Here is a 225,526-nt window from a genome sequence, read left to right on the forward strand (position 1 = left end):
GAGACCAGCTCGCTCACGCGCAGCCCGCTCGCATACATCAGCTCGAGCATCGCGCGGTCGCGCAGGCCCAGCGGCGTCTCGACGTCGGGCGCGCCGAGCAGGTCGTCGACCTGCTTCTCCGACAGCAGCTTGATCGCGCGCGGCATCTGGCGCGCGGGCATCAGCCGCAGGCTCGGGTCGGCCACGATGCGGCGCTCGCGCAGCGCCCAGCGGTAGTAGCGCTTGAACACCGTGAGCCGCCGGTTGGCCGAGGTGGCCTTGCCCTTGGCCGACAGCCGCACGCCCATGTAGGCCTGCAGGTCGGCCTCCTGCGCGGCGCCGAGCTTCATGCCGCCGCGCTGCTGGTCGAGCCAGTGCGCGAACAGCGCGAGGTCGCGCCGGTAGGCGGCGAGCGTGTTCTTCGACAGGCCGTCCTCGAGCCAGAGGGCGTCGATGAACTCGTCGATGTCGGGGGTGGGTGCGGCGGCGGCCTCGGTCATGGGTGGGCAAGATAGCAAAAAAAAGGGCCGCTCCCCGCGACGGGGGACGGCCCTTCTTCCGGCTGGCGCGAAATCAGTCGAGCTTGAGCTTCTGCTTGGCCACCACGTCCTTGTAGACCTCGTACTCGGCCTTGATCTGGGCCGAGAACTGCTCGGGCGTGTTGGCCACGATCAGCGAGCCGGTGTCCTCGATGCGCTTCTTCACGGCCGGGTCTTCCACCGCCTTCTTCACGCCGGCGCTGATCTTGTCGACCACTTCCTTCGGCAGGCCCTTCGGGCCGAGGATGCCGTAGTAGGCCATGCGGTTCACCGGCTCGAGGCCGACTTCCTTGAAGGTCGGCACGTTCGGCAGCGCGGCCAGGCGCTGCGGCGCCGACACCACGATCGGAACCAGGCGGCCGCTCTGGATGAAGGGCATGGCCGAGGGGATGTTGTCGAACATGATCGGCACCTGGCCGGCCACCACGTCGTTGAGCGCCGGGCCCGCGCCGCGGTACGGGATGTGCGTGACGAAGGTGTTGGTGAGGCTCTTGTAGAGCTCCATCAGCAGGTGGCCGATGCCGCCCGTGCCCGACGAGGCGTACGAGTACTTGCCGGGGTTCTTCTTGAGCTCGGCCACGAACTCGGCGTAGTTCTTCGCCGGGAAGCTCGGGTTGACCGCGATGATGTTCGGCGTGGCCGCGATGTTGATGATCGGCGTGAAGTCGTTGATCGGGTCGTACGGCGTCTTCGGGTTGATGGCCGGGTTGGCGGCCGTGCTCGACACCGTGGCCACGCCGAGCTTGTAGCCGTCGGGCGCCGAGCGCGCCGTCTCGGCCGCGCCCACGATGCCGCCGCCGCCGGCGCGGTTGATCACCACCACCGGCTGGCCCAGCACCTTGCCCAGCGGATCGGCCACCACGCGCGCCACGATGTCCGTCGTGCCGCCCGGGGCGAAGGGAACGCTCAGTTCGACCGGCTTGTTGGGATAGCCCTGGGCGAAGGCCGGGCCCGCGACCGCGACCAGCGCGGCGGCACCGACGAAGGCACTCCATTGGCGACGTTGCATCGATTACTCCTTGAACGATGGGGACGAAATTGCGAAAGCAGCGATGCTAGCGGCTCGCCGCCTCGGCCCGAGCCCTGGAATACCCATGGTTTGGGCGGTTTATGCTCGGCGCGGTGAACTACGCGCAGCTGCTTTTCCCCGACTTCTCCCTGATCGCCATCGGCTGGCTCCTGTGCCGCTACACCGCGCTGGACCGCAAGGTCTGGGACCAGGTCGAGAGCCTCGTCTACTACTTTCTTTTTCCCACGCTGCTGTTCCATTCGATCGTGCGAAGCCCGCTCGATTTTGGTGCGACCTCGAGCCTGCTGATGGCGGGCGTGGGCGTGAGCCTGTGCGGCGTGGCGCTGGCCTATGCCCTGCCCTGGGTGCCGGGCCTCGGCTCGCACCTCGACCGGCGCGATCACGCGGCGAGCGTGCAGGTCGCGTTCCGCTTCAACTCCTTCATCTGCCTCGCGATGGCCGAGCGGCTCGCGGGGCCCGAAGGCCTGCTGCTGATCGCGGTGCTGATCGGGGTGTGCGTGCCGATGATGAACATCGCGGCGGTGTGGCCGATGACGCGGCATGCGCAGACCGGATTCGCGCGGCAGCTGGTGCGCAATCCGCTGATCGTGGCGACGGTGGCGGGGTTGCTGGCGAACGTGCTGGGGTTCACGGTGCCTGGCTGGCTCACGCCGACCTTGTCTCGCATCGGGGCGGCTTCGTTGGCGCTGGGGCTGCTGGCTGCGGGGGCGGGGATGCAGTTCGCTACGTTGGGGCGGGGGAAGGTGCTGGCGGCTTCGGTGCTTTCCATTCGGCACTTCATCTTGCCGCTGGTGGCCTGGGGGCTGGCTCGGTGGTTGCGACTGGATGCGGCGCAGGCTTCGGTGTTGATGGCTTTTTCCGCGGTTCCTACGGCTTCGAGTGCGTATGTGCTGGCGCAGAGGATGGGGTACAACGGGGCGTTTGTGGCGGGGTTGGTGACTATGTCTACGGTGTTGGGGGTGGTTAGTTTGCCGTTTGCCTTGGCTCTGCCTCGTTGATGCTTTGTTGATGCCTTGTCGGTTGACGGTCGGGTGTTTGTTTTGGTTAGGCCGTAGGCCGGGTCTCGCCCCGGCGGGCGACTTACTTTTCTTGTCTCGCTGTATGGACCGGGCACATGGTGGACAGGTGTGCGAGGACATGGTGGACACCATCGGGCATATCGCCCGATCGGAAGACGACCATGCCCTGGAGCACCCGAGACACCATGAGCCTGAGAGAAGAGTTCGTTGCCCTGGCACGCCAGGAAGGCGCCAACCGGCGTGAGCTGTGCCGGCGTTTCGGCATCAGCCCACAGACCGGCTACAAATGGCTCGCACGCAGCGCTACGCTGGGTGCCGCCGGCCTGGGCGATGCCAGTCGCCGCCCGCACCACAGCCCCGGCGAGACCTCGCCCGAACTTCAACAATCCATCGTCTCGCTGCGCCAGCAGCACCCTGCCTGGGGCGCACGCAAGCTCGCACGGCGCCTGAGCGACCTCGGACAGGGTTGCCTGGCTCCGAGCACCGTCAACTCCATCCTCAAGCGCCACGGCCTCATCAGCGCCCAGGCCAGCAGTGCGGCCACCGCCTGGCAGCGCTTCGAGCACGAGGCGCCCAACAGCCTCTGGCAGATCGACTTCAAGGGCTACGTGTCCACCGCAGCGGGGCCCTGCCATCCGCTGACGCTGCTGGACGACCACTCTCGCTACAACCTGGCCCTGCGCGCCTGTGCCCGCCAGCAAACGGCCAGCGTGAAGGAGCAGTTGCAGGACGTCTTCTCCCGCTACGGTCTGCCGGTGCGCATCAATGCGGACAACGGCGCGCCCTGGGGCAGTCCGCGCGAGCCGGGCCAGCTCAGCGAACTCGCGCTGTGGCTCATCCGCCTGGGCGTGCGGGTGAGCTTCAGCAGCCCCTATCACCCGCAGACCAACGGCAAGGACGAGCGCTTCCATCGCAGCCTGAAGGCGGAGTTGCTGGCCGGGCGCAGCTTCCAGGATCTGGCGCAGGCACAGCAGCAGTTCGATCGCTGGAGGCGTATCTACAACCATGAGCGCCCGCACCAGGCGCTGGGCATGAACACCCCGGCGAGCCGGTATCGCGCCAGCGAGAGGGCCTATTCGAGGACGCTGCCACCGCTCGAGTACGGCCCGAACGACACGGTGGTGAAGGTCGGCTGGCTGGGGGAGGTGCGCTTCAAGAGCAAGCGCTTCAAGGTGTCCGCAGCACTTAAGGACCACGAGATCGCGCTGCGCGCGCAGCCCGGGCGAGAGGGCTGCTACGACGTCTACTTCGTGCACCACAAGCTGCGCGAGATCGACCTGCGCGAGGCCTGAGCCACCATGCAGAATGTGTCCACCATGTCCTCGCACATGTGTCACCCATGTCTCCGGTCCATACATCTCGCCAAGAAAAGTAAGCAAAAGAAGGCGACCCCGCTGTCTGTGTCCCTCCGCTTCGCTGCGGGCAACCTGCGGTGCTCGGAGAAAGCGGGGGTCCGCAGAACTCGCTGCACTTCGTTCCGCTCAGACAGCTGCGGCCCTGATCCCGCTTTCTCCTGCGCTCCTCGGCACAGCCAGAGGGGACTAGGGTCAACGCGCCATGGCGCGTCCTTGTGTGGGATGTGCGGGCGCGTGGCCCTTGGGTCTTCTTCCATCTGGGCCGAGCGAAGCGAAGGCCTGTTGGGTATCCGCGGCCGAGCGCAGCGACGGCCCGAGTCACTCCCCTCTGGCTGCGCCGAGGAGCGCAGCGTTTCGCGGATCAGGGCTCGCAGCTGTTTGAGCGAAGCGAGTTCTGCGAGACCCCGCGAAACGCGAGCACCGCAGGTTGCCCGCAGCTTCGCTGCGGGTCGCAGACAGCGGGGTCGCCTTTTCTTTGGTTACTTTCTTTTGGCGAGACAAAAGAAAGTGACTCGCCCGCCGGGGCGAAATCCCGGCCGACAGCCTCAGCAAAAGCAACAAGCTAGGAAGAAGCCCCCAAAGCCCACTCCACATGCTCCCGAACCAAGGCACTGGAACCATCCTTGCGAGAAACCAGAGCATCACGAGCCCCCTCTTCACCAGCCCGCATCGCATTCCCCAGCGCAACAGCAATGTTCCGCAACCACCGCTCATGCCCAATCCGCCGAATAGGACTCCCCTCCGTCCTCCGCAAGAACTCCTCCTCGGTCCAGGCAAACAACTCGGCCAAGGTACGCCCCGTCAACCCGTCCCTCGCATCGAAGTCCACCAACGAACTCTTCTTCGCGAACTTGTTCCACGGACAGATCAGCTGGCAATCGTCGCAGCCATAGATCCGGTTCCCCATCAGCGTCCGCAGCTCCACCGGAATCGCCCCCCCATGCTCGATCGTGAGGTACGAGATGCACCGCCGCGCATCGAGCCGCCGCGGCGCCACGATCGCCCGCGTCGGGCACACGTCGATGCAGGCGCTGCAGCTGCCGCAGTGCGAGCTCACCGGCTCGCTCTCGGGCAGCACCATGTCGACGTAGATCTCGCCGAGGAAGAACATCGAGCCCGCGTCGCGATCGAGCACCAGCGTGTGCTTGCCGCGCCAGCCCTGCCCGCTGCGCGAGGCCAACTCGGCCTCGAGCACCGGCGCCGAATCGGTGAAGGCCCGATGCCCGAAGGGCCCGACCTCCTGCGCAATGCGCTCGGCCAGCTTCGCGAGCCGGTTGCGCAACACCTTGTGATAGTCGCGACCGCGCGCATACACCGAGACGATCGCCTCGCCGGGCCGGCGCAAGCGGTCGAACTCGACCGCCTGCCAGTCGGCCGGCGTGTCGCGCGGCAGGTAGTCCATGCGCGCGGTGATCACGCTCACCGTGCCGGGCACCAGCTCGGCGGGCCGCGCGCGGCGCGTGCCGTGCGCGGCCATGTAATCCATCTCGCCATGGAACCCATGGGCCAGCCATTGCATCAGACCGTCCTCGGCGCTCGACAGATCGACGCCCGCGATTCCGATTTGGGAGAATCCGAGTTCCCGGGCCAAGGCCTGAATACGCACAACGAGTGGATGGCTGCTGACGATCACTTGCCGATTGTAGAAATGCGCTGGCGCGACGAGGCCGACACCGAGGCCTTCGCCCGTTCGCTCGCGGCCTCCCCCGCCCTGCGCGATGCCTTCGTCGAACTGCACGGCGACCTCGGGGCCGGCAAGACCACCTTCGTGCGGCACCTGCTGCGCGCGCTCGGCATCACGGGGCGCATCAAGAGCCCGACCTATGCGGTGGTCGAGCCGCACGAGGCACCCGACGGGCTCGCGATCTTCCACTTCGACTTCTACCGTTTCAGCGATCCGCGCGAATGGGAGGACGCGGGCTTCCGCGACATCTTCGCGGGCCCGGGCCTCAAGCTGGCGGAATGGCCCGAAAACGCGGCGGGGCGCACTCCAATTGCGGACCTAGCTATTAAAATCGAAGCAATGACCGACGACACACGCAGCGTGACACTCCTGGCGAACACACCTCGCGGCGGCGACCTGCTGTCCCACGCCGCCGCATGAAGGCGGGCGGCCTCAAGCGGCGCGTGCTCCTGCAGGGCGGCAGCCTCGCGCTGGTGCTCGGCGTCCATCAGATCGCGCGCGGCGCCAGCATCCTCGCGGTGCGCGTCTGGCCCGCGGCCGACTACACGCGCGTGACCATCGAGTCCGACGTGCGCCTGCATTCGCAGCAGCTGGTGGTCGGCAACCCGCCGCGGCTCGCGGTCGACATCGAGGGCATCGACCTCAGCAGCGAATTGCGCGAGCTGGTCGGCAAGATCAAGCCCGGCGACCCCTACATCAACGGCCTGCGCGTGGGACAGAACGCACCGAAGGTGGTGCGCATCGTGTTCGACCTCAAGCAGACCGTGGCGCCGCAGGTGTTCTCGCTCGCGCCCATCGCCGCCTACAAGCACCGGCTGGTGCTCGACCTCTATCCCGAGAAGGCCATCGACCCGATGGAGGCGCTGATCACCGAGCGCCTGCGCGACGCCCCGCGCACCAGCGGCGGCAACGACACCTCGGTGGCCAGCGCGCCCGCGGTGCCGCCGCCCGCGACGCCGCCCTCGGGCCTGGCACCCGACGGCGGACCGCCGATCCTGGTGCGGCCCTCGCCCAACGTGCCGGCGCCGCGCCCCGTGCCCACGCCCGTCGCGCCGCCCGCGCGCCCGCCCGCGGTGGCGACCGCGCCGGCACCCGATCCGCTGGGCGAGCTGATGGCGCAGCAGTCGATGCGGCCCGGCCCCGCGACGCCGCCGCCGGTCGTCGCCGAGAGCCGCCCGCTGCCGATGCCGCCGAGCCCGCCCGCGGCCGCGCCCCGGCCGGTGGCTCCGCCGCCGCCGGTGGCGGTCGCGCGCGGCGGCGCCACCGCCAATCGCACCGACCGCATCATCATCGTCGCGCTCGACCCGGGCCACGGCGGCGAGGACCCCGGCGCCATCGGCCCGGCCGGCACGCGCGAAAAGGACATCGTGCTGCAGGTCGCGTTCCGCCTGCGCGACCGCATCAACGCCAGCAGCATCAACGGCAACCCGATGCGCGCCTTCCTCACGCGCGATGCCGACTTCTTCGTGCCGCTGGGCGTGCGCGTGCAGAAGGCGCGGCGCGTGCAGGCCGACCTGTTCGTGAGCATCCATGCCGACGCCTTCACCACACCGGCCGCGCGCGGCGCCAGCGTGTTCGCGCTGAGCCAGAGCGGCGCCTCGAGCAGCGCCGCGCGCTGGCTCGCCAACAAGGAGAACGACGCCGACAAGGTCGGCGGCGTGAACGTCGGCAACCACGAGGCGCAGGTGCAGCGCGCGCTGCTCGACATGAGCACCACCGCGCAGATCAACGACAGCCTCAAGCTCGGCGGCGCGATGCTCGGCGAGATCAAGGGCATCGGCGCGCGGCTGCACAAGGGCCAGGTCGAGCAGGCCGGCTTCGCGGTGCTGAAGGCGCCCGACATCCCGAGCGTGCTGGTCGAGACCGCCTTCATCAGCAATCCCGAGGAAGAAGCCAACCTGCGCCGCGTGCAGTACCAGGAAGACCTGGCCGACGCGCTGATGCGCGGCATCCAGCGCTATTTCGCGCAGAACCCGCCGCTGGCGCGCAGCCGGCAGCTCTGAGCGGTCCGCGAACCCTGTTTTCAGAGGGCGGCGTGGGCAGCGCCGACCCCGCGCGGGCTCCCCTTCCCACGCTGCGGCCCGGCGCCCCGCACAGGCAGGCGCGGCCGGCTCCTACACGGCGTGGAACACCGTTTTGCAGAAGATCACTCCATCGATTTTTTAAACAGAAAGGTGGACATCATGAAAGCACGCATCTGGATTGCCGCTGCGGCGGCCACCTCCGTGATGGCGCTCGCAGGCTGCGCGTCGGGCCCGAACCAGAACCTGGGCACGGGCGTGGGCGCGGTCGGCGGCGCGCTGGTCGGCAATGCGATCGGCGGCAACACCGCCAGCACCGTGGGTGGTGCCGCCATCGGCGGCATCATCGGCAACCAGGTCGGCCGCAATGCCGACGAACGCAACTACTACAACCAGCAGCGCTACCCGCAGGGCAACTACTACCCGCGCAACGGCCCGAACTACTGACCGTCCGGGTGCCTGGCACCCATGCCGCACCAACGAAAAGAGCGCCCCGCGGGGCGCTCTTTTTTCGTGGGCGGGCGGCCTCAGGCGCCCTGCTGCGCGCGCGCCTTCTCGGCCCGCGAGGCACGCCAGGCGCCGAAGATCGCGAGCAGGCCCGGCACGAAGATCAGCGCCCAGATGATCTTGTCGAGGTGTTCGCGCACCAGCGGCAGGTTGCCGAAGAAATAGCCCGCGGTCGCGATGCCCAGCACCCACAACAGCGCGCCGCCGACGTTGAACATGCTGAACTTGGCGCGGTTCATCTCGGCCACGCCGGCCACGAAGGGCGCGAAGGTGCGGATGAAGGGCATGAAGCGCGCCAGCACGATGGTGATGCCGCCGTAGCGCTCGTAGAAGGCATGCGCCTGGTCGAAGGCCTTGCGGTTGAAGAAGCGCGAACTCTCCCACTGGAACACCTTGGGCCCGAAGTAGCGGCCGATGCTGTAGTTGCACTGGTCGCCGAGGATGGCGGCGATCACCAGCAGGGTGCAGGCGATCGGAAAGCTCATCAGCCCTACGCCGCACAGCGCGCCCACGATGAACAGCAGCGAATCGCCGGGCAGGAAGGGCATCACCACCACCCCCGTCTCGACGAACACGATCAGGAACAGGAGCGCGTAGACCCAGGGGCCGTAGGCGATGACGAAGGCCTCGAGGTGCTTGTCGACATGCAGGATGAAGTCGACGAGAAAGCTGATGATTTCCATGGGGGCGGATTATCCTTGCAGCGTCCGCCCCCCGACCGAAGACCCCATGCTGCAACTGCGCCTCGCCGAACCCGCCGACTGGCCCGCGATCTGGTCGGTGCTCGAGCCCACCTTCCGCCGCGGCGACACCTACACCTTCGCGACCGACATTCCCGAGGACGAGGCGCGCTCGCTGTGGCTGAACCCGCGCCTGGCCACCTACGTGGCCTGCGATGCGCAGGGCGCGGTGCTCGGCACTTACGTGCTCAAGGCCAACCAGCCGGGCCAGGGCGCGCACGTGGCCAACTGCGGCTACGTGGTGTCCGACGCGGCGCGCGGCCTGGGCGTCGCCTCGGCGATGTGCGAGCACTCGCAGCGCGAGGCCGTCGCGCGCGGCTTCCTCGCGATGCAGTTCAACTTCGTGGTCTCGGCCAACGCGCCCGCGGTCCATCTCTGGCAGAAGCTGGGCTTCGCCATCGTCGGAACGCTGCCCGGTGCCTTCCGGCATCCGCGGCAGGGCCTCGTCGACGCCTTCGTCATGTACAAGCAGTTGCAGCCGGCCTGAGCCTTCGGGCCCGGGCGCGCGCCATGCAGCGTCACTCACCCACCCCACCTTGGAGACACCGATGACAGGTCAATACATCCAGCTCGCCGCCAAAGACGGCAGCGGCAGCTTCCGCGGCTACCTCGCCGTGCCGGCCTCGGGCCACGGGCCCGGCCTGGTGATCGCGCAGGAGATCTTCGGCGTGAACAAGACCATGCGCGACGTGGCCGACTACTACGCCGAGGAGGGCTACGTGGCGCTGGTGCCCGACCTGTTCTGGCGCCAGCAGCCCGACGTGGAACTGGGCTACAGCGAGGCCGACTGGCAGCAGGCCTTCGAGTTCTACGGCGGCTTCGACGAGGCCAAGGGCATGGAGGACATCCAGGCCGCGCTCGACGTGCTGCGCGACCGGCCCGAGGTGGTCGAGCGCCAGGCCGGCGTGCTGGGCTTCTGCCTCGGCGGCAAGCTGGCCTACCTCGCGGCCTGCCGCACCGATGCCGACGTGTCGGTGGGCTACTACGGCGTGGGCATCGACGCGGCGCTCGAGGAAGCCAGGAACATCCGCAAGCCACTGCTGCTCCATGTGGCCGAGCTCGACAAGTTCTGCCCGCCCGAGGCGCGCGAGCGCATCGTGCAGGCGCTCAAGGGCCATCCGAAGGTGGCGCTGCACGTCTATCCGGGCGTCGACCACGCCTTCGCGCGCGCGGGCGGCGACCACTTCCACAAGCCCTCGGCGCTGATGGCGCACGAGCGCAGCATCGCCGCACTCAAGGCCGCGATCGGTCCGCACTACGACCTCTCGGCGCTGTGGGACAAGCACTGCGAGTACGAGTTCGGCACGCGCAACGTCGACGACACCATGTCGACCATGGTGGCCGAGCCCTACGTCAACCACATCCCGACCATGACCGGCGGCGTGGGCTACAGGGACCTGCATGCCTTCTACACGAACCACTTCGTCAACAGCAATCCGCCCGACACCGCGCTGACCTCGATTTCGCGCACGGTCGGCGCGACGCAGGTGGTCGACGAGTTGCTGTTCACCTTCACCCACACCACCGAGATCCCGTGGATGCTGCCGGGCGTGGCGCCCACGGGCCGGCGCGTGGAGGTGCCGCTGCTCGCGGTCATCAAGTTCCGCGGCGACAAGCTCTACCACGAGCACATCTACTGGGACCAGGCCAGCGTGCTGGTGCAGGTGGGCCTGCTCGACCCGAAGCTGCTGCCGGTGGCCGGCATCGAGACGGCGCGCAAGCTGCTCGACGAGACGCTGCCCTCGAACACGCTGATGCCCTGAACATGCGCGCCGCATGAAGAAGATCGACCCGCGGCTGCTGCAGGCCTTCGTGGCCGTCGCGCGCGAGGGATCGGTGTCCAAAGGCGCGCAGCGCCTCTTCCTCACGCAGCCGGCTGTCAGCCTGCAGCTCAAGGAGCTGGGCGCGCTGGTCGAGCTCGAGCTGTTCCAGCGCACGCCCACCGGCCTGCTGCTGACGCGCGACGGCGCGGCGCTGCTCAACCACGCGGAACACGCGCTCGAAGGCCTCAACGATTTCGCGATCGCCGCCGAGCGCATGAAGGGCGGCGTGCGCGGCGCGCTGCGCATCGGTACCATCCTCGACCCCGAGTTCACGCGCCTGAGCGGCCTGCTCAAGGAGCTGGTGACGCTGGCGCCCGAGCTCGAGACCGAGCTGCACCACGGCACCAGCGGCGAGGTGCTCGCGAAGCTGCTGAACAAGGAGGTCGACGTCGGCTTCTACCTCGGCGATCCCGAAGCGAGCGACCTGCCGCAGGCCAGCTCGGCCTCGCGCCGCAGCGAGGGCAAGGCCTTCCATTCGACGGTGCTCACGCGCTTCAGCTACCAGGTGATCGGCCCGCCGGGCTGGGGGCCGCAGGTGATGGGCCGCGACTGGCCCGACCTGAGCTGCCTGCCCTGGGTGCTGGCGCCGGCGACCTCCTCGCATTCGCGGCTGCTGGCGCCGATGCTGCAGGCGCGCGGGCTGGTGCTGAAGAAGGCGGCGCAGGCCGACCAGGAGTCGTCGATGCTCGCGCTGGTGCGCGCGGGCGTGGGCATCTCGCTGGCGCGCGACGCGGTGGCGCTGCGCGCCAGCCAGCGCGACGGGCTGGTGATCGCCGACCAGGTCGGCATCGAGAGCGACCTGCGCTTCGTCTGCCTCGCGGGCGCGCTGCGGCGCCCCGAGGTCGACTGCGCGATGCAGGCGCTCGCGCGCGCCTGGCGGCTGTCGCTCTGAGCCGGCCTCAGGCGCGCGGCAGCGCCGAGCCTTCGAGCGCCGTGCCGGGCCGCGAGGCCTCGCGCGGCACGGCGATCACCGTGCGCCAGCCCCTGGGCATCAGCGCCAGCATCAGGGCCGCGAGCAGCGCCGCGCCGCCCAGCGTGTAGAGGCCCGCGGCCGAACCGCCATGGTTCTGCTCGACATAGGTGCGCAGGTTCGGCGCCACGAAGCCGCCGAGATTGCCGATGGAATTCACCAGCGCGATGCCGGTGGCGATGCCCAGGCCCGAGAGGCGCTCCGACAGGAAGGCATAGAAGATCGGCGTGCCCGACAGGTAGGTCGAAGCGCCGATCGACAAGGCCGCGATCGCGAAGATCGGCGAACCGTGTGCCGACAGGCACACGCACACGCCGAACACCGTGTAGAGCGAGGCCACCGTGAGGCGCCGCCGCTCGTGGTGCCGGTCCGACCAGCGCGTGACGAAGTAGACGACGAACAGCGCCAGCAGCCACGGGATGCTGGTGACGAAGCCCACCATCAGCCCGATCTTCTGGCCGAGGATCTGCGACACCTGGCTCGGCAGGTAGAAGATCAGGCCGTAGGCCGCGATCTGCACGATGAAGAAGTTCAGCGCGAAGAACATCACCTTCGGGTTGCGCAGGGTCTGCATCACGGTGTGCGGGCTGCCGGCCGCCTTCTGCGCCGCCTCCTGGTCGAGCACGGCCTGCAGCGCGTCCTGCTCCGCGCTCGCGAGCCACCTGGCGGCATGCGGCCGGTCGACGATCACGAAGAAGGCCGCGATGCCGACCACCACCGCCATCGCGCCCTCGATCAGGAACATCCACTCCCAGCCCTTGAGCCCGCCGATGCCGTGCATCTCGAGCAGCGCGCCCGAGACCGGCCCGCCGATCACCAGCGCCCCCGCGAAGCCGAACAGCAGGATGCCGTTGGCCTGCGCCCGCACCCTGGCCGGGAACCAGTAGGTCAGCGTGAGCAGCACGCCCGGGTAGAAGCCGGCCTCGGCGATGCCGAGCAGGAAGCGCAGCAGGTAGAACGAGGTCTCGGTGGTCGCGAACATCATGGCCGAGGCCACCAGGCCCCAGCTCACCATGATCCGGCTGAGCCAGATGCGCGGACCGATGCGCGTCATGATCACGTTGCTCGGCACCTCGAAGAGGGCGTAGCTCACGAAGAAGATGCCGGCGCCGAGCGCGAAGGCGCCGTCGCTGAGGCCGGTGTCGATCTGCAGCGCGTGCTTCGCGAAGCCGACGTTGACGCGGTCGAGGATCGACATGATGTACATGAGGATCAGCATCGGCAGCAGGCGCCAGCGCGCCTTGTGGACGGCCGCGCCGACCAGGGGGCTGTAGGGATTCATCGTCGTCTCCTTGGTTCTTCTGATGAGGCTTGTTCGGGCTAGTGGTTGCGGCGCGGAATCCCCGCGGTCTGCGCCACGCGCTGGTACTTGACGGCCGGCTTGAGCACCATGCCCTCGGACAGCGTGTCGACCATCGCGCGCTGGATCTCCTGCCACGGCGTGTGGCTCGCGGGGATCGGATAGCCGCCCGCGGCCTCGAGCTGGCGCGCGCGGGAGCGCAGTTCTTCTTCGTCCACCAGCATGTCGACGCGGCGCGCCTTCAGGTCCACGCGCACGCGGTCGCCGGTGCGCAGCAGCGCCAGGCCCGCGCCCGCCGCCGCCTCGGGCGAGGCATTGAGGATCGAGGGCGAGCCCGAGGTGCCCGACTGCCGGCCGTCGCCGATGCAGGGCAGCGCCGAGACGCCGCTCTTGAGCAGATGCGCGGGCGCGCGCATGTTCACCACCTCCGACGAGCCCGGATGCCCGATCGGCCCCACGCCGCGCATGAACAGGATGCAGGAGGCGTCGATGTCCAGCGCCGGGTCCTCGATGCGGCGCTCGTAGTCCTCGGGGCCGTCGAACACGATGGCGCGGCCGACGAAGGCATCGGGGTCGCCGGGCGCGCTCAGGTAGCGTGCCCTGAACTCGTCCGAGATCACGCTGGTCTTCATGATCGCGCTGTCGAAGAGATTGCCCGACATCACGAGGAAGCCGGCGTTCTGTCGCAGCGGTGCCTCGAAGGGGCGGATCACGTCGGCGTCCTTCACCGGCGCCTGCGCGCAGTTCTGCGCCAGGGTGCGGCCCGTGACCGTGAGCGCGCCCTCGCGGATCAGGCCGTGGCGATGGAGCTCGGCCACCACGGCCGGCACGCCGCCGGCGCGGTAGAACTCCTCGCCCAGGTACTTGCCGGCCGGCTGCATGTCGAGCAGCAGCGGCACCTCGAGCCCCACGCTCTCCCAGTCCTGGATGGCCAGGTCCACGCCCGCGTGCTTGGCGATCGCGATCAGGTGGATCGGCGCATTGGTCGAGCCGCCGATCGCCGAGTTGACGACGATCGCGTTCTCGAAGGCCGCGCGCGTGAGGATGTCCGAGGGCTTGAGGTCCTCGCGCACCATCTGCACGATGCGCCGCCCGGTCTCGTAGGCCATCTGCCCGCGCTCGCGGTACGGCGCCGGAATGGCGGCGCAGCCCGGCAGGCTCATGCCCAGCGCCTCGGCCAGCGCGTTCATGGTCGAGGCCGTGCCCATCACGTTGCAGTGGCCGATCGAGGACACGGTGGAGCCGACCAGGTCGATGTAGCCCGGGAAATCGATGCTGCCCTTGGCGAACAGCTCGCGCGCCTTGAACAGCGTGGTGCCGGTGCCGGTGCGCTGCCCGTCGTGCCAGCCGTTGAGCATCGGCCCGCCCGACAGCACGATGGCCGGGATGTTCGCGGTGGCCGCGGCCATCAGCGCGGCCGGGGTGGTCTTGTCGCAGCCGGTGGTGAGCACCACGCCGTCGATCGGGTAGCCGGTCAGCGTCTCGACCAGGCCCAGGTAGGCCAGGTTGCGGTCGAGCGCGGCCGTGGGCCGGCGGCCGTTCTCCTGGATCGGGTGCATCGGGAATTCCATCGCGATGCCGCCCATCTCGCGGATGCCGTCGCGCACCCGCTGCGCGAGCTCGCGGTGGTGCCGGTTGCACGGCGTCAGGTCGGAGCCGCTCTGCGCGATCGCGATGATGGGGCGGCCGGACTGCAGCTCCTCGCGCGTCAGGCCGTAGTTGAGGTACCAGGCCACGTGGAGGACCGAGAGTTCGCTGTGCTCGGGGTTGTCGAACCAGGCGGCGGAACGGAGGGGGCGGGTGGTCATTGGGGGTCTTTCTCGAAGGGCGTTCTCGTGGAGCGGCCGCAGCTTAGGGAGAGCGCCGCGCGAGCGCCAATGAGATCGGTTGCGAGGCCGTATAAGCGCTGCAAATACAGCCGATGCCCCGCCCGGGAGGCCGGTCCGGGCCAGCTTCTAGAATGGTTCGGTGAGCGCCCTTCCCACCTCCTCCCTCCCCCCCGCCGAACGCCGCCCGATCCGCGAACTCCCCGACGAGCTGATCAGCCAGATCGCCGCGGGCGAGGTGGTCGAGCGCCCGGCCTCGGTGGTGCGCGAGCTGCTCGACAACGCGCTCGACGCGGGCGCGACGCAGGTCACGGTGCGACTGGCGGCCGGCGGCGTGCGGCTGATCTCGATCGAGGACGACGGCCTGGGCATCCCGCGCGAGGAGCTCGTGGTGGCGCTGCGGCGCCATGCCACCAGCAAGATCGCGAGCCTCAACGACCTCGAGACGGTCGGCACCATGGGCTTTCGCGGCGAGGCGCTGGCCGCCATCAACGCGATCGCCGAGCTGAGCCTGCAGTCGCGCGCGGTGGGTGCCGACGGCGCCTGGTCGCTCGACGGCCGCACGGGCGAACTGCGCCCGGTGGCGCGTTCGCGCGGCACCACGGTCGAGGTGCGCGAGCTGTTCTTCGCGACCCCGGCGCGGCGCAAGTTCCTCAAGACCGATGCCACCGAGCTCGCCCACTGCATCGAGGCGGTGCGCCGCCATGCGCTGGCGCGGCCCGACGTGGGCTTCTCGGTCTGGCACGACGGCAAGCTGGTCGAGCAATGGCGCGCCAGCGAGCAGCGCGAGCAACGCCTGGGCGATGCGCTCAGCGAGGATTTCGTGGCGCAGAGCGTCGTCGTCGAGCATGTGGGCGGACCGGTGCGCGTGGTCGGCCGCGCCGGCATCCCCGATGCGGCGCGCTCGCGCGCCGACCACCAGTTCTTCTACGTCAACGGCCGTTTCGTGCGCGACAAGGTGCTGTCGCACGCGGTGCGCAGCGCCTACGAGGACGTGCTGCACGGCCAGCGCCAGCCGGTCTACGTGCTCTACCTCGAGATCGACCCCGCGCGCGTCGACGTGAACGTGCACCCGACCAAGATCGAGGTGCGCTTCCGCGACGGCCGCGAGGTGCACCAGGCGGTGCGCCACGCGGTCGAGAACGCGCTGGCCGCGCCGCGCGCCGGCGACGCCACGCAGGCGGCCCAGGCGCAGCAGCCCTTCTTCAAGCCGGTGTCGCCGGTCACGACCGGCTCGTGGTCGCAACCGGCCATCAACTTCAGGGCCGCCGAACGCGGCGCCGGCGATTTCGAGGCCATGTGGCCGCGGCGCGCCAGCGAGACCCTGCTGGCGCCCGAGTCGGCCTCGGCCCACTGGCCCGTGCTGTCCGATTCCGGCGTCGGCGCGGCGCCCGCCGCCGCCTTCGGTACCCAGGCCCCGGCCGCGCCCTTCCAGGCCCCCGCGGGCCTGGCGGCCGAGCCCCAGTCGCTGGCCCACAACGACGAGGCCTGGCCGCTGGGCCGCGCGCTGGCGCAGTTGCAGGGCATCTACATCCTGGCCGAGAACAGCCAGGGCCTGATCGTGGTCGACATGCACGCGGCCCACGAGCGCATCGTCTACGAGCGCCTGAAGACCCAGCTCGACGGCGCCGCCATCTCGAGCCAGCCGTTGCTGATCCCAGCCACCTTCGCCGCCACGCCGCAGGAAGTGGCCACGGCCGAGGCCTGCACCGCCGTGCTCGCCACCCTGGGCCTGGAGATCACGCCCTTCTCGCCGCGCACCCTGGCGGTGCGCGCGGTGCCCGGCACGCTGGCCGACGGCGACCCGGTCGAGCTGGCGCGCAGCGTGCTGGCCGAGCTGTCGCAGCACGATGCGAGCACCGTGGTGCAGCGGGCCCAGAACGAATTGCTGTCGACCATGGCCTGCCACGGCGCGGTGCGCGCCAACCGCAAGCTCACGCTCGACGAAATGAACGCCTTGTTACGCCAGATGGAGGCGACCGAGCGTTCGGACCAGTGCAACCACGGCCGCCCGACCTGGCGCCAGCTCTCGATCCGCGAGCTCGACGCCCTGTTCATGCGCGGGCGCTGAGCCGAATCCGCGCGAAAAGCCGTCCCAAAAGCCGCCAACTGGCGGCTTTTTGAGGGTTTTTCCGGGTTTGGGGCCGTCATCCGCATGGCGGGCACGCACGTTGCATGGTGAGTTCGCCAAAGACGCCACAAGGCGCTGGTCAGGGAGGTGTCGAAACGCACGTCGGCGTGTTTCGGCAGCAGGCAGATGAACTTTTTCGCCGGCATCGCTGTCCCTCACTCCCATGATGAAACGCTGGACCCTCCTCGCGTCAGTCCTTTCGCTTTGCGCCATTCTTGCCGCCGGCTGCTCGACCTTCGACGAGCAGCAGCGCGAATGGATCTTCCAGCCCAGCGACCGCAGCTGGGGCAACACCGCCACCATGGCCCAGGGCATGCAGGACGTGTGGATCGACTTCCAGTCCTCCATCACGGGCGAGCCCGCGCGCCTGCACGGCCTGTGGCTCGGCGGCGAGCCCGAGACCACCGAGACCCCGGTGCTGCTGTACCTGCACGGCGCGCGCTACAACGTGGCGGGCTCGGCCCCGCGCATCCAGCGCATGCACGAACTCGGTTTCTCGGTGCTGGCCATCGACTACCGCGGCTTCGGCAAGAGCTCCAAGGGCCTGCCCTCGGAGGAATCGGCGCGCGAGGATGCCCGCGCCGCCTGGACCTGGCTGGCCGCGCGCCATCCGCGCCAGCACCGCTACATCTTCGGCCACTCGCTGGGCGGCGCCATCGGCATCGACCTGGCCGCGCGCGTGAACGACGAGAGCGGCACCATCGTCGAGAGCACCTTCACCTCGATCGCCGACGTGGTCGGCAGCTTCAAGTGGGGCTGGCTGCCCTTCCGTCCCTTCATCACCCAGCGCTTCGAGGCGATCGACAAGGTCAAGGACATCGGCGCGCCGCTGCTGGTGGTGCACGGCACCGCCGACAGCCTGATCAACCCGACGCTGGGCCGCAAGCTCTACGACGCGGCCACCGTGCCCAAGCTGTTCGTGCTGGTGGAAGGCGGCTCGCACCACAACACCAACTCGGTCGGCGAGGCCCAGTACCGCGCGGCGCTCACGCAGCTGTTCCGCATGAAGCCCGACAACATGGTGGCACGCAACCAGCCCAAGCTGTCGCCGCCCTCGCCGGCGCTGCCGCCCGCGGTGTCGCCGCAGGACGTGCGCGGCCAGGCGCGCGAGAACAGCGCGCCCGCCGCGATCTAGGACCTCAGGCCAGCTCGAACGGCAGCCGCCGCAGCGGCTTGCCCGTCAACTGCGCCACGGCATTGGCGAACGCGGGCGCCAGCGGCGGCAGGCCCGGCTCCCCCATCCCCTTGGGCGCATCGGCGCTCGGCACGATGTGGATGTCGAACTCCGGCACCTGCGTGATGCGCGCCACCGTGAAGTCGCCGAAGTTGCCCTGCTGCACCACGCCGTCCTTCAAGGTGATCGCGCTGCCCGGCAGGCAGGTCGACAGCCCCATCACCGCCGCGCCCTGCACCTGTGCTTCCACGCTGCGCGGATTGACGGCCAGGTTGCAGTGCACGCCGCTGGTCACGCGGTGCAGCACCGGCTGGCCGTCCTTGACCGAGGCTTCCACCACGTAGGCCACCACCGATTCGAAGGACTCGTGCACCGCCACGCCCCAGGCACGGCCGTCCGCGAGCTTCTTCTTGCCGTAGCCGCTCTTGTCGACGGCCAGCTGCAGCGCGGCGCGATGGCGCGGATGCTTGTCGCCGAACAGCTGCATGCGATAGGCCACCGGGTCCTGCTTGGTGCTGCGCGCGATCTCGTCGATCAGCGTCTCCATCACGAAGGCGGTGTGGGTCGAACCCACGCTGCGCCACCACAGCACCGGCACGTTGAGCTGCGGATGGTGCACCGTCAGGCGCATCGGCAGCGGATAGGGATCGCGCATGCCCTCGACCGCCGTGGCGTCGATGCCGTCCTTCACCATGGCGCCCGCGAACACCGTGCCCGCGGTGATGGACTGGCCCACGATGACATGGTCCCAGGCCAGGATGCGACCGCGCTCGTCGAAGCCGATGCGCGCGCGATGCAGGTGCATCGGCCGGTAGTAGCCGCCCTTGATGTCGTCCTCGCGGCTCCACAGCAGCCGCACCGGCACGTCGAGGCCGGCGGCGCGCGTGGCCTTGGCGATCTCGCAGGCCTCGACCACGAAGTCGCTGGTGCTCACGAAGCGGCGGCCGAAGCCGCCGCCCGCCATCTGCACGTTGACCTTCACCTGCGCGGGCTCGAGCTTCAGCGCGCGCGCCGCGGCGATGCCGTCGAGGTCGGCGGACTGGGTACCGACCCACAGCTCGGCGCGTCCGTCCGACAGCTTCACGGTGCAGTTCAGCGGCTCCATCGGCGCGTGCGCCAGGTAGGGAAACACGAACTCGGCCTCGAGCTTGCGCGGCGCGCTGGCCAGCGGCGCCATGTCGGCGTCGAACTTGCGGTTGCCGGGACGGCCGGCCAGTTCGCGGTACTGGGCCAGCTGCTTGTCGGAATCGACCTTCTCGACGGCGGCCGTGTCCCACTGCAGCTTGAGCGCGTCGCGGCCCAGCTTGGCGGGCCAGTAGCCGTCGGCCACCACGGCCACGCCCTCGGCGCCGCGGTCCAGCGGAATGCGCACGACGGCCTTCACGCCCTTGACGGCACGCGCGGCGCTGTCGTCCACCGACGCCAGGCGGGCGCCGAACACCGGCGGATGGGCCACCACCGCCGTGAGCTGGCCCGGGTGCTTGACGTCGATGCCGAAGTCCTGCCGGCCGCTGCTCTTGGCGGCCGCGTCGAGGCGCTGGGTCGGGCGGCCGATGATGCGGAAGTCCTTCGGATCCTTGAGCACCACCTTCTCGGGCACCGGCAGCGCCATCGCCGCCTCGGCCAGCTCGCCGTAGCTCGCCTTGCGCCCGCCCGGGCCGAGCACCGTGCCGGCCTGCGTGCGCAAGGTGGAGGCATCGACCTTCCAGCGCGCCGCCGCGGCCGACAGCAGCATGGCGCGGGCGCGGGCGCCGAGCTCGCGGTACTGCACGAAGCTGTTCTTGATGGTGTTCGAGCCGCCGGTCAGGTGCATGCCGAAGAAGGGGTCGGCATAGGCGGCGTCGTTGGTGCCGCTGCGGCTGCGCACCAGGGCCCAGTCGGCGTCGAGCTCCTCGGCCAGGATCATCGGCAGGCCGGTCTGCACGCCCTGGCCGAACTCGAGCCGGTTGATGGTCACCATGACCTCGCCGTTGGGCGCGATCTGCACGAAGGCCAGCGGCTGTTGCGTCGGCTTGAGGCCGCCGGCCGCCGGGGCCGCGCCGCCGGCCTGCGCCAGGGCCAGGTGCGGGAAGGTGCCGAGCGCGAAACCGCTCGCGCCGACGATCTTGAGGAAGCTGCGCCGCGGCAGCGCGGCGGGCTCGTCGGCCGCGGGGCGGGCCATCAGGCGTTGCAGCGAACGCGGCAGGTCGTGGTAGTCGATGTGGGGCAGCATGGCTTTTCCTTCAGGCGAGGTTGCGGGCTGCATCGGCCACGGCCGCGCGGATGCGCGCATAGGTGCCGCATCGACAGATGTTGCCGGCCATGGCCGAGTCGATCTCGTCGGCGCTGGGCTGCTTGCCCGCGGGCAGCGACTGCAGGAAGGCGGTCGCGCTCATGATCTGGCCGCTCTGGCAGTAGCCGCACTGCGCGACGTCGTGCCGCACCCAGGCGGCGTGCACGGCCGCGCCGACGCGGTCGCTGCCGTCGGTCATGCGTTCGATGGTGGTGATCTTCTTGCCCTCGGCGGCGGCGATCGGCGTGATGCACGAGCGGATCGCCTGGCCGTCGAGGTGCACGGTGCAGGCGCCGCACAGCGCGGCGCCGCAGCCGAACTTGGTGCCGGTCATGCCCAGCGTGTCGCGCAGGGCCCAGAGGATGGGCGTGCCGAGGTCGGCATCGACCGTGTGGTCACGGCCATTGACGTGGAGCGCTGTCATTGCTTCTTTCTCCGTGGGGGGTGGATGGAATTCACTTGGCGCCGTCGAGCAGCCATTGCGCGAGCGCCTGCAGGTCGGCGTCGGGCACCTGGGCCTGCGGCGGCATCGGCATCGGGCCCCATTTGCCCGAGCTGCCGGCCTTGATGCTGGCGGCGAGCTGCGCGGCCGTGCCCTTGCCGTCGCCGTACTTCGCGCCGATGTCCTTCCAGGACGGGCCCACCACCTTGGTGGCGGGCTGGTGGCAGGCGACGCAGGCGTACTTCTGGGCCAGCGCGAGGCTGGCGTCGGCCTGGCGCGGCCACAGGGTGCCCGCGCCGAGGCCCAGGGCCAGCGCGAGCGAGGCGGTGACGGAAGCGATCTTTTCTGTGTTCATCGTGGAAATCGTGGGGAAGGAGAGTTGCCTGATTCGACGGCGAGTGTGGGGCGTAGCCCGGCCGCGCGTTTGCCTGATTCGCTCGCGTTCTTGCCTGAAACACCGAGACTGCGGCGGAAATGCGCGCCGCGCGAACGCCCCGGGCTAGACTTTTCGCGACCTGTACTTCGAAAGGATCCAGATGGACCTCGCCGAGCCCGCGCGGCTGGATTCCCCGGCCGTGCTCGACGACCTGCAGCGCGCCGTCGCGCGCACCGCGCAGGCCGACGGCGACTACCTCACGGCCATTCCCGCGCTCTCGCTGCACCGCCGCAGCGCGATGACCGCGCCGCTGCACTGCCTCTACGGTTTCGGCCTCGGCATCACGGTCAGCGGGCAGAAACGCGTGGCGCTCGGCGACGAGGTGTTCGACTATGCCGCGGGCCAGTCGCTGCTGACCACGGCCGACCTGCCCGTGGTCTCGCACATCACCCGCGCCAGCGCGGCGCAGCCCTTCGTCGGCCTGGCGTTGCAGCTCGATCCGCGCGCGATCGTGCAACTGGCCGCCGAGATGGCGCTGCCCCCGCCGCCCCGGGACGGTAACCAGCGCGCCATGTCGCTCGGCGACCTCGACCCCACGCTGCTCGGCGCCGTGACGCGGCTGGTCGACCTGCTCGCCGAGCCGCGGCTGATCCCGCAGCTCGCGCCGCTGCTGCAGCGCGAGATCATGGTGCGGCTGCTCGCGGGCCGCCACGGCCCGCAGCTGCAGCGCCTGGTGGCGATCGGCTCGCCGAGCCAGCAGGTGGCGCAGAGCATGGCCTGGCTCAAGCTCAACTTCACGCGCAACGTGCTGGCCGACGAACTGGCGGCCTCCGCGAACATGAGCCCCTCGACCTTCCGCCAGCATTTCCGCGCCGTGGCGGGCATGAGCCCGATGCAGTACCTCAAGCAGCTGCGGCTGCAGGAAGCGCGGCAGTTGATGCTGAACCAGGGCATCGACGCCGGCACCGCGGGCGTGCGCGTGGGCTACGAGAGCGCCTCGCAGTTCAGCCGCGAGTACGCACGGCTGTTCGGGGCGCCGCCGCTGCGCGACATACGGCGCATGCGCGAGACGAGTTGAGATAGACACAACAGCCGGACGCAGAGGACGCGAAGGTCTCGCGAAGAGCGCGAAAGAGAAAATCAAGAAAATCTCCTTGCATTCCTTTTGCGTCCTTTGCGAGACCTTCGCGTCCTCTGCGTCCGGAAGTCCGTTCCCGTCTTCGTCCCCTCCATTTGCTACGCTCGACCCCTTCATGGGTCCCTATTCCTCTCCCCCCGATCCCCCGCGCTTCATCGCGCTCGCCGGCCCCACCGCCTCTGGCAAGACCGCCGTCGCTTTAGCACTCGCACGCGAGCATCCGGTGGAGATCGTCAGCGTCGATTCGGCGCTGGTCTACCGCGGCATGGACATCGGCACCGCCAAGCCCAGCGCCGACGAGCTGCGCGCGGTGCCGCACCACCTGATCGACATCCTCGATGCGCGCGAGAGCTACAGCGCCGCGGCCTTCGTGGCCGATGCGGCGCGGCTGATCGACGAGATCCGCGCGCGCGGCGCGATGCCGCTGCTGGTGGGTGGCACGATGCTGTATTTCAAGGCGCTGTTCGACGGCATCGACGCGATGCCCGCGGCCGATGCCGCGGTGCGCGCGCGCATCGATGCCGAGGCCGCCGAACTCGGCTGGCCCGCGATGCATGCGCGGCTCGCGCAGGTCGATCCGGTCACGGCCGCGCGGCTCGCGCCGCAGGACAGCCAGCGCATCCAGCGCGCGCTCGAGGTGTACGAGAGCAGCGGCCAGCCGCTGTCGCACTTCCATGGCAGCGACAGCAAGTCCACGCGCGGCGTCGAGGGCGGCCGGCTGTTCTCGCTCGAGCCCGCCGACCGCGCCTGGCTGCATGCGCGCATCGCGCAGCGCTTCGACGCCATGCTGGCCGCGGGCTTCCTCGACGAGGTGCGTGCGCTGCGCGCGCGCGGCGACCTCTCGCCCGAGCTGCCCTCGATGCGCTGCGTCGGTTACCGGCAGGCCTGGGAGACCCTCGACGCCGCCGACCCGCCCGATGCCGCCGCCCTGCAGGACCTGCGCGACCGCGGCATCGCCGCCACGCGCCAGCTCGCCAAGCGCCAGGTCACCTGGCTGCGCGGCATGCCCCACCGCACCGTGATCGCCTGCGACACGCCCGACGCGCTGCCGTCGGCGGTGCGCCTCATCGCGCCCACGCTCCTCCCATGACCCTGCGCATCTCCGACCTGGGCAAGCACTACGGCCAGGCGCCGGTGTTCGAACACGTCAGCCTCGCGATCGAGCCCGGCGAGTTCGTCGCCATCGTCGGCGAATCGGGCGTCGGCAAGTCCACGCTGCTCAACTGCATGGCCGGCCTCGACCGCTGGGACACCGGCAGCGTGGTGCACGACGGCACCGACATCGGCGCGCTCGACGCCGAGGCCTGCGCGCTCTGGCGCCGGCGCCACGTGGGCTTCGTGTTCCAGGCCTTCCACGTACTGCCGCACCTCGACGTGGCGCAGAACGTCGCGCTGCCGCTGATGCTGCTCGGCGAGCGCCGCGACGAGGCGCGCATCGCGCGCATGCTCGAGGCCGTGGGCCTGCCGGGCATGGGCGCGCGGCTGCCGCAGACGCTCTCGGGCGGCCAGCTGCAGCGCGTGGCGATCGCGCGCGCGCTGGTGCACCGGCCCGCGCTGCTGCTGGCCGACGAACCCACGGGCAACCTCGATCCCTCGACCGCCGCCAAGGTCATGGACCTGCTGATCGCGCAGACGCGCGAGCATGGCGCCTCGCTGGTGCTGGTCACGCATTCGGAGAGCGCGGCCGCGCGCGCCGACCGGCTGCTGCACCTCACGGCCGCGGGCATCCGCGTCGGCTGAACGGTGCGCGCGCCCTGGCCGCTGGCCGCGATCGCGGCGATCTACGTCGCCACCGAGCTGTGGCAGGTGGCCATGCGGCCCAGTTCGATGATCGGCATCCGGCTGGCCGTCTATGCGCTGGTGTTCCTGGCCGCGCTGCACGGCAGCCGCGCGGCGGCCTGGCTCTGGGGCGCGATCAGCGCGGTCGCGGCCGTCGCCAGCGCCTTCGCGCTCTGGACCTTGATTTCCACGCGCAACGCCAACGGCGTGGGCCCGGCGACGATCGCCTTCATCGGCTTCCAGGCCGTCTTCTACGCGGTGGGCACGGCCTACATCTTCGGCAGCCGCTCGCTGCGCGCGTTCCAGCGGGCACGCGGCGCGCTGCGCGGCAAAGGGCCCGCCGCCCCGTCGCAATCGCCCTACGACGGCGCGCGCATCGCGCTCGGCAGCGATGCGCTGATGCTGGTGCGCCAGGGCAACGTGCAGACCCGTGTCGAGCTCGCGGCCATCGATGCGATCGCGGTGCGCTCGCAGACCATGGCCGAGGGCCTGCCGCGCGTGTGGATCGAGCCCTGCGCGCAGCGCGACGGCACGCAGCCGCTGATGGCGGTCACCACGCTGGCCGGCGGCTTCGCGCGCTTCGAGGCCTGGCTGTTCGAACTACCGGGCTTCGATGCGCCGGCCTACCGGCAGTTGCTCGAATGCGGCGAGAACGCGCGCCGCGTCGTCTGGCAACGACCCTAGGCGGTGCCGCCGAGCAGCGCCGCGTAGCGCCCCAGGTCCACGTTGCCGCCGCTGATCAGCACGCCCACGCGCTGGCCGGCGATCAGCGGACCCGCCGCGCAGGCGGCCGCGAACGCGAGGCAGCCCGTGGGCTCGACCACCATCTTCATGCGCTCGGCGAAGAAGCGCATCGCCTCCACGAGCTGCGCATCGCTGACCGTGAAGATGTCGTCGACGTCGCGCCGGATGATGCCGAAGGTGTACTCGCCCAGGTGCTGGGTCTGCGCGCCGTCGGCGATGGTCTTGGGCGTGTCGATGTGCACGATGCGACCCGCGCGGAACGACTGCTGGCCGTCGTTGCCGGCCTCGGGCTCGACGCCGTAGACCTTGCAGCCGGGCGCCAGCGCGCGCGCCGACAGCGCCGAGCCCGACAGCAGCCCGCCGCCGCCGAGGCAGACGAACAGGTGGTCGAGCGGGCCGGTCTCCTCGATCAGTTCCTTCACGGCCGTGCCCTGGCCGCTGAGCACGTCGGGATGGTCGTAGGGCGGGATCAGCGTCATGCCGCGCTCGGTGGCGAGCCGGCGCGTCAGCGCCTCGCGGTCCTCGGTGAAGCGGTCGTACTGCACCACCTCGGCGCCATAGCCGCGCGTGGCCGCGAGCTTGGCGGCCGGCGCGTCCTTGGGCATCACGATCACCGCGGGCATCGACAACAGGCGCGCGGCGAGCGCGATCGCCTGCGCATGGTTGCCCGACGAGAAGGCGATCACGCCGCCCTTGCGCTGCTCGGCGTCGAACTTCGACAAGGCATTGAAGGCACCACGGAACTTGAACGCGCCCATGCGCTGGAAGTTCTCGCACTTGAAGAAGAACCGGGCGCCCCAGCGCGCATCGGCGGTGCTGGATCGCAGCACCGGCGTGCGGTGGGCATGGCCTTCGAGCCGCGCGGCCGCGGCGGTGACGTCGTCGTAGGTGGGGAGTTGCATGGGCCTAGTGTCGCGCAGTTGAAAGCGCGCGGGCAAGGCGGCGGACGCGAGGAGCCCCCCAAAAAAAGAAGCCCGCAGTCTTCGCGACCGCGGGCCCTTCATCCATCGCGTGGGTGCCGGCTCAGGCCTCGGGCGCCACCTGCTGCTGCGGCGCAACCGCGTCGGCCTGGCCGGTTTCTTCCTTCTGGTGCCGCGCCGCGATGAACAGGTACATCGCCGGCACCACGAACAGCGTGAACAGCGTGCCGATCGACAGCCCGCTGAAGATCACGATGCCCATCGCCTTGCGACCCGCCGCGCCGGCGCCCGAGGCGATCACCAGCGGGAGCACGCCGAACACCATGGCGGCCGTCGTCATCAGGATCGGGCGCAGCCGCGTGCCCGAGGCCTCGACGATGGCGTCGAGCTTGCTTAGGCCCTGCTTCTGCAGCCGGTTCGCCACCTCGACGATCAGGATGCCGTGCTTGCTGATGAGGCCCATCAGCGTCACCAGCCCGACCTGCGTGTAGATGTTCATCGAGGCGAAGCCCCAGAAGATGAAGATCATGGCGCCGAACAGGGCCAGCGGCACCGACACCAGGATCACGATCGGGTCGCGGAAGCTCTCGAACTGCGCCGCCAGCGCCAGGAACACGATGATCAGCGCGAACAGGAAGGTGATGGCGAAGTTGCCCGACTCCTGCACGAACTGGCGCGACTGGCCCGCGTAGTCGACCGTGTAGCCGCTGGGCGCGAGCTGCTGCACCACGCCGCGCAGGTACTCGAGCGTCTCGCCCTGCGTGCCGCTGGGCACGCCCTGGATCGTCACCGAGTTGAGCTGCTGGAAGTGGTTCACCGTCTCGGGCTGCACGCTGTACTTCAGGCTCGCGACCGTGCTGGCCGGCACCACGCCGTTGGGCGTCTTGATGTAGAAGTTCAGCACGTCCGAGGGGTTGAGCCGGTCCACCTGCTGCACCTGCGGGATCACCTTGTAGGAGCGGCCCGAAATCGAGAAGTAGTTGACGTAGCCGCCACCGAGCGCCGCGCCCAGCGCGTTGCCCACGTCCTGCTGCGTGATGCCGAGCGAGGCGATCTTGTCGCGGTCGACCACCACGGTGGCCTGCGGCAGGTCGATCTTGAGGTCGGCGTCGATGTAGTAGAACTTTCCGTCCGCGCGCGCCTTGTCCATGATCTGCTGCGCGAGCGTATTGAGGTTCTCGAACGGCTCGGTGGTCTTGATCACGAACTGCACCGGCAGCCCCGAGGCGCCCGGCAGCGCCGGGAACTGGAAGGCCACCACCTTGGCGCCCGCGATGCCGTTCCAGCGTTGCTGCAGGTCGGCCTGGATGTCGTGCGCGCTGCGCGTGCGCTGGTCCCAGGGCTTGAGCAGCACGCCGGCGATGCCGGCATTGGTGCTCGGCACGCCGGTCAGCTGGAACAGCTGCGCGTACTCGGGCGTGTCGTGCGCGACCTTGAAGATCTGGTCGGCATAGGTCTGCATCTGCGTGATGGTGGCCGTGGGCGCGCCCACCACCTGCGACAGCACGATGCCCTGGTCCTCCTCGGGTGCCAGCTCGGACTTCGACATCTTGAACATCACGAACAGGAGGCCGATGAGGATCACCCCCATCACGATCATCACCGGCCAGGTGCGCAGCACGCCACGCAGGATCAGCGCGTAGCGGTGGTGCACGCGCTCGAAGACGTGCTCGATCTTGGTCGCGAACTTGCCGCTGTCCTGCTCGGGCTTGAAGATGCGCGAGCACATCATCGGCGACAGCGTGAGCGCGACCACGCCCGACACCACCACGGCGCCCGCGAGCGTGAACGCGAACTCGGTGAACAGCGAGCCGGTCAGCCCGCCCTGGAAGCCGATGGGCACGTACACCGCCACCAGCACCACGGTCATCGCGAGAATGGGCCCGCCGAGCTCGCGCGCTGCGAGCAGCGCCGCCTGCATCGGCGACTTGCCCTCGCGCATGTGCCGGTCGACGTTCTCCACCACGATGATGGCGTCGTCCACCACCAGCCCGATCGCCAGCACCAGGGCCAGCAAGGTGAGCAGGTTGATCGAGTAGCCCAGCGCCAGCATCACGAAGAAGGTGCCGATCAGCGACAGCGGCATCGCGATCACCGGCACCAGCACCGCGCGCAGGCTGCCCAGGAAGAGATAGATCACCACCGTCACGATCAGCAGCGCCTCGACCAGCGTCTTGATCACCTCGCTGATCGAGGTGTTGATGAAGTCGGTCGAGTCGTAGACGATCTTGCCGGTCAGCCCGCTGGGCAGCTGGGCCTGCAGCTCGGGGAAAGTGGTGCGCACCTGCTTGGCCACGTCGAGGATGTTGGCCTCGGGCGCGACCTTGATGCCGATGAACACCGAGCGCACGCCGTTGAAGGCGACGTTGAAGTCGTAGTTCTCGGAGCCCAGCGTCACGTTGGCCACGTCCTGCAGCCGCACGATGGCGCCGTTGCTGCTCTTGATGGACAGCTGCTTGAACTCGTCCACGCTGTGCAGCGAGGTGCCCGCGGTGAGCGGCACGCTCACCATCTGGCCCTTGCTCTGGCCGACGGCGGCGAGGTAGTTGTTGGCGGCCAGCGCCGCGCTCACGTCGGTCGCCGTCACGCCGTAGGCGGCCATCTTCTGCGCATCGAGCCAGGCCCGCAGCGCGAAGGTGCGCGCACCGAGGATTTCGGCGGTCTGCACGCCCGGAATGGCATTGAGCTTGGGCTGCACCACGCGCACCAGGAAGTCGGTGACGTTGTTGTTGGGCAGCGTGTCGCTGTAGAAGCCGATGTACATGGCATCGGTGGTCTGGCCGGTGGCCACTGTCAGCACCGGCTGCTGCGCCTGCGGCGGCAGCTGGTTGCGCACCGAGTTGACCTGGGTGTTGATCTCGGTCAGCGCGCGGTTCGAGTCGTAGTTCAGCCGCAGGGTGGCGGTGATGGTCGACACGCCCAGGCTGCTCGAGGACGACAGGTAGTCGATGCCCTGGGCCTGCGACACGGCGGCCTCGAGCGGCTGCGTGATGAAGCCCGCGACCGTGGCGGCGTCGGCACCGTAGTAGGCGGTGCTGATGGTGACCACGCCGTTCTCGGTCTTCGGGTACTGGTTGACCGGCACGCCGGCCAGCGCGCGCAGCCCGAGCACCACGATCAGCAGGCTCACCACCATCGCCAGCACGGGCCGGCGGATGAAGATGTCGGTGAAGTTCATGCGGACGGCCTCACTTTTCCTGCGGCGTCGGGTTCGGGCTGTTGGCCGGCTGGACGCTGTTGTCGACCTTCACCGGCGTGCCGTTCTTCAGCTTGTTCTGCCCGCTGCTCACCACCACCTGGCCGGCCTCCAGGCCCTTGACGATGGCGATCTGGTCGCCGCGCGTCGGGCCCGTCTCGACGAAGACCTGCTGCGCGACCAGCTGGTCGCCGCTCGGCGCGTTGGCATTGGCCGCCGGCGCAGCCGGCGCGGCGCCCGATGCGCCGGCCGCGGGCGCGGTCGCGGCCTTGAAGGCATCGGCCGTCTTCACCACGAACACGGTCGAGCCGTAGGGGTTGTAGGTGACGGCGGTGGACGGCAGCGTGAGCTGTTCGCGCGCGCCGCCGATGTCGATCTTCACGGTCGCGAACATGCCCGGCAGCAGTTGCTGCTTCGGGTTCGAGACGGTGGCCTGCACCTGCACGTTGCGCGTGGCGGCGTCCACCTTGGGGCTGATCGCATTGATCTTTCCGCTGAAGGCCTGGCCGGCGAAGGCATCGACCGCGAGGTTCACCGCCTGGCCGACCGCGAGCCCCGCGAGCTGCTGCTGCGGCAGCGTGAAGTCGACATAGATCGGGTCCAGCGTCTGCAAGGTGACCAGCTTGTCGCCCGCGTTCACGTACTGGCCCGGATTCAGCGCGCTGATGCCCAGGCGGCCCGCGAACGGCGCGCGGATCGACTTCTTCGCCACCAGCGCGGCCTGCTGCTCGACCTGCGCGCGCTTGGCCTTGAGGTCGTTGGTGTCGGCATCGATCTGCGCCTGGCTCACGGCCTGCACCGCGAGCTGCGCCTGGTCGCGCTTGAGCACGGTGGCGGCCTGCGCGGCGGCGGCCTCGGCCGCGTGCAGCTGGGCGATGTCGGAGTCGGCGTTGAGCTCGACCAGCAGCGCGCCGGCCTTCACGTCCTGCCCGGACTTGAAATGCACCTGGCGCACCAGCCCGGCCACCTCGGTGCCGAGGTCGGCGCCGCGCACCGGGTTCAGCGTGCCGACCGCGGAGAACTGGGACTGCCACTGCAGCTTCTGCACCTCGACCGTCGACACGGTCTGCGGGCCCGGCTTGGGCACGGCGGCAATCAATGCGCGGATCTGCAGGAACTTGCCGAGCGCCAGCGCGGCAACGACCAGCAGCACGCAGCCGATCATGATGATCATTCTCCGGGTCATGGGTAGGCTTCTCTTCGAGTTATGGATGAAGGGATGGGGTGCCGCGGCATGAGGTTTTCATGCCGCGGCGGGATTCAGTTCCGCGCCGGGGCGGATGCGGTGTCGGCGGCCGGGGCGATGGTCGCGTCGGCGAGTTCGCCGCGGTTCCACCAGCCGCCGCCCAGCGCCTGGAACAGCGCGGCGGTGTCGGCATGGCGCGCGGCCTGGGCCTGCACCAGCGCGGTGTGCGTCTGCAGCCAGGCCTGCTGCGCGGTCAGCAGTTGCACGTAGCTGACGGCACCGGCGCGGAACTGCGCGGTCGCCAGGTCGAGCGACTGCCTGGCGAGCGACTCGGCCGTGGCCTGGGTCTGCAGCGCCGTGGCATCGAGCTCGAGCGCGCGCAGCGCATCGGCCACGTTCTGGAAGGCACCGAGCACGGTGTCGCGGTATTGCGCCGCGGCCGCGTCGTAGGCCGCGACCGCCGCGCGCTTCTGCGCGCGCAGCGTGCCGCCATCGAAGATCGGCTGCGCGAGCGCAGCGCCCACGCTCCAGAAATCGGTGGCCGAGCGGAACAGGTCGCGCGAGCGCGTGGCGCTGCTGCCGTAGCTGCCGGTGAGGTTGAACTTCGGATAGAGGTTGGCCGTGGCCACGCCGATCTGGGCGCTGGCCGCGTGCAGCCGGGCCTCGCTGGCGCGCACGTCGGGCCGCTGGCGCGCGAGCTCGGAGGGCAGCGACAGTGGCAGCTCGGCCGGCAGGTTCAGGCTCGCGAGATCGAACTCGGGCAGCCCGGCCTCGCTCGGCAGCCGGCCCGCGTAGACCGCGAGCTGATGGCGCGTCTGCGCGAGCGACTTCTCGATCGCCGGGATCGTGGCCAGCGTCTGCGCGACCTGGGTGCGCTGCTGCAGCACGGTCGACTTCGGGATGGCGCCGGTGTCGAACTGCTTTTCGATCACGTCGAGCTGCTGCTGCTGCGCCTGCAGCACCTCGCGCGTGGCCTGCAGCTGCGCGCGCAGCGCGGCCTCGCGGATCGCCGTGGTCACGAGGTTGCCGGTCAGGGTCAGGTAGACCGCCTCGACCTGGTAGCCCTGCGCCTCGAGCGTGGCCTGCGCGCCCTCGAGCGCGCGGCGGTTGCCGCCGAAGACGTCGAGCGCATAGCTGACGTTGACCTGGGCGTTGTAGAGCGTGAGCAGCTGGCCGCCGGGCACCTGCGTCGTGACCTGCGAGGCGCGCTCGCGCGTGCCGCCCAGCGAGCCGTTGACCTGGGGCCACAGCAGGCTGCCCGACTGGGCCTCGTAGTTGGCCTGGGCCTGGCGCAAGGTGGCCTGGGCCGAGGCCAGCGTGGGGCTCTGCGCGAGCGCGTCGCGGATCAGGCGGTCGAGCGGCTCGGAACGGAACACGGCCCACCACTGCGCGGGAATGTCCCGGCCCGGCAGCAGTTGCTGCGACTGGCCGCCCGGAACCGGCGCCTGCGCGGTGCGCCCGGGCATCGGCGAGGCCGTGTAGTCGGCGCCCTGCGCGGCGGCCGGCAGGCCCGGGGTCTTGAAGTCGGGGCCGAGCGTGCAGGCGCTCAGCAGCAGGGCCGCTCCCAGGACGGCACCCTGGCGGGGCCAGGCTGCGCGACTGCGCGCGGGGCCGGCCGGCGAGGCGTGGCGGGGGTCCTGCGTTGCTTTGTTGTCTTGGTTTTGCATTGGGCGAGGGTTGTACACCCGGAAGGTCGCGAAAAGCTGACCTGAAAAGAAAGAAAGAAAGAAAGGAAAGACCCGTCGAAATCGGGCTGGATTGTGTGGCCGGGCGTTACGCGAGCATTGCGGGTGCTACCGGCCACGCCGGTGAAAACCCTAGCTGCGCAGCCGTGCCGGATTCCGTACTCTGTATACAGAGTTCAGAAACGGAGTCACCCATGCCCGCCCAGCTCGTCAGCATCGAGGTCGCGCCCGACCTCGTCGACCAGGTGTACCGCGCCCTGCTCGGCGCGATCAGCAGCGGCGAACTCGCGCCCGGCGAGCGGCTCACGCAGGAGGACATCGCGCAGCGGCTCGCGGTGTCGCGCCAGCCGGTGCTGCAGGCGCTGCGGCTGCTCAAGAAGGACGGCTTCGTGCACGACGCGCCGGGCCGCGGCGTGCTGGTGGCGCCGCTCGATCCCGACTGGATGCGCAAGGTCTACCAGGTGCGCGGCGCGCTCGACGTGCTGGCCGCGCGGCTCGCGGCGGCCGAGCGCTTTCGCATCGACCCCAAGCTGATGGAGCGCGGGCGCCGCGCTGCGGGCGGGCGCGACGTCGAGGCCATGATCGATGCCGACATGGCCTTCCACCAGGCCATCTACGCGGCCTCGGGCAATCCGCTGATCGCGCAGAGCGCCGACCAGCACTGGCGCCACCTGCGCCGCGCGATGGGCGCGGTGCTGCAGGCCGAGCCGCAGCGCGAGTCGCTGTGGGACGAACACGAGGCCATCGCGGCCGCCATCGCCGCGGGCGATGCCGGCGAGGCCGCGCGCCTGAGCGAGGAGCACGTGGCGCAGGCCAGCGAGGCGCTGGGCCGGCGCCTGGCCGAGCAGCTCGCGCGCGCATCCACCCCCTCTTCCCCGATCCCTTCCCACCCACGCACGATCCAAGGAGACACCGCATGAAGCTGACCCCCGAGCAACGCGCGCAGTTCGAGCGCGACGGCTACCTGTTCTTTCCCGGCCATTTCTCCCCCGAGGAGACCCGCGTGCTGACCGACGCGGTGCCCGAGCTCTACGGCCGCCGCGAGGCCTTCAACGTGCGCGAGAAGGGCTCGGACGCGGTGCGCACGAACTTCGCGGCCCACCTCTACAGCGAGCCCTTCGCGAAGCTCGCGCGCCATCCGCGCATGGTGGGCCCGGTGCGCGACCTCTTCGAGGAGGAGGTCTACATGCACCAGTTCAAGATCAACGGCAAGATGGCCTTCGAGGGCGACGTCTGGCAATGGCACCAGGACTACGGCACCTGGCTCAACGACGACCTGATGCCGACCGAGCGCGCGATGAACGTCGCGATCTTTCTCGACGACGTGAACGAGCACAACGGCCCGCTGATGTTCATCCCGGGCAGCCACCGCAAGGGCGTGGTCGACGCGAAGCACGACCTCACGACCACCAGCTACCCGCTGTGGACGGTCGACAACGCGCTGATCCGCCAGCTGGTGGATCGCGCCGGCGGCAAGGACGGCGGCATCGTCTCGCCCAAGGGCCCGGCCGGCTCGATGATCCTGTTCCACAGCTGCCTGGTGCATGCCTCGGGCAGCAACCTGTCGCCGTTCAACCGCGTGGCGGTCTACCTGAGCCTGTGCGCGGTCAGCAACCACATCCGCCGCCACAAGCGTCCCGAGTACATCGCGCACCGCGACTTCGCGCCGATAGCGATGCTGCCCGACGACTGCCTGCTTAAGCCCTACCCGGTCGACCTGCCGTGGAAGAACGGCCTGCCCGAGAGCGCGCTGCGCACCTCGACCGAGACGCTCGAGGCCGTCGCCTGACCCCGCCCAGAAGAACCACCGAGACAAGACCCCTTCCATGAGCCTCCACCAGAAACTCCAGCAGCGCGCCGCCGAAGGCCGCCCGATCCGCATCGGCCTGATCGGCGCCGGCAAGTTCGGTTCCATGTACCTCGCGCAGATCCCGCGCACGCCGGGCGTGCAGCTGGTCGCGATCGCCGACCTCTCGCCCGCGGTCGCGCGCGTCAACCTCGAGCGCGTGGGCTGGGAGGCCGCGCGCGCCAACGCAACGTCGGTGCAGGAAGCGCTGAAGTCCGGCGCCACCTGGATCACCGAGGACTGGCAGGCCGTGACGCGCGAGCCTTCGATCGACATCGTGGTCGAGTGCACCGGCAACCCCGTGGCCGCGGTCGACCACTGCCTCGACGCCTTCGCGCACGGCAAGCACGTGGTCAACGTGACGGTCGAGGCCGATGCCTTCTGCGGCCCGCTGCTGGCGCGCCGCGCGCAGCAGGCCGGCGTGGTCTATTCGCTGGCCTTCGGCGACCAGCCCGCGCTGATCTGCGACCTGGTGGACTGGGCCCGCACCTGCGGCTTCCCGGTGGTGGCGGCCGGGCGCGGCCACAAGTGGCTGCCGCACTTCAGCGAATCCACGCCCGAGACCGTCTGGGGCAACTACGGCCTCACGCCCGAGCAGGCGCGGCGCGGCGGGCTCAACCCGAAGATGTTCAACAGCTTCCTCGACGGCTCCAAGCCCTCGATCGAAAGCTCGGCCGTGGCCAATGCCACCGGGCTGGGCGTGCCCTCCGACGGCCTGCTCTATCCGCCGGCCAGCGTGGAGGACATCCCGTTCGTGACCCGCCCGCGCGACGAAGGCGGCGTGCTCGAGCGCAAGGGCATGGTCGAGGTGGTCTCCTCGCTCGAGGCCGACGGCCGCAGGATCCCCTACGACATCCGCATGGGCGTGTGGGTCACGGTCGAGGCCGAGACCGACTACATCAAGAACTGCTTCGAGGAATACAACGCCCACACCGACCCGAGCGGGCGCTACTTCACGCTCTACAAGCGCTGGCACCTGATCGGGCTCGAGGTCGGCCTGTCGGTCGCGAGCGTGGCGCTGCGCGGCGAACCCACGGGCGTGGCCACCTGCTGGAACGCCGACGTGGTCGCCACCGCCAAGCGCGACCTCGCGCCCGGCGAGCTGCTCGACGGCGAAGGCGGCTACACGGTCTGGGGCAAGCTGCTGCCGGCCGAGCGCTCGCTGCGCATCGGCGGCCTGCCGCTGGGGCTGGCGCACGGCATCAAGCTGGTGCGCCCGGTACGCAAGGGCCAGAGCCTGACCTGGGCCGACGTGGCGATGGACACCGGCACCCACGCCTTCAAGCTGCGCAGCGAACTCGAGGCGATGTTCGCGCCGAAGGAACAGGCCCGGGCGGCCTGAACCCGACCCACATCACGACGGCGCGGCTCAGCCCGCGTCCGCCACCGGCAGGTAGACCTCGTGCCACAGCACGACCTTGCCGAGCGCATCGAAGCGCAGCAGCAGCATCGCGTCGAAGTGGTCGACCGCGCCCGCGGTCCGCTCGACGCGCGCGCGCATCGCGAGCACCACCGACTCCTCGTCCGCCACCGCGTGGCTCACGCGGTAGTCGATGCGCGCGATCGTGGCGCGAAAGCCGTTCAGGAACGCCAGGTAGTTGTCGTGGTCGGCGTCGTGGCGGCGGCCGTTGGCCTCGACCACGAAGCGTGGCGCGAAGCGTTCGGCGATCAGCGCCTGCGTGAGCGCGGTGTCGGCGCGCAGGTTCTTCCGGTTCCAGTCCAGCAGTTCGTGCGCCCGGCGCAGGTTGTCGTCGCGTGTCATCGGCATCGGTCGATTCTGCCTCGGGCGACCGGCCCGGCCGGCCAGCGCCATGCTGAAGGTCGGGGCGACCGCCATTGCGCTGCCGGCCGCGTCGTAAAAGAATATGCAACTCGCTGTCGAAATGCCGGTCAGCCAGCCGTCATTGGTGTGAGCGATCTTGCTCGATCCGCTTTTCACGACGGAGTTGCACCATGCAGTACATGCTTTTGTTCTATCAGACGCCTGCCGAATTCGAGCAGCGCGACGATGCGTCCGCCCAGGCCCGGCGCGCGAGCTGGGTGGCCTATGCCGACGCGGTGCGCCAGTCGGGCCTCGCGCTCGGCGGCCACGGCCTGATGCCGCCGATGACCGGCACCACCCTGCGCATCCGCGGCGACAGGCGCCAGGTGCAGGACGGCCCCTTCGCCGACACCAAGGAGCAGCTCGGCGGCTACTTCGTGATCGACGTGCCCGACCTCGACGCCGCGCTCGAATGGGCCGCGCGCGCGCCCTGCGCCGCTACCGGCGGCGTGGAAGTCCGTCCGGCCTTCACCGCCAGCGCCCAGGGCGGTTGAAGCCGCCGGGGCACGCGCCATGAACGACACGGCCGCCCGCGAGGCTGCCGAGCGAGCGGCCCGCCAGTCCTATGGCCGGCTGCTCGCGATCCTCTCGGCACGCACGCACGACATCGCCGGCTCCGAGGACGCGCTGGCCAATGCCTTCGCGCGCGCGCTCGAGCGCTGGCCCGCCGATGGCGTGCCCGAGCGTCCCGACGCCTGGCTGCTGAGCGTCGCGCGCAACCGCCGGCTCGACGCCTGGCGCCACACCCGCGTGCAGGACGACGCCACCCAGACCCTGCTGCTGCTGGCCGGCGAGATGGACACCGCCGAGGCCGAGGGCCATGCCGTGCCCGACGACCGGCTGCGCCTGTTCTTCGTCTGCGCCCATCCGGCCATCGACGCCGCCGCGCGCACGCCGTTGATGCTGCAGACCGTGCTGGGCCTCGATGCCGCGCGCATGGCCGGCGCCTTCCTCACCTCGCCCGCCACCTTGAGCCAGCGGCTGGTGCGCGCCAAGACACGCATCCGCAACGCGCGCATCCCCTTCGAGTACCCGCAGGCTCGCGAGCTGCCGCAGCGGCTGCAGGACGTGCTCGACGGCATCTATGCCGCCTACGGCACCGGCTGGGACGACGTCGACGGCGCCGATGCGCGGCCCGACGGCCTCACCACCGAGGCCATCGACCTCGGCCGCATCCTCTGCGCGCTGATGCCCGAGGAGCCCGAGCCGCTGGGCCTGCTCGCGCTGATGCTGTTCTGCGAGAGCCGCGCCGAGGCGCGCCGCAGCGACAGCGGGGCCTACGTGCCGCTCGACCAGCAGGATCCGGCGCGCTGGAATCCCGACCTGCTCGCCGAGGCCGAGGCCTGCCTGCGCCGCGCCTCGGCCATGCAGCGCCTGGGCGCCTACCAGCTCGAGGCCGCGATCCAGTCGGCGCACTGCGAGCGCCGCGTCGGCGCTCCGGTGCCGCCCGAGGCGCTGGTGTCGCTCTACGAAGGCCTGCTGGCGCTGCGGCCCAGCATCGGCGCGCAGGTGAGCCTGGCCTGCGCACTCGCCAACGCGCGCGGACCCGACGCCGGCCTGCGCACGCTCGATGCGATCCCGCCCGACGAGGTCGCGAACTACCAGCCCTTCTGGGCCGCGCGCGCGCACCTGCTGGCGGCCGGCGGCGCGCGCGCCGCGGCGCGCCAGGCCTACGAGCGCGCGATCGGCCTCGCGAGCAGCGCGGCGGTGCGCACCTACCTCGGCGCGATGATGCTGCGCCTGTGAGGTGCGGCGCGCTCAGCCCGCGTCGGGCCGGGCATTGAAGGTGCGCGGGAACAGCGCCGCCCGCGAACGGTCGCGCAGCCGGTAGCGCATCGCCGGGCGCCCCGCCCCGCCCGCGAGCATGCCGGCCTCCTCCATGAAGCCGCCGTCGAGCATGCGCTTGCGGAACGCGCTCTTGTCGACCGGGCGCCCGAGCACGACCTCATAGGTGTGCTGCAGCGCCGGCAGCGTGAACGGCTCCTCGAGCAGGAAGGCCGGCAGCGAGGTGTATTCGACCTTGCTGCGCAGCCGCGCCACCGCCGCCGCGAGCAGCTCGCCATGGTCGAAGGCCAGCCGCTTGCGCAGCGCCGCCTCGACCTCGAACCACGCCACCTCGGCCGCGTTGGCGCCGCCGCGCAGCTGCATCGCCTGCGCCGGGATCAGTGCATAGAAGCAATGCGTGGCCGACCAGCCGCGCGGATCGCGCTTCGCCCCGCCCCAGCTGCCGAGCTGCTCGAGGTAGGGCGTGACCACGCCGGTCTTCTCGCGCAGCTTGCGCAGCGCGCAGTCCAGCAGCGTCGCGTCCTCGTCGACGTTCACGAAGCCGCCCGGCAGCGCCCAGCGTCCCGGATGGGGCTCGGCGCTGTCGACGGGGCGACGCACCAGCAGCACCTGCAGCGCGTCGTCGAGCACGGTGAACATCGCCACGTCGACGGTGACGAGGGGGCGGGGAAAGTCGAGCGAGGATGGGGAAGAAGAGGGCTTGCTCACGCGGGCTTGACGTTCGGATGATTAGTTGTACTATACAACCCTCAATTTGTTGTACTGAACAACTAATTAACCGAGCACTGGCCAACCTCTGCCGACGAGGCGGGAAACGGCAGTCCCCGGAGATGAGAACGGGATGAAGAAGATGACCGACACCACCCTCCACCGCACCGCCCTGATCGAGCGCATCGCCCAGGGCTTCGAGCCCCGCTACCTGCTGTTCTGGGGCCACCAGCCCGAGAAGGACGGCAGCGCCGGCAAGGGCTGCTTCAGCCAATGGTTCGAGGCGCCGTTCGAGATCGAGGGCGTGCGATACGCCACGGCCGAGCACTTCATGATGGCCGGCAAGGCGCGGCTTTTCGGCGACACCGAGGTCCTGGGCCAGGTGCTCGCCGCGCGCACGCCGGCCGAGGCCAAGAAGCTGGGCCGCGCGGTGCGCGGCTTCGACGACGCGACATGGACGAACGCGGCCTTCGACCTGGTCGTGCAGGGCAACCTCGCGAAGTTCTCGCAGCATGCGGCGATGGGCGAGTTCCTGTTGCGCACCGGCGAGCAGGTGCTGGTGGAAGCCAGCCCCTACGACGCGATCTGGGGCATCGGCATGGCCGCGAGCCATGCCGACGCACGCGAGCCGGCGCGCTGGCGCGGCCAGAACCTGCTGGGCTTCGCGTTGATGGCCGTGCGCGACCGGCTGCGGGCGGGTTGAAATCATGACGACCTCGACGGAAGACCGCTTCCGCGGCGCCCTGCTCGGCCTGGCCTGCGGCGACGCCGTCGGCACGCGCGTGGAATTCAGCCCGCGCGGCAGCTTCGTGCCCGTCACCGGCATGCAGGGCGGCGGGCCCTTCGGCCTCGCGCCCGGCGAATGGACCGACGACACCTCGATGGCGCTGTGCCTCGCGGCCAGCCTGGTCCATTGCCGCGGCTTCGATGCCGTCGACCAGATGAACCGCTACTGCAACTGGCGCAGCGTGGGCTACATGAGCAGCAACGGGCGCTGCTTCGACATCGGCATCACGGTGTCGAACGCGCTGTCGCGCTACCTCGCGAGCGGCGATCCCTTCGCGGGCGATCCCGATCCGCGCACCGCCGGCAACGGCGCGCTGATGCGGCTCGCGCCGGTCGCGATGTTCGGCGTGGCCGATGCGCCCGCGCTGCTGCGGCTTGCCGCCGACAGCACGCGCACCACGCACGGCGCGGCCGAAGCCATCGCCTGCTCGCGCCTGTTCGCGCTGCAGCTGCAGGCCGCGCTGCGCGGCGAGAACAAGGCGTCGATCCTCGCGCCGCGCGACATCGGCGAAGCACCGAGCCCCGGCGTGGCCGCGCTCGCGGCCGGCCGCTGGCGCGACAAGCCGCGCGATGCGATCAAGGGCTCGGGCTATTGCGTGGAATCGCTCGAGGCGGCGCTGTGGTGCTTCGCGCAGGCCGACTCCTTCGAGGAAGCGATCCTCGCGGCCGCCAACCTCGGCGACGACGCCGACACCACGGCCGCGATCTGCGGCCAGCTCGCGGGCGCGTTTCATGGCGTGGCGGGCATTCCGGCGCCATGGCTGGCCACGCTCGCGATGCGCGACGAGATCGACGCGATGGCGCGCGCGCTGTTCGCGCTCGCCCACCCGGCCTGATCCCTTCGCTATTGCGCGTACGACAGCGGCAGCGCGGTCGTGAACTTGATCTCCTCCATCGCGAAGCTGGAACTGACGTCGAACAGCTCGGTGTCGGCGATCAGCCGCTTGTAGACCTTGTCGTAGGCCGCGATGTCGGGCACCACCACGCGCAGCAGGTAGTCGATCTCGCCGCTCATGCGATAGAACTCGACGATCTCGGGGATCACGTCGACCACGGCCTTGAAGCGATCGAACCAGGCCTGCGTGTGGGTGCTGGTGCGCACGGCGACGAACACCGTCACGCCCACGTTGACCTTCCGCGGATCGACCAGCATCACGTTGCGCGTGATCACGCCGGCTTCCTTGAGCCGCTGGATGCGGCGCCAGCACGGCGTCTGCGACAGGCCGACCTCGCTCGCCAGCTCGGCGATCTGGCGCCCGGCGTCGAGCTGCAGCAGCTCGAGAATCTTCCTGTCTATGGCGTCCAGTTTTATCTTTGCCATGAAAAATAGAATCCGATTCTCAAAACTCAGGGAAATCGAGTCTACAACGCAAGCCTTTTCCTGTCGCGGCTTCGCAGAATCGAGGCATGGACATCTACCTCGACGCCAACGCCACCACCCCCGTTCTGCCCCAGGCCCGCGAGGCCGCGCTGGCCGCCATGGCCGGCGATTTCGGCAATCCCAGCAGCATCCACAACACCGGCCTCAAGGCCCGGGCGCTGATGGACGCGGTGCGCGAGCGCGCCCGCCGCGCGATCGGCGCGCCCACGGGGCGGCTGCTGTTCCTCAGCGGCGCGACCGAGGGCATCCAGACCGCCGTGCTGTCGGCTCTGAACGCGCTGCGCGCGCGGCGCCAGGCCGGCGAGAGCGTGCCCGAGCTGCTGCTCTACGGCGCGACCGAGCACAAGGCCGTGCCCGAGGCGCTGCGCCACTGGAACGCGCTGCTGGGCCTCGACCTCGAGGTGCTGGCGATTCCCGTGGGCCGCAACGGCCGCCACGACCTCGACTGGCTGCGCGCGCACGCGCCGCGCGCCGGCATGGTCTGCACCATGGCCGCCAACAACGAGACCGGCGTGGTCAGCGACCTCGACGGCATCGCGGCCGCGCTGGTCTGCAGCCCGGCGCTGTGGATGGTCGACAGCGTGCAGGCGCTCGGCAAGCTGCCGCTGCGCCTGGGCGAGCGACCGATCGACTACGCGCCCTTCTCGGGCCACAAGCTCTATGCGCCCAAGGGCATCGGCCTGCTCTACGTGCGCGAGGGCGCGCCCTTCACGCCGCTGATGGCCGGCGGCGGCCAGGAGGATTCGCTGCGCTCGGGCACCGAGAACATGTCGGGCATCGCCGCGCTCGGCGCGGTGCTGGGCGCGCTGGAGGAAGGCTTCACCTTCCGCCGCGCCGACGCGCTCGCGGCCTGTCGCGACCGCCTGGCCGCCGCGCTGGCCGAGGCCTTCCCGGGCCTGGTCTTCAATGCGCCGAGCGCGCTGTGCCTGCCGACCACGCTGAACTTCTCGGTGCCGGGCCTGAGCTCCAAGCTGCTGCTGGACCTGTTCGACGCGGCCGACATGCGCGTGAGCGGCGGCTCGGCCTGCGGTGCCTCGAAGGCCCGGCCCAGCTACGTGCTCGAGGCGATGGGTCTGCCCGCCTGGCAGACCGCGTCGGCGGTGCGGCTGTCCTTCGGTCCTGCCAGCGACGATGCCTTCATCGACGAGGCCTGCGCGCGCATCCGCGCCTGCGGCGAGTCGCTGCGCCAGAGCTGCCTGGGCCCGGTGCCGCAGAACCAGGCGCAGCCACCCGAGCGCCTGACCCGCTTCGTGGTGGACGGCGCCTGCTGCTACCTGCTGGCCGATGACCAGAGCCGGCGCTGCGTGGTCATCGATCCGCTGCCCGAACTGAACGCGCAGCTGACCCAGTGGCTGGGCTGCCACGGCTACACGCTGGCGGCCGTGCTCGACACCCACAGCCATGGCGACCATGCCTCCTCGGGGCCCGAACTGCGTGCCGCCGTGCCGGCGCGTCAGCTGGAGGCGGGCGCGGTGGATGCGCTCGGCTGGCCCGAAGGCGCGACGCAGATCGCGCTCGGCGCGCTGCGCCTCACGCGGCTGGCCGTGCCGGGCCACACCGCCGACTCCACCGTCTACCTGCTGCGCGACGCCAAGGGGCTGCGCCTGGCCTTCGTCGGCGACACCGTGATGCCCGGCGCGCTGGGCCGCAGCGATTTCGCGCAGAGCCGGCCGCTGGCCTTCGGCCCGTCCCTGCTGAAGCTGCAGCGCGCCCTCAAGCCCGACACGCTGCTGCTGCCGGGCCACGACTACGACGACCGCTTCGCGAGCACGCTGGTCACCGAGCGCATGGCCCAGCCGCTGCTCGACGACGTGCTCGAGGGCCACCTCGACGCGCAGGGCTTCGCGAGCGCGAAGGCGGCCCTCGAGCGCGACCTCGGGCTCACCGAGTACCGGACCATGGCCTGCGGCGCGCGGGTCGACCGCTGCGCCGGCGGCGGCACGCCCGAGCTGTCGCCCGAGGCCTCGGCCGCGCTGCTGCGCAAGCATCCGGGCCTGCTGCTGGTCGACGTGCGCGAGCCCTACGAGCAGCGGCTCGGCCAGCCCGGCGTGCTCGATGCCGCGCGGCGCCAGGCCGTGCCGCTCTCGCGGCTGCTCAACGCCCTGCCCGACTGGCTGGCGCTGCCGGGCGAAACGCCGATCCTGTTCTTCTGCCGCAGCGGCAACCGCAGCGCGCAGGCGGCGCGCGCGCTGCGCCGCCTCGGCCATGCGCAGGCCTGGAGCCTCGCGGGCGGTCTCGCGCTGTGGCCGCGCCATGCCGCGGACGAAGTGCGCACCCTGCACGATGCAGTGCATTGATGCGCGCGCGGTCGGGGAACCTTCGCCGCTTGCCCGAACCGCATTCACGCTCACAACGATGTCAGGGACCGTCTCGATGAACCTCCGCCGCCGCCTTCTGCTCGCCACCTGCACCTGGGGAGCCACCGCCACCATGGTCCATGCCCAGGCCCGGCGCGACGATGTCGCGGGCCGCTTCAAGAAGCTCGAGGGCTTCCGGTTCGACCAACTGCCGCTGCAGGACGCGATCACGCTGGTCCACGGCAACGGCAAGCGCCGCATCGCGGTGTTCTCCGATCCGCGCTGCGGCCACTGCCAGCGCGTCGACAAGGACCTGAAGGCGATCGGCAACGTCACCGTCCATGTCTTCCTCTACCCGGTGCTCGGCGAGGAATCGGTGGCCAAGGCACGCAACATCCTCTGCAGCGCCCGGCCTGCCCGCAACTGGGAGCAATGGATCGAGAAGGGCATCGACCCCGGCGCGCCCGCGGGCCGCTGCGATGCCTCGCCGCTGCAGCGCAACGCGGCGCTCGGCAGGCGCTACGACGTGAGCGGCACGCCCACGCTGATCTTCGGCGACGGCACGCGCGTGCCGGGCGCGATACGCGCGGCGTGGATCGAGCAGTTGCTCGACGCCGCCGAGCGCCCTTAGTCCACCAGCGCGGCTTCGCGCACGCGCCGCCCGGCGACCTGCGCGCCGCCCTGCGACAGCGTCACGCCCACCACCTGCCCGCCCTCGCGCTGGAACACGATCTGCGCGCCGATCTCGCCCACCGTGAAGCGGTCGGTGCCGATCGGCTTGAGCGGGTTGTAGCCACGGCCGCTCTCGCGCACCAGCAGGCGGCCGCCGCGTACCGTGAAGTCCAGCGACTTGGAGGGGGTGACGCGGTACTCGCCGCGGTACTCGGCCAGCTTGTCGGCATCGACCGGCACCTCGACCGTGGGCGCCGGATAGCGGCTCTTGCCGATCGCCAGCATCACGCGCTGCAGCGGCGCGCGCGTGTTGCTGCTCAGGAGGATCATGGCCTCGCCGGTGTCGGGCGCGAGCATCCACAGGGTGCGGTAGCCCTCGGTGACGCCCGCGTGGTAGTAGGTGCGGCGAGCGCCCTCGGTGCCGCGCACCATCACCGCATAGGCGATCTCGGCGCCCTCGTAGCTGGCGAGCGGCGTGAGCAGGCGCACGGCGGCCGGTCCGAACGGGCCGCTGGCGCCGGCAAGGATGGCGCGGCTGAAGACCATCATGTCGGCCGCGGTCGAACGCAGCGCCGCGATCGGCGCATAGGCCTTCATGTCGAGCAGCGACTGGCGCCGGTCGCCCGCGAAGGCCGGCGCCATGCGCGAGGCCTTGTCGCCGAGCAGGATCACGGTGTCGTTCATGCCCAGCGGCTCGGTGATGCGCGCGCGCACCAGTTCGCTCCAGGTCGTGTGGTAGCGGTCGGCCACCAGCAGGCCGACCAGCGCCATGCCGTAGTTGCTGTACGCGCCCGCGCAGGGCGGCGCGGTGCCCAGCAGCCTGATGCGCGGCAGCGCGTCGTAGAGCTCCTGGCGTTCGAAGGCGCGCATCTGCGAGGCCAGCGCCGGGCCGCCGGTCACGCCGTCGGCCATCACCGGCATGCAGCCAGTGTGGGTCACCAGCTGACGCAGCGTGACCGAGGCCACCGCCGGCGACAGCGGCGCCTTGATCTTGCCGGCCATCAGCTGGCCGAGGTTGTCGTCGAGCTTCATGTCACCGCGCTCCACCGCCTGCGCGAGCAGCAGGCCGGTGAAGACCTTGGTGACCGAGCCGATCTCGAACATCGGCTGCTCGGCGCTCTCGGCCGAGAGCGCGCGCGGCGCGGGCGGCTCGGGGTTGTAGGCCGCGCCGTAGCTGGCCTTGCCGCCGCGCAGCAGTCCCACCACCACGGTGCCGCGCTCGCTGCCGAGCGCGGTGCGCGCGATCAGGGCCGGATCGCTCGCGAGCGAGAGCGCCGCGCCGGGCGGCGACTGCGCGACGGCCGGGGCGACCAGCACCATCGACAACACGGACAGCAGCGCCAGGCGCCGCAGCGAGGCAGGGGCGCCGCAGCGCGGACCGCGGGAGAAAAGCCGCATCGTCGATTCCTCGGTCAGGGACACAGGCCCGGATGGTGCCACGCCACGAAGGCCTTGCCCCGCCCCGCCACAATCGCCCCATGCGTGCATTGCTCACCACCTTCTCCTGGCAGGAACTGCGCCACCACCCCTGGCGCAACGCGGCGGCGGTGCTGGCCGTGATGCTGGGCGTGGCACTCGCGTTCTCGGTGCAGCTCATCAACGCCTCGGCGCTCGACGAGTTCTCGAGCGCGGTGCGCTCGGTCAACGGCCAGCCCGACCTCGAGCTGCGCGCGCCGCAGGGCGGCTTCGACGAGGCGGTGTTCGAGACGCTGGCACGCCAGCCGCAGGTGACGCTCGCGAGTCCGGTGCTCGAGTTCCAGGCGCTCGCGCTGGTCGCTCCGGCGCCCGGAGGCGAAGAGCGTCAGGTGCCGCTGCGCGCGATCGGCGTCGACGCGCTCGCACTGCCCGCGATCGCGCCCGCGCTGATGCCGCAGCCCGATGCGAATGCCGAACGCTTCGCGCTGTTCGCGCCCGACCTGGTGTTCCTCAACGCCGCCGCGCGCAGTGCGCTCGGCCTGCCCGCGCAGGCGCCGGCCGGCGCCGAGGAGAGCGTGCGGCTGCGCAGCGGCGCTGACTGGCAGCGGCTGCGCGTGGCCGGCCACGTGGCGGCCGGCGGCGGCGCGATCGCGGTGATGGACATCGCCACCGCGCAGGAACGCTTCGGCCGGCTTGGCCAGCTCAGCCGCATCGACCTGCGGCTGGCCGCGGGCACCGACCGCGCGGCCTTCATCGCGGCGCTGCAGGCCACGCCCGGCTGGCTCGCCGGCCTGCAGTTCGCCGAGCCCGGCGATTCGGCCGAGCGCGTGAGCAACCTCTCGCGCGCCTACCGCGTCAACCTCACGGTGCTGGCGCTGGTGGCGCTGTTCACCGGGGCCTTCCTGGTGTTCTCGGTGCTCGCGCTCAGCGTCGCCAAGCGCGCGCAGCAGTTCGCGCTGCTCGGCGTGCTGGGCCTCACGCCGCGCCAGCGGCTGCGACTGGTGCTGGCCGAATCGCTGGTGCTCGGGCTGATCGGCAGCGCGGCCGGGCTCGCGCTCGGCACCGCGCTGGCCGATGTCGCGCTGCGCGTGCTCGGCGGCGACCTCGGCGGCGGCTACTTCGAGGGCGTGGCGCCCACGCTGCACTGGAGCGGCGGCGCGGCCCTGCTCTATGGCGCGCTCGGCGTGGCGGCCGCGCTGGTGGGCGGCTGGTGGCCCGCGCGCGCGGCGCAGGCGCTGCCCGAGGCGCAGACGCTCAAGGGCCTGGGCGCGCCGCCCGCGCAGGGCCGCAGCCACTGGCTGGCGCTGGGCCTGATCGCGCTGGGCGCGGCGCTCGCCAACCTGCCCGCGATCCGCGGCGTGCCGGTGGCGGCCTACCTGTCGGTGGCCTGCCTGCTGGTCGGCGGCATCACCGCGCTGCCGTGGCTGATCGCGCTGCTCTACGACCGCATCGCGCCGCTGCTGTCGCGCCGCGTGCTGCCGATGCTGGCGATCGAGCGCGCGCGCCGCATGCGCGGCACCGCGGCGGTGGCGGTCAGCGGCGTGGTCGCGAGCCTCAGTCTCGCGGTCGCGCTCACGGTGATGGTCGCGAGCTTCCGCGACTCGGTCACGCAATGGCTCGACATCGTGCTGCCGGCCGACCTCTACGTGCGCGCCACCTCGAGCGGGCGCGGCGGCAACAGCGGCGCCGAGAGCAGCACCGACACCGCGACCTTCGCGCCCGAGCTCGTGCAGGCGCTGTCGCGGCTGCCCGGCGTGGAGCGCAGCGGCACGCTGCGCACGCGCTCGCTGCAGCTCGATACGGCGCAGCCCGCGGTGACCCTGATCTCGCGCCACCTCGAAGGCGGCGTGGCGCAGGCGCTGCCGCTGGTGGGTCGCGCATTGCCGGTGCCCGAGGGGCAGATCGGCATCTACGTGAGCGAGCCGATGGTCGACCTCTACGGCGCCAGGCCCGGCAGCGGCTTCGCGCCGCTGTCGAACGCGCTGGCGCCCGCAGCGGGTGGCGCGCCGGCCACCTTCTTCGTGGCCGGCGTGTGGCGCGACTATGCGCGGCAGTTCGGCGCCATCGCGATCGAGGCACGCGACTTCGAGCGCCTGACCGGCGATCGCGATGTCAGCGACATCGCGCTGTGGCTCGCGCCCGGCGCCACGGAAGGCGCGGTGCAGGAAGCGGTGCGCGCACTGGCGGCGCAACGCGCGGGCTCGGACGTGGAGATCGCATCCGTGGGCCAGATCCGCGCGGTCTCGCTGCGCATCTTCGACCGCAGCTTCGCCGTCACCTACTGGCTGCAGGCGGTGGCGATCGCGATCGGCCTGTTCGGCATCGCCGCGAGCTTCAGCGCGCAGGTACTCGCGCGGCGCAAGGAATTCGGCCTGCTCGCGCACCTGGGCTTCACGCGCGCGCAGGTGCTCGCGGTGGTGGCCGGCGAAGGCGCCGCCTGGACCGCCATCGGCGCGGTGGCCGGACTGGGCCTGGGCCTCGCGGTGTCGGTGGTGCTGGTGAAGGTGGTCAATCCGCAGAGCTTCCACTGGACCATGGACCTGCTGCTGCCCTGGGGCCGGCTGCTCGCGCTGTGCGCGGCCGTGGTGGCCGCGGGCACCGTCACCGCGTGGATGGCGGGGCGGGCCGCGGCCGGCAAGGATGCGGTGCTGGCGGTGAAGGAAGACTGGTAGGCGCCGCTTCGCGCGGGCAAAAAAAAGCAGGCACGCGACCTGCGGATGTCCGCGGTCTCGTGCCTGCCGGCGCTTTGTCTGCGCGCCTTTTCCCCCTGCTCCCTTTTCTTTTTCGGCTGAAGACGACCGGCTCGCGCCGGCCATCGTTCATGCCGCTCAGTTGCAGTACTGGGCGTTCGCGTCGGTGTTGACTTCCGGCGGCTTGGCCGCGAGGAACTTCTGCACCGGCACGACCGTGGCGTTGCAGTTGTCGTCGGTGCGCAGGTCGAAGACGTGCCAGTAGCGCGTCGAGTCCGCCACCTCGCCCGCCGGCGGCGAGAAGACCGACTGGGCGCCGCGGTTGCTCAGTTCCACGCGCGCGGGCGACCCGGTCTGGCCCGGGTTGTAGGTGCCGGAGTAGTTGTAGACGAAGAAGCGGTAGGTGCGATTGCGCGCGAGCTTCGCGAAAGTCGTGTACTCGGGACCGAAGCTGTCCACGTCGTCCACGTCGAGGCCGATGAACGGCGCGGCCGCGAGCGAGCCCTTGTTGGCGTAGTAGACCTCTTCACCGACATTCGCGCCCATCGTGTGGGAATCGAGGTCGAAGGGCCGTTCACCCCAGGTCAGCTTGATCGACATGGCCGAGGCCGTCAGCGTGAGGCAGCCATCGATCGTGATGTCCTGCTCGCCCAGCGTCGCATTCGCCGCATTGGAGAGTTCGGCGTTCTTGCTCGCCACCACGAAGGCCTCGCTGCTGCGCTTGGCCGGCACCGAGAACTCGCCATTGGCATTGGTGACGGCAGAACCGACGCCGCTGTACGACTTGCCTTCCGACAACACGACCGCACCCGCGACGCGCTCGCCGGCCGCGTTCTGCACGCAGCCGTTGACGCGCACCGTGTTGTAGACCTGATCGGCGTTCCAGGTCGTGAAGTGCGTGACCGTGCCTTCGTAGTACTGGTTGGGCGCGGTGCCCTGCAGGCTCGCACTGCCCTCTTCCACCCACAGGCCCGTGCTCGTGTTGTAGAAGAACAGCGGCACCGTCGGCGGCAGCGCGGCGCTGCGCGACGAAGGCGCGATGCGCACGGTGGCGCTCACGCCCTGCGCGAGTTGCAGCGGTGCGCCGTCCGCGTCGACGAAGCTGGCGTCGAGCGCGCCGAAGCTCTCCATCGCCGCCGGTTCGCCGCTGGTGGCGGCGAGGTAGTTGCCGGGCATCAGGTTGACGTTGGTCGCGGGCGCGATCGGCGTGAGGCGGCCGGTGGCCTGGCCAGTGGGCGCGCTGCCATCGGCGCGGCGCAACGCGTTGGCGGGCAAGCGCACCATCGCGGTCGAGCCCGGCACCGCGATGTCGCGCGCAAGAGCCGGATTGAAGGTGTCGCTGAAGGCCACCGGCAGCATCGGGATGTTGATGACGGTGCTGGCCTCGGCGGCCGCGAGCGCGGCGGTGGCACGGCTCTGCGGTGCGAAGCCGCTCTTCTCGTAGCTCAGCAGCACCGAGTTGCCGTTGGTGATGCCTTCGAGCGCGTAGGAACCGTCGTCGCCGGTCATGGCGCTGATGCCATCGGCCGTGACCTTGACCTGCGCGATGCCGGCGCCGTCGAGAGCGTTGGTCACGCGGCCCGTGACCTTTGCGTCCTTGCGCACGGGAGTGCCGGGACCGCCCGGGTCACCCGGATCACCGGGATCGCCGCCGTTCTGACCGGGCGGCAGGAACGCGAAGCCGGAGCTTCCGCTGCCGCCGCCGCACGCGGCAACGGCCAACGCGACCGCCACGGCGGCCACTGCAATCTTGAATTTCATGGGTGTTCTCCCCCTCTGTAGCAACTGATCGATGAGTGCGGCTGCAATGCAGCAGCGTCGGATTCCGATGCGCGCCATGCCATGCGATGCATCGAAGGGGACCGAGCGTATGCATCGCGAGTCGCGGCAAACAGTGCCAAAAGTCACGCACATGCAACGGCCGCCGCATGCGATGGGAGAAGTGAATACGGAAGACCTCTCGGGGGTATTTGCATCGCCGCGATCGGCCGATGCAACCCGATTGCGCTAAGCGTTCCAGTCGATCAGACCGGTACCGCTCCAGTGACCGAACGAGGTGAGGTCGAGCTTGGGCCGCGCGATGCGACGCCAGGTCGCGACCATGTTCATCACGCGGATGTCGTCGAACACGACCAGCGCATGCGCGGGCAGGTTCAGCGTCGCGAGGTTATCGAGCATCCGCGCCTCGGTGTGGCCGTCCTTGGGTCCGTCGACGAAGACCAGGTCGGCCGCCTCGAACAGCGCGCGATGCGCCTCGACGCCACCGGACGCGGAGATGTCGTGCAGCACCTGGCGCACGCGGCCCTGCTCGAAGTCGGCGGGCGCGAGCCAGGTCTGCTCGAAGCCGTGCCAGGGATGCAGGTCGAAGGTGGTCACGCTGCCGCCCGCGGGCAATTCCTGCGCGAGCGCGAGCGTGCCCATGCCGGTGAAGGTGCCGATCTCGACCACGCGCATCGGCTTCAGCGTGCGCACCAGCGCGGCGAGCAGCCGGTAGTGCTCGCCGGGCCAGGTGTCGAACCAGTGCGGTTCGGCCGAGGGACGGCCCTCGTAGACGGTCAGCGCGATCTCGCGCGCGGCCGAGGCGGCCCGCAGCGCGATGTCGAGCAGGCGAGCGCTGGGCCGCGCGGGCTCGTCGTCGAGGCTCGCGATGACCGAGACCTCCTTGTGGCGCGCCGGTACCTCGGCGAGTCGGCGCTGGAGTTCGTCGAAGGTCATGGTGCGGGCCCGATGCAAAAAGCGCAGTCTAGGCGCCGCCATGCAGCTTCACGGCGCGGGCGTGAGACGAATCCGCTCCACCGTTTCCTTTTCCACGGCCGCGCGGCTGTAGACCAGCGGCACGTACTTGCCTTCGAGCCACAGTGGCGCGAGGTCGCGGTAGTTGGGACTGTCGGGATTGCCCGACTGGCCCGGCGTGTTGATGACGCGCGAGGCATCCCAGTTGCCCACGTCGAGCACCATGCGGAAGGACGCACCCGAGGTCAGCCGATAGTCGCTCGCGCGATAGCTCGCGGCCATCGGCGTGAAGGACGAGCCCGACATCGGCCAGTCGCCCACGTCGAGCTTCCTGCGCGTGGCCGCATCGACGATGCCGCCGAGCGGATGGCGGAACTCGGCGCGGTGCAAGGCGCCCCACTTCCAGGCCGCGGGGTCGGGGCCGAGCTTGTTGCTCAGTTCCTGCATGGCGGGCGCGATGGTCTGCACCAGGATCGCATCGCGCTGCGCGTTGCTGACCCAGCCGAACGGGTTCTCGAGCAGCAGGATCATGCGCGTGTTGTCGCCCGGCAGCGCGTACTGCACGGCCGACTCGCCCGCGCCGGCCTTGAGCACGGCCTGGCGCAGCGGCTTGCTGCTCCAGACCTCGTAGAGCGCGGCGGCCGCGCTGTCGCGGTCCATGGTGCCGTCCCAGCCCTGCAGCAGCGCGAGGCCGGCCGCGGTCTGCGCATCGCTGCTGCCCAGGCCCGCGAGCAGCTTGAGCAGGCGCTGCGCCGGCGTGGCGACGATGTCGTTCTGCATGCGTTGCGAATCCTCGAGCGTGAAGCGCTGGCCCGCGGCCACCTTGTCCGCGAACAGCGCCTTCAGGCGCCGCGCGCGCGCCGCGTCGCTCCATTCGTAGCCGATGCCCTTCTTCGCGGCCGGGTGCTCGCTCGGGATGTTGTTCTCGTTCGCGGTCACCACATAGCCGCGCGCGGGATTGAACTCGGAGGGCAGCTCGTCGCCATTGCGGAAGCCCGACCACTCGTAGCGGCCGTCGCCCGGCACCGGCATCAGGCCGTCCCAGTTCGGGCGGATCGGCGTGAGCCCGCCGGGGATCCAGCCGATGTTGCCGTCGCGGTCGGCATAGACCTGGTTCTCGCCGGGCGCGCCCCAGCGGTTCATGGCGGCGCGGAACTGGTCCCAGTTCTGCGCGCGCATGTAGTCCATCGAGCCGAAGTACGGCGCCATGCCCGGCTCGAGCCAGGCGGCACGCAGCGCATAGGCGCGGCGCTTGCCGGGCTCGGACAGCAGCACCGGCCCATGGCGCGTGAAGGTGTTGACCAGCTCGCGCGGCGCGCGTTCGCCCTTCACCACGATGCGCTCGGTCACGCGCACCATCGGCTCCCAGCGGCCCTGGTAGCGGTACTCGTTGGGGTTGCGCGGATTGAGCTGGTAGACGTAGAGGTCCTCCTGGTCCATGTAGAAACGCGTGAGGCCGAAGGCGATGGTGCCGTTGTGGCCGATCGACAGGCCCGGCAGGAAGGGCTCGCCGGCGCCGATCGCATCCATGCCGGGCGCGCTCAGGTGTGCCATGTAGCGCAGGCTCGGCGCGCCGTGCGCGCGATGCGGATCGTTCGCGAGGATCGGCCGGCCCGTGGCGCTGAGCCTGGGCGCGATCACCCAGTTGTTGCTGCCGTAGGCGGCCGTGGGGTCACCCTGCTCGGCCCGTGCCTCGTCGCCTGCCTGCGACACCGCGAAGCTGCCGGGGCCCGCGCCCTGCTGCGGCAGCGGCGTGTTGGCCTTGGTGAACTGCGGTGCCTCGGTGGCGCGCAGATAGGCCGCGCGCAGCTCGGCGGCGGGCACGGTGCAGGGATCGAGCCCGGGCGGCACGCGCGGATTGACGGGCGGGTCGAGCTCGCGCCGCAGCCAGTCGGCCTTGATGCCGGGGCCGCCCGCGCAGTAGGCACGCGCGCGTTCGATCTCGGAGGTGAGGTTGAGCGTGAGGCCATGGTGGCGGATGCGCACCACGTCCTCCGACGACCAGGTCGCGGGCTGGTAACCGAGCAGCTTGAACTCCGGCGGCAACAGGTCGGGTTGCGCGCGCACCTGCGCCACGTAGGCGTTGACGCCGGCCGTGAAGGCCTCGGCCACGCGCTTGGCGTCGGAACCGTAGGCCAGCCACTCGCGGTACATGTCGCCGCGGTAGAGCACGGCGCGCGCGGCGCGGTCGCTCTCGACCCAGGCGGGACCGAAGTCCTTGGCCATCTCGCCGAGGCCACGCTTGCGCCACAGGTCCATCTGCCAGAGCCGGTCGCGCGCCGCGATGAAGCCCTGCGCGACGAAGGCGTCGTAGAGCGTGCCCGCGTAGAGGTGCGGCACGCCCCAGCGGTCGACGAGCACCTCGGCCGGCTTCTCGAGGCCCGGCACGGCAAACGACGAAGGCGCGCGTGGCGGTGTATTCGTCGACGGTGGCGCTTCGGCAGGCGGTCCCGAGGCGCAGCCCGCGAGCGCGAGCAGCACGGCCAGCGGCACGAGCCGCAGGGCGAGGGAACCGGAACGGGGGGATGCGATGCGCCGCGCGACAGGGCGCGGGCGGGGCGTGCGCTTCATGGATCTCGTCTCCTTCTTTTTATGGGCCGGCCCACGGTAATCGCTTTCGCCCGCGCGCGGGTTACAACGCGTGACGAGGGCGCTTGTAGACTCGTGCGGCCATGCCACCCGCCCTCCTGTCGCGCCGCGACCTCCTGCTCGCGGCGCTCGCTGCCTCTTCAGGCCTCGCGCCCGCCTGGGCCCTGCCGCCGCGCATGCTGCAGTTCCCGCGCGACTTCGGCAGCCATCCCGAGCAGCGCACCGAGTGGTGGTACATCACGGGCCATGCGCAGGCCGAGGGCGGCCGCGACTTCGGCTTCCAGGTCACCTTCTTCCGCTCGCGCGTCGACGCGACGCAGGGCATGCGCTCGAAGTTCGCGGCGCAGCAGCTGGTGTTCGCGCACGCGGCCGTGACCGACCTCGAGGGCCGCGCGCTGCGGCACGACCAGCGCATCGCGCGCGCGGGCCTGGGCGGAGCCTCGGCCAGCGAAACCGACACCGCGCTGCGTTTGCGCGACTGGTCGCTGCTGCGCGGCGCGGACGGCTACACGGCGCGCATTCCCGCCAGCGGCTTCACGCTCGAGCTGCGCTTCGCGCCCACCCAGCCGGTGCTGCTGCAGGGCCGCGCGGGCCTCTCGCGCAAGGGGCCCGACGAGGCCCAGGCCAGCTACTACTACAGCGAGCCGCAGCTCGCGGCACAGGGCCGCATCGTGCTCGACGGCCAGCCCTTCGCGGTGCGCGGCAAGGCCTGGCTCGACCACGAATGGAGCGAGGCGCTGCTGCACCCCGAGGCCGTGGGCTGGGACTGGATCGGCATGAACCTCGGCGACGGCGGCGCGCTCACGGCCTTCCACCTGCGCCGCGCCGACGGCAGCGCGCTGTGGTCAGGCGGTTCGTTTCGCGCGGGCGACGGCACGCTGCGCGTGTTCGGCCCCGACGAGGTGCGCTTCGAGGCCGGCCACTCCTGGAACAGCCCGCGCACGCGGGCGCGCTACCCCGTGCAGTGGCGCGTGCGCACGCCCGCGGGCGAGTTCGAGGTGCGCGCGCTGCTCGACGACCAGGAGCTCGACAGCCGCGGCTCCACCGGCGGCGTGTACTGGGAAGGCCTGAGCGACCTGCTCGACGGCCAGGGCCGGCGCGTGGGGCGCGGCTACCTGGAGATGACGGGGTACGTGGCGCCGCTGAAGCTCTAGGCGAGCGCCCGACCCCGCGCCTTCATCGGGCCTTGCGCCGATCGATGAAAGCGATGATCTCGCCCATGATCCCCTTGCGGAAGGCGAGCACGCAGATCACGAAGATCAGGCCCGTGACCATGGTCACCGACTCGCCCAGCGTGTTGAACCAGTCGATGGTGGTGATGCGCGCGAGCAGGTTGCCCAGTTCGCCGATCTTGTTCTCGAGCACCACCACCACGGCCGAGCCCACCAGCGGGCCCGACAAGGTGCCCAGCCCGCCCACCAGCGTCATCAGGATCACCTGGCCCGACGCGGTCCAGTGCACGTCCGACAGGGTCGCGAAGCCCAGCACCAGCGTCTTGAGCGAACCCGCCAGGCCCGACAGCGCCGCCGAGATCACGAAGGCCAGCAGCTTGAACCGCGCCACGTCGTAGCCCAGCGACAGCGCGCGCGGCTCGTTCTCCTTGATGCCCTTGAGCACCTGCCCGAACGGCGAGTGAATGGTGCGCACGATCAGCAGGAAGGCGGCCGCCACGATCGCCAGCGCGACGTAGTACATCGTGAGGTCGTTGCTCAGGTCGATGAGGCCGAACAGCTTGCCGCGCGGCACGCCCTGCAGCCCGTCCTCGCCGCCGGTGAACCTGGCCTGCAGCGCGACGAAGAACATCATCTGCGCCAGCGCCAGGGTGATCATCGCGAAGTAGATGCCCTGGCGGCGGATGGCCAGCACGCCGAACAGCCAGCCTAGCAGCGCGCCCACCAGCGTGCCCGCGATCAGGCCCAGCTCGGGCGTGAGGCCCCAGACCTTGATCGCATGGCCGGCCACGTAGGCCGAGCCGCCGAGGAAGGCCGCATGGCCGAAGGACAGCAGCCCGGTGAAGCCCAGCAGCAGATTGAAGGCCGAGGCGAACAGCGCGAAGCACAGCAGCTTCATCACGAACACCGGATAGGCGCCGAAGAACGGCGCCAGCACCAGCGCGACGAGCAGCAGGCCGTAGACGGCGGTGGAGATCTTTTTCATGTTCATGCGCCCGCTCTCACTTCTCTTTGCCGAACAGGCCGGCAGGACGCACCAGCAGCACGATGACCATGATCACGAACACGACGGTGGACGAGGCCTCGGGATAGAAGACCTTGGTGAAGCCCTCGATCACGCCCAGCCCCAGCCCGGTGAGGATGGCGCCCATGATCGAGCCCATGCCGCCGATCACGACGACGGCGAACACCACGATGATCAGGTTCTGTCCCATCAGCGGCGAGACCTGGATCACCGGCGCGGCCAGCACGCCCGCGAAGGCGGCGAGGCCGGCGCCGAAGGCATAGGTCAGCGTGATCATCAGCGGCACGTTGACGCCGAAGGCCTCCACGAGCCGCGGGTTCTCGGTGCCCGCGCGCAGGTAGGCGCCGATGCGGGTCTTCTCGATCACGAACCAGGTGGCGATGCACACGACCAGCGAGGCCACGACCACCCAGGCGCGGTAGTTGGGCAGCACCATGAAGCCCAGGTCGGTGGCGCTCGACAGCGCCTCGGGCGCGTCGTAGGCCAGGCCCGAGACGCCGTAGATGGAGCGGAACACGCCCTCGATGAGCAGCGTGAGGCCCAGGGTGAGCAGCAGGCCGTAGAGGTGGTCGAGCTTGTAGATCCAGCGCAGCAGCAGCCGCTCGATCACCACCCCGAACAGGCCGATGACGATGGGCGCGGCGATCAGCATCACCCAATAGTTGATGCCGAAATATTCCATCGCCATCCAGGTGAGCACCGCGCCGAGCATGAACAGCGCGCCGTGCGCGAAGTTGATGACGTTGAGCAGGCCGAAGATGACGGCCAGCCCGAGGCTCAGGATGGCATAGAAGGAGCCGTTGACCAGCCCCAGGAGGAGCTGGCTCAACAGGGCGGGAAGGGAAATGGTCATAGGGGATTCAGCAAGCGCGGGCCCAGACGGGCCCGCGGGGGTCGATCACTTCCAGAGCGCGCACTTGCTCTCGGCCTTCGTGGTGAAGACCTGGTCGCCCGGCAGCTTGGCCACGACCTTGTAGTAGTCCCAGGGCTGGCGCGACTCGGACGGCGCCTTGACCTGCATCAGGTACATGTCGTGCACGAAGCGGCCGTCGGCGCGCACCGTGCCCTTGGCGTAGAAGTCGTCGATGGGCATCTTCTTGATCTGCTCCATCACCTTGTCGGCATCGGTGGTCTTGGCCGCCTGCACCGCCTTCAGGTAGGTCATGGTGGCCGAATAGTCGGCCGCCTGGATGTCGGTGGGCATGCGCTTGGTCTTGTCGAAGAACTTGCGGCCGAAGGCGCGCGTGCGTTCGTCGAGGTTCCAGTCCCAGCTGGTGGTGAGCAGCAGGCCTTCGGTGTTCTTCAGGCCCAGGCTGTGGATGTCGGTGATGAACACCAGCAGGCCGGCCATCTTCATCGACTTGGTGATGCCGAATTCGCGGGCCGCCTTGATCGCGTTGATGGTGTCGCCGCCCGCGTTGGCCAGGCCCAGGATCTGCGCCTTCGAGTTCTGCGCCTGCAGCAGGAAGGACGAGAAGTCGGAGGCGTTGAGCGGATGCTTGACGCTGCCCACCACGGTGCCGCCCTTCTCCTTCACCACCTTCGCGGTGTCGGCCTCGAGCGCGGCGCCGAAGGCGTAGTCGGCGGTCAGGAAGAACCAGTTCTTGCCGCCGTTCTCCACCACGGCACCGCCCGTGCCCTTGGCGAGCGCGACGGTGTCGTAGGCGTAGTGCACGGTGTAGGGGCTGCACTGCTCGTTGGTGAGCGCCGAGGTGCCGGCGCCGTTGACCACGAACACGCGCTTCTTCTCCTGCGCCACCTTGGCCATCGCGAGACCCGTGCCCGAGTTGGTGCCGCCGAACAGCATGGTCAGGCCCTGCGTGTCGATCCACTCGCGCGCCTTCGAGGCCGCGATGTCGGCCTTGTTCTGGTGGTCGGCGGTCAGCAGCTCGATCGGCAGGCCGTTGACCTTGCCGCCGAAGTCGTCGATGGCCATCTGGATCGCCACCGCGCCATTCTTGCCCTCCACGTCGGCGTAGAGACTGGACATGTCGGTGACGAAACCGATCTTGACCTTGTCCTGCGCCTGGGCGGCGCCCGCCGCCACGAAGGCGGTGGCGAGCAGACAGGCGGAAGCGATGGCGCTGCGTTTCATGGGAGTGATCCTCGTGGTGGTCTCGTGTTCTTCGGCGGGGCGGTCTCAGGCGCTCTTCACTTCCAGAGCGCGCACTTGGTTTCGGCCTTGGTCGTGAAGACCTGATCGCCCGGCAGCGTCTTGAGCACCTTCAGGTAGTCCCAGGGCTTCTTCGACTCGGACGGCGACTTCGCCTCCACCAGGTACATGTCGTGGATGAAGCTGCCGTCGGCGCGGATCTGGCCCTTGCCGTAGAAGTCGTCGATCTTCATGCTCTTGAGCTGCGCCATCACCTTGTCGGAGTCGGTGGTCTTGGCGGCGGCCACGGCCTTCAGGTAGGTCATCGTGGCCGAGTAGTCGGCGGCCTGCACGTCGGTCGGCATGCGCTTGGTCTTCTCGAAGAAGCGGTTGGCGAACTTGCGCGTGTCGTCGTTCAGGTCCCAGTACCAGCTCGTGGTGTGCAGCAGGCCTTCGGTGTTCTTCAGGCCCAGGCTGTGGATGTCGCTGAGGAACACCAGCAGGCCGGCGGTCTTCATCGTCTTGTTGATGCCGAATTCCTTCGCGGCCTTGATCGAGTTGATCGTGTCGCCGCCGGCATTGGCCAGGCCCAGGATCTGCGCCTTGGAGTTCTGCGCCTGCAGCAGGAAGGACGAGAAGTCCGAAGCGTTGAGCGGATGGCGCACCGAGCCCACCACCGAGCCGCCCTTCTCCTTCACCACCTTGGTGGTGTCGGCTTCGAGCGCGTGGCCGAAGGCGTAGTCGGCGGTCAGGAAGAACCAGCTCTTGCCGCCGCGATCGACCACCGCCGCGCCCGTGCCCTTGGCCAGCGCGACCGTGTCGTAGGCGTAGTGGATGGTGTAGGGGCTGCACTGCTCGTTGGTCAGCACCGAGCTGCCCGCGCCGTTGTTGAAGTACACGCGCTTCTTCTCCTCGGCCACCTTGGCCGTGGCCAGCGCCACGCCCGAGTTGGTGCCGCCGAAGACCATGGTCACGCCGGCGGTGTCGATCCATTCGCGCGCCTTCGAGGCGGCGATGTCGGCCTTGTTCTGGTGGTCCGCGGTCAAGAGCTCGATGGGCTGGCCCAGCACCTTGCCGCCGAAGTCGTCGATGGCCATCTGGATGGCGGTGGCGCCACCCTTGCCTTCGAGGTCCGCGTACAGGCTCGACAGGTCGGTGACGAAGCCGATCTTGACCTTTTCCTGGGCCTGCGCGCCGGTGGCTGCGAGGGCGAGGACGGCGATGGCACCTGCGATGAGGCCGAGTTTCTTTTGCATGCGAAGTCTCCTGAAAGAATCTTTGTGAGATGAGGACGGGAACGTCGGGGTCTTGTGGACGGGAGGGGAAAGGGGTTCAGACGCCGAGCAGCTCGTTGAGCACGGGCATCTTGGCTTCCAGATCCGCGGCGCCGAACTTCTCGACGATGCGGCCATGCTCCATCACATAGAAGCGATCGGCCAGCGGCGCCGCGAAGCGGAAGTTCTGCTCCACCATCACGATGGTGTAGCCCTTGGAACGCAGGGTCGTGATCATTCGCGCCAGCGCCTGCACGATCACCGGCGCCAGGCCTTCGGAGATCTCGTCGAGCAACAGCAGCTTCGCGCCCGTGCGCAGGATGCGCGCCACCGCCAGCATCTGCTGCTCCCCGCCTGACAGCCGCGTGCCCTGGCTGTGGCGACGCTCCGCCAGGTTCGGGAACATCGCGTAGATCTCGTCGACCGACATGCCCTGCCCCGCGCCCTTGAGCTCCGGTGGCAGCATCAGGTTCTCCTCGCACGACAGGCTCGCGAAGATGCCGCGCTCCTCGGGGCAATAGCCGATGCCCAGGTGCGCGATGCGGTGCGTGGGCATCGCGATCGTCTCCCGGCCATTGACCTCGATGCTGCCCTTGCGTGCGCCCGTCAGGCCCATGATCGCGCGCAGCGTGGTCGTGCGGCCCGCGCCATTGCGGCCCAGCAAGGTGACGACCTCGCCAGGCTGCACGACCATGTCGACGCCATGCAGCACATGCGATTCGCCGTACCAGGCCTGCAGGCCCTTGATCTCGAGTGCGGCGGTCATCAGTGGGCTCCCTGCAGTTGGCCGTCGGTGGTGCCCATGTAGGCCTCCATGACCTGCGGATTCTTCGAGACCTCCGCGTAGGGGCCTTCGGCCAGCACGGCACCACGCTGCAGCACGGTGATGGTGTCGGCGATGGTCGAGACCACGCTCATGTTGTGCTCCACCATCAGGATGGTGCGTCCGGCCGACACGCGCTTGATCAGCTCGGCCACGCGGTGCACGTCCTCATGGCCCATGCCCTGCGTGGGTTCGTCCAGCAGCATGAGCTCGGGCTCCATCGCGAGCGTGGTCGCGATCTCGAGCGCGCGCTTGCGGCCATAGGGCAGGTTCACGGTCTGCTCTTCGGCGAGTTCTTCGAGGCCCACCTCGGCGAGCAGCTCGCGCGCCCTGGCGTTGAGCGGCTCGAGCGACTTCTCGCTCTTCCAGAAGTGATACGAGGTGCCCAGGCGGCGCTGCAGCCCCAGGCGCACGTTCTCCAGCAGCGTGAGGTGCGGGAACACGGCCGAGATCTGGAACGAGCGGATGATGCCGCGCCGCGCGATCTGCGCGGGGCGCTCGCCCGTGATGTCCTGGCCGTTGAAGAGAATCGTGCCGCTGGTGGGTTCGAGGAACTTCGTGAGCAGGTTGAAGCAGGTCGTCTTGCCCGCGCCGTTGGGTCCGATCAGCGCGTGAATCGAGCCGCGCACCACCGACAGGTCGACCTTGCTGACCGCGGTGAAACCCTTGAATTCCTTGGTGAGCTGGCGTGTTTCGAGAATGACGTCGCTCATCTCGCGAAGCCGCCCGGGTAGTGACCGAAAAAGTCTGTCATGCGTTTGTTCTCACAGCGCCACCATCGAGCGCGGACCGATTGTTGGGGGGCGCCTCTCGCTTGCATACTGGGGCAAATGCCTATGCTGCAGTGCAACCTTCTCGAACGGTGAGACCGCCGCGGCACGCATGCGATTCGCACACTGTCGTCGCGACGACAAAGCATGCGAACCGCCACGGCCTGGGCTCGTGCGATGGCCGCGTTTTCACGCGCACTTCCGCGCTACATCGCATCGGCATCGCGCACGGTCCATCGGCGGCAGCCGGGTGGCTTCGGACCGCGCGCCGTCCCCGCGAAATCCGCACAAGTCTTGTGCGGCCACGCCACTACAACGGCACACCGATGCTTCGTACGCTTCGGTCTTCCTCCGTCATCCAGAGAAGACCATGCAGCATCCCAGCATCCGCACGCTCACCGGCGCGCAGCCGACCACCCGCCTCGATCCCGCCACCACGGCGCTGATCGCGATCGATTTCCAGAACGAGTACTTCGATGGGCGCATGCCGATCCCCGATGGCTTGCCCGCGCTGCGCCAGGCGCGGCGGCTGATCGAGGCGGCGGACCGGCACGCGATGCCGGTGTTCCATGTGCAGCACCTCGCGCCCGCGGACAGCCCGATCTTCGCGCAGCACAGCGCGGCCTTCGAGATTCATCCCGAGTTGCATCCCGGCACGCGGCACACGGTGCTCACGAAGGCGACGCCGAGCGCCTTCGCGGGCACGCCGCTCGACGCCGAGCTGCAGGCGCGCGGCATCCGCACCCTGATCCTCACCGGCCTCATGACCCACATGTGCGTGTCGGCCACCGCCTTCGATGCCGCGCCGCGCGGCTACCAGAACCTGATCGCGGGCGATGCCTGCGCGACGCGCGACCTCGACCTGGAGCACGGCGGCGTGCTCGGCCATCGCGAACTGCATCGCGCGGCGCTGCGTGGCGTGTCGGACGTGGTGGCCGAGGTGCGCTCGACCGACGAACTGCTGGCGCTGCTCGATCAGCCGGCCCCGTAACGCGCTGCCGCGAAATCGACGAAGGCGCGCACCTTGGGCGACAGGTGCCGGTTCTGCGGATAGAGCGCGTAGAGGTTCAACGCCGGCTGGCCGAAGTCCGGCAGCACGCGCACCAGTTCGCCGCGCGCGAGGTGGTCGCGCAGGAGAAAGGCCGGCGAGAGCGCGAGCCCGGTGCCGGCCAGCGCGGCCGTGCGCAGCACGATGCCGCTGTTGGCCTGCAGCCGGCCGCCGACCTCGACCGTGTGCACGCCGCCGTCGCGCGCGGTGAAGCTCGGCTGCCCTGCCTTGCCCGCGAGCGAATAGTTGAGGCACTCGTGCGCCGCGAGGTCCGCGGGCACGACCGGCGTGCCGCGCCGCCGCAGGTAATCGGGCGAGGCCACCCACCACTCCTCGAAGCTCGCGAGGCGCTTGACGACCAGCGTCGAGTCCGACAGCGCATAGGCCAGCCGCAGGCCCACGTCGAAGCCCTCCTCGATCAGGTCGACGAAGCGGTCGTTGCACACCAGGTCGACCTTGAGCTGCGGATGCGCTTCGAGAAAAGCCGGCAGCCATTGCGCGAGCGCCTCGAGCCCGAAGGACATCGGCGCGTTGATGCGCAGCAGGCCCGTGGGCTCGACCTGGTGCCGCGCGACGGCCAGCGCCGCGGCCTCGAGCTGGTCGAGGATCTGGCGGCTGTGCTGGTAGTAGGTCTGGCCGGCCTCGGTGAGCGCGAAGCGTCGCGTGGTGCGGTTGAGCAATTGCACGCCGAGCGCGGCCTCGAGCTGCTTGACCTGGCGCGAGACGACGGTGTGCGAGACATCCATGGCCTCGGCCGCGGCCGTGAAGCCGCCGGCCTCGACCACCGCGCGAAATGCCTTCAAGGCGGCGAACTGATCCATGCGCGCGACTGTATGCGAACGAAAACCCCCGGGCTTCTTGCGAAACCCGGGGGTCGATGGGAGATGCGGCAAGTGCGGACTCAGTGCGCGCCGGCCGCCGCGTCGCTGCCCGCGCCGCCCGACTGCGGCCGCGCGAACCACACCAGCGGAATCAGCAGCAGGAACAGCACCGCCGATGCATAGAAGATGTCGTTCGAGGCCAGCATGAAGGACTGCTGGTCGACCAGGCGGTTGATCTGGCCCATCACCTGCTCGGTGCTGAAGCCGTTGCTCGCGAGGCCCGACATCGCGCTGGTGGCCGCTGCATTGCCCTGGTTGATCGACTCCGCGAGCTGCGCATGGTGCAGCGTCGCGCGGTTCTCCCACAGCGTGGTGGCGATCGAGGTGCCCATGGCGCCGGCCGTGATGCGCAGGAAGTTCGACAGGCCCGAGGCGGCCGGGATGCGGTCGGGCGAGAGGCCCGAGAGCGTGACCGTCACCAGCGGGATGAAGAAGAACGCCATCGCGATGCCCTGGATGAAGGTCGGGATCATGATGGTCCCGAAGTCGGCCTGGGTGTTGAAGTTCGACCGCATCCACAGCACCAGCGCGAACACCAGGAACGAGAAGGTGGCGTAGCGGCGCGGGTCGACCTTGGCGATGGTCAGGCCCACCACCGGCGACAGGAAGATCGCCAGCAGCCCCACCGGCGCCATCACCATGCCGGCCTGGGTCGCGGTGTAGCCCATCCACTGCTGCAGCCACAGCGGCAGCAGCACCACGTTGCCGAAGAACAGGCCGTAGGCCACCGCGGTGGCGACCGCGCCCGACCAGAAGTTGCGGCGCTTGAACAGCGACAGGTCGACCACCGGGTGCTTGTCGGTCAGCTCCCAGATCAGGAAGAAGGCGAAGCCGACCACGGCCACCACCGCGAGGGTGACGATCTGCGCCGAGTGGAACCAGTCGAGCTCCTTGCCCTTGTCGAGCATGAGCTGCAGCGCGCCGACCCAGATCACCAGCAGCGCGAGGCCGATGGCGTCGATCGGCACCTTGCGCGTGATGCTCTCGCGCTTGCGGTACAGCACCCAGGTGATGGCCGCGGCGACGATGCCCACCGGGATGTTGATGTAGAAGATCCAGGGCCAGGAGATGTTATCGGTGATCCAGCCGCCGAGCAGCGGCCCCATCACCGGCGCGACCAGCGTGGTCATCGACCACATGGCCATCGCGAGGCCGGCCTTGGCGCGCGGATAGCTCGACAGCAGCAGCGTCTGCGACAGCGGGATCATGGGACCGGCGACGAAGCCCTGCAGCGCGCGGAAGGCGATCAGGGTCGTCATGTTCGGCGCCAGCCCGCACAGCAGCGAGCTGACCATGAACAGGATCACGCTCGCCATGAACAGGCGGACCTGGCCGAAGCGCTGCGTCATGAAGCCGGTGAGCGGCACCGCGATGGCGTTGGCCACCGCGAAGCTGGTGATGACCCAGGTGCCCTGCGTGGTGCTCACGCCGAGGTCGCCCGAGATCGCCGGCAGCGACACGTTCGCGATCGACGAGTCGAGCACGTTCATGAAGGTGGCGGCCGAAAGCGCAATCGTCCCCCACACGCGGGCGGAGCCCTCGAGCGGAGGCGGCGGTACGTAGGCTGGAGCGGCGGCGGTGGCCATGGTTTCAGCGCGACGTGTGGAGGGAGAGCGGTCGCAACGGCAATGCCGTGGCGATCAACCCCGTTGGCCCTGCGCGGGGATCTGCGCGGCCGAGGCCGGCGACATCGCGGGCGCGGCGGGACTCGCCGGCACCGAGGGCACGTGCACCGCCTTCGCGGCCGGGCTGTTGCCGAGGTTGGCGGCCACGATGCGGTCGACCTCGGCATCGGCGCCGCGGTCGAGCTGGCTGTAGACCTGCGTCTGCGTGAGCGCGGTGGCGCGCGGCGCATCGGCGAGCATCTTGCCGCCCTTCTGCGTGATGTCGACCTCGACGTCCATCGACAGGCCGATGCGCAGCGGGTTGGTCTTGAGCTGCTCGGCGTCCAGCGCGATGCGCACCGGCACGCGTTGCACCACCTTGATCCAGTTGCCGGTGGCGTTCTGCGCGGGCAGCAGCGCGAAGGCGCTGCCGGTGCCCACGCCGAGGCCGGCGACCTTGCCCGTGTACTCGACCTTCTTGCCGTAGACGTCGGCGGTGAGCTTCACCGGCTGGTCGATGCGGATGTTGCGCAGCTGCACTTCCTTGAAGTTGGCGTCGACCCACAGCTGGTTGAGCGGCACGATCGACATCATCGGCGTGCCGGCCGCGACGCGCTGGCCGAGCTGCACGGTGCGCTTGGCGACGTAGCCGTCGACCGGCGCGGGCATGGCGACGCGCTGCGTGGCCAGGTAGGCCTCGCGCACCTTGGCGGCGGCGGCCAGCACGCTCGGGTGCTCGGCCACGCTGGTGCCTTCGGTCAGCGACTGGTTGCTGGCGAGCTGCTCGCGCGCGGCGATCACGCCGGCCTGCGCCGCGGCCAGCGCGCTCTTCGCGTTGGCGAGCGTGGTCTCGGCATGGTTGAGTTCTTCCTTCGACACCGCGCCGTTGCCCGACAGCGCGCGGCGGCGCTGCAGGTCGTCCTGGGCCTTGGCGATGTCGCTCTGGGCCTTGACGATGTCGCTCTGGCGCAGCGTGACCTGCGCGGCCAGCGAGCCGTTGTTGGCGTACAGCGTGCGGGTCTGGCGCACGGTCTGCGCGAGCGCGGCCTCGGCCTGCTCGAGCGCGACCTTGGCATCGGCCGGGTCGAGCTGCACCAGCGGCTGGCCGGCCTTCACGTAGTCGGTGTCGTCGGCGTTGATCGCCATCACGGTGCCGCCGATCTGCGGCGTGATCTGGATCACGTTGCCCTGCACGTAGGCGTTGTCGGTGTCCTCGTAGTGGCTGGCCACCAGCCATTCGTAGAGGCCCCAGCCGCCGCCGACCACGACCACCGCGACGGTGAGCGCGGTGAGGGCGCGGCGGCGCTTGCCGTTGCCTGCTTCGGGGACCGCGGCGGAGGAAGGAGCAGCGGTGGTCTGTGTGTTGTTGTCGCTCATGATGGTCTTTCCGGATTCGAAAGAGAGATTCAGTGGGTCGCGGCCGACGGGGTCGCGGATGCCGTGGTGGTGGCGCCGGAGGCGGCGCTCGCGGTGTTCGACGGGGGCTGCCAGCCGCCGCCGAGCGCACGCGCCAGCGCGACCTGGGTGTCGAGCGCGCGCGCGGCGAGGTCGACGGCGAGCCGGCGCTGGGCCAGCACCGAGGTCTCGGCGGTCAGCACGTTGAGATAGTTGCCGAGGCCCGCGCGGTAGCGCTGCACGGCGATGTCGTAGGCGCCTTCGGCGGCCGTCTGCGCGGCGCGCTGCTCGGCCTGCTGGCGCGCGATCGACTGGATGCTGGTGACCTGGTCGGCGGCGTCGCGCACGGCGTCGATCACGGTGGCGTTGTAGCTCTCGACCGCGGCATCGAGGTCGGCCGACTTGCCGCGCAGGTTGGCACGCAGCTGGCCGCCCTCGAAGATCGGCAGGTGGATCGCCGGGCCCACGCCCCACTGCTCGCTGCCCGACTTCAGGAGCTTGCCTAGCCCCAAGCTCTGGAAGCCGACGAAGGCCGTGAGGTTGACGTTGGGATAGAACAGGGTCTTGGCATTGGCCACGTCGCTGGTGGCGGCCTCGACGCGCCAGCGCGCGGCCGCGATGTCGGCGCGGCGGCCCAGCAGGTCGGCCGGGATGTTCGGCTGCAGCACGATCGGCTTGACGCCCGCGATCAGCGGCGGCTTGAGGGCGTCGCTCGCGCCGGGCTGGCCCACGAGCGCGTCGAGCGCGTGCTTGGCGATCGCGATCTGCTCGTCGAGCGCCTCGATCTGCTGACGCGCCTCGGGCAGGCCGCCTTCGCTCTGGCGCAGTTCGAGCCGGGTGTCGAGGCCGGCCGAGACGCGGTCGCGCACCAGCTTCAGGGTTTCGTCGCGCTGTGCCAGCGTGCGCTGCGCCACCGCGAGCTGGTCATTGAGGCGCGCCCACTGGAAGTAGCTGCGCGCCACGTTGCTCGCGAGCAGCACGCGGGCCGCGTCGGCATCGGCGGCGGCGGCATTGGCGGCGCCGATCGCGGCATCGAGCGCGGTGCGGTTCTTGCCGAAGAAGTCGAGCTCCCAGCTCGCGCCGAGCTGCAGCAGGCCGACGTTCTGGATCGAGCCACCCAGCGGTTCGGGATAGATGTAGTTGGTGTTGAACTTCTGGCGCGTGCCATTGAAGTCGAGCCCGACCTTGGGCTTGAGCGCCGCGCCCGCGACGTCGGCATTGGCCTGCGCGCGCGCGAGGCGGGCCTGCGCGACCTGCAGGTTGGGGTTGCCGGCCACCGCCTGGTCGACCAGGCCGTTGAGCTGCGCATCGCCGAAGGCCAGCCACCATTGGCTGTCGAGGGCGGGAGCGGCGGCCTTGTCGGCCGAGGCGATACCGAGCGAGCCGGCATCGCGCAGCTTGGCATGGCCGCCGATGCCGGCCATGTCGGCGCAGCCGGCGAGCGCGACCACCAGCAGCGCGGCGACCATGACGGGAGTGCGGCGCAGGGCGCGCGCGGCGAATGAATCAGTCATTTTTTCCTCCACGGGCCGCGAGGGCCTGTGCGTTGTCGAGGATGCGGCGCAAGTAGGACTTGAGCTGCCCCCATTCATCGGCGGTGAAGTCCGCCAGCAATTCGTTCTGCACGCGGCTCAGGACGTGGGGCACTTCCTTGGCGGCCGCGCGGCCTTCGTCGGTGAGCTCGATGTTGACCACGCGCCGGTCCTCGAGCGAACGCACGCGCCGGCACAGGCCCTTGGCCTCGAGCCGGTCGAGCAGCCGCGTCATGGCGCCGGTGTCGAGTTCGCAGGCGCGCGCCAGTTCGGCCACCGTGGTGGCCGCGCCGATGTGCAGCTTGTAGAGCGGCACCCACTGCGGATAGGTCGGACTGCCGGGCTCGCACATGCGGGTTTCCACCGACTGCGCCACCGTGGTGACGATCCGGCGCATCAGGTAGCCGATGCTTTCCTCGGTCGAATACGACTCCGCCCGGTAGAAATCGGGCGCACGGCGCACCTCGTCCGGCGAAACCGGAGCGTCATCGGGAGCAGTGGCATCGTTCATGGCTCGAATATTAGCTGCCATGGCAATTATTGTCAAGGCGACCTTTGTGAAGGCAAAGGTTCTCTCGCGACTCGCTAGAATCGCGGCCCATGGCTTCCTCCCCCTCGCCGGCCTCCACGGCCAAGGGCTCGCCCCGATCGCTGTCGGGACTGGGCCCTTTTCTTCATCCCTACCGTGTGCAGATCACCCTGGCGGCCGTGTTCCTGGTCATGGCGGCGGTCACGACGCTGGTGTTCCCGATCGCCCTGCGCAGCCTGATCGACGGCGGCCTGGTCAACCCCGACAAGGGCGCGCAGACGATGGCGCTGCGCGAGCATTTCGGCGCCCTGTTCGCGGTCGCGGTCGCGCTCGGGCTGTTCTCGGCGGCCCGCTTCTACACGGTGAGCTGGCTCGGCGAGCGCGTCACGGCCGACCTGCGCAACGCGGTCTACAGCCGGGTGCTGCGCCAGAGCCCGGTGTTCTTCGAGACCACCCAGACCGGCGAGGTGCTGTCGCGCCTGACGGCCGACACGACGCTGGTGCAGACGGTGGTCGGCTCCTCGCTGAGCATGGGCCTGCGCAACGCGGTGATGGGCGTGGGCGCGCTCGCGATGCTGGTCTGGACCAATCCCTACGTGATGGTGCAGGTGCTCGGCCTGCTGGTGGTGGTGGTGCTGCCGAGCATGTGGTTCGGCCGCCGCGTGCGCCGGCTGTCGCGCGCCAGCCAGGACCGCGTGGCCGACTCGAGCGCGATCGCGGCCGAGGTGCTGAACGCGATCCCCGTGGTGCAGAGCTACACCGCCGAGGACCGCGAGGCCGGCCGCTTCGAAGGTTCGACCGAGAACGCCTTCCGCACCGCCGTGCGCCGCACCAAGGCGCGCTCGGTGCTGGTCGCCTTCATCATCATCGCGACCTCGGCGGCGCTGCTGTGGGGCCTGTACCAGGGCACGCAGGCGGTGCTGCGCGGCGACATCACGGCCGGCCACCTGGGCCAGACCGTGGTCTACGTGGCGATCCTCGCGAGCGCCACCGCGGTGCTCGGCGAGGTCTACGGCGACCTGCTGCGCGCCGCCGGCGCCACCGAGCGGTTGATGGAGCTGCTGCACGCGCCTGCGGCCATCGTCTCGCCGACCGCGCCGGTGCGCTCGCCCGTGCCCGCCGCGGGCAGCGCGATCGTGTTCGACCGGATCAGCTTCCACTACCCCTCGCGGCCCGGGACGCCGGCGCTGCGCGACTTCTCGCTGGCCGTGACGCCGGGCGAGACGGTGGCGCTGGTCGGCTCGAGCGGCGCCGGCAAGAGCACGGTGTTCCAGCTGCTGCTGCGCTACTACGACCCGCAGTCGGGCCAGCTGCTGCTCGACGACGCGCCGCTGTCCTCGCTGGCGCTGCACGACCTGCGCACGCGCATCGGCCTGGTGCCGCAAGATGCCGTGATCTTCTCGGCCAGCGCGCTCGAGAACATCCGCTACGGCCGGCCCGAGGCCAGCGTCGAGGAGGTGCATGCCGCCGCGCGCGCCGCCTTCGCGCACGACTTCCTGCAGGCCCTGCCGCAGGGCTACGACACCTTCCTCGGCGAACGCGGCGTGCGGCTGTCGGGCGGCCAGCGCCAGCGCATCGCGATCGCGCGCGCCATGCTCAAGAATCCCCCGCTGCTGCTGCTCGACGAGGCCACGAGCGCGCTCGACGCCGAAAGCGAACGCATGGTGCAGGCTGCGCTCGAGTCGGCGATGGAAGGCCGCACGACGCTGGTGATCGCGCACCGGCTGGCCACCGTGCAGAAGGCCGACCGCATCGTGGTGCTCGACCATGGCGGCATCGTCGAACAGGGCACGCATGCGGCGCTGGTGGCGCAGGGCGGGGTCTATGCGCGGCTGGCGGCGCTGCAGTTCACGAGCTGATAACGCCCCAAGGTCCCGGAAAGCAAAAAGGAGAGCCGGGGCTCTCCTTTTTTATTGCAGGGTTTCCTTGAGCCCCGCCGGGATCGGCAGCGGCATCACCGCGATCCCCTCGTCGAGCAGCGCCTCGGTCTGCTCGGGCGTCGCCTGGCCGCGGATGCCGCGCTCCTTGGTCTCGCCATAGTGCATCTTGCGGGCCTCGTCGGCGAAGCGGTCGCCGACGTCCTCGGTCTTGGCCAGCACCTCGCGCACGGCACGCATCCAGCGCGCCTCGGGCGACATCTCGGCCGGCAGGTTCGCGGAGGCCGGTGCGGGAGCGCCGGCGTTCGAACGCTCGGACTCGGGCGCCTTCGCGTTGCCCAGGTTCAGGCGCGGCGCGCTCAGCAGCTTGACGATCGCGGTGTCGGCGCAGACCGGGCACTCGACCAGTCCGCGCGCGAGCTGGCTCTCGAAGTCCTCATTGGACCCGAACCAGCCTTCGAAGCCGTGGCCGTGCGCGCATTGGAGATCGAGGACCTTCATGCGCGCGATTATCCCCGGGCCGAGTCGCCCTGCCAGTCGAGAGCCCATGCACCCGAACCCGTGTTCTGCAGCCACAGCGCGCAGGCCAGGGTCTTGGCGTCGGTGACCGAGCCGTCGCGGCACCAGCCCAGCAGTTCGTCGGGCGTGGCGGTGAACACGTCGAGGAACTCGCCGTGGTCGAGCTGCCGCTCGCCGAGCGAGAGTCCGCGCGCGAAGTAGATGTGGATGATTTCGGTCGAATAGCCCACGGCCAGGTGCATCGCGCCGGCACGCGCCCATTCGCGCGCGCGGTAGCCGGTTTCCTCGAGCAGTTCGCGCTGGCCGCAGACCAGCGGATCCTCGCCCGCGTCGAGCTTGCCCGCGGGGAACTCGATCATCACCTGGCCCACCGGGTAGCGGAACTGGCGCTCGAGCACCACGCGGCCATCGTCGAGCAGCGGAATCACCACCACGGCCCCCGGATGCACGACGTATTCGCGCGTGGCGCTGTGGCCATCGGGCAGCTTCACGGTGTCGCGACGGACTTCGAGGAAGTTGCCCTTGGCGAGCGATTCGCGCGAGGTGAGCTCTTCGCGCAGGTGCGCGTCCGCGGGGGTGCTGGTGGTCATGGTGCGCTCCGTGATCGTGTGGATGGCGGCCTCAGTGCCGGTGCTTCATCAGGTAGCGCCACGTGAAGCCCGGGAAGGCCAGCACGATAAACAGCGCGCCGGTCACCGCATAGAACTCCCAGCCCTGCGCGGCGATCTGCCCTGCCCTGCGCTCGAACAGCAGGCCGATGCCGCCGGCGATGAAATACAGCACCACCAGCTCGCCGAAGCGCACGGCGAGCGTCTTGCGCGCGCCAATCGCCACGGCGCCGAAGAGCCGCTCGTTGAGGAACGGCAGGTTGGCCGCCAGCAGGGCCAGCAGCAACACCACCCAGACCGAAGCCGTCTGCGACACCTTGTGCGGGCCCTGGCGCGCGGCGCGTCAGTTCGCCAGCGTGGCGACGATGGCCTTGGCGCACAACGTCATCAGGCCGCCCGGCACGATGCCGAGGATCAGGATCAGCGCGCCGTTGATCGTCAGCACGGTGCGCACGTCGCGCGGCGCCGACACGGTGCTGGCCGTGACCGGTGCGTCGAAGTACATGACCTTGACCACGCGCAGGTAGTAGAAGGCGCCGACCAGCGACATCAGCACCGCGAACACGGCGAGGCCGATGTAGAGGGCCTGGCCCGAGGCGATCAGCGCCTGCAGCACCGCCAGCTTGGCGTAGAAGCCGACCAGCGGCGGGATGCCCGCGAGCGAGAACATGGTGATCGCCATCACGCCGGCATACAGCGGGCTGCGCTGGTTGAGGCCGGCCAGATCGGTGATCTCCTCGCTCTCGAAGCCTTCGCGCGCCAGCAGCAGGATGGTGCCGAAGCTCGCCAGCGTCGTCAGCACGTAGGTCACGATGTAGAACATCGAGGCGCTGTAGGCGAACTGGGCGTTGTAGGTATTGCCGTTGACCACGCCGGCCACCAGGCCGAGCAGCACGAAGCCCATCTGCGAGATGGTCGAGTAGGCCAGCATGCGCTTGAGGTTGGTCTGCGCAATGGCGGCCAGGTTGCCGACCACCAGCGAGGCGATGGCCAGCACCGCGAGCATCTGCTGCCAGTCGATCGCCAGCGGCAGCAGGCCTTCGACCAGCAGGCGGATGATGATCGCGAAGGCCGCGAGTTCGGGCGCGGCGCCGATCATCAGCGTGATCGCCGTGGGCGCGCCCTGGTAGACGTCGGGCACCCACATGTGGAACGGGGCGGCACCGACCTTGAACGCCAGGCCGGCCACGATGAACACGAGGCCGAACACCAGCACCTGGTGGTTGACCTTGCCGCTCGCGATGGCCTTGAACACCTCGTTCACGTCGAGCGAACCGGTGGCGCCGTACATCATCGACAGGCCGTAGAGCAGGAAGCCGCTGGCCATGGCGCCGAGCACGAAGTACTTCATGGCGGCTTCGCTGGCGACCGCGTTGTCGCGGCGCAGCGCCACCAGCGCGTAGCTCGAGAGCGTCAGCAGTTCGAGGCCGAGGTAGATCAGCAGGAAGTTGCTGCCCGAGATCATCACGAACATGCCCAGCAGCGCGAACATGCCCAGCGTGAACATCTCGCCGCCGCGCAGCATGTCGCGGTCGGCCGCGTAGGGACGGCCGTAGACCAGCGTGACCATCAGCGCCAGCGAGGCGAAGCACTTGAGCCAGTTGCCCATCGGGTCGCTCACGACCATGTTGCCGAAGCCGTAGATGGCCTTGCCTTCGCTCGCGGCCATGCCGGTCATCGCGGCCACCACGGCCAGCGTGATCAGGGTCAGGACGTAGGTGCGGGTGCGGCGCGCGCTGGTGTCCGACAGGTCGACCAGCGCGATGATGCAGGCCATGACCAGCAACACGATTTCAGGGTAGATCGTGACCCAGCTGAGTTTGTCAATCATCTCGTTCTCTTCTTCAGCCAGCCATCAGGAGGGGATCTTCGACACCGCGACATGACGCAGCAGCTGGGTCACGGAGGCGTCCATCACGTCGGTGAAGGGCTTGGGGAACAGGCCCATCCACAGCACCGCGATCGCCAGCAGCGCCAGCATCAGGAATTCGCGCGCATTGATGTCGCTGAGTTCCTTCACGTGGTCGTTGCCGACCGGGCCGAGGTAGACGCGCTTGTACATCCACAGGGTGTAGGCGGCGCCGAAGATCAGCGCGGTGGCCGAAGCCAGGCCGATCCAGAAGTTGGCCTTGACCGCGCCCAGGATCACCATCCACTCGCCGACGAAACCGGCGGTGCCCGGCAGGCCGCAGTTGGCCATCGCGAACAGCAGCATGAAGGCGGCGAACTTGGGCATGGTGTTGACCACGCCGCCGTAGTCCGCGATCTGGCGCGAATGCACGCGGTCGTAGAGCACGCCGATGCCGAGGAACATCGCGCCCGACACGAAGCCGTGGGCGATCATCTGCACGATGCCGCCGGCCACGCCGAGTTCGTTGAAGATGAAGAAGCCGAGCGTCACGAAGCCCATGTGGGCGACCGACGAATAGGCCACGAGCTTCTTCATGTCCTGCTGCACCATCGCGACCAGGCCGACGTAGATCACGGCGATCAGCGACAGCGCGATCATGAGCCAGGCCCATTCGTGCGCGGCATCGGGCGCGATCGGCATCGAGAAGCGCAGGAAGCCGTAGGCACCGAGCTTCAGCATGATCGCGGCCAGCACGGCGGAGCCGCCGGTCGGGGCCTCGACGTGCACGTCGGGCAGCCAGGTGTGGACCGGCCACATCGGCACCTTGACCGCGAAGGCCGCGAAGAAGGCGAAGAACAGCAGCGTCTGGGCATGGCCGCTCAGCGGCAGCTTGTGCCAGGCGAGGATGTCGAAGCTGCCGCCCGAGGTGTTGTACAGGTAGATCAGCGCCACCAGCATCAAGAGCGAGCCGAGCAGCGTGTAGAGGAAGAACTTGAAGGCCGCGTAGATCTTGTTCGGACCGCCCCAGATGCCGATGATCAGGTACATCGGGATCAGCGTGGCTTCGAAGAAGACGTAGAACAGCAGGCCATCGATGGCCGAGAACACGCCGATCATCAGGCCCGACAGGATCAGGAACGCGCCCATGTACTGGTTCACGCGCTCGGTGATCACTTCCCAGGCCGAGATCACCACGATGATGGTGATGAAGGCGGTCAGCAGCACGAACCACACCGACAGGCCGTCGACGCCCAGGTTGTAGTTGATGTTGAAGCGCTCGATCCAGGGCGCCTTCTCCACGAACTGCATCGCGGCGGTGCCGTTCTGGAAACGCGTGATCAGCGGCAGCGTGACCAGGAAGCTCACGATCGACCCGACGAGCGCCACCCAGCGCACGCCCTTGGCGTGCTCGTCGCGACCGAACGCCAGCAGCACGGCACCGAATGCGATCGGCACCCAGATGGCAAGGCTCAACAAACCCATTTTTCTTTTACTCCAGCGCTTTGCGGCTTAGCGTTTGAACCAGACGAAGTACGTCATCAGGACGAAGATCCCGAGCAGCATCGCGAAGGCGTAGTGGTAGATGTAGCCCGACTGCAGCCAGCGGACCACGCCCGAGATGCGGCCGACCAGCTTCCAGGAGCCATTGACGACCGCGCCATCGATCAGTGCCTGATCGCCGCCCTTCCACAGGCCCATGCCAAGGGCGCGGGCACCGCGCGCGATGATGTTCTCGTTGATCCAGTCGAGGTAGTACTTGTTCTCGAGCAGGCGGTACACGGGGCCGAAGGCGCGCTTGATGGCGGCCGGCAGCGCCGGGTTGATCATGTACATGTAGTAGGACAGCGCCACGCCCGCGAGCGCGAGCCAGAACGGCATGGTCTGCAGGCCGTGGATGGCCATCGCGCCGGCACCGTGGAAGGCCTCCTCGAGCTCCTTCATGGCGTGGTGCTTCGTCGCGTCGACGAAGATCGCGTCCTTGAAGAACTCGCCGTAGAGCATCGGGTGGATCGTCAGGAAGCCGATGACCACCGAGGGGATCGCGAGCAGCACCAGCGGCAGCCACACCACCCAGGGCGACTCGTGCGGCTTGTGGTCGTCGTGACCGTGGCCATGGCCGTGGTCGTCGTGCGCGTGATGGTCGTCGTGGTGCGCATCGGGGTTCTGGTCGTAGCGTTCCTTGCCGTGGAAGACCAGGAAGTACATGCGGAACGAATAGAAGGCCGTGACGAACACGCCGATCAGCACCGCGTAGTAGGCGAAGTTCGCGCCCCACAGGTGGCTTTCCTTCACCGCCTCGATGATGCTGTCCTTCGAGTAGAAGCCCGAGAACAGCGGCGTGCCGATCAGCGCCAGCGAGCCCAGCAGCGAGGTGATCCAGGTGATCGGCATGTACTTGCGCACGCCGCCCATCCAGCGGATGTCCTGGTTGTGGTGCATGCCGATGATGACCGAGCCCGCGCCGAGGAACAGCAGCGCCTTGAAGAAGGCGTGGGTCATCAGGTGGAACACCGCGACCGAATAGGCCGAGGCACCGAGCGCCACCGTCATGTAGCCCAGCTGCGACAGCGTGGAGTACGCCACCACGCGCTTGATGTCGTTCTGGATGATGCCGAGGAAGCCCATGAACAGCGCGGTGATGGCACCGATCACGAGGATGAAGCTCAGGGCCGTGTCGCTCAGCTCGAACAGCGGCGACATGCGCGCCACCATGAAGATGCCGGCCGTCACCATGGTCGCCGCGTGGATCAGCGCCGAGATCGGGGTCGGGCCTTCCATCGAGTCGGGCAGCCACACGTGCAGCGGGAACTGCGCGCTCTTGCCCATCGCGCCGATGAACAGGCAGATGCAGATCACGGTGATCAGCATCCAGTCGGTGCCCGGGAAGGTGATGCCGCCGAGCGTGCCGGCCTTGGCGAAGGCTTCGGTGTAGTTGAGCGTGCCCGCGTAGGCCGCGATCAGGCCGATGCCGAGGATGAAGCCGAAGTCGCCCACGCGGTTGACCAGGAAGGCCTTCATGTTCGCGAAGATCGCGGTCGGCTTGTTGAACCAGAAGCCGATCAGCAGGTACGACACCAGGCCCACCGCTTCCCAGCCGAAGAACAGCTGCAGCATGTTGTTGCTCATCACGAGCATCAGCATGGAGAAGGTGAAGAGCGAGATGTACGCGAAGAAGCGGTTGTAGCCCTCGTCTTCTTCCATGTAGCCGATGGTGTAGATGTGGACCATCAGCGACACGAAGGTCACGACGCACATCATCATCGCGGTGAGGCCGTCGACCATGAAGCCGACTTCCATCTTGAGGCCGCCGACGACCATCCACTCGTAGAGGGTCTGGTTGAAGCGGGCGCCGTCGACGATGACCGACTTGAGCGTCAGCGCCGAGATGACGAAGGCGACGAACACGCCGAGTATGGTCAGCGAGTGCGTGATCTTGCGGCCGATGTGGTTGCCGCCGAACTTGGTGCCGAAGATGCCGGCCAGGGCCGCCCCGACCAGGGGGGCCATGGGAACGGCCAGCAGCGTGGATGCGGAAAGGGTTGCGCTCATTCTGGTGTCAGCCTTGGATCAGCCCTTGAGCGAGTTGAGTTCGTCGACGTTGATGTTCGACTTGTTGCGGAACAGCAGCACCAGCAGCGCGAGGCCGATGGCCGACTCGGCCGCGGCCACCGTCAGGATGAAGAACACGAAGATCTGGCCGTGCATGTCGCCCAGGAAGTGCGAGAAGGCGACGAAGTTCATGTTGACCGCGAGCAGCATCAGCTCGATGGCCATCAGCAGCACGATCAGGTTCTTGCGATTCAGGAAGATGCCGATCACCGACAGCGCGAACAGCATCGCGCCCAGCGAGAGGAAGTGTCCGAGGGTGAGCGTCATGCCTTGTTCTCCTTTGCTGCCGGCGCCGCCGCTTCGGCCGGGGCTTCCACCACGGGCTCCGCCGCGCGGGTGACCGGCATCTGCACCACGCGCACGCGGTCGCGCGCCTTCACGCGCACCTGGTCGGCCGGGTCGACGTACTTGCTGTCCTTGCGGGTGCGCAGGGTCAGCGCGATGGCGGCGATGATGGCCACCAGCAGGATGACGGCCGCGATTTCCAGCGGATAGAGGTATTCGGAATACAGCAGCTTGCCCAGCTCGAGCGTGTTGGAGCTGTTGGCCGCGGCCACCGCGCGCGGTGCCTCGCCGAGGCGGAAGCCGCCCATCAGCACGGCCGCCATCTCGAGCGCGATCAGCGCGCCGACGGCCGCCGCCAGCGGGAAGTGCTTCCAGAATCCCTGCCGCAGGCTGTCGACGTTGATGTCCAGCATCATCACGACGAACAGGAACAGCACCATCACCGCGCCCACGTACACCAGCACGAGCGAGATCGCGAGGAATTCGGCGCGCAGCAGCAGCCAGATGGCCGAAGCCTGGAAGAAGGCCAGCACGAGGTACAGCGCCGCGTACACGGGGTTGCGGGCGGTGATGACGCGGAACGATGCGAACAGCAGCACCGCGGCAAACAGATAGAACAGACCGGTCTTGACGTCCATGAGTTCGAATTCGTAGGGGTTCAGGCCAGGCCGGCTCAGCGGTACTTGGCGTCAGCCGCCTTGTTCGCCGCGATTTCTGTTTCGTAGCGGTCGCCCACGGCCAGCAGCATGTCCTTGGTGAAGTACAGGTCGCCGCGCTTTTCGCCGTGGTATTCGAAGATGTGGGTTTCCACGATCGAGTCGACCGGGCAGCTCTCTTCGCAGAAGCCGCAGAAGATGCACTTCGTCAGGTCGATGTCGTAGCGCGTGGTACGGCGCGAGCCGTCGTCGCGCACATCGGATTCGATGGTGATCGCGAGCGCGGGGCACACGGCCTCGCAGAGCTTGCAGGCGATGCAGCGTTCCTCGCCGTTCTCGTAGCGGCGCAGCGCGTGCAGGCCGCGGAAGCGCGGCGACAGCGGCGTCTTCTCTTCGGGGAACTGCACCGTGATCTTGCGGCTGAAGGCGTACTTGCCCGTGATGGCCAGGCCCTTGAACAGCTCGAACAGCATGAAGCTGCCGAGGAAGTCCTTGAGCGAGAACGGCGCGGACGGGGTTGCGGTGTGCGCAGACATGGTGTTGGCGCTTCCAGTTATTTCCAGATGTTGAACGGCGTCTGCATCCAGCCACCGACCACGACCAGCCACACGAGGGTGACGGGAATGAAGATCTTCCAGCCCAGACGCATGATCTGGTCATAGCGGAACCGCGGGAACGTCGAGCGCACCCACAGGAACATGGTGACCACGCAGAAGGTCTTGGCGCCGAGCCAGATCCAGCCCGGGATGAAGCTCAGGAACTCGAACGGGGGCAGCCAGCCGCCGAGGAACAGGATGACGGTCAGGATCGAGACCAGCCACATGTTCGCGTACTCGGCCAGGAAGAACATCGCGAAGCTCATGCCCGAGTACTCGATCATGTGACCCGCGACGATTTCCGATTCGCCTTCCACCACGTCGAAGGGGTGGCGGTTGGTCTCGGCCAGGCCCGAGATGAAGTAGACGACGAAGATCGGCAGCAGCGGCAGCCAGTTCCACGACAGGAAGCCGACGCCGAGGTTGGCGAACATGCCCTTGCCCTGGACGTTCACGATCTCGCTCATGTTCAGGCTGCCGGTGACCATCAGCACCACGACGAAGCAGAAGCCCATCGCGATTTCGTAGCTCACCATCTGGGCCGATGCACGCAGCGCGCCCAGGAAGGCGTACTTCGAGTTCGAGGCCCAGCCCGCGATGATCACGCCATAGACCTCGAGCGAGGTGATGGCCATCACGAACAGCAGGCCGGCGTTGATGTTGGCGAGCGCGACGTCGGGACCGAAGGGAATCACGGCCCAGGCGGCGAGCGCCGGCATGATGGTCATGATCGGGCCGAGCAGGAACAGGCCCTTGTTGGCGACCGTCGGAAGGATGATTTCCTTGGTCATCAGCTTGAGCGCGTCGGCGATCGGCTGCAGCAGGCCCAGCGGCCCGATGCGGTTCGGGCCCACGCGGATCTGCGTGAAGCCGATGGCCTTGCGTTCCCACAGCGTGAGGTAGGCCACCGCCAGCATCAGCGGGATGACCACGACGATGATCTTGATCAGCGTCCAGATGACGGGCCAGACCACGCCGGTCCACCAGCCGGCGGCGACGAGACCCTGGCCGAAGCCGTGAATGGCGTCGATCATGCCGACACCTCCTCGGCCTGAGCGCTGGCGGGCGCGGCACCGATGCCATGGCCCGCGTTGCGCGCGTCGGCGGTCAGTTGCAGCGACGGCGCGCGGCGCACGATCGAATCGAGCTGGTAGATGCTCGCGACCACGGGCGCGGCCGCGCCGTTGTCGGCCGCCGCGGCGGCACCGGTGGCGTTGCGCAGCGCATCGGCCGGCAGCGCGCCGTTGTCGCCCACCGTGCGCAGCACGTCGGCGGTCGATTCGAACGCGAAGCCTTGCAGGCCCAGCAGGTTGGCGAGCACGCGCAGCACCTTCCAGGCCGGACGGGCCTCGCCCTGCGGCTTGACCACGGCGTGGAAGCTCTGCAGGCGGCCTTCGGCATTGACGAAGCTGCCGGGCGTTTCGGTGAACGGCGCGATCGGCAGCAGCACGTCGCTGAATTCGAGGTTGGCCTTGAACGGGCTCAGCGTGACCACCATCTGCGCATTGCCGATGGTGTCGGCGGCAGCGGCGCCGGCGGCCGAGTCGAACACCGGCTCGGTGTTCAGCAGCAGCACGGCCTTGAGGCCGGAGCCGGCGGCGAGCATCTGGCTGGCGTTGAGGCCGCCGTTCTTCGGGTACGCGCCCACGAGTTGCGCGCCCACGGTGTTGGCGGCTTCGGTCAGGTAGCCGACGCTGGCGCCGGTCTGCGCGCCGATCCAGTTGGCCAGCGCGAGCAGGCTGCCGGCCTGCGCATGGTGCGCGGCCGCATTGCCCAGCAGGATGGCCTTGCGCTCGCCGCTCAGCAGCGACGCGGCGATGGCCTGCGCGGTGGCGTCGGGCTCGTTGGCGGGTGCCAGCGGCGCGGCGGCGCCGGTGGACTGGCCCACCACGGTCGCGATGGCGGCCAGCACTTCGATCCATTGGCCGGCATCGACGATGGCGGCCTGCGCGGGCTGGATGGCCCAGGCTTCGGCGTCGGCCATCAGCTGCTTCGAGGTCAGCACGCTGAGCGCGGCGCCCTTGCGCACGGCCTGGCGGATGCGCTGCGCGAACAGCGGATGGTCCTTGCGCAGGTTCGAGCCGACGACGAAGGCGCGCTGCAGCTGCGTCAGCGAGGCGATCGAGGTGCCGAGCCAGCGGATGCCTTCGAAGGCCGTGAATTCGGCGTTGCGCAGGCGGTAGTCGATGTTGTCGCTGCCGAGCTCACGCGTGAGCAGTGCGGCGAGCTGCAGCTCCTCGAGCGTGCTGTGCGGGCTGACCAGCGTGCCGATGCTCTGCGCGCCATGGTCGGCCTTGATCTGCTTGAGGCCGTTGGCCACGTACTCGAGCGCGGTCTGCCAGTCGACCTGCTGCCATTGGCCGCCCTGCTTGAGCATGGGCTGCGTCAGGCGCTCGCCGCCGTTGAGCGCTTCGTACGAGAAGCGGTCGCGGTCGGCGATCCAGCATTCGTTGACGTCTTCGTTCTCGAGCGGCACCACGCGCATCACGCGGTTGTTCTTGACCTGGACGATCAGGTTGGCGCCGGTGGAGTCGTGCGGGCTCACCGACTTGCGGCGCGACAGTTCCCAGGTGCGGGCGCTGTAGCGGAACGGCTTGCTCGTGAGCGCGCCGACCGGGCAGATGTCGATCATGTTGCCCGAGAGCTCGGAGTCGACCGAGTCGCCGAGGAAGGTCTCGATCTCGGAGTGCTCGCCGCGGTGCGACATGCCGAGCTCCATCACGCCGGCCACTTCCTGGCCGAAGCGGACGCAGCGCGTGCAGTGGATGCAGCGGCTCATCTCTTCCATGCTGATCAGCGGGCCCACGTCCTTGTGGAACACGACGCGCTTTTCTTCCTCGTAGCGCGAGGAGGAACCGCCGTAGCCCACGGCCAGGTCCTGCAGCTGGCATTCGCCGCCCTGGTCGCAGATCGGGCAGTCCAGCGGATGGTTGATCAGTAGGAACTCCATGACCGACTGCTGGGCCTTGATCGCCTTCTCGCTCTTGGTGCGGACGATCATGCCCTGCGTGACGGGCGTGGCGCAGGCCGGCATCGGCTTGGGCGCCTTTTCGACGTCGACCAGGCACATGCGGCAGTTGGCCGCGATGCTGAGCTTCTTGTGATAGCAGAAGTGCGGAATGTAGGTGCCGGCCTTGTCGGCAGCATGCATGACCATGCTGCCTTCGGCCACTTCGACCTTCTTGCCGTCGAGTTCGATTTCAACCATATGTCTTTTTCTCGCGCTCAGGCCTGGACCGTTGCTTTCGGGACGTAGCCCGGGATCAAGGCTTCGAACTCGTGGCGGAAGTGCTTGATCATGGCGCGCACCGGCATGGCCGCCGCGTCGCCGAGGGCGCAGATGGTGCGGCCCATGATGTCGCCGGCGACGGAGTCCAGCAGTTGCAGGTCGCTGGGCTTGCCCTGGCCGTTGTGGATGCGGTCGACCACGCGGTAGAGCCAGCCCGTGCCTTCGCGGCACGGCGTGCACTGGCCGCAGGATTCGTGCATGTAGAAATACGAGAGGCGCTTGAGCGACTCGACCATCGAGCGGCTGTCGTCCATCACGATCACCGCGCCCGATCCCAGCATGGAGCCGGCTTTCGAGATGGAGTCGTAGTCCATCGTGCACTGCATCATGATGTCGGCCGGCAGCACCGGTGCCGACGAGCCGCCGGGAATCACGGCCTTGAGCGTGCGGCCCTTGCGCACGCCGCCGGCCAGTTCGAGCAGCTTGGAGAACGGCGTGCCCATCGGCACTTCGTAGTTGCCCGGCAGTTCGACGTCGCCGCTGACCGAATAGATCTTGGTGCCGCCATTGTTCGGCTTGCCGCACTCGAGGTACGCCTGGCCGCCGTTGCGGATGATCCAGGGCACCGCCGCGAAGGTCTCGGTGTTGTTGATGGTGGTCGGCTTGCCGTACAGGCCGAAGCTGGCCGGGAACGGCGGCTTGAAGCGCGGCTGGCCCTTCTTGCCTTCGAGCGATTCGAGCAGCGCGGTTTCCTCGCCGCAGATGTAGGCGCCGAAGCCGTGGGCGGCGTGCAACTGGAAGTTGTACGTGCTGCCCATGATCTTGTCGCCCAGATAACCGGCGGCGCGCGCCTCCTCGAGGGCTTCCTCGAAGCGCTCGTAGCTCTGGAAGATCTCGCCGTGGATGTAGTTGTAGCCCACGCTGATGCCCATCGCATAGGCGGCGATGGCCATGCCCTCGATCACGATGTGCGGGTTGAACTGCAGGATGTCGCGGTCCTTACAGGTGCCCGGCTCGCCTTCGTCCGAATTGCAGACCAGGTACTTCTGGCCCGGGAACTGGCGCGGCATGAAGCTCCACTTCAGGCCGGTCGGGAAACCGGCGCCGCCGCGGCCGCGCAGGCCCGAGGCCTTGACTTCGGCGATCACCTGGTCGGGCGTCAGGCCCTCGGTGAGGATCTTGCGCAGCGCCTGGTAGCCGCCGCGCGCCTCGTAGTCGGCGAGATGCCAGTTGGTGCCGTCGAGGCCGGCATAGATCTGGGCGCCGATGTGGCGGTCATGGAAGCAGGTCTGCACGCCGGTGGCGCGGAACTGCGAAAGAACCTGATCGGGCGTCATCACGAAGCCTCCCCGGGGGTTGCACTGCGCAGGCCATCGACGAGCTGGTCGAGCTTGTCGTTGCTCATGAAGCTGCACATCGTGCGGTCGTTGACCAGCATCACCGGCGAATCGGCGCAGGCGCCCAGGCATTCGCTCTGCTGCAGCGTGAACAGGCCGTCGGCCGTGGTCTCGCCCATCTTGATGCCGAGCTTCTTCTCGAGGTGCACGAGGGCGGTGACGCCATCGCGCAGCTGGCACGGCAGGTTGGTGCAGACGTTGAGCTTGTACTTGCCCACCGCATGCTGGTTGTACATGTTGTAGAAGGTCGTGACCTCGTGCACCGCGATCGGCGCCATGCCGAGGTACTCGGCGATCTCGCGCTCGCGCTGGGCGCTCACGAAACCCTCGTCCTGCTGCACGATCGCCAGGCAGGCCATCACGGCCGACTGCTTGCCGGCCTCGGGGTACTTGGCCACCTCGCGCGCGAAGCGTTCGAGGGTCTCAGGCTTCAGCGGCGCCGAAGGCGCCGCGTGAGTGTCATGGGTAGAGGAAGTCATTCGCTCTTTCTCACCTGTCGATTTCGCCGAACACGATGTCCATCGTGCCGATCACCGCGACAGCGTCGGCGATCATGTGGCCGCGCGACATTTCGTCGAGGGCGGCGAGGTGCGGGAAGCCAGGGGCGCGGATCTTCAGGCGGTACGGCTTGTTGGCGCCGTCGCTCACGAGATAGATGCCGAACTCGCCCTTCGGATGCTCGACGGCGGCATAGGCCTCGCCCTCGGGCACGTGGAAGCCTTCGGTGAAGAGCTTGAAATGGTGGATCAGCTCCTCCATGTTCGCCTTCATCGATTCGCGCGCGGGCGCGGCGACCTTGTGGTTGTCGGTGATCACCGGGCCGGGGTTGGCGCGCAGCCATGCCGCGCACTGCTGGATGATCTTGTTGGCCTGGCGCATCTCCTCGACGCGCACCAGGTAGCGGTCGTAGCAGTCGCCGGTGCGGCCGACCGGCACGTCGAACTGCATGCGGTCGTAGACGTCGTAGGGCTGCTTCTTGCGCAGGTCCCATTCGACGCCCGAGCCACGCAGCATCGGGCCGGTGAAGCCGAGGTTGAGCGCGCGCTCCGGCGTGACCACGCCGATGCCCACGGTGCGCTGCTTCCAGATGCGGTTGTCGGTGAGCAGCGTCTCGTACTCGTCGACCATCTTCGGGAAGCGCTTGCAGAAGTCGTCGACGAAGTCGAGCAGCGAGCCCTGGCGGTTCTCGTTGAGCTTCTCGATCGCCTTTGCGTTCTTGATCTTGCTGACCTTGTACTGCGGCATCACGTCCGGCAGGTCGCGGTACACGCCGCCCGGACGGAAGTAGGCCGCGTGCATGCGCGCGCCCGACACCGCCTCGTACATGTCGAACAGGTCTTCGCGTTCGCGGAAGCAGTAGATGAGCATGTTCATCGCACCGCAATCGAGGCCGTGCGCGCCGAGCCACAGCAAGTGGTTCAGCAGCCGAGTGATCTCGGCGAACATGACGCGGATGTACTGCGCGCGGATCGGCACCTCGAGGCCCATCATCTTCTCGATGGCGAGGCAGTAGGCGTGCTCGTTGGACATCATCGACACGTAGTCGAGGCGGTCCATGTAGGGCAGCGACTGGATGAAGGTGCGCGATTCGGCGAGCTTCTCGGTCGCGCGGTGCAGCAGGCCGATGTGCGGATCGGCGCGCTGGATCACTTCGCCGTCGAGCTCGAGCACCAGGCGCAGCACGCCGTGTGCCGCGGGATGCTGGGGACCGAAGTTGAGGGTGTAGTTCTTGATTTCGGCCATGTCAGTGGAGTCCGCCGCCGTAGTTGTCTTCGCGGATCACGCGCGGCGTGATCTCGCGCGGCTCGATCGATACCGGCTGGTAGACCACGCGCTTCTGCTCTTCGTCGTAGCGCATCTCGACATGACCCGACACCGGGAAGTCCTTGCGGAACGGATGGCCGATGAAGCCGTAGTCGGTCAGGATGCGGCGCAGGTCGTCGTGGCCTTCGAACACGATGCCGTAGAGGTCGAAGGCCTCGCGCTCGAACCAGGTCGCCGCGTTCCACACGGGCTGCAGGGAGTCGACCACCGGCAGGTCTTCGCTGGGCGCGAACACCTTGAGGCGCACGCGCTGGTTGAGGCTCACCGACAGCAGGTGCGAGACGACGCCGTAGCGCTCGCCTTCCCACTCGCCTTCGCGGTAGTCGGAATAGTCCATGCCGCAGAGATCGATCAGCTGTTCGAAGCGGCAGCCCGGCGCATCGCGCAGCAGCAGTGCCGCGTCGATGTAATCGGCAGCACCCACCACCACAGTCACTTCACCCAGCGCAACGGTCACGCTCCGGGCCTTGTCGCCCAGGGTCTGCACCAGAGTCGCCTGCAGCGCCTCCGGAGAAATTGCAAAGTCGGTCATCTCGGCAATTCCTCAGGCACGCGCGATGGTGTTGGTGCGGCGGATCTTCTGCTGCAGCTGGATGATCCCGTAGAGCAGCGCTTCGGCGGTGGGCGGGCAGCCCGGCACGTAGACGTCGACCGGAACGATCCGGTCGCAGCCACGCACCACCGAGTAGCTGTAGTGGTAGTAGCCGCCGCCGTTGGCGCACGAACCCATCGAGAGCACCCAGCGCGGCTCGGGCATCTGGTCGTAGACCTTGCGCAGTGCCGGCGCCATCTTGTTGCACAGCGTGCCGGCCACGATCATCAGGTCGGACTGACGCGGGCTCGGACGGAACAGCATGCCGAAACGGTCGATGTCGTAGCGGGCCGCGCCCGCGTGCATCATTTCGACCGCACAGCAAGCCAGACCGAACGTCATCGGCCACAGAGATCCGGTCTTCGCCCAGTTCACCACCGAGTCGTAGGTGGTCGTGACGAAGCCTTCCTTGAGAACGCCTTCAATGGCCATCGTGTAGCTTCCTTATTCCCAGTCGAGCGCGCCTTTTTTCCACTCGTAGGCGAAGCCCACGACGAGGATGGCGAGAAAGATCATCATGGCCCAGAAGCCGACAGCACCGATCTCCTTGAGCGCAATGGCCCACGGGAAGAGAAAGGCAATCTCCAGATCGAACAGGATGAAGAGAATGGCAACCAGGTAATAGCGCACGTCGAACTTCATGCGCGCATCCTCGAAGGCCTCGAAGCCGCACTCGTAAGGTGCGTTCTTGGCTGCGTCAGGCCGATTGGGGCCGAGGATGTATCCGATGACCTGTGGAGCGACGCCTACGCCGACCCCGACCAGAATGAACAAAAGGACGGGAAGGTAGGAATCGAGGTTCATCGGGAGCTTTCACCGCTTGCCACCGACAGAAGCACCTTCATGAGGCGTCCTGTCGGTGAGATTTGGTGCGGTCGGCGAGACTCGAACTCGCACAGCTTTCGCCACTACCCCCTCAAGATAGCGTGTCTACCAATTTCACCACGACCGCGGTTTTTTCTGTTCGGATGGCATGAGGTGCCTACAAAGAGGTTTGGCTTTCCGAACAGCTTTAGAGTTTACCCTGAAATGAAGCCATTTCTTACGGGTCACTCTGAAAACATCAGAGTTACTTGCTGGGAATCTGTCCCGCGCCAGCCGCGGGCGCGCTCGCGGGTGCCGCGGCAGGCGCCGCGCCCGACTGGCCCGAGGGAATCTGGCCTGCCGCACCCGAAGCCGGCGTAGCGGGCACGCCGATGGCCGCACGCTCCAGCAGGCTGCCGCCGCCCGTGGGACGTGCGTGGCTGAAGTAGGCCAGCAGCAGCGTGCAGGCGAAGAACACCGCGGCCAGCACGGCCGTGGTGCGCGAGAGGAAGTTCGCGCTGCCGCTGGCGCCGAACAGGCTGCCGGCGCTGCCGCTGCCGAAGGCCGCGCCCATGTCGGCGCCCTTGCCGTGCTGGATCAGGATCAGCCCGATCATCACCAGCGCCGACAGCATCTGCACGCCGACCAGAAGGTTGAGGACCACGTTCATTCGTTCTTACTCCTAATTGATGCCTGCCCTGCCCGCTTCAGCGGGCGGCGGCGGAAATGATCTGCAAAAAGTCGGGGGCCTTCAGGGAAGCGCCACCGATCAGGCCGCCGTCGATGTCGGCTTGCGCCAACAGTTCGGCCGCGTTGGCGGCATTCATGCTGCCGCCGTAGAGGATCTTGATGCCGGCCGCGTGCTCGCTCGCGGCGTGATGCAGTTGCGCACGCAACACCGCGTGCACCGCCTGCGCCTGTTCGGGCGTGGCGGTCTTGCCGGTGCCGATGGCCCACACGGGTTCGTAGGCGACCACGATCTCGCTGATGCAGTGGCCGTTCACGTGGATGACCGCCGCCAGCTGGCGCTTCACCACTTCCTCGGTCTGGCCCGCTTCGCGCTGCGCCAGCGTCTCGCCGACGCAGACGATCGGCGTGATGCCGTTGGCCAGCGCGGCCGCGGTCTTCGCGGCCACGGCATCGTCGGTCTCGCCGTGGTACTGGCGGCGCTCCGAATGGCCGACGATGGCATAGCGCACACCGAAGTCCTTCAGCATCGCCGCCGACTGCTCGCCCGTGAAGGCGCCCTGCGCCTGCGCGGAAATGTCCTGCGCGCCCAGCGCCATCGGCGAACCCGCCAGCAGCGACTGCAGTTGCGCGAAATACGGCGCGGGCGCGCACAGCGCGATGTCGCACGCAGGCGCATTCGCCGCGAGCCCCTGCCGCAGCGCCGTCACCAGCGCCTCGTTGGCAGCCAGGCTGCCATTCATCTTCCAGTTCCCTGCGATCAGTTTCTTGTGGGTCGTCATCGTGCTCGTCTCGTCACCAGGTCAGCACGATCTTGCCGATGTGCTGGTTCGATTCCATCAACGCATGCGCCTGCGCCGCGCCGCTGGGCTCGCCGGCCGCCGCGAAGGTGCTGTGGATCACCGGCTTGACCGCGCCGCTCTCGAGCAGCGGCCACACCTTCTCGCGCAGCGCCCTGGCGATCGCGCCCTTGAATGCCACCGGCCGCGGACGCAGCGTCGAGCCCGTGATCGTGAGCCGCTTGCGCAGCACCAGGCCCGCGTTGATCTGGCTCTTGACGCCGCCCTGCACCGCGATGATCACCAGCCGGCCGTCCTCGGCCAGGCATTCGACCTCGCGCGCCACGTAGTCGCCCGCGACCATGTCGAGGATGACGTCCACGCCCTTGCCGCCGGTCAGCGACTTCGCCACTTCGACGAAATCGGCCGTGCGGTAGTTGATCGCGTGATCGGCGCCGAGTTTCAGGCAGGCTTCGCACTTGTCGTCGCTGCCGGCCGTGACGATCACGGTCGCGCCCAGCGCCTTGGCGATCTGGATCGCCGTGACGCCGATGCCGCTCGAGCCGCCCTGGATCAGCAGGGTTTCGCCCTTTTGCAGCCGGCCGCGCTCGAACACGTTGCTCCAGACGGTGAAGAAGGTCTCGGGCAGCGAAGCCGCCTCGACGTCGCTCCAGCCCTTGGGCACCGGCAGGCACTGCGCCACCGGCGCCACGCACAGCTGTGCATAGCCGCCGCCGGCGATCAGCGCGCAGACGCGGTCGCCGATCGCGAAGCCCGCCTCGGCCAATGCCGCGGCATCGCCCGACACGATCTCGCCGGCCACTTCGAGGCCCGGCAGGTCGGAAGCGCCGGGCGGCACCGGGTAGTGGCCCATGCGCTGCAGCACGTCGGGGCGGTTGACACCGCTGGCCGACACGCGGATCAGCAGCTCGCCCGCGCCGGCGACCGGATCGGGACGATCCGTGACGCGCAGCACCTCGGGGGCGCCGTACGAAGCGATTTCAATGGCTTTCATGGTCTCCTGGCCTCCAGTCGCCCGTGCGACGGGCGCATTCAGCAATCGGAAAGGCAAAGGCGGCGCGCGGCGCATGCCGCGGCCGCCGTGGCCTTCTTACTCCTGCGACTCGCGCGGAGCCTGCGGCTGCTGCGACTCGCCGGCCGGAGCCTGCTCGTTGCGCGGCTGCTGCTGGTCGTTGTTGAAGCGCGGAGCGCGCTCGCCACGGTCGCCGCCGCGGTCACCGCGATCGCCGCGATCACCACCACGGTCGCCGCGGTCGCCACGGTCACGGCGCTCGCCGCCACGGTCACCGCGGTCTTCGCGCGGCGGACGCTCGCTGTATTCCATGCCGGCCGGACGCTCGGTCAGCGCCTTCATCGACAGCTTGACGCGACCCTTGTCGTCGGTCTCGAGGACCTTGACCTTCACGATCTGGCCTTCGCTCAGGTAGTCGGTCACCTTCTCGACGCGTTCGTGCGCGATCTGGCTGATGTGCAGCAGGCCGTCCTTGCCGGGCAGCAGGTTGATCAGCGCGCCGAAGTCCAGGATCTTGGTGACCGGGCCTTCGTAGATCTTGCCGATCTCGACCTCGGCCGTGATCTGCTCGATGCGCTTCTTGGCCTCTTCGGCCTTGGCCGGATCGGTCGACGCGATGGTGATGGTGCCGTCTTCGTCGATGTTGATCTGCGTGCCGGTTTCTTCCTGCAGGCCGCGGATGACCGCGCCGCCCTTGCCGATCACGTCGCGGATCTTCTCGGGGTTGATCTTCAGCGTGGTCAGGCGCGGTGCGAACTGCGACACGTCGGCCTTGGCCTCGCCCATCGCTTCCTGCATCTTGCCGAGGATGTGCATGCGCGCTTCCTTGGCCTGTGCCAGCGCGACCTGCATGATTTCCTTGGTGATGCCCTGGATCTTGATGTCCATCTGCAGCGCGGTGATGCCGTTGGTCGTGCCGGCCACCTTGAAGTCCATGTCGCCGAGGTGGTCCTCGTCGCCCAGGATGTCGGTCAGCACCGCGAAGCGGTTGTCTTCCTTGATCAGGCCCATGGCGATGCCGGCCACGTGGGCCTTCATCGGCACGCCGGCGTCCATCATCGAGAGGCAGCCGCCGCAGACCGAAGCCATCGACGAGGAGCCGTTCGACTCGGTGATCTCCGACACCACGCGCACGGTGTAGGGGAACTCTTCCTTGTTCGGCAGCACGGCGACGAGCGCGCGCTTGGCCAGTCGGCCGTGGCCGACTTCGCGGCGCTTGGTCGAGCCCATGCGGCCCACTTCACCGGTGGCGAAGGGAGGCATGTTGTAGTGGAACAGGAAGCGGTCCTCGAACTCGCCGGCCAGCGCGTCGATGCGCTGCGCGTCGCGTTCGGTGCCCAGCGTGGTCACGACCAGCGCCTGGGTCTCGCCGCGCGTGAACAGCGCCGAGCCGTGGGTGCGCGGCAGCACCGAGTTGCGGATCTCGATCGGGCGCACGGTGCGGGTGTCGCGGCCGTCGATGCGCGGCTCGCCTTGCAGGATCTGGCTGCGCACGATGCGCGCCTCGATCGCGAACAGCAGGTCGCTGACCTTGCCGGCGTCGAATTCGGCGCCTTCGGCCTTCAGGGCCTCGTAGACGCTGGCATTGGCTTCGCGCAGGGCCTGGGTGCGGGCCTGCTTGCTGCGGATCTGGTAGACGGCGCGCAGCTTCTCCTCGGCCAGGCCGTTGACCTTGGCGATGAAGGCCTCGTCCTTGGCTTCGGGCGCCCAGGTGCCTTCCTTGACCCACAGCGGCTTGCCGGCGTCGCGCACCAGTTCGTGGATGGCGTTGATCGCCACCTTGCCCTGTTCGTGGCCGAAGACCACGGCGCCGAGCATGATCTCCTCGGCCAGTTGCTGGGCTTCGGACTCGACCATCAGCACGGCGGCTTCGGTGCCGGCCACGACGAGGTCCATCTGCGAATCCTTGCGCGCGGTCTGGCCCGGGTTCAGTACGTACTGGCCGTTGATGTAGCCCACGCGCGCGGCGCCGATCGGGCCGTCGAACGGAATGCCCGAGACCGACAGGGCGGCGCTCACGGCGATCATTGCGGCGATGTCGGCGTCGACTTCGGGGTTCAGCGACACGGTGTGAATCACCACGTGCACTTCGTTGAGGAAGCCCTCGGGGAACAGCGGACGGATCGGGCGGTCGATCAGGCGGCTGGTCAGGGTCTCGAGCTCGCTGGGCTTGGCTTCGCGCTTGAAGAAGCTGCCGGGGATCTTGCCGGCGGCATAGGTCTTCTCGATGTAGTCGACGGTCAGCGGGAAGAAGTCCTGGCCCGGCTTGGCGCTCTTGGAAGCGACCACGGTGGCCAGCACGACGGTGCCGTCGATGTCGACCAGCACGGCGCCCGTGGCCTGGCGGGCGATTTCGCCCGTTTCCATGACGACGGTCTTGTCGCCCCATTGGAAGGACTTGGTGACTTTGTTGAAGAGGCTCATGTTTGCTCCTGTTTTAGTAGCAGATCATCGAAGATCCGCAGGATCTCGGAGGGCTTTCTCAGAACACGATGCCATTCCAGCGAAGCTCGGCTCGAACTTCCCTGGAATGACACAGCTTCGCTCTGTAGGGCACCCCGAAAGTGGTTCGCGAAGTAAAAAACGCCTGAGCTAGCGGACTAACCCAGGCGTTTTTTCATGCGATTCGGCTTACTTGCGCAGGCCCAGCTTGGCGATCAGCGCGGTGTAACGGTCGGCGTCCTTGGACTTCAGGTAGTCGAGCAGCTTGCGACGGCGGCTCACCATGCGCAGCAGGCCGCGACGGCCGTGGTGGTCCTTGGCGTGCGTCTTGAAGTGGGGGGTGAGCTCGTTGATGCGGGCGGTCAGCAGTGCGACTTGCACTTCGGGGCTGCCGGTGTCGTTGGCTGCGCGGGCGTTGTCCTTGACGACTTCGGCCTTGATGGAGGCTGCGATCATTGGTTTTTCCTTTGTTCCGGTGGTGTTTGACTTGCGGTGGGTGCTGGAACTGCGCTCACCGTGCGCCTTGCGGCATGCAAAGCCTTGGGATTATACATCGGCCGTCCCGGACGCCCCTTCCCGGCGGCGCCCGTCGAGCGAGACCAGCGCCACCGCCCCCAGCACGCAGGCCGCGCCGGCGATCTGGGGCCAGCCCACCGGTTCGCCCAGCCACCAGGCCGCGAGGGCCAGCGCCGACACCGGCATCAGCGCCGTGAACAGCGCCGCCTCGGCGCCGCTGAGCCGGGCCGCGCCCGCGTACCAGAGCAGGAAGCCCGCCACGGTCGGCACCAGCGCGTAGTAGGCCACACCGGCCAGCGCCTCGGCCGGCACCGCCTGCAGCCAGGCACGCTCGAGCAGCGCGGGCGGCAGCGACAGCAGCAGCCCCAGCGCGGTCATCGCGCTCGACTGCGCGAGCGGCGGCAGCGGCACGCGCAGCCGCTTGTTGAGCAGGATGAACAGCGATTCGAACGCCACCGCGCCCAGCACCAGCAGGTTGCCGAGCAGCGCGGCCGGCGTGCGCGCGCCACCCTCCCCGCCCGGTCGCAGCGTGATCGCCAGCACGCCCAGGCTCGCGAGCACGATCCCGCCGATCAGGTAGCGCCCGGGCCGCTCGCGCAGCGCGAGCACCGCCACCAGCGCGGCGATGGCCGGCAGGGTGCCGGCCACCACGCCCGCGTCGGCCGCCGGCGCCCAGCGCAGGCCCAGGATCAGCAGCACCGTGTAGCCCACGCTGCCCGCGGCCGCCTGGCACAGCAGCAGCCAGGCATCGTGCCGGTCCGGACGCGGCCAGCGCACGCGCATCCACCGCATCAGCACCACGAACACCGGCAGCGCCAGCGCGAAGCGCAGCGCGGTCGCCGTGAACGGCGGCAGGCCGCCCGCGATCAGCTTGCTCGCGACCACCGTGCTGCCGACCGTAACCATCGCGAGCGCGCACAGCCACATCCCCTTGCCGCGTTCCGACATAGCTATCGCCTTTCATTTGCAGAAAGCGCGAGCGTCTCCCGCCGGAGGCGCGGCGGTCTTGAACGAAATTGCAGGGGACCGGCTCAGGCGCCGTGCGCGGCCGCATAGGCCCCGGGCGTGAAGCCCAGGAAGCGCACGAAGGCCCGCGTCATGTGGCTCTGGTCGGCGAAGCCCGCGCCGGCCGCGGCATCGGCCAGCGCCCGGCCCTGCGCGATCAGCCGGCGCGCGCGCGACAGCCGGCACTGCTGCAGCCAGGCATGCGGCGGCAGCCCGAAGGCGGCCGCGAAGCCGCGCAGCAGCTGCCAGCGGCTCAGGCCGGCCTCGTGCGCCAGCTCGGCAAGCGTGGGCGCGGTCACGCAGTCGTCGGCGATGCGCGCCCGCGCGCGCTCCAGCGACGCGGAGGCGATGCGAGGCACGGGCTCCGGCGCCAGCGCGCCCGGTGCATCGCGCAGCAATTCGAGCACGCCCTGCTCGAGCGCCAACGCATCGGCGCCCTCGGCCACGCGCGCGAACAGCCGTTCGACCCCGTGCCGCAGCGCCGGATCGTTGAGCACCGGCCGCGTCAGCTCGAGGCCCGGCGCGGCATCGGCCAGCAACGCGGGCGCCAGGTGCAGCATGCGCCAGGCGCGCGCCTCGCCGCGCAGCGCGACGCCGTCGTGCACCTCGCCGGGGTTGACCGTGATGACGTCCCCGCGCACCGCCTCGACCGCGCCGCGGCCACTGGCCGAGCGCTGGCCGCCGCGGTCGATCACGCCGATGCCGTAGACGTCGTGCATGTGGCGCGGAAAGCTGCGCGCCGATTCGGCCGCGATCGTCTGCAGGCCCGGCAGCGCCGAGCCGCGGACGCGCACGGCGTCGACGGGCGCGGGCCTCGGCGACATTCAGCCCTGCTGCTTCGCGAGCCAGCCGCGCAGCCGCTCCACGCCCTGCACCAGCCGCTGCGGATCCTTCGAGGCGAAGCACCAGCGCAGCCAGCCCTGCCCCTCGGGGGCGAAGGCATTGCCGGGCGCGAGCCCGAGCCCGGCCTCGACCACCAGCCGCTTGGCCACCTCGAAGGAATCGTCGAAACCCTCGAGCCGGAAGAAGGCGTACATGCCACCCCTGGCCGGCGCCACCTGCACGCCCGGCACATCCGCGAGCAACGGCACCAGCGTGTCGCGGCAGTGCTTGAGGTGCGCCACCACGCGCGGCGTGATCTCGGCCGTGTGCTCGATCGCCGCCACCCCGGCGCGCTGGGTGAACACGCTCGCGCACGAGGTGTTGAACTCGATCAGCTTGCCGATGCCCTCGACCAGCGCGGGCGGCAGCACCAGCCAGCCCAGGCGCCAGCCGGTCATCAGGAAGCTCTTCGAGAAGCTGTGCGTGACCACCAGCCGGTCGTCGGGCCGGGCGATGTCGAGGAAGCTCGGCGCGCAGCCGTTGGCCGTGGGTTCGAAGTACAGGCGCTCGTAGACCTCGTCCGCGAGGATCCAGGTGCCGGTCTCGCGGCAATGGTCGAGCACGGCCTGCTGCTCCTCGCGGGTCATCGTCCAGCCGGTCGGGTTGTTCGGCGCGTTGACGATCAGCAGCCTGGTGGTCGACGTGACCGCCGCGCGCAGCGCCTGCAGGTCGAGCGTCCATTCGCCCTGTACCGGCACCAGCGGTACCGTGCGCACCGTCGCGCCGAGGATCGCGGGCTGCGCCGTGAGGTTGGGCCACACGGGCGTCACCGCGACCACCTCGTCGCCGGCATCGACCAGCGCCTGCACCGCGAGCATCAGCGCGCTCACGCCGCCCGAGGTGACGGCGATGCGCGAGGCATCGACCGCGGGATGCAGGCTGCTGGTGTAGCGCGCGATCGCCGCGCGCAGCTCGGGCAGGCCGAGGTTGTGGGCATAGAAGGTCTCGCCGCGCTGCAGCGAATCGATCGCCGCCTGGCGGATGACTTCGGGCGTGACCTCGTCGCTCTCGCCGAACCAGAAGGCGAGCACGTCGCTGCGGCCGAGGCCGGCATTGGCGACTTCGCGGATCTTGGAGGCTTCGAGGTTGTGGATGGCTTGGCGCATGCTGTGTTTTTCTTTCGTTGTCGTCGTGTCTTCGCTTCGTGCCTTCAGGGGCGCTTCATCTTGCACGAAGTCGGCAGCTCCGCGCGCTCGGGGGCAATGGTCTTGATCACGCGGAAGCCGTAGCCCGAGCCCTCGACGTCGAACTGCACGCCCGCTCGGCCCTGCTTGTCCATCACGCCGACCACGAGCTGCTGCTGGAACTGGTGGTCGGCCGCGCGCATGCGCCCGCGCTGGCCGTACAGCGTGACGTCGGCCTGCTCGAGCGCGCGCGCCACGGCCACGGTGTCGGTGCCGCCCGCGCGCTCGAGCGCCTGCGCCAGCGACTCGATCAGGAGCTGCATACGCATGTGGACGTAGTCGTCCGCGGGCTTCGGAAAGCGCGTGCGAAAGGCGCGGTAGAAGGCCTCCGACTGCGGCGTCTGCACATTCGGCAGCCAGTCGGCCACCGCGATCACGCGGCCGATACCGGCATCGCCGATGGCCGCGGGCGCGCCCAGCGCATTGCCGTAGAAGGTGTAGAAGGTGCCGTTGAAGCCGGCCTCGCGCGCGGCCTTCACGAGCAGCGTGAGGTCGTTGCCCCAGTTGCCCGTGACCACCGCCTGCGCGCCGCTCGCGATGATCTTGCTGGCGTAGGGCGCGAAGTCCTTGACCTTGCCCAGCGGATGCAGCTCGTCGCCGACGATCTCCACGTCGGGCCGCAGCGTGCCGAGCTGGCGCCGCGATTCGCGCAGCACCGCCTGGCCGAAGCTGTAGTCCTGTCCCAGCAGGTAGATGCGCTTGAGCGCGGCGTCGTCCTTCACCACGTCCATCAGCGCGGCCACGCGCATGTCGGCATGGGCGTCGAAGCGGAAGTGCCAGAAGCTGCAGCGCTCGTTGGTCAGCGAGGGCTCGACCGCCGCGTAGTTGAGGAACAGCATGCGCCGCTGCGGGTCGCGTTCGTTGTGCTTGTCGATCGCATCGATCAGGGCCGCCGCGGTGGCCGAGGAGTTGCCCTGCAGCACGATGCGCGCGCCATCGTCGATCGCGGCGCGCAGCGCCGACAGCGCTTCCTCGTTCTGCCCCTTGCTGTCGTAGCGGTCGAGCTGCAGCGGCCGCGCGCCGCCCGGCAGCCTGATGCCGCCGCGCGCATTCACGCGCTCCACGGCCCACAGCAGGTTGCGGAACACCGCCTCGCCGGTGTTGGCGAACGGGCCGCTCATGCTTTCGATGAGCGCCAGGCGGATGGGCGCGGGCGGGGTCTGCGCAAGCGCCGCGAAGGGCCTCGCGCATAGCGACAGTGCCGCTAATTTCAAGGCCCGGCGGCGCTCAAAAAGCTGGAATTCATTGACTTGAAACGCGCGCCACAAGGCCTAGATGAGGTCTCAAGCGGCACTCAGATTGAACGGCCGCGCAGTGTAAGGGACACACATTCCATGTCCCCATTGTGTTCATTCAGGAGTACTTCCATGTTTTTCGCACCCGCTCTCCGCGCCACCCGTTTCACCCCCCGCGCCTACGATCGCGCCTTCGAACGCTTCGTGAACGATGCCTTCGCCGGCACCGCGCGCCGCTCACCGCTGGTCGAGCAGGACGACAAGAGCTGGACCCTGTCGCTCGACGTACCCGGCTTCGCCCGCGAGGACCTGAGCATCGGCATCGAAGGCGCCGTGGTCCGCATCGACAGCAAGGCCGACGCCAAGCGCCAGTTCAAGGCCGCCTACGAGCTGCCGCTGGACATCGACGCAGCGGCCAGCGAAGCCAAGCTCGAGAACGGCGTGCTGACCCTGAAGCTCGCCAAGGTGGTGCCGGTCAGCCAGGTCTCGCAGCTGCAGATCAACTGATCCAGACAACCGGTCCAAGCGCAACCGACCTGCGAAAAAGCCCGCGCGGCGACCAGCCGTGCGGGCTTTTTCATGGGCGCTCTCAGGCGGTGGCGGGCAGGTCCGCCGACAGCGAGGCCATCGGCCAGCGCGGCTTCACGTCGAAAGCGTAGCGCTCGGTGGGCTGCGACAGCCCCGACTGCAGCCGCATCGCCGCGGCCATCGCGATCATCGCGCCGTTGTCGGTGCACAGGTGCAGTTCGGGGTAGTGCACGCGCACGCCGCGCTTCGCGCAGGCGGCATTCAACTGCTCGCGCAGCATGCGGTTCGCGCCCACGCCGCCGGCCACCACCAGCCGCTTGAGGCCGGCCTGCTCGAGCGCGGCCAGCGACTTCTTCAGCAGCACTTCGACGATCGCCGCCTGCGTGGAGGCCGCGAGGTCGGGCTTGCGCGCCTCGAGCGAATCGCCGAGCTTCCTGGCCTGCGTGAGCACGGCCGTCTTGAGGCCGGCGAAGGAGAAGTCGAGATCGCCGCTGTGCAGCAGCGGGCGCGGCAACTTGAAGGCCGCCGGATCGCCACCCGCGGCCAGCTTGGCGAGCCAGGGGCCGCCGGGGTACGGCAGGCCCATGAGCTTGGCGCTCTTGTCGAAGGCCTCGCCGGCCGCGTCGTCGATGGTTTCGCCCAGCAGCTCGTAGCGGCCCACGCCGTCCACGCGCATGAGCTGGGTGTGGCCGCCCGAGACCAGCAGCGCCACGAAGGGAAACTCGGGCGGGTCGGCGCTCAGGAACGGCGACAGCAGGTGGCCTTCGAGATGGTGCACGCCCAGCACGGGCTTGCCGAGCGCCGCGCCCAGCGCGCAGGCCACGCCCGCGCCCACGAGCAGCGCGCCCGCGAGGCCGGGGCCGCGCGTGTAGGCGACCACGTCGACCTCGGCCAGCGCGCGCCCGGCCTCGGCCATCACGGCATCGGTCAGCGGCAGCACGCGGCGGATGTGGTCGCGGCTCGCGAGTTCGGGCACCACGCCGCCATAGGCCTGGTGCATCGCGATCTGGCTGTGCAGCGCATGCGAGCGCAGCACCGGCAGCGCGTCGCCATGCGACTCGACCAGCGCCACGCCGGTCTCGTCGCAGGAGGATTCGATTCCTAGAAGCAGCATGGCCGCGAGTGTAGGCGGCGGGCGATAGGGGCTGCTGGCGCGGGGGTACGGCACGGATGTTGCTGCGGTTCGGGCACCCCATGAAATCCGGACTGCACTTCCTGATCGCCGCGCGGCGCAGCGAGATCGACGCACTCGAGCAGCTCGCGCGCACCAGCGAGCTGGTCGGTGCCGTCGGCCGGCTCGTGCATGCGCTGCAACGCGAGCGCGGCATGTCGAACCTGTTCCTGGCCTCGCGCGGCGCGCGCTTCGGCGACCAGCGCGATCCGCAGATCGCCGAGTGCGTGGCACTCGAGCAGGCGGTGCGGCTGGGCTTCGACCGGCTCGAGGCCGAGGCGCACGGCCGCGCGGGCGACGGCAACCACACGCGTCTGTTCAGCCGCATCGCCTGGGTGCTGCCGGGCCTCGATGGCCTGCCGGCCCTGCGCCGGCGCATCGGCGCGCTCGAACTGCAGCCCGCGCAGGCCACCGCGGCCTTCGCCAAGCTGGTCGCGGGGCTGCTGTCGGTGGTGTTCGAGGCCGCCGACGGCGCCACCGACCCCGAGATCTCGCGCCTGCTGGTGGCGCTGTTCAACTTCATGCAGGGCAAGGAGTTCGCGGGCCAGGAGCGCGCCCTCGGCGCCGCCGCCCTCGCCATGGGCCGCGTCGACGACACCCAGCGGGCCCAGTGGCTGCACCTGGTCGAGTCGCAGGAGCGCTGCTTCCAGGTCTTCACCGAGTTCTCGAATCCCGCGCTGCTCGCGCTGTGGCGCCAGAGCCAGAGCGACAGCACCCTGGCCGGGCTCGAGCGCATGCGCCGCATCGGCACCGTGCATCCGGGCGCGGCGCCCGCGGGCGGCCTGCCCGACCCGCGGCTGAGCCAGGCCTGGTTCGACTGCTGCAGCGCGCGCATCGACGCCATGCGCACCGTCGAGGACCAGTTGGCCGACGACCTGCGGCTGCAGTGCGGCCACAAGACCGCGCAGGCGCGGCGCGAACTCGAGGACTACCAGCGCCTGCTCGACACCCTGGCGCCGCGCGACGACGGCGAGCGCTTCTTCGACGACGTGCCGGCGCCCGCGCCCGCCGCCGCGCGTCCGGCCGCGCCCGAGGCCGCCACGCTCTATGGCCGCACGCTCGAGCGCTCGGTGCTCGACATGGTGCAGGCCCAGTCGCGCCGGCTGCAGGCCATGGGCGACGAGCTCGAGACCGTGCGCGCCTCACTCAACGAGCGCAAGCTGGTCGAGCGCGCCAAGGGCCTCTTGATGGCGCACCGCCGGATGAGCGAGGAAGAGGCGCACAAGATGCTGCGCCAGACCGCGATGAACCAGAACCGTCGGCTGGTCGACGTGGCCGAATCGGTGCTCGCGATGGCCGACTACCTGCCGCGTTGACCTGCGCGTCGATCGGTCCGCTCTGGTGCAGTGCACAACAACCGTGCCTGCCGACGCGCCGGCCGCCTTTTCCCACCGAATCGAAGGCCCGGGCGCACCCATACGGCGCATCGAGCTAGCAAAGCCATAGCAAAACCACGCGCGGCAGGGCTGGCACGCGCTTTGCTCAAGACATTTCATGAGGCTTTCGGGCCTCCAGGCAGAGGGCCCCCAATGGCGGGGGCCGTCCACCGACCCGGACAAAGGCGTCCTTATCCCGCGGGGCTGGCTCGTTTGCGAGCAGCCCCCGCGGTGGTGAGGACGCCTTTTCGTTTTTGTCTTCCGCCTTTCTCTTCGCAGGAGTCCGCCCCATGTCCGATCCGCTGCAAACCAAACTGAGCCGGCGCCGCGTGCTGCAGGCCGCCGCCATCGGCGCCGTCGGGATCGATCCCGCACTGCGCGCCGCCGTCTGGGCCCAGGGCTCCGACAAGCCCGAGAAGGAGGAAGTGAAGATCGGCTTCATCCCGCTGACCGACTGCGCCAGCGTGGTGATGGCCTCGGTGCTGGGCATCGACAAGAAGTACGGCGTGAAGATCGTGCCGAGCAAGGAGGCGAGCTGGGCCGGCGTGCGCGACAAGCTGGCCAACGGCGACCTCGACATGGCGCACGTGCTCTACGGCCTGGTCTACGGCATGCACCTGGGCCTGAGCGGCCCGAAGAAGGACATGGCCGTGCTCATGACCCTCAACAACAACGGCCAGGCGATCACGCTGTCGAAGAAGCTGGCCGACAAGGGCGCGGTCGACGCAGCCTCGCTCGCCAAGCTGATCGCCAGCGAGAAGCGCGAATACACCTTCGCCCAGACCTTCCCCACCGGCACCCACGCGATGTGGCTCTACTACTGGCTCGCCTCGGCCGGCATCGACCCGTTCAAGGACGTCAAGAACATCACCGTGCCGCCGCCGCAGATGGTGGCCAACATGCGCGTGGGCAACATGGACGGCTACTGCGTCGGCGAGCCCTGGGGCCAGCGCGCGATCATGGACGGCATCGGCATCACGGCCATCACCACGCAGGATATCTGGAAGGACCATCCCGAGAAGGTGCTCGGCACCACGGCCGAGTTCGCGAAGAAGTACCCGAACACCGCGCGCGCCGTGACCGCCGCCGTGCTCGAGGCAGGCAAATGGATCGACACCGGCCTGCAGAACAAGAACAAGATGGCCGAGACCATCGCCGACAAGAGCTACGTCAACACCAGCGTGGACGCGATCAACCAGCGCATCCTGGGCCGCTACGTCAACGGCCTGGGCAAGAGCTGGGACGACCCCAACCACATGAAGTTCTACAACGGCGGCGCGGTCAGCTTCCCCTACCTGTCCGACGGCATGTGGTTCCTCACGCAGCACAAGCGCTGGGGCCTGCTCAAGGAGCATCCCGACTACCTCAAGGTCGCGACCGAGATCAACCGCATCGACATCTACAAGCAGGCCGCGGCCGCCACGCAGACGCCAGTGCCCAAGGACCCGATGCGCAGCAGCAAGCTGTTCGACGGTTCGGTCTGGGACGGCAAGGACCCGAAGAAGTACGCCGAGTCCTTCAAGCTCCATGCATAGGGAGAACACCATGGTCAGCGCAGTCTTCCATTCGCCGCTCGAGGCGGTCGCCGCGCCGTCGGCCCCGGCCCTCGCGGCCAAGCCGGCGGCCGCCACCGCGGCACCCGTTCGCCCCCTGCCCGCGCCCGAGCCGCGGGTGCGCACGCCGCTCGATTTGCGCGCCTTCTGGATGCGCGTGCTGCCGCCGCTCGCGGGCTTCGGCCTGCTGCTGCTGGTGTGGGAGATCGTGGCCATGCGCAGCACCACCGGCTTTCCCTCGCCGCTGGCGGTCTGGCAGCAGGCGCTCACGGTGTTCAGCGATCCCTTCTACAGCAAGGGCCCGAACGACCAGGGCGTGGGCTGGAACGTGCTGTCCTCGCTGCAGCGCGTGGCGCTGGGCTTCGGCCTCGCGGCGCTGGTCGGCATTCCGGCCGGCTTCGCGATCGGGCGCTTCGAGTTCCTTTCGCGCATGTTCAATCCGCTGATCAGCCTGCTGCGCCCCGTCTCGCCGCTGGCCTGGCTGCCGATCGGCCTCCTGGTGTTCAAGGGCGCCAACCCGGCCGCGATCTGGACCATCTTCATCTGCTCGATCTGGCCGATGGTCATCAACACGGCCGTGGGCGTGCAGCGCGTTCCGAGCGACTACATGAACGTGGCCAAGGTGCTGAACCTCAGCGAATGGAAGATCCTCACCAAGATCCTGTTCCCGGCCGTGCTGCCCTACATGCTGACCGGCGTGCGGCTGGCCGTGGGCACCGCCTGGCTGGTGATCGTGGCGGCCGAGATGCTGACCGGCGGCGTGGGCATCGGCTTCTGGGTCTGGGACGAGTGGAACAACCTCAACGTCGCCAACATCATCATCGCGATCTTCGTGATCGGCATCGTCGGCCTGGTGCTCGAGTTCGCGCTGATCAAGCTCGCGACGGCCTTCACGTTCGAAGAGGTGAAATCATGATCGACGAGTCGAAGTACATCGAGATCCACGGCGTCGAGCAGGCCTTCAAGACGCCCAAGGGCCGCTTCGTCGCGCTGCGCGATGTGAACCTGAACGTGGCCAAAGGCGAGTTCATCACGCTGATCGGCCATTCGGGCTGCGGCAAGTCCACGCTCTTGAACCTGATCGCCGGGCTCACCACGCCCACCGCGGGCGCGCTGCTGTGCGCCAACAAGGAGATCAAGGGCCCGGGCCCCGAGCGCGCGGTGGTGTTCCAGAACCATTCGCTGCTGCCCTGGCTCACCTGCTTCGAGAACGTCTATCTCGCGGTCGAGCGCGTGTTCGCCGCCACCGAGAACAAGGCGCAGCTGCGCGCGCGCACCGACGCGGCGCTGGCGCTGGTCGGCCTCACGCCCGCGGCGCAGAAGCGCCCCGGCGAGATCTCGGGCGGCATGAAGCAGCGCGTGGGCATCGCGCGCGCGCTGTCGATGGAGCCCAAGGTGCTGCTGATGGACGAGCCCTTCGGCGCGCTCGACGCCCTCACGCGCGCCAAGCTGCAGGACGAGCTGCTGGCCATCGTGCAGAAGACGCGCAGCACGGTCGTGATGGTCACGCACGACGTGGACGAGGCCGTGCTGCTGAGCGACCGCATCGTGATGCTGACCAACGGCCCGGCCGCCACCATCGGCGAGGTGCTCATGGTCGACATCCCGCGCCCGCGCAACCGCGTCGAGCTCGCGGAGGATCCCGTCTACGTGCATGCGCGCAAGGCCGTGATCGACTTCCTCTACACGCGCCAGGGGCACGTGGAGAAGGCCGCGGCCTGACCCGGGTACGAGCCGGGCCGCCCGGCACGTCGGTGCACACCAGCGCCCCGCCCGCTCGATATCCGCTCGGTCGCAGAAAGGCAGGGCCCCATGAAGAAGATGAAACTCGTGCTGATCGGCAACGGTATGGCCGGCGTGCGCACGCTCGAGGAGCTGCTGAAGATCGCACCCGGCCTCTACGAGATCACGGTGTTCGGCGCCGAGCCGCATCCCAACTACAACCGCATCATGCTGTCGCCGGTGCTCGCGGGCGAGCAGACGCTCGACGAGATCGTGCTCAACGGCTGGGACTGGTACCGCGACCACGGCATCGCGGTGCATGCCGGGAAGAAGGTGGTCGAGGTCGACCGCGTGAAGCGCATCGTGCGCGCCGACGACGGCACCGAGGCCGCCTACGACCGCCTGCTGGTCTGCACCGGCTCCACCCCCTTCATGCTGCCGGTGCCCGGCAAGGAGCTCGAGGGCGTGATCGCCTACCGCGACATCGCCGACACCGACTGCATGATCGAGACCGCGCGCACGCACCGCCATGCGGTGGTGATCGGCGGCGGCCTGTTGGGCCTCGAGGCCGCCAACGGCCTGATGCGGCGCGGCATGGAGGTGACCGTGGTGCACGTCATGCCATGGCTCATGGAGCGCCAGCTCGACGAAACCGCGGCCCGGCTGTTGCAGCAGTCGCTCGAGGAACGCGGCCTCAATTTCAGGATGGGCGCGCAGACCCAGGAACTGGTCGGCGGCGAGCACGGCCGCGTCACCGCGATCCGCTTCAAGGACGGCACCGAGGTCCCGGCCGACCTGGTCGTGATGGCCGTGGGCATCCGCCCCAACGTCGAGCTGGCCGAGCGCATGCGGCTGCACTGCCACCGCGGCATCGTGGTCACCGACACCCTGCAGACCGTGACCGATGCGCGCATCTACGCGGTGGGCGAATGCGCGGCGCACCGCGGCATCGCCTACGGCCTGGTGGCGCCGCTGTTCGAGCAGGCCAAGGTGGCGGCCAACCATCTCGCGCAGCTCGGCATCGGCCGCTACCAGGGCTCGCTGACCTCGACCAAGCTCAAGGTCACGGGCATCGACCTGTTCAGCGCGGGCGAGTTCATGGGCGGCGAAGGCACCGAGGAGATCGTGCTGAGCGATCCCTTCGGCGGCGTCTACAAGAAGCTGGTGCTCAAGGACGACAAGCTGGTGGGCGCCTGCCTCTACGGCGACACGGTGGACGGCAGCTGGTACTACGCGCTGGTGCGCGAAGGGCGCAGCGTGCAGGAAATCCGCGACCGGCTGATGTTCGGTGAAGCCGTTGCCAGCGAGGACGAACCGAAGGCGGCCGCATGACCGACACCCGCTCCACCTGCCCCTACTGCGGCGTCGGCTGCGGCGTGATCATCGAGTCCGAGGGCGCGCAGATCACGGGCGTGCGCGGCGACCCCGACCACCCGGCCAACTTCGGCCGCCTCTGCACCAAGGGCTCGACCCTGCACCTGACGGCCAGCGCGCCGATCACGCGCCAGACGCGGCTGCTGCGCCCGATGCAGCGCGCGCGCCGCGGCGAGGCACCGCAGCCGCTGGACTGGGATGCGGCGCTCGAGCAGGCGGCCGGCCGCTTCGCGGGCATCGTGCAGGCGAACGGCCCCGACGCGGTCGGCTTCTACGTCTCGGGCCAGCTGCTCACCGAGGACTACTACGTCTTCAACAAGCTCGCCAAGGGCCTGGTCGGCACCAACAACATCGACACCAACTCGCGCCTGTGCATGAGCAGCGCGGTGGCCGGCTACAAGCAGACGCTGGGCGCCGACGCGCCGCCCGCCTGCTACGACGACCTGCGGCACGCGCAGTGCCTGTTCATCGTCGGCAGCAACACCGCCTGGGCCCATCCGATCCTGTTCAGGCGCATCGAGGACGCGAAGGCTGCCAACCCGGCGCTGAAGATCGTGGTGGCCGACCCGCGCCGCACCGACACGGTGGAGATCGCCGACCTGTTCCTGCCGCTGCAGCCGGGGACCGACGTGATGCTGTTCAACGGCATGCTGCACCTGATGCTGCGCGAAGGCTGGATCGCGGCCGACTACATCGCGGCCCACACCAGCGGCTTCGAGGCGCTGAAGGCCACGGTAGGCGACTGCACGCCCGAGACGGTGGCGCGGGTCTGCGGCCTGTCGACCGCGCAGCTGTTCGAGGCGGCCCGGCTGTTCGCCACCTCGCCGGCCACGCTGAGCCTGTACTGCCAGGGCCTCAACCAGTCCTCGAGCGGCACCGCGAAGAATGCCGCGCTGATCAACCTGCACCTGGCCACGGGCCAGATCGGGCGCGCGGGCGCCGGGCCGTTCTCGCTGACCGGCCAGCCCAATGCGATGGGCGGGCGCGAGGTCGGCGGCCTCGCGAACCTGCTGAGCGCGCACCGCGATCTCGCGAACCCGGCGCACCGCGCCGAGGTGGCGGCGCTCTGGGGCGTGCCCTCGGTGCCCGCGCAGCCCGGCAAGACCGCGGTCGAGATGTTCCAGGCCGCGGCCGACGGCGAGATCCGCGCGCTGTGGATCGCCTGCACCAACCCGGCCCAGTCGATGCCCGACCAGGCCACGGTGCGCCGCGCGCTCGAGCGCGCCGAGTTCGTGGTGGTGCAGGAAGCCTTCGCCACCACCGCCACCTGCGCCTACGCCGACCTGCTGCTGCCGGCCACCACCTGGGGCGAGAAGGAAGGCACGGTCACCAACAGCGAGCGCCGCATCTCGCGCGTGCGCCCCGCCGTGCCGCCGGCCGGCGAAGCGCGCCACGACTGGTCGATCGCGGCCGAATTCGCGCGCCGGCTCGAGGCGAGGCTGGGCCGCGCGGCCACGCTGTTTCCCTACGGGAACGCCGAGTCGGTCTGGAACGAGCACCGCGAATCGACGCGCGGGCGCGACCTCGACATCACAGGCCTGAGCTGGGCGCTGCTCGAGCACGCCGGCCCGCAGCAATGGCCGCTGCGCGAGGGCGAAACGGCCGGCCGCGCGCGGCTCTACGAGGACGGCGTGTTCCCCACGCCCGACGGCCGCGCGCGCTTCGCCGACACCGTCTACCGCCCGCTGGCCGAGCCGCGCGAGCCGCGCTGGCCGTTCTCGCTCAACACCGGCCGGCTGCGCGACCAGTGGCACGGCATGAGCCGCACCGGCAACGTCGGCCGGCTGTTCGGCCACGTGGCCGAGCCCGCGGTGCAGATGAACCCGCAGGACATGGCGCGGCGCGCGCTGCGCGAGGGCGACCTGGTGCACCTGAGCTCGCGGCGCGGTTCGATCCTGCTGCCCGCGCGCGCCAGCGAGGAGATCGCGCCCGACCAGGCCTTCGTCGCGATGCACTGGGGCGGCGAGTACCTGGGCGGCTCGTCCTCCACCGGCACGCCGCTCGCCGGCATCAATACCGTCACCACGCCGGCGTACTGCCCCATCTCGAAGCAACCCGAGCTCAAGCACGTACCGGTCAAGATCCTCAAGGCCGAGCTGCCCTGGTCGCTGCTGGCCATGGCCTGGCTGCCCGACGACGACGCGCTGGCCGCGCGCCGCGCGCTGCAGGCTCTGATGGCGGCCTTCCCGTTCGCGGCCTGCGTGCCCTTCTCGGGCGCCGACGGCAGCCGCGGCGGCCTGCTGTTCCGCGCCGCCGCCCACGAAGCGCCCGACGACGCCCTGCTCTCGCGCATCGAGGGCCTGCTGGGCCTGCAGGCACCCGACACCCTGCGCTATGCCGACCGTCGCCGCGGCCAGCGCCGCGCGGCGCGGCTGGCGCGCCGGGCCGACGGCGCGCGGCTCGAGGCCTTCCTGCTGGGCGGCGACACCAGCGCCGAGGCCTGGATCGCCACCGTGCTGCGCGAGGAGCTGCCGGCGCAGGACTACGGCCGGCTGCTGCTGTCGCCCGGCGCGCGTGCCCCGGTGGCGGTGCAGTCGCGCGGCAAGCCGGTCTGCACCTGCTTCAACGTGACCGACCTCGCGATCGAGCGCCAGCTGCGGCGCTGCGACGGCTCGCCCGCGGAACGGCTGGCCGCGCTGCAGGGGGCGCTGAAATGCGGCACCAACTGCGGTTCGTGCATTCCCGAACTCAAGCGGCGGGTGCGGGCGACACCGGTCGAGGCTGCGGTGGCCGTATGAATACGGACTTCCGGACGCAGAGGACGCGAAGGTTGCGCGAAGGACGCGAAAGGAGAACCTCAAGAATTTCATGTCTTCTTTTTGCGCTCTTTGCGCAACCTTCGCGTCCTCTGCGTCCGGCGGTCCGCTTTCAAGAAACCATGCATAAGCCGACTTTCATTCCGGCATAAGCCTTGCGGGACAATCCGCCTACCCATGGGAATCAGCCACTACATCAAGGAAATCGGCCGGGGCGCGCGCGGCGCCCGGCCGTTGTCGCGCGAACAGGCCTGCGACCTGTTCGGCCAGGTGCTCGATGGCACCGTCACCGACCTCGAGATCGGCGGCTTCTGCCTCGCGATGCGCATCAAGGGCGAAACGCCCGAGGAGATGGCCGGCTTCCTCGATGCCACGCATGCGCGGCTGGTGTGCTTTCCCGCCACCGAACGCCCGCTGGTCGTGCTGCCCAGCTACAACGGCGCGCGCAAGCTGCCGGTGCTCACGCCGCTGCTGGCGCTGCTGCTGGCGCGCGAGGGCCTGCCGGTGCTGGTGCACGGCAGCGCCACCGAAACCGCGCGCGTGCTGGCCTCCAACGTGCTCGAGGCGCTGGGCATCGCGCCGCTGGCCGCGGTGCGCGAAATCGCCGCCGGCGAGGCCGCCTTCGCCGCCACCGAGCTGATGAGCCCGGGCCTCAAGCGGCTGCTCGACGTGCGCCGCGTGGTCGGCCTGCGCAACCCGGGCCACAGCGTGGTCAAGCTGATGCAGCCCGGCGCCGGCGCCTGCGTGGTGGTCGGCAGCTACACCCATCCCGAATACGCGCGCGTCATGGCCGACACCTTCGAGCTCACCGGCATGACGGCGCTGCTGTCGCGCGGCCTCGAGGGCGAGGTGGTGTCGGACCCGCGCCGCACCGCCCAGATCGACGGCTTCGTGCGCGGCGTGCGCACCGAGCTGCAGGCCCAGCAGCCCGGCACCGACCCCGAGGTGCCCGGCCTGCCGAAGGACATCGACGTCGCGACCACGGCCGACTACACGCGCCGCGTGCTGGCGGGCGAGCTCCCCGTGCCCGAGGCGATCGCAACGCAGGTCCGGTACATCACGCAACTGGCATCCCACGCATGACAACGAACGCCCCCACCCCCTCCCTCATCGCCGGCCGCTGCACGCTGGTGGGCGCCGGCCCGGGCGACCCCGAGCTGCTGACCGTCAAGGCCGTGAAGGCGATCCAGGCCGCCACGGTGCTGCTGGTCGACGACCTCGTGAACGACGCCATCGTGCAGGCCCATGCCCGGCCCGATGCGCGCATCGTGCACGTGGGCAAGCGCGGCGGCTGCAAGAGCACGCCGCAGGCCTTCATCGAGCGGCTGATGATCACCGCGGTGCGCGAGGGCGAGACGGTGGTGCGGCTCAAGGGCGGCGACCCCTTCATCTTCGGCCGCGGCGGCGAGGAGGTCGAGCACCTGCGCGAGGCCGGCATCGAATGCGCGGTGGTCAACGGCATCACGGCCGGCCTCGCGGCCGTCACCGCGCTGGGCGTGCCGCTCACGCACCGCGACCATGCGCAGGGCGTGGTGTTCGTCACCGGCCATGCGAAGACGGGCGCCGGTGCCGCCGACGATCCGACCGACTGGCGCGCGCTGGCCGCGACCGCGCACGGCGCGCGGCTCACGCTGGTGATCTACATGGGCGTGTCGGGCGCGGCCCATATCGAGCACGAGCTGCTGCACGGCCTGCCGGCCGGCACGCCGGTGGCCGTGATCCAGCATGCGAGCCTGCCGCAGCAGCGCCACGTCGCGACCACGCTGGGCCGGCTGCAGCGCGGCATCGCCGAGGCCGGCCTCGCGAGCCCGGCGGTGATCGTGGTGGGCGACGTGCTGCGCGGCCTGGCCGCCGCCGGCCTGCCCGCGGACGCGGACCGCTTCGGCACCTGACCCCGGCGCGCGCCGTACGCCCTAAGGCGTAGAGGCGGCCCCGCCCGGCGGCCGCGGGCATGGATCGTGCTCGGCCACGGGCAATGAATGCCGTCGCCACGCCCGTCCCCGCCGCCATCGAGATCGTCGCGCTGAGCAAGCGCTACGCCCCGGGCACCCCGGCCGCCGTCGACCGGATCGACCTGCGCATCGCCAGCGGCAGCTACTGCTGCCTGCTCGGCCCCTCGGGCTGCGGCAAGAGCACCACGCTGCGCATGATCGCGGGCCACGAGTCGGTGACCAGCGGCGACATCCTGCTCGACAACCGCAACATCACCGACCTGCCGGCCGCCGCGCGCGGCACGGCGATGATGTTCCAGAGCTTCGCGCTGTTCCCGCACCTGTCGGCCACCGACAACGTGGCCTTCAGCCTCAAGATGAAGGGCGTCGCCAAAGCCGAGCGCCAGCAGCGCGCCAATGCGCTGCTCGAGCGCGTCGCGATGGGCCACCTGGCCGCGCGCAAGCCCGGCGAGCTCTCGGGCGGCCAACAACAGCGCGTGGCGCTGGCGCGCGCGCTGATCACCGAGCCGCGCGTGCTGCTGCTCGACGAGCCGCTGTCGGCGCTCGACCCCTTCCTGCGCATCCAGATGCGCGCCGAGCTGCGGCGCTGGCAGAAGGAACTGGGCCTGACCTTCGTGCACGTCACGCACTCGCAGGAGGAAGCGATGGCGCTGGCCGACACCATGGTGGTGATGAACCACGGCGTGATCGAGCAGGTCGGCTCGCCGCACGCGGTCTACAACCATCCGGCCAGCGAATTCGTGGCGCGCTTCATGGGCGGCCACAACGTGCTCGACACGCCCGCCGGCCCGATCGCGGTGCGCAACGACCGCATGCGGATCGCACCGGCCGCCGAGGCGTCGGAAGGCATCGCCGCCACCGTCACCGACGTCGAATACCAGGGCACCTACGTGCTGCTGGGTCTCGCGCTCGACGCGGCCGCGCCCGGGCGCGCGAATGTCTCGGTGCAGCTCGGCGAGGCCGCGTTCCTCGCGCGGCCCTATGCGCTCGGCGAGGCCGTGCGGCTGTCGTGGGCCGAGGCCGATGCGCGCGTGCTCGGGCCGGGCGCCAAGCCGCCGGGCGAACGCGCGCCGCAGCCCGCCGCCGCGCTGCGCGACGACACGGCGGCGCTCGCGATGACGCTCTGAGCCCCCTCTTTTCTTTCTTCCCTTCCGCGTTCCTCCCCTTTCTTTCAGGAGACCCAGCATGACCGACATCATCGACCCGACCCTCGGACTCAAGCGCCGCACGCTGCTGCAAGGCACGGCCGGCATCCTGGCCACGGGCATCGCGCCCTTCGTGCATGCGCAGGACAAGGTGGTGCTGCGCTATCTCGGCACGGCCGTGAACCAGGACAAGGCGATCGCCGAGAAGTTCAAGGCCGACACCGGCATCGAGATCCAGTACGTGGCCGTGACCACCGACGACGTGACCAAGCGCGCGGTGACGGCGCCCAACAGCTTCGACCTGATCGACACCGAGTTCTTCTCTCTCAAGAAGATCGTGCCGACCGGCAACCTCAAGGGCATCGACAGCAAGCGCGTGAAGAACGCCGACAAGATCACCTCGCTGTTCACCAAGGGCGAGGTGGCGGGCAAGAAGGTCGGCGACCAGGGCACGGCGCCCGTGAAGGTGATCTACCTCGAGGGCGAGAAGAGCAAGGCCTTCGCCAAGTCGGCCACGCAGTTCATGTCGCTGATCCCGACCACCTACAACGCCGACACGCTGGGCATCCGCCCCGACCTCATCAAGCGCCCGATCGGCTCCTGGGCTGAGCTGCTGAACCCGGAGTTCAAGGGCAAGACCGCGATCCTCAACATCCCCTCGATCGGCATCATGGACGCGGCGATGGTGGTGGAGGCCAAGGGCATCCACAAGTACGCCGACAAGGGCAACATGACCAAGGCCGAGATCGACCTCACGATCAAGACGCTGATCGAGGCCAAGAAGGCCGGCCAGTTCCGCGCGCTGTGGAAGGACTTCAACGAGTCGGTCAACCTGATGGCCTCGGGCGAGGTGGTGATCCAGTCGATGTGGTCGCCGGCCGTGACGGCCGTGCGCAGCAAGGGCATCGACTGCACCTTCCAGCCGCTCAAGGAGGGCTATCGCGCCTGGGCCTCGGGCTTCGGCCTGCCGGCCACGTTGTCGGGCAAGAAGCTCGACGCGGCCTACGAGTTCATCAACTGGTTCCTCGACGGCTGGGCCGGCGCCTACCTCAACCGTCAGGGCTACTACAGCGCGGTGCTCGACACCGCGAAGACCAAGATGGAAGCCTACGAATGGGCCTACTGGATGGAGGGCAAGCCCGCGGCGCAGGACATCAAGAGCCCGCAGGGCGACGTGATCGCCAAGGCCGGCGCGGTACGCGACGGCGGCAGCTACGAGCAGCGCATGGGCGGCATCGCCTGCTGGAACGCGGTGATGGACGAGAACGAGTACATGGTCCGCAAGTGGAACGAGTTCGTCGCGGCCTGATCCCGTGAGTGCACCCACCACCCGCGCGAACGCCGCCACCGCGCCCCTGCATGCCGTGAAGGCGTGGTGGCAGGCGGCGCCGTTCGCGCTGGTGTTCCTGCTGTTCTTCCTGGTTCCGCTGGCGCTGGTGGCGATGGTGAGCCTGTGGAACTTCAACGAGTACGAGCTGATCCCGGCGTTCACGCTGCGCAACTACCTGAGCCTGTTCGAGGGCTGTTCGCGGCTGACCGACAACGGCGATCTCTGCGTGACGCTCAACACCTACCTGAGCACCTTCAAGTTCTGCCTGCTGGTCTGGGGCATCACGCTGCTGATCGGTTTCTCGGTGGCCTACTTCCTGGCCTTCCACGTGCGCTCGTCGACGATGCAGACGGTGCTGTTCGTGCTGTGCACGGTGCCGTTCTGGACCTCGAACGTGATCCGCATGATCTCGTGGGTACCGCTCTTGGGCCGCAACGGACTGGTGAACCAGGCGCTGATGGGCCTGGGGCTGGTGCAGCAGCCGGTGGAGTGGCTGCTGTTCTCCGACTTCTCGGTGGTGCTGGCCTTCGTGCACCTCTACACGATGTTCATGATCGTGCCGATCTTCAACAGCATGATGCGCATCGACCGCTCGCTGCTCGAGGCCGCGAACGATGCGGGCGCCTCGGGCTGGCAGACGCTGTGGAACGTGGTGGTGCCGCTGTCGCGCACGGGCATCCTGATCGGCTCGATCTTCGTCATCACGATCGTGATGGGCGACTTCGTGACCATCGGCGTGATGGGCGGCCAGCAGATCGCCTCGATCGGCAAGATCATCCAGGTGCAGACTTCGTACCTGCAGTTCCCGCTGGCGGCGGCCAACGCGATGATCCTGCTGGCCGTGGTGCTGATGATCATCTGGGGGCTGACGCGGCTGGTCGACATTCGCAAGGAGCTCTAGTGACCCCGCACATCAGAGAGAAACGCAACAAGGGCTTCTGGCCCCTGGCCACCGTCTTCGCCCTCTTCGTGCTGTTCCTCTACGGCCCGATGATCACGATCTTCGTGCTGAGCTTCCAGGGCCCCGAAGGCGGCCTGACCTTCCCGCTGCGGGGCGTCTCGCTGCACTGGTTCCACAAGCTCGCCGAGGGCCTGGGCACGGTCGACATCGGCGCCGCGTTCCGGCGTTCGCTCGCGCTGGGCGCCGTGGTCATGGGCTTCACCGTCGTGCTCTCGGTGCTCGCCGGCCTCGCGTTCCGCAAGAAGCTCGCGGGCGGGAACACCCTGTTCTTCGTCACGGTCGCGAGCCTGATCATGCCCTCGATCATCATTTCGCTGGGCATCGGGCTGCAGTTCCGGCTGCTCGACACCGGCATCAAGGCCCTGCTGACCGCCATCGATGCCACCACCCTGCTCGAGGGCTACGGCACCGCGCTCGGCCTGTTCAGTTCCGCCCTCGGCGCCCACCTCACCTGGACCCTGCCCTTCGGGCTGCTCATCATGTTCGCGGTCTTCAACCGCTTCAACCCGGCCTACGAGGAGGCCGCGCGCGACCTCGGCGCCACGCCCTGGCAGACCTTCCGCTTCGTCGTGCTGCCGCTGATCGGCCCCTCGATCGTGGGCATCGGCATGTTCGGCTTCACTCTCTCGTGGGACGAGATCGCGCGCACCTCGCAGGCCATCGGCGACGTCAACACCCTGCCGCTCGAGCTGCAGGGCCTGACCTCGACCGTGACCACCCCTTCGATCTATGCCCTCGGCACGGTGACCACCGTGGTGTCGCTGCTGGTCATGGCGGCGGCGCTGGGGGCGGCCGCGTTGCTGCGGCGACGCTCCACCCGAAGGGGGTGACCGCTTTGGCGCCGCCCGACCTAAAATCGCGCCCCTACAAAAAAGCAAGACAGAGGCGGGCATGCTGGAAATCGACAAACTCAACGAACTCGCCGAAAGCCACGGCGAGCTGCGCCGTGGCAAGGGCATGGTCACGGGCACCATCGCCATCAGCCTCGCGGTGCTGTGCTTCCTCGGCGTGCTGGTATTCCACTTCCCGCAGTACCTGAGCACGCCCGAGCTGCGCAAGAGCTACAACGTCGACCTCATGCGCTGGGTGCTGCTGATCGCCATGGTGGTCTCGGGCAGCCTCTCGCTGGTCAACATCATCTTCAACCGCACGCGCTGGCTCTCGTCCTTCGCCTTCCTCTTGATCGTGCTGTCGGCCCTGCTCGGCGGCCACAAGGTCCCGGTCCACGACTTCGCCGACAACACCCCCTACATCGGCCTCGACTGGTTCATCCTCGACCTGCTCGGCTCCTCGCTGATCTTCATCTTCATCGAGAAGCTGTTCGCGCTGCGCAAGGACCAGCCCGTGTTCCGCGAGGAGTGGCAGACCGACTTCCACCACTTCGTGGTCAACCACATGATCGTGGGCTTCGTGCTGCTGGCCACCAACCTCATGGTGCACAAGCTGTTCGGCTGGGCCGCCAACGACGGCATTCGCGGCTGGGTCGGCAACCTGCCGTTCTGGGCCGGGCTGCTGCTGATCATCCTGGTGGCCGACCTGGTGCAGTACTGGACGCACCGCGCCTACCACGAGGTGCCGGTGCTGTGGCGGCTGCACGCGGTGCACCACAGCGTGAAGAGCATGGACTGGATGGCCGGCTCGCGCCAGCACATCCTCGAGCTGCTGATCACGCGCACCCTGGTGCTGGCGCCGATCTACGTGCTGGGCTTCAGCAAGGAAGTGATCGACGCCTACATCGTGGTGGTGGGCTTCCAGGCGGTGTTCAACCACTGCAACGTGAGCGTGCGGCTCGGCCCGCTGCGCTACGTGATCGTGACGCCCAACTTCCACCACTGGCACCACAGCCAGGACCAGGAAGCGCTCGACAAGAACTACGCGGCGCACTACGCCTTCCTCGACTACCTGTTCGGCACCGCGGTGAAGAGCACCAGGCTCTGGCCCGAGAAATACGGCGTGCTCGGCGACTACGTGCCCAACGGCTTCTTCAAGCAATTGAAGTTCCCGTTCGTCTGGAAGGGCTGATGCGCGCGTTCCGCCAGACCTGCGCGGCCCTCGCTGCCGCGGGCGCCGCCCTGCTGCTCGGGGCCTGCGCCACCCGGCTCGACCTGCCCTCGCAAGACAACGGCCTGCGCCTGCGGGTGCAGAGCTCGGTGATCGCGCCGGGCAACGGCGGCGAGCTGATCGCGGCCGATGCGCTGGAGCCCGGCGACATCCTGCTGACCTCGATCGCCACGGTGAACTCCTTCGGTATCCGGCTGGGCACCTTCTCGCCCGTGAGCCATGCGGTGCTCTACCTCGGCGACGGCCGGATCGCCGAGGCCGTGGGCAGCGGCGTGCGCGCGCGGGCGCTGGCCGAGGTGGTCGACGAGGAACAGATGGTCGTGGCCTTCCGCGTGCCCGGCGTGGACGCGGCCGGCGCCGAGCGCATGCGTGCCTGGGCGCTGTCGCAGGTCGGCGTGCGCTACAACACCGTGGGCGTGCTGCTCAACGCCCCCTTCGTGCTGAATCGCCGGCTGTGCGAGCTGCCGCTGATGCCGGGCGCGGTCAGCCACTACTGCATGAGCGGCATGGCCATGGTGCAGCTGGGCGCGAGCCGCGACGACCAGTTCTTCTGCTCGCAGTTCGTGCTCGAGGCCTACAACCGGGCCGGCCTGCCGATCACCAGCGCCGACCCGCGCTGGGTCAGCCCGGCCGACCTGCTGCACATGCGCGAGGGCGACGTGCCCTCGATCGCCGCCACCCAGCCGCTGCGCTACGTGGGCCACCTCAAGTACAACCCGCCGCCGGTACTGGCGGCCGACGGGCCATGAGCGCCGCGCCGGGCCGCCCCAAGCAAGCTCGCACCGCAGTGCGAAGCACGGAGGTCCTTCAATGACCGAGGCCAAGCATTTCGACGCCGTGGTGATCGGCGCCGGCGCCGCCGGCCTGTTCTGCGCGGGCGTGGCGGGCCAGCGCGGGCTCAAGGTGCTGCTGCTCGACCACAGCGAGAAGGTGGGCGAGAAGATCCGCATCTCCGGCGGCGGCCGCGCCAATTTCACCAACCGCGACCTCGACGTGCGCGCGCCGCAGCGCCACTTCATCGGCGAGAACCCGAATTTCTGCCGCTCGGCGCTGTCGCGCTATGCGCCGCAGCAGTTCATCGAACTCGTGCAGAAGCACGGCATCGCCTTCCACGAGAAGCACAAGGGGCAGCTGTTCTGCGACGGCTCCTCGCAGCAGATCGTCGACATGCTGCTGGCCGAATGCGCGGCCGGCGGGGTCGAGCGCTGGCAGCCCTGCCGCATCGGCCAGATCACGTTCTCGGCCGAAAACGCAGATGGGGCGAGCGTCGGCAGCTATCGAATCGAGAGCAGCCGCGGGCCCATCGAAACGCCGAAGATCGTGGTCGCCACCGGCGGCCTGTCGATCCCCCAGATCGGCGCCAGCGACTTCGGCTACCGCATCGCCGAGCAGTTCGGCCTGCGCATGGTCGCGCCGCGCCCGGCGCTGGTGCCGCTGACCTTCGGCGGCGAGGCCTGGGCGCCCTATGCCGAACTGGCCGGGCTGGCGCTGCCGGTGCGCATCGAGACCGGGGCCAGGAAGGAGAAGATGGCCTTCCTCGAGGACCTGCTGTTCACCCACCGCGGCCTCTCGGGTCCGGCCGTGCTGCAGATCTCGAGCTACTGGAAGCCCGGCGCGCCGCTCACGCTCGATTTCGCGCCCGGCGTGGACGTGGCCGCGGCCTTCGCCGAGGCCAAGCTGCGCTCGAGGAAGCGCATCGCCAACGAGCTCGCCGCCCTGGTGCCCTCGCGGCTGGCCGATGCCTGGGTCGGCCAGGACGGCGCGCTGCAGCGGCCGATCAACGAGGCCGCCGACCGCGCGCTGGCCGCGCTGGCCGAGCGCATCGCGCGCTGGCAGATCGTGCCCTCGGGCACCGAGGGCTACAAGAAGGCCGAGGTCACGGCCGGCGGCGTCGACACCCGGGACCTGTCGTCCCAGACGATGGAATCGAAGCAGCCGGGCCTGTATTTCATCGGCGAAGTGGTCGATGTCACCGGCTGGCTCGGCGGCTACAACTTCCAATGGGCCTGGGCGAGTGCCCACGCCTGCGCAAACGCGCTATAATCGCCGGCTAACTTTGGCCTTCCCTCAACGGCCACACACTTTTTCTTGTTGAGGAACCCCGGCCTGGGGCTCTCGATCCTCCCCCGGCCAAATTTCAAATCAACGATTCCTGATGACCACCATCCGCGTTAAAGAAAACGAGCCCTTCGACGTCGCCCTGCGCCGTTTCAAGCGCACCATCGAAAAGCTCGGCCTGCTGACCGACCTGCGCGCCCGCGAGTTCTACGAAAAGCCGACCGCCGAGCGCAAGCGCAAGAAGGCAGCCGCCGTGAAGCGCCACTACAAGCGCGTTCGCAGCATGCAGCTGCCCAAGAAGCTGTACTGACGCACCCTGGCACCGGAGGCAGCGGCCGATTCGACAACACCGAACCCGCCGCCCTCCGCCCCGCCAACTGCCTTCCAGCCGCGCCAGGGAAACCTGCCGCGGCTTTGTTTTTTCCCGCAGGAGACCCCATGAGCCTCAAAGAACAGATCACCGAAGACATGAAGACCGCGATGCGCGCCAAGGACTCCGAGCGCCTGGGCACGATCCGGCTGCTGCTGGCCGCGCTCAAGCAGAAGGAAGTCGACGAGCGCGTCGAGCTCGACGACGCCATGGTCGTGGCCATCGTCGACAAGCTGGTGAAGCAGCGCAAGGACTCGGTCACCGCCTTCACCCAGGGCGGCCGCGCCGACCTGGCCGACAAGGAAGCGGCCGAGATCAAGGTGCTCGAGGTCTACCTGCCGCAGCGCATGGGCGCCGACGAGATCGCCGCCGAGGTCAAGGCCATCGTGGCCGAGCTCGGCGCCGCGGGCCCGGGCGACATGGGCAAGGTGATGGGCGCGGTCAAGACGCGCCTGGCCGGCAAGGCCGACATGGGCCTGGTGAGCGCCGCGGTCAAGGCCGCGCTGACCGGCGCCTGATCGCCATGACCGCCGGCACCGAGGCCGCCGCGATCCCGAAGGCCTGCGCCTGCCTGGTCGACGCGCGCGGCCGGCTGCTGGTGTTCCGCCATCCCGAGGACGGCAACATGCAGCTGCCCAAGGGCACCATCGAACCGGGCGAGTCGCCCGAGTTCGCGGTGCGGCGCGAACTGCTCGAGGAATCGGGCATCGACCATGCCGGCGCGCTGGTCTCGCTGGGCACCCTGCAGCGCGACTGCGAGGCCGGCGTCGAGGGCAACACCCACCGCCATCCGCAGCTGTGGCACCTGTTCCTGATGCACGCCGAAGGGCCGCTGCCCGAGCACTTCGACCATGTGGCCATGGGCAGTCCCGAGGAGGACGGCCTGGTGTTCTCGTTCAGCTGGCTGGCGCCCGAGGCACCGATCGACGGCTACGCCCTGCCCTACCGCCAGACCATCGAGCGGGTGCGCGCCGCGCTGGCGTCGACGCAGCCCGTCGCGGCCGGCTGAGGAAGGCTCCCGCTCATCCCATGGCCCGCACGGCCATGTAGGCGCCCAGCAGCCCCAGCCCGACCAGGAAGCAGCGCCTGAACACCGGCACCGGCAGCCGCTGGCGCAGCCAGGTGCCCAGCACCATGCCCGCGATCGCCGGCACCAGCATCAGCGCCGAACCGCCGAGCACCGCCAGCGGATAGCCGCCATTGCCCGCGAGCCCGATCGCCAGCACCACGGTCGAGGTGGTGAACGAAATCCCCATCGCCTGGATCAGCGCGTCGCGCTGGAAGCCCAGTGCCTGCAGGTAGGGCACGGCCGGCACCACGAACACCCCGGTCACGGCCGTCACCAGCCCGGTCGCGATGCCGACCAGCGGCCCGAGCCAGCGTTCGTGCGCGGGCGCCACCTTCAGCTGCCGCCCGGTCAGCCCCCACAGCGCATAGGCCACCAGCGCCACGCCGAGCGCCACCGAGGCCCAGGCGCCGGCCGGCACGCCCAGCCACCAGGCGCCGCCCAGCGTGCCCGCCACGATGCCGGCCTGCATGCCGCCGATGCGCCGCAGCACCGGCAGGAAGCTCGCGCGCGGCCCGGTCTGCCAGACGTTGGTGACCAGCGAGGGCACGATCAGCAGCGCCGCCGCCTGCACCGGGCGCATCCACAGCGCGAGCAGGCCCATCGACACCGTCGGCAGCCCGAGGCCGATCACGCCCTTGATCACGCCGGCCAGCAGGAAGACCGCCGCGGCGGCGATGCCGTGCCCCGCGAGGCCGGCCAGTTCGTTCGAGAAGGAGGAAGACGTCATCGGCGCGCAGTCTGCCGGCCGCGGCGCCGGCCGGGAATCCGGCATTCGCGCAGCGAGCCTCAGGCACAGACTGAGGCCGGCGTGCTACCTTGCGGGCTCACCATGCGATTCGATCTCACCGACCTGCGGCTCTTCCTCCACGTCGTCGAGGCCGGCAGCCTGACCGCCGGCGCGCAGCGCTCGCACATGACGCTGGCCTCGGCCAGCCAGCGCGTGCGCGGCATGGAGGATGCGCTCGGCACCCCGCTGCTCACGCGCCATGCCCAGGGCGTGCGCCCCACCGAGGCCGGCCGCACCCTGCTGCACCATGCGCGCGTGGTGCTGCAGCAGATGGAGCGGCTGCGCGGCGAGCTCGGCGAATACGGCCAGGGCCTCAAGGGCCATGTGCGCTTCCTCTGCGGCACCTCGGCGCTGACCGAGCACCTGCCCGAGGTGCTGGCGCGCTTCCTGGCGCAGCATCCGCGGGTGTCGATCGACCTCGAGGAACGGCCCAGCCCCGACACCGTGGAGGCGCTGCGCGCCGGGCTGTGCGACATCGGCATCGTCTCCGACGCCATCGACACCGAGGGCCTCGAATGCCATCCGTTCCGGCGCGACGACCTGGTGCTGGTGATGCCGCGCGGCCATGCGCTGGCCGGGCGCCGGCGCGTGAAGCTGGCCGAGGTGGTCGACAGCGAGTTCGTCGGCCTGCCCGCCGACAGCGCGCTGCAGCAGCTCGTGACCATGCATGCGCGCGCGCTCGGGCGCCACCTGTCCTACCGCGTGCGGGTGCGCAACTTCGAGGCCGTGTGCCGCATGGTCGAGCAGGGCATCGGCGTGGGCATCCTGCCGCAGACCGCGGCCGCGCGCTGCGCGCGTTCGATGAAGATCGCGCGCGCCTCGCTGGCCGACGCCTGGGCCGAGCGCACCTTGATGGCCTGCGTGCGCAATTCGGAGGAGCTGCCGCTGAACGCGCGGCGCATGCTCGCCTACCTGCTCGAACCCGTCGAGAAAGCCTAGGCCCCGCGCGTGACCGGCCGCCCCTGCGCCGCGCGCGCCGCCACGAAGGCCTCGAAAGCCTCGGCGCTGGTCTTGCGCGGGCGGTAGCCGAAACGCTCCTTCAGCGCGGTGTTCGACAGCACCGGCCGGTAGCGCAGGAAGTCGAGCTGCTCGGGCCCGTAGCGGCTCACGCCGAGCGCCGAGCCCACCGCCAGCGCCGTCTTCAGCACGCCCGCGGGAAAATCGACGGTGCGCTTGCCCAGCCGCGCGGCGATCTCGTGGATCGGCAGCGCGCCGTCGCCCGCGAGGTTGTAGCAGCCGGCCGGCGCGCCGCCCTCGAGCGCATGGGCGATGGCGCCGGTCACGTCCTCGTCCCAGACGAAGACGAAGGGACTCGCGCTGCCGCGGATCGCGATCAGCCGCCGCTTCTCGAACAGCGCCGTGATCTGGTTGTCGACGCGCTCGCCGAGGATGGTGCCGATGCGCAGCACCGTCTGCGCCAGCGAGGGATGGCGCGCGCGCCAGTCGGCCAGCAGCTCCTCGACCTGGCGCTTGTGGTCGGCATAGGCGAACACCGCGTTGCCGCGCAGCGGCTGGCGCTCGTCGATCCAGGCCGGGTTGTCGGCGTGGTAGCCGTAGGCCGCGCCGCTCGACGACACCACGATGTGCGCGACCCGGTACATGGTGCAGGCCTTGAGCACGTTGCGCGTGCCGCCCACGTCGACCGAATGCTCGAAGTCGCGGTTCGAGTCCCTGCCCGGCGTGACGATCGAGGCCAGGTGCACCACGGTGTCGATGGCATGGTCGGCGAAGGCCTTGCCGATGCCGGCCTCGCGCACGTCCTGCGCCAGGTAGGCCACGCCCGGCAGCCGGCGCTCGCGCGGCACCTCGCGCACGTCGAGCGCCACCAGGCCCTCGAGCTGCCCATGGCCGAGCCTGGGCGCGAGCGCGGCCAGCACGCCGCGGCCCAGGAAGCCGTCGGCGCCCGTTACCAGCACGCGGCGCGCGGCGGCCGTCATGGCGTCGCGGGCCGGCGACCCCACCAGCTCGCGAGCGCGAGGCCCGCGATGATGTCCCAGAAGCCCCAGACGCCGGCCACCACGGCCATGCCGCCGAGCCCGCCGAAGAAGCTGAAGATCAGCACCAGCCCGAGCCCCGCGTTGCGGATGCCGACCTCGATCGCCACCGCGCGCCGGTCGTAGTCGGCCAGCCCCGACAGCCGTGCGCAGAGGTAACCGGTGCCGAAGGCCAGCGCGTCGTGCAGCACCACGGCCAGCAGCACCAGCCCCACGTAGTCGAGGAAGTAGCGCCAGTTGCCCGCGATCGCGCCGACGATGAAGGCGATCAGCGCGAGGAAGCTCAGGATCCGCGCCGGCTTCTTGATGCGCGCCGTGAGCCCCGGCAGCCGGTGGGCGCATGCCACGCCGAGCACGAAGGGAATGCCGATGATCATCACGATGTGGCCCAGCATGTCGAGCGGGTCGAGCGCGATGGTCTGGAGCAGCGGCGCGGCGGTCGGATGCAGCCCGCCCCAGAAGGCGAAGTTCAGCGGCATCAGCACGATCGACAGCGCGTTCGAGATCGCGGTCATCGACACCGACAGCGCCACGTTGCCGCCCGCGCGGTGCGTGAGGATCTGCGAGATGTTGCCGGGCGGGCAGCAGGCCACCAGGATCATGCCGAGCGCGATGCTCGGGGCCGGCTTCAGCAGCAACGTGAGCGCGAAGGTCACGGCCGGCAGCACGATGAACTGCGCGCCGATGCCCACCGCCATCGCGCCGGGCATGCGCGCCACGCGCTTGAAGTCCTCGATGCGCGTATCGAGCGCGATGCCGAACATCAGGAAGCCCAGCACCACGTTGAGCAGCACCAGCGAGGCCGGGTTGAAATGCAGGCGGATCTCGTCGACGGGCAGCATGGGGCGCGTGTCCTTTTTCGTCGGCTCAGGAAGGATCGGCCAGCGCCGCCGAGGCGGCGCGCACCGCGGCGCGGTAGGTGTCCTTGTGCACGTAGTAGGCCATGCGCTCGAGCTGCAGGTACTTGTAGCCGCCCGACAGGTCGGGCGGGGGCCCCTTGGCGGCCGCGCGCAGCGCCGCGGCCTTGGGCGATCCCGCCGCCTGCGCGCGCAGGTAGCGCGCCACCAGCTCGGCCTGTTCGTAGCGCCCCTGCCAGCCGATGCCGCTGGCCTCGATCATGCCGAGCACCGCGAGGTTCTCGAAGCGCGGCGAGAAGATGTTGAGGTACAGCCGCGGCGCCATGCCCTGCCAGTCGAGCAGCGCGCGGTCGATGAACGGGTAGTGCAGCGCATAGCCGGTGGCGGTGAGGATCAGGTCGTAGTCGCGCGTGCCGCCGTCCTTGAAGTAGACGGTGTGGCCGGCCAGCCGCTCGACGTCGGCGCGCACCGCGATGTCGCCATGGCCGATGTGGTGCAGGATCAGCGAATTGACGATCGGATGCGACTCGTACATGCGGTAGTCGGGCTTCGGAAAGCCGAAGTGCGTGGGGTCGCCGGTGAACCACTGCAGCACCATGGCGTCCAGCCGCTGCTTGAGCCATGGCGGCAGCGGCTTGCTGCCGCCGAGCGTGTCGGCCGGCTTGCCGAACACGTACTTGGGCACGAAGTAATAGCCGCGCCGCACCGAGATGTCCACGCACTTCGCGTAGTGCACCGCGTCGACCGCGATGTCGCAGCCCGAGTTGCCCGCGCCCACGATCAGCACCCGCTTGCCCTTGAAGATCTCGGCATGCTTGTAGTCGCTGGTGTGCAGCAGCTCGCCCTCGAAGTGGCCGTCGAAGCGCGGATGCTTGGGCTCGGACAGCGTGCCGTTGGCGATCACCACGCCCTTGAATTCGAAGGTCTCCACGCCCTCCTCGCCATCGCCGTCGGCCGGGCCCACGCTCACCTGCCAGGTGGTGTCGGGCGCGTTGGAGGTGGGCTCCACGCGCAGCACGCGCGTGCCGAAGCGGTAGTGCTCGCGCAGCCCGAAGCGGGTGGCGAAGTCGCTGAAGTAGCGGCGCAGCTCGCGGTGGCTCGGGTAGTCGGCCACCGTGTCGGGCATCGGGAATTCGCTGAACTCGGTGGTCCTCTTGCTCGAGATCAGGTGCGCCGAGTGGTAGACCGTGGAGCGCGGGTTGTCGATGTCCCACAGCCCGCCCACGTCGCCGTGCGCCTCGAAACCCTGGAAGGGAATGCCGTGCTTCTGCAGGTTGCGGGCACCGGCGAGGCCCGAGGGGCCGGCGCCGATCAGCGCGATCTGTTCGTGGGTGGGCACTGTCGCTGTCACGTTGGCGGCGAGCCTTCCTTCGGCGTTGGCGGTGATGAAAAGGGTGGCAGCCCGGGGATCGGCGTGGCGCCGGCCTCGCCCGCGCGCGGCTTGCGCGGCTGGCCGCTCAAGAGCCGGTCATGCAGCGCCTCGGGCAGGCAGTCGAGCGCCTTCGAGAGCCAGCCGATGCGCCGCGGCAGCACGATGCGCTCGCGGCCCGCGGCCACCGCCGCGAGCGTGCGGCGCGCGGCCTCCTCGGGCTCGAGCAGCCCCGGCATCGCGAAGCGGTTGCCCGCGGTCAGCGCGGTGCGGATGTAGCCCGGGCTCACCGTGTGCACCCCGACGCCGCTGCCGCGCAGCTCGGCACGCAGGCTCTCGAGGTAGCGGATCAGCCCGGCCTTGCTCGCGCAGTAGGCGCCGTTGCCCGGCATGCCGCGCCAGCCCGCGATGCTGGCCATGCCGACCAGCGCGCCGCGCGCCTCGCCGCGCATCGCGGCCACGAAGGGCTGGAAAGTGGTCGCGGCGCCCAGCAGGTTGATCTCGAGCATGCGGCGCAGCACCGCGAGGTCCTCGGCCTGCGCGGTGTCGAAGCCGCCGGCCACGCCCGCGTTGGCGATCACCAGGTCGGGCGTGCCGGCCCGGGCCATCCAGTCGGCGGCCATGGCCTGCATCGCCACCGTGTCGGCCACGTCGGGCGTGTAGACCGCGCAGCGCCCGGGCGCCAGCGCCTCGAGCGCGCGCAGCCGTTCGGGGTCGAGGCCCACCAGCGCCACGCGCGTGCCGTCGGCGATCAGCCCGCGCGCCAATGCCTGGCCCAGGCCGCCACAGGCGCCCGTCAGCACGGCATTGCGAAAGCGAGGGGGCATCGGGGAAGCGGGGCCTCGGAAAAAAGATGCGCCCCAATGTAGCGGTGCGTTTTGCCGCGCCGCCCCGGCGTTTTCCCTTGCACGCCGGGCCGCGGGGCCCGACGCCGCTCAGGCCTCGGCGGGAAACTCGATCTGGATCTTCACGTCCGTCGCCCGCCCCGCCGCGGCCTCCTCGAAGGCGCGGATGCCGTCCTCGAACGCGAAGGTGCGCGAGATGAAGGGCCTGACGTCGACCTGGCCCGAAGCGATCAGCGCGAGCGCGCGCGGGAAGATGTTGGCGTAGCGGAACACCGACTCGATGCGCAGCTCCTTCGCCTGGATCGCGACGATGTCGAAGGCCACCGGCGCCGGTGGAATGCCCACCAGCACCACGCAGCCGCCGGGGCAGGCCAGCTCGAAGATGCCCTCGAAGGCGCGCACGCTGCCGCTGGCCTCGAACACGGCGTTGGCGCCCCAGCCGTCGGTCAGCTCGCGCACCGCGTCGGCCAGTTGGCGCTCGCGGATGTTCACCGTGCTCACGGCCGGGTTGTTCGCGAACAGCGCGAGCTTCTCGGGCACCAGGTCGGCCAGGATCACGCGCGCCGCGCCGCCCGCGAGCGCGGCCAGCACGGTCATCGCGCCGATGGTGCCGGCGCCCACCACCACCGCCACGTCGCCGGGCTTGAGCGCGGCCTTCTTCGCGGCCTGCAGGCCGATCGCCAGCGGCTCGACGATCGCGCCCTCGGCGAAGCTCACGTTGTCGGGCAGGCGGAAGGTGAAGGCCGCCGGATGCACCACGTAGGGCGTGAGGCAGCCGTGGATCGGCGGCGTGGCCCAGAAGCGCACGGCCGGGTCGAGGTTGTAGATGCCTTCGCGCACGGCGCGCGAGTCGAGCTGCGGAATGCCGGGCTCCATGCAGACCCGGTCGCCGGGCCGCAGGTGCGTGACCTCGCTGCCGACCTCGGCCACCGTGCCCGAGGCCTCGTGGCCGAGGATCATCGGCTGGTCGACCACGTAGGGCCCGATGCCGCCGTGCTGGTAGTAGTGGACGTCGCTGCCGCAGACACCGACGGTGTGCATGCGGATCTTCACGTCGCGCGGGCCGACCGGCTGCGGCGGCAGCGCGATCTCGCGCAGCGCGAGTTCATGGGCTTTCTCGAGGACAAGGGCTTTCATGGAAGGTTCTTGCAAAGGGTCGATCGGATATTCAGTGCAGCGCTTCGGCCGCGGCGCGCCGCAGCGAAGCACCGGTCTGCGCATCGAACAGGTGGAGCTGGGTCGCGTCGATGCCAAAGCGCACGCGCTCTCCGAGCCGCGGCGCCTGCGCCGAATGCACCAGCGCGGCGATCTCGCTGCCCGGGCCGTCGCCGATGCTCACGAGCACCTCGTTGCCGAGGTACTCCACCAGCTGCACCTGGCCCACGAAGGCGCCCGCGTCGTCGGGCCGCGCGAGCAGGTGGGCCGGCCGGATGCCGAGCGTGACGCGCTCGCGCCCCTCGAGCGCGAAGCGACGCGCATCCACGCGCACCGTGCCGCCGTGCCCGCGCAGCACCGCGCCCTCGTCGCCGTGCGTCACCGTCATCTCGAGCAGGTTCATCGGCGGCGTGCCGATGAAGCCGGCCACGAAGGCCGAGCGCGGGTTCTCGTAGATCTCGCGCGGCGAGCCCACCTGCTCGATGCGGCCGTCGCGCAGCAGCACGATGCGGTCGGCCAGGGTCATGGCCTCGTGCTGGTCGTGCGTGACATAGACCGTGGTGGTGCGCAGCGTCTGGTGCAGCCGCGCTATCTCCACGCGCATGTGGTTGCGCAGCTTGGCGTCGAGGTTCGACAGCGGCTCGTCGAACAGGAACACCTTGGGCGTCTTGATCATCGCGCGCGCGATCGCCACGCGCTGCTGCTGGCCGCCCGAGAGCTCGGTCGGCCGGCGCTCGAGGTAGCGCTCCAGGCCCAGCGTGTCCGACACCTCCTTGACGCGGCGCGCGATCTCGCTCTTCGGCACCTTCAGGCGCTTGAGCCCGAAGGCGATGTTGTCGCGCACGCTCATGTGCGGATAGAGCGCGTAGTTCTGGAACACCATCGCGATGCCGCGCTCCTGCGGCGGCAGGTCGTTGACGCGCGTGCCGCCGATCAGCAGCTCGCCGCCGCTGATGTCCTCCAGGCCCGCGAGCATGCGCAGGATGGTCGACTTGCCGCAGCCCGAGGGGCCGAGGAAGACGACGAACTCGTTGTCGCAGACGTCGAGGTCGAACTGGTGCACCACTTGCGTGTCGCCGTAGCGCTTGATGATCTTGTGACAGCTGATGGCGGACATGTTGTTGCGTCTCTCGGAAAGGGGATGCGCGGTCTTCATGCCGCGTCGCGCTTGCGCTTGAAGGCCGCGTTGAGGAAGCCGCTGAGCACGCCGATCATCAGGAGCGGCGGCAGCGACAGCAGGATCACGGAGGCATTCAGGATGCCCCAGGGCACGTCGCGCCCGAGCTGGCTCAGCTCCGAGGCCACGATGGGCAGCGTCTTGGCGTCCGAGGTGGTCAGCATCAGCGCGATCAGGAACTCGTTCCACACCAGCACGAAGCCGAAGGCGATGGCGCCGACCAGCGAGCGCGCGGCGATCGGCAGCGCCACCTTGAAGAAGATCGCGTAGGGGCCGTAGCCGTCGACGCGGCCGGCCTCCTCCACCTCCCGAGGCACCGCCTTGAAGGCCGGGATCGCGAGCCAGATCACGGTGGACAGCGTGAGCAGCGTGTAGGTCACGATCAGCGCAATGCGCGTGTCGTAGAGCTCGAGCTGCAGCCAGATCACCATCAGCGGGATCGCCACCGCCACCGGCGGCAGGAAGCGCATCGACAGCACGAAGAACTGGATGTCGTCGGCGCGCCGCACCGGGTAGCGCGCCAGCGCATACGCCGCGGGCAGGCCCAGCAGCGCGCCGATCAGCACGGCCGAGCCCACCACCACGAGCGAGTTGACGAGCCCCTGCGCCACCGCCTCGCGGCCCAGCACGTAGGCGTAGTTCTCGAGCGTGGGCGTGAAGAGGAACTTCGGCGTCGCCGAGACGATGTCGACCCGGTTCTTGAACGAGTTGAGGAAGGTCCAGAGCACCGGCACCAGCGCCGAGAGCGCGGCGGCGGCGAGCACCAGCCGCGCCACCAGGGTGCCGAGGCCCAGACGCCGGCGCGCGGCCGGGCGGATGGCGGGCGCGTCGCCGGCGCGCAGCACGGGCGCGGCGGAAGTCGTGGCGGGGGTCATGCGGGCCGGGTCCATTTCCAGAGGTAGGTGAAGGCCACGGTCGAGGCCACCATCATCAGCACGGCCATGCTCGAGGCGTAGGAGATGCGGCCCGACTCGATGAAGCCCTGCGAGAAGGCGTACATGTCGAGGGTCTCGGTCGAGATGCCGGGGCCGCCGCGCGTCATCACGTAGATCAGGTCGAAGGCGCGCAGCGACTCGATCATCTTCACGAAAGCGAGGCTGATCAGCGGTGCGCGCAGCATCGGCAGCGCGACGAAGGCGTAGACCTCCCAGGGCTTCGCATGGTCCATGCGCGCCGCCTCGAAGGGCTGCGGCGGCAGGGTCTCGAGCAGCTTGAGCACGATCACCGCGAAGAACAGGCCCCATTGCCAGACGTCGACGAAGGCCACCGTGAGCAGCGCCGTGAGCGGCTGCGCGAGCAGGTCCAGCGGTTCGCCGGTGATGGCCTTGTAGGGCCAGGTCAAGAGGCCGAACAGCGGATGGAAGGCGAACTTCCAGACGAAGGCGGCCGACACGCGCGGCAGCAGCACCGGCACGATGAACAGCATGCACAGCACATTGCGCCAGCGCGGCGTGGCGCTCTGGAACAGCAGCACGCCGAGCAGCACCGCGAGCCCCATGGTGGCGCTCACGGTCAGCAGCTCCCAGGTCAGCGAGACGCCGACCGAGTTGAGGAAGCGCCGGTCCGAGAACAGCTGCAGGTAGTTGGAGAACCACACCCAGCCGATGTCGGACTGGCCGAGCTCGCGGTCCTGCAGCGACACGGCGATGGCGAACACGGTGGGCACCAGCGCCAGCACCGCGAGCACGAACAGGCCGGGGCCGATGAAGACGAGCGGCAGTCGGGTCTTGTGAAGGGTCATCGCGGGACTCGCAAGGAACGCGGGGCCGGGCGGCTCACTTGCGGCGCCGCGCGATCAGCTGCTTGGCATAGCCGTCGAGCTCGTCGAGGCCGGCCTGGATGTCGGTGCGCGAGCCGGTGATCAGCTCCTCGAGGATGATCCCCCAGCGATCGCCGAGGTCGGGCCAGGCCGGGTCCTGCCAGAAGTTGACCGCGGTGAGCTTGCCGGTGTCGGCCAGCGCCTTGCCGAGGTCGGCGCCGTAGCGCTTCGCGAACTCGGGACTGCCCAGCACGCTGGTGCGGTTCAGTTCGCCGAACTGGCCCTCGGCGAGGCGGCGCTGCTCGTTCTTCTTCGAGGTGGCCCAGGCGATGAAGAGGCCGGCGCACTTCTTCGCCTCCTCGCTCTTGTTGGCCTTGGCGCCGATCGCCAGGCCGTGGCCGTAGCCGCCGCCGGTCAGCGGCGCTGGCGGCGTGGCATAGGCGATCTTGCCGATCACGGTCGACATCTTGGGATCGAGCGCGTTGCCCGCGAGCGGCGTCGACTCGACCAGCAGCGCCACCTTGCCCGCGAGGAAGGCGCCGGTGGCCTCGTCCCAGCCGCCGGTCTTGGTGCCGGGCGCCGAGTACTTGAAGAGCTCGAGGTAGGTCTGAGTGGCCTTGAGCGCGGCGGGCGAGTCGAACACCGGCTTGTCGCCGTCGAACCACTGGCCGCCATAGCCGCGGAAGTACGGCATCCAGCGCCACACGTTCGCGCCCGAGCCGCGCTGGCCGCGCAGTGCCACGCCGTAGACGCCGTTGGCCGGGTCGTTGAGCTTCTTCGCGGCGGCCACGAATTCCTCGAGCGTGGCCGGCGGCTTGATGCCGGCCTTCTCGAGCAGGTCCTTGCGGTAGACCATCAGGTCGCCGCCGCCGGTCAGCGGCGCGAACCAGGCCTCGCCCGCGTAGGTGGCGACCTTCTGGCGGCCGGGATCGAAGTCGGCGTAGTCGTAGTCGGCCGGGTAGTACTTCGCGAGCGGCACGATCCACTTCGACTGCGCGAACAGCGGCACGTTGGCCTCGTCCACGTAGTAGACGTGGTACTTGCCCACGGTCGAGGCATCGGCGCGCGTCTTGGTGCGGCGGTCGTTCTCGTTGAGGTTGTCGATGCTGAACGAGGCGCCGGCCAGGGCCTTGAACTCGTCCTTGTACTTTTCGAGCAAGGTCAGGCCGTCACGCGGCTGCGCCAGCACCCGCACGTCCTCCTTGCACATCGCGCCCTGCGCCAGCGCGGCACCAGCGGCACCGGTCGCCAGCAGCGCCACGAGCAGCGTGCGGGCGCGGGCGCGCCTCCCTGCGGATTCCTTGAACATCGCTTGTCTCCGTTGAACTTGTTGCGGATCGCCGGCCGAAGCCGGGGAACAAGCCCGCCGTGCCGGGCGCCCTTTTTCGGGGACAGCGCGACGGTGGCGGGACGGGGTGAAGCGTATGCAGCGGCTCAGCGGCGCCGCGTACCCCCCAAACGGGGTACTGGTACTTTCATGACCAGGCCGACTGGGGTTTTACCGGGGTCGTGGGCGGATAGTGGACGGTGCGCAGCCCGAAGCGCTCCTGCGCCTGCTGGCGGTAGGCGCTGGGCGTCATGCCCTTGTGCTGCAGGAAGCGGCGGTTGAAGTTCGCGATGTTGAAGAAGCCGACCTCGTAGCAGATGTCGCTGACCAGGCGGTCCGAGGTCTGCAGCATCTGGCAGGCCTTGGCGATGCGCAGCCGGGTCACGAACTCGGTGAAGGTGCTGCCCATCTGGCGGTGGAAGTAGCGCGAGAAGCTGCTCTCGGCCATGTTCGCGATGGCGCTGACCGAGGCCAGCGAGATCTCCTCGGCCAGGTGCTCGTCGAGGTGGTCGAGCACGCGGCGCATGCGCGTGCTGGTGGCGGGGTCGCCGTCGGAGGGCTCGTCCTCGCTCGAGATCAGGCGCCAGTCCTCCCAGCGCGCGAGCTCGTGCAGCAGGCCGATGAACTCCGCCAGCCGCGCCATGCCCTCGTGCGCCTGCACGCGCTGGAAGCGCTCGCGCGCCACTTCGCCGATGCCGAAGAACTCGATGCCGCGGCGCGCGCGGTCGAGCATCGGCAGCACCGCGTCGATCTCGGGGAACAGCGCCGAGCCCTTGCGCAGCGGCTCCTCGCGGAAGTGGATCACCATGCTGCGGTCGGCGATGCCCTCGGCCGGCACGTCGTCGGAGATCCAGGTGTGCGGCAGCCGCGATCCCACCAGCGCCACGTAGCCGGGCTCGAAGCGCCCGATGTGGTTGCCCACGAAGGCCTGGCCGGTGGTGCGGTTGATGATCTGCAGCTCGTACTCGTCGTGGTAGTGCCAGCAGTCGAAGGGCCAGGGCACGCCGTGCTGCAGGCAGCGCACGGTGCCGCCGCCCGCGGGCTCGAAGCCCAGGCGCGGGTCGCGCAGCAGTTCGTGTTCGAGTTCGGGTTTGCGGGCGGCGCGCTGGGGTCGGTTCATCGTTCGTTGTCTCCCTGCCATCAGGGCCGCCAACCGGATGCCGCGACCGCGGCGCCCATTCCCCGGGGGATCAGGCGCCAGCGACCTTCATGCGGTTGACCAGCAGCGAGCCCGTCGTCTTGGCGCCGAAAGTGTAAGCATCGGCCCCGATGGCTTCAATCCCCATCAGCATGTCCTTGAGGTTGCCGGCGATGGTGATCTCCTCCACCGGGAACGCGATGCGGCCCTTTTCGACCCAGAAGCCGCTGGCGCCGCGCGAGTAGTCGCCGGTCACGTAGTTCACGCCCTGCCCCATCAGCTCGATGACGAACAGGCCGGTGCCCAGCTTCTGCAGCATGGCGTCGAGGTCGTCGCCGGCCTGCGTGAGGCGCGAGCTCAGCACCAGGTTGTGCGAGCCGCCGGCATTGCCGGTGGTCTTCATGCCGAGCTTGCGCGCCGAGTAGGTCGAGAGGAAGTAGCCCTCGAGCCGGCCCGCGTCGACCACCTTGCGCGCGCGGGTGACCACGCCCTCGTCGTCGAAGGGCGAGCTGCCCTTGCCGCGCAGCACGTGCGGGTCTTCGCTCACGTCGACGTGCGAGGGCAGCACGGGCTTGCCGAGCGAGTCGAGCAGGAAGGTGCTCTTGCGGTAGAGCGCGCCGCCGCTGGTGGCCTGCACGAGCCCGCCGAGCAGGCCCGCGGCCAGCGGCGACTCGAACAGCACCGGGCATTCCACGGTCTTGATCTTGCGCGACTTCAGGCGGCTCAGCGCGCGCTCGGCGGCGTAGCGGCCCACGGCCTGCGGGCTCGCGAGCTCGTCGGCCGAGCGCATCGAGCTGTACCAGGCGTCGCGCTGCATGTTGTCGCCCTTGCCGGCGATCGGCGCCACCGAGATCGAATGGCGCGAACTCGCGTAGCCGCCGCGGAAACCGTGGGTGTGGGCGCTGAAGAAGTGGCTCTGCTGGGCCGAGACACCCGCGCCTTCGCTGTTGGTGATGCGCTTGTCGGTCGACAGCGCGGCGGCCTCGCACTCGAGCGCCAGCTTGGCGGCCTGCTCGCTCGTCACCGCCCAGGGGTGGAACAGGTCGAGGTCGGGATGCTCCTTGGCGATGTCGGCCTCGTCGGGCAGGCCGCTGACCGGGTCCTCGGCCGTGAAGCGCGCGATGTCGTAGGCCGCCTGCACGGTCTGGGCGATGGCCGCCTCGGAGAAGTCGGAGGTGCTGGCATTGCCGCGCCGGTGGCCGACGTAGACGGTGACGCCCAGCGACTTGTCGCGGTTGCGCTCGACGTTCTCGAGTTCGCCCTTGCGCACCGAGACGCTGAGGCCGCAGCCCTCGGAAGCTTCGGCCCCCGCGTTGGTGGCCCCCAGCTTCTTGGCATGGGCCAGGGCCGAATCGACCAGGTTTTCGAAGAAGGAGCGGCTGTAGGCGAAGCCGGAGTCGGCGCGCGAGGAAGAGGTCGTCATGTGGGTGGCTATGATACTTGCGCCCCCCGTTTCCCGTTTGGCACCGTTTTCCCCTCGGTCCCGCCGCGTTGCACCGCCTCGCGGCGCGGCACAGAATCCATCCCCATGTCCCGCAAACCCAAAAAAGGCTACTTCGTCCGCGGCCAGTTCGTCGCCGAAGGCAGCGAACTCGACCTGGAGCTCAAGCGCGAGCTCAAGGGCACCGACGACGCCAGCCGCACCGACCTCAAGCGCGAGAGCGCCGAACTGCAGAAGCTCGGCGAAGAGCTCATGACCCTGCGCGCCGCGCTGTTCGACGCGCTGCCGCTCGACGAGAAGCTGGTCGAGGCGATCCGCGAGGCCAAGCGCATCACCAACTTCGAGGGCAAGCGCCGCCAGATGCAGTTCATCGGCAAGCTGATGCGCAAGCTCGACGAGCCCACGCTCGAGGCCGTGCGCGCCGCGCTGGCCGAGCAGTCCAGCGGCCCGGCCGCCGAGACCGCGCTGCTGCACGAGGCCGAGCGCTGGCGCGATCGCCTGATCGCCGACGACGATGCGCTCGGCGGCTGGATCGAGACCCACCCGGCCACCGATGCCCAGCAGCTGCGCGCCCTCGTGCGCCAGGCGCGCAAGGACATCAAGGCCGGCCCGGCCGGCGAGGCGCCGCGCCAGGGCAAGGCCTACCGCGAGGTGTTCCAGCTCGTGCGCGAGCAGCTCGCGGTGCATGGCGGCGACGACCATGCGGCAGCCGCGGCGGCGCAGGACCGGGAGGAAGATGCATGAGCGGTTTCGATCCGGTACGCATCGGCATCGTCTCGATCAGCGACCGCGCCTCGAGCGGCGCCTATGAGGACAAGGGCCTGCCCGCGCTGCAGGACTGGCTGCGCCGCGCGCTCAAGAATCCGATCGACTTCGAGCCCCGGCTGATCCCCGACGAGGCACCCGGCATCCGCGCCGCGCTGATCGAGCTGGTCGACGCCGGCTGCTCGCTGGTGCTGACCACCGGCGGCACCGGCCCCGCGCTGCGCGACGTGACGCCCGAGGCCACGCTGGCCGTGGCCCACAAGGAGATGCCGGGCTTCGGCGAGCAGATGCGCCAGATCAGCCTGCGCTTCGTGCCGACCGCGATCCTCTCGCGCCAGGTCGCGGTGATCCGCGACAGGAGCCTGATCATCAACCTGCCGGGACAGCCAAAGTCGATCGCGGAAACGCTCGAGGGCCTGAAGGACGCCGAGGGCACGCAGCTCGTGCCCGGCATCTTCGCGGCCGTGCCCTACTGCATCGACCTGATCGGCGGCCCCTACCTCGAGACCGACGACACGGTCTGCAAGGCCTTCCGCCCGAAGTCGGCGATCCGGCCCGCGCGCTGAAGCTTCAGGGCTGGACCGCCGCGCCCCGGGCCTCGACCTCCTTGAGGCAGGCCTGCACCGCGGCATTCGACGCCTGCTCGTAGCAGCGCGAGGCGGCCGCACGCAGCTGCTTCTGCTGCTCGCGGCGCTGCTGCGCGTTGTCGAGCTGCCAGGTCATGAGCCATTGCATGGCCAGCGCCAGCGCGATGCCGAAGCCGATGGCGGCGCCGACCACCGTCGAGCGCCAGGTTCTCGTGGGGGACGCGGAATCCGCGGGCACCGATGCCGCGTCGAAGGCCATCGGCGAATGCGAGGGTGCGCTGGCCTTGCGGCGGCGCGGCTCGCGGGCGGCGGCCTCGATGGAAGGCGAATAAGACTGGCGGTGGCTGCGGCTCATCGGTCCTGTGTGCTGTGATTCGCGGCGGATTGTGCGCCATCCGCGAGTCACGGACTGCTCAGGTGCCGAAGCCGTGCGTCTCCCCCGCCTGCTCGCAAGGCACGCGCTCGGCCTGCACGGTCGAATGGTGGATGTCGAAGCGCTCGGCCAGCAGCGCGCGCAACCGCTGCACCAGCGGCGCGAGGTCGTCGATACCGGGCGCGCTCACCACGTGCACGCTGAGGCTCACCTTGCCGCTGGACAGCGCCCACACGTGCAGGTCGTGCAGGCTGGCCACGCCCTCGCTCGCGAGCAGCGCGCGCTCCACCTCGGGCAGGTCGACCTCGTCGGGCACGCCCTCGAGCAGCACGTTGAGGCTCTCGCGCAGCAGGCGCCAGGTGCGCGGCAGCACCCACAGGCCGATGGCCACCGCGATCAGCGAATCGACCCAGGCCCAGCCGGTGAAGCGGATCACCAGGGCGCCGACGATCACGCCCACCGAGCCCAGCATGTCGGCCCAGACCTCGAGGTAGGCGCCCTTGACGTTGAGGCTCCTGTCCTTGCCGCTGGCCAGCAGGCGCATGCCGATCAGGTTGACGACCAGCCCGCCCGCGGCCACCAGCAGCATCATGGTCGACTGGATCTCGGCCGGCGCCGCGATGCGCCTCCAGGCCTCGTAGAGCACGTAGATCGCCACCAGGAACAGCAGCACCGCGTTGAGCACCGCCGCGAGGATCTCGAAGCGGTGGTAGCCGAAGGTGCGGCGCCGATCGGCCGGCCGCCGGCCGATGCGAATGGCGGCCAGCGAGATCGCCAGCGCCACCGTGTCGGTGAACATGTGGGCGGCATCGGACAGCAGCGCGAGGCTGCCCGAGACCAGCCCGCCGACCACCTCCGCCACGAGGTAGGTCGAGGTCAGCAGCAGCGCCCAGCGCAGTGCCTTCTCGTTGGCGCCGGCGCCGTGCGAATGCTCATGGGCCATGGGATGCCTGCGGTTCGGGGTCGATGGGCGCGCCCTGCCGACGTTCCAGCAGCGCCGCTTCGTCCTCCTCGTCGTCGCGCCGGTGCGCGATCCGGTAGAGCAGCGGCAGCACCAGCAGCGTGAGCGCGGTCGAGGACAGGATACCGCCGATCACCACCGTGGCCAACGGCCGCTGCACCTCGGCACCGGTGCCGGTGGCGATGGCCATCGGCACGAAGCCCAGCGAGGCCACCAGCGCGGTCATCAGCACCGGCCGCAGCCGGGTCAGCGCGCCCTCGCGGATCGCGGCATCGAGCGGCAGGCCGCCCTCGCGCAGGTTGCGGATGAAGGACAGCATCACCAGCCCGTTGAGCACCGCCACGCCCGACAGCGCGATGAAGCCCACCGCGGCCGAGATCGACAGCGGGATGTCGCGCAGCCACAGCGCCACGATGCCGCCGGTGAGCGCGAACGGGATGCCGGTGAAGACCAGCAGGCCGTCCTTGAGGTTGCCGAACATCGCGAACAGCAGCACGAACACCAGCATCAGCGACACCGGCACCACGATCTGCAGCCGCTTCGTCGCCGACTCGAGGTTCTCGTACTGGCCGCCCCAGTCGGTCCAGTAGCCCACGGGAATGCGCACCGACTGCATCGCCTGCTCGGCCTCGGCCACGAAGGATCCGAGGTCGCGCCCGCGCACGTTGGCGCTGACCACGATGCGGCGCTTGCCGTCCTCGCGGCTGACCTGGTTGGGGCCGGGCGCGACCGACAAGGTGGCGACCTCGCCGAGCGGGATGAAGCTCAGCCGCTGGCCTTCGGGCGCGGCGCCGGTGGCGCCCTGCACCGTGCTGCCGGCAACGCCCGTGGGCGCGGCCGTGCCGCGCGGCAGCGCGATCGGCAGCCGCTGGATCGCCTCCAGGTCGGTGCGCAGGTTCTCGGGCAGGCGCACCACGATGCCGAAGCGCCGGTCGCCGTCGAACAGGGTGCCGGCCTCGCGGCCGCCGACCGCGGTCGAGATCGCGTCCTGCACGTCGCCCACGTTGAGGCCGTAGCGCGCGGTCTTGCCGCGGTCGATCTCCACCGTGAGCATCGGCAGGCCCGTGGTCTGCTCGACCTTGACCTCGGCCGCGCCCGCGATGCCGTTGAGCACGCCGGCCACCTGCGCGGCGGTCTTCTCGAGCACCGTCATGTCGTCGCCGAAGATCTTCACCGCCACGTCGCTGCGCACGCCCGAGATCAGCTCGTTGAAGCGCAGCTGGATCGGCTGCGAGAACTCGTAGTTGTTGCCCGGCAGCTTCTCGACCTCCTCCTGCACCGCCACCAGCAGCTCGGCGCGGCTGCGCTTGGGCGTGGGCCATTCGCTCTCGGGCTTGAGCATGATGTAGCCGTCGGAGATGTTCGGCGGCATCGGGTCGGAGGCGATCTCGGCCGTGCCGGTGCGCGCGAACACGCGCTCGATCTCGGGGAACTTGGCCTTCAGCGTGCGCTCGAGCTGCTGCTGCATCTCGACCGACTGCGTGAGGCTGGTGCCCGGGATGCGCAGCGCCTGGATCGCGAAGTCGCCCTCGCTGAGGCTGGGCACGAACTCGGTGCCCAGGCGCGTGGCCAAGAGGCCCGAGAGCACCACCGCCACCGAGGCCAGCGTGATCACCAGCGGCTTGGCGTTCATCACGCGCGCCAGCAGCGGCTCGTAGGCGCGGCGCGCCCAGGTCATCAGCCGGTTCTCCTTCTCGCCGACCTTGCTGCCGATGAACAGCGCCACGGCCGCCGGAATGAAGGTGATCGACAGGATCATCGCGCCCAGCAGCGCGATCACCACCGTGAAGGCCATCGGGTGGAACAGCTTTCCCTCGACGCCGGTGAGCGCGAAGATCGGCAGGTACACGATCATGATGATGAGCTGGCCGAACAGCAGCGGCCGGCGCGCCTCCTGCGAGGCCGCGAAGACCTCGTGGAAGCGTTCGCTGCGCGTGAGCGGCCGGCCCTTGTGGGCCTGCGCATGGGCCAGGCGCCGCACGCAGTTCTCCACGATCACCACTGCGCCGTCGATGATGATGCCGAAGTCCAGCGCGCCCAGGCTCATGAGGTTGGCGCTGATGCGCTGGTTCACCATGCCGGTGAAGGTGAACAGCATCGACAGCGGGATCACCAGCGCGGTGATGACGGCCGCTCGGATGTTGCCGAGGAACAGGAACAGGATCGCGATCACCAGCACCGCGCCCTCGAGCAGGTTCTTCTTCACCGTGGCGATGGCCTTGTCGACCAGCACCGTGCGGTCGTACACCGTCACCGCCTTCACGCCCTCGGGCAGGGTGCGGTTGATCTCCTGCATCTTGCGGTCGACCGCCTGCGAGACGCTGCGGCTGTTCTCGCCGATCAGCATGAACACCGTGCCCAGCACCACCTCGCGGCCGTTGTCGGTGGCGGCGCCCGTGCGCAGCTCCTGGCCGATGCCGACCTGCGCCACGTCGGACACGCGCAACGGCACGCCCTGCGCGTTGCCGAGGATCACGTTGCCGATGTCCTCGGCCGACTTCACCTGGCCCGGCGCGCGGATCAGGTACTGCTCGCCGCGCTTCTCGATGTAGCCCGCGCCCACGTTGGCGTTGTTGCGGTCGAGCGCGGTCACGATGTCGGTCATCGTGAGGCCATGCGCGAGCAGCTTGGCGGGATCGGGCGCGATCTGGAACTCCTTGGCGTAGCCGCCGATGGAGTTGATCTCGGTCACGCCCGGCACGTTGCGCAGCTGCGGCTTGATGATCCAGTCCTGGATCTCGCGCAGGTCGGTCGACGTGTAGGGCTGGCCGTCGGGCCGCTTCGCGCCCTCTTCCGTCTCCACGGTCCAGAGGTAGATCTCGCCCAGGCCGGTGGAGATCGGCCCCACCACCGGCGAGATCCCCTCGGGCATCTTCTCGCGCGCCGACTGGATGCGCTCGTTGACGAGCTGGCGCGCGAAGTAGATGTCGGTGCCGTCCTTGAAGATCACGGTCACCTGCGACAGCCCGTAGCGCGACAGCGAGCGCGTCTGCTGCAGGCCCGGCAGGCCGGCCATCACGGTCTCGATCGGGTAGGTCACGCGCTGCTCGGTCTCCAGCGGCGAGTAGCCGGGCGCGGCGGTGTTGATCTGCACCTGCACGTTGGTGATGTCGGGCACCGCGTCGATGGGCAGCTTCTGGTAGCTGAACACGCCGAGCGCGGCCATGCCCAGCACCGCGAGCAGCACCAGCCAGCGCTGCTCGATGGCGAATCGGATCACACGTTCGAACATCGTGCGTCCTCAGTGGGTGTGGGTCGCAGAGGCCTTGCCCTGCTGCGACTTGACGACGAAGCTGCCCGCGGCGGCATAGGCCTGGCCCGGCTTCAGGCCGCCCGTGATCTCGATGCGCTTTCCGTCGCTGCGACCGGTCTGCACGGCCTGCGGCATGAAGCCGCCGGGCACGCGCAGGAACACGGTGGGCTTGTCCTCCACGCTCTGCACCGCCTCGGCCGACACCGTGACCGGCGCCTGCAGCTCGGAGGCCACCAGCTCGACGTTGACGAACAGCCCCGGGCGCCACACGCGCTGCGGGTTGTTGAGCGTCACGCGCGCGGTCGCGGTGCGCGTCTGCGCGCCGAGCAGCGCGCCCACGTACGAGACCTTGCCCTGCGCCACCTGGTCGAAGGCGGTGGAACGGATGTTGACCGTCTCGCCGGTGCGCACCAGCGGCAGGTGCTGCGCGGGCACGCTGATCTCGGCCCAGACGGTGGACAGGTCGGAGACGGTGAAGACGTTGGCGTCTTCCTTGACCGATTCGCCGAGCGAGATGTGCTTCTCGACCACCAGCCCGTCGAAGGGCGCGCGCAGTTCGTAGCGGCCCAGCGCGCCGCCGCCCGAGCCCGGCACGGCGCCGAGCGCCAGCAGCTTCTGGTTGGCGTTGGCGACCGCGATCTGCGCCTCCTGCATCGCCTGCTGCGCCTGCAGGTAGTCCTGCTGCGGCGAGATCTTCTCCTCCCACAGCTTCTTCTCGCGCTCATAGGTGCTGCGCGCCAGCTCGAGCCGGCGCTGCGCCGACTGCAGCTCGCTGCGCTGCTCCGACAGCGCCGGGCTCGAGATCACCGCCAGCACCTGGCCGCGCCGGACCTCCTGCCCGAGGTTGGCGGGCACGCTGTCGACCACGCCCGGCACGCGCGGCACCACGTGCGCCGTGCGGTCCTCGTTGAAGCGGATCTCGCCCGGCAGTTGCAGCGCGGTGCGGATGTTCGCGGGGCCGGTGGTCTCGATCGCCACGCCGGCGGCCTGGATCTGGGCCTCGGTGAAGGCGATCCTGCGGTCCTCGCCCTCGTGCCCGCCGGCGGCGGCCTTGGGTTCGGCCTTGGTCTCGCCCTTCGCTTCGCCTTTTGCTTCGCCCTTGGCCTCCTCCTTGGCCCCGTGCCCGTGGCCGTCGTCGCCGGCCGCGGCCTTCTTCTCGCCCTTGCCCTCCTCCTCGTGGTGCTCGCCATCGGCATGGCCCTTCGCCTCCTCGTGGTCATGGCCATGGCCGGCGGCTTCCTTGCCGCTCTCGTGGTGCTCCTCGTCGGCATGCGCGGCCGACTCGGCGTGGCCGCCGACGGGCTTCGACGGTCCTCCGGTGCGCAGGATCAGCGCGCCGACGGCCAGCCCCGCGGCCAGTACGACGGCGATCGCGATCCATTGCTTGCGGCCCACGGCGGGCGCGGCGTTCTTGCGTTCTTGTTCGATGCTCATGGGAAACCTCAGCGGGTGACAGCGGAATGGGGGGTGGCGGCGGGAATGGCGGCCGCGGGGGCCGGGGTGGCGAGGTCGTCGGACAGGCCCTCGGTGCCGAGCAGCCGGTCGAGCTCGCCCGCGGCGCGGTGCGCCTCGGCCAGCGCCAGCAGGTACTGCGCGCGCACCTGGAACAGCGTGCGCTGCGCATCGAGTGCCTCGAGGAAGCTGAACTTGCCGAGCTCGAAGCCCTTGGTGGCCGCGCGCCAGGCCTCGGCCGCGCCGGGCAGCGCGTCGCGCTGCAGGGTCTCGGCGGTGGCGCGCGCCGAGCGCAGCCGCTCGCCCGCCTGGGCCAGGTCGGCGCCGAGCTGCAGTTCGGCGGCCGCGAGTTCGTCGCGCGCCTTCTCCTCGCGGCTCAGGGCCTCGGCGAGGTTGCCGCGGTTGGTGTCGAAGATCGGCAGCGGCACCGACAGGCCCAGCACCACCTGGTCACGGCGCGAACCGCCGGTGCCGCCCTCGCCCTCGGAAGCCGGTACGCGCTTGGCGCCCAGCGACACGGTCACGTCGGGAATGCGCTTGGCACGCTCCAGCTCGGACAGCGCGCGCCGGCGCTCGACCTCGAGCCGCGCCTGGCGCAACGCCGGTGCCTCGGCACGGCGCAGCGTTATCTCCTGCTCGCTCATCGGCTGCGGCAGGCCATCGACCGCGCCTTCGACCTGCGTGAAGCGCGGCGCCGGATTGCCCCACAGCGCCGCGAGCTGCTGGCGCGCCGTGCGCAGGGTGCCCTCGGCCTGCATCAGCTCGACGCGGATGCCGGCCTCGGCCACGCGCGAGCGGGTTTCCTCGAGCGGCGAGACCTTGCCGGCCGCCACGCGGTTGGCCGCGGCGCGCGTGGCCGCCTGCGCGAGGCCCACCGAGTCCTGCGCCAGCCGCAGCCGTTCCTGCGCCGACAGCACCTCGAAGAACAGCGTGATCGCGGTGGCGCGCAGTTCGGCGCGCTTGGCCGCGAGCGCGGACTCGGCCTGGTCGCGCGCGCGTTCGGCCGCGCTCACGCGCGCCGCGCGCTTGCCGCCGAGCTCGATCGGCTGGCTCAGCTGGACGGTGGTGGTGCGGTTGTCGCGCCGCGTATCCTCGAGCGTCACGTCGAGCGTGGGATTGGGCCAGGCGCCGGCCTGCACCAGCGCGCCATCGGTGGCCTCGCGCTCGCGCCGGGCCGCGAACAGGCCCGGGTTGGCCTGGAACGCCAGCGCGAGCGCGCTGCGCAGGGTCAGCGGGCCCGCGGGCTCGAGGCTGGCGGAGGCCTGCGATGAGGCAGCAGAAGTGGAAGTGCCGGTCGCGGCCTGCTGCGTGGGCAGCGAAGGCTGGGCGAAGACCGGGGGTACCGCCAAGGCCAACACGGCCAGCGGCACGAAGAGCGTGCGCATCGGATTCTCCTGGGTTGCGAAACAACGAACGGGAAAATCCGGCGAGAGCTCAGTGCATGAACGGTGTCAGTGCGAAAAGGGAATGAAGGCTTGCTCTCGCCGGATCAGGCGGCGAGAGTCCATGCGGGGCGCACGGGCACTTCGGGGATGTGGGAGTCGAAGGACTCGGCGAGCACGGCGCGCGGGCCCTGCGGAACGAAGGCGATGCCGGGCACTTCGGCGGGCGCCGCCACGGCATGCTGCGCATGACCGAAGTGGCACAGGGCACAGTCGCCGATCGCGGGATTCGGCACGTTGCCGGCGTCCTTCGACGTACCCGCGTCGGCGTGGCTGCGATCCTCGGCCGCGTTGCCCGGATGCTCGTGGTGGCCCCAGTGCTGCGTCTGCGCGTCCTGTTCGTGCGCGCAATAGGCGGCCGACATCGCCCAGCTGTACTGGAGCGGAAGCAGGAACACCAGGAAGATCAACAGCCAGCGGCGCATGGGAGCGGGAGTATATCGACGGCACCTGCGTTGCCGGGCCTCTCAAGACCCCACGGAACGCGGGTGCAGCGCAATGTACGACGCCTCGAAAGGGCTTTGTCCGTCAGACGGATTACGAATTTGTAACCCCCCGCGGAGCCCCTGTTTCATTACCATCCGGCGATGCGAATTCTTGTGATCGAGGACGAGCCCAAGCTGGGCGACTACCTCAAGAAAGGCCTGGAGGAGAACGGTTACGTCGTCGACATCGCGCGCGACGGCATCGAGGGCCGCTACCTGGCCACCGAGGGCGACTACGGCCTGATCCTGCTCGACGTGATGCTCCCCGGCATCGATGGATTCGCGGTGCTCAAGGCGATACGCCGCACCAAGAACGTCCCGGTGCTGGTGCTGACCGCGCGCGACAAGGTCGAGGACCGCGTGAACGGCCTGCAGCAGGGCGCCGACGACTACCTGGTCAAGCCCTTCTCGTTCTCGGAACTGCTCGCGCGCATCCAGGCCCTGCTGCGCCGCGGCCAGGCCCAAGACGCCACCGTGTTGCGTCTGGCCGACCTCGAGCTCGACCTCGCGAGCCGCAAGTGCCAGCGCGCGCGCAAGCGCGTCGACCTGACCTCGAAGGAATTCATGCTGCTGACCGTGCTGCTGCGCCGGCGCGGCCAGATCCTGTCGCGCACCACGCTGGCCGAGCAGGTGTGGGACATGAACTTCGACAGCGACACCAACGTGGTCGAGGTGGCGATCCGCCGGCTGCGCGGCAAGATCGACGATCCCTTCGAGGTGAAGCTGCTGCACACGGTGCGCGGCATGGGCTACGTGCTCGAAGACCGCTCCTGGGCCTGAGGGCCCGGTCTCCCGTCCCTCTCCCGGCGAGCATGCGCGCCCCCTCCATACGCCGCCGGCTGTCGCTCTGGTTCGCGGCCCAGACCTTCTTCGGCCTGAGCGTGGTGTGCCTCGCGGTCTACCTCGTCACGGCCTGGAACTTCGGCGCCAAGCAGGACACCGAGATCGCGCACAAGGCCGAGCTGGTGCAGCACCTGCTGGCCGAGAGCGAGAAGGCCGGCGATCTCTCGACCCTGCGGCACAAGCTCGAGGACTTCTTCTCGATGGAGGACGAGTTCAGCCTCTCGATCGTCACGGCCACGGGCGACACCATCTTCCGCTCCGCGCCGCCGGCCGGCGGGCGCTGGGTGCGCAGCGACCTGCGCATGCCGTGGCGCGCGCCGGGCGCGCAGGCCGCGCCGCTCACGGTCTCGATCGGCATCAGCGTGGCCAACGACGCGCGCCTGCTCGAGCGCCTGGCCTGGACCCTGCTGGGCGCGGTGCTGCTGGGCACGGCGCTGGTCTCGCTGACCGGCTTCTGGCTGGTGCGGCGCGGCTTGCGGCCGCTGAAGGCGCTGGCCGAGCGCACCGCGGCGATGGCGCCCGACCGGCCCAACGAGCCGATCGACGCGCTGGCCTTCGCCGAGGAACTGCAACCCTGGATCACGCAGTTCAACGCACTGCTGTTGCGCGTGCAGCGCGCCTACGTGCAGCTCGAGTCCTTCAACGCCGACGTGGCGCACGAGCTGCGCACGCCGCTGGCCAACCTGATCGGCTCGACCGAGCTCGCGCTGACCCGGCCGCGCGGCAACGAGGAGCTGCAGGCGGTGCTGGCCTCCAACCTCGAGGAGATCGGCCGCCTCTCGGGCATCGTGACCGACATGCTGTTTCTCTCGCAGGCCGAGCGCGGCGGCGCGACGCGCTCGCGCGCGACCGTGAGCCTGGCGGCGCAGGCGGTGGACGTGATCGACTTCCACGACGCGATGCTCGAGGAGGCCGGGCTGCAGGCGCGCGTCGAAGGCGATGCCAGGGTCGACGTCGATGCGGCGCTGGTGCGCCGCGCGCTGTCGAACCTGCTGGGCAATGCCATCCGCTTCGCGGCGCCGGGATCGACCGTCGCGATCGAGATCGGCCCCGACAGCGGCCCGGGCAGCCAGCGCGACGCGATCGCGCTGGTGCTCGTCAACCGCGGCACCGCCATCGCGCCCGAGGTGCTGCCGCGGCTGTTCGAGCGCTTCTACCGCGCGGCCCCGGCGCGCGACGGCTCGGCCCGCCACCATGGGCTGGGCCTGTCGATCGTCGAGGCCATCGCGCGCATGCATGGCGGGCGCGTGTTCGCGGCCAGCCAGGACGGCACGACGCGCATCGGCTTCACGGTGCCAACGCAACCGTGACGCGCGGGCGCTCGGCCGCCTTCGGCCGCTGACGCCTTTCTTCTTCATCGCACACGCAACGCCCGAGAACTTTGGGCTTCTTTCGCGGAACTGCGCGTACCTTTCGTCGGCCAAGCCGGGTTTATCCCGATATGGCACAGGCGCCGCGCCCCCAAGAATCCGCCCTCAATAAAAAGCACGGACGTTCGTTTTATTAACCGGCACCCAAGGAGATGAGCATGAATGGATTTTTCGGTGGCCTGCTGCGCCGCCTGGCGCTTCTTTCCACGGTCTTCGCCCTGCTGGGCCCCCTGAGCCTTCTGGGCATCGCGGCGCCCGCGCAGGCGCAGGACACCGCCACCCAGACCAGGTACCCCATCGTGCTCGTGCACGGCCTGTTCGGTTTCGATTCGCTGTTCGGCGTCGACTACTGGTACGGCATTCCCTCGGCGCTGCAGCGCAGCGGCGCGCGCGTGTTCGTGGCGCAGGTGTCGGCCGCCAACAGCACCGAGGTGCGCGGCGAGCAGTTGCTCGCCCAGGTGAAGAACATCATGGCGATCACCGGGGCCGCCAAGGTCAACCTGGTGGGCCATTCGCATGGCGGCCCGACCATCCGCTACGTGGCCGGCGTGGCGCCGCAGCTGGTGGCCTCGGTGACCTCGGTGGCCGGTCCGAACAAGGGCTCGCGCGTGGCCGACATCCTGCGCGGCACCGTACCGGCCGGCTCGCTCGGCGAGAGCGTGCTCAACGGCGCGGTGAATGCCTTCGTCGCGCTCATCAACCTCGGTTCGGGCGGCACCGGGCTGCCGCAGATGCCGGTGGCCGCGCTGAACTCGCTGACCGCGGCCGGCTCGGCCGACTTCACGCGCCGCTTCCCGCAGGCCGTGCCCACGGGCTGCGGCGACGGCGCCGAGGTGGTCAATGGCGTGCGCTACTACTCGTGGACCGGCAAGCAGCCCGTGACCAACCTGCTCGACCCCAGCGACGCTTCGCTCGGCCTGCTGAGCCTGAGCTTCGGCGAGACCAACGACGGGCTGGTGGCCGTGTGCTCCTCGCGCCTGGGCAAGCACCTGGGCGACTACCGCCAGAACCACCTCGACGAGGTGAACCAGCTGCTCGGCGTGCGCGACTGGCTCGCGCCCGACCCGGTCGCGCTGTACCGCCAGCACGCCACCCGCCTCAAGCAGATCGGCCTGTGACGCGCCGCTGGCCCCTGGTTCTGGCCGCGGCCGCGGTGGTGGCGCTCGGCGGCTGGTGGTTCGGCATGTCGGGCCCGGCGGAAAGCGAGGCGCGCACGGGCGAGGCCGCGTCGGCCGGTCTCGCGCCCTTGCCGCGGGCACCCGCGGCCATCGCGCCCGCCGCGCCCTCCGCCATCGCCGACAGCTTCCTCACGCCGAACCTGCGCGACCGCATCGAGGCGCTGCTGCTCGAGGCCGGCGAGGCCGCGAGCCCCGAGGACCTCAAGCGCCGCGTGGAGGCGCTGGTGCCCGCGCACTTCGCGCCGCACGAGGCGGCGCGCGCCCGCGCGCTGCTGGGCCGCTACGTCGACTACCGCGTGGCGCTCGGCGCGCTGCAGCTGCCGGCCGACCTCGGCGATCCGCGCGCGCTGCGCGACACGGTCGAGGCGCGCCGCCGGGTGCGCGAACAGCACTTCATGCCCGACGAATACCAGGCGCTGTTCGGTGCCGACGACGACTTCGACCGCTACAGCCTCGCGCGGCTCGAGATCGAGCGCAACACCGCCCTCACGCCCGCGCAGCGCCAGGCCGCGCTCGAGGACAACGAGCGCAGCCTCGGCGAGACCCAGCGCGCGCAGCGCGCCCAGACCGTGGCCCAGCTCCAGGTGGCCTCGCAGACCGCGGCGCTCGAGGCGCGCGGCGCCAGCGACCAGGAACGCTTCGCCGAACGCAGCGCTCAGTACGGCGCGCCGGCCGCGCAGCAGCTCGCGCAGCTCGACCGCGAGGAACGCGACTGGCAGGGGCGGCTCGCGCAGTACGCGGCATTGCAATCGGCCAAGGCCGACGCGCAGTCGCTCGAACAGATGAAGCAGCAGCTCTTCACGCCCGAGGAACGGATGCGGCTGGAAGCGGCGCTGCAGTTGCGCGCGCAGGCGGCGGCCGCGGCGCCGTCGATGACGCCGCGCTAGGACTCCACGCGCGCCGCCTCGGCCGCGCGCGCCTCGCGCCCCATCACGAGGTTGATCAGCGGCCCCGTCATCGCCGTGGTCGCCAGCGCCATCACCAGCAGCATGGTGAAGAGCTCGGGGCCGATCAGGCCGACGTCGAGGCCGATCTTGATGACGATCAGTTCCATCAGTCCGCGCGCGTTCATCAGCGCGCCGGTCGCCAGGCTGTCGCGCCAGCCGTAGCCGGCCAGGCGCGCGCCGATCGCGCCGCCGGCCAGCTTGCCGACGCTGGCGACCGCGACGATCAGCAGCAGCGCGCCGATGCCGGCGCCCGAGAAGGCGCTGGCCGTGGTGCCCAGTCCCGCGAGCGCGAAGAACAGCGGCATCAGCAGCACGATCGACAGCGGCTCGATGCGCTCCTGCAGCGAACGCAGCAGGCGATCGTCGCGCGGCAGGCAGGCGCCGAACAGGAAGGCGCCGAACACCGCGTGCAGGTGCAGCCATTCGGTGAGCAGGGCCGAGACCAGCAGGCCGATCATCAGCGAGGCCAGGACCGTGGTCGAGGGCTCGCCGTCGGGCGCGCGGGTGCGCAGCAGCCAGGCATAAGCCGGCTTCAGGCCGAGGAACAGGAAGGCGAACAGCGCGACCGCGCCGCCGCCGGTGCGCAGCAGCCCGAGGTAGCCCTCGCCCGCGCCGGCCAGCGCCACCACGAAGGCCAGCAGCACCCAGGCGAAGACGTCGACCACCGCGGCCGCGCCCAGCGAGAGCTGGCCGAAGGGGGTGCGCGTCAGGCCGCGGTCCTTGAGGATGCGCGCCATCACCGGGAACGCGGTGATCGACAGTGCCGCCGCGATGAACAGCGCGAAGGGCCAGAAGCCCACGCCGGCCGGTGCCAGCGAAGGATGCAGCGCGGGCGCGATCGCCAGGCCCAGGCCCAGCGGCGCGACCACGCTGGCGATGCCGACCCAGCCGGCCGACCGGAGCTGCGCCTTCACGCCCTGGGAGGCGCGCAGCTCGAGGCCGACCACGAACATGAACAGCACCAGGCCCACGGTGGCGAGCGCCGACAGGCCGCCGAGCGACTCCCTGGCGAAGATCTGGCCATGCAGCGAGGGGAACAGCGCGCCCATGACGGCGGGACCCAGCATCAGGCCGGCGGCCATCTCGCCGACCACGCCCGGTTGGCCGAGATGGCGCAGCACCCAGCCGCAGACGCGGGCCGTGCCGAGGATGACGATGAGTTGCAGCAGCAGCGTCGTGGTGGACATCGGCGGATGTTAAGTCCCGCCGCGTCCGGCCTCGGTCCACAGCGCGGCCATGGCGCGCAGCAGCGACTCCTCGACCACCGGCTTGAACAGCACCGGCACGCCCGACTCGCGCACGCGCTGCAGCCGCGGCGGCGCGGTCTCGCCGGTCACCAGCAGCAGCGGCAACCGGCCGCCCTGGCTCCGGCGCAACCGCAGCCCGGCGTCGAGGCCGTCGGAGCCGTCGGCCAGCCGGTAGTCGCACAACAGCAGGTCGTAGGGCCGGCCCTCGGCGCCGGCGCGCGCCAGCGCCTGCGCGGCGGCGGCCTCGTCGGCCACCGCATGCAGGTCGATCGCGTGCTGGCGCAGCAGGCCGGTCATGGCATCGCGGATGTCGGCCTCGTCGTCGACCAGCAGCACGCGGCGCGGCATCGGTTCGATGCGCGGCATCGGCGCGCGCGGCCCGAACGAAGGCGCGGGCGTGAAGGACTGGCGCCATGGCGGCGCGGCCGCGACGGCGGGCGCGCAGGCCTCGTCGCGCGCCGGCGCGGCGGGCACCACCACGCGCACGTGCGTGCCCCGGCCCAGGCGCGAATGCATCTGCACCGGATGGCCGAGCAGGCGCGACAGCCGCTGCACGATCGCCAGCCCGATGCCCAGCCCGCGCGAGCGGTCGCGGCCGGGGTTGTCGATCTGGTAGAACTCCTCGAAGATCCGGCCCGACTGCTCGGGCGCGATGCCGATGCCGGTGTCGCGCACCTCGATCCACACCACTTCGCCGCGCTCGCGCGCGATCACCGACACCCCGCCGCGCCAGGTGTACTTGAGCGCGTTGTCCATCAGGTTCGACAGCATGCGGTGCAGCAGTTGCGGATCGCTGCGCACCCACAGGCCGCTGGCGCGCACGCGCAGCTGCAGCTGGCGCTGCTCGGCCTGGGCCGAGAAGGTGTGGTTGAGCGTGAGGAACATCGCATCGAGCGGCACCGCGTCGAGCACCGGCGCGACCACGCCGGCATCGAGCCGCGACACGTCGAGCATGGTGTCGAGCGAATGGCCCAGCGCCTGCACCGCGCGCATCAGCCGCTCGGCGTTGCGGCCTTCGGGACGGTGGCGCAGCTCGTTCTCGAGCGCCGCGCCGAACAGCGCGATCGCATGCAGCGGCTGGCGCAGGTCGTGGCTCGCGGTGCCGAGGAAGCGGCTCTTCTCCTGGCTCGCGCGCTCGGTGGCCACCACCTGCTCGCCCAGCCGCGCGGCCAGCACCTCGTTGCGAAAGCGCAGCCGCAGCGCCTCGTCGAGCACGCGGTGCTGGCGCGTCGCGATGCGCAGGGTGAGCACCAGGTGCACCGCGCCGAACACCGCGAGGAACAGGTGCACGCCGTCGCCCTGCCAGGCCAGCGCGAGCACCAGCCCCGCCATCATCGGGATGCCGTAGCCGTACAGCGCGGGCTTGAGCGAGCACAGCGACTGCATCGAGCGGGTCCAGCCGCTCATGATGACCACCACCAGCAGCGTGGTCGTCACCAGGTCGTCGGGCGCCATGAAGAAGGCCGGCACGGGGGCCGCGACGAGGCTCAGCAGCGTGACCTGCGCGGCATAGCGGCGGGCCCAGGCCGCGCTCATGGCATCGGGGATGCCGGCATGCCAGCGCGGCGCCAGCAGCACCGCGAGATCGGTGGCGACCACCAGTCCCAGCCACGACAGCGCGGCGACCGAGCTGCGCTCGAAGGTGGCGACGCCGAGCGCGATGGCGAAGCCGATGTGGGTGGCGACCGAGACGTTGCGCGAGCCGTAGAACGAACCCAGGTGCTCGCGCAGCACGCGCTGCGCGAGGGCACGGTCGAGGGGCTCGCCGTTCGGGTCGCGGGCTGCGGCGCTGGTCATCGGGACGATTCTGGGGACCGCCCCCGGTGCTCGGAAGTGCCCTAAGTCATGGGACGAACCAGCGGTCGGCCCACTGGTTGAGCGGCTTCAGCCGCCGCACCAGCTCGGCGCCCGACTCGGTCAGCGCATAGCCCGCGTCGCCCAGCGCCACGATCCCGGTGGCGCGCAGCTCCTTGAGGCGGTCGTTGAGCACCGAGGGCGACATCTCGCCGCAACTGGTGCGCAGCGCGCGAAAGCTCTGCGGCTGGCCGTCGCGCAGCTCCCACAGCACGCGCAGGGTGCCCTTGCGGCCGAGCTGCTCGAGCAGCCGCATGACGGGACGGCGGTGCGCCGCGGGGGCTTCGGCGGGATCGTTCTCTTGCATGGTCGGGGGCGAGTCGCGTGCGTTACTTCGCTACGCATTTCGTAGCGATAGACTGGGTCATCGCTACGAATTTCGTAGCGATTTCAAGCCATTCTATGCAAGGAGCCCCCCATGACTGCAGAGACCGCGCCCCGCATCCCGCCGCTCGAGGCGCCCTACCCCGAAGGCATCGCCGAACTGCTCGCGCGCATGACGCCACCGCAGGCCCCCGAGGTGCTGGCGCTGTTCCGGGTGCTGGCCGTGAATCCCCGGCTCGCCGAGCGCACGCTGGAGCTGGGCCGCCACTTCCTGGGCCGCAAGGCCTCGATCTCGCTGCGCGAGCGCGAGCTCGTGATCCTGCGCGTGTGCGCGCGTTGCGGTGCCGAGTACGAATGGGGCGTGCACTGGAGCGGCTTCGCCGACGCGGCCGGCCTCGGCGAGGCCGAGCGGCGGGCGACGGCCGGGCGCGACGCGGACCTGTCCCCACTGCAGCCGCGCGACGCCCTGCTGCTGCGCATGGTCGACCAGTTGCACGACACGGGCGACATCGACGATGCGCTGTGGCATGCCCTCGGCGAGCACTGGGACCACGCGCAGTGTCTCGAGCTGATGATGCTCGCGGGCTGGTACCACGCGGTGAGCTACGTCTGCAACGCGGCGCGCGTGCCGCTCGAGCGCTGGGCCGCGCGCTGGTAGCTCAGGCGCCGTTCCTCTCGGCGCGCATCAGGCGCAGCCCGTTCGCCACCACCAGCAGGCTCGCGCCCATGTCGGCGAACACGGCCATCCACATGGTCGCGCTGCCGAACACCGCGAGCACGAAGAACACGCCCTTGATGCCGAGCGCCAGCGTGATGTTCTGCCACAGCACGGCGTGCGCGCGGCGCGACAGCCGGATGGTCTCGGGAATGCGGCGCAGGTCGTCGTTCATGATGACCACGTCGGCCGCCTCCATCGCGGTGTCGGTGCCGGCGCCGCCCATCGCGAAGCCGATGTCGGCCTGCGCGAGCGCGGGCGCGTCGTTGATGCCGTCGCCGGTCATGGCGGCCATGCCGTAGCGCTGCTGCATCGCCTTCACGGCATCGAGCTTCTCTTCGGGCAACAGGTTGCCGCGCACGTCCTCGATGCCGGCATGCGCGCCGATGGTCCGGGCGGTGGCGGCGTTGTCGCCGGTCAGCATCACGGGCACCACGCCGAGCGCGCGCAGTTCGGCCACGGCCGCCTGCGACGAGGGCTTGATGGTGTCGGCCACGGCGAACAGCGCGAGCACCGCCTGCTCCGAGGCCAGCAGGGTGACGGTGCGGCCGGCTTCCTCGTGGCGCTTCAGCGCGGCCTCGATCGCGGGCGTGCAGAGGCCGCGTTCCTCGATCAGCCGGTGGTTGGCCAGCGCGTAGCGTTGGCCGCCGTGCACGGCTTCCACGCCGCGGCCCGGCAGCGCCGCGAAGTCCTGCACTTCCTCGAGCGCATGGTCGACCGACTTCAGCCCCTCGGCGATGGCCCTGGACACCGGGTGGTCGGAGCGCCCCGCGATGCTGGCCGCGATGGCGAGCACGGCCGCGTCGCCGCCGGCCGTGGCGCCGAGCACCTCGGACTCGACCAGCCTGGGCTTGCCCTCGGTGATGGTGCCGGTCTTGTCGAGCGCCACCGCCTTGAGCTTGCGCGCCTCCTCGAGGTAGGTGCCGCCCTTGATCAGGATGCCGCGCCGCGCGGCCGAGGCCAGCGCGCTCACCACCGTCACCGGCGTGGAGATCACCAGCGCGCAGGGGCAGGCAATGACCAGCAGCACCAGCGCCTTGTAGATCGCCTGCAGCCAGGTCCAGTCCATGAGCCAGGGCGTGAGCAGCGCGATGGCCAGCGCGAGCGCGAACACGGCCGGCGTGTAGATCGCGGCGAAGCGGTCGACGAAGCGCTGCGTGGGCGCGCGCGTGCCCTGCGCCTCCTCCACCGCGTGGATGATGCGCGCCAGCGTGGTGTTGGCGGCCACCGCGGTGACGCGGAACTCGAGCCCCGCGGTCTGGTTGATGGTGCCGGCGAAGACGGTGTCGCCCACGGTCTTGTCGACCGGGATGCTCTCGCCCGTGACCGGCGCCTGGTCGATCGCGCTGCTGCCGGCCGTGACCACGCCGTCGAGCGCCACGCGCTCGCCCGGGCGGATGCGCACCACCGCGCCCAGCGGCACCTCGCTCGCGGCCACGGTCTGCCAGCCGCCATCGGGCTGGCGCACCTCGGCCTGTTCGGGCGCCAGCGCCAGCAGGCTCTGGATCGCGTTGCGCGCGCGGTCCACGGCGCGTGCCTCGATCAGCTCGGCGATCGCATAGAGCGCCATCACCATCGCGGCCTCGGGCCACTGGCCGATGAAGAAGGCGCCGGTCACGGCCACCGCCATCAGCGCATTGATGTTGAGCCGGCCGCGCACCAGCGCCGCGAAGCCCTTCTTGTAGGTGTCCAGACCCGCGAGCGCGATGGCCGCGAGCGCGAGTCCCATCTCGAAGGCCATGAAGCCCTTGCCCTCGAGCGCGAGGAAGGAGATGGACTCGGCGCCGATGGCGAGCACCAGCGCCGCGACCAGGCGCGCGAGGCCGGCGCTCTTCCAGCCCGCGGGCTCGATGGCGCGCGCCGCGCCCGGCGCGGGCGCGGCCACCGGTTCGGGCTTGAAGCCGGCCTTGCGGATCGCCGCCAGGGCCTCGGCCAGCGCGGCTTCGTCGGCGGTGATCGCCATCGTGCGTTCGCCGAGCCGGAAGCGCAGCGCGCCGATGCCGGCCACGGGCTCGAGCGCGCGGCGGATTCTCGGATTCCTCGACCGCGCAGTCCATGGTGGGAATGCGGAACAGCGTCGCGCCCTTGGGCAGGTCGGCCGCCTCCGGCGCCGACACGAAGGCCGACACCGAGGCCGAGCCGCAGCCCGTGTGGCTGCAGCAGGCGTCGTGCGCCGGCGGCGCGGCCGCGGGCGCATGGTCGTGATCGTGCGCATGGCCGTGGTCGTGGCCGTGCGCGCCGGCGGTCCGGATATCCCTGTCGAGCGTGTTCTGGTTCGTCATGGGCTCGATTGAAAACCCTGAAGCAGGTGTAGAGTCAAACGCAGTGCCCCCACCCGCTGGCGGGGCTTCGCCGGCCCACCCGGCCCGCCCTCCTCGCCAGCCTTCCATCTGCCGCATCATGAAAATCGGTGACCTGGCCAAGGCCGCGAACACGCCCGTCGAGACCATCCGCTACTACGAGCGCGAAGGCCTGCTGCCCGCGCCCGCGCGCACCGAGGGCAACTACCGCATCTACGGCGAGGACCATGCGCAGCGCCTGGGCTTCGTGCGCCGCTGCCGCTCGCTCGACATGACGCTCGACGAGATCCGCAGCCTGCTGAAATTCCGCGATGCGCCGCAGGAGGACTGCGGCGAGGTCAACCAGCTGCTCGACGACCACATCGGCCATGTGGCGGCGCGCATCGCCGAGCTGCGCACGCTCGAGAAGCAGCTGAAGGCGCTGCGCCGGCAATGCGGCGGCGCCGATGCGGCCCAGCCCTGCGGGATCATCCAGGAGCTCGACGCGGCCGCGCTCGAGCCCGAGGGCTTCGGCCAGCACGCGGGGCACGTGCACGGCGCGCTGCACGCGCCCGCGCGCCGCTAGCGGCCGGGCCCGGGCTTCATTCGCAGAGCTCGATCCAGCGCCGAAGCCGGCCCGCCACGCGCGGTGTGTTGAGGCGGGCGACCGAGCCTTCCATGTCCTCGCCGCCCTCGACCTGGCACAGCAGCACCACCTCCTCGCGTGCGGCGCCGGTGCCGAAGAATCCCTCGCCATCGAGCTGTGCCATCGCGGCGATGCAGGCCTCGAAGAGGCCGTCGTGCAGCACGTCGAAATCGACGCCGCAGGGCAGGTCCTCGCGGTGGCAGGCCAGGATCATGCGGTAGGCGATGTCGAGGAACTCGCCGCCATCGTCGTGGGACCACTCGCCGGAGCTCCAGATCTCGCTCTCGTCCTCCATCTCGCCCGGTTCGCCCAGGGCGAGGTCGCTGGCGGCGTGGACGATGGTCATCGCGCTCTCGTCGCTGCCCAGCGCGAAAAGCCGGAAGGTCCGCTCGGGCTCGGCCGCGCGAATGGCCTCGAAGGCGCGGCGGGCGCCCTCGCGGATCTCGGTCGTGAGCAGCACGAAGTCGACGCGGGCCGGGTCGTGGATGCCTTGGCGCACCCGCACGTAGCCCTGGGCCTCGATCTCGCGGCTGCGCTGCGCCAGGGCCTCCATCGCGGCCTGGGGGCTGGCGAACTCGGCGACGCTGGAGCGCCCCCAGGTCTGCACCTTGCCGCTCGCGGCCCAGAGCGAATTGCCGAACTGCCGCAGCTCGTGGAAGTCGGTGGGCCGCTCGTCCTCGAAACGATGGAACAGCGCCCAGCTCACGTCACTTCCCCACCAGCTGCGTGAGCTTCTCCGCCTCGAAGCACTCGTCGCGCGCCGCGTCGCCGGGCACGCAATCCCTGGTGCCGGGATGGGCCGAGAGCTTCTCGATCGCCTGCCACAGCAGCGCGATCTGGTGCTCCTGGCTCGAGGCGTTGTCGATCAGGCCGCGCAGCGCCTGGCTCAGCGGATCGTCGTCCTGCGTGATGCCGTAGGCGGTGAATTTCTGCGGCACGGTCACGTCGGCGCTCTCGCCGGCCTTCGAGGGAATGATGCGCGCCGGGATGCCGACCGCGGTCGCGCCCGCTGGCACCGGCTTGATGACCACCGCGTTGCTGCCGATCTTGGCGCCGTCGCCCACCACGAAGCCGCCCAGCACCTTGGCGCCGGCGCTCACCACCACGTTGCGGCCCAGGGTCGGATGGCGCTTGGTGCCCTTGTAGAGCGAGGTGCCGCCCAGGGTCACGCCCTGGTAGATGGTGCAGCCGTCGCCGACCTCGGCGGTCTCGCCGATCACCACGCCCATGGCGTGGTCGAAGAACACCTCGCGGCCGATCTTGGCGGCCGGGTGGATCTCGATGCCGGTGAGCCAGCGCGCCATGTGCGCGATGAAGCGCGCGGGCCACTTGAAGCCATGGTTCCAGCAGGCGTGGGCCCAGCGATGCAGCACCACGGCATGCAGGCCCGGGTAGACCGTGAGCACCTCCCAGGCGCTGCGCGCGGCGGGGTCGCGTTCGAGGATGCACCGGATGTCGGCGCGCAGGCGAGAGAACATCGCTGCCTTCGTATGTTTTGGTTATGACGATAGGGGCCGCGCAGTCTATAGCCGGGCCTCATCGCGTACGGACGATGGGGTTTTAGCGCCGGATCTTGCCGGCCGCCGCCTCGCTCATCGCCTTGGCGATGCCGCGCAGGATGTGGATCTCCTCGGCCGTGGGCTGGGCCCGGTTGAACAGCTGCTGCAGCCGCGGCATCAGCTTCTTGGGCGCCTCGGGATCGAGGAAGCCCACCTCCACCAGCGAGCGCTCCCAATGCTCGAGCATGCCGGCCACGGCCTGGGCATCGGCCGCCGGCGGCGGCGCGACCGCGTCGCGCGCCGCGAAGCCGCCGAGCGCGAGGCGCCATTCGTAGGCGATCACCTGGATCGCGGCGCCGAGGTTGAGCGAGCCGAAGTTCGGGTCGGTGGGAATGCTCAGCGCGACGTGGCAGCGGTAGACGTCCTCGTTGCGCATGCCGAAGCGCTCGGAGCCGAACAGGAAGGCCACGTGCTCGTCGCCCCGCGCGGCCAGCGGGCCCAGGTGCTCGCGCGGGGTGCGCGTGGGCGGGCCGAAGTCGCGCGGCACCATCGCGGTGGCGCACAGGTGGGTCACGCCGTCGAGCGCCTCGTCGAGCGTCTCGACGATGCGCGCATTGGCCAGCACGTCGAGCGCGCCGCTTGCGCGCTGGATGGTTTCCTCGCGCCGCAGCACGTTGGCCCAGCGCGGCGCGACCAGCACGAGTTCGCCGAAACCCATGGTCTTCATGGCGCGGGCGGCGGCGCCCACGTTGCCGGCGTGGCTGGTCTGGATCAGGATGAAACGGGTGCGCATGGAGGGGGTGGGGAGACAGGGAGCGGCCGAGCCGGTAAAATCCCCCGATTCTCGCCGCCCGCATCGCCGGGCCGGTTTCCGGGTCCTTCAGGGACCCACCCCCCAGTTCTTCCAGTCAGTCAGGAACGACAGCCGTGGCCGCCCGGGCCTTTGCCGGGCCCGCGCAGGCGTTCCGCTCACGCTCACAATTCAGAATGTCGTCCCCCAACCTGCATCCCATGCTCAACGTGGCCGTGAAGGCCGCTCGCGCCGCCGGCGCCATCATCAACCGCGCCGCGCTCGACGTCGAGGCCGTGCGCATCTCCCAGAAGCATGTGAACGATTTCGTCACCGAGATCGACCACGCGAGCGAGCAGGCCATCATCGAAACGCTTCTCACGGCGTACCCGGGGCACGGCATCCTGGCCGAGGAATCGGGCTCCGAGCACGGTGCCAAGGATTCCGACTACGTCTGGATCATCGATCCGCTCGACGGCACCACCAACTTCATCCACGGCTTCCCGTTCTACTGCGTGTCGATCGCGCTGTCGGTGCGCGGCAAGATCGAGCAGGCCGTGGTCTACGACCCCACGCGCAACGACCTGTTCACCGCCACCAAGGGCCGCGGCGCCTACGTCAACGACCGCCGCATCCGCGTCTCCAAGCGCACCCGGCTGTCCGAGTCGCTGGTGGCCACCGGCTTCCCGTTCCGCACCGGCGACAACTTCAAGCAGTACCTGGCCATCATGGCCGACCTGATGCCGCGCATGGCCGGCCTGCGCCGCCCCGGCGCGGCCGCGCTCGACCTCGCCTACGTGGCCGCCGGCTACACCGATGCCTTCTTCGAGACCGGCCTCAACCCCTGGGACGTGGCGGCCGGCTCGCTGCTGGTGACCGAGGCCGGCGGCCTGATCGGCAACTTCACGGGCGAGCCCGACTTCATCGACCAGCGCGAATGCCTGGCCGGCGCGCCGCGCATCTACGGCCAGCTCGTGCCGCTGCTGGCCAAGTACTCGAAGTTCGCGAGCGTCGACGACAAGCTGCGCGCCAGCGACCGCGTGCGCGCGATCGCCGCCGCGAGCAAGCCGCAGGCCGAGGGCTCGGCCGACATCTACGCGCGCAGCACCGTGACCGAGATGGGCCCCGCGGAAGACGCCGAGGCGCCCGCCGCCGCCGCCGCTGCCCCGGCCAAGCGCAAGCTCACCCGCATCCGCCGCGACGCCCCCGCCGCCACCGGCCCGTTCGAGGGCGACGCTTCCGCCAAGTGATGGCAGGGGCCCGCGCCATCGGCGGCGAGACCCAGGCCTCGGTGCTGCAGCAGCGCCTGCGCGCCGCGCTGCGCATCGCGCTGAGCCACTACGTCGCCAGCGGCCTCACGGTCGCGCTCGGCCTGCTGTTCATCTCGGGCGGCGTGCATTTCTGGCTCGGCACCGTCGCGGCATCCTCGGCCGCGGTCGGCGTCATCGTCACCGCGCCGCCCGACCTGCCGGGCCCGCGCCGCGGCAAGTTCTGGCAGATGCTGCCTGCGCCGCTGATCGGGCTGCCGCTGTTCTTCGCCGTGCAGATGCTGCACGCCGCGCCGATCCGGCTCGGCCTGCTGCTGGTGCCGGCCACCTTTTTCGCCTTCCTGGCCATGGCCTGGGGCAAGCGCGGCATCCCGATCGCGATCGCCGTGATGTTCTCGATGATCTTCTCGATGGCCACGCCCACGCCGCACGGCATGGCCGAAGCCATCGAGCGCACCTGGCACTTCGGCCTCGGCGCCGGGCTGTACGTGCTGTGGTCGGTGCTCGCCAACCTGATCCTCAACACGCGCTTTCGCGTGCAGTCGGTAGCCGACGTGCTGTATTCGCTGGCCGCGCTGATGCGCACCGAGGCCAGCCAGTTCACGCCCAAGGACGAGACCGGCGACGTGCGCGAGACCCCCGCGCCGATGCTGGGCCGCCTGCTGCGCGAACAGGCCGCGCTGGCCGACCAGCTGCAGGCCACGCGCGACATCGTGCTCGAGTCGCCGCGCACGCCGCGCCGCCAGCGGCTGGCCGCGATGCTGGTGATCGTGCTCGAGATGCGCGACCAGCTGCTCGCGAGCGAACTCGATCTCGACGCGCTCAAGACCCATCCCGCCCACGCCGATGCGCTGGTCGAGATGCGCTGCGTGCTCGAGGAACTGGCCGAGGACACGATCGCGCTGGCCGACGCGCTGCTCATGGGCCGCCATCCGCACCTCGTGGCCGACCGCCGGCCGCGCCTCGCCGCGATCCACGTCGACGGCGAGGATTCGGCCGGCCACCCGCATCCGGTGCTGCCCGGCCCCAACGCCGCCATGCTCGCGCGCGGCCTCGCGAGCCGCATCGGCCACATCAACGACGAGGTGCTGCGCCTGTCGGCCATGGCGCGCGGCGACGCCGAGCCCAACCTCGCCGTGGTGCGCGCCAACTGGCAGATGTTCGTGAGCCCCACCGACTGGTCGTGGCGCCCCTTCTTCACCCTGTGGCGCTGGGACGCGCCACCGCTGCGCCACGCGATCCGCGCCGCGCTCGCGATCGCGGCCGGCTACGCGGTCGCGGTGTCGATGCCCTGGGGCTCGCACGACTACTGGATCCTGCTGACCATCGTGGTGGTGCTGCGCGGCAGCCTCTCGCAGACGCTCGAGCGGCGCAACCACCGCGTGGCCGGCACCCTGCTGGGCTGCGTGCTCGCGGTCGGCCTGCTGTCGGCCCATCTCTCGGCGCTCGGGCTGCTGGCCGTGCTCACCATCGCGCAGGCCATCGCCCACAGCTTCGCGGTGCGGCGCTACCTGATCACCGCGGTGGCCGCCACCGTGCTGGGCCTGCTGCAGGCCCACATGCTCAACACCGGCGCGGCGCCGCTGTTCGCGCTGTTCGAGCGCATCGCCGACACGCTGATCGGCGCCGCGCTCGCCTGGGCCTTCTGCTACGTGCTGCCCTCGTGGGAGCGCGGCCAGATTCCGGCGCTGGTGGCGCGCGTGCTGACCGCGCAGGCGCGCCATGCGCGGCTCGCGCTGGGCCTGGGCCAATTGCAGACCGTCGACAGCAGCCCCGAGCTCGAATGGCGGCTGGCGCGCCGCGAGGCCTTCGACAGCCTCTCGGCGCTGGTGCAGGCCACGCAGCGTTCGCTGTCCGAACCGCGCGCGGTGCAGCCGCCGGTCGAGCCGCTCGAGCACCTGCAGGCCCACAGCTACCAGCTGCTGGCGCAGCTCAGCGCGGTCAAGTCGATGCTGGTGCTGCGGCGCGACCGCCTCACGCCCGGCGAGGTCGAGGGGCCGCTCGCGCGCACCACGCAGCGCATCGAGGCCGCGATCGGCGCGGTGCCCACCTCGGGCCCCTCGCAGCCCGAAAGCACGGCCTCCACCGCCGTCGGCGGCCCGATCCCGCTGCCCGATCCCTTCGACAACGACATCAGCCCCTGGCTGCTGCGCCGCCTCGACCTGGCGACCGCGCTCGCGACCCAGGTGCGCGACGATGCGGCCCGAATTCTTCAAGCATTGAACGAACAGGAAGCTTCGGGACTCGCATCGGCATGACCTTGATGCAATCCATCCTCTCCCATCCCTGGTTCGGCACCTGGCTGGCCGCCGTCATCGCCGTTCCCGTCGCCCTCGTCGTCCACCGCATCGGCGGCATGGTGCTCAAGCGCATCACGCGCCCCGCGCCCGCCATCCACGCCCTGGTGGTGGCCTGCCATGCCCCCGCGCGCGTGGTGCTGCCGCTGATCGCGCTGCAGATGGTGTGGCAGGCCACGCCCGAGGACCTGCGCTACATCGCGAGCGTGCGCCACCTCAACGGCCTGCTGCTGATCGCGGCCACCACCTGGCTCGCGCTCAAGGCCATCGGCGGCTTCGCCGACGGCGTGCTCGCGCAGCATCCGTCGGACATTGCCGACAACCTGCAGGCGCGCCGCGTGCTCACCCAGACCCGCGTGCTCGCGCGCACCGCCATGACCGTGGTGGTGATCGCCGGCGGCGCCATGATGCTCATGACCTTCCCCGGCGCGCGCCAGGTCGGCGCCAGCCTGCTGGCCTCGGCCGGCGTGATCGGCATCGTGGCCGGCCTCGCGGCCAAGCCGGTGTTCAGCAACCTCATCGCCGGCCTGCAGCTCGCGCTCGCGCAGCCGATCCGCATCGACGACGTGCTCGTGGTCGAGGGCGAATGGGGCCGCGTCGAGGAGATCACCGGCACCTTCGTCGTGCTCAAGATCTGGGACGAGCGCCGGCTGATCCTGCCGCTGACCTACTTCATCGAGAAGCCGTTCCAGAACTGGACCCGCCACTCCTCGCAGATCCTCGGCTCGGTGTTCGTCTATGCCGACTACGGCATGCCGCTGGCGCCGCTGCGCGCCGAGGTCGAGCGCATCGTGAAGGCCTCGCCCGAATGGGACGGCCGCTTCTTCAACCTGCGCGTGACCGATGCCACCGAGCGCACCATGCAGATCCGCGTGCTGTGCACCGCCGCCACCTCGGGCATGGCCTTCGACCTGCGCTGCAACGTGCGCGAGGGGCTGATCGATTTCATGCAGCGCGAGTACCCGCAGCACCTGCCGAAGGTGCGCGTGGGCAACGACCACCCGGTCGAGCGCGAGCCCGGCCCGCTGCAGCCGCAGGCCGTGGCCTGAGCCGCGCCTTCCATTCCGAGCGTGCCGCGTTGAAGCCCGACCCCGAACCCAAAGGTCCGCTGGTACGCGCCCTGCTCCATGCCTTCGCGGTGCTGTGCCTGGCGCTCGGCCTCATCGGCGTGGTGGTGCCGGGCATGCCGACCACCGTCTTCATCCTGCTGGCCGCCTGGGCCGCGGCGCGCAGCTCGCCGCGGCTGCATGCCTGGCTGCTCGGCCACCGCATCTTCGGGCCGCTGCTGCACAACTGGGCCCACGGCCGCACCGTGAGCCGGCGCGCCAAGTGGAGCGCCACCGTCACCATGGCGCTGTGCGCCGTGATCATCTCTTACACCGCGCACCGCGCCTGGACCGCGGTGCTGGCCATCGGCTGCATGGCGGTGGTGCTGGCCTGGCTGTGGTCGCGGCCGCTGCCGCCGCCCTGAGCGCGCTACTCCCTTTTCCTGTTGTTCCAGTCTCAAGCCATCCGATTCGCCATCGTCAGCCAGAAAGGAAAACGACATGAAGACAGAAGGCATCGAAGCCGCGCCCCAGGACGCCGCCCCCGACAGCACCGCCGCGCGCGTCGCGCTCTGGCGTGCGCTGCATGTGGAGGCCGACGCGCCGCCGCACGTGCTCGACGACCGGATCGGCCTGCGTCTGCTCGATCCGCCGCCCGACTGGCGCGAGCGCGGCGACATGGACCCGGGCTTCACCCGGCCCTTTCGCGCCTCGATCGTGGCGCGCGCCCGCTTCATCGAGGACCTGGTCGCGCAGCAGGCGGCCCTCGGCACCGACCAGTACGTGATCCTCGGGGCCGGCCTCGACAGCTTCGCGCAACGCCGCCCCGAGCTCGCGTCGCGCCTGCGCATCTACGAGATCGACCGGCCCGGCCCGCAGGCCTGGAAGCGCCGCCGCCTGCAGGAACTGGGCTTCGGCCTGCCCGAGGGGCTGCGCTTCGTGCCGGTCGACTTCGAGGCCGGCGCCTCGTGGCGCGACGAACTCGCCGCCGCCGGCTTCGATCCCAAGCAGCCCGCGGTCGTGGCCTCGACCGGCGTCAGCATGTACCTGAGCCGCGAGGCCAACCGGGCCACCTTGCGCGAGGTCGCGTCGTTCGCACCGGGCACGCGCTTCGCGATGAGCTTCCTGCTGCCGCTCGAGATGGCCGACCCCGCCGTGCGTCCCGGGCTCGAGATGGCCGTCAAGGGCGCGCGTGCCAGCGGCACGCCCTTCGTGAGCTTCTTCGCGCCGCGAGAAGCCGTGGCGCTCGCGCGCGAGTCGGGCTTCGCCGATGCGACGCATGTCTCGGCCGCAGACCTGAGCGAGCGCTACTTCGCGGATCGAAGCGACGGGCTGCGCCCGCCCGATGGCGCGGAAGACCTTCTGGTCGCAAGCGTCCAGGGGTCCTAGGCGCCCTTGCGCATCGACGGCAGCGCGAGATTCGTGAACGCCCGCAGCAGCCACTCGACCGGCCCGTAGGCGAAGCGCCCCATCCACCAGCGGCTCAGCGGCAGCTGGCAGCCGAAGATCGCGAAGGCGATCCCCATCGCCGCGAGCGGCGGCGTCGCGCCGATCCAGCGCAGCCCGTAGGCCAGGAACAGCCAGGCGCACACCGCCGACTGCAGCAGGTAGTTCGACAGCGCCATGCGCCCCGCGGGCGCGAGCCAGCTTTCGAGCACGCGGCCGCGCGGCGTGCGGAACAGCAACACCAGCGCGCACGCATAGGCGGCGCTCAGGAACGGCGCCGTGAGCAGCGTGACCGAGAGCCCGAGGAAATCGCGCACCGCGCCATCGACGCGCAGCGCCGACTGGGCATAGAAGGCCGCGCCCGGCAGTCCCACCGCCAGCCCCCAGGCCAGCAGGCGCCGGAACAGCGGCAGCCGCGCGCCGGTATCGGCCAGCAGCGCATGCCGCCCCGCGACGAAGCCCGCGAAGAACATCGCGAGCGCCGTCGGTGCCTGCACCAGCGCCGTGAGCCACCAGATCTGCGACAGCTCGCGCAGGTGCTGCACGATGACCGTCATCGGCGTGCCGCGGTAGGCCGCCAGCGCCGAGGCGGCTTCCGCGTAGGCACTGCGCAGGTCCATCGATCCGCCGCCCAGCGCGAACGACAGCAGCGCGCTGAAGGCGGCCCACAGCAGCGCGGTGCCCAGCACCAGCGCGATGCCGGCGCCCAGCAGGAAGCGGTCGCCGCGCCGGTGCAGCAACAGCAGCACCAGGCCGATCACGCCATAGGTCGTGAGGATGTCGCCCTGATAGAGCAGCACCGCATGCGCCACGCCCAGCAGCCACAGCCCCAGCAGCCTTCGCGCCATGCGCGGCGCGAAGGCGCGGCCCGCGCGCTGCGCGGCCTCCTTCTGCAGCAGGAAGCTGTAGCCGAACAGGAACGAGAACAGCAGGTAGAACTTGGTCTCGAAGACGAAGGTGCGCACGAACACCGCGAGCCGCTCGGGCAGCGCGTTCGCGAGCGGATCGGGCAGCCCCGTGCCGTAGTAGGTCGAGGCGAAGGTCGCGATGTTGACCACCAGGATGCCCAGCAGCGCGAAGCCGCGCAGCGCATCGACCGTGGTCTGGCGCTGCGGCGCTTCGGCCTCGCTGGCTCCTCCCATGCGGCGCTCAGACCACCGGCGCGCGTCGGGGATCGGTCACCGGGCAATGGCCGTGCACCTCGAGCAGGCGCAGCAGGTCCTCGGAACTGCGCGCCTTGGCCCAGTCGCGCTCGGTGTCGGAGATGCCCACCACATGCAGGAAATCGAACTTGCCCGAGTCGAGCTGCGCCGTCGCCGGATAGTGCTTCGGCTGCGCCAGCACCACATGGCGCAGCACCGAGGCGGCCTTCTGCCCGATCGGCCCGCCCAGCGGGATGCGGTCGCCGTAGTCCAGCGGCGGCTTGTCCTCGCCGAAGCGGCCGTGCGCGAGCAGCACGTTGTAGGCCAGCAGCTTCTGGAGCAGCTTGACCGGCCAGGTCTCGCCGGCCTGCGACGGCACCTCGAGCACGAGCTCGGAGCCGATCCACGAGTAGTCCTCGGGGTCGTAGTCGGCGGGCTCGCCCTCCCAGGGCGTCGAGCCGCCCGAGGTCACGTAGAGCCAGGAGTTGCGCAGCGGCGTGGGCTCGAACTCGAACACGCCCAGGTGCAGCCAGCGCGGATCGATGTCCTGCGCGCCCAGCGCCGAGAAATCGTCGGGGCCCAGCACGAAGATGCCCTTGCGCTTCTCGCCGAAGAGCCGGGGGTAGAGCACTTCCTCGCGGTATTTCCAGACTTCTTCCATCGAGCTCATCGCGTTCTCTCCTCGTTCGGCGGGTGGCGTCGCACCCGATTAGATACCAGGCCCCGCGGCCACGCGCCGGCCCACGATCCGCCGGATCGCCTCGATCAGCAGCCGCGCACCCTCGCCCGTTTCGGCGCCGCGCCGCACCGTCATGCCCACCGGCCCCTCGGTGCTCGCGGTGTCGATCGCCACGCGCCGCAATTCGCCGCGCGCGATGAAGCCCTCCACCGCGCCCTGCGGCGCGAACCACACGGCGTCGGAGCGCTGCAGCAGCCCGAAGATGAAGCTGGTGTCGGTCGCCTCCACCAGCCGGTGCGGCAGTTCGAGGCCGCGCGCGATCAGGAAGGCATCGGCCGTGTGGCGGATCAGCGTGCCCGACACCGGCAGCACCAGCGGATGGCCGGCCAGCGCATCGAGCGGCGGCCGGCGCCGCGCGGCCAGCGGGTGGCCAGGACGCACGACCAGCAGCAGCGGCTCGCTGTAGAACTGCTCGAAGGCGAGATCGGCCATCGCCGAGGCCTGGGCCAGCCGCCCCAGCACGAGGTCGATCTCGCCCTGGCGCAGCTGCGTCATCAGCTGCGAGTTGGTGCCGCTCATGACCCGCACGCGCAATGCGGGATGGGCGGCATTCAGCTGCGCGACTGCCTCGGGCAGCAGGTTGGGCACCATGTTCGGCAATGCGCCGACGGCCACCAGCAACTGGTCGGCATCGGGCTGGTCCATGGCCAGGCCCATGCCCTCGCGCAGTCCGCGCAGCGCCGACACCGCGTGCCGCACCAGCACCTCGGCCGCGGGCGTGAGCTCGACGCCGCGGCGACGCCGCAGCAGCAGCTGGCGCCCCACGATCTCCTCGAGCTCGGCGATGGTCTTGGAGACCGCCGGCTGCGTCAGCGACAGGGCCTCGGCCGAGCGCACCAGGTTGCGCTCCTGCGCCACGGTCACCAGGCACTGCAGGTGGCGCAGCTTCAAGCGTGAAAAGTTCATGGCTGACATGGCGGCTCTCAATGGCGCAACGGTGTTCAATATAACTATATGGAATACCTGGCGGAACAGCTTTCAGTTGTGCGCGCGGCGCGGCGCTCCTAGAGTGCGCCGACACGGAGACAAGGAAACACCCGCATGACCCCCCGCATCCCGAAGGGCCGGCGCCTGGCGCTCGCCAGCGCCTGCATGGCCGCAGCGCTCGTCCTGGGCCTCGGCACCCCGGCCGCCGCCCTGGCGCAAACCGAAGCCGCGTACCCGGCCAAGCCGGTGCGCTTCCTCACCAACTTCCCGGCCGGCGGCCCGCTCGACATCCTCGGGCGCGCGCTCGGCGAGGTGCTGCAGAAGGAACTGAAGCAACCCTTCATCGTCGACAACCGGCCCGGCGCGGGCGGCAACATCGGCGCCGACCTCGTGGCCAAGAGCCCGGCCGACGGCTACACCGTGCTGCTGAGCATCGACAGCACCTTCACCATCAATCCGCAGCTCTACGCCACGATGCCCTTCGCCGCGAAGGACCTGAAGCCGCTGATGATCTTCAGCTCCTCGGGCCTGGCCTTCGGCACGGCCGCCTCGGTCAAGGCGAAGACGCTGCCCGAGTTCGTCGCGCAGGCCAAGGGCGAGTCGGTCACCTTCGGCTCGGCCGGCAACGGCAGTCCCGGCCACATCGCCGCGGAGATCTTCGCCAACGCCACCGGCGCGAAGATCACGCACGTGCCCTACAAGGGCAACGCGCCCGCCGTGCTGGCGCTGCTCTCGGGCGAGGTGCAGGCCGGCATCCTGGCCACGCCGGGCCTGCTGCCGCACCTGCAGGCCGGCAAGCTGCATGCGCTCGCCGTCACCGGGCGCCAGCGCTCGCCGCTGCTGCCGCAGGTGCCCACGGTGGGCGAGCTCGGGCTGAAGGACCTCGAGTTCGAGGTGCTCTATCTCGCGATGGTGCCGGCCGCCACGCCCGAGCCCGTGATGCAGACCTTGCGCACCGCGCTGCAGGCGGCGCTGGGCCGGCCCGAGGTGAAGGCGCGGCTCGCCTCGCTCGACATGGTGGCGCTCGGCGAGACCGGTGCCGCGGCCGCGGCGCACCTCGACGGCAACCGCGAACGCTACGGCCGCATCGTCAAAGCCACAGGCATGAAGGTGGACTGAGAAGGTGTGAATGAACCTGCTGCGCGCCCCGATCTCGCACCTGCGGTCCTCACCGTACAAGGTACGGCTCCGGTCCTCGGCGCGACCTCGGGGCGCTCGCGACGGTTCCTTCACACCTTCTGAGATGCACCGCTCAGCGCGCGGCCGCCGACTGGCGCCTGCCGCGGTCCGCCTTCGGCAGCACCGCCTGCGCCACCATGCGCTCGGCCCGCTCCTGCAGCCGGTGCAGCGCCGCGTCGAAGCGCTCGGCCTCGCCGGCATCGAGCGCGCCCATCAGCTCGGCATTGATCGCCGTCACGAGCGGAAAGAGTTCGTCGTAGAGCGCCTGCCCGCTGTCGGTGAGCCCCAGCCGCACCTGCCGCCGGTCGCCCGCGCGCGCCACGCGCGAGACCAGCTTCTTGGCCACCAGCGAACCCACGGCCTTCGAGGTGCGCGCGCGGTCGAGCTGCGCATGCTCGGCCAGTTGCGAGGAGCCCAGTTCGCCGCGGCTCGCGAGCGTGGCGATCAGCCGCCATTCGCGGCGCGTGATGCCGAAGCGGCCCTCGCACAGGCGGATCACCATGCTGCCGGCCACCGCGAGCAGGCGCGAGAGGCGGTAGAGCAGCAGGTCGTCGAGCGGGCGGCGCGGCGCCGCGCCGGCGTCCACGGCCGTCCTCGCGGTGGCCTTGGCCGGCTTGCGGGCGGTCGCTTTCACGGGCACTTCGGCGGGCATGGGCATCTCGCGCGGGTAAATCCGGGGAATGGTTGATTTGATCAATCGACTGTAGCGTCTCCAGAATCGTCCGCAGCCGCGGGCACACGACCCGCCAGAACGGCGCCATTCGGAGACTTCGCCCCATGCCTTCCCCCACGCACGCTTCCCACCTGCCCGCTCCCGGCCGCCGCCGGCTGGTCGCCGCGCTCGGCGGCCTCGCGCTCGCGCCCGCGCTGTCGCGCGCCCAGGGCTTCGCGCCGGGCCAGCCGATCAAGGTGCTGATCGGCGTGCCCGCGGGCGGCACGCAGGACGTGCTCACGCGCGCCATCGCGCACGAGGTGCGTGACAGCCTCGGCCCGCTGATCGTCGACAACCGCTCGGGCGCGGCCGGCCGCATCGCGGTGGACACGGTCAAGACCGCACCGCCCGACGGCCACACGCTGCTGCTGGGCACGGCCGGCATGATGACCATGTTCCCGAGCGCCTACCGCAACCTCTCCTACGACCCGATCAGGGACTTCGTGCCGATCCTCAACGCGGCACGCTTCGAGCTCGCGCTGGTGCTCAACAAGGACGTGCCCGCGAACACGCTGCCCGAGTTCATCGCCTGGGCCAGGGCACAGGGCGACAAGGTCAGCTTCGCCTCGTACGGCGCCGGCACGCCCTCGCACTTCCTCGGCGAGATGCTCAACCGCGCGGCCGGTCTGAAGATGGTGCACGTGCCCTACCGCGGCTCCACGCCCGCGCGGCAGGACGTGATGGGCGGCACCGTGCCGGTCTACTTCGACACCATGGGCGGCGCGCAGCAGATGCTGCCCTCGGGCCGCGTCAAGGTGCTGGCCACCAGCGGCGAGAAGCGCTCGCCGCTGATGCCCAACCTGCCGAGCTTCGTCGAGGCCGGCTACAAGGACGTGGTCGCCACCGCCTGGTTCGCCTACTACGCGCCGCTCAAGACGCCGCAGCCCGTGGTCGAGAAACTGCGCGCCGAGTTCGCGCGCGCCGTCAACAAGCGCGAGGTGCGCCAGATGCTGCTGCAGAACGGCATGTACCCGGTGGCCGACACGGGCGACGCGCTCGTGAAGACCATGCGCGAGGACACGGCACGCTGGGCCGGCATCATGAAAGCCGTGAATTTCCAGGCCAACGACTGACCCCCTACATCCATCAAACGCAAAGGAGGAAGAACCCATGCACCCGAAACACAAGATCACCCGCCGCCTCGCCGGCCTGATGGCCATCGCCGGCCTCGCGACGGCGCTCGCCGCCACCGGCGCCGCGGCACAGCCGCTCGACGGCCCGCTGCGCATCGTCGTCGGCTATGCGCCCGGCGGCGCCACCGACCGCGTTGCGCGCATCGTCGGCGACAAGCTCGCGTCCAAGCTCGGCGTGCCGGTCATCGTCGACAACAAGCCCGGCGCGGGCGGCCGTCTCGCGGCGCAGCAGGTCAAGGTCACGCCCGCGAACCAGAACGTGCTGATGCTCGCGAACCCCGCCGTGATGGTGGTGGCGCCGCTCGTCTTCAAGGACAACGGCTACGACGCCGAACGCGACTTCGTGCCGGTGTCGCACGTCAACGACTACGACTTCGCGCTCGCCGTGTCGCCCACGCTGCCGGTGCGCGAACTCAACCACCTGCTGGCGTGGATGCGCGCCAACCCGCAGCAGGCCAACGTGGGCGTGCCGGCCACCGGCAGCCTGCCGCACTTCTTCGGCCTCATGGTCGGCGAGAAGGCCAAGGTCCAGACCCAGGTCATCGGCTACCGCGGCTCGGCGCCGCTGCTCAACGACCTGATCGGCGGCCAGGTGCCGATCGCGGTCGACACCGAGGACGTGGTGATCCCGCAGCACGACGGCGGCAAGCTGCGCATCCTCGCGATCTCGGGCGCCAAGCGCTCGCCCTTCGCGCCCTCGGTGCCCACCTTCAAGGAAGCCGGCCTCGACCTCGCGGCCAGCGGCTGGAACACCTTCTTCGCGCCCGTCACCATGCCGCGCGAGAAGGTCGAGCGCCTCGCCACCGCGATCCGCGAGGTGATGCAGGACCCCGACACGGTGCGCAAGTTCACCGACTCGAAGATGACGCCGGTGGTCAGCACCCAGGCGCAGACCGCCGCGATGCTCAAGGCCTACCGGCTGCAATGGGGCCCGGTGGTGCAGAAATCGGGCTACCAGCCCTGACCCTTTCCCGGCCCATCGGGCCCTCGACACCATGACAAGACCCAACATCATCTTCATCGTCGCCGACGACCTCGGCTATGCCGACCTCGGCTGCTACGGCGGCCGCGACGCCGTCTTCGGCCCGGTTTCGCCGGTGCTCGACGGCCTCGCCGCCAACGGCCTCAAGCTCACGCAGGGCTACGCGAACTCGCCCGTGTGCTCGCCCACGCGCTTCGCGATGATCACGGCGCGCTACCAGTACCGGCTGCGCGGCGCGGCCGAGGAGCCGATCAACAGCAAGAGCCGCGGCAGCAGCACGCTGGGCCTGCCGGTCGACCATCCCACCCTGCCCTCGCTGCTCAAGGCCAGCGGCTACCGCACCGCGCTGATCGGCAAGTGGCACCTCGGCTATCCGCCGAGCTTCGGCCCGCTGCGCTCGGGCTACGAGGAGTTCTTCGGCCCGATGTCGGGCGGCGTCGACTACTTCACCCACTGCGACTCCAGCGGCCGCCACGACCTCTGGTATGGCGAGGAAGACAAGCAGGAAGAGGGCTACCTCACCGACATCCTCTCGAAGCGCGCCGTCGACTTCGTCGAGCGCATGGCGCAGCAGCCTGCGCAAGAGGCCAAGCCCTTCTTCCTGAGCCTGCACTACACCGCGCCGCACTGGCCCTGGGAAACCCGCGACGATGCCGACAAGGCGCCGCTCGTGAAGGACAACCTGTTCGACCTCGCGGGCGGCAACATCCACGTCTACCGCCGCATGATCCATCACATGGACGAGGGCATCGGCTGGATCATGGCCGCGCTCGAGAAGCACGGCATGGCCGACAACACGCTCGTGGTCTTCACCAGCGACAACGGCGGCGAACGCTTCTCCGACAACTGGCCGCTGGTCGGCGGCAAGATGGACCTGACCGAAGGCGGCATCCGCGTGCCATGGATCGCCCACTGGCCCGCCGTCATCGCGCCCGGCGGTGAGAGCGCCCAGCACTGCCTGACCATGGACTGGTCGGCCACCATGCTCGATGCGGCCGGCGTGCAGGCCGACCCGGCCTATCCGCTCGACGGCGTCTCGCTCATGCCCGTGCTCAAGGACGCGAAGCACGGCTTCCGCCGCCCGCTGCACTGGCGCATGAACCACCGCGGCCAGCAGGCGCTGCGCGACGGCGACTGGAAGTACCTGAAGGTCGACGGCAACGAGTACCTGTTCAACATCCCCGCGGACGAGCGCGAGCGCGCCAACCGCGCCAAGCAGGAGCCCGAACGGCTCGCGGCGATGCGCGAGGACTGGCTCGCCTGGAACGCGACCATGCCGCCGATTCCGGAGGATGCGACGGTGAGCCTGGGGTATTCGGTGAAAGACATGCCGCAGCGCTGAGTTGCGGCGCGCTGAGCCTGGCGGGACTAGAGCTTCTCGGCCAGCGCCTTCGACTGCGCCTCGAACTTGGCCGGGTTCGAGGCCTTCAGCTTCACGAGGTTCTGCAGCTTCCACTGGATGGCCGGCATCCCGGAAAGATGCGGCACATCGAGCCGCTCCCAGTCGGGGGCGGCATTGGCCAGGCTCAGGAGGAAGGCCCGCTCGTCCGCATCGAGGCCCTGCTGGAGCGTGGCGATCATCCGGTCGCGCGCGGCCAGCAGCGCATCCAGTTCCACGGGCTCGGTGGTCATGCCCACGAAGTTGCTTTCGAACGCCTGGCGCACGTCGCGCAACGGCGGAAACAGGACCTCGTCGATCGGCCTGTTGTGGCTCGCCAGATAGACCACGAAAGCACGACGGATGCCATCGGTGATACCGCCGTGCGCCAGCAGTTGCATCACGTCGAAGAGATCACGCGGATGCTGGCGGTCCATGGCGGCGACCAGCTTGCCGCCATAGACGTCTTCGAGCGATACCACCGGGATTTCCAGCTCGGCCTGCAGCACTTCCTGCGCCTTGACACCCAGCCCCGTGAGGGCGACTGGTCGCACGGTTCCGCGCATCACGTAGTTGACCTCGACCTTGACCTCGATGCCGTCGCGCTTCACCAGGAGCTTGCTCTCGCCCGCATCGGGCGCGCCCGCGAGACGGGTCTGGAAACCTCTGCGCCCGAGCGTGGCGGCGGCCTTGCCGAGACGCGTCTTGATCGTGTCGAGCGCCGCTTCGCGCGACAGCGTGTGGTCGGGCAGGACGAGGTCCAGGTCGACCGACAGCCGCGGCATGTCGCGCACGAAGAGATTGATGGCCGTGCCGCCCTTGAGCGCGAAGGTGTCGTCCTCGAAGACCAGGGGCGCGACCTGCGTCAGCAGGCGTGCGGTCCGCAGGTAGATCTCGTTCACGACTTCAGGACCAGCAGGCCCTCGCGGGTCTGGCCGACCCAGGGCCGGTCGCCACCGGTCGGCAGCTTGGCTGGGTCGAGCTTCTTCACCCACGGCAGCGACAGCTCGCGTCCGAGCTGAAGGCACAGGCGCACCGTCTTCACGCTGGTGCACTGGCGCAGCAGTTCCGCGAGCACCGAGGGGCGCAGGCCGTAGGCGCCCTCCGCCAGCTCGCGCGCCTCCGCCAGCGGCTGGCGCACGCCCACCTCGCTCAGCAGTTCGAGAAACGCGCGCTCGGGCGCCGACACGTTCGGCGCCTCGGCACGGCCCTCGAAAGGGCCCGCGTGCCGCATGCCGGTGACATCGCTGCTGAAGAGGTGCTTGCGGTGGTAGTCGGCAGCGAAGACCCGGGTGAACCAGTCCGGCAGGCTGGCCGACTCGAGGCCGTAGAGATGCAGCATCGGCGCCTGCGAAACATGGTGGCGCACCCCGTGCCAGTCGAGCGCCGATTTGCCGCCCACATGCAGGCCGGGAATCTGGCGCTGGAGCAGCAGCAGGCTCGGGTCGCGCTGCAAGTGCGTGTCGGGACGGCAGTACACGCCGCGCGCCAGCCGTACCAGCCATCCCGCGCGCACATAGTGGACGGCGAGGTCGCCGGAGATACCCTCGCGCGCCAGGTCCTCCGTCGTGACGGGGGTTCCGCCCGGAAGCTGGCTCAGGAGAGAATTTAGTTTGGACCGATTTATCGTACTCACACTACGATTATTCAGACAATTCGAAGCATCGACAAGGCTTCGATTTATTCCACTTATCGTATCCTGACTACGATTTCACGAAAAAATCAAAATCATCCGGTCACGTCGCCTCGGATTCCACGGTCGTCCTGGACATCCCCAGGCTCCACAACCTCAGCGCCACATGGATCTCCAGCGCCCGGCTCGCGCTGCCCCAATGCCCCAGCAGTTCCTCGACGCTCGCGAGCCGCTGACGCACGGTGTTCACATGGATGCCCATGCGCGCCGCGGTGGTCTTGGCGTTCTGGTTGCAGTCGAAGTAGGCCAGCAGGGTCGACGTGAGCTCCGCGCCGCGCTTCCTGTCGTGGCTCGTGAGCGCGCCGATGGTGGCGTCGAGGAAGGTGTTGAGGCTGCCCTGGTCGTGGGTCTCGAACAGCACCGAATAGAGCGCCATCTCGTTCTGCCCGACGATGGCGCCGCGCATGCCCAGGCGCCCCAGCACGGGCAGCGCGCGGCGCAGCGCGGCGTACAGCGCGGGCATCTCGGCCGGCGACTGCACGGGCCGCGACAGCACGCCGCGGTAGGCATCGCCGAGCTCGCGCCGCGCGAAGGCGGTGACGGCCTCCAGCACGTCCTGCGCGCGGGTCGCGGCGCAGACGATGGCGAGCGCGCCGTCGACCTCGTCGAACACCTGCTCGGTCATCGGCGCGCCGGCGCGCAGGCGCCGGGCCCAGAAGCCGGGCCGGGGCTCGGCCATCTCGACCACCATCAGCGAGATCGGCTGCGACAGGTCGAGCCCGAAGCGCTCGGCGCGGTCGCGCGTGAGCGCGGGCTCGTCCTGGCGCGGCGAGATCAGGGTGCGCAGCAGCGCCGCCACCTCGCGGCTCTTGCCGGCCTCCACGCGCTCCTGTGACAGCAGCACGATGCCGATGATGCTGGAGCTGCGCTCGAAGGTGCGCAGCGAGGTCTCGCGCAGGTCCTGGTGCCGGAACAGCAGCACGGCACCGAGCACCTCGTTGCCGCCGAGCACCGCGATGGCGCGGCACAGCTCGCCGTCGCGCTCGTAGGCCACCACCGAGCGGCCGGCCTGCCGGCTCTCGCGCAGTGCCTTCGCGAGCGCGGCGCTGTGTTCGTCGTTCGGCGCGTGGGCGTCGGCGGCCGTGCCCTCGTAGCCCGGCGCCAGCGCGCGGCCGATGACCTGGTGGGCCTCGTCGAGCACCAGCACGCCGCCGTTGAGCAGCTGCGCGATCGATTCGCACAGCGCGCCCAGCGACGCGCCCTTGGCCAGCAGCGAGGTCAGCTGCTCGTGCGCCTCGGCCGCGCCCTGCACGTCGCGCACGTGCCGCTCGAGCTCGCCGCGCGCCTGGTCGGCATGCGCGAGCGCGTCCTTCGCTTCGGCGAAGGCCTTGGCGTTCTCGATCGCCACCGCCGCATGCGCGGCCAGCGTGCAGAGGATCGACACGTTGAGCGCCGTGTGCGTGCGGTGGTAGCGGTCGGCCACGAACAGCAGGCCGATCACCTCGTCGTCGCGCATCAGCGGCGCGCCCACCAGCGCGGCCACGCCCTCGTCGCGAAAGATGTCGTCGAGCGTGGGGTCGTGCGCGAAGCGGTTGTCGTGCAGGTAGTCGGGCGTGAAGAAGGGCAGCCGCGTCGTCATCACGATGCCCGCGATGCCGAGGTTGCGGCCCACCGTCATGCGGCCGGTACGGTCTGAGATCGCGCCGTCGGCCACCACCACCTGGAACGCGCCGGTCGCGCTGTCGTAGACCGTGAGCCAGCACAGGTGCGAGCCCATCAGGTGGCGCGCGCGCTTCACGATGGTCTTGAGCAGGCCCGTGAGATCGAGCCGGCCCGAGAGGTCCTGCGCCGATTCGATCACCGCGAGCATGCCGCGCTCGCGCTGCTCGTGCAGCTCGAGCCGGTTGCGCAACGCCATCGCCATGCGCACCAGCTCGACCAGGCTGGACTTGCGCCGCAATGCATCGGGCAGGGCTTCCACGGCCGCGAGCCGGCCGGCGAATTCTTCCGCGGGCGCATTCCGGTGCAGCAGGCCGATGAGTTCGGCGGCGATCTCGTCGGCCGCCTGCTCGCTCGCATCGCGCGAGGAGCCCGCCGCGCGCGGTCGTTCGGTGGACAGGGATGACATAGGGCCGCGAAGGCTAGCAGAACGATGCGGCCATGCCCATGGGTCCGATCCCTCTCCCCTCGCGCCGCGATGGCGATCGCGAGCACCGCATCACATCGGGAGGGGGTCGCCAGTGTGCGCGACGCACATAGTTTTGAAGCGGTGCTTTCAAGACACTGACCGTGAAGCGAGAGCGCCATGGCGCCCGCATGGACACAACGAGACACCACAGGAACCCATGAGCATCATCGATTCACTGCGGCCCGCGCCTGGCCTGCGGGTGCTGATCAGCGCGGGCGCGTCCGGCATCGGCGCGGCCATCGCGCTGGCCTTTCGCGAGACCGGCGCGCGCGTGCATGTCTGCGACATCGACCGCCTCGCGCTCGACCGCATGGCACGCGAGGCGCCCGAGATCACCTCGAGCATGGCCGACGCCTCGGTGCCCGAGGACGTGGCGCGCGTGTTCGACGACGTGGAGGGCGCGCTCGGCGGGCTCGACGTGCTCGTCAACAACGTCGGCATCGCGGGCCCCACCGGCGCGCTGCAGGACCTGCAGCGCGGCGACTGGGAGCGCACGGTGGCGGTCAACCTCAACAGCCAGTTCTATTTCGCGCAGCGCGCGATCCCGCTGCTCAGGCGCTCGCAGGCCAACCCCTGCCTGATCGCGATGAGCTCGGTCGCGGGCCGGCTCGGCTATCCATTCCGCACGCCCTACGCATCGACCAAGTGGGCCATCGTCGGCCTCATGAAGTCGCTGGCCATCGAGCTCGGCCCGCATGGCGTGCGCGTCAACGCGATCCTGCCGGGCACGGTCGAGGGCGAGCGCATGAACAGCGTGATCGGCGCGCGCGCCGCCACCGCGGGCGTGTCGGTCGAGGCCATGCGCGCCGAGTACCTGCAGAAGATCTCGCTGCGCCGCATGGTCACGCTCGACGACGTGGCGGCGATGGCGCTGTTCCTCTGCTCGCCCGCGGCCCGCAACCTCACGGGCCAGGCGATCAGCGTCGACGGGAACATGGAATACCTCTGAACGCCGACGAGCGGCCCACCCCTTTTTTTCAAGAAGCATGGAGACATCAATGCGCACATCCGCCCCCTTCCCCCTCTCGTTCAACGCCGCCGCGTCGGCCCTGGCCTGCTCGCTGGCCCTGCTGTCGGCAGGCGCCTCCGCCGCGCCCGTGAAGATCGGCGTGCTCGAAACGCTGTCGGGCCCGCAGGCCTCGTCGGGCCAAGCCTACCGCACGGCCGTGCGCTTCGCCATCGACCAGATCAACGCGGCCGGCGGCTGGAACGGCGAGCCGGTGCAGCTGCTCGAGTACGACAACCAGGGCGGCCCCGCGGGCGCGGCCGACAAGCTCAAGGCGGCCGCGGCCGACGGCGTGCAGCTGATCGTGCAGGGAGCCTCCTCGGCCATCGGCGGCCAGATCACCGAGGACATCCGCAAGTACAACCTGCGCAATCCCGGCAAGGAGATGATCTACATCAACGTGGGCGCCGAGGCGCTGGAGCTCACGGGCGAGAAGTGCAACTTCCACCACTTCCGTTTCAGCGGCGACGCGCAGATCCGCACCAAGGCGCTGGTCAGCGCGATGAAGCAGGCCAACGCGCTCGGCACCCGCGTCTATTCGATCAACCAGAACTACTCCTGGGGCCAGGACATGGAGCGCGCCATCGTCGACAACGCATCGGCCGGCGGCTACCAGGTGGTGGAGAAGACCCTGCACGACGTCAACAAGGTGCAGGACTTCGCGCCCTACGTGGCGAAGATCAGCGCCGCCAAGGCCGACTCGGTGCTCACCGGCAACTGGTCGAACGACCTGCTGCTGCTGATGAAGGCCTCGAAGTCGGCCGGCCTCAAGGTGCGCTTCGGCACGGTCTTCCTCGACCAGCCCGGCAACATCGCGAACGCGGGCGATCTCGCGGTCGGCCATTTCGTGGCCCACACCTTCAACGCCGAGGCCGCCGGTGCCGAGGGCGAGCGCTTCGTGGCCGACTACAAGGCCAAGACCGGCCACGCGCCGGCCTTCATCGAGCCGCAGACCGTGTTCGGCATGGCGATGGTGGCCGATGCGCTCAAGCGCACCAAGCCCGAGAACGGCGCGCTCAACGTCAACGCGCTGGCCCGCGCGATCGAGACCGCGAAGATCAAGACCCCGATGGGCGAGATGAGCATGCGCGCCGCAGACCACCAGGCGCTGCTGCCGATGGTGGTGTCGACCGTGACCAAGGACGCGCGCTACAAGGCCGACGACACCGACATGGGCTTCAAGCCGGTGAAGCGCTTCACGGCCGAGGAAGCCTCGACGCCCGCGCAGTCGAGCTGCGCGATGAAGCGCCCGGGCTGAGCGCCCGCGCGCTCCCCTCCCCGGGGCCGCGCCGCGCGGCCCCGTTCCCCGAATCCCCTCCCCGGCGGGACGCGCGCGTCCCGCCGGCGCAGCCTCGGCTGCTCGCAAGGACACCCATGGACCAGCTCATCGTCTCGCTCATGAACGGCATCGTCTACGGACTGCTGCTGTTCATGGTGTCGGCCGGCCTCACGCTCATCTTCGGAATGATGGGCGTGCTCAATTTCGCGCATGCCTCGTTCTACATGCTCGGCGCCTACTTCGCCTACACGCTGCAGGGCACCATCGGCTTCTGGGCCGCGGTCATCGCCGCGCCGATCCTGGTCGGCCTCATCGGCGTGGTGGTCGAGCGCTTCTTCCTGCGCCGCGTGCACCACCACGGCCATGCGCACGAGCTGCTGCTGACCTTCGGCCTGTCGTTCATCATCGCCGAGACCATCAAGCTGTTCTTCGGCAACTTCCCGGTCGACTACCGCATCCCGCCCACGCTCGACGTGCCGGCCTTCGCCATCGGCGGCGCGCAGTACCCGGCCTACCGCCTGCTGATGGGCGGCATCGCGATCGCGATGTTCGTGGCCATCTACCTGCTGCTCACGCGCACCCGCGTCGGCATCGTGGTGCGCTCGGCGATCTACAAGCCGCGCATGGCGGAGGCGCTGGGCCACAACGTGCCGCTGGTGTTCATGGGCGTGTTCGGCGTCGGTGCCGGCCTCGCGGGCCTGGCGGGTGCGGTGGCCGGTGCCTTCTACACCACCAACCCCAACATGGCGCTCGAGCTCGGCGTGATGGTGTTCGTGGTGGTGGTGGTCGGCGGCCTGGGCTCGCTGGGCGGCGCGATGCTGGCCTCGCTGCTGATCGGCGTCATCACCTCGCTGGCCGTGGGCATCGACCGCAGCCTGGCCGACCTGTTCGCGCTGGTCGGCGCGGGCGACTGGGCGCGCGGCGTCGGCGGGCTGATGACGCTCAAGCTCTCGAGCCTGTCGGCCACCATTCCGTTCGCGCTGATGCTGCTGATCCTGCTGGTGCGGCCGAGCGGGCTGATGGGCGAGAAGAACTGAGCGGGAGGGCCGAGACGATGAAGACCACCCTCTCCCTGCTCGCCGCCGGCGTCGCGCTGCTGCTGGCCCTGCCCTTCCTGCTGTCGCAGGGGCTGCTCAACGCGGCCATCCAGATGCTGATCGCCGCGCTGTTCGCGAGCGCCTACAACCTGCTGTGCGGCCAGGCCGGCATGCTGTCCTTCGGCCACGCGGCCTACTTCGGCGTCGGCGCCTTCGGCACCGTGCATGCGATGAACGCGCTCGGCGGCGCCGGCCTGCTGCCCACGCCGCTGATGCCGCTGGCGGGCGCGGTCTGCGGCCTGGCCATCGGCGGCATCGCGGGCTGGTTCGCGACCCAGCGCAGCGGCACCTACTTCGCGATGATCACGCTGGCCATCGCCGAGCTGATCCATTCGCTGGCGCCGCACCTCAAGGGCCTGTTCGGCGGCGAGGCCGGCGTGTCGACCATGCGCATGCCGGCCTGGGGCTTCGGCTTCGGCTCGACCACCGAGGTCTACTACCTCACGCTGGGCTGGGTGCTGCTGTCGCTCGCGCTGCTGTACCTCTACACCCGCACGCCGCTGGGCCGGCTGACCTGCGGCCTGCGCGAGAACAGCCACCGGCTGCGCTTCCTGGGCTACAACGTGCACGGCCTCGGCGTGCTGGTGTTCGCGGTCTCGGCCATGTTCTCGGGCATCGCGGGCGGGCTGCAGGTGGTGTCGAACGAATCGGCGAACTACGTGGTGTTCGATCCCGCGCTGTCGGCCGCAGTGGTGCTCAACACCTACATCGGCGGCGTGCAGGTGTTCCTCGGCCCGGCGCTGGGCGCCGCGCTCATGACCTTCTTCGGCTACGCCGTGTCGGACCTCACGCGCTCGTGGCTGCTCTACCAGGGCATCTTGTTCGTGCTGGTGATGATGTTCATGCCGGCCGGCCTCGCGGGGCTGGTGGGCACCACCGCGCGGCTGCGCCAGCGCTTCGGCCTGGCCCGGTTGCTGCCGGTGGCGGCGTTGGCTATCGGCGCGGCGCTGCTGCTGAGCTTCGGTGGCGCCTTCGCGATCGAGATGCTGCAGCGCGCCTTCTCGCAGGACTACCGCTCGCTCGCCAACCTGCAACCGGGTGGCGGCTGGCCGCCGATCCAGTTCCTGGGCCGCGCCTGGCTGCCGCTGTCGTTCGCGACCTGGGCCGTGCCGCTCGCGCTGCTCGCGGTCGGCGGGCTGCTCGCGCGCTTCGCGCGGCAACGGCTGCGAACCCTGGCCCAGCGCGAAGCCGAGGCTCCCCTCGCGGCGCAGGCCGCGCCCCTCGCCGAGCGCACCGGAGGCGCCGCATGAACGACCCGATCCTGAGCATCCGCGGCCTGCGCAAGTCCTTCGGCCCCACCGAGATCATGCGCGGCGTCGACCTCGACCTGCTGGGCGCCGAGCGCCATGCGCTGATCGGCCCCAACGGCGCGGGCAAGTCCACGCTGTTCCACCTGATCTCGGGCCAGCTCGCGCCGACGGCCGGCAGCATCCAGTTCGACGGCCAGTCGATCGCCGGGCGCACGCCGCAGGCCATCAACCGGCTCGGGCTCGCGCGCTCGTTCCAGATCACCAACATCTTTCCCAAGCTCACCGTGTTCGAGAACATCCGCCTCGCGGTCATGCGCCGCCATGGGCTGCAGTACGTCTTCTGGCGCTTCATCGACCGCGACCGCGCCATCCGCGAGGAGACCGAACGGCTGCTCGAACTCGTGCGCCTGAACGCGCGCGCAGCGACGATCGCGGGCGAGATGGCCTATTCGGAACAGCGCTCGCTCGAGATCGCGATGACGCTGGCGTCCGACCCGAAGGTGATCCTGCTCGACGAGCCGATGGCCGGCATGTCGACCGAGGAAACCCACTACACGGCCGAACTGATCCGCGAGGTCACGAAGGGCCGCGCGCTGATGATCGTGGAGCACGACATGGACGTGGTGTTCTCGCTGAGCGACCGCATCAGCGTGCTGGTCTACGGCCAGGTGATCGCCACCGGCACGCCGCAGGAGATCCGCGCCAATGCCAGCGTGAAAGAGGCCTATCTCGGCGAGGAGGTGGCGGCATGAGCACGACCGATACGCTGCTGAGCGTCGAGGACCTCCACGTCCATTACGGCAAGAGCCACGTGCTGCACGGCGTCGACCTGCGCGTGGGGCGCAACGAGGTCATCAGCCTGCTCGGGCGCAACGGCTCGGGCCGCTCCACCACCATGAAGGCCATCATGGGCCTGGTGCCGCCTTCCGCGGGCAGCATCCGGCTGCGCGAGCGCGAGCTGGCCGGCGCGCGGCCCTATGCCGTGTGCCGCGCCGGCATCGGCTACGTGCCCGAGGAGCGCGAGGTGTTCGCCAACCTCACGGTCGACGAGAACCTGCGCATGGGCGAGCAGCGCGCCGTGCCCGGCGCGCACCGCTGGACCGTCGAGCAGATGTTCGACTACTTCCCGCGCCTCAAGGAGCGCCGCAACACCAAGGCCGGCAGCATGTCGGGCGGCGAGCAGCAGATGCTGACCATGTGCCGCTCGCTGCTGGGCAATCCGCTGCTGATGCTGATCGACGAGCCCACCGAGGGCCTGGCGCCCAGGATCGTGGCGCAGGTCGGCGAATGCATCGTCGACATGCACCGCAAGGGGCTGTCGGTGGTGCTGGTCGAGCAGAAGCTCGCCATTGCGCTCAAGGTCTCGACCCGGGTCTGCGTGATGGGCCACGGCCGCATCGTGTTCGAGGGCACGCCGCAGGCGCTCAAGGCCGACCAGCAACTCGTCTCGGAGTGGCTCGCGGTCTGACGCGGCGCCACCCCTCCTTCATCCCTTCCACACATCCCATGGCAAGCACCCAAGACAAGGTCATCATCTCCTGCGCGGTCACCGGCTCGGTCCATACGCCGAGCATGTCCGAGCACCTGCCGCTCACGCCCGACCAGATCGCCGAGCAGGCGATAGAGGCCGCCGAGGCCGGCGCGGCGATCCTCCACCTGCATGCGCGCGATCCGGTCGATGGCCGCCCCTCGGCCGATCCCAAGGTCTTCGACCAGTTCGTGCCGCGCATCAAGGCCGCCACCGATGCGGTGATCAACATCACCACCGGCGGCAGCACGCGCATGACGCTGGCCGAGCGGCTGGCCTACCCGCTGCAGGCCAAGCCCGAGATGTGCTCGCTCAACATGGGCTCGATGAACTTCTCGATCCACACGGCGGCGCGGCGCATCGCCGAATGGAAGCACGACTGGGAGCAGCCCTACGTCGAAGGCATGGAGGACCTGATCTTTCGCAACACCTTCCGCGACATCAAGCACATCCTGCAGGTGCTCGGCGAGGACTGCGGCACGCGCTTCGAGTTCGAGTGCTACGACGTTGGCCATCTCTACAACCTCGCGCACTTCGTCGACGAGGGTCTCGTCAAGGGTCCGCTGTTCATCCAGAGCATCTACGGCATCCTCGGCGGCCTCGGGCCCGATCCCGAGAACCTCGTGACCATGCGCGCCACGGCCGACCGCCTGTTCGGCCGCGACGGCTACCGCTTCTCGATCCTCGGCGCGGGCCGCCACCAGATGCCGCTGCTCACCATGGGCGCCGTGATGGGCGGCAACGTGCGCGTGGGCCTGGAGGACAGCCTCTACCTCGCCCGCGGCCAGCTCGCGAAATCCTGCGCCGAGCAGGTGCGCAAGATCCGCCGGATCCTCGAGGAGCTCTCGCTCGAGATCGCGAGCCCCGACGAGGCGCGCGCGATGCTGGGCCTCAAGGGCCGGGACGCGGTCGCGTTCTGAGCCCCGCTCCCCCTTTTTTCTTCATTCATCGGGAACAGCAATGAACAAGACACTGGACGGCCGCGTGGCCATCGTCACCGGCGCGGGCAGCGGCCTGGGCCGCGCCCATGCGCTGGCGCTCGCGCGCCACGGTGCACGCGTGGTGGTCAACGACGTGGCCGGCGCGCACGAAGGATCGCCGGGCCGCGCCGTGGCCGACGAGATCGTGCGCGCGGGCGGCAGCGCCATCGCGGACGGCGGCGACGTCACCGACTTCGCGGCCATGGAAGCGATGGCCGCGCGCGCCGTGGCCGAATGGGGCCGCATCGACATCCTCGTCAACAACGCCGGCGTGCTGCGCGACAGGAGCTTCTCGAAGATGACGCTCGAGGACTTCCGCCGCGTGATGGACGTGCACCTGATGGGCAGCGTGCATGCGGTGAAAGCCGTGTGGGAGACCATGCGCGCGCAGCGCTATGGCCGCATCGTGATGACCACCTCCTCCTCGGGCCTGTACGGCAATTTCGGCCAGTCGAACTACAGCGCGGCCAAGATGGCGCTGGTCGGCCTGATGCAGACGCTCGCGCTCGAGGGCGAGCGGCAGGACATCCGCGTGAACTGCCTCGCGCCCACCGCCGCCACCGCCATGACCGAGGGCGTGCTGCCGCCCGAGGCGCTGGCCCGGCTGCAGCCCGACTACGTGAGCCCCGGGCTGGTCGCGCTGGTGGGCGAGGACGCGCCCACGCGCACCATCCTGCTCGCGGGCGCGGGCAGCTTCGAGAGCGCCCACCTCACGATGACGCGCGGCATCTTCATCGACGGCAGCGACTACACCGCGGCCGAGGTCGCCGCGCGCATGGACGAGATCCGCGACCGCGCCGACGAGCGCGTGCCGGGCACGGGCTTCGAGCAGTACCAGTGGGAGCTCTCGAAGGCCGGCTTCGAGGTGCCGCTGCCGCACTGAGGGCGCCTGCTCAGGGTTTACGCGGCATGGGCCGCGCACACAGGAACGCGGCCTGCTGTGTCCGGCCCGCACATTGGATTCGGGACCCGCGCGCGCGAGACTTCGCCGCGTCCCAACACCAACGACATCGGAGACCCATGACATCCAGCCATCGCGACATCGTCCTGGCCGTCGCCGCCTGCATCGCCGTCAGCGCCACGCTCGTGGGCTGCGGCGGAGGCGGTGGCGGCAACGGCTTCCTGCTGCCCATCTCGGGCAGCCAGCCGCCCGCGCCCCCACCACCGCCGCCCCCGCCACCCGCTCCCCCGCCATCGAGCGCCGCGCTGAGCTGCGAGCAGTTGCCTGGCCTGAGCGTGCCGGCAGCGGCCATCGGCCTGCCGACCTCGGGCGCCACCGTCACGGCCACCAAGACCGTGCCGGCCGCCGGCACCGGCGTGGCCGCGCTGCCCGAGTACTGCGAGGTGTCGGGCAAGATCTCGCCGGTCGACGCCAGCGCGCCCGACATCCGCTTCACCGTGGCTTTGCCCACGAGCTGGAACCGCAAGGTCGTGATGTTCGGCGGCGGCGGCTTCAACGGCAGCATTCCCAGTGTCAAGGGCAACGTGCCCAACGGTCCGGTCGACCAGCCCGTGCCGCTGGCCCGCGGCTATGCCACCTTCGCGAGCGATTCGGGCCACCAGGCCAATGCGCTCGGCTCGCAGGACGGCCGCTTCGGCCTCAACGACGAGGCCGTGCGCAACTTCGGCGGCGATGCGCTCAAGAAGACGCACGACGCGGCGCTCGCGATCGTCCAGGCACGCTACGCGGCCAGCCCCTCGAAGTCCTACTTCGCGGGCGGCTCCACCGGCGGGCGCGAGGCCGTCACCGCCATCCAGCGCTGGCCGGCCGACTGGGACGGCGCCATCGCCTGGTACCCGGCTTGGAACGACGCCGCCGCGCTGCTCGGCGGCCACCGCATGAGCCGCGCGCTGGCGCAGCCCGGCGCCTACCCCAATGCCGCCAAGCGCGAGCTGCTCTACAACGCCGCCATGGAGGCCTGCGACGCGCTCGACGGCGTGGCCGACGGCCTGATCAGCAACCAGACGCTGTGCAACGCGCGCTTCGATCCGACGACCGCCATGCTCAAGGGCGCGCCCGTGCGCTGCGCGGGCGGCGCCGACACCGGCAACAGCTGCCTGTCGGATGCGCAGATCGCGGCCATGAAGAGCATCAACACCGCGACCAATTTCCGCTTCGCGCTGGCCAGCGGCGAGACCCAGTACCCGGGCTACAACATCTGGGGCGCCGATCCCGGCATCAGCACCTGGACCTCGCCACTCGAGCCCACCGTGACCTTCCTGGCCTTCGGCAGCGCGCAGCCCACGCGGCCGATGCCGGCCAACGCGCCCTACATCAGCGTGCTGACCGACCAGTGGATCAAGTACTCGGTGACGCGCGACGCGAACTTCGATTCGCTCTCGCTCGACCCCGAGGACCCGGGCCCCTGGGCCAGCCGCATCAGCGCGCTGAGCACCCAGCTCGACGCCAGCACCGACATCTCGGCCTTCAAGGCGCGCGGCGGCAAGCTGCTGCTCGCGCACGGCCTGGCCGACGTGCTGGTGAGCACGCGCGCCACCGAGCAGTACTACCAGCGCCTGCAGTCGCGCTGGGGCCCGTCGGAGGTCGACGGCTTCGTGCGCTACTACGAGGTCGCGGGCCTGGGCCATGCGGTCAGCAGCGTGTTCAACGCCACCTGGGATTCGCTGACCGCGCTCGAGGGCTGGGTCGAGAAGGGCACGGCACCAAGCAACCAGGTCACGACCGATACCGCCGGCGTGCCGGGGCGCACGCGGCCGCTGTGCGACTACCCGAAGTGGCCACAGTACAAAGGGTCGGGGGATGTGAATCTGGCGGGGTCGTTCCAGTGCGTGAATTGAGGCGCTGAGACCCTCCAAAAAAAAATGGCCCGATGTCGGGCCATTTCTGCGTGGAAGCGGTTGTCGGACTCAATAGTTGCTCATGATCGAGAACGCGTACAGGTCGCCGCAAAGAACGCCCTGGCATTGCGCGGAAGCCGAGTAGATGATCTTCTGCGCCGGCTCCGACGACCCCGGGCCCGTGACCCTGTCGGTCCCCGAGGCGTAGTTGTCGATGAAGAAGGCCCTGCCGCGGCTCGCGTTGTCCTTCAACTGGGCCAGGAATGCCGACGCATCGGCGGGACGATCGGCGATCCAGTAGCTGAACTTCGGCGTCTGAGCCTTGTCCTTCACGTAGAAGGCCTTCGCCTCGCCGCTCTTCAGATAAGCGATGAAGTTGAACCGGAATCCCCGCGAGCCCTGGGCATTGAGCTGCGCGATGAAGTCGGCATCCTTTCCGGCTCTCGGCAACATCTCGTACTGGAAGGCCCCGTTGCCGGCATTCTCGTAGACGCTCTGGATGTTGAAACGACCGTCCGGCAGCGGTGCGAAGTGCTTTTCCCCGACGTATCGATTGCCCTGCGCGCCCTTCGCATTGAGCTGTGCCAGGAATCCATCGAGGCTCACCGGATCGTTGTTGGGATCGGTATTGGAATTGTTCCTGCGCAAGCTCGTTTCCAGGGTGTAGCTGTACCAGGCACTCACCGCGCTGTTGCGCTGCAATGCCCCGTCGTTGATCAGCTTGAAGCCATGGGCACCCCGGGCATCGATCTGCGTGAGGTAGTCGGCCTGCGACAGCCCCACGTCCAGGAATTCGACGATGTACTTGTCCGTCGCCTTGGTGTCCTTCGACAGCAGGCGCTTCGCATCGGTCTTGAAGTTGGGCGAAGTGACCCAGCGGAATCCTTTGCCTCCTTCCGCATTCAGCGCGGCAAGCAGCTTCACCGGATCGAATTCATTGGTCAGCAGCTCGAAGTCCAGCGACAGGGCGGGCAGGACGGGATCCTGCGGCACCGGATCGGGGTTGGTGGCCGGTGGCGGTGTGTTCGGCGTGACCGCGATGGGCGCGATCGGAAAGCCGCCACCGCCTCCACCGCCGCCCCCACAGGCGGTCAACGTGGCCAGCAGCACGATGCCGAACGCGCGGTATGTGTTTTTTCTCATCCTCTTTCTCCTCTTGGTTTGTTTTGCGAACTGCTTGGGGCATCCCCGAGGATCGGATCCCCCCGGAGATGCTTCGTCCATTGTTCAGACAGCTATGCGAATGCGCTTCGGAAGCCGTCAGGGCGGCGCTAGCTACTTGAGCCGAGCGGCACGAATCGCTCCGTCGCTGCGGAACTCCGCCGGTTCCATCCAGGTTGCCGCGATGGAACCATCCGACTGCACATCCAGCGAGGTGGTTATCGCAGGTGTGGCACCCGTGGCGCTCACGCGAAGTGGGGTACGCCAGCCTTCGCCTGCCACATAGCGTCTTGAGAAAGTACCCTCTTGCTCTCCTCCATAGCCCGATTGGTAGACGCCCCACAGCGCCATCAAGTTGCCATTGCGGTCAGCCACCAGGCTGGGAAGACGATTCGAGTAGTAGGTGCCATGCGTCGTGCTGACGGTCGTTGGGGTGTTCCAACCCGAGCCGCCGGTGTACCGGCGATAGACGATCTCGCTGCCGTACTCTGAGCGGTACTGCTGCCAGATAGCATGAAGATTACCTGCGTTGTCGGCCACGAGCGCCTGATTGAAGGCGTGACCGCCGTCCTCATTTTCGAGCAGTGCCGGAGGGGTCCAGTTGCCACCTGGTGCCGAGAGAACGCTCCACCACAGGTCGAAGCGATACGGCCCCCCGACGTAGATGAACGAATTCCACAATGCCATCACCTGGCCCGAACTGGAAACAGCGAGTTTCGGTCCGTACGGATCGCCCAATCGGCTCGCCCCCAGAGACACCGCAGGCTGCCAGCCGCTTCCGACTTGATAGCGCGCGACCCAGACCGGTGCTTCGCTGGCTCTTTGGACCCACAACACATAGGCATTGCCTGCGGCATCCACGGCCACCTGAGGCTGCTCGGCCTGGTCGTAGATGCCGATGTTGGCCGAGCTACCCAGTCGGACCGGCTTCTGCCAGCCACCGGACGGTGTGAAGCGGGCGCCCCAGATATCCGAATTGCCGTACTGCGATTCGAGCTTGCCCCAGACGGCAAAGGCATTACCTTCGGCATCGACCGCGAGTGAAGCGGGATAGCCTGTGTTGATGGTCGTGCGGTCCAGCTGGGTCGGCGCCTGCCAGCCGACACCCTTCACGAAGCGCGATGACCAAACCTCTGCGCCTGTTCCGTCCAATTGCATCCAGAGGGCGATGCCGTTTCCTTGACTGTCGAAGCGGATTTGAGGGAAGAGGGCGTTGTAATTTCCAGGCGTACTCAACCTGCTACCACCGCTCCAATTGCCGTCCGAGCTCTGCACTGCCGTTCGGATTTCGAAGAAGCCGCCGAGGGGCCGACTCGTCCAGGCGACCACCATGTTTCCCTGCCCGTCCTGGGCGGTGACGGCATGGTCTGCAGTGGCCGTCGCCGGTTCGATCTCATGCGGAACGTCCCAACTCCCATCGGCCGTCCGGAACGACCAGGACTTCTCCGCGGCCAGGCTGTTGCCAGCCAAGTCCTTCAGGCCTGTCCCCGCTGTCACCGTGTAATTGGCCAGCAGATCCAGCGCCTTCGCCGGCGCGAACGAAATCTTGTGCTTCGTTACGTCGTAATTCAACGAGCCCGGAACTGCAACCCCCAAACGGGTAATGCGCAGATTGCTGTCGGTCACCGTCGTTGCAAGCAGGGCTTCGCTCAGGGTGGCCGATATCTCGGTGTTGCGGGGAACGTCGGTGCTGGCCGTGGGATTGAAGGCCACGACGCTTGGCGATGTCGTGTCGGCCGCGGGCGCCGGTGCGGGCGCGGGTGCCGGGGAAGGTGCCGGTGCAGGAGCCGGGAACAGAGGGAAGCCTCCCCCACCACCGCCACCACCACCACCGCACGCGGAAAGCAACGTCGCCACGCAGGCGACGGCCAATGACTTCTTCAACATGAAGGCTCCTCTTTGTAATTCGAAAACCGCGCCTCCCTCTCCGGAGCGCGTCGCGGATGTTAATCGCGTAAGTCCGTGCAATTAATCCGGCGTGTGCAGATCAGCGGATTTTTCTTATCTATTGCAAGCCGTCTGTTTGCAACAAGCAACCAAACAGGCACCCAGCGGCAAACCCGAATTGACGTCGCTCGGGGGCGAGAGCTGGGTCGACGTGCGATTCAGCCCGGCCACTTGAAGCGCTCGCGCGCCGCCTCCACCGCCGCGCGGCAGGCACAGCCCTCGATGTGGTCGTTGACCAGCCCCATCGCCTGCATGAGCGCATAGAGCGTGGTCGGGCCGACATAGGTCCAGCCGCGCTGCTTCAATTCCTTCGACATGCGCTGCGACGCCGGCGTGGTCGGGTTGGCGCGGTAGTAGGCGATGTCGACCACGGCCGGCCGGTCCTTCGGCGCGGGCTCGAAGCGCCAGAACCAGGCGCCCAGCGAGCCGGCCTCGGCGACCAATTCCTGCGCGCGCTTCGCGTTGTTGATCGCCGAGACGATCTTCGCGCGGTTGCGCACGATGCCTGCATCGGCCATCAGCCGCTCGATGTCCTTCTCGCCGAAGGCCGCCACCTTGTCGATCTCGAAGTTGGCGAAGGCGGCGCGGAAGGCCTCGCGCTTGCGCAGGATGGTGATCCAGGCCATGCCCGACTGGAAGCCCTCGAGACAGATCTTCTCGAACAGCGCGCGGTCGTCGCCCACCGGGCGGCCCCACTCGTTGGCGTGGTAGTCGGGCATCTGCGGGTGCCAGGCGCAGTGGCGCCGGCCGTCGGCGGACTGGATCAGGCCGTCGTCGTCGGCGGGAGAGGCATCGGGTGCAAGGTCCATGGGGGTGGCATTGTCGCGAAGTGCGCTCGCGCGTGCCTCGCCGGTTCCGGTCTTTCTATTCGCGCCGGCTCGCGCGCAACCGCTCGGCCACATCGCGCATCGCCCACGCCCCCACCGAGGCCATGAAGCCATCGGCCGCGCGCAACTGATCCGCCGCGATCCACTCGTCGGGCTGATGCGCCTGCGCGATGAAGCCCGGCCCGCACACCACCGTCGGAATGCCGGCCTGCTGGAAGAAGCCCGCCTCGGTGCCGAAGGGCAATTCGGCCTCGGGCCACAGCGCGCCGAGCGCGCGCGCGATCGCGACCGCCGGCTCGCTGCCCCGGGCCGACAGCGCGGGCACGCCCGCGACCTGCTCGGCCTCGACCTTCACGCCCGCGGGCAGGGCCGCGAGGATGCGGCGCACCGCGGCGCGCACGCGCTCGGCCGCGGCTTCGTCCTCGGGGCGGAATTCCCACAGCACCTCGCAGCAACCGGGCACGATGTTGATCGCGCTGCCGCCGTCGATGCGCCCGACATTGAGCGTGGCCACCTGCCCTTGCCGATCGAGGCTGCGGCGCAGCCGCGCGAGGCGCATGACCAGATGCGCCGCGGGTTCGATCGCGCTGGCGCCGAGCGAGGGATCGCTCGAATGCGCGGCCAGCCCGCTGAACAGCGCGCGATGGCCGAAGAAGCCGCGGTGCCGCACGCCGATGCGCATGCCGGTGGGCTCTCCGACGATCGCGAGCGCGGGCGCCTGCACGCGCGCCTCGAGGCTGTCGACGAGGCGCGGCACGCCGAGGCAGCCGATCTCCTCGTCGTACGAGAACGCGAGATGGATCGGGCGCTGCAGCCTGCCGCGTTGCCATGCGGGCACGGCCGACAGGCAGGCCGCGATGAAACCCTTCATGTCCGCCGCGCCACGGCCATGGAAGCGGCCCTCGCGCTCGACCAGCGCGAAGGGTTCGGAGCGCCACGACTGCCCCGCCACCGGCACCACGTCGCTGTGCCCCGAGAGCACCAGGCCGCCCGCCGCATCGGGGCCGATGCGCGCGAGCAGGTTGGCCTTGCACCCGTCGTCGCTGCGCACGAGGTGCGCATCCACGCCGTGCGCCGCGAGGTAGTCGGCCACCCACTCGATCAGGTCGAGGTTGGAGCGCTGCGAGGTGGTGTCGAAGGCGACCAGCGCGCGCAGGATCTCGACCGTGGTCATGCCGGCCCTATGCGGCCAGGCCGATGCGGATGCGGCGGTTGTGCTGCCCCTTGTTCTCGATCTTGAGGATGCGCAGCGGCGCCGACTGCGAGGTCTTCGTCAGGTGCGTGCCACCGCAGGCCTGCCGGTCGAGGCCCGCGATCTCGACGATGCGCGTCATGCCGTCGTCCTGGCGCGGCGGCGCGACCGAGCGGCTGCGCAGCAGGCCGGGCTCGCGTGCGAGCTCGTTCGCATCGAGGTAGAGGACGTTGACCGGCAGGCCGTCGCCGATCAGCGTGTTGAGTTCGGGCTCGAGCGCGCGCAGCGCGTTGTTGTCGGCAGCGGGCAGGTCGAAGTCGATGCGCGCCGTGCCGTCGGCGGCCATCTGCACGCCGGTCACCAGCGAGCCCTCGAAGCGCTGGTAGACCAGCGCGTTGAGGATGTGCAGGCCCGTGTGCAACTGGCTCATGAGGAAACGGAACTCGGGGTCCACGTTCGCGACGACGCGCTCCCCGGATCCGGGCGCGACCTCGCCTTCGGCCAGGCAATGCCAGGCATTGGCGCCTTCGGTCTCGATGCGGTCGATGCGCAACGCGCGCCCCTTCCACTGCAGCGTGCCGCGGTCGCTCAACTGGCCGCCACCGCCGGGATAGAAATACGAGCGATCGAGCAGCACGGCGTCGGGACGACGCGCGATGACGCCGGCTTCGAAGCGCAGGCAATCGGGTTCGAGGTGGCAGAGATAGGGTGACATCGGATCTTCGGTTTGACAGAGGGACTAGGAAAATCGCCGCGCGGTCACGATGCCGATCAGGATGATCGCGCCGCCCGCGAATTCGGTGAGGCTCAGGTACTCGTGGAACAGCCAGCCACCGAGCACCGTCGCGATCACGGGCTGCACCAGCAGCGTGATCGAGGACAGCGCAGCCGGCAGCTTGGCCAGCGCGTAGGCGATCAGGCCCTGCCCGCCCACGTGCGACACCAGCGCCAGCGCGAGCAGCATCAGCACGCCGTGCATCGTGTGGGGCACCAGCGATTCGCCGCGCAGCAGCGCGACCGGCAGCAGCACGACCAGCGTGCCGAGGCTGCTCCAGGCCATCACGCTCATGGTGCGGTAGTTGGAGCGCACGAGGCTGACCGCGAGCAGGTAGCTGCCGTAGAACACGGCCGACAGCAGGCCCAGCAGGTTGCCGGCCATGCGGCCCGAGCCGAAGTCGAGCCGGTGGCCGATCAGGAGAAAGGCCCCGGCCAGTGCGCACAGCATGCCGGCGAGGAAGCCGCGCTTGAACTTCTTGCCGAGGAAGATCCGCGCCCCGAGCACCACGAAGATCGGCGCCAGGTTCGCGAGCAGGTTGGCATTGGCGAGCGTGGTCAGCGTCATCGACCAGTGGTAGAGCGCGAGGTTGCCCGAGAAGATGAAGCCGACCAGCACCAGCCGGACCGGAAACGCCGGTGCGGTCCGGGGCGCGGGTTCGGCGCGCGCGGCCAGTGCGTCGAGCAGGAAGAAGACCGGCATCGCGAGCGCCACGCGATAGACCGCGCTGGCCGTGGGCTGCAGCTCGCTGTGGCGCAGGAACACCCCGCCCAGCGCCAGCGCGGCCGCGCCGAGCAGCAGTGCCGCGAAAGAGAGGAACTGGCCGCGGGCGGCGGCGGGAAGCGCGAGGGTCGTGGTCATGGTGCGTACGGTGGCGAAAAAGCCGAAGCCGTGGCACGCATCCTGGCCGGCGAACGCGCCGGCGTATTGGCGAAAATTGCGGGAAGCGCTCAGCCCTTGCGGGCGCGCACGTACTGCAGCGGCGTCATGCCGAAGGTGCGCTTGAAGTGCCGCGTGAGCGCGCTCTGGTCGTAGAAGCCGCTCGCGACCGCCGCGTCGGTCAGCGGCCGGCCCGCCGCGAGGTGGTGGATGGCGGCCCGGATCCGCAGCTGCGTGAGGTAGGCATGGGGCGTGAGACCGATGGTGCGGTTGAAGGCGCCGATCAGCTGGAACGGCGTGAGGTCGGCAACGGCGGCCATCCGCTCGAGGTTCAGGTTCTCCGCATAGGCGTCGTGCAGCAACTCCAGCACAGGCGCGAGCACGCGCGCGCCCGCGGGCGCCGGCAACGCGCGCCGCCCCGCCTGGGCATGGCGCTCGAACAGCGTTCCGAAGCTCTGCACGAACAGTTCCTGCCGGCGCAGCGAATCGACGGACCGAAGGTCGCCATCGAAGGCCTGGTGCAGCGCGAGGAAGCTGTCGACGAGCTGCGGGTCGTCGATGGCGTTCGACGCGAAATAACGGGCCTGGACCTGCCCCAGCGATGTCATCAGGTGCCGGATACCCGCATCGGCCAGATAGAAGGAGCGATAGCGCCAGCGCTCGCTGCCGGCCATGCGCCCCGAATGCGGCTCGGCCGGATTGAAGACCAGCAGCGAGCGCGGCTGCGCGATGCCGGTGCGGCCGCGGCTCGTGAACTCCGAGCCGCCGGCCTCGGTGACAGCGATCACGAAGGAGTAGTGCACATGCGGCGCGTACTCGTGGGTCCTGAAGTCCGCGTGCAGCAGGTCCATGCCCGGCAGGTCGGGGGCATGCCAGTAGCGCGAGGTGTTCAGGGGATCGAGCTTGGCCATCTGCGTGGGATTCGATCACCTCCGGCGAAGAAAGTCGATACGCCGCCCTTCAGCATCTCCTCAGCCCGGTCTTCTAGCATCGGGCGATGCTCTCCCCCATCGCTCCCCGCATCGGCGCCGTCTTCATCCCCGTCAGCGACATCCACGCCGCGCGCGACTGGTACTGCCGGCTGCTGGGCCTGCAGCCCGATGGCGAGGTGCTGTTCGGCCACATCTACGTGCTGCCGATGAACGGAGGAAGCGGCCTGGTGCTCGACAGCAAGGACTACGCGGGCCCGAACGACCGCAAGCCGCTGTTCCACTTCGCGACGCGCGACATCGTCGCGGCGCGAGACTTTCTCGCGCGCATCGGGGCAGCGCACGAGCAGATCGCCGACGGCGTGTTCGTGCGCTTCGAGGACCCCGATGGCAACCTGCTGATGGTGGCCGACGTGCCGCTGGCCAGCTGAAACCCCGATCCACCGGCTCGCGGCTTCAAGCCGGACGACGCGATGGCGCGTCGTCTCGCGCCGCTCAGGACTTCTTCGAGAAGTCCAGCGCGCCGGTCAGGTCGCCCATCGCCGGCAGGCCGTTCTTCACCAGCGCCTTGTCGCGCTCGACCAGCCCCGGCAGCACCGGCAGCGACCAGCGGTGCGTGATGAAGCGCAGGGTCGAAGCCGTGTCGTACTGCGTCTTGTCGACGAAGCCCTTCTTCGCGAAGTCCGACACGATGAGCGCGGGGATGCGGGTGCCCGGCCCCCAGCGGTCGGCCTTGGGCACGCGCGCATGGTCGTAGAAGCCGCCGTTCTCGTCGTAGGTCACGACCACCAGCATGTGCTTCCACTGCGGGCTGGCCTTGAGCTTGGCGATCACGTCGGCGATGTGGGCGTCGCCGTCGGCCACGCTGGCATAGCCGGCGTGCTGGTTCAGGTTGCCCTGCGGCTTGTAGAAGCTCACGGCCGGCAGCGTGCCGTTGGCGGCGTCCTTCAGGAAATCGGCGTCGAAGTCCTTGAGGTGGGCGGCGCGTGCCTCGGGATGCTGCACCGGATCGAAGGCGGCGTAGTAGTTGAAGGGCTGGTGGTGGAACTGGAAGTTCGGCGTCTGCGCGGCCGGCGGCACGGCGGCCGGGAACTTGCGGTCGCCCTCGGCGATGGCGGTGGTGCTGGCCCACGCGCCGCCGTACCAGGCCCAGCTCAGGCCCTTGGCCGTGAGCAGGTCGCCGATGGTGGCCTGCGTCTGCGGCGGCAGGGTGTTGGCCTTGGTCGGGTCGGCGTAGTGATGGGTCGCGTCGTTCGCCGCCGGTGCGTTGCTGCTCGGCTGGTACGGCGGCTGCATGGTGTTGACCGCGTAGAAATTGCCGGCGGCGTCCTTCGGCGTCAGCGTGTTGTCGTTCTTGTAGGTGGGCGCACCGTTGAGCACCGAGCTCGGCGCATTGTCGGCCGGCGTGAGACGCACGAAGTTGCCGTTGGCGTCGGTGTCGATGGCCGAGATGGTGGCCTTGGCCGGCGAGCTGTCGGCATCGGCATTCGGGTACAGCGGCGCGCAGGCGCACACCAGGTACTGGTGGTTCAGGAACGAGCCGCCGAAGGCGCCCATGAAGAAGTTGTCGGCCAGCGTGTACTGCTTCGCCACCTGCCAGAGCTGCATCCTGCTGCCGTCGTAGTAGCCCATGCTGAGGCCGCCGGCATCCGAGTAGGCGGTGAACTTGTCGTTCTTGCCGCCGTTGATCTGCATCTGGTTGTTGTAGAAGCGGTGCACCAGGTCGCGCGTGATGATGGTCTGAGGCACCACCGTTCCGGTGTTGTAGAAGCCCTTCGGGTCGTCGATCTGGAACATGCGGTTGGGCATGCCCACGGTCAGCGCCTGCGCGATCACGGTGGTCTGGCCGCTCGCGGTCACGCCGCCCCACACCGGCGGCAGGTTCGGCAGCGTCGCGCCGTCGAAGTCCTTCTGCGGCTCGGCCGTGCTGGCCGACGACGTCGGGTTCACGCCCGGAATGCCGTTGGCGCCCGGGAACAGGCCATAGAGGTTGTCGAAGCCGCGGTTCTCGGCATAGATCACGACCACGTTGGTGATGTCGTCGAGCGCGAAGCGGTTGCGCAGTGCCGCGACGAGGTCACCGCCGCTGCCGGCCTCGGCCACGGCCTCTGCGATGCGCTCGATCGACTGGTCGATCTCGGTCTGCAGCGCGGTCTTGACCTTGGCGTCGCCGACCTTGTTGTGGTCGGCCAGCAGCTGGCTCTCGCTCACTCCCAGGCGCGTGGCCAGCTCGGTGCGCGCGGCGGCGAGGTTGCCGCCGTTGGCATCCATCAGCGCGGCGAGCTCGGTGCTGATCGCATTGACCACGCCGTTGGCGCCGGCCGGCGCGCGGAACACCAGCGCCCGGGTCACGGCGCTCTCGACGCCGGTATCGGGATCGAAGCGCTTGCTGCCGGTGCCGATCTCGGCCACCACGGCGCCCTGCCCCGCGAGCGTGAAGGCGCCGTTGGCATCGGTGGTGGCGCTGGCTTCGCCCGCGTCGCAACGGCCGTTGTTGTTGGCGTCGATGCAGACCTTGGCGTTGCGGTAGTAGCTGCCCGTGACCACGCCCGCGGTGGTGGCGCCGCCGAAGAAGGGCAGGAAGCCACCGCCGTCCGACCCGCCGCCGCAGGCAACGACCAGCGCCGCCGCCGCGATGGCCGTGGGCCAGGGTTTGAAGTGGCTGGCGAAGGTGCGCGCCGAGGCGAGCGCACCGCTGCTGCGAGTGGAGGCGGTCATCATGTGTGCTGTTATGAGGTGTGGATGAACCGGGGCGGAAGCCCGGCCGCGCGATGCTCTCGGGGGCAGATGACAGCGGCGTTGCAAGCAAAGCTTTCGTTTGTCTTCCTAATTCAGGGCTAAGAAATCTCCATCCGGCATGTCATGGTTCTGACATGGGGCGCTCCTAGCCTCGTTCCACGGCCTGGCCCGGCTCTCTCCCCCGCCCCCGTTTCCACCTGTTCCCGATGCCCCGTCTTCCTCGCCGTCCGGCGCTGCATGCCGCGGCCGCCCTGCTTTTTGCGCTGCTCGGCGGTTGCGAGCGGGCGCCCACGGCGAGCACATTGCCTCCCGCCGCGCCGGCGCCCACGGCCGCCACCGAGCCCGCGCACCCGGCCTACCTCGGCGCCACCTACGCGGTGGTGCCGGGCCGCGCGCAACCCACGCCCGCGCAGCTCGGCGAACTGGGCCGGCGCATCTTCTTCGACGGCAGCCTCTCGGCCTCGGGCCAGGCCTCGTGCGCGAGCTGCCACGACCCGAAGCACGCCTGGGGACCGCCGAACGCGCTGTCGGTGCAACTGGCCGGCCCCGACGGCCGCACCGAAGGTCCGCGCGCCGTGCCTTCGCTGCGCTACCTGCAGACGCTGATCGCCTTCACCGAGCACCACCACGACAACGACGGCGACGACAGCATCGACGCCGGCCCCACCGGTGGCCACATGTGGGACGGCCGCGCGGGCTCGGCCCACGAGCAGGCCGCGCTGCCGCTGCTATCGCAGGCCGAGATGGCCAATGCCTCGGTCGAGGAAGTGGCGCGCAAGCTCGAACGCGCGCCCTATGCGGGCGAGCTGCGCGCGGCCTTCGGCGACGCGCTGTTCGGCGATCCGCAGGCCACGCTGCGCGCGGCCGGCCTCGCGCTCGAGGTGTTCCAGCAATCGCCCCAAGACTTCTATCCCTTCACCAGCAAATACGACGCCGTGCTGCGCGGCGAGACGAAGCTCGACGCGGCCGAGGCGCGCGGCCTCGCCCTCTTCAACGCCGAGGACAAGGGCAACTGCGCCTCCTGCCACATCAGCGAGCGCACGCCCGACGGCGCCTTCCCGCTGTTCAGCGATTTCGGCCAGATCGCACTGGGCGTGCCGCGCAACCGCAAGCTCGCGGCCAATGCCGACCCCGACTATCACGACATGGGCGTGTGCGGCCCGATCCGCACCGACATGAAGGACCATCCCGAGTACTGCGGCCTGTTCCGCACGCCCTCGCTGCGCAACGTAGCGGTGCGCCAGAGCTTCTTCCACAACGGCGTGTTCCATTCGCTCGAGGAAGTGATCCGCTTCTATGCGCAGCGCGACACGGCGCCGCGGCGCTGGTATGCGCGCGGCAAGGACGGCCAGGTGCGCCCCTTCGACGACCTGCCCGCGCAGTACCACGCCAACGTCAACACCGACCCGCCCTTCGGCCAGAAGCCCGGCGGCAAGCCGGCGCTGAGCGAGGCCGAGATCCGCGACGTGGCGGCCTTCCTGCGCACGCTGACCGACGCCGACCAGCACAACGCGCCCGATCCCGCTGCGCTGCGCACGGCCGCGCGCCAGCCCTGAACGTCGGCATCCGCCTACACGCGCTGCCGCTTCGCCCGACAACGGGCCGCGATGCGGCGGCGCATCATTCCGGAGGTCGGATCGCCCGCCGCACGCGCGCCGACATCGCGAGCGCGCCAGGCCGGCCGCCCGGATTCCTCCCGACGGCGCCTTGCGTGACGACATGCCCGATCTCCTTTCGAACGGCGATGCGCAGCTGGCATCGCCCATGCCACCGCCCGTCGCGGGCTGCGACGAACAGGCCGCAGCCCCCTCGATGGACCGGCTCATGGACGCCGCCATGCATGGCGTGCGCAACTCGCTGTCCGCGATCCGCCTCGGCGTGGACCTGCTCGCGCGGCGCGGCGACCTGAACGAAGCCGACGCGGTGCTCGAGCACATCGACAGCGCCGCCGTGCGCGCCCACGAGCAGGCCGAGGAGCTCGCGGACTTCTGCCGGCTCGCGGCCGGGCGGACCATCGCCACGGTCGCGAAGCGCTTCCCGCTGCATCACGTGGTCCGGCAGGCGCTCGAGGCGCGGCATTCGGCGCAGCCCGGCGGGGTCGAGCGTGACCGCCTCGGCCATGGGGACTGCCTCGGCGATCCGGTGCGCGTCGCGCAGTTCGTGCGTCTCGCGCTGGAGGAGCTCGCGCCGCGCGCCGCGTCGCGTTGCATCGTGATCAGCGAGATCGACGGCCCGCGCTTTCGCATCGCCGTGCATGCGGGCGATGCGCCGACACGCGACGCCATCGAAACACCAGGCCAGCAACAGGCCCGCGCGCACCGCCAGGCGCTGCTGCGCGCCATCGCGGATGCGCACCGCGGCGAACTGCGCCTCGTGGCCGGCACGTCGATCGAAGGACGCTTCGCCGCGGCCGGCTGACTATCATCGAGCCCCCTTCTCCCGAGGAGCACGCGACGTGCCCCCTGCCAGCATCTGGATCGTCACGCCGCCGGGCTATGTCCACAGCGGCGCCTTCGAGGAGTTCGCGCTCGCGCTGAGCGAGGGCCTGCGCGAACTCGGCGTGGCCGCGCCGATCGTGCACCGCCGCCCCGAGGGCGAGACGCTCGTGCTCGGCGCCAACCTGCTGCCCTCGGTGCCCGACAGCCCATCGAGCCGCGCGATCCTGTTCAACCTCGAGCAGCTGTCGCCCGGCTCGCCCTGGTGGTCCGAGCGCTACCTCGACCTGCTGCGCCACCACCCGGTGTGGGACTACAGCGCGCGCAACGTGGCGCTGCTGCGCTCGATGGGCATCGCGGCCACGCTGTGCGAGGTGGGCCATGCCGACGCGCTGCGGCGCATCGTGCCGCGCGAGACGCGGGACATCGACGTGCTGTTCTACGGCTCGGTCAACGACCGGCGGCGCGCGGCGCTGCTGGCCCTCGAGGACGCGGGGCTGCGCGTGGTCGCGCTGTTCGGCGTCTACGGCGCCGCGCGCGACGACTACATCGCGCGCAGCCGCATCGTGCTGAACCTGCACTACTACGAGGGCCGGTTGTTCGAGGTGGTGCGCGTGTCCTACCTGCTGGCCAACGGCTGCTGCGTGGTGTCCGAGACCGGCGACGACCCCGAGGCCGAGCGCGCGTACCAGGGCGCCGTGGCCTTCACTTCGTACGACGGCATCGTGCCCACCTGCCTCGCGCTGCTGCGCGACGATGCGCGGCGGCGCGAGCTCGGCGCCAACGGGCTGGCGCTGATGCAGTCGCGGCGGCAGGCCGATGCCCTGCGCGCCGCGATCGGCCAGATGCCCGGGGGGTTCGCTGGCCTGGGCGCGGGCTAGAAGTCGAAGCGCGCCGACACCTCGAAACTGCGTCCCGGCGCCAGCAGCACCTGACTCACCGCCCGCCCGCCCCAGGTGGCGTAGAGCCGGTCGGTGAGGTTGCGCACGCGGAAGGTCAGCAGCGCGGGCTTCATGCGGTAGCTGACGGCCGCGTCGACGGTGGTGTAGCCGTCGATGCGGATCTGGTTGGCGTTGTCGGTGAAGACGTGGCCCGCATGGTTGAGCGAGAGGAACCACTCGAAGTTCGAGTTGTCGGGGCGCCAGGTGGCGAACAGGTTGGCCACGTGGCGCGGCACGTTGGGCGGGGTGTTGCCCACGCGCGAGACGCCGCCGGCTTCCACCAGGGTGTCGAAGCGCGCGTCGAGCGCCGCGAGGTTGCCCGCCAGCGTGAGCTGGCGCGTGGGCCGCCACACGGCCGAGAGCTCGACGCCGCGCGAGGACTGGCGGCCGTTGTTGACGGTGTCGCCGGGCTTGTTGGGATCGCGCGAGAGCACGTTGTCGAGCTCGATCTTGTAGAGCGCGGCGGTCCACTCGAGCCGCGCTTCGGGCAGGCTGTGCTTGAAGCCGACCTCGGCCTGCTTGCCGCGCGACATCGGGAAGCTGGCGTTCGACTGCGACAGCAGGAAGAACGAGCCCACGGGCACGGTGGCGTTGGTGTACTGCGCATAGACGCTGGCCTGCGGCGACAGGTCGTAGACCGCGCCGAGCCGGCCCGAGTCGGTGCGGTAGCTGGTGTCGAAGCGGCTGTAGCCGCCGGTGTTGAGGTCGGCGATGCCGCGCTGCACCTTGGTGCGGTCGTGGCGCCAGCCGCCCACCAGCGTGAGGCCGGGCAGCGGCTTGAGCGCATCCTCGACGAACACCGAACTCACGTCGACGCGCGAGGTGGTGTCGGTGCGGTTGCCCGCGCCGGTGGCGCTCAGGCGCGGATCGTCGCTGTAGAAGCCCGTGAAGGGCGCGAGCGCCGGCACGCGCAGCGCGGCGGCGGTCGAGGCCTGGCCGTCGGAGAAGCGGCGCTGGCTGTCGAAGCGGGTGCCGCTGAGTTCGCCGCCGACCACGAAGCGGTTGTCCATGCCGCCGAAGCTGCCGCGGTGGGTGGCGTCGAAGCGCTCGAGCCAGAAGTCCTGGTCGTGCGTGATCCGGGTCTGGTCGCGCGCGATGCTCGCGGGCGCGACGAACACGGCGCTCTCGGAGTTGCGGAACAGGCGCTGCGACTTGTTGGCCGCCACCGTGTTGCGCCACGACCAGTTGTCGCCGAGGCGGCCGCTCAGTCTCGCGCTGAGCCAGTACGTCTCGGAGGTGTTCTCGTTGTCGAGCACGTTGTAGTTGATGCGCGCGATGCGCCGGTCGATCACGCGGCCGTCGGGCGTGCGCACCACGCCCGTGGGCTCGGTCGCGAACCAGCCCGGCACCAGCGGCGTGCCCCAGTAGGCCTTGTTGTCGTCCTTCAGGTAGTCGAAGCTCAGGTCGAGCTTGACCGAGCCGCCGAGGTCGAAGGCCAGGCCGCTGGTGAAGTGGTCCATGCGCTCGCCGCTGCCCGGCACGTTGCCGGCGCGGCTGTCGTTGTGGCTGTAGTCGAGGCGGTAGGCACCCGACTCGCCGACCGGCCCGCCAAAGCCCACGCCCAGGCGGGTCGATCCGAAGCTGCCGTAGCCGACCGAGAGCTCGCGGTTCGGGTTGTTGCGGTCGGGCCGCTTGGTCACGAAGTTGACGACGCCGCCGATCGCGCCCTCGCCGTCGAGCACCGAGGCCGGGCCCTTGAGCACCTCGATGCGGTCGTAGTTCCAGGTGTCCTGCACGCGGTTGGTGACGCCCGCGCCCGAGGTGCGCACGCCGTCGTACAGATAGAGCAGGCTGGTGAAGCCGCGCGTCGACAGCGTGGTGGGCGACGACGGCGGCCCGCCGCCCGCGAGGCCGGTGACGCCGCGCAGCGCCTCGCTGAAGGTGCGCGCGCCGCGCTGCTGGATCAGCTCCTGCGACAGCACCTCGACCGAAGCCGGCGTCTCGCGCACCGTGAGGCCCAGGCGCGAGGCGGTGCCGCTGCTGCCCTCGAGGTGCAGGCCCTCGGCGTCGCGGTTGCCCTCGACCGTGATCGCGCCCAATGCCTGTTGCGCTTGTTGCGTCGGTTGTTCCTGTGCCTGCGCGCCCGCCATGGACAGCGCGGCGATGGCCGCGGCCACGCCCGACATCGTGTGTTTCATCTGAAATTCCCTCCGGAGATCGATCGTTCTTTTTGCGTGCGTGCTCAGGCCACCGAGAAGCGGCGCAGCCGCCAGCCCGCGAGGCCGAACAGCAGCAGGCTCGGCAGCAGCAGTTGCAGCACGGCCGCCAGCGCACGATCGCGCAGCTCGCGCGGCGACTCCTCGCGCCATGCAAAGCGGGGGATACGGTCGAAGTCGGCCGGCATCGGCGCGCTGCGTTCCTCGATGCGCGGAAAGAAGAAGTGCTTCCACGCCATATGAAAGCCCACCGTCTGCGCGACGAACTGCGCATGGCGCCGCGCGCCGGTGCCCGCCAGCCCGGTCATGCCCTCGTAGGCCACGGCCGCGGGCGACAGCGCGCCGAAGCGTTCGAGCAGCCGCTGCTGGCCCGCGTGCTGGCGCTCGAAGCGCTCGAGCTCGGGCGCGATCGCCTCGTCGATCTCGCGCTCGATGCGGTAGTTGGCGAGGCCGCGCGCGCTGATCTCGATCTTGCCGTCGCGCGGCAGCAGCAGCGCGCCCTGCCCGACGTGCTTGTAGTCGGTGCTCAGCAGGTCGGCATGGCGCTTCATGGCCGCGGCCGTGAGCGTGCGCGTCTGGGTCGCGAGCTCGGTGCGCGAGGGCGCGGGGCTGGCCTGCGTGACGGCGAGGTTGAGCAGCACCGGCGCCACCAGCACCAGCAGCACCCACGCGATCATCAGCACCATGGCATTGGTGGCCGAAGGCGCGCCGAAGGCATTGACCGCCACCACCAGCGCGAACCAGAACAGCGCATAGGCGCCCACCAGCAGCGCCCACCAGAAGGTGACGGTGCCCGCGCCCGGCGCGGAAGGCGCGAAGCCCGCCTGCCGCGCCAGCAGCAGCACGCCCACGGGCAGCAGCACCGCGGGCACCAGCAGCGCGGCCGCGCGCACCGCGAGCTTGCCGGCCAGCAGCGTGCGCAGGCGCAGCGGCTGCGAGAGCAGCAGGCGCAGGGTGCCGTTCTCGCGCTCGGCCGACAGCAGGTTGTAGCCCAGCACGAAGATCAGGAGCGGCAGCAGGTAGACCAGCACGAAGGCCAGGTCGAACTGGCCGCTCAGCAGGTACCAGGGGTTCTCGATGTCGCTCGGGTTCATGAAGGCCACGCGGCTCTGGTGCGTGACGCGAAACTGGCTCGGGAACAGGTCGCTGCGCCCGAGCGCGACCGGCCCGAGCGGCGCGCTCGGCAGGATCGCGTGCTGCGCACCGTAGCTGCTGGCCATGCGCGAGGGATCGGCCGGGTTCTCGAACGGCGTGGGCTGGGCCCGGCCCGCGAGGATGGCCTCGAGCTGCGCGCGCTGCGCGGCGCGGGTGTCGCGGTCGGCCTGGGCCACGGCCGCCTGCGCGCGGTCGCGCTGCGCGGTCTGCGCGAGGCCGTTGCCGAGTGCGTAGCCGACCAGCAGCAGGAACAGCAGGGCCACGGCCCAGACGCTGCGGTCGGCCAGCAGCAGGCGCAGCTCCTGGCGCATGACGGCGCGCAGCCGGAAGCCCTGGGGCGGTGGGGCGATGGAGACGGACATGAAGGCTTTCCTCGGTTCAGGCCAGCGCGCGCTGGCGGCGTACCGCGACGGCCGCGAAGGCCGCGGCCAGCAGCAGGCCGGCGCACAGCACGGCCAGGCTGCGCAGCTGGTGGCGCAGGGCCCAGCCCACGCGCGGCGGCTGGTGCACGAACGGCGGCACCTTGGCCCACAGCTCGGGGCCCGACTGGTAGGCGAAGTGGCGGTCGCCGAGCGGATCGGCATGCGCGACCAGGTCCTCGCTCATCAGGTCCTGCAGCCGCCGGCGATGCAGCTCGGCCGCGGTGGTGAAGCTGCGGTGGTGCGCGAAGTCGGTGCCGGCCATGCCCATCGAGTAGCTGCGCATCGCGAGCAGCGGCAGCAGCAGGCCGCTCCATTCCTGCAGCCGCTGCTGGCGCTCCCAGGTGTCCCAGAGGCGGCCGTAGTGGCGGTCGTAGACCGGGTAGGAGGCCTGGTCGTCGAGCCGCAGCGCGATGCCCCACTGGCGCAGCGGCACGTCGCGGCCCCAGCGCTCGGTGGTGCCGAAGGCCTGCAGCCAGGTGCGGTCCGAGACCTGCTTGAGCTCGGCCTGCAGCGCCTGGTTGAACTCGAGCCGAGTCGGGCTCGGATAGGCCGCGCGCGCCGCCTCGGACAGCACGCGCGGCGCCATCACGGCCTGCGCCACCCACAGCGCGAGCAGCACGGTGATGGCCGCGCGCGAGGTGGCGCACAGCGCCGACACGCCGAGCACCACGAACACGAAGGCGCCGAGGTAGACCGCATAGCCCAGGCTCCAGGCCGAAAGGCGCAGCAGCGCATCGGCGCGCTCGCCGGGCGCGGCGCCCAGGCCCACCGCCACCGCGGCGACCAGTGCGGCCGGCACCAGCAGCACCGCGAGCGAGGCCGCGAGCGCGAGCGCCTTGCCCGCCAGCAGCCTGAGCGGCGAGACGCCCAGGCTCAGGGTCTGGCGCAGGATGCCCTGCTCGCGCTCGCCCGCGAAGGCGTTGAAGCCCAGCACGATCACCAGCAGCGGCCCGAGCACCTGCAGGATCCAGCCGACCGAGAGGCTGCCGAAGCGCTGCAGGCCGGTGGCGTCCTGCGCGGGATTGAACTTGACCTCGCTCTGGCGGTGCGCCTGCAGCCACACGGTGCTGCCGATGTAGGGGTTGATGCCCGCGTCGACCATGGCCAGCGGCGCCTCGGGCTTGAAGGCATGCATGCCCTGGTGCGCGGCGTCGTGCGGATGGCGCCGGTCCTGCGCCAGCCAGTCGCGGTAGTCGAGCGCCTGCGCGGCCTGCTGCTCGGCGCGCGCCTCGCGCTGGTGCGCCCAGCCCACGCCGAGCGCGGTGAACAGCAGCACCAGCACCAGGCCGCCGGCCCACGCCAGGCGGCCGTCGCGCAGCCGTTCGGTGAATTCGCGGTTCGCGATCCAGCGCCACATGCTCAGGCCCTCATGTGCTGCAGGTACAGCGACTGCAGGTCGATGCGCGCGATCTGCTGCGCGCCCTCGAGGCTGTCGACGAGGCGGCCGCTCTTCATGATGCCGACGCGCGTGGCGGTCTGCTGCGCATGGAACAGGTCGTGCGTGGTGGTCAGCACGGCCACACCCTGGTCGGCGGCACGCCGCAGCAGCGCGGAGAACTCGCTGGCCGCATGCGGATCGAGGCCCGAGGTGGGCTCGTCGAGCAGCAGCGCCTTGGCCTCCTTGGCCAGCGCGACGGCGATCCAGACCTTCTGCCGCATGCCCTTGGAATAGGCCGACACGCGCTTGTCGGCCGCCGCGTGGTCGAGGCCCACCGCCGTCATGAGCTCGAGCAGCCGTTCGCGCGGCAGCGCGCGGCCCAGCGCGAGGCCGGCGAAGAAGCGCAGGTTCTCCAGTCCCGAGAGCGTGCCGTAGAGCGTGACGTGCTCGGGGATGTACGCCACGTCCTGCTTGGTCGCGAGCGGATGGCGCGTGACGTCGACGCCGTTGATCTCCACCGTGCCCGCGCTGGGCGCGATGAAGTGGAGGAACAGGTTGATGGTGGTGGTCTTGCCCGCGCCGTTGGCGCCGAGCAGGCAGTAGATGTCGCCCGCGCGGATGTCGAGGTCGAGGCGGTCGAGCGCGACATGGCTGCCGTATTGCTTGGTGAGGCCCTGTGCTTTGAGCATGGGAGGGGTCCGGTCGAAGAGAAGGAGCGGGAAAACGGCGTGCGCACGCCCGCATGCATCCGCGGTGGACGCGCGCAGGCTCACGCGCATGCGGGTGCATGCCGTGGCGTTCGAGGGAAAAGGGAGTTGGCGGGGCGCCGGCGCGGCCGGTGCCGTGGCTTCAGGCGATCAGCGGGCGCGCTTGTTCTTCGCACTGCCCTGCCGCGCCTTGAAGCGCGGGTTGGACTTGCAGATCACGTAGGTGCGTCCGCGCCGGGTGACCACCTGGCAATCGCGGTGCCGCTTCTTGGCTTCTTTGAGGGAGGACAGGACTTGCATGGCGTCGCGCCGTTGGATGGAAAGCCACAGTCTAAGTTATTGCGAATTCATTCGCAATAACTTTGTAAAGAAGAATGAGCACCCGCGCGGGTGCCCTGTTCAGTGCGATCGGCCGGCCGGCGCCGCCTTCGCCACGCAGGCCGCGCAGCTGCCGTGCAGGGTCACCTCGTGGCTCGCGACCTGGAAGCCCGGCGGCGCGAGGTCGTCCATCGGGCCCGGGCAGGCATGCAGCAGGAACACCTGGCCGCACGACAGGCAATGGAAGTAGTGATGGTGGTGGTCGCCCGCGCGGCCCTGCCCCTTCTCGTGTTCGTGGGCGTGGTCGCCGTGCGCGTGTTCCTCCCGGCACGCGACCTCGTAGCGCGCGGGCTCGCCGGGCAGCTCGACCTTGGCGATCTCGCCGTCCGCGAGCAGCGCCGACACCTGGCGGTAGACGGTCGACAGGCTGATCTCGGGCACGAGCTCGCGCGCATGCGCATGGATTTCAGGGGCGGTGAGCACGCGGCTGGCATCGCTGAAGGCCGAGAACACGGCGGCGCGCTGGCGGGTAAGACGTTCCATGGCCTCGATGGTACGGCGCGTCGGAAAACGCCTCGCGGCGCCCGGGGACCGCATCGGGGGCTATCTAAATTGGCCCCGACGGCGCCCCGGTCTTGCCTTCCGCCCCTCTTGACGCATTGATTTAGATATATCTAAAATAATTTAGACACAAACAGATATCGATTCAGAAAGAGAGGCTCCCATGCGCCATTTCCACTTCGACCATTGCCACCGCACCCCGCGCGGCGAGCACGAGGACGGCCTCTCGGGGGGCCGGGGCCGCGGCGGGCGCCACGGCTTCGGCGCCGGCCGGGTGTTCGGCCATGGCGGCCTGCGCTTCGTGCTGCTGCAGCTCATCGCCGACAAGCCCTCGCACGGCTACGAGCTCATCAAGCTGATCGAGGAACGCCTGGGCGGCAGCTATGCGCCGAGCCCCGGCGTGGTCTATCCCACGCTGACGCTGCTCGAGGAGCTGGGCCACCTCAGCGTCGAGAGCGGCGCCGAGGGCGGCGGCCGCAAGCGCTACACCCTCACCGACAGCGGGCGCGAGTACCTGGCGGCCAACCGCGAGACCGCCGAATCGATGATGGAACGCCTCAACGGCGGCGTCGACGGCGCCGGCGCGCGCGGCGGCCGGCCGCCGCAGGTCACGCGCGCCATCGAGAACCTCAAGCTCGCGATGCGCCTGCGCCTCTCGGGCACGCCCCTCACCGAACAACAAGCCCACGAATTCGCCGCGGTGCTCGACAGCGCCGCACAACAGATCGAACGTCTTTGAAAGTCAACCGCACATGACCGACTTCTCCACCGCCCCCCAACCCGACCGCCTGCCGCGCCGCGTGCGCCACGACCTGCGCTTTCGCCAGCTCACGGTGAAGAGCGTGCAGCGCGTCACGCCGCACCTTCTGCGCGTGGTGCTCACCGGCGACGAGCTCGAGGGCTTCCACAGCCCGGGCTTCGACGACCACGCCAAGCTGTTCTTCCCCGACCCGGCCACCGGCCGCCTGACCCTGCCGACCATGGGCCCCGAAGGCCCGGTCTGGCCCGAGGGCCGGCCCACCATGCGCGACTACACGCCGCGCCGCCACGACGCGGCCGCGAAGACGCTGGAGATCGACTTCGCGCTGCACGAGGCCGGACCCGCCACGCAATGGGCCGAGAACGCCAGGCCCGGCGACCGCATCGGCGTGGGCGGCCCGCGCGGCTCGTTCATCGTGCCGACCGAGTTCGACTGGCACCTGCTGATCGGCGACGACACCGCGCTGCCCGCGATCTCGCGCCGCCTGGCCGAGCTGCCCGCGGGCGCGCGCGTGGTGGTGCTGGCCGAGGTCGACGGGCCCGAGGACGAGATCCCGTTCGAGACCCGGGCCGCGCTCACGCTGGTGTGGGTGCATCGCCGCGGCGTGTCGGCGGGCCTGAGCCCGATGCTGCTCGAGACGCTCAAGAAGCAGGCGCTGCCCGAGGGCGACTACCACGCCTGGGTCGGCTGCGAGACCGGCGTGGCGAAGGCCGTGCGCGCGCATCTGGTGGGCGAGCGCGGCGCGAATCCGAAGTGGATCCGGGCCTCGGGCTACTGGCGCCGCGGCACGGCCGCGACGCACGACGCGATCGAGGACTGATCGGCCTCGCGCGCGATGCCGCTCAGTGCGGCACTTCCGCCGGCCCCGAGGCCGCCGCGCGCTTCGGGCTGCGGATCAGCAGCAGCAGCGGGATCGCCACCAGCGTGATCACCATCATGATCGCGAAGTCGTCGAGGTAGCCGACCAGCGCGCCCTGCCGCGTGACCTCGGCGTTGAGCAGGGCCAGGCCCAGGGGGTTGTCGGGCGACATCATCGAAGGCAGCGTGGCCAGCGCCGGATTGCCGGGCGCCACGGTGGTCGCGATCTGCGCATGGGCGGCGCTCGAACCCTCGGTGAGCAGCGCCTGCACGATGGAGATGCCCACGCTGCTGCCGATGTTGCGCAGCAGGCTGAAGATCGGCGTGCCCTGGTTGCGCAGCCGCGGCGCCAGGGTGGCGAAGGTGGCGGTCGACAGCGGCACGAAGGTGAAGCCGATGCCCAGGCCCTGGACGAAGCCCGAGACGATGATCAAGGTGCTGTCCATCTGCAGCGTGATGCGCGTCATCTGGTAGAGCGAGAAGGCCGTGAGCCCGAAGCCCAGCGCCATGATGGCGCGCACGTCCACGCGCTGCACCAGCCGCCCCACCACCAGCATCGCGATCATGGTGCCGATGCCGCGCGGCGCCGTGACCTGCCCCGTGTAGACCACCGGATAGCCCATCAGGCCCTGCAGGAAGTTCGGCAGCAGCGCCATGGTCGCGTACAGGATCATCCCGACGATGAAGGCGAACAGCAGGCCGGTGACGAAGTTGCGGTCCTTCAGCAGGTCGCGGTCGAAGAAGGAGACGCCGCGCACGGTCCAGGTGTGGACCACGAAGAAGCAGAAGGCCACCAGCGAGGCCGCGGCCTCGAGCCGGATCTCCCACGAGTCGAACCAGTCGAGCTGCTCGCCGCGGTCGAGGAACAGCTGCAGCATGCCGATGGCGAGGCTCAGGGTGACGAAGCCGAAGATGTCGAGCTTCTCTCCCTGCGGCCGGCTCTCGGGCAGGTAGCGCGCGATGCCCCAGAAGGCGAAGGCGCCCACCGGCAGGTTGATGAAGAAGACCCAGCGCCAGTCGAAGTTGTCGGTGAGCCAGCCGCCCAGCAGCGGCCCGAGGATCGGCCCGACCATGATGCCCGCGCCCCAGATCGCCATCGCCTGGCCGACCTTCTCGCGCGGGTTGATGTCCAGCAGCACCGCCTGCGACAGCGGCACCAGCGCCGCGCCGAAGATGCCCTGCAGCAGCCGCGCGCCGACGATGCCCACCAGCGAGGTCGCCAGGCCGCACAGCGCCGAGGCGATGGTGAAGCCGATCACCGAGATGATGAACACGCGCCGCCGGCCCCAGTGGCCGCAGAGCCAGCCCGTGAGCGGCAGCGCGATCGCCGAGGCCACGATGTAGGAGGTCAGCACCCAGGTGATCTGGTCCTGCGAGGCCTGCAGGCTGCCCTGCATGTGCGGCAGCGCGACGTTGGCGATCGTGGTGTCGAGCGCCTGCATGATGGTCGCGAGCATGATCGAGACGGTGATCATCCCGCGGTGCGGCACCGCGGTTCCGGGCGCGGCGGTCATTTGCCCTCGCCTTCGGGGCCGTTGCCGCCCGTGATCTCGAGCAGGCTGCCGCGCACCTTGCCGAGCAGCGCCAGCAACTGGGCGCGCTCGCCGGGCGCCAGCACCGCCATCACGCGCGCATTGAGCCCGTCGCTGAGATTGAGCGCGGCATCGAGCGCCTTCTCGGCGCTGGGCTGCAGGTGGATCAGCTTCACGCGCCGGTCGGTGGCGCTGGCCTCGCGGCGGATCCAGCCGGCCGCCTCCATGCGGTCGCACAGGCCGCCCACGGCCATCGGCGTGAGCTCCAGCCGCTGCGCCAGCTCGGCCTGCGACAGCGGCGCCTCCTCGCCTTCCATGGCCAACACGCCGAGCAGCCGGCACTGGGCGCTGCTCAGGCCGATGCGCTCGCGCGCGAGGCGGTCGAAGGCCTCGCCGTAGCGCTTGGCCACGTCCTTCACGATGAAGCCGAAACGCTGGCTGAAGTCCCTTTTCATAAGGGACTTGATTATCTACATGTTTATTAGTTGAGGCTTAGCGGCCCGGGTCAGAGCCAGCCCGCGCGCCGGAACCGGTAGTAGAGATAGCCGCAGGTGCCCGCGATCAGCGCCAGCGCCGTGGGATAGCCCCAGCGGAATTTCAGCTCGGGCATGAATTCGAAGTTCATGCCCCAGATGCCCGCGAAGGCGGTGCACACGGCGAAGATGCTGGCCCAGGCCGCGAGGCGCTTGGTGACCTCGCTCTCCTCGATCGTGACCATCGAGAGGTTGACCTGGATCGCGGTGGCCACCGTGTCGCGCATCGCGTCGATCGAGCCGTTGATGCGCCCGAGGTGGTCGCCGACGTCGCGGAAGTACTCCTGCGAACCCATGCAGATCTGCGGCACCCGCCCGCCGTGCAGCTTGCCGGCGGCTTCGGTCAGCGGCGCGACCGCGCGCTTGAGCACCATGCTGCGGCGCTTGAGTTCGTAGAGCTGCTTGATCTTGTCGCGCGCCGCACCGCTTTGCCCAAAGATCTGCTGCTCGATCGATTCGAGCTCGTCCTCGAGCGCGTCGATCACCGGGAAGTAGCGGTCGACCACCGCGTCCATCAGCGCGTAGAGCACGAAGCCGGCGCCGTTCTTCAGCAGTCCGGGCTCGCGTTCGCAGCGCTCGCGCACGCCCAGGAAGCCCTGCCTGCTGCGGTTGCGCACCGACAGCACGTAGTTGCGGCCCACGAACACGTCGACCTCGCCGACATGGATGCACTGCTCGCCGGCCTCCGAGGGTTCGACCAGATGCATCACCACGAACAGCGAATCGCCGTACTCCTCGACCTTGGGCCGCTGGTGGCCGTGCTGGGCGTCCTCCACGGCCAGCGGATGCAGGCCGAACTCGAGCTGCATCACGGCCAGTTCCTCGGGCGTGGCGTCGCTGAGCGCCACCCAGACGAAGCAGCCGGGCCGCGAGATGTATTCGCTGATGCTCTCGACCGGGATGTCGGCGAGCTTGGCGCCGTTCTCGTAAGCCACGCAATTGATCAGCATCGGCGCTCCAGGGTCGCGGTTGGGTGGTGGGGTGGCGATGGTGCCACGGCGCCGCGGGCCCTTGCCTGACCGGGCCGAGGCGGAGCGCGAAAGTTAAAACATCCCTGCTCGCAAGCGCCCGAAGGGTTTAGTTGCGTGATTTTTTTCTCACTTCTTTCGTCCGCCTACAAGTCTTAGCGCGCAAAGACTGACATGCGTTGCGCGGGCGACACACGAACATCGCGGCGCTGTCACGCAAAAGGGGGCGCCCAACCAACAAAGAAGAGCAGCCGCCCACAGCTATCAGGGAAGAACTCCACCCGCCGCGCGCGGGTGTTTTTTTGCCCGCGCGAATCCCCTTCGCCGCCCGCCGCCCACCGGCTTGCGCGTCGGCCACAATACCGGGCGCCCCGCGCCACGGCCTGGCCGGGATCCTCGCGACGATGCGCCCATGCCCGAACCCTCAGACAGCACTTTCTCCAACGCCAGCAATGGCTTACGCGCCCATTCCGTGACAGATACCCCCGCCGCAGCCGCCCCCGATTACGCCGGCCACACGCCGATGATGGCCCAGTACCTCCGGCTCAAGGCGGACCATCCGGACACCCTGCTCTTCTACCGGATGGGCGATTTCTACGAACTCTTCTGGGCCGACGCCGAGAAGGCCGCGCGCCTGCTCGACATCACGCTGACCCAGCGCGGCCAGTCGGCCGGGCAGCCGGTGGTGATGTGCGGCGTGCCCTTCCACTCGGTCGACACCTACCTCGGGCGGCTCATCAAGCTCGGCGAATCGGTGGCGATCTGCGAGCAGGTCGGCGAGGTCGGCGCCACCAAGGGCCCGGTCGAGCGCAAGGTGGTGCGCGTGGTCACGCCCGGCACGCTGACCGATGCCGAGCTGCTCAACGACAAGGCCGATGCCACGCTGCTCGCGGTGCATGCCGGCACGCGCAATTTCTGCGGCCTGGCCTGGCTCAGCGTGACCGGCGCCGAGCTGCGGCTGGCCGAATGCCCGGCCGACGCGCTCGAGGCCTGGATCGCGCGCATCGCGCCGAGCGAACTGCTCTACGGCGCCGAGGTCACGCCGGCCTTCGAGCAGCGGCTCAAGGCGGCACGCAGCGCCACGCCCTTCACGCTGTCGGTGCGGCCGGCCTGGCAGTTCGACGGCGGCCTGGGCGAGCGCAAGCTCAGCGAGCAGATGGGCAGCCAGAGCCTGGCGGCCTGGAACGCCGAATCGCTGACCAACGCCCATGCGGCGGCGGCCGCGCTGCTGGGCTATGCCGAGCACACGCAGGGCCGCGCGCTGTCGCACCTGCAGCGGCTCACGGTCGAGCGCGACGGCGACCTGATCGAGCTGCCGCCCACTACGCGGCGCAACCTCGAGCTGGTGCAGACGCTGCGCGGCGAGGACTCGCCCACGCTGTTCTCGCTGCTCGACACCTGCATGACCGGCATGGGCAGCCGCCTGCTCAAGCGCTGGCTGCTGGCGCCGCGGCGGGAGCGCGGCGACGCGCAGGCGCGGCTCGAGGCCATCGGCGCGCTGCAGGCCACCGTGCTCGGCGGCGCCGGCGCGCCCTGGCGCACGCTGCGCGAGCAGCTCAAGAACACCAGCGACGTGGAACGCATCGCGGCGCGCATCGCGCTGCGCCAGGTGCGCCCGCGCGAACTGCTGGCGCTGCGGCTGGCGCTGGCCAAGGCCGAGCAGCTCGCGCCCGCCCTGCCCGGTGCGGCCGCGCTGCTGGCGCAGATCGCCGAACGCCTGGCGCCGCCGCCGGGCTGCGCCGAGCTGCTGGCGAGCGCGATCAAGCCCGACCCGGCCGCGCTGGTGCGCGACGGCGGCGTGATCGCCACTGGCCACGACGCCGAGCTCGACGAGCTGCGCGAGATCAGCGAGAACTGCGACGACTTCCTGCTCAAGCTCGAGGTCAGCGAACGCGAGCGCACCGGCATCAGCAACCTGCGCGTGCAGTTCAACCGGGTGCACGGCTTCTACATCGAGGTCACGCAGAGCGCGCTGTCGAAGGTGCCCGACAACTACCGCCGGCGCCAGACGCTGAAGAACGCCGAGCGCTTCATCACGCCCGAGCTCAAGGCCTTCGAGGACAAGGCGCTGAGCGCGCAGGACCGCGCGCTGGCGCGCGAGAAGTGGCTCTACGAGCAGCTGCTCGACGCGCTGCAGGCCTCGGTGCCCGCGCTCACGCGCCTGGCCACGGCGCTCGCCACGCTCGACGCGCTGTGCGCGCTGGCCGAGCGCTCGCACACGCTGCACTGGCGCGCGCCGAGCTTCGTCTCGCACCCGTGCATCGAGATCCAGCAGGGCCGCCATCCGGTGGTCGAGGCGCGGCTGGCCGAGAAATCCTCGGGCGGCTTCATCGCCAACGACACCCAGCTCGGCCCGCAGCAGCGCATGCAGGTCATCACCGGCCCCAACATGGGCGGCAAGTCGACCTACATGCGGCAGGTGGCGATCATCGTGCTGCTGGCCTCCATCGGCTCGCACGTGCCGGCCGCGGCCTGCCGCCTGGGGCCGATCGACGCCATCCACACCCGCATCGGCGCGGCCGACGACCTGGCCAACGCGCAGTCGACCTTCATGCTCGAGATGACCGAGGCCGCGCAGATCCTGCACGGCGCCACCGCGCAGTCGCTGGTGCTGATGGACGAGATCGGCCGCGGCACCAGCACCTTCGACGGGCTGGCGCTGGCCGCGGGCATCGCGGCCCAGCTGCACGACCGCGCCAAGGCCTTCACGCTGTTCGCCACCCACTACTTCGAGCTCACGGAGTTCCCGGCCACGCACCATGGCGCGGTCAACATGCACGTGAGCGCCACCGAGGCCGGCCGCGACATCGTGTTCCTGCACGAGATGCAGCCCGGCCCGGCCAGCAAGAGCTACGGGATCCAGGTCGCGCGGCTGGCGGGCATGCCCGCGGCGGTGGTCAACCATGCGCGCCAGGCGCTGGAAGCGCTCGAGTCGCAGCACGCACAGACGCGCGCGCAGGTCGACCTGTTCGCCCCGCCCCCGGCCTCCGAGACCCCCCTGATCAGCGCCGTAGAATCCGCGCTGTCCGCGCTCGACCCCGACGCGATGACCCCGCGCGAAGCCCTCGACGCGCTCTACGCCTTACAGAAACTGAATGCACGCGACCGCGGAGCCCCATGAGCAGGCACTGCTCTTGCGAGACGAAAAAATGACTTACTGCGTAGGCATCAAACTCAACGCCGGCCTGGTGTTCCTGTCCGATTCGCGCACCAACGCGGGCGTGGACCACATCAGCACCTTCCGCAAGATGATCGTCTACGAGCAGCCCGGCGACCGCGTCATGGTGCTGCTGTCCTCGGGCAACCTCAGCATCTCGCAGTCGGTGCGCGAGATCCTGCAGATCGAGGAACTGCGCGAGACGCAGGAGAACGGCGAGCCCGGCACGCCGACCACGATCTGGAACGCCAAGAGCATGTTCGATGCCGCGCGCGTGCTCGGCTCGGCCGTGCGCCACGTCTACGACCGCGACGCCGAGGCGCTCAAGCATGCGGGCCTGGACTTCAACGTCTCGTTCATCTTCGGCGGCCAGGTCAAGGGCGAGGGCATGCGCCTGTTCCTGGTCTACGCGGCCGGCAACTTCATCGAGGCCACGACCGAGACGCCGTACTTCCAGATCGGCGAATCGAAGTACGGCAAGCCGGTGCTCGACCGCGTGCTCACGCCCGAGACACCGCTCGACGAGGCCGCCAAGTGCGCGCTGGTGTCGATGGACTCGACCATGAAGTCCAACCTCTCGGTCGGCCTGCCGCTGGACCTCGTGGTCTACGAGGCCAACAAGCTCGAGACCGACCGCGTGATCTGCATCGACGCCGACAACCCCTACTACCGCATGGTGCACAACAGCTGGGGCCAGAAGCTGCGCGAGGTGTTCGACAGCATCGAGGACCCGGTGTGGGACGACAGCGCCACCGAGCATCCGCTGAAGATGCCGGCGACGCGGCACGGCGCGCTGCGCAAGATCTCCACGCCCGACGAAAAGCTCATCTGAACCCCGTGCCGCCGATCGTCTTCTCGCACGGCAACAGCTTTCCCGCGAGCACCTACCGCGTCGTCCTCGACAGCCTGCGCAACCGCGGCTTCGAGGTCGATGCCATCGAGAAATTCGGGCACGACCCGAAGTACCCCGTCACCGACAACTGGCCGCACCTGGTCGAGCAGCTGGCCGACTTCGCGCGGCCGCGCGCCGAACGCGCGGGCGGGCCGGTGTTCCTGGTCGGCCATTCGCTCGGCGGCTTCCTGAGCCTGATGTGCGCCGCGCGGCATCCCGAGCTGGCGCGCGGCGTGGTGCTGGTCGACTCGCCGATCCTCGGCGGCTGGCGCGCCAACACGCTCAACATGGTGAAGCGCACGCCGCTCATGAAGAGCATCTCGCCGGGCGCGATCAGCCGCCGGCGCCGCAACAGCTGGGAGCACCGCGAGGCGGTGTTCGAGCATTTCCGCAGCAAGAAGGCCTTCGCGAAGTGGGACGAGCAGGTGCTGCACGACTACATCGACCACGGCACCTTCGATAGCGAGGACACGCGCGCGCTGAGCTTCGACCGCGACGTCGAGACCGCCATCTACAACACGCTGCCGCACAACCTCGGCGCGCTGCTGCGCAGCCATCCGCTCAAGTGCAAGGCGGCCTTCATCGGCGGGCGCCAGTCGGCCGAGATGAAGCGCGTGGGCATGGCGATGACGCAGCAGGTGACCAAGGGCCGCATCGCGATGCTCGACGGCACGCACCTGTTCCCGATGGAGAAGCCGCTGGCCACGGCGGCCGCTATCGAGGCGGCGCTGCGCAACCTGATGGGCTGACAGGGCCTCAGCGGAAGCGCGCCCGGTAATCGAGCGGCGGCACCCCGAAGCGCCGCTGGAACGCGCGCCGCATGATCTCCTCCGAACCGAAGCCGCAGCGCTGCGCCACCGCCTTGATGCTGGCGCCCGACGACTCGAGCAGCCGCGTCGCGCGGTCCAGCCGCATGCGTTCGACCGCGTGCGCGGGCGTGACGCCGGTGCGCTGCAGGTAGAAGCGCGCGAAGGTGCGCGGCGCCATCGCCATGCGGTCGGCCAGCCGCGCCACGTCGAGCGTCTCGTGCAGGTGCTCGTCGATCCAGCCATGCAGCGACTCGATGCGCGGGTCCTCGGCCTCCTGCGCGAGCAGCGCGCTGCTGAACTGCGACTGCCCGCCCGGGCGCTTGTAGAACACCACCAGCTTCTTCGCCACGCCGATGGCGATCGCGCGGCCGAGGTCGGCCTCGACCATGCCCAGCGCCATGTCGATGCCGGCCGTGACGCCGGCCGAGGTCCAGCGGCGGCCGTCGCGGAAGTAGATCGCGTCGCGCTGCACTTCTATGCGCGGGAAGGCCGCGCCCAGCGCGTCGCAGGCGCCCCAGTGGGTGGCGGCGCGGCAGCCGTCGAGCAGGCCCGCGCGGCCCAGCACGAAGGCGCCCGTGCAGACCGAGGCGACGCGGTCGAAGCGCGCGCCGTGGCGGCGCAGCCAGGCCTCGGCGGCTTCGGTGCCGCCGCCGCCCACTTGCGTCGAAGGGTTCCAGGCGGCCGGGCCGCCGGGCGCGACCACGGTGCTGGTGCCCGCCTCGGCATGGCGCACGCGCGCGGGCCAGGCCTCGGCCTGCACCGCGAGCCCGCTCGAACTCGCCACCGGCCCCGCCTGCGCGGCCAGCACGCGCGTGCGGTAGACCGGTGCGCGGCCCGCGAGCCGCAGCTCGTCGTTGGCGGTGGCGAACACCTGCAGCGGACCCGACACGTCGAGCAGCTGGAAGCGCTCGAACACCACGAACCAGACGGGCAGGATCGACATGGAGACGTTGCCTTCGCGAAGCAGAAAGACGCAGCAGAACCGAAGCCGGCGGGCCGCGCCAGGGCTGGCAGGAATGATGGGGCAATTGTCTCGAATGCCAGCCCGCCGCTTCCTAGACTGGGCCGATCCCCAACCTGGACCACCTGGAGTCTCCCCATGAAGATCGGCATGCTCGTCTTTCCCGACATCACCGCGACCGACTACGTCGCGCCCGCGGACCTGCTGGTGCGCATTCCCGGCGCCAGCCTCTCGCTGGTGTGGAAGCACACCGACCCGATCCGCACCGAGCTCGGCTGGGAGTTCCGCGCCACGCGGGCGATGGCCGACTGCCCGCAGTTCGACATGCTCGTGGTGCCCGGCGGCCCCGGCGTCGCGGCGCTGTTCGAGGACCGCGAGACGGTCGACTTCCTCGCGCGCCAGGGCCGCGGCGCGCGCTGGGTGGTCGGCATCTGCACCGGCCCGCTGCTGCTGGGCGTGGCCGGCCTGCTCGAGGGCTACGAGGCCACCTGCCACTGGGCCTCGCACGAACTGCTGGCGATGGTCGGCGCGACGCCGCGCGACCAGCGCGTGGTGGTCGACCGCAACCGCATCACCGGCGCCGGCGTGACCTCGGGCATCGACTGCGCGCTGCGCGCGATCGCGCATGCCACCGACGACGACACGGCGCGCGCGATCCAGCTGTTCGCCGAGTACGACCCGCAGCCGCCGTTCGACAGCGGCGCGCCGGCCAAGGCGCCGGCCCACATCGTCGAGGCGGCGCGCGCGCGCGTGGCCGGCGTGGTGGCCGAGCGGCGCGCGATCCTGGCGCGCATCGGGCGCACGGCCCCGGTGGCCGCCTGAAGCGAGGGAGGACGACATGACCACGTCCCTGCCCCGCCGCTCGGCACTGGCCCTCGGCGCCGGCCTGCTCGCCGCGCCCTTCCTGCGCGCGCGGGCCGAAGGCAACCCGATCCGCATCCTCGTCGGCTACGCGGCCGGCGGCCCGGCCGACATCGCCGCGCGCATCGTGGCCGAGAAGCTCGCGCTGCAGCTGCAGCAGCCGGTGGTGGTCGACAACCGGCCCGGCGCCGGCGGCCAGCTCGCGGCGATCGCGCTCAAGGCCGCGCCGGCCGACGGCTCGGTGCTGATGCTGACCAACACCCACACGGTGGCGACGGTGCCGCTGACGGTGAAGAACCCGGGCTTCTCGACCACGCGCGACTTCCGGCCCGTGGGCAGCGTCGCCACCTTCGAGCTGGCGCTCGCGACGAATCCCGCGACCACCAGCGCCTCGAACCTCGCGGCCTTCGGACGCTGGCTCGCCACGCACCGCGGCGACGCCGCCATCGGCGTGCCGGCCGCGGCCAGCGCGCCCGAGTTCATGGCGAGCCGGATCGCGCGCCACTTCCAGGTCGAGAGCCTGCCCGTGCCCTACAAGGGCTCGGCGCCGATGCTGCCCGACCTGCTCGGCGGCACGCTGCACGGCGCGATCACCAGCGTGTCGGACTTCCTGCCCTACCACCGCAACGGCCGGCTGCGCATCCTCGCGTCGACGCGGCGCACGCCGCTGCTGCCCGAGGTGCCCTCGTTCGAGGAGGCAGGCCTGCCCGGCATGGAGCTCACCGAGCTGCTGGGCCTCTACGCGGGCGCCGGCGTGCCCGAGGCCACGGTGGCGCGCTACAACGCCGCGCTGGCGCAGGTGCTCGCGCAGCCCGAGGTGGTCGAGAAGTTCAGGGGCCTCGACATGACGACCGTGCCCGGCACGCCGGCCGACCAGGGCGAGCGGCTCGCGAAGATCGACCGCATGCTCGGGCAGCTCGTGAAGGATTCGGGCTTCAGGCTCTGAGTCAGACCTCGGCGGGCTCGCAGCGCACCGCGTCGCCCGCGCGCAAGGGGCCGCCCGCGAGCACGCGCGCGGTCAGCCCGCCATGGCCGCGCATCGCGTTGTAGCCGCCCGGGCCCAGCAGTTCCTCCATGCGCGAGCAGGGCTCGCACGGGCCCGTGATCTCGAGCCGCACCGTGTCGCCGAGCCGCAGCACCAGCGGCTGGTCGCGGAACAGCGAGCGCGCGGCGATCAGGTTCAGGCCCGACACCACGAGGTTGCGCCGCAGCAGCGCGGCGTCGACGGCCGCATGGCCGGCCAGCGCGGCGATCGCGCTCAGGTGCTCGGCCTGGATCAGCGTGACCTGGCGCTTGCCGCCGGGCCGGGCCGCGCTCGCGCGGTCGCCTTCCAGTCCCAGGCCCGCGAGCGCCCGCGCGCCCTCGACGGCCTGCACCGGCTGGCGCCGCGCGGGCCGCAGGTAGACGGCCTCGAGGCGGCCGGCGCGCGGAAACTGGCGCATGAGTTCGCGAAGGTCGGGCATGCGCGCGATTGTCCGTGGCTCCCGGCGGACGCCAGGAAAACCACGACGGCGATACAAATTGCAATAACTGGCGACAATCCAGGGAAAACGCCTGCCGCCATGTCCACGCCTCTTCCGGAAACCCCAGAACCCGTGTCGCTGACCCCCGCGCTGGTGGTCGAGGACGATCCGGCCATGCAGCAGCGGCTGGCCCACGTGCTCGGCACGCTGGGCTGCACCGCGCCGCAGATCGCCTGGGCCGACAGCGTGGCCTCGGCGCAGGCGCTGCTGGCCGGGCGCAGCTTCGGCGTGGCGCTGGTCGACATCGGGTTGCCCGACGGCAGCGGCGTCGACCTGATCGGCTGGCTGCGCGCGCACCATCCGCGGCTGCCGGCCGTGGTGATCTCGGCCTACCGCACCGAGGAAACCATCTTCGCGGCGCTGCGCGCGGGCGCCATCGGCTACCTGCTGAAGGAACGCGACGACCTCGAGCTCGGCATCGCGCTGCGCAGCATCGCGCAGGGCGGCGCGCCGATCGATCCCGCGATCGCACGACGCATCCTGGGCTGGCTCACGCTCCAGCCGAGCGCGCTGCCGGTCCCGGCCATGACCGCCGACACCCAGCCGGGCGAGCTGCTGCCCGCCTCGGCGGGGGCCTCGTCTGCGCTGCTGAGCCGGCGCGAGCACCGCATCCTCGAACTGGTGTCGCAAGGCCTCAGCAACCGCGACATGGCCGAAATGCTCTCGATCTCCCGATTGACCGTGGAATGCCACACCAAGAACATCTACCGCAAGCTGGCCGTCGGATCGCGCACCGAGGCGGTGTACCAGGCGCGGCTGCACGGGCTGCTGCGCTGAGCTTCCTCCGCCGCCTGGCCGCGGCGCTGGCGCTGCTGCTGTGCGCGCACGGCGCACTGGCCCAGGACTTCCCCGCGCTGCGCATCGAGGCCGTGCGCGCCGCCGGCTGGAACGACACCCGTCCGCCCGAGGACGGCTGGGAGCCGGTCGCCGCCCTGCCCGACAACTGGGCCGACCGCTGGAGCGGCTTCGACGGCGTGGCGTGGTACCGGCTGCGCTGGGAACAGCCCGCCGAGCCGCGCGAGACCGGCCTGCTGCTGCACTACCTCAACATGGCAGGCGCCGTGTACCTCAACGGCACGCCGATCTCGCGCGACGCCAGCCTGGTCGAGCCGCTCACGCGGGCCTGGAACACGCCACGCTACTGGCTGCTGGCACCGCCGCTGCTGCGCACGGGCACCAACACCTTGCTGGTGCGCGTCTCCGGGCTCGCGGTCTACCAGGCCGGGCTCGGGCCCGTCGTGGTCGGACCGCCGGCCGTGCTGCAGGCGACCTACGAACGCGAGCGCGTGGTGCGGCGCGACCTGCAGGTGCTGGGCCTCGCGGTCAGCGCCGCGGTGTCGGCCTTCTTCGCGGCGCTGTGGCTGCTGCGGCGGCGCGAGACCGCCTACGGCTGGTTCGCGCTGATGTCCATGCTGTGGCTGCTGTTCGGCTACAACCAGATTGCCACCAGCCCCTGGCCCTTCGCCACCACCTCGGCCTGGCAGGCGCTCAACACCTCGCTGCTGCTGGTCTTCAGCACCGCCTACGCGGTGTTCGCGCTGCGCTTCTGCGAGCGCCGCATGCCGCTGCTCGAGGGCGCCTCGCTGCTGGCGGCGGCGATCGGCGTGCTCGACCTGTGGCTGGCCGCGCCCGCGGCGCTGCCGCTGCACCGCGCGGTGTGGACGCTGGTGGGCGGGCTCACGATCATCGTGGTCAACAGCGCCGCCATCGTCCACGCCTGGCGCCACCGCGGCAGCCCGATGCGTTCGCTCGCGCCCTTCATGGCGGTGTCGGGACTCACGGGCGCGCACGACCTGCTGGTGTTCACCCAGGTGATCGACAGCAACACCTACTACACGACCATGTCGTCCTACGCGCTGCTGCTGGGCATGGCGCTGACGCAGGCCGGGCGCTTCGTGCAGAGCCTGCGCCGGATCGAGAACTTCAACACCGAGCTGATCCAGGAGGTGAACGCCGCCAAGGACGAGCTCGCGGCCACGCTGTCGCAGCGCCATGCGCTGGAACTCGCGCATGCGCGCATCGGCGAGCGCGTGAACCTCGCGAGCGACCTGCACGACGGCCTGGGCGGCATGCTGGTGGGCAGCATCGCGACGCTGGAGCGCACGCCCGAGCACCTGAGCGCACCTCAGCTGCTGGCCATGCTCAAGCGGCTGCGCGACGACCTGCGGCTGATCATCGACACCAACGGCCGCGACGACGGCGCGCACGCGCTCGCGGACCTGGTCGCGCCGCTGCGGCACCGGCTCACGCAACTGCTCGAGGCCAACGGCATCGAATGCCGCTGGCGCGTGGAAGGCCTGCAGGCGCTGACGCTCGCGCCCTCGCAGAACCTCGACCTGCTGCGTTTTTTGCAGGAGGCGCTGACCAACGTGCTGCGCCACAGCGGCGCGCGGCGGGTCGACGTGTCGCTGGTGGAAGAGAACGGCCAGCTGCGGCTGGAGGTGCGCGACGACGGCCGCGGCTTCGAGCCCGAGGCCCCGCCGCGGCCCGAGGGCACCGGCCTGCGCAGCCTGCGCACGCGGGCGCGGCGGCTGGGCGGGGCCTTCGAGATCGCCTCGGCGCCGGGCGCCACCCGCGTCGGGCTGCGGATGCCGGTCGGCGCCGTCTGAAACGACAGGCTAGGGCCTCACTCGGCCCAGACGATCCAGCCCTGCCAGGCGGTGACGAGGATCAGGATGCCGAAGGCGATGCGATACCAGGCGAAGGGAACGAAGCTGTGCGAGCTGATGTAGCGCAGCAGCCAGCGCACGCACAGCCAGGCACTGAGGAACGAGAACAGCAGGCCGACGGCGAACAGCGGGATGTCGGCCACCGACAGCAGCGAGCGCACCTTGTAGAGGCTGTAGACGCCGGCGCCGATCAGCGTCGGGATCGCCAGGAAGAACGAGAAGTCGGTGGCCGCCTGGCGCGACAGCCCCAGCAGCATGCCGCCGATGATGGTGGAGCCGCTGCGGCTGGTGCCCGGCACCATCGCGAAGCACTGCACCAGGCCGACCTTCAGGGCGTCCCAGGGCGTCATGTCGTCGACGTTCTCGACCCGCACCGAGCCTGGCGGCCGCTTCTCGGCCCACAGGATGATGAAGCCGCCGATGATGAAGGTGCTGGCCACCACGGCCGGCGTGAACAGGTGTTCCTTGATCACCTTGCCGAACAGCAGGCCCAGCACCACCGCGGGCAGGAAGCCGATCAGCACGTTGAGCGCGAAGCGCTGCGCCTTGGCCTGGCGCGGCAGCGCCACCACGGTCGAGCGGATCTTCTGCCAATAGACCATGATCACCGCGAAGATCGCGCCGGTCTGGATCGCGATCTCGAACACCTTGCCGCGCTCGTCGTCGAAGCCGCCGAGCAGCGAGCCCGCAAGAATCAGGTGGCCGGTCGACGAGATCGGCAGAAATTCGGTCAGCCCCTCCACGATGCCCATGACGGCGGCCTTGACCAGCAGAACGATATCCAACGCGTACTCCTTGAAAGAGCGGCAATTATCGCGAGGGAGCCGGTCAGGTCCGGTTCAGGCTCCGCGGGCCGCCGCCGTGGCCCGTTCACCCATCTTCGTATCGTTCTATGACATACCTAGTTTGGGGGATGGCGCCGACCGCCGGGCGCGGTCACAGTCCCATCGCGCCGGCGTCCCGCGCCGGCGGCCAACCGAAGGACATTGCATGCTCGCCCCCGCGCCCGAGCGCGAAAAAGACGCCCACGAACTGCTGCTGTGCCTCGAGGAGCATGCGTCGACCGCCGACGATTACGCCGCGCATGCGCGCCACGGTGCGCGCCGCCGCGAGACCGACCGGCAGGCCGCCCTGTCCCGCGCCACCCGCGCCACGGGTGCCTCGACCGGCGAACTGGAACGGCTCGCGCGCTGCCTGGGCGAGATCGATCGCCGCGGCCGCGGCGCCACGCTGGTCGCCGAAGGCCAGGTCGCGGCCGACCGGATGTCGCAGCGCATGCAGCCGCTGGACCTGGAGGACGGGCACATGGCCTGGCAGACGGCCGGTGCGGCCGAATACATCGAGCGCGGCCTGACGCAGGCGCTCGACCCCGCCCACGACCGCAAGTGGTATGTGCGCTGGCAGCTCTGGAGCTTCCTGCTCGGCGGCGCCGACGCCGCCCCCGCGCTCGCGCTGCAGGGCCTGGCGCTGCGGCCCTGCGCGCCGCGCGACCCGCAGGCCGACCTCACGGCGCGCGCGCGCCGCATCCTCGAGAGCTGGCGCCGCACCTCGGGCCCCTGCTTCTGGAGCGCGATGGAGGACTGCGTGCGGCAGCAGGGCTTCTCGCTCGAAACCCAGGCCTACCTGATGCACGCGGTGGCGACGCTGTTCGACGGCGATGCGATGAAGCTCTCGAATGCCGAGTGCGAACGCCTCAACGAACTGCTGGTCGAGACCTACTGCGATGCGCTGGGCACCAGCGGCACCATGCCTTCGGCCGAGATCTACCGCCGGCTGGCCGAGGGCCTGCAGGCCGCGGACCGCGCGACCGGACGCCCGCGCACGCTCGGGCGCAGCGACGCGGCGCAGCTCGCCGCCACCGCGATCTACACGCTGCTGCGCGGCGACCGTTCAGCCTGAGGTGCGCCGGCGCAGCGCGCGCACCGCGCTGTCGACCGTGGTCAGCACCGGCAGCCCCGAGGCGCTCTCGCAGGCCGCGCGTGCGCGCGCCATGCTGAACTGCGCGAGCGCGATGTGGCTGCAGCCCTGCGCGCGCAAGGCCTCGGCCTGCTTGGCGATCAACGCATCGTGCCGCGCCCCGTCGCCCGCATTCAGCGCCTCGAGCGCCCCTTCGGCGAGTGCTGGCACCAGCGCGACGCCGGCCGGGAATTCGGGCGGCATCGAGGCCAGCGTGGGCGCGAAGGTGGCGATCAGCCCAAGCCGCGCGCCGGGGCCGGCCTCGCGCAGCGCCTGCACCGCCTCTTCCACCATCGCCTCGTTGGGCTTGAGCACCGGCAGCGGCGCATGCTGCCGCGCCACCGCCTCGATGCAGGAACCGAAGGCCGAGCAGGTGAAGAGGATGCCCTCGGCGCCGGTGTCGACCGCGTACTGCGCGAGCCGCTGGAAGCGCTCGTGCATGGCCGCGTCGAGCCCGCGCCCGCCGCGCGCGAGATCGGCCGACAGGCTGTCGTCGAGCAGGTTCATGCGCAGCGCCTGCGGCCAGTCGCGCGCGAAGGCTTCGTTGATGGGTGCGACCGAATGCGCGAGCGCGTGGATCAGGGCGATGCGGGTCATGGGAACGCGATGCGGCTCAGATGCCCTTCGACGAGGGGTTGGCGAAGGCGTCCTTCGTCTCGGCGTTGAGCGGGTAGTTGATGTTGATGCCCTTGGGCGGAATGGGCGAGGTGAACCACTTGCCGTAGAGAGTCTCCATCTCGCCGGACTTCATCATGCCCGAGACCACGCGGTCGACGATGGCCTTGAAGGCCGGATCGTCCTTGCGGAACATCAGCGACTGGTTCTCGGTGCGCAGGCTCTCGCCGGTGATCACGAAATCCTTCGGGTTGCGCGCGTTCGCGAGCTGGCCGGCCAGCAGGATGTCGTCGAGCACGAAGGCCTGCGCGCGGCCGCTCTCCACCAGCAGGAAGGAGTCGCTGTGGTCCTTGCCGCCGAGGCTCGTGACCTCGAGGTTGCGGCCCTTGTCGGCTTCGCGCAGCAGCCGGAACGAGGTGGTGCCGGTGGTGGTCACCACGGTCTTGCCCTGCAGGTCGGCGATGCTCTTGATGCCCGAATCGGCCTTCACGAGCATGCGCACGTTGTAGCGGAAGATGTCCGGGGAGAAGGCCACCAGCTTCTGGCGCTCGACCAGGTTGGTGGTGGAGCCGCACTCGATGTCGACCGTGCCGTTCTGCACCAGCGGGATGCGGTTGGCCGAGGTCACGGCCTGGTAGCGGATCTCGATCGCCGGCATTTTGAGTTCGCTCTTCAGCGCTTCCACGATGCGCTTGCAGATCTCGATGCTGTAGCCGATCGGCTTGAGGTTGGCGTCGAGGTACGAGAAGCCGAACGAGGATTCGCGGTAGCCGAAGGTGATGGCGCCGCTGGCCTTGATCTTGGCGAGGGTGTCGCTCTCCTGCGCGCTCGCACAGAGCGCCGGCAGCACGAGGGCGGCAGCGAGCAGGAAGGAAAACGGCAGGCGTGGCTTGGGCATGGAGGTGCTCCTCGAGGCGGTGGGTGAAGGAAAAGGGAAGGAAGAAGCGCGGGCTCAGCCCGCGGCGCGGCGCGTGACCGCGTCGATGGCATCGGCGAGCCGCGCGACGATCTCGCGCAGTTCGTCGCGCGTGGCGACGAAGGGCGGCGCGAGCAGCACGTGGTCGCCCTGGCGGCCGTCGACCGTGCCGCCGAAGGGATAGCACAGCAGCCCGCGCGCCATCGCCTCCTTCTTGACGGCCGCATGCAGCTTGAGCGCGGGGTCGAAGGGCGTCTTGCCCGCGCGCTCGGCCACCAGCTCGAGGCCCCAGAAGAAGCCGCGGCCGCGGATGTCGCCCACGTGCGGATGCGCGCCGAGCGCCTCGGCCAGCATCGCGCCGAAGGCCGTGCCGTCCTCGCGCACCTTCGCGACCAGGCCTTCGCGCCGTATCGTCTGCTGCACCGCGAGCGCGGCCGCGCAGGCCATCGGATGGCCGAGGTAGGTGTGGCCATGCTGGAAGAAGCCGCTGCCGCGCGACATGGCATCGACCACCTTGCGCTGCGCGAGCACCGCGCCCACCGGCTGGTAGCCGCCGCCCAGGCCCTTGGCGATGGTCATCAGGTCGGGCACCACGCCTTCCTGCTCGCAGGCATGCAAGCTGCCGGTGCGACCCATGCCGCACATCACCTCGTCGAGGATCAGCAGCACGCCGTACCTGTCGCAGACCGCGCGCACCGCCTGGAAGTAGCCGGGCACCGGTACCAGCACGCCCGCGGTGGCGCCGCCCACGGTCTCGGCGACGAAGGCGATCACGCGGTCGGCGCCCTGCGCGAGGATCGCGGCCTCGAGCTCGTTCGCGAGCCGCTGGCCGTACTGCGCGGGGCTCTCGTCGGCGCGCTGCTCGCGGTAGGGATAACAGGGCGACACATGCGTGGCCGGCACCAGGATCGGCGCGAAGGGCTCGCGCCGCCAGGCATTGCCGCCGACCGCGAGCGCGCCCAGCGTGTTGCCGTGATAGCTCTGCCGCCGCGCGATGAAGTGGGTGCGCTGCGGCTGGCCGATCTCCACGAAGTACTGGCGCGCCATCTTGAGCGCCGCCTCCACCGCCTCGGAACCGCCGCTCACGAGGTAGGCATGGCTCATGCCTTCGGGCGCCGCGCCGATCAGCTCGTCGGCCAGGCGCTCGGCCACCTCGCTGGTGAAGAAGCTGGTGTGGGCATAGGCCAGCCGGTCGATCTGCGCATGCATCGCGGCCAGCACCTCGGGATGCGCGTGGCCCAGCGAGGACACGGCCGCGCCGCCCGAGGCATCGAGGTATTCGCGCCCCTCGGCGTCGCGGATGTAGAGGCCGTGCGAGCCCGTGGCGACGGGCGGAGCCTGGCGGAGATGGCGGTGGAAGACGTGCGTCATGGCGTGAGGACAGGCGGATGGAGAGTGGAACTAACGTTTCGGTCGAATTATTTCTTGGAACATTTGTTCCGTCAACTGTTCCACTCGCTTCACCCGTTCCAGCCCCGGCCCGGAACGCCGGGCGCGCCTCCGGTACATTCGTTCCAACGCCAGAGACAACGAGGAACGCCGCCATGGGCGCCAGAGACCAGATCCGCCAGCGCTTCGACGAGCTGAGCCCCGCGCTGCAGCAGGTGGCGCGCTACGTGCTCGACCATCCGAACGAGGTGGTCACGGGCTCGATGCGCAACATCGGCACGCGCGCGCAGAGCACGCCCGCCACGCTGGTGCGCTTCGCCCAGACGCTGGGCTTCGACGGCTGGCCGCAGCTCAAGGCCGCCTTCGCCGCCGACATGGGCCTGGGCGCCGAGGCCTACGGCGCGCGCGCCCAGCAGCTCGTGGGCCGCGCGCGCGACCGCGGCCTGACCGGCGAGATGTTCGAGGTGCAGCGGCGCAACCTCGAGACCACGCAGCAGCAGAGCGAAGCGGCGCTGCAGAAGGTCTGCGCGCTGATGGAGAAGGCGCCCGCGGTGCACGCGGCCGGCTTTCGCGCCTGCTACCCGATCGCCTTCTCCTTCGTCTACGTGTACCGGCTCTTTCGCGGCAGCGTGCACCTGGTCGACGGCCAGGGCGGCACGCTCGAGATGCAGCAGCGCGCCTTCGGGCGCGGCGACGTGGTGCTGATCGCGAGCTTCGCGCCCTACTCGCGCGAGGCGCTGCAAGTGGCCGAGGCCGCCAAGGCCGCGGGCGCCCGCATCGTGGCGCTGACCGACAGCCTCGGCTCGCCGATTTCGCTGCGCGCCGACGAGACCCTGCTGTTCACCATCCACAGCCCCTCGTTCTTTCCCTCGGTGGCCGCGGGCGTGGCCGTGGCCGAAGCGCTGGTCGAGCTGCTCGCGAGCCGTGCGGGCAAGGCCGTGATCCGGCGCATCGACCAGGCCGAGGCGCAGCTGTTCGAGTCGGGAGCCTACCTGGTGCCGCCGGTGGCGCGCGGCGGCTGAGCGCGCGGAACCACCGGCAAAGCCACGCAGTCCAACCCCGGTCGCGGTCGCGCGTCCTGCTGTCGCCGCGACAGGAGGTAAAGACCATGAAGCAAGTGAAGCATTGGCAAGACCCGGTCAACGTCGTCCTCGGCGTCTGGCTGGTCGTCTCGCCCTGGGTCCTGGGTTTCCAGGGCCATGCGCTCGCCATGTGGGGCGCGATCGTCACCGGGCTCGTGCTCGGTGCCGTGGCACTGGGCGCGACCTTCGTGCCGCAGGCCTGGGAAGAGTGGACCGAGGCCGCGCTCGCGGTCTGGCTCGCGGTGTCGCCGTGGGTGCTGGGCTTCGGCACGCTCGAGGTGGCGCTGGTCAACGCGGTGTTCGTGGCCGCGGCGATCCTGGTGCTGGCGCTGTGGGTGCTGGTGACCGACAAGGACTATCTCGGCGGCATGACGGACCGCCCGGCCCATTGAACCGCTGAAGGTCCGGCTTCGAACGCCGCCGGCCGCGAGAACACGCGCGGCGCGGCGGCGACTTCAGGGGCGCGCGCGCAGCCGCGTGCGTCCGCCACCCCTTCCCGGCCCGTGCCCCACCGGCGCGTTCAGCGCGTGGCGGGCTGCGTGCCGGCGTCGGCCATCCACTCGGCGTGCCAGCCGCCGCCGAGCGCCTGGATCAGCGCGATCGCCGAGGTCTGGCGGTTGACCTGCAGCTGCACCAGCGTGCGGCGCGCATTGAGCGCGGCCACCTGCGCGGTCACGACGTCCGTGTAGTTGACCTGCGCCGCGCGGTAGCGGTTGAGCAGCTGCTGCTCGGTCTTGTCGGCCGCGGCCGAGGCCTCGCGCCGCAGCCCTTCCTGCTGCGCCAGCGTGGCGCCCGCGCTGAGCTGGTCCTCCACCGCCTGGAAGGCCGCGAGCACGGTCTGGCGGTAGCGCGCCACCGCCGCCTCGTGGCTGGCCTTGGCCGAGTCGACGTTGGCCTCGATGGCGCCCGCGTCGAACACCACCTGCGCCACCGACAGCCCGAGCGCCCACAGGGTGTTCGAGGCATTGAACAGGTCCTTGACCTTGCTCGCATTGCTCGAGACCGAGGCGTTGAGGCTGAAGTTCGGGAAGTAGGCCGCGCGCGCGATGCCGATCTGCGCATTGGCCGCGGCCACCGAGCGCTCGGCCGCCGCGATGTCGGGGCGGCGCTGCAGCAGCGTCGAGGGCACGCCGCTCGGCACGCCCGGCACGGTCGGCGTCCACTTCGCGGCCGCCAGGCTGAAGTCGGCCGGCGCCGCGCCCACGAGCACCGCGATCGCATGCTCGTAGGTGGCGCGCGTGCGCTGCAGGCCGACGCGCTCGGCGCGCGCGTTCACGAGCTGGGTCTGCGCCTGCAGCACGTCGGTCTGCGCGGCGATGCCGGCCTGGTAGCGGTTGTTGGTGATCTCGTAGGCGCGCTGGTAGCCCTCGATGGTCTCGTCGAGCAGCACCATCTCGGCATCGGCCTCGCGCAGCGAGAAGTAGTTGGTCGCGACCGCGCCCACCGCCGACAGCCGCGCGGCCGCGAGGTCGGCCTCGCTGGCCTGCGCATTGGCCTGCGCGCTGCTGACCGCCGCGCGCAGCCGGCCCCAGACGTCGGGCGACCAGTCGGCCGCGAGCGAGGCGGAGAAGTTGTTCGAGGGATTGCTGTCGCCGCCGATGTTGCCGCTGCGCTTGCCGCTGCCGCTCAGCGAGACCGAGGGGAACAGCGCCGCGCGCTCGCCGCGCACCAGCGCCTGCGCCTGCGCATAGTTGGCGACCGCGGCCGCGATGTTCTGGTTCGACACCTGCACCCGGCCCGCGAGCTCGTCGAGCAACGGATCGCCGAAGAGCTTCCACCATTCGCCGCGCTCGAGCGTGTCGGCCGGCGCGGCCGGCAGCCAGCCCTCGGCGGTCTTCTGCTCCTTCCAGCCCGCGGGCGACACGGCGACGGGCACCTGGTAGGCCGGCCCGACGGCGCAGCCCGCGAGCAGCGCCGCGAGGGTCGCGGCCAGCGCGATGCGCTTCGGGAAGAAAGGGGTCTGGAACAGGGAGGCGGGCATTCTTCGGATGGCGCGTGCGGGCCGTGGTGTCTTTGTCGTTGCGGTCATGGCTGGACCTCCATCGTGCGGCTCAGGTGGCTCTCGTCGGCGCCGCGGCGGCGCAGCTTGTCGAGCAGCAGGTAGACCACCGGCGTGGTGAGCAGGGTCAGCACCTGGCTGGCGATCAGCCCGCCGATGATCGCCACGCCCAGCGGCCGGCGCAACTCGGCGCCCTCGCCGAAGCCGATCGCCAGCGGCAGCGCGCCGAGCGCGGCCGCCAGGGTGGTCATGAGGATCGGGCGGAAGCGCAGCAGGCAGGCCTCGCGCACCGCTTCCAGCGGGCTCAGGCCGCGCGAGCGCTCGGCCTCGAGCGCGAAGTCGATGATCAGGATGGCGTTCTTCTTCACGATGCCGATCAGGAGGAACACGCCGATCAGCGCGATGATGGAGAACTCCATGCGGAACATCAGCAGCGCCAGCACCGCGCCCACGCCGGCCGAGGGCAGCGTCGACAGCACGGTGATCGGGTGCACCAGGCTCTCGTAGAGGATGCCCAGCACGATGTAGATGACCACCAGCGCGGCCAGGATCAGCATCGCCTGCTGGCCCTGCGACTGCTGCGCCGCGAGCGCCGTGCCCGCGAACGCGCCGCGCACGTTGATCGGCATCGCGATGTTGGCCTCGGCCTTGGCGATGGCCTCGCGCGCATCGCCGAGGTTGGCGCCCTCGGCCAGGTTGAACGAGATCGTGGTGGCCAGTTCGCCGTCCTCGTGGCTCACCGAGGTCGCGACCGAGCGCTCGATGAACTTCGCCACCGAGGACAGCGGCACCAGCGCGGTCGGCGTGTTGCTCAGCACGTTGCCGGTGGAGGCGTTGCGCGAGCCCGCGTTGGCCGACACCGGCACCGAGGGCGTGGTGCTCGAGGCGGTCGAGGCGGTGCCGGTCTTCGAGGC

General features: G+C 69.9%; 202 protein-coding genes, 1 tRNA gene and 2 pseudogenes (2 of these 205 running past the window's edge). 89 read left to right on the top strand and 116 right to left on the bottom strand.

The genetic code is table 11. From position 1 onward, the window contains the following. Positions 1-479 carry the 5' portion of a site-specific tyrosine recombinase XerD gene (gene xerD, locus AC1HIL_RS25235; RefSeq protein ID WP_479670303.1) on the bottom strand. It extends 433 nt beyond the left edge of the window, so the window shows 479 of its 912 coding nt (coding positions 1-479); the start codon lies at positions 477-479; the stop codon falls past the left edge of the window. A 73-nt stretch (positions 480-552) separates the two neighbouring features. Then, positions 553-1,527: a tripartite tricarboxylate transporter substrate binding protein BugE gene (locus AC1HIL_RS25240; protein ID WP_057595916.1), complete on the bottom strand. Its 975-nt coding sequence runs from the start codon at positions 1,525-1,527 to the stop codon at positions 553-555. 101 nt (positions 1,528-1,628) lie between these two features. Here AC1HIL_RS25240 and AC1HIL_RS25245 point away from each other — a divergent pair, with 101 nt between their 5' ends. Together AC1HIL_RS25245 and AC1HIL_RS25250 are read left to right on the top strand one after the other, a co-directional pair. Next, positions 1,629-2,546 carry an AEC family transporter gene (locus AC1HIL_RS25245; protein WP_479670304.1) on the top strand — a complete coding sequence of 306 codons (918 nt, stop codon included), beginning with the start codon at positions 1,629-1,631 and terminating at the stop codon, positions 2,544-2,546. 182 nt (positions 2,547-2,728) lie between these two features. After that, the gene (locus AC1HIL_RS25250) at positions 2,729-3,859 is read left to right on the top strand and encodes an IS481 family transposase (protein WP_479670266.1); all 1,131 of its coding nucleotides are present in this window, start codon (positions 2,729-2,731) and stop codon (positions 3,857-3,859) included. A gap of 625 nt (positions 3,860-4,484) precedes the next feature. Here the strand turns inward: AC1HIL_RS25250 and queG are convergent. Next, positions 4,485-5,552, bottom strand: a complete 1,068-nt coding sequence (gene queG / locus AC1HIL_RS25255; protein ID WP_422098193.1) for a tRNA epoxyqueuosine(34) reductase QueG — start codon at positions 5,550-5,552, stop codon at positions 4,485-4,487. Between queG and tsaE the strand changes: the two genes are divergently transcribed. The 3 genes from tsaE to AC1HIL_RS25270 all read left to right on the top strand — a co-directional run bounded on the left by tsaE (position 5,538) and on the right by AC1HIL_RS25270 (position 8,074). Next, complete coding sequence (tsaE, locus tag AC1HIL_RS25260; RefSeq protein ID WP_057597919.1) at positions 5,538-6,026, top strand: tRNA (adenosine(37)-N6)-threonylcarbamoyltransferase complex ATPase subunit type 1 TsaE; 489 nt, start codon at positions 5,538-5,540, stop codon at positions 6,024-6,026. The genes queG and tsaE overlap by 15 nt on opposite strands. Beyond that, on the top strand, positions 6,023-7,609 hold the full coding sequence (locus tag AC1HIL_RS25265; protein WP_296739856.1) for an N-acetylmuramoyl-L-alanine amidase: 1,587 nt from the start codon (positions 6,023-6,025) through the stop codon (positions 7,607-7,609). The genes tsaE and AC1HIL_RS25265 overlap by 4 nt, the downstream gene beginning before the upstream one ends. Before the next feature lie 180 nt (positions 7,610-7,789). After that, positions 7,790-8,074, top strand: coding sequence for a glycine zipper domain-containing protein (locus AC1HIL_RS25270; protein WP_057597702.1), 285 nt, complete (start codon positions 7,790-7,792; stop codon positions 8,072-8,074). An 80-nt stretch (positions 8,075-8,154) separates the two neighbouring features. Here AC1HIL_RS25270 and AC1HIL_RS25275 read toward each other — a convergent pair whose 3' ends face one another. Continuing rightward, entirely contained in the window at positions 8,155-8,817 is a 663-nt protein-coding gene (locus AC1HIL_RS25275) for a DedA family protein (protein ID WP_057597698.1), read from the bottom strand. A 46-nt stretch (positions 8,818-8,863) separates the two neighbouring features. Between AC1HIL_RS25275 and AC1HIL_RS25280 the strand changes: the two genes are divergently transcribed. The 3 genes from AC1HIL_RS25280 (at position 8,864) to AC1HIL_RS25290 (ending at position 11,589) form a co-directional block, all read left to right on the top strand. Next, positions 8,864-9,361, top strand: coding sequence for a GNAT family N-acetyltransferase (locus AC1HIL_RS25280; protein ID WP_296739862.1), 498 nt, complete (start codon positions 8,864-8,866; stop codon positions 9,359-9,361). A 61-nt stretch (positions 9,362-9,422) separates the two neighbouring features. Continuing rightward, positions 9,423-10,637 (top strand): dienelactone hydrolase family protein, encoded by a 1,215-nt coding sequence (locus AC1HIL_RS25285; protein WP_479670305.1) that lies wholly within the window; start codon positions 9,423-9,425, stop codon positions 10,635-10,637. A gap of 13 nt (positions 10,638-10,650) precedes the next feature. Beyond that, on the top strand, positions 10,651-11,589 hold the full coding sequence (locus tag AC1HIL_RS25290) for a LysR family transcriptional regulator (RefSeq protein ID WP_479670306.1): 939 nt from the start codon (positions 10,651-10,653) through the stop codon (positions 11,587-11,589). A gap of 7 nt (positions 11,590-11,596) precedes the next feature. Here the strand turns inward: AC1HIL_RS25290 and AC1HIL_RS25295 are convergent, their stop codons facing one another. Continuing rightward, positions 11,597-12,949, bottom strand: coding sequence for an MFS transporter (locus tag AC1HIL_RS25295; RefSeq protein WP_479670307.1), 1,353 nt, complete (start codon positions 12,947-12,949; stop codon positions 11,597-11,599). 38 nt (positions 12,950-12,987) lie between these two features. Beyond that, complete coding sequence (locus tag AC1HIL_RS25300; protein WP_479670308.1) at positions 12,988-14,775, bottom strand: IlvD/Edd family dehydratase; 1,788 nt, start codon at positions 14,773-14,775, stop codon at positions 12,988-12,990. A 160-nt stretch (positions 14,776-14,935) separates the two neighbouring features. Between AC1HIL_RS25300 and mutL the strand changes: the two genes are divergently transcribed. Together mutL and AC1HIL_RS25310 are read left to right on the top strand one after the other, a co-directional pair. After that, positions 14,936-16,864 (top strand): DNA mismatch repair endonuclease MutL, encoded by a 1,929-nt coding sequence (gene mutL, locus AC1HIL_RS25305; RefSeq protein ID WP_479670309.1) that lies wholly within the window; start codon positions 14,936-14,938, stop codon positions 16,862-16,864. 226 nt (positions 16,865-17,090) lie between these two features. Next, complete coding sequence (locus AC1HIL_RS25310) at positions 17,091-18,059, top strand: alpha/beta hydrolase (RefSeq protein ID WP_057596858.1); 969 nt, start codon at positions 17,091-17,093, stop codon at positions 18,057-18,059. 4 nt (positions 18,060-18,063) lie between these two features. On the opposite strand, the gene AC1HIL_RS25315 is transcribed toward AC1HIL_RS25310, so the two are convergent. Genes AC1HIL_RS25315 through AC1HIL_RS25325 form a run of 3 tightly spaced genes read right to left on the bottom strand, consistent with a single transcriptional unit; the run spans position 18,064 to position 21,167 of the window. Then, positions 18,064-20,310 carry a xanthine dehydrogenase family protein molybdopterin-binding subunit gene (locus AC1HIL_RS25315; RefSeq protein WP_479670310.1) on the bottom strand — a complete coding sequence of 749 codons (2,247 nt, stop codon included), beginning with the start codon at positions 20,308-20,310 and terminating at the stop codon, positions 18,064-18,066. Positions 20,311-20,320: 10 nt separating this feature from the next. Next, positions 20,321-20,794 carry a (2Fe-2S)-binding protein gene (locus AC1HIL_RS25320; protein ID WP_479670311.1) on the bottom strand — a complete coding sequence of 158 codons (474 nt, stop codon included), beginning with the start codon at positions 20,792-20,794 and terminating at the stop codon, positions 20,321-20,323. Between the two features lie 31 nt (positions 20,795-20,825). Then, positions 20,826-21,167 carry a c-type cytochrome gene (locus AC1HIL_RS25325; protein ID WP_057596846.1) on the bottom strand — a complete coding sequence of 114 codons (342 nt, stop codon included), beginning with the start codon at positions 21,165-21,167 and terminating at the stop codon, positions 20,826-20,828. 181 nt (positions 21,168-21,348) lie between these two features. Here AC1HIL_RS25325 and AC1HIL_RS25330 point away from each other — a divergent pair, with 181 nt between their 5' ends. The 4 genes from AC1HIL_RS25330 (at position 21,349) to AC1HIL_RS25345 (ending at position 24,789) form a co-directional block, all read left to right on the top strand. Continuing rightward, complete coding sequence (locus tag AC1HIL_RS25330) at positions 21,349-22,266, top strand: AraC family transcriptional regulator (RefSeq protein WP_082321742.1); 918 nt, start codon at positions 21,349-21,351, stop codon at positions 22,264-22,266. 175 nt (positions 22,267-22,441) lie between these two features. Next, positions 22,442-23,416: a tRNA (adenosine(37)-N6)-dimethylallyltransferase MiaA gene (gene miaA / locus AC1HIL_RS25335; protein WP_479670312.1), complete on the top strand. Its 975-nt coding sequence runs from the start codon at positions 22,442-22,444 to the stop codon at positions 23,414-23,416. Then, a complete protein-coding gene (locus AC1HIL_RS25340; protein WP_296739884.1) occupies positions 23,413-24,066 on the top strand; it encodes an ABC transporter ATP-binding protein in 654 nt (217 codons plus the stop codon). The genes miaA and AC1HIL_RS25340 overlap by 4 nt, the downstream gene beginning before the upstream one ends. Before the next feature lie 3 nt (positions 24,067-24,069). Continuing rightward, complete coding sequence (locus AC1HIL_RS25345; RefSeq protein ID WP_479670313.1) at positions 24,070-24,789, top strand: hypothetical protein; 720 nt, start codon at positions 24,070-24,072, stop codon at positions 24,787-24,789. On the opposite strand, the gene AC1HIL_RS25350 is transcribed toward AC1HIL_RS25345, so the two are convergent. The 4 genes from AC1HIL_RS25350 to AC1HIL_RS25365 form a co-directional block, all read right to left on the bottom strand. Next, on the bottom strand, positions 24,786-25,751 hold the full coding sequence (locus tag AC1HIL_RS25350) for a threo-3-hydroxy-L-aspartate ammonia-lyase (protein WP_479670314.1): 966 nt from the start codon (positions 25,749-25,751) through the stop codon (positions 24,786-24,788). The genes AC1HIL_RS25345 and AC1HIL_RS25350 overlap by 4 nt on opposite strands. A 121-nt stretch (positions 25,752-25,872) precedes the next feature. Next, positions 25,873-28,947, bottom strand: coding sequence for an efflux RND transporter permease subunit (locus tag AC1HIL_RS25355; RefSeq protein ID WP_479670315.1), 3,075 nt, complete (start codon positions 28,945-28,947; stop codon positions 25,873-25,875). Between the two features lie 10 nt (positions 28,948-28,957). Continuing rightward, positions 28,958-30,151 carry an efflux RND transporter periplasmic adaptor subunit gene (locus tag AC1HIL_RS25360; RefSeq protein WP_479670316.1) on the bottom strand — a complete coding sequence of 398 codons (1,194 nt, stop codon included), beginning with the start codon at positions 30,149-30,151 and terminating at the stop codon, positions 28,958-28,960. Positions 30,152-30,225: 74 nt separating this feature from the next. Further along, positions 30,226-31,818, bottom strand: coding sequence for an efflux transporter outer membrane subunit (locus AC1HIL_RS25365; protein ID WP_413762955.1), 1,593 nt, complete (start codon positions 31,816-31,818; stop codon positions 30,226-30,228). A 212-nt stretch (positions 31,819-32,030) separates the two neighbouring features. Between AC1HIL_RS25365 and AC1HIL_RS25370 the strand changes: the two genes are divergently transcribed. The 3 genes from AC1HIL_RS25370 to AC1HIL_RS25380 are packed head-to-tail and all read left to right on the top strand — an operon-like array spanning position 32,031 to position 35,024. Further along, on the top strand, positions 32,031-32,756 hold the full coding sequence (locus AC1HIL_RS25370; protein WP_479670317.1) for a GntR family transcriptional regulator: 726 nt from the start codon (positions 32,031-32,033) through the stop codon (positions 32,754-32,756). Then, the gene (locus AC1HIL_RS25375) at positions 32,753-33,625 is read left to right on the top strand and encodes a phytanoyl-CoA dioxygenase family protein (RefSeq protein WP_057596854.1); all 873 of its coding nucleotides are present in this window, start codon (positions 32,753-32,755) and stop codon (positions 33,623-33,625) included. The genes AC1HIL_RS25370 and AC1HIL_RS25375 overlap by 4 nt, the downstream gene beginning before the upstream one ends. Before the next feature lie 37 nt (positions 33,626-33,662). After that, entirely contained in the window at positions 33,663-35,024 is a 1,362-nt protein-coding gene (locus AC1HIL_RS25380; protein ID WP_479670318.1) for an NAD(P)H-dependent oxidoreductase, read from the top strand. Positions 35,025-35,051: 27 nt separating this feature from the next. Here AC1HIL_RS25380 and AC1HIL_RS25385 read toward each other — a convergent pair whose 3' ends face one another. Next, positions 35,052-35,450 (bottom strand): nuclear transport factor 2 family protein, encoded by a 399-nt coding sequence (locus AC1HIL_RS25385; protein ID WP_057596856.1) that lies wholly within the window; start codon positions 35,448-35,450, stop codon positions 35,052-35,054. Between the two features lie 185 nt (positions 35,451-35,635). Between AC1HIL_RS25385 and AC1HIL_RS25390 the strand changes: the two genes are divergently transcribed. Next, positions 35,636-35,998 (top strand): YciI family protein, encoded by a 363-nt coding sequence (locus tag AC1HIL_RS25390; RefSeq protein ID WP_057596857.1) that lies wholly within the window; start codon positions 35,636-35,638, stop codon positions 35,996-35,998. Positions 35,999-36,017: 19 nt separating this feature from the next. Next, the gene (locus AC1HIL_RS25395) at positions 36,018-37,250 is read left to right on the top strand and encodes an RNA polymerase sigma factor (RefSeq protein ID WP_479670319.1); all 1,233 of its coding nucleotides are present in this window, start codon (positions 36,018-36,020) and stop codon (positions 37,248-37,250) included. Between the two features lie 12 nt (positions 37,251-37,262). Here AC1HIL_RS25395 and AC1HIL_RS25400 read toward each other — a convergent pair whose 3' ends face one another. After that, positions 37,263-37,997 carry an NUDIX hydrolase gene (locus AC1HIL_RS25400; protein WP_479670320.1) on the bottom strand — a complete coding sequence of 245 codons (735 nt, stop codon included), beginning with the start codon at positions 37,995-37,997 and terminating at the stop codon, positions 37,263-37,265. Positions 37,998-38,139: 142 nt separating this feature from the next. On the opposite strand from AC1HIL_RS25400, the gene AC1HIL_RS25405 reads away from it, so the two are divergent. Next, the gene (locus AC1HIL_RS25405) at positions 38,140-38,700 is read left to right on the top strand and encodes an NADAR family protein (RefSeq protein ID WP_422096517.1); all 561 of its coding nucleotides are present in this window, start codon (positions 38,140-38,142) and stop codon (positions 38,698-38,700) included. Positions 38,701-38,704: 4 nt separating this feature from the next. Beyond that, a complete protein-coding gene (locus AC1HIL_RS25410; protein ID WP_057597102.1) occupies positions 38,705-39,619 on the top strand; it encodes an ADP-ribosylglycohydrolase family protein in 915 nt (304 codons plus the stop codon). Between the two features lie 8 nt (positions 39,620-39,627). Here AC1HIL_RS25410 and AC1HIL_RS25415 read toward each other — a convergent pair whose 3' ends face one another. Then, on the bottom strand, positions 39,628-40,089 hold the full coding sequence (locus AC1HIL_RS25415) for an Lrp/AsnC family transcriptional regulator (RefSeq protein WP_462982923.1): 462 nt from the start codon (positions 40,087-40,089) through the stop codon (positions 39,628-39,630). 101 nt (positions 40,090-40,190) lie between these two features. Between AC1HIL_RS25415 and AC1HIL_RS25420 the strand changes: the two genes are divergently transcribed. After that, positions 40,191-42,461, top strand: a complete 2,271-nt coding sequence (locus AC1HIL_RS25420; protein ID WP_479670321.1) for an aminotransferase class V-fold PLP-dependent enzyme — start codon at positions 40,191-40,193, stop codon at positions 42,459-42,461. 76 nt (positions 42,462-42,537) lie between these two features. Next, positions 42,538-43,092, top strand: coding sequence for a DsbC family protein (locus AC1HIL_RS25425; RefSeq protein ID WP_057597099.1), 555 nt, complete (start codon positions 42,538-42,540; stop codon positions 43,090-43,092). Here the strand turns inward: AC1HIL_RS25425 and AC1HIL_RS25430 are convergent. Next, positions 43,089-44,531, bottom strand: coding sequence for a serine hydrolase (locus tag AC1HIL_RS25430; protein WP_479670322.1), 1,443 nt, complete (start codon positions 44,529-44,531; stop codon positions 43,089-43,091). The two genes, AC1HIL_RS25425 and AC1HIL_RS25430, sit on opposite strands and share 4 nt — an antisense overlap. A gap of 80 nt (positions 44,532-44,611) precedes the next feature. Between AC1HIL_RS25430 and AC1HIL_RS25435 the strand changes: the two genes are divergently transcribed. Further along, a complete protein-coding gene (locus tag AC1HIL_RS25435; protein WP_479670323.1) occupies positions 44,612-47,221 on the top strand; it encodes an FtsX-like permease family protein in 2,610 nt (869 codons plus the stop codon). Between the two features lie 156 nt (positions 47,222-47,377). Here the strand turns inward: AC1HIL_RS25435 and AC1HIL_RS25440 are convergent, their stop codons facing one another. From AC1HIL_RS25440 to AC1HIL_RS25450, 3 genes are all read right to left on the bottom strand, one after another. Further along, complete coding sequence (locus tag AC1HIL_RS25440) at positions 47,378-49,000, bottom strand: carboxypeptidase regulatory-like domain-containing protein (protein WP_479670324.1); 1,623 nt, start codon at positions 48,998-49,000, stop codon at positions 47,378-47,380. A 246-nt stretch (positions 49,001-49,246) separates the two neighbouring features. After that, the gene (locus tag AC1HIL_RS25445; protein WP_422096510.1) at positions 49,247-49,954 is read right to left on the bottom strand and encodes an O-methyltransferase; all 708 of its coding nucleotides are present in this window, start codon (positions 49,952-49,954) and stop codon (positions 49,247-49,249) included. Positions 49,955-50,002: 48 nt separating this feature from the next. Further along, positions 50,003-52,543, bottom strand: coding sequence for a penicillin acylase family protein (locus tag AC1HIL_RS25450; RefSeq protein ID WP_479670325.1), 2,541 nt, complete (start codon positions 52,541-52,543; stop codon positions 50,003-50,005). A 101-nt stretch (positions 52,544-52,644) separates the two neighbouring features. Between AC1HIL_RS25450 and AC1HIL_RS25455 the strand changes: the two genes are divergently transcribed. Further along, positions 52,645-53,715 (top strand): lipocalin-like domain-containing protein, encoded by a 1,071-nt coding sequence (locus tag AC1HIL_RS25455; protein ID WP_479670326.1) that lies wholly within the window; start codon positions 52,645-52,647, stop codon positions 53,713-53,715. Between the two features lie 22 nt (positions 53,716-53,737). Here AC1HIL_RS25455 and AC1HIL_RS25460 read toward each other — a convergent pair whose 3' ends face one another. From AC1HIL_RS25460 to AC1HIL_RS25485, 6 genes are all read right to left on the bottom strand, one after another. Further along, positions 53,738-54,724: a branched-chain amino acid ABC transporter permease gene (locus tag AC1HIL_RS25460; RefSeq protein ID WP_479670327.1), complete on the bottom strand. Its 987-nt coding sequence runs from the start codon at positions 54,722-54,724 to the stop codon at positions 53,738-53,740. A 10-nt stretch (positions 54,725-54,734) separates the two neighbouring features. Further along, positions 54,735-55,610, bottom strand: a complete 876-nt coding sequence (locus AC1HIL_RS25465) for a branched-chain amino acid ABC transporter permease (RefSeq protein ID WP_057597932.1) — start codon at positions 55,608-55,610, stop codon at positions 54,735-54,737. Between the two features lie 45 nt (positions 55,611-55,655). Further along, complete coding sequence (locus AC1HIL_RS25470) at positions 55,656-56,852, bottom strand: ABC transporter substrate-binding protein (RefSeq protein ID WP_057597883.1); 1,197 nt, start codon at positions 56,850-56,852, stop codon at positions 55,656-55,658. A 56-nt stretch (positions 56,853-56,908) separates the two neighbouring features. Continuing rightward, positions 56,909-58,105 (bottom strand): ABC transporter substrate-binding protein, encoded by a 1,197-nt coding sequence (locus AC1HIL_RS25475; RefSeq protein WP_057597882.1) that lies wholly within the window; start codon positions 58,103-58,105, stop codon positions 56,909-56,911. Positions 58,106-58,181: 76 nt separating this feature from the next. Then, positions 58,182-58,889: an ABC transporter ATP-binding protein gene (locus AC1HIL_RS25480; protein ID WP_057597881.1), complete on the bottom strand. Its 708-nt coding sequence runs from the start codon at positions 58,887-58,889 to the stop codon at positions 58,182-58,184. Beyond that, complete coding sequence (locus tag AC1HIL_RS25485; RefSeq protein ID WP_296736252.1) at positions 58,889-59,659, bottom strand: ABC transporter ATP-binding protein; 771 nt, start codon at positions 59,657-59,659, stop codon at positions 58,889-58,891. The genes AC1HIL_RS25480 and AC1HIL_RS25485 overlap by 1 nt, the downstream gene beginning before the upstream one ends. Before the next feature lie 427 nt (positions 59,660-60,086). On the opposite strand from AC1HIL_RS25485, the gene AC1HIL_RS25490 reads away from it, so the two are divergent. Further along, a complete protein-coding gene (locus AC1HIL_RS25490) occupies positions 60,087-60,707 on the top strand; it encodes a cysteine hydrolase family protein (protein WP_479670328.1) in 621 nt (206 codons plus the stop codon). On the opposite strand, the gene AC1HIL_RS25495 is transcribed toward AC1HIL_RS25490, so the two are convergent. The 5 genes from AC1HIL_RS25495 to AC1HIL_RS25515 form a co-directional block, all read right to left on the bottom strand. Next, positions 60,692-61,585 carry a LysR family transcriptional regulator gene (locus AC1HIL_RS25495; protein WP_413762942.1) on the bottom strand — a complete coding sequence of 298 codons (894 nt, stop codon included), beginning with the start codon at positions 61,583-61,585 and terminating at the stop codon, positions 60,692-60,694. The two genes, AC1HIL_RS25490 and AC1HIL_RS25495, sit on opposite strands and share 16 nt — an antisense overlap. Positions 61,586-61,665: 80 nt before the next feature. Next, a complete protein-coding gene (locus tag AC1HIL_RS25500; protein ID WP_057592183.1) occupies positions 61,666-63,231 on the bottom strand; it encodes a DHA2 family efflux MFS transporter permease subunit in 1,566 nt (521 codons plus the stop codon). Between the two features lie 54 nt (positions 63,232-63,285). Continuing rightward, the gene (locus AC1HIL_RS25505; RefSeq protein ID WP_057592182.1) at positions 63,286-64,626 is read right to left on the bottom strand and encodes an HlyD/EmrA/EmrK family protein; all 1,341 of its coding nucleotides are present in this window, start codon (positions 64,624-64,626) and stop codon (positions 63,286-63,288) included. A gap of 29 nt (positions 64,627-64,655) precedes the next feature. After that, entirely contained in the window at positions 64,656-66,158 is a 1,503-nt protein-coding gene (locus AC1HIL_RS25510; protein ID WP_479670329.1) for an efflux transporter outer membrane subunit, read from the bottom strand. Further along, on the bottom strand, positions 66,151-66,687 hold the full coding sequence (locus AC1HIL_RS25515) for a MarR family winged helix-turn-helix transcriptional regulator (protein ID WP_057592180.1): 537 nt from the start codon (positions 66,685-66,687) through the stop codon (positions 66,151-66,153). Before AC1HIL_RS25515 ends, AC1HIL_RS25510 begins: the two co-directional genes overlap by 8 nt. Before the next feature lie 89 nt (positions 66,688-66,776). On the opposite strand from AC1HIL_RS25515, the gene AC1HIL_RS25520 reads away from it, so the two are divergent. Beyond that, a complete protein-coding gene (locus AC1HIL_RS25520) occupies positions 66,777-68,564 on the top strand; it encodes an ABC transporter transmembrane domain-containing protein (protein ID WP_479670330.1) in 1,788 nt (595 codons plus the stop codon). Positions 68,565-68,615: 51 nt separating this feature from the next. Here the strand turns inward: AC1HIL_RS25520 and AC1HIL_RS25525 are convergent, their stop codons facing one another. The 27 genes from AC1HIL_RS25525 to AC1HIL_RS25655 all read right to left on the bottom strand — a co-directional run bounded on the left by AC1HIL_RS25525 (position 68,616) and on the right by AC1HIL_RS25655 (position 94,349). Next, positions 68,616-69,083, bottom strand: coding sequence for a DUF1178 family protein (locus AC1HIL_RS25525; protein ID WP_057592178.1), 468 nt, complete (start codon positions 69,081-69,083; stop codon positions 68,616-68,618). A gap of 8 nt (positions 69,084-69,091) precedes the next feature. After that, on the bottom strand, positions 69,092-69,691 hold the full coding sequence (locus tag AC1HIL_RS25530) for an NUDIX domain-containing protein (protein ID WP_057592177.1): 600 nt from the start codon (positions 69,689-69,691) through the stop codon (positions 69,092-69,094). A 31-nt stretch (positions 69,692-69,722) separates the two neighbouring features. Further along, positions 69,723-70,025, bottom strand: coding sequence for a DUF2818 family protein (locus AC1HIL_RS25535; RefSeq protein ID WP_479670331.1), 303 nt, complete (start codon positions 70,023-70,025; stop codon positions 69,723-69,725). Positions 70,026-70,052: 27 nt separating this feature from the next. Next, on the bottom strand, positions 70,053-71,540 hold the full coding sequence (gene nuoN / locus AC1HIL_RS25540; RefSeq protein ID WP_057592175.1) for an NADH-quinone oxidoreductase subunit NuoN: 1,488 nt from the start codon (positions 71,538-71,540) through the stop codon (positions 70,053-70,055). A gap of 24 nt (positions 71,541-71,564) precedes the next feature. Beyond that, a complete protein-coding gene (locus AC1HIL_RS25545) occupies positions 71,565-73,043 on the bottom strand; it encodes an NADH-quinone oxidoreductase subunit M (protein ID WP_057592174.1) in 1,479 nt (492 codons plus the stop codon). 27 nt (positions 73,044-73,070) lie between these two features. Beyond that, the gene (nuoL, locus tag AC1HIL_RS25550) at positions 73,071-75,110 is read right to left on the bottom strand and encodes an NADH-quinone oxidoreductase subunit L (RefSeq protein ID WP_479670332.1); all 2,040 of its coding nucleotides are present in this window, start codon (positions 75,108-75,110) and stop codon (positions 73,071-73,073) included. A gap of 18 nt (positions 75,111-75,128) precedes the next feature. Then, positions 75,129-75,437, bottom strand: coding sequence for an NADH-quinone oxidoreductase subunit NuoK (nuoK, locus tag AC1HIL_RS25555; protein ID WP_019653383.1), 309 nt, complete (start codon positions 75,435-75,437; stop codon positions 75,129-75,131). Continuing rightward, the gene (locus AC1HIL_RS25560; protein ID WP_057592172.1) at positions 75,434-76,093 is read right to left on the bottom strand and encodes an NADH-quinone oxidoreductase subunit J; all 660 of its coding nucleotides are present in this window, start codon (positions 76,091-76,093) and stop codon (positions 75,434-75,436) included. The genes nuoK and AC1HIL_RS25560 overlap by 4 nt, the downstream gene beginning before the upstream one ends. 35 nt (positions 76,094-76,128) lie before the next feature. Then, positions 76,129-76,647: an NADH-quinone oxidoreductase subunit NuoI gene (gene nuoI / locus AC1HIL_RS25565; protein ID WP_057592171.1), complete on the bottom strand. Its 519-nt coding sequence runs from the start codon at positions 76,645-76,647 to the stop codon at positions 76,129-76,131. Positions 76,648-76,664: 17 nt separating this feature from the next. Beyond that, positions 76,665-77,741, bottom strand: a complete 1,077-nt coding sequence (nuoH, locus tag AC1HIL_RS25570) for an NADH-quinone oxidoreductase subunit NuoH (protein WP_057592170.1) — start codon at positions 77,739-77,741, stop codon at positions 76,665-76,667. After that, complete coding sequence (nuoG, locus tag AC1HIL_RS25575; RefSeq protein ID WP_479670333.1) at positions 77,738-79,915, bottom strand: NADH-quinone oxidoreductase subunit NuoG; 2,178 nt, start codon at positions 79,913-79,915, stop codon at positions 77,738-77,740. The genes nuoH and nuoG overlap by 4 nt, the downstream gene beginning before the upstream one ends. A 17-nt stretch (positions 79,916-79,932) precedes the next feature. After that, on the bottom strand, positions 79,933-81,273 hold the full coding sequence (gene nuoF, locus AC1HIL_RS25580; RefSeq protein ID WP_057592168.1) for an NADH-quinone oxidoreductase subunit NuoF: 1,341 nt from the start codon (positions 81,271-81,273) through the stop codon (positions 79,933-79,935). Further along, a complete protein-coding gene (locus tag AC1HIL_RS25585) occupies positions 81,273-81,812 on the bottom strand; it encodes an NADH-quinone oxidoreductase subunit NuoE family protein (protein WP_057592167.1) in 540 nt (179 codons plus the stop codon). The genes nuoF and AC1HIL_RS25585 overlap by 1 nt, the downstream gene beginning before the upstream one ends. A 10-nt stretch (positions 81,813-81,822) precedes the next feature. After that, positions 81,823-83,076 (bottom strand): NADH-quinone oxidoreductase subunit D, encoded by a 1,254-nt coding sequence (locus tag AC1HIL_RS25590; protein WP_057592166.1) that lies wholly within the window; start codon positions 83,074-83,076, stop codon positions 81,823-81,825. A gap of 1 nt (position 83,077) precedes the next feature. Then, on the bottom strand, positions 83,078-83,689 hold the full coding sequence (locus AC1HIL_RS25595) for an NADH-quinone oxidoreductase subunit C (protein ID WP_057592165.1): 612 nt from the start codon (positions 83,687-83,689) through the stop codon (positions 83,078-83,080). Between the two features lie 12 nt (positions 83,690-83,701). Then, on the bottom strand, positions 83,702-84,181 hold the full coding sequence (locus AC1HIL_RS25600; protein ID WP_057592164.1) for a NuoB/complex I 20 kDa subunit family protein: 480 nt from the start codon (positions 84,179-84,181) through the stop codon (positions 83,702-83,704). A 12-nt stretch (positions 84,182-84,193) separates the two neighbouring features. Then, positions 84,194-84,553, bottom strand: a complete 360-nt coding sequence (locus AC1HIL_RS25605) for an NADH-quinone oxidoreductase subunit A (protein ID WP_012748607.1) — start codon at positions 84,551-84,553, stop codon at positions 84,194-84,196. A gap of 63 nt (positions 84,554-84,616) precedes the next feature. After that, positions 84,617-84,701 (bottom strand) — tRNA-Leu (locus AC1HIL_RS25610). Between the two features lie 117 nt (positions 84,702-84,818). Beyond that, complete coding sequence (gene secG / locus AC1HIL_RS25615; RefSeq protein WP_057592163.1) at positions 84,819-85,223, bottom strand: preprotein translocase subunit SecG; 405 nt, start codon at positions 85,221-85,223, stop codon at positions 84,819-84,821. Positions 85,224-85,260: 37 nt separating this feature from the next. After that, a complete protein-coding gene (gene tpiA / locus AC1HIL_RS25620; protein ID WP_296775879.1) occupies positions 85,261-86,022 on the bottom strand; it encodes a triose-phosphate isomerase in 762 nt (253 codons plus the stop codon). A gap of 13 nt (positions 86,023-86,035) precedes the next feature. Next, on the bottom strand, positions 86,036-87,034 hold the full coding sequence (locus AC1HIL_RS25625; RefSeq protein WP_261212613.1) for an NAD(P)H-quinone oxidoreductase: 999 nt from the start codon (positions 87,032-87,034) through the stop codon (positions 86,036-86,038). A 96-nt stretch (positions 87,035-87,130) separates the two neighbouring features. Next, the gene (gene pnp / locus AC1HIL_RS25630; protein ID WP_057592160.1) at positions 87,131-89,476 is read right to left on the bottom strand and encodes a polyribonucleotide nucleotidyltransferase; all 2,346 of its coding nucleotides are present in this window, start codon (positions 89,474-89,476) and stop codon (positions 87,131-87,133) included. A 207-nt stretch (positions 89,477-89,683) separates the two neighbouring features. Next, on the bottom strand, positions 89,684-89,950 hold the full coding sequence (gene rpsO, locus AC1HIL_RS25635) for a 30S ribosomal protein S15 (RefSeq protein ID WP_007837783.1): 267 nt from the start codon (positions 89,948-89,950) through the stop codon (positions 89,684-89,686). A 90-nt stretch (positions 89,951-90,040) separates the two neighbouring features. Beyond that, entirely contained in the window at positions 90,041-90,958 is a 918-nt protein-coding gene (locus AC1HIL_RS25640; protein WP_422096502.1) for a DMT family transporter, read from the bottom strand. 83 nt (positions 90,959-91,041) lie between these two features. After that, positions 91,042-91,839 (bottom strand): helix-turn-helix transcriptional regulator, encoded by a 798-nt coding sequence (locus tag AC1HIL_RS25645; protein ID WP_479670334.1) that lies wholly within the window; start codon positions 91,837-91,839, stop codon positions 91,042-91,044. Further along, positions 91,840-93,051 (bottom strand): pyridoxal phosphate-dependent aminotransferase, encoded by a 1,212-nt coding sequence (locus AC1HIL_RS25650; RefSeq protein WP_479672441.1) that lies wholly within the window; start codon positions 93,049-93,051, stop codon positions 91,840-91,842. Continuing rightward, on the bottom strand, positions 93,048-94,349 hold the full coding sequence (locus AC1HIL_RS25655) for a branched-chain amino acid ABC transporter substrate-binding protein (protein ID WP_479670335.1): 1,302 nt from the start codon (positions 94,347-94,349) through the stop codon (positions 93,048-93,050). Before AC1HIL_RS25655 ends, AC1HIL_RS25650 begins: the two co-directional genes overlap by 4 nt. A gap of 99 nt (positions 94,350-94,448) precedes the next feature. Here AC1HIL_RS25655 and AC1HIL_RS25660 point away from each other — a divergent pair, with 99 nt between their 5' ends. Then, on the top strand, positions 94,449-94,823 hold the full coding sequence (locus AC1HIL_RS25660; RefSeq protein WP_057592155.1) for an Hsp20/alpha crystallin family protein: 375 nt from the start codon (positions 94,449-94,451) through the stop codon (positions 94,821-94,823). A gap of 82 nt (positions 94,824-94,905) precedes the next feature. Here the strand turns inward: AC1HIL_RS25660 and tsaD are convergent, their stop codons facing one another. After that, positions 94,906-95,958, bottom strand: coding sequence for a tRNA (adenosine(37)-N6)-threonylcarbamoyltransferase complex transferase subunit TsaD (gene tsaD / locus AC1HIL_RS25665; RefSeq protein ID WP_479670336.1), 1,053 nt, complete (start codon positions 95,956-95,958; stop codon positions 94,906-94,908). Positions 95,959-96,038: 80 nt separating this feature from the next. On the opposite strand from tsaD, the gene AC1HIL_RS25670 reads away from it, so the two are divergent. The 18 genes and pseudogenes from AC1HIL_RS25670 (at position 96,039) to AC1HIL_RS25755 (ending at position 115,682) form a co-directional block, all read left to right on the top strand. Then, positions 96,039-97,331 (top strand): nitrate- and nitrite sensing domain-containing protein, encoded by a 1,293-nt coding sequence (locus AC1HIL_RS25670; RefSeq protein WP_479672784.1) that lies wholly within the window; start codon positions 96,039-96,041, stop codon positions 97,329-97,331. 350 nt (positions 97,332-97,681) lie between these two features. Further along, a complete protein-coding gene (locus AC1HIL_RS25675) occupies positions 97,682-98,926 on the top strand; it encodes a CmpA/NrtA family ABC transporter substrate-binding protein (protein WP_057592152.1) in 1,245 nt (414 codons plus the stop codon). Between the two features lie 10 nt (positions 98,927-98,936). After that, on the top strand, positions 98,937-99,860 hold the full coding sequence (gene ntrB / locus AC1HIL_RS25680; protein ID WP_261212593.1) for a nitrate ABC transporter permease: 924 nt from the start codon (positions 98,937-98,939) through the stop codon (positions 99,858-99,860). Next, positions 99,857-100,666, top strand: coding sequence for an ABC transporter ATP-binding protein (locus AC1HIL_RS25685; RefSeq protein ID WP_261212591.1), 810 nt, complete (start codon positions 99,857-99,859; stop codon positions 100,664-100,666). The genes ntrB and AC1HIL_RS25685 overlap by 4 nt, the downstream gene beginning before the upstream one ends. 90 nt (positions 100,667-100,756) lie before the next feature. Then, positions 100,757-102,057, top strand: a pseudogene (locus AC1HIL_RS25690) (FAD-dependent oxidoreductase); the annotation flags it as partial. Further along, positions 102,043-104,778 (top strand): nitrate reductase, encoded by a 2,736-nt coding sequence (locus tag AC1HIL_RS25695; protein ID WP_479672442.1) that lies wholly within the window; start codon positions 102,043-102,045, stop codon positions 104,776-104,778. The pseudogene AC1HIL_RS25690 and the gene AC1HIL_RS25695, both read left to right, overlap by 15 nt. A gap of 195 nt (positions 104,779-104,973) precedes the next feature. Then, a complete protein-coding gene (gene ybiB, locus AC1HIL_RS25700) occupies positions 104,974-105,879 on the top strand; it encodes a DNA-binding protein YbiB (RefSeq protein WP_479670338.1) in 906 nt (301 codons plus the stop codon). After that, a complete protein-coding gene (gene cobA / locus AC1HIL_RS25705; protein WP_479670339.1) occupies positions 105,876-106,688 on the top strand; it encodes a uroporphyrinogen-III C-methyltransferase in 813 nt (270 codons plus the stop codon). Before ybiB ends, cobA begins: the two co-directional genes overlap by 4 nt. Before the next feature lie 83 nt (positions 106,689-106,771). Continuing rightward, positions 106,772-107,875 carry an ABC transporter ATP-binding protein gene (locus AC1HIL_RS25710; protein ID WP_479670340.1) on the top strand — a complete coding sequence of 368 codons (1,104 nt, stop codon included), beginning with the start codon at positions 106,772-106,774 and terminating at the stop codon, positions 107,873-107,875. Between the two features lie 58 nt (positions 107,876-107,933). Then, the gene (locus AC1HIL_RS25715; RefSeq protein WP_057592145.1) at positions 107,934-109,202 is read left to right on the top strand and encodes an ABC transporter substrate-binding protein; all 1,269 of its coding nucleotides are present in this window, start codon (positions 107,934-107,936) and stop codon (positions 109,200-109,202) included. A gap of 4 nt (positions 109,203-109,206) precedes the next feature. Continuing rightward, positions 109,207-110,124, top strand: a complete 918-nt coding sequence (locus tag AC1HIL_RS25720) for an ABC transporter permease (protein ID WP_261212581.1) — start codon at positions 109,207-109,209, stop codon at positions 110,122-110,124. Next, entirely contained in the window at positions 110,124-111,014 is an 891-nt protein-coding gene (locus tag AC1HIL_RS25725; RefSeq protein ID WP_296737404.1) for an ABC transporter permease, read from the top strand. The genes AC1HIL_RS25720 and AC1HIL_RS25725 overlap by 1 nt, the downstream gene beginning before the upstream one ends. A gap of 61 nt (positions 111,015-111,075) precedes the next feature. Further along, positions 111,076-112,206: a sterol desaturase family protein gene (locus AC1HIL_RS25730; protein WP_413762926.1), complete on the top strand. Its 1,131-nt coding sequence runs from the start codon at positions 111,076-111,078 to the stop codon at positions 112,204-112,206. Continuing rightward, on the top strand, positions 112,206-112,994 hold the full coding sequence (locus AC1HIL_RS25735) for a YaeF family permuted papain-like enzyme (protein WP_413762925.1): 789 nt from the start codon (positions 112,206-112,208) through the stop codon (positions 112,992-112,994). The genes AC1HIL_RS25730 and AC1HIL_RS25735 overlap by 1 nt, the downstream gene beginning before the upstream one ends. 61 nt (positions 112,995-113,055) lie before the next feature. Continuing rightward, positions 113,056-114,288: a BaiN/RdsA family NAD(P)/FAD-dependent oxidoreductase gene (locus tag AC1HIL_RS25740; protein ID WP_479670341.1), complete on the top strand. Its 1,233-nt coding sequence runs from the start codon at positions 113,056-113,058 to the stop codon at positions 114,286-114,288. 112 nt (positions 114,289-114,400) lie between these two features. After that, positions 114,401-114,613 (top strand): 30S ribosomal protein S21, encoded by a 213-nt coding sequence (gene rpsU, locus AC1HIL_RS25745; RefSeq protein WP_007833691.1) that lies wholly within the window; start codon positions 114,401-114,403, stop codon positions 114,611-114,613. 128 nt (positions 114,614-114,741) lie between these two features. Then, a complete protein-coding gene (locus tag AC1HIL_RS25750; protein WP_057592139.1) occupies positions 114,742-115,191 on the top strand; it encodes a GatB/YqeY domain-containing protein in 450 nt (149 codons plus the stop codon). 5 nt (positions 115,192-115,196) lie between these two features. Then, positions 115,197-115,682 (top strand): NUDIX domain-containing protein, encoded by a 486-nt coding sequence (locus AC1HIL_RS25755; protein ID WP_057592138.1) that lies wholly within the window; start codon positions 115,197-115,199, stop codon positions 115,680-115,682. Positions 115,683-115,695: 13 nt separating this feature from the next. Here the strand turns inward: AC1HIL_RS25755 and AC1HIL_RS25760 are convergent, their stop codons facing one another. After that, complete coding sequence (locus AC1HIL_RS25760) at positions 115,696-116,469, bottom strand: sulfite exporter TauE/SafE family protein (RefSeq protein ID WP_261212570.1); 774 nt, start codon at positions 116,467-116,469, stop codon at positions 115,696-115,698. A 102-nt stretch (positions 116,470-116,571) separates the two neighbouring features. On the opposite strand from AC1HIL_RS25760, the gene AC1HIL_RS25765 reads away from it, so the two are divergent. Beyond that, the gene (locus AC1HIL_RS25765) at positions 116,572-117,468 is read left to right on the top strand and encodes a LysR family transcriptional regulator (protein WP_057592136.1); all 897 of its coding nucleotides are present in this window, start codon (positions 116,572-116,574) and stop codon (positions 117,466-117,468) included. Here the strand turns inward: AC1HIL_RS25765 and AC1HIL_RS25770 are convergent. The 11 genes from AC1HIL_RS25770 to pmbA all read right to left on the bottom strand — a co-directional run bounded on the left by AC1HIL_RS25770 (position 117,465) and on the right by pmbA (position 129,573). Next, complete coding sequence (locus tag AC1HIL_RS25770) at positions 117,465-118,466, bottom strand: NAD-dependent epimerase/dehydratase family protein (protein WP_479670342.1); 1,002 nt, start codon at positions 118,464-118,466, stop codon at positions 117,465-117,467. The two genes, AC1HIL_RS25765 and AC1HIL_RS25770, sit on opposite strands and share 4 nt — an antisense overlap. After that, positions 118,463-119,365 carry a bile acid:sodium symporter family protein gene (locus tag AC1HIL_RS25775; RefSeq protein ID WP_413762920.1) on the bottom strand — a complete coding sequence of 301 codons (903 nt, stop codon included), beginning with the start codon at positions 119,363-119,365 and terminating at the stop codon, positions 118,463-118,465. Before AC1HIL_RS25775 ends, AC1HIL_RS25770 begins: the two co-directional genes overlap by 4 nt. Before the next feature lie 25 nt (positions 119,366-119,390). Further along, a complete protein-coding gene (locus tag AC1HIL_RS25780; protein ID WP_479670343.1) occupies positions 119,391-120,719 on the bottom strand; it encodes a flavin-containing monooxygenase in 1,329 nt (442 codons plus the stop codon). Positions 120,720-120,727: 8 nt separating this feature from the next. Further along, entirely contained in the window at positions 120,728-121,576 is an 849-nt protein-coding gene (locus tag AC1HIL_RS25785; protein ID WP_422096489.1) for an SDR family oxidoreductase, read from the bottom strand. A gap of 108 nt (positions 121,577-121,684) precedes the next feature. Then, the gene (locus AC1HIL_RS25790) at positions 121,685-122,731 is read right to left on the bottom strand and encodes an NAD(P)-dependent alcohol dehydrogenase (protein WP_479670344.1); all 1,047 of its coding nucleotides are present in this window, start codon (positions 122,729-122,731) and stop codon (positions 121,685-121,687) included. Positions 122,732-122,762: 31 nt separating this feature from the next. Then, positions 122,763-123,866: an ABC transporter ATP-binding protein gene (locus AC1HIL_RS25795; protein ID WP_479670345.1), complete on the bottom strand. Its 1,104-nt coding sequence runs from the start codon at positions 123,864-123,866 to the stop codon at positions 122,763-122,765. A gap of 35 nt (positions 123,867-123,901) precedes the next feature. Continuing rightward, positions 123,902-124,801: a carbohydrate ABC transporter permease gene (locus AC1HIL_RS25800; RefSeq protein ID WP_261212561.1), complete on the bottom strand. Its 900-nt coding sequence runs from the start codon at positions 124,799-124,801 to the stop codon at positions 123,902-123,904. Continuing rightward, positions 124,798-125,667 (bottom strand): carbohydrate ABC transporter permease, encoded by an 870-nt coding sequence (locus AC1HIL_RS25805; RefSeq protein ID WP_479670346.1) that lies wholly within the window; start codon positions 125,665-125,667, stop codon positions 124,798-124,800. The genes AC1HIL_RS25800 and AC1HIL_RS25805 overlap by 4 nt, the downstream gene beginning before the upstream one ends. Positions 125,668-125,701: 34 nt before the next feature. Continuing rightward, positions 125,702-126,994 (bottom strand): ABC transporter substrate-binding protein, encoded by a 1,293-nt coding sequence (locus AC1HIL_RS25810; protein ID WP_413762916.1) that lies wholly within the window; start codon positions 126,992-126,994, stop codon positions 125,702-125,704. Positions 126,995-127,160: 166 nt separating this feature from the next. After that, the gene (locus AC1HIL_RS25815) at positions 127,161-128,132 is read right to left on the bottom strand and encodes a helix-turn-helix domain-containing protein (RefSeq protein ID WP_057592129.1); all 972 of its coding nucleotides are present in this window, start codon (positions 128,130-128,132) and stop codon (positions 127,161-127,163) included. A gap of 70 nt (positions 128,133-128,202) precedes the next feature. Beyond that, positions 128,203-129,573 carry a metalloprotease PmbA gene (pmbA, locus tag AC1HIL_RS25820; RefSeq protein ID WP_261212557.1) on the bottom strand — a complete coding sequence of 457 codons (1,371 nt, stop codon included), beginning with the start codon at positions 129,571-129,573 and terminating at the stop codon, positions 128,203-128,205. 105 nt (positions 129,574-129,678) lie between these two features. Here pmbA and yjgA point away from each other — a divergent pair, with 105 nt between their 5' ends. Both yjgA and mog read left to right on the top strand, forming a co-directional pair. Beyond that, positions 129,679-130,335 carry a ribosome biogenesis factor YjgA gene (yjgA, locus tag AC1HIL_RS25825; protein WP_057592127.1) on the top strand — a complete coding sequence of 219 codons (657 nt, stop codon included), beginning with the start codon at positions 129,679-129,681 and terminating at the stop codon, positions 130,333-130,335. Further along, positions 130,332-130,922 carry a molybdopterin adenylyltransferase gene (gene mog, locus AC1HIL_RS25830; protein WP_479670347.1) on the top strand — a complete coding sequence of 197 codons (591 nt, stop codon included), beginning with the start codon at positions 130,332-130,334 and terminating at the stop codon, positions 130,920-130,922. Before yjgA ends, mog begins: the two co-directional genes overlap by 4 nt. 4 nt (positions 130,923-130,926) lie before the next feature. On the opposite strand, the gene AC1HIL_RS25835 is transcribed toward mog, so the two are convergent. The 6 genes from AC1HIL_RS25835 to czcI all read right to left on the bottom strand — a co-directional run bounded on the left by AC1HIL_RS25835 (position 130,927) and on the right by czcI (position 138,849). Beyond that, positions 130,927-131,298, bottom strand: a complete 372-nt coding sequence (locus AC1HIL_RS25835) for a hypothetical protein (protein WP_413762914.1) — start codon at positions 131,296-131,298, stop codon at positions 130,927-130,929. A 58-nt stretch (positions 131,299-131,356) separates the two neighbouring features. Beyond that, entirely contained in the window at positions 131,357-132,259 is a 903-nt protein-coding gene (locus AC1HIL_RS25840; RefSeq protein ID WP_057592124.1) for a cation diffusion facilitator family transporter, read from the bottom strand. Continuing rightward, entirely contained in the window at positions 132,249-135,509 is a 3,261-nt protein-coding gene (locus tag AC1HIL_RS25845; protein ID WP_479670348.1) for a CusA/CzcA family heavy metal efflux RND transporter, read from the bottom strand. The genes AC1HIL_RS25840 and AC1HIL_RS25845 overlap by 11 nt, the downstream gene beginning before the upstream one ends. Before the next feature lie 9 nt (positions 135,510-135,518). Beyond that, a complete protein-coding gene (locus AC1HIL_RS25850) occupies positions 135,519-136,964 on the bottom strand; it encodes an efflux RND transporter periplasmic adaptor subunit (protein WP_413762912.1) in 1,446 nt (481 codons plus the stop codon). 8 nt (positions 136,965-136,972) lie between these two features. Continuing rightward, entirely contained in the window at positions 136,973-138,367 is a 1,395-nt protein-coding gene (locus AC1HIL_RS25855) for a TolC family protein (RefSeq protein ID WP_479670349.1), read from the bottom strand. A 104-nt stretch (positions 138,368-138,471) separates the two neighbouring features. Next, on the bottom strand, positions 138,472-138,849 hold the full coding sequence (gene czcI, locus AC1HIL_RS25860; RefSeq protein WP_057594848.1) for a cation efflux protein, CzcI family: 378 nt from the start codon (positions 138,847-138,849) through the stop codon (positions 138,472-138,474). A 162-nt stretch (positions 138,850-139,011) separates the two neighbouring features. Between czcI and AC1HIL_RS25865 the strand changes: the two genes are divergently transcribed. The 4 genes from AC1HIL_RS25865 (at position 139,012) to AC1HIL_RS25880 (ending at position 143,187) form a co-directional block, all read left to right on the top strand. Continuing rightward, entirely contained in the window at positions 139,012-139,689 is a 678-nt protein-coding gene (locus AC1HIL_RS25865; RefSeq protein ID WP_057594849.1) for a heavy metal response regulator transcription factor, read from the top strand. A 32-nt stretch (positions 139,690-139,721) separates the two neighbouring features. Continuing rightward, a complete protein-coding gene (locus AC1HIL_RS25870) occupies positions 139,722-141,062 on the top strand; it encodes a heavy metal sensor histidine kinase (protein WP_479670350.1) in 1,341 nt (446 codons plus the stop codon). Positions 141,063-141,280: 218 nt separating this feature from the next. After that, positions 141,281-142,240 carry an esterase/lipase family protein gene (locus tag AC1HIL_RS25875; protein ID WP_479670351.1) on the top strand — a complete coding sequence of 320 codons (960 nt, stop codon included), beginning with the start codon at positions 141,281-141,283 and terminating at the stop codon, positions 142,238-142,240. Further along, complete coding sequence (locus AC1HIL_RS25880; protein WP_479670352.1) at positions 142,237-143,187, top strand: lipase secretion chaperone; 951 nt, start codon at positions 142,237-142,239, stop codon at positions 143,185-143,187. Before AC1HIL_RS25875 ends, AC1HIL_RS25880 begins: the two co-directional genes overlap by 4 nt. Here AC1HIL_RS25880 and AC1HIL_RS25885 read toward each other — a convergent pair. From AC1HIL_RS25885 to AC1HIL_RS25895, 3 genes are read right to left on the bottom strand one after another with little or no spacing between them, the layout of a single operon-like run. Further along, positions 143,184-144,434, bottom strand: coding sequence for a cation:proton antiporter (locus AC1HIL_RS25885; RefSeq protein WP_479670353.1), 1,251 nt, complete (start codon positions 144,432-144,434; stop codon positions 143,184-143,186). The genes AC1HIL_RS25880 and AC1HIL_RS25885 overlap by 4 nt on opposite strands. Before the next feature lie 9 nt (positions 144,435-144,443). Further along, the gene (locus AC1HIL_RS25890; protein WP_479670354.1) at positions 144,444-146,291 is read right to left on the bottom strand and encodes an ATP-binding response regulator; all 1,848 of its coding nucleotides are present in this window, start codon (positions 146,289-146,291) and stop codon (positions 144,444-144,446) included. Positions 146,292-146,337: 46 nt separating this feature from the next. Continuing rightward, the gene (locus AC1HIL_RS25895; RefSeq protein WP_057594853.1) at positions 146,338-146,655 is read right to left on the bottom strand and encodes a winged helix-turn-helix transcriptional regulator; all 318 of its coding nucleotides are present in this window, start codon (positions 146,653-146,655) and stop codon (positions 146,338-146,340) included. 111 nt (positions 146,656-146,766) lie between these two features. On the opposite strand from AC1HIL_RS25895, the gene AC1HIL_RS25900 reads away from it, so the two are divergent. Beyond that, positions 146,767-147,330, top strand: a complete 564-nt coding sequence (locus AC1HIL_RS25900) for a carboxymuconolactone decarboxylase family protein (protein WP_479670355.1) — start codon at positions 146,767-146,769, stop codon at positions 147,328-147,330. 1 nt (position 147,331) lies between these two features. Here the strand turns inward: AC1HIL_RS25900 and AC1HIL_RS25905 are convergent. Further along, positions 147,332-149,444, bottom strand: a pseudogene (locus AC1HIL_RS25905) (heavy metal translocating P-type ATPase). A 343-nt stretch (positions 149,445-149,787) separates the two neighbouring features. Here AC1HIL_RS25905 and cadR point away from each other — a divergent pair. Next, entirely contained in the window at positions 149,788-150,252 is a 465-nt protein-coding gene (gene cadR / locus AC1HIL_RS25910) for a Cd(II)/Pb(II)-responsive transcriptional regulator (RefSeq protein ID WP_057594856.1), read from the top strand. A 16-nt stretch (positions 150,253-150,268) separates the two neighbouring features. Here the strand turns inward: cadR and AC1HIL_RS25915 are convergent, their stop codons facing one another. The 3 genes from AC1HIL_RS25915 to AC1HIL_RS25925 all read right to left on the bottom strand — a co-directional run bounded on the left by AC1HIL_RS25915 (position 150,269) and on the right by AC1HIL_RS25925 (position 152,604). Continuing rightward, on the bottom strand, positions 150,269-151,018 hold the full coding sequence (locus AC1HIL_RS25915; protein ID WP_479670357.1) for a DUF4303 domain-containing protein: 750 nt from the start codon (positions 151,016-151,018) through the stop codon (positions 150,269-150,271). A gap of 1 nt (position 151,019) precedes the next feature. Beyond that, on the bottom strand, positions 151,020-151,790 hold the full coding sequence (gene cysE, locus AC1HIL_RS25920) for a serine O-acetyltransferase (protein WP_057594858.1): 771 nt from the start codon (positions 151,788-151,790) through the stop codon (positions 151,020-151,022). An 82-nt stretch (positions 151,791-151,872) separates the two neighbouring features. Then, positions 151,873-152,604 carry an RNA methyltransferase gene (locus tag AC1HIL_RS25925; protein ID WP_057594859.1) on the bottom strand — a complete coding sequence of 244 codons (732 nt, stop codon included), beginning with the start codon at positions 152,602-152,604 and terminating at the stop codon, positions 151,873-151,875. Between the two features lie 194 nt (positions 152,605-152,798). Between AC1HIL_RS25925 and AC1HIL_RS25930 the strand changes: the two genes are divergently transcribed. From AC1HIL_RS25930 to AC1HIL_RS25950, 5 genes are all read left to right on the top strand, one after another. Beyond that, positions 152,799-153,851, top strand: a complete 1,053-nt coding sequence (locus AC1HIL_RS25930) for an inositol monophosphatase family protein (RefSeq protein ID WP_057598651.1) — start codon at positions 152,799-152,801, stop codon at positions 153,849-153,851. After that, positions 153,851-156,127 (top strand): FUSC family protein, encoded by a 2,277-nt coding sequence (locus AC1HIL_RS25935; RefSeq protein WP_261212534.1) that lies wholly within the window; start codon positions 153,851-153,853, stop codon positions 156,125-156,127. Before AC1HIL_RS25930 ends, AC1HIL_RS25935 begins: the two co-directional genes overlap by 1 nt. 5 nt (positions 156,128-156,132) lie before the next feature. Beyond that, entirely contained in the window at positions 156,133-157,215 is a 1,083-nt protein-coding gene (locus tag AC1HIL_RS25940) for a mechanosensitive ion channel family protein (protein ID WP_422096475.1), read from the top strand. A 29-nt stretch (positions 157,216-157,244) separates the two neighbouring features. Beyond that, a complete protein-coding gene (locus AC1HIL_RS25945; protein WP_479670359.1) occupies positions 157,245-157,637 on the top strand; it encodes a YbaN family protein in 393 nt (130 codons plus the stop codon). A gap of 76 nt (positions 157,638-157,713) precedes the next feature. Next, a complete protein-coding gene (locus AC1HIL_RS25950; RefSeq protein WP_479670360.1) occupies positions 157,714-158,601 on the top strand; it encodes a class I SAM-dependent methyltransferase in 888 nt (295 codons plus the stop codon). On the opposite strand, the gene AC1HIL_RS25955 is transcribed toward AC1HIL_RS25950, so the two are convergent. From AC1HIL_RS25955 to AC1HIL_RS25965, 3 genes are read right to left on the bottom strand one after another with little or no spacing between them, the layout of a single operon-like run. After that, complete coding sequence (locus AC1HIL_RS25955; RefSeq protein WP_479670361.1) at positions 158,598-159,800, bottom strand: DUF418 domain-containing protein; 1,203 nt, start codon at positions 159,798-159,800, stop codon at positions 158,598-158,600. The genes AC1HIL_RS25950 and AC1HIL_RS25955 overlap by 4 nt on opposite strands. Before the next feature lie 7 nt (positions 159,801-159,807). Next, the gene (locus tag AC1HIL_RS25960; protein WP_479670362.1) at positions 159,808-160,470 is read right to left on the bottom strand and encodes a suppressor of fused domain protein; all 663 of its coding nucleotides are present in this window, start codon (positions 160,468-160,470) and stop codon (positions 159,808-159,810) included. A 39-nt stretch (positions 160,471-160,509) separates the two neighbouring features. Continuing rightward, positions 160,510-161,445 carry a LysR substrate-binding domain-containing protein gene (locus tag AC1HIL_RS25965; protein WP_412179552.1) on the bottom strand — a complete coding sequence of 312 codons (936 nt, stop codon included), beginning with the start codon at positions 161,443-161,445 and terminating at the stop codon, positions 160,510-160,512. 135 nt (positions 161,446-161,580) lie between these two features. Between AC1HIL_RS25965 and AC1HIL_RS25970 the strand changes: the two genes are divergently transcribed. Further along, positions 161,581-162,585, top strand: a complete 1,005-nt coding sequence (locus AC1HIL_RS25970; protein ID WP_057594866.1) for a Bug family tripartite tricarboxylate transporter substrate binding protein — start codon at positions 161,581-161,583, stop codon at positions 162,583-162,585. Between the two features lie 133 nt (positions 162,586-162,718). Here the strand turns inward: AC1HIL_RS25970 and AC1HIL_RS25975 are convergent, their stop codons facing one another. After that, positions 162,719-163,279 carry a MarR family winged helix-turn-helix transcriptional regulator gene (locus AC1HIL_RS25975; RefSeq protein ID WP_412179551.1) on the bottom strand — a complete coding sequence of 187 codons (561 nt, stop codon included), beginning with the start codon at positions 163,277-163,279 and terminating at the stop codon, positions 162,719-162,721. 143 nt (positions 163,280-163,422) lie between these two features. Here AC1HIL_RS25975 and AC1HIL_RS25980 point away from each other — a divergent pair, with 143 nt between their 5' ends. The 3 genes from AC1HIL_RS25980 to AC1HIL_RS25990 are packed head-to-tail and all read left to right on the top strand — an operon-like array spanning position 163,423 to position 166,814. Beyond that, positions 163,423-164,430 carry a Bug family tripartite tricarboxylate transporter substrate binding protein gene (locus AC1HIL_RS25980; RefSeq protein ID WP_479670363.1) on the top strand — a complete coding sequence of 336 codons (1,008 nt, stop codon included), beginning with the start codon at positions 163,423-163,425 and terminating at the stop codon, positions 164,428-164,430. Positions 164,431-164,467: 37 nt separating this feature from the next. Continuing rightward, positions 164,468-165,454, top strand: coding sequence for a Bug family tripartite tricarboxylate transporter substrate binding protein (locus tag AC1HIL_RS25985; RefSeq protein ID WP_057594868.1), 987 nt, complete (start codon positions 164,468-164,470; stop codon positions 165,452-165,454). 31 nt (positions 165,455-165,485) lie between these two features. Continuing rightward, a complete protein-coding gene (locus AC1HIL_RS25990; protein WP_057594869.1) occupies positions 165,486-166,814 on the top strand; it encodes a sulfatase family protein in 1,329 nt (442 codons plus the stop codon). Positions 166,815-166,840: 26 nt separating this feature from the next. On the opposite strand, the gene AC1HIL_RS25995 is transcribed toward AC1HIL_RS25990, so the two are convergent. The 3 genes from AC1HIL_RS25995 to AC1HIL_RS26005 form a co-directional block, all read right to left on the bottom strand. Beyond that, positions 166,841-167,752 carry a nucleotidyl transferase AbiEii/AbiGii toxin family protein gene (locus AC1HIL_RS25995; protein ID WP_261212522.1) on the bottom strand — a complete coding sequence of 304 codons (912 nt, stop codon included), beginning with the start codon at positions 167,750-167,752 and terminating at the stop codon, positions 166,841-166,843. After that, entirely contained in the window at positions 167,749-168,486 is a 738-nt protein-coding gene (locus AC1HIL_RS26000; protein ID WP_479670364.1) for a type IV toxin-antitoxin system AbiEi family antitoxin domain-containing protein, read from the bottom strand. The genes AC1HIL_RS25995 and AC1HIL_RS26000 overlap by 4 nt, the downstream gene beginning before the upstream one ends. Before the next feature lie 100 nt (positions 168,487-168,586). Continuing rightward, a complete protein-coding gene (locus AC1HIL_RS26005; RefSeq protein WP_479670365.1) occupies positions 168,587-170,611 on the bottom strand; it encodes a helix-turn-helix domain-containing protein in 2,025 nt (674 codons plus the stop codon). 217 nt (positions 170,612-170,828) lie between these two features. Between AC1HIL_RS26005 and AC1HIL_RS26010 the strand changes: the two genes are divergently transcribed. The 9 genes from AC1HIL_RS26010 (at position 170,829) to AC1HIL_RS26050 (ending at position 180,610) form a co-directional block, all read left to right on the top strand. Further along, complete coding sequence (locus AC1HIL_RS26010) at positions 170,829-171,620, top strand: SDR family oxidoreductase (protein WP_479670366.1); 792 nt, start codon at positions 170,829-170,831, stop codon at positions 171,618-171,620. A 49-nt stretch (positions 171,621-171,669) separates the two neighbouring features. After that, positions 171,670-172,935 (top strand): branched-chain amino acid ABC transporter substrate-binding protein, encoded by a 1,266-nt coding sequence (locus AC1HIL_RS26015; RefSeq protein ID WP_398492072.1) that lies wholly within the window; start codon positions 171,670-171,672, stop codon positions 172,933-172,935. A 116-nt stretch (positions 172,936-173,051) separates the two neighbouring features. Then, positions 173,052-173,993: a branched-chain amino acid ABC transporter permease gene (locus tag AC1HIL_RS26020; RefSeq protein WP_208509039.1), complete on the top strand. Its 942-nt coding sequence runs from the start codon at positions 173,052-173,054 to the stop codon at positions 173,991-173,993. Positions 173,994-174,010: 17 nt separating this feature from the next. Then, complete coding sequence (locus AC1HIL_RS26025) at positions 174,011-175,303, top strand: branched-chain amino acid ABC transporter permease (RefSeq protein WP_479670367.1); 1,293 nt, start codon at positions 174,011-174,013, stop codon at positions 175,301-175,303. After that, entirely contained in the window at positions 175,300-176,055 is a 756-nt protein-coding gene (locus AC1HIL_RS26030) for an ABC transporter ATP-binding protein (RefSeq protein WP_057594875.1), read from the top strand. Before AC1HIL_RS26025 ends, AC1HIL_RS26030 begins: the two co-directional genes overlap by 4 nt. After that, on the top strand, positions 176,052-176,771 hold the full coding sequence (locus tag AC1HIL_RS26035; RefSeq protein ID WP_057594876.1) for an ABC transporter ATP-binding protein: 720 nt from the start codon (positions 176,052-176,054) through the stop codon (positions 176,769-176,771). The genes AC1HIL_RS26030 and AC1HIL_RS26035 overlap by 4 nt, the downstream gene beginning before the upstream one ends. Before the next feature lie 38 nt (positions 176,772-176,809). Continuing rightward, positions 176,810-177,751: a 3,5-dioxohexanoate:acetyl-CoA acetone transferase gene (gene kce, locus AC1HIL_RS26040; RefSeq protein WP_208509043.1), complete on the top strand. Its 942-nt coding sequence runs from the start codon at positions 176,810-176,812 to the stop codon at positions 177,749-177,751. 40 nt (positions 177,752-177,791) lie between these two features. After that, complete coding sequence (locus tag AC1HIL_RS26045) at positions 177,792-178,694, top strand: SDR family NAD(P)-dependent oxidoreductase (protein WP_422096458.1); 903 nt, start codon at positions 177,792-177,794, stop codon at positions 178,692-178,694. Between the two features lie 137 nt (positions 178,695-178,831). Further along, positions 178,832-180,610: a tannase/feruloyl esterase family alpha/beta hydrolase gene (locus tag AC1HIL_RS26050; RefSeq protein ID WP_479670368.1), complete on the top strand. Its 1,779-nt coding sequence runs from the start codon at positions 178,832-178,834 to the stop codon at positions 180,608-180,610. A 69-nt stretch (positions 180,611-180,679) separates the two neighbouring features. Here AC1HIL_RS26050 and AC1HIL_RS26055 read toward each other — a convergent pair whose 3' ends face one another. From AC1HIL_RS26055 to AC1HIL_RS26085, 7 genes are all read right to left on the bottom strand, one after another. After that, entirely contained in the window at positions 180,680-181,753 is a 1,074-nt protein-coding gene (locus AC1HIL_RS26055; protein ID WP_479670369.1) for a hypothetical protein, read from the bottom strand. Between the two features lie 132 nt (positions 181,754-181,885). After that, on the bottom strand, positions 181,886-183,658 hold the full coding sequence (locus tag AC1HIL_RS26060; RefSeq protein WP_479670370.1) for an Ig-like domain-containing domain: 1,773 nt from the start codon (positions 183,656-183,658) through the stop codon (positions 181,886-181,888). A 218-nt stretch (positions 183,659-183,876) separates the two neighbouring features. After that, positions 183,877-184,527: a DNA-3-methyladenine glycosylase I gene (locus AC1HIL_RS26065; protein WP_479670371.1), complete on the bottom strand. Its 651-nt coding sequence runs from the start codon at positions 184,525-184,527 to the stop codon at positions 183,877-183,879. Between the two features lie 55 nt (positions 184,528-184,582). After that, positions 184,583-185,719, bottom strand: a complete 1,137-nt coding sequence (argE, locus tag AC1HIL_RS26070; protein WP_479670372.1) for an acetylornithine deacetylase — start codon at positions 185,717-185,719, stop codon at positions 184,583-184,585. Positions 185,720-185,726: 7 nt separating this feature from the next. Further along, entirely contained in the window at positions 185,727-186,452 is a 726-nt protein-coding gene (locus AC1HIL_RS26075) for an alanyl-tRNA editing protein (RefSeq protein ID WP_479670373.1), read from the bottom strand. 24 nt (positions 186,453-186,476) lie between these two features. Further along, positions 186,477-187,373 (bottom strand): DMT family transporter, encoded by an 897-nt coding sequence (locus tag AC1HIL_RS26080; protein ID WP_479670374.1) that lies wholly within the window; start codon positions 187,371-187,373, stop codon positions 186,477-186,479. 89 nt (positions 187,374-187,462) lie between these two features. Continuing rightward, entirely contained in the window at positions 187,463-188,302 is an 840-nt protein-coding gene (locus AC1HIL_RS26085) for an AraC family transcriptional regulator (RefSeq protein WP_057592812.1), read from the bottom strand. Positions 188,303-188,388: 86 nt separating this feature from the next. On the opposite strand from AC1HIL_RS26085, the gene AC1HIL_RS26090 reads away from it, so the two are divergent. Continuing rightward, complete coding sequence (locus AC1HIL_RS26090) at positions 188,389-188,751, top strand: VOC family protein (RefSeq protein ID WP_479670375.1); 363 nt, start codon at positions 188,389-188,391, stop codon at positions 188,749-188,751. A 64-nt stretch (positions 188,752-188,815) separates the two neighbouring features. Here the strand turns inward: AC1HIL_RS26090 and acpA are convergent, their stop codons facing one another. Further along, a complete protein-coding gene (gene acpA / locus AC1HIL_RS26095; protein WP_479670376.1) occupies positions 188,816-191,038 on the bottom strand; it encodes an acid phosphatase in 2,223 nt (740 codons plus the stop codon). Positions 191,039-191,265: 227 nt separating this feature from the next. Between acpA and AC1HIL_RS26100 the strand changes: the two genes are divergently transcribed. The 3 genes from AC1HIL_RS26100 to AC1HIL_RS26110 all read left to right on the top strand — a co-directional run bounded on the left by AC1HIL_RS26100 (position 191,266) and on the right by AC1HIL_RS26110 (position 194,375). Continuing rightward, positions 191,266-192,615, top strand: coding sequence for a cytochrome-c peroxidase (locus AC1HIL_RS26100; protein WP_479670377.1), 1,350 nt, complete (start codon positions 191,266-191,268; stop codon positions 192,613-192,615). 163 nt (positions 192,616-192,778) lie between these two features. Then, a complete protein-coding gene (locus AC1HIL_RS26105) occupies positions 192,779-193,477 on the top strand; it encodes an ATP-binding protein (RefSeq protein ID WP_479670378.1) in 699 nt (232 codons plus the stop codon). A 37-nt stretch (positions 193,478-193,514) separates the two neighbouring features. Then, the gene (locus tag AC1HIL_RS26110; RefSeq protein WP_479670379.1) at positions 193,515-194,375 is read left to right on the top strand and encodes a glycosyltransferase family protein; all 861 of its coding nucleotides are present in this window, start codon (positions 193,515-193,517) and stop codon (positions 194,373-194,375) included. On the opposite strand, the gene AC1HIL_RS26115 is transcribed toward AC1HIL_RS26110, so the two are convergent. The 6 genes from AC1HIL_RS26115 to AC1HIL_RS26140 form a co-directional block, all read right to left on the bottom strand. Then, positions 194,372-196,573, bottom strand: a complete 2,202-nt coding sequence (locus AC1HIL_RS26115; protein ID WP_479670380.1) for a TonB-dependent receptor — start codon at positions 196,571-196,573, stop codon at positions 194,372-194,374. The genes AC1HIL_RS26110 and AC1HIL_RS26115 overlap by 4 nt on opposite strands. A 44-nt stretch (positions 196,574-196,617) precedes the next feature. Beyond that, positions 196,618-198,108, bottom strand: coding sequence for an ABC transporter permease subunit (locus tag AC1HIL_RS26120; protein ID WP_479670381.1), 1,491 nt, complete (start codon positions 198,106-198,108; stop codon positions 196,618-196,620). A gap of 16 nt (positions 198,109-198,124) precedes the next feature. Then, entirely contained in the window at positions 198,125-199,525 is a 1,401-nt protein-coding gene (locus AC1HIL_RS26125; protein ID WP_479670382.1) for an ABC transporter permease subunit, read from the bottom strand. A gap of 2 nt (positions 199,526-199,527) precedes the next feature. Next, positions 199,528-200,235: an ABC transporter ATP-binding protein gene (locus AC1HIL_RS26130; RefSeq protein ID WP_261212490.1), complete on the bottom strand. Its 708-nt coding sequence runs from the start codon at positions 200,233-200,235 to the stop codon at positions 199,528-199,530. Between the two features lie 168 nt (positions 200,236-200,403). Beyond that, entirely contained in the window at positions 200,404-200,553 is a 150-nt protein-coding gene (gene ykgO, locus AC1HIL_RS26135) for a type B 50S ribosomal protein L36 (protein WP_479670383.1), read from the bottom strand. Between the two features lie 99 nt (positions 200,554-200,652). Continuing rightward, positions 200,653-201,114, bottom strand: coding sequence for a Fur family transcriptional regulator (locus AC1HIL_RS26140; protein WP_057592822.1), 462 nt, complete (start codon positions 201,112-201,114; stop codon positions 200,653-200,655). Between the two features lie 181 nt (positions 201,115-201,295). Between AC1HIL_RS26140 and AC1HIL_RS26145 the strand changes: the two genes are divergently transcribed. Both AC1HIL_RS26145 and AC1HIL_RS26150 read left to right on the top strand, forming a co-directional pair. Beyond that, positions 201,296-201,871 carry a PadR family transcriptional regulator gene (locus AC1HIL_RS26145; RefSeq protein ID WP_203202007.1) on the top strand — a complete coding sequence of 192 codons (576 nt, stop codon included), beginning with the start codon at positions 201,296-201,298 and terminating at the stop codon, positions 201,869-201,871. Between the two features lie 13 nt (positions 201,872-201,884). Then, complete coding sequence (locus AC1HIL_RS26150) at positions 201,885-202,712, top strand: siderophore-interacting protein (RefSeq protein ID WP_413762882.1); 828 nt, start codon at positions 201,885-201,887, stop codon at positions 202,710-202,712. A 22-nt stretch (positions 202,713-202,734) separates the two neighbouring features. Here AC1HIL_RS26150 and AC1HIL_RS26155 read toward each other — a convergent pair whose 3' ends face one another. From AC1HIL_RS26155 to corA, 3 genes are read right to left on the bottom strand one after another with little or no spacing between them, the layout of a single operon-like run. Next, entirely contained in the window at positions 202,735-204,264 is a 1,530-nt protein-coding gene (locus AC1HIL_RS26155) for a DHA2 family efflux MFS transporter permease subunit (RefSeq protein ID WP_057592825.1), read from the bottom strand. After that, on the bottom strand, positions 204,261-204,737 hold the full coding sequence (locus tag AC1HIL_RS26160) for a MarR family winged helix-turn-helix transcriptional regulator (protein WP_057592826.1): 477 nt from the start codon (positions 204,735-204,737) through the stop codon (positions 204,261-204,263). Before AC1HIL_RS26160 ends, AC1HIL_RS26155 begins: the two co-directional genes overlap by 4 nt. A gap of 50 nt (positions 204,738-204,787) precedes the next feature. Then, positions 204,788-205,765, bottom strand: coding sequence for a magnesium/cobalt transporter CorA (gene corA, locus AC1HIL_RS26165; protein ID WP_479670384.1), 978 nt, complete (start codon positions 205,763-205,765; stop codon positions 204,788-204,790). Between the two features lie 541 nt (positions 205,766-206,306). Between corA and mutS the strand changes: the two genes are divergently transcribed. From mutS to AC1HIL_RS26180, 3 genes are read left to right on the top strand one after another with little or no spacing between them, the layout of a single operon-like run. Beyond that, a complete protein-coding gene (gene mutS, locus AC1HIL_RS26170) occupies positions 206,307-208,904 on the top strand; it encodes a DNA mismatch repair protein MutS (RefSeq protein WP_479672443.1) in 2,598 nt (865 codons plus the stop codon). A 28-nt stretch (positions 208,905-208,932) separates the two neighbouring features. Beyond that, a complete protein-coding gene (locus AC1HIL_RS26175; RefSeq protein WP_057592829.1) occupies positions 208,933-209,772 on the top strand; it encodes a proteasome-type protease in 840 nt (279 codons plus the stop codon). Between the two features lie 5 nt (positions 209,773-209,777). Next, complete coding sequence (locus AC1HIL_RS26180) at positions 209,778-210,581, top strand: alpha/beta fold hydrolase (RefSeq protein ID WP_057592830.1); 804 nt, start codon at positions 209,778-209,780, stop codon at positions 210,579-210,581. A gap of 7 nt (positions 210,582-210,588) precedes the next feature. Here AC1HIL_RS26180 and AC1HIL_RS26185 read toward each other — a convergent pair whose 3' ends face one another. Continuing rightward, entirely contained in the window at positions 210,589-211,584 is a 996-nt protein-coding gene (locus AC1HIL_RS26185) for a GlxA family transcriptional regulator (RefSeq protein WP_431509642.1), read from the bottom strand. A gap of 156 nt (positions 211,585-211,740) precedes the next feature. On the opposite strand from AC1HIL_RS26185, the gene AC1HIL_RS26190 reads away from it, so the two are divergent. Further along, on the top strand, positions 211,741-212,424 hold the full coding sequence (locus tag AC1HIL_RS26190; RefSeq protein ID WP_479670385.1) for a DJ-1/PfpI family protein: 684 nt from the start codon (positions 211,741-211,743) through the stop codon (positions 212,422-212,424). A gap of 16 nt (positions 212,425-212,440) precedes the next feature. After that, entirely contained in the window at positions 212,441-213,409 is a 969-nt protein-coding gene (locus AC1HIL_RS26195) for a tripartite tricarboxylate transporter substrate-binding protein (RefSeq protein ID WP_057592833.1), read from the top strand. A 1-nt stretch (position 213,410) separates the two neighbouring features. Here the strand turns inward: AC1HIL_RS26195 and AC1HIL_RS26200 are convergent, their stop codons facing one another. Continuing rightward, positions 213,411-213,926, bottom strand: coding sequence for an MOSC domain-containing protein (locus AC1HIL_RS26200; protein WP_057592834.1), 516 nt, complete (start codon positions 213,924-213,926; stop codon positions 213,411-213,413). A 99-nt stretch (positions 213,927-214,025) separates the two neighbouring features. On the opposite strand from AC1HIL_RS26200, the gene AC1HIL_RS26205 reads away from it, so the two are divergent. Together AC1HIL_RS26205 and AC1HIL_RS26210 are read left to right on the top strand one after the other, a co-directional pair. Then, a complete protein-coding gene (locus AC1HIL_RS26205) occupies positions 214,026-214,763 on the top strand; it encodes a response regulator transcription factor (RefSeq protein ID WP_413762875.1) in 738 nt (245 codons plus the stop codon). Further along, a complete protein-coding gene (locus AC1HIL_RS26210; RefSeq protein ID WP_479670386.1) occupies positions 214,673-216,595 on the top strand; it encodes a sensor histidine kinase in 1,923 nt (640 codons plus the stop codon). Before AC1HIL_RS26205 ends, AC1HIL_RS26210 begins: the two co-directional genes overlap by 91 nt. Positions 216,596-216,612: 17 nt before the next feature. Here the strand turns inward: AC1HIL_RS26210 and AC1HIL_RS26215 are convergent, their stop codons facing one another. After that, positions 216,613-217,440 (bottom strand): undecaprenyl-diphosphate phosphatase, encoded by an 828-nt coding sequence (locus AC1HIL_RS26215; RefSeq protein WP_057592836.1) that lies wholly within the window; start codon positions 217,438-217,440, stop codon positions 216,613-216,615. Positions 217,441-217,645: 205 nt separating this feature from the next. Here AC1HIL_RS26215 and AC1HIL_RS26220 point away from each other — a divergent pair, with 205 nt between their 5' ends. Next, on the top strand, positions 217,646-218,554 hold the full coding sequence (locus AC1HIL_RS26220) for a hypothetical protein (protein ID WP_057592837.1): 909 nt from the start codon (positions 217,646-217,648) through the stop codon (positions 218,552-218,554). On the opposite strand, the gene AC1HIL_RS26225 is transcribed toward AC1HIL_RS26220, so the two are convergent. From AC1HIL_RS26225 to AC1HIL_RS26235, 3 genes are read right to left on the bottom strand one after another with little or no spacing between them, the layout of a single operon-like run. Further along, complete coding sequence (locus tag AC1HIL_RS26225) at positions 218,546-219,208, bottom strand: aspartate/glutamate racemase family protein (protein ID WP_479670387.1); 663 nt, start codon at positions 219,206-219,208, stop codon at positions 218,546-218,548. The two genes, AC1HIL_RS26220 and AC1HIL_RS26225, sit on opposite strands and share 9 nt — an antisense overlap. A 16-nt stretch (positions 219,209-219,224) precedes the next feature. Beyond that, the gene (locus AC1HIL_RS26230) at positions 219,225-220,124 is read right to left on the bottom strand and encodes an amino acid ABC transporter substrate-binding protein (protein WP_413762872.1); all 900 of its coding nucleotides are present in this window, start codon (positions 220,122-220,124) and stop codon (positions 219,225-219,227) included. A gap of 54 nt (positions 220,125-220,178) precedes the next feature. Beyond that, positions 220,179-221,513: an aspartate aminotransferase family protein gene (locus AC1HIL_RS26235; RefSeq protein ID WP_479670388.1), complete on the bottom strand. Its 1,335-nt coding sequence runs from the start codon at positions 221,511-221,513 to the stop codon at positions 220,179-220,181. 173 nt (positions 221,514-221,686) lie between these two features. Here AC1HIL_RS26235 and AC1HIL_RS26240 point away from each other — a divergent pair, with 173 nt between their 5' ends. Next, positions 221,687-222,553: a MurR/RpiR family transcriptional regulator gene (locus AC1HIL_RS26240; RefSeq protein ID WP_479670389.1), complete on the top strand. Its 867-nt coding sequence runs from the start codon at positions 221,687-221,689 to the stop codon at positions 222,551-222,553. An 86-nt stretch (positions 222,554-222,639) separates the two neighbouring features. Further along, positions 222,640-223,005 (top strand): SPW repeat protein, encoded by a 366-nt coding sequence (locus AC1HIL_RS26245; protein ID WP_422096443.1) that lies wholly within the window; start codon positions 222,640-222,642, stop codon positions 223,003-223,005. Between the two features lie 128 nt (positions 223,006-223,133). Here AC1HIL_RS26245 and AC1HIL_RS26250 read toward each other — a convergent pair whose 3' ends face one another. Together AC1HIL_RS26250 and AC1HIL_RS26255 are read right to left on the bottom strand one after the other, a co-directional pair. Next, the gene (locus AC1HIL_RS26250; protein WP_479672444.1) at positions 223,134-224,594 is read right to left on the bottom strand and encodes an efflux transporter outer membrane subunit; all 1,461 of its coding nucleotides are present in this window, start codon (positions 224,592-224,594) and stop codon (positions 223,134-223,136) included. Between the two features lie 44 nt (positions 224,595-224,638). Continuing rightward, positions 224,639-225,526: the final stretch of an efflux RND transporter permease subunit gene (locus tag AC1HIL_RS26255; RefSeq protein WP_261212460.1), read on the bottom strand. It continues 2,427 nt past the right edge of the window; the window shows 888 of its 3,315 coding nt (coding positions 2,428-3,315); its start codon lies off the right edge, out of view; it ends in the stop codon at positions 224,639-224,641.

Source organism: Variovorax sp. ISS6 (genome assembly GCF_056523145.1).

Coding starts and splice junctions, on each gene's coding strand:
- AC1HIL_RS25240 (WP_057595916.1), bottom strand. CDS start 1,527: ATGCAACGTCGCCAATGGAGTGCCTTCGTCGGTGCCGCCGCGCTGGTC.
- AC1HIL_RS25245 (WP_479670304.1), top strand. CDS start 1,629: ATGCTCGGCGCGGTGAACTACGCGCAGCTGCTTTTCCCCGACTTCTCC.
- AC1HIL_RS25250 (WP_479670266.1), top strand. CDS start 2,729: ATGCCCTGGAGCACCCGAGACACCATGAGCCTGAGAGAAGAGTTCGTT.
- tsaE (WP_057597919.1), top strand. CDS start 5,538: ATGGCTGCTGACGATCACTTGCCGATTGTAGAAATGCGCTGGCGCGAC.
- AC1HIL_RS25265 (WP_296739856.1), top strand. CDS start 6,023: ATGAAGGCGGGCGGCCTCAAGCGGCGCGTGCTCCTGCAGGGCGGCAGC.
- AC1HIL_RS25270 (WP_057597702.1), top strand. CDS start 7,790: ATGAAAGCACGCATCTGGATTGCCGCTGCGGCGGCCACCTCCGTGATG.
- AC1HIL_RS25275 (WP_057597698.1), bottom strand. CDS start 8,817: ATGGAAATCATCAGCTTTCTCGTCGACTTCATCCTGCATGTCGACAAG.
- AC1HIL_RS25280 (WP_296739862.1), top strand. CDS start 8,864: ATGCTGCAACTGCGCCTCGCCGAACCCGCCGACTGGCCCGCGATCTGG.
- AC1HIL_RS25285 (WP_479670305.1), top strand. CDS start 9,423: ATGACAGGTCAATACATCCAGCTCGCCGCCAAAGACGGCAGCGGCAGC.
- AC1HIL_RS25290 (WP_479670306.1), top strand. CDS start 10,651: ATGAAGAAGATCGACCCGCGGCTGCTGCAGGCCTTCGTGGCCGTCGCG.
- AC1HIL_RS25295 (WP_479670307.1), bottom strand. CDS start 12,949: ATGAATCCCTACAGCCCCCTGGTCGGCGCGGCCGTCCACAAGGCGCGC.
- AC1HIL_RS25300 (WP_479670308.1), bottom strand. CDS start 14,775: ATGACCACCCGCCCCCTCCGTTCCGCCGCCTGGTTCGACAACCCCGAG.
- AC1HIL_RS25310 (WP_057596858.1), top strand. CDS start 17,091: ATGAAACGCTGGACCCTCCTCGCGTCAGTCCTTTCGCTTTGCGCCATT.
- AC1HIL_RS25315 (WP_479670310.1), bottom strand. CDS start 20,310: ATGCTGCCCCACATCGACTACCACGACCTGCCGCGTTCGCTGCAACGC.
- AC1HIL_RS25320 (WP_479670311.1), bottom strand. CDS start 20,794: ATGACAGCGCTCCACGTCAATGGCCGTGACCACACGGTCGATGCCGAC.
- AC1HIL_RS25325 (WP_057596846.1), bottom strand. CDS start 21,167: ATGAACACAGAAAAGATCGCTTCCGTCACCGCCTCGCTCGCGCTGGCC.
- AC1HIL_RS25330 (WP_082321742.1), top strand. CDS start 21,349: ATGGACCTCGCCGAGCCCGCGCGGCTGGATTCCCCGGCCGTGCTCGAC.
- miaA (WP_479670312.1), top strand. CDS start 22,442: ATGGGTCCCTATTCCTCTCCCCCCGATCCCCCGCGCTTCATCGCGCTC.
- AC1HIL_RS25340 (WP_296739884.1), top strand. CDS start 23,413: ATGACCCTGCGCATCTCCGACCTGGGCAAGCACTACGGCCAGGCGCCG.
- AC1HIL_RS25350 (WP_479670314.1), bottom strand. CDS start 25,751: ATGCAACTCCCCACCTACGACGACGTCACCGCCGCGGCCGCGCGGCTC.
- AC1HIL_RS25355 (WP_479670315.1), bottom strand. CDS start 28,947: ATGAACTTCACCGACATCTTCATCCGCCGGCCCGTGCTGGCGATGGTG.
- AC1HIL_RS25360 (WP_479670316.1), bottom strand. CDS start 30,151: ATGACCCGGAGAATGATCATCATGATCGGCTGCGTGCTGCTGGTCGTT.
- AC1HIL_RS25365 (WP_413762955.1), bottom strand. CDS start 31,818: ATGCAAAACCAAGACAACAAAGCAACGCAGGACCCCCGCCACGCCTCG.
- AC1HIL_RS25370 (WP_479670317.1), top strand. CDS start 32,031: ATGCCCGCCCAGCTCGTCAGCATCGAGGTCGCGCCCGACCTCGTCGAC.
- AC1HIL_RS25375 (WP_057596854.1), top strand. CDS start 32,753: ATGAAGCTGACCCCCGAGCAACGCGCGCAGTTCGAGCGCGACGGCTAC.
- AC1HIL_RS25380 (WP_479670318.1), top strand. CDS start 33,663: ATGAGCCTCCACCAGAAACTCCAGCAGCGCGCCGCCGAAGGCCGCCCG.
- AC1HIL_RS25385 (WP_057596856.1), bottom strand. CDS start 35,450: ATGCCGATGACACGCGACGACAACCTGCGCCGGGCGCACGAACTGCTG.
- AC1HIL_RS25390 (WP_057596857.1), top strand. CDS start 35,636: ATGCAGTACATGCTTTTGTTCTATCAGACGCCTGCCGAATTCGAGCAG.
- AC1HIL_RS25395 (WP_479670319.1), top strand. CDS start 36,018: ATGAACGACACGGCCGCCCGCGAGGCTGCCGAGCGAGCGGCCCGCCAG.
- AC1HIL_RS25405 (WP_422096517.1), top strand. CDS start 38,140: ATGACCGACACCACCCTCCACCGCACCGCCCTGATCGAGCGCATCGCC.
- AC1HIL_RS25410 (WP_057597102.1), top strand. CDS start 38,705: ATGACGACCTCGACGGAAGACCGCTTCCGCGGCGCCCTGCTCGGCCTG.
- AC1HIL_RS25420 (WP_479670321.1), top strand. CDS start 40,191: ATGGACATCTACCTCGACGCCAACGCCACCACCCCCGTTCTGCCCCAG.
- AC1HIL_RS25425 (WP_057597099.1), top strand. CDS start 42,538: ATGAACCTCCGCCGCCGCCTTCTGCTCGCCACCTGCACCTGGGGAGCC.
- AC1HIL_RS25430 (WP_479670322.1), bottom strand. CDS start 44,531: ATGCGGCTTTTCTCCCGCGGTCCGCGCTGCGGCGCCCCTGCCTCGCTG.
- AC1HIL_RS25435 (WP_479670323.1), top strand. CDS start 44,612: ATGCGTGCATTGCTCACCACCTTCTCCTGGCAGGAACTGCGCCACCAC.
- AC1HIL_RS25440 (WP_479670324.1), bottom strand. CDS start 49,000: ATGAAATTCAAGATTGCAGTGGCCGCCGTGGCGGTCGCGTTGGCCGTT.
- AC1HIL_RS25445 (WP_422096510.1), bottom strand. CDS start 49,954: ATGACCTTCGACGAACTCCAGCGCCGACTCGCCGAGGTACCGGCGCGC.
- AC1HIL_RS25450 (WP_479670325.1), bottom strand. CDS start 52,543: ATGAAGCGCACGCCCCGCCCGCGCCCTGTCGCGCGGCGCATCGCATCC.
- AC1HIL_RS25455 (WP_479670326.1), top strand. CDS start 52,645: ATGCCACCCGCCCTCCTGTCGCGCCGCGACCTCCTGCTCGCGGCGCTC.
- AC1HIL_RS25460 (WP_479670327.1), bottom strand. CDS start 54,724: ATGAACATGAAAAAGATCTCCACCGCCGTCTACGGCCTGCTGCTCGTC.
- AC1HIL_RS25465 (WP_057597932.1), bottom strand. CDS start 55,610: ATGACCATTTCCCTTCCCGCCCTGTTGAGCCAGCTCCTCCTGGGGCTG.
- AC1HIL_RS25470 (WP_057597883.1), bottom strand. CDS start 56,852: ATGAAACGCAGCGCCATCGCTTCCGCCTGTCTGCTCGCCACCGCCTTC.
- AC1HIL_RS25475 (WP_057597882.1), bottom strand. CDS start 58,105: ATGCAAAAGAAACTCGGCCTCATCGCAGGTGCCATCGCCGTCCTCGCC.
- AC1HIL_RS25480 (WP_057597881.1), bottom strand. CDS start 58,889: ATGACCGCCGCACTCGAGATCAAGGGCCTGCAGGCCTGGTACGGCGAA.
- AC1HIL_RS25485 (WP_296736252.1), bottom strand. CDS start 59,659: ATGAGCGACGTCATTCTCGAAACACGCCAGCTCACCAAGGAATTCAAG.
- AC1HIL_RS25490 (WP_479670328.1), top strand. CDS start 60,087: ATGCAGCATCCCAGCATCCGCACGCTCACCGGCGCGCAGCCGACCACC.
- AC1HIL_RS25495 (WP_413762942.1), bottom strand. CDS start 61,585: ATGGATCAGTTCGCCGCCTTGAAGGCATTTCGCGCGGTGGTCGAGGCC.
- AC1HIL_RS25500 (WP_057592183.1), bottom strand. CDS start 63,231: ATGGCCACCGCCGCCGCTCCAGCCTACGTACCGCCGCCTCCGCTCGAG.
- AC1HIL_RS25505 (WP_057592182.1), bottom strand. CDS start 64,626: ATGAGCGACAACAACACACAGACCACCGCTGCTCCTTCCTCCGCCGCG.
- AC1HIL_RS25510 (WP_479670329.1), bottom strand. CDS start 66,158: ATGACTGATTCATTCGCCGCGCGCGCCCTGCGCCGCACTCCCGTCATG.
- AC1HIL_RS25515 (WP_057592180.1), bottom strand. CDS start 66,687: ATGAACGATGCCACTGCTCCCGATGACGCTCCGGTTTCGCCGGACGAG.
- AC1HIL_RS25520 (WP_479670330.1), top strand. CDS start 66,777: ATGGCTTCCTCCCCCTCGCCGGCCTCCACGGCCAAGGGCTCGCCCCGA.
- AC1HIL_RS25525 (WP_057592178.1), bottom strand. CDS start 69,083: ATGAAGGTCCTCGATCTCCAATGCGCGCACGGCCACGGCTTCGAAGGC.
- AC1HIL_RS25530 (WP_057592177.1), bottom strand. CDS start 69,691: ATGACCACCAGCACCCCCGCGGACGCGCACCTGCGCGAAGAGCTCACC.
- nuoN (WP_057592175.1), bottom strand. CDS start 71,540: ATGATTGACAAACTCAGCTGGGTCACGATCTACCCTGAAATCGTGTTG.
- AC1HIL_RS25545 (WP_057592174.1), bottom strand. CDS start 73,043: ATGGGTTTGTTGAGCCTTGCCATCTGGGTGCCGATCGCATTCGGTGCC.
- nuoL (WP_479670332.1), bottom strand. CDS start 75,110: ATGAGCGCAACCCTTTCCGCATCCACGCTGCTGGCCGTTCCCATGGCC.
- nuoK (WP_019653383.1), bottom strand. CDS start 75,437: ATGACGCTCACCCTCGGACACTTCCTCTCGCTGGGCGCGATGCTGTTC.
- AC1HIL_RS25560 (WP_057592172.1), bottom strand. CDS start 76,093: ATGGACGTCAAGACCGGTCTGTTCTATCTGTTTGCCGCGGTGCTGCTG.
- nuoI (WP_057592171.1), bottom strand. CDS start 76,647: ATGTCTGCGCACACCGCAACCCCGTCCGCGCCGTTCTCGCTCAAGGAC.
- nuoH (WP_057592170.1), bottom strand. CDS start 77,741: ATGATCGACGCCATTCACGGCTTCGGCCAGGGTCTCGTCGCCGCCGGC.
- nuoG (WP_479670333.1), bottom strand. CDS start 79,915: ATGGTTGAAATCGAACTCGACGGCAAGAAGGTCGAAGTGGCCGAAGGC.
- nuoF (WP_057592168.1), bottom strand. CDS start 81,273: ATGACGCCCGATCAGGTTCTTTCGCAGTTCCGCGCCACCGGCGTGCAG.
- AC1HIL_RS25585 (WP_057592167.1), bottom strand. CDS start 81,812: ATGACTTCCTCTACCCATGACACTCACGCGGCGCCTTCGGCGCCGCTG.
- AC1HIL_RS25590 (WP_057592166.1), bottom strand. CDS start 83,076: ATGGCCGAAATCAAGAACTACACCCTCAACTTCGGTCCCCAGCATCCC.
- AC1HIL_RS25595 (WP_057592165.1), bottom strand. CDS start 83,689: ATGACCGACTTTGCAATTTCTCCGGAGGCGCTGCAGGCGACTCTGGTG.
- AC1HIL_RS25600 (WP_057592164.1), bottom strand. CDS start 84,181: ATGGCCATTGAAGGCGTTCTCAAGGAAGGCTTCGTCACGACCACCTAC.
- AC1HIL_RS25605 (WP_012748607.1), bottom strand. CDS start 84,553: ATGAACCTCGATTCCTACCTTCCCGTCCTTTTGTTCATTCTGGTCGGG.
- secG (WP_057592163.1), bottom strand. CDS start 85,223: ATGAACGTGGTCCTCAACCTTCTGGTCGGCGTGCAGATGCTGTCGGCG.
- tpiA (WP_296775879.1), bottom strand. CDS start 86,022: ATGACGACCCACAAGAAACTGATCGCAGGGAACTGGAAGATGAATGGC.
- AC1HIL_RS25625 (WP_261212613.1), bottom strand. CDS start 87,034: ATGAAAGCCATTGAAATCGCTTCGTACGGCGCCCCCGAGGTGCTGCGC.
- pnp (WP_057592160.1), bottom strand. CDS start 89,476: ATGAGCCTCTTCAACAAAGTCACCAAGTCCTTCCAATGGGGCGACAAG.
- rpsO (WP_007837783.1), bottom strand. CDS start 89,950: ATGATCGCAGCCTCCATCAAGGCCGAAGTCGTCAAGGACAACGCCCGC.
- AC1HIL_RS25640 (WP_422096502.1), bottom strand. CDS start 90,958: ATGTCGGAACGCGGCAAGGGGATGTGGCTGTGCGCGCTCGCGATGGTT.
- AC1HIL_RS25645 (WP_479670334.1), bottom strand. CDS start 91,839: ATGTCGCCGAGGCCCGCGCCCGTCGACGCCGTGCGCGTCCGCGGCTCG.
- AC1HIL_RS25660 (WP_057592155.1), top strand. CDS start 94,449: ATGTTTTTCGCACCCGCTCTCCGCGCCACCCGTTTCACCCCCCGCGCC.
- tsaD (WP_479670336.1), bottom strand. CDS start 95,958: ATGCTGCTTCTAGGAATCGAATCCTCCTGCGACGAGACCGGCGTGGCG.
- AC1HIL_RS25670 (WP_479672784.1), top strand. CDS start 96,039: ATGAAATCCGGACTGCACTTCCTGATCGCCGCGCGGCGCAGCGAGATC.
- AC1HIL_RS25675 (WP_057592152.1), top strand. CDS start 97,682: ATGTCCGATCCGCTGCAAACCAAACTGAGCCGGCGCCGCGTGCTGCAG.
- ntrB (WP_261212593.1), top strand. CDS start 98,937: ATGGTCAGCGCAGTCTTCCATTCGCCGCTCGAGGCGGTCGCCGCGCCG.
- AC1HIL_RS25685 (WP_261212591.1), top strand. CDS start 99,857: ATGATCGACGAGTCGAAGTACATCGAGATCCACGGCGTCGAGCAGGCC.
- ybiB (WP_479670338.1), top strand. CDS start 104,974: ATGGGAATCAGCCACTACATCAAGGAAATCGGCCGGGGCGCGCGCGGC.
- cobA (WP_479670339.1), top strand. CDS start 105,876: ATGACAACGAACGCCCCCACCCCCTCCCTCATCGCCGGCCGCTGCACG.
- AC1HIL_RS25710 (WP_479670340.1), top strand. CDS start 106,772: ATGAATGCCGTCGCCACGCCCGTCCCCGCCGCCATCGAGATCGTCGCG.
- AC1HIL_RS25715 (WP_057592145.1), top strand. CDS start 107,934: ATGACCGACATCATCGACCCGACCCTCGGACTCAAGCGCCGCACGCTG.
- AC1HIL_RS25730 (WP_413762926.1), top strand. CDS start 111,076: ATGCTGGAAATCGACAAACTCAACGAACTCGCCGAAAGCCACGGCGAG.
- AC1HIL_RS25735 (WP_413762925.1), top strand. CDS start 112,206: ATGCGCGCGTTCCGCCAGACCTGCGCGGCCCTCGCTGCCGCGGGCGCC.
- AC1HIL_RS25740 (WP_479670341.1), top strand. CDS start 113,056: ATGACCGAGGCCAAGCATTTCGACGCCGTGGTGATCGGCGCCGGCGCC.
- rpsU (WP_007833691.1), top strand. CDS start 114,401: ATGACCACCATCCGCGTTAAAGAAAACGAGCCCTTCGACGTCGCCCTG.
- AC1HIL_RS25750 (WP_057592139.1), top strand. CDS start 114,742: ATGAGCCTCAAAGAACAGATCACCGAAGACATGAAGACCGCGATGCGC.
- AC1HIL_RS25755 (WP_057592138.1), top strand. CDS start 115,197: ATGACCGCCGGCACCGAGGCCGCCGCGATCCCGAAGGCCTGCGCCTGC.
- AC1HIL_RS25760 (WP_261212570.1), bottom strand. CDS start 116,469: ATGACGTCTTCCTCCTTCTCGAACGAACTGGCCGGCCTCGCGGGGCAC.
- AC1HIL_RS25765 (WP_057592136.1), top strand. CDS start 116,572: ATGCGATTCGATCTCACCGACCTGCGGCTCTTCCTCCACGTCGTCGAG.
- AC1HIL_RS25770 (WP_479670342.1), bottom strand. CDS start 118,466: ATGACGGCCGCCGCGCGCCGCGTGCTGGTAACGGGCGCCGACGGCTTC.
- AC1HIL_RS25775 (WP_413762920.1), bottom strand. CDS start 119,365: ATGCTGCCCGTCGACGAGATCCGCCTGCATTTCAACCCGGCCTCGCTG.
- AC1HIL_RS25785 (WP_422096489.1), bottom strand. CDS start 121,576: ATGCCCCCTCGCTTTCGCAATGCCGTGCTGACGGGCGCCTGTGGCGGC.
- AC1HIL_RS25790 (WP_479670344.1), bottom strand. CDS start 122,731: ATGAAAGCCCTTGTCCTCGAGAAAGCCCATGAACTCGCGCTGCGCGAG.
- AC1HIL_RS25795 (WP_479670345.1), bottom strand. CDS start 123,866: ATGTCCGCCATCAGCTGTCACAAGATCATCAAGCGCTACGGCGACACG.
- AC1HIL_RS25800 (WP_261212561.1), bottom strand. CDS start 124,801: ATGACCCCCGCCACGACTTCCGCCGCGCCCGTGCTGCGCGCCGGCGAC.
- AC1HIL_RS25805 (WP_479670346.1), bottom strand. CDS start 125,667: ATGACCCTTCACAAGACCCGACTGCCGCTCGTCTTCATCGGCCCCGGC.
- AC1HIL_RS25810 (WP_413762916.1), bottom strand. CDS start 126,994: ATGTTCAAGGAATCCGCAGGGAGGCGCGCCCGCGCCCGCACGCTGCTC.
- AC1HIL_RS25815 (WP_057592129.1), bottom strand. CDS start 128,132: ATGAACCGACCCCAGCGCGCCGCCCGCAAACCCGAACTCGAACACGAA.
- pmbA (WP_261212557.1), bottom strand. CDS start 129,573: ATGACGACCTCTTCCTCGCGCGCCGACTCCGGCTTCGCCTACAGCCGC.
- yjgA (WP_057592127.1), top strand. CDS start 129,679: ATGTCCCGCAAACCCAAAAAAGGCTACTTCGTCCGCGGCCAGTTCGTC.
- mog (WP_479670347.1), top strand. CDS start 130,332: ATGAGCGGTTTCGATCCGGTACGCATCGGCATCGTCTCGATCAGCGAC.
- AC1HIL_RS25835 (WP_413762914.1), bottom strand. CDS start 131,298: ATGAGCCGCAGCCACCGCCAGTCTTATTCGCCTTCCATCGAGGCCGCC.
- AC1HIL_RS25840 (WP_057592124.1), bottom strand. CDS start 132,259: ATGGCCCATGAGCATTCGCACGGCGCCGGCGCCAACGAGAAGGCACTG.
- AC1HIL_RS25845 (WP_479670348.1), bottom strand. CDS start 135,509: ATGTTCGAACGTGTGATCCGATTCGCCATCGAGCAGCGCTGGCTGGTG.
- AC1HIL_RS25850 (WP_413762912.1), bottom strand. CDS start 136,964: ATGAGCATCGAACAAGAACGCAAGAACGCCGCGCCCGCCGTGGGCCGC.
- AC1HIL_RS25855 (WP_479670349.1), bottom strand. CDS start 138,367: ATGCGCACGCTCTTCGTGCCGCTGGCCGTGTTGGCCTTGGCGGTACCC.
- czcI (WP_057594848.1), bottom strand. CDS start 138,849: ATGCGCCGCTGGCTGTTGATCTTCCTGGTGTTCCTGCTTCCGCTCCAG.
- AC1HIL_RS25865 (WP_057594849.1), top strand. CDS start 139,012: ATGCGAATTCTTGTGATCGAGGACGAGCCCAAGCTGGGCGACTACCTC.
- AC1HIL_RS25870 (WP_479670350.1), top strand. CDS start 139,722: ATGCGCGCCCCCTCCATACGCCGCCGGCTGTCGCTCTGGTTCGCGGCC.
- AC1HIL_RS25875 (WP_479670351.1), top strand. CDS start 141,281: ATGAATGGATTTTTCGGTGGCCTGCTGCGCCGCCTGGCGCTTCTTTCC.
- AC1HIL_RS25885 (WP_479670353.1), bottom strand. CDS start 144,434: ATGTCCACCACGACGCTGCTGCTGCAACTCATCGTCATCCTCGGCACG.
- AC1HIL_RS25890 (WP_479670354.1), bottom strand. CDS start 146,291: ATGACCAGCGCCGCAGCCCGCGACCCGAACGGCGAGCCCCTCGACCGT.
- AC1HIL_RS25895 (WP_057594853.1), bottom strand. CDS start 146,655: ATGCAAGAGAACGATCCCGCCGAAGCCCCCGCGGCGCACCGCCGTCCC.
- AC1HIL_RS25900 (WP_479670355.1), top strand. CDS start 146,767: ATGACTGCAGAGACCGCGCCCCGCATCCCGCCGCTCGAGGCGCCCTAC.
- cadR (WP_057594856.1), top strand. CDS start 149,788: ATGAAAATCGGTGACCTGGCCAAGGCCGCGAACACGCCCGTCGAGACC.
- cysE (WP_057594858.1), bottom strand. CDS start 151,790: ATGTTCTCTCGCCTGCGCGCCGACATCCGGTGCATCCTCGAACGCGAC.
- AC1HIL_RS25925 (WP_057594859.1), bottom strand. CDS start 152,604: ATGCGCACCCGTTTCATCCTGATCCAGACCAGCCACGCCGGCAACGTG.
- AC1HIL_RS25930 (WP_057598651.1), top strand. CDS start 152,799: ATGTCGTCCCCCAACCTGCATCCCATGCTCAACGTGGCCGTGAAGGCC.
- AC1HIL_RS25935 (WP_261212534.1), top strand. CDS start 153,851: ATGGCAGGGGCCCGCGCCATCGGCGGCGAGACCCAGGCCTCGGTGCTG.
- AC1HIL_RS25940 (WP_422096475.1), top strand. CDS start 156,133: ATGCAATCCATCCTCTCCCATCCCTGGTTCGGCACCTGGCTGGCCGCC.
- AC1HIL_RS25950 (WP_479670360.1), top strand. CDS start 157,714: ATGAAGACAGAAGGCATCGAAGCCGCGCCCCAGGACGCCGCCCCCGAC.
- AC1HIL_RS25955 (WP_479670361.1), bottom strand. CDS start 159,800: ATGGGAGGAGCCAGCGAGGCCGAAGCGCCGCAGCGCCAGACCACGGTC.
- AC1HIL_RS25960 (WP_479670362.1), bottom strand. CDS start 160,470: ATGAGCTCGATGGAAGAAGTCTGGAAATACCGCGAGGAAGTGCTCTAC.
- AC1HIL_RS25965 (WP_412179552.1), bottom strand. CDS start 161,445: ATGAACTTTTCACGCTTGAAGCTGCGCCACCTGCAGTGCCTGGTGACC.
- AC1HIL_RS25970 (WP_057594866.1), top strand. CDS start 161,581: ATGACCCCCCGCATCCCGAAGGGCCGGCGCCTGGCGCTCGCCAGCGCC.
- AC1HIL_RS25980 (WP_479670363.1), top strand. CDS start 163,423: ATGCCTTCCCCCACGCACGCTTCCCACCTGCCCGCTCCCGGCCGCCGC.
- AC1HIL_RS25985 (WP_057594868.1), top strand. CDS start 164,468: ATGCACCCGAAACACAAGATCACCCGCCGCCTCGCCGGCCTGATGGCC.
- AC1HIL_RS25990 (WP_057594869.1), top strand. CDS start 165,486: ATGACAAGACCCAACATCATCTTCATCGTCGCCGACGACCTCGGCTAT.
- AC1HIL_RS26005 (WP_479670365.1), bottom strand. CDS start 170,611: ATGTCATCCCTGTCCACCGAACGACCGCGCGCGGCGGGCTCCTCGCGC.
- AC1HIL_RS26010 (WP_479670366.1), top strand. CDS start 170,829: ATGAGCATCATCGATTCACTGCGGCCCGCGCCTGGCCTGCGGGTGCTG.
- AC1HIL_RS26015 (WP_398492072.1), top strand. CDS start 171,670: ATGCGCACATCCGCCCCCTTCCCCCTCTCGTTCAACGCCGCCGCGTCG.
- AC1HIL_RS26020 (WP_208509039.1), top strand. CDS start 173,052: ATGGACCAGCTCATCGTCTCGCTCATGAACGGCATCGTCTACGGACTG.
- AC1HIL_RS26025 (WP_479670367.1), top strand. CDS start 174,011: ATGAAGACCACCCTCTCCCTGCTCGCCGCCGGCGTCGCGCTGCTGCTG.
- AC1HIL_RS26030 (WP_057594875.1), top strand. CDS start 175,300: ATGAACGACCCGATCCTGAGCATCCGCGGCCTGCGCAAGTCCTTCGGC.
- AC1HIL_RS26035 (WP_057594876.1), top strand. CDS start 176,052: ATGAGCACGACCGATACGCTGCTGAGCGTCGAGGACCTCCACGTCCAT.
- kce (WP_208509043.1), top strand. CDS start 176,810: ATGGCAAGCACCCAAGACAAGGTCATCATCTCCTGCGCGGTCACCGGC.
- AC1HIL_RS26045 (WP_422096458.1), top strand. CDS start 177,792: ATGAACAAGACACTGGACGGCCGCGTGGCCATCGTCACCGGCGCGGGC.
- AC1HIL_RS26050 (WP_479670368.1), top strand. CDS start 178,832: ATGACATCCAGCCATCGCGACATCGTCCTGGCCGTCGCCGCCTGCATC.
- AC1HIL_RS26055 (WP_479670369.1), bottom strand. CDS start 181,753: ATGAGAAAAAACACATACCGCGCGTTCGGCATCGTGCTGCTGGCCACG.
- AC1HIL_RS26060 (WP_479670370.1), bottom strand. CDS start 183,658: ATGTTGAAGAAGTCATTGGCCGTCGCCTGCGTGGCGACGTTGCTTTCC.
- AC1HIL_RS26065 (WP_479670371.1), bottom strand. CDS start 184,527: ATGGACCTTGCACCCGATGCCTCTCCCGCCGACGACGACGGCCTGATC.
- argE (WP_479670372.1), bottom strand. CDS start 185,719: ATGACCACGGTCGAGATCCTGCGCGCGCTGGTCGCCTTCGACACCACC.
- AC1HIL_RS26075 (WP_479670373.1), bottom strand. CDS start 186,452: ATGTCACCCTATCTCTGCCACCTCGAACCCGATTGCCTGCGCTTCGAA.
- AC1HIL_RS26080 (WP_479670374.1), bottom strand. CDS start 187,373: ATGACCACGACCCTCGCGCTTCCCGCCGCCGCCCGCGGCCAGTTCCTC.
- AC1HIL_RS26085 (WP_057592812.1), bottom strand. CDS start 188,302: ATGGCCAAGCTCGATCCCCTGAACACCTCGCGCTACTGGCATGCCCCC.
- AC1HIL_RS26090 (WP_479670375.1), top strand. CDS start 188,389: ATGCTCTCCCCCATCGCTCCCCGCATCGGCGCCGTCTTCATCCCCGTC.
- acpA (WP_479670376.1), bottom strand. CDS start 191,038: ATGACCGCCTCCACTCGCAGCAGCGGTGCGCTCGCCTCGGCGCGCACC.
- AC1HIL_RS26100 (WP_479670377.1), top strand. CDS start 191,266: ATGCCCCGTCTTCCTCGCCGTCCGGCGCTGCATGCCGCGGCCGCCCTG.
- AC1HIL_RS26105 (WP_479670378.1), top strand. CDS start 192,779: ATGCCCGATCTCCTTTCGAACGGCGATGCGCAGCTGGCATCGCCCATG.
- AC1HIL_RS26115 (WP_479670380.1), bottom strand. CDS start 196,573: ATGAAACACACGATGTCGGGCGTGGCCGCGGCCATCGCCGCGCTGTCC.
- AC1HIL_RS26120 (WP_479670381.1), bottom strand. CDS start 198,108: ATGTCCGTCTCCATCGCCCCACCGCCCCAGGGCTTCCGGCTGCGCGCC.
- AC1HIL_RS26125 (WP_479670382.1), bottom strand. CDS start 199,525: ATGTGGCGCTGGATCGCGAACCGCGAATTCACCGAACGGCTGCGCGAC.
- AC1HIL_RS26130 (WP_261212490.1), bottom strand. CDS start 200,235: ATGCTCAAAGCACAGGGCCTCACCAAGCAATACGGCAGCCATGTCGCG.
- ykgO (WP_479670383.1), bottom strand. CDS start 200,553: ATGCAAGTCCTGTCCTCCCTCAAAGAAGCCAAGAAGCGGCACCGCGAT.
- AC1HIL_RS26140 (WP_057592822.1), bottom strand. CDS start 201,114: ATGGAACGTCTTACCCGCCAGCGCGCCGCCGTGTTCTCGGCCTTCAGC.
- AC1HIL_RS26145 (WP_203202007.1), top strand. CDS start 201,296: ATGCGCCATTTCCACTTCGACCATTGCCACCGCACCCCGCGCGGCGAG.
- AC1HIL_RS26150 (WP_413762882.1), top strand. CDS start 201,885: ATGACCGACTTCTCCACCGCCCCCCAACCCGACCGCCTGCCGCGCCGC.
- AC1HIL_RS26155 (WP_057592825.1), bottom strand. CDS start 204,264: ATGACCGCCGCGCCCGGAACCGCGGTGCCGCACCGCGGGATGATCACC.
- AC1HIL_RS26160 (WP_057592826.1), bottom strand. CDS start 204,737: ATGAAAAGGGACTTCAGCCAGCGTTTCGGCTTCATCGTGAAGGACGTG.
- corA (WP_479670384.1), bottom strand. CDS start 205,765: ATGCTGATCAATTGCGTGGCTTACGAGAACGGCGCCAAGCTCGCCGAC.
- mutS (WP_479672443.1), top strand. CDS start 206,307: ATGATGGCCCAGTACCTCCGGCTCAAGGCGGACCATCCGGACACCCTG.
- AC1HIL_RS26175 (WP_057592829.1), top strand. CDS start 208,933: ATGACTTACTGCGTAGGCATCAAACTCAACGCCGGCCTGGTGTTCCTG.
- AC1HIL_RS26185 (WP_431509642.1), bottom strand. CDS start 211,584: ATGTCGATCCTGCCCGTCTGGTTCGTGGTGTTCGAGCGCTTCCAGCTG.
- AC1HIL_RS26190 (WP_479670385.1), top strand. CDS start 211,741: ATGAAGATCGGCATGCTCGTCTTTCCCGACATCACCGCGACCGACTAC.
- AC1HIL_RS26195 (WP_057592833.1), top strand. CDS start 212,441: ATGACCACGTCCCTGCCCCGCCGCTCGGCACTGGCCCTCGGCGCCGGC.
- AC1HIL_RS26200 (WP_057592834.1), bottom strand. CDS start 213,926: ATGCCCGACCTTCGCGAACTCATGCGCCAGTTTCCGCGCGCCGGCCGC.
- AC1HIL_RS26205 (WP_413762875.1), top strand. CDS start 214,026: ATGTCCACGCCTCTTCCGGAAACCCCAGAACCCGTGTCGCTGACCCCC.
- AC1HIL_RS26210 (WP_479670386.1), top strand. CDS start 214,673: ATGCCACACCAAGAACATCTACCGCAAGCTGGCCGTCGGATCGCGCAC.
- AC1HIL_RS26220 (WP_057592837.1), top strand. CDS start 217,646: ATGCTCGCCCCCGCGCCCGAGCGCGAAAAAGACGCCCACGAACTGCTG.
- AC1HIL_RS26225 (WP_479670387.1), bottom strand. CDS start 219,208: ATGACCCGCATCGCCCTGATCCACGCGCTCGCGCATTCGGTCGCACCC.
- AC1HIL_RS26230 (WP_413762872.1), bottom strand. CDS start 220,124: ATGCCCAAGCCACGCCTGCCGTTTTCCTTCCTGCTCGCTGCCGCCCTC.
- AC1HIL_RS26235 (WP_479670388.1), bottom strand. CDS start 221,513: ATGACGCACGTCTTCCACCGCCATCTCCGCCAGGCTCCGCCCGTCGCC.
- AC1HIL_RS26240 (WP_479670389.1), top strand. CDS start 221,687: ATGGGCGCCAGAGACCAGATCCGCCAGCGCTTCGACGAGCTGAGCCCC.
- AC1HIL_RS26245 (WP_422096443.1), top strand. CDS start 222,640: ATGAAGCAAGTGAAGCATTGGCAAGACCCGGTCAACGTCGTCCTCGGC.
- AC1HIL_RS26250 (WP_479672444.1), bottom strand. CDS start 224,594: ATGCCCGCCTCCCTGTTCCAGACCCCTTTCTTCCCGAAGCGCATCGCG.